At 60.5% G+C, this 228,917-nt stretch carries 205 protein-coding genes, 1 tRNA gene, 1 other RNA gene and 9 pseudogenes (2 of these 216 running past the window's edge); 124 read left to right on the plus strand and 92 right to left on the minus strand.

Annotated elements, in window-relative coordinates:
- On the plus strand, positions 1-1,413 hold the 3' portion of the coding sequence (leuA, locus tag A3C3_RS0108495; RefSeq protein WP_022714179.1) for a 2-isopropylmalate synthase. It extends 300 nt beyond the left edge of the window; 1,413 of the gene's 1,713 nt are visible here — the last part of the coding sequence; the start codon falls outside the window, past its left edge; the stop codon is at positions 1,411-1,413.
- A 43-nt stretch (positions 1,414-1,456) separates the two neighbouring features.
- On the opposite strand, the pseudogene A3C3_RS0108500 reads toward leuA, so the two are convergent.
- Positions 1,457-1,940: pseudogene (locus tag A3C3_RS0108500) on the minus strand (winged helix-turn-helix transcriptional regulator); the annotation flags it as partial.
- Between the two features lie 2 nt (positions 1,941-1,942).
- On the opposite strand from A3C3_RS0108500, the gene A3C3_RS0108505 reads away from it, so the two are divergent.
- The gene (locus tag A3C3_RS0108505) at positions 1,943-2,908 is read left to right on the plus strand and encodes a quinone oxidoreductase family protein (protein ID WP_022714181.1); all 966 of its coding nucleotides are present in this window, start codon (positions 1,943-1,945) and stop codon (positions 2,906-2,908) included.
- 3 nt (positions 2,909-2,911) lie between these two features.
- Here A3C3_RS0108505 and A3C3_RS0108510 read toward each other — a convergent pair whose 3' ends face one another.
- The 4 genes from A3C3_RS0108510 to A3C3_RS0108525 form a co-directional block, all read right to left on the minus strand.
- Positions 2,912-3,757 carry an anti-sigma factor family protein gene (locus A3C3_RS0108510; protein ID WP_022714182.1) on the minus strand — a complete coding sequence of 282 codons (846 nt, stop codon included), beginning with the start codon at positions 3,755-3,757 and terminating at the stop codon, positions 2,912-2,914.
- A gap of 3 nt (positions 3,758-3,760) precedes the next feature.
- The gene (locus A3C3_RS0108515) at positions 3,761-4,267 is read right to left on the minus strand and encodes an RNA polymerase sigma factor (RefSeq protein ID WP_022714183.1); all 507 of its coding nucleotides are present in this window, start codon (positions 4,265-4,267) and stop codon (positions 3,761-3,763) included.
- A gap of 167 nt (positions 4,268-4,434) precedes the next feature.
- Positions 4,435-4,995, minus strand: coding sequence for a tetratricopeptide repeat protein (locus A3C3_RS0108520; protein WP_022714184.1), 561 nt, complete (start codon positions 4,993-4,995; stop codon positions 4,435-4,437).
- 145 nt (positions 4,996-5,140) lie between these two features.
- The gene (locus A3C3_RS0108525; RefSeq protein ID WP_028739499.1) at positions 5,141-6,049 is read right to left on the minus strand and encodes a metallophosphoesterase family protein; all 909 of its coding nucleotides are present in this window, start codon (positions 6,047-6,049) and stop codon (positions 5,141-5,143) included.
- 71 nt (positions 6,050-6,120) lie between these two features.
- Here A3C3_RS0108525 and A3C3_RS0108530 point away from each other — a divergent pair, with 71 nt between their 5' ends.
- Positions 6,121-6,600, plus strand: coding sequence for an NUDIX domain-containing protein (locus A3C3_RS0108530; protein WP_022714186.1), 480 nt, complete (start codon positions 6,121-6,123; stop codon positions 6,598-6,600).
- 3 nt (positions 6,601-6,603) lie between these two features.
- On the opposite strand, the gene A3C3_RS0108535 is transcribed toward A3C3_RS0108530, so the two are convergent.
- Complete coding sequence (locus A3C3_RS0108535; RefSeq protein ID WP_022714187.1) at positions 6,604-7,593, minus strand: glutathione S-transferase family protein; 990 nt, start codon at positions 7,591-7,593, stop codon at positions 6,604-6,606.
- Between the two features lie 277 nt (positions 7,594-7,870).
- Here A3C3_RS0108535 and A3C3_RS0108540 point away from each other — a divergent pair, with 277 nt between their 5' ends.
- Both A3C3_RS0108540 and A3C3_RS0108545 read left to right on the plus strand, forming a co-directional pair.
- Positions 7,871-8,371 carry a GNAT family N-acetyltransferase gene (locus tag A3C3_RS0108540; protein ID WP_022714188.1) on the plus strand — a complete coding sequence of 167 codons (501 nt, stop codon included), beginning with the start codon at positions 7,871-7,873 and terminating at the stop codon, positions 8,369-8,371.
- Between the two features lie 72 nt (positions 8,372-8,443).
- Positions 8,444-9,757 carry an MFS transporter gene (locus tag A3C3_RS0108545; protein ID WP_022714189.1) on the plus strand — a complete coding sequence of 438 codons (1,314 nt, stop codon included), beginning with the start codon at positions 8,444-8,446 and terminating at the stop codon, positions 9,755-9,757.
- Positions 9,758-9,764: 7 nt separating this feature from the next.
- Here the strand turns inward: A3C3_RS0108545 and A3C3_RS0108550 are convergent, their stop codons facing one another.
- The 4 genes from A3C3_RS0108550 to A3C3_RS0108565 are packed head-to-tail and all read right to left on the minus strand — an operon-like array spanning position 9,765 to position 16,590.
- Positions 9,765-11,834 (minus strand): membrane protein, encoded by a 2,070-nt coding sequence (locus A3C3_RS0108550; RefSeq protein ID WP_022714190.1) that lies wholly within the window; start codon positions 11,832-11,834, stop codon positions 9,765-9,767.
- 1 nt (position 11,835) lies between these two features.
- Positions 11,836-14,649, minus strand: coding sequence for a DUF4159 domain-containing protein (locus A3C3_RS0108555; protein WP_022714191.1), 2,814 nt, complete (start codon positions 14,647-14,649; stop codon positions 11,836-11,838).
- On the minus strand, positions 14,646-15,566 hold the full coding sequence (locus A3C3_RS0108560) for a DUF58 domain-containing protein (protein WP_022714192.1): 921 nt from the start codon (positions 15,564-15,566) through the stop codon (positions 14,646-14,648). The genes A3C3_RS0108555 and A3C3_RS0108560 overlap by 4 nt, the downstream gene beginning before the upstream one ends.
- A gap of 13 nt (positions 15,567-15,579) precedes the next feature.
- Entirely contained in the window at positions 15,580-16,590 is a 1,011-nt protein-coding gene (locus tag A3C3_RS0108565) for an AAA family ATPase (RefSeq protein ID WP_022714193.1), read from the minus strand.
- A 158-nt stretch (positions 16,591-16,748) separates the two neighbouring features.
- On the opposite strand from A3C3_RS0108565, the gene A3C3_RS0108570 reads away from it, so the two are divergent.
- The 3 genes from A3C3_RS0108570 to A3C3_RS0108580 are packed head-to-tail and all read left to right on the plus strand — an operon-like array spanning position 16,749 to position 19,269.
- A complete protein-coding gene (locus A3C3_RS0108570) occupies positions 16,749-17,372 on the plus strand; it encodes a DUF1285 domain-containing protein (protein ID WP_022714194.1) in 624 nt (207 codons plus the stop codon).
- Complete coding sequence (locus A3C3_RS0108575) at positions 17,369-18,019, plus strand: CoA pyrophosphatase (protein WP_022714195.1); 651 nt, start codon at positions 17,369-17,371, stop codon at positions 18,017-18,019. The genes A3C3_RS0108570 and A3C3_RS0108575 overlap by 4 nt, the downstream gene beginning before the upstream one ends.
- Positions 18,016-19,269: a CCA tRNA nucleotidyltransferase gene (locus A3C3_RS0108580; protein WP_022714196.1), complete on the plus strand. Its 1,254-nt coding sequence runs from the start codon at positions 18,016-18,018 to the stop codon at positions 19,267-19,269. Before A3C3_RS0108575 ends, A3C3_RS0108580 begins: the two co-directional genes overlap by 4 nt.
- On the opposite strand, the gene A3C3_RS0108585 is transcribed toward A3C3_RS0108580, so the two are convergent.
- The 3 genes from A3C3_RS0108585 to hemF form a co-directional block, all read right to left on the minus strand.
- Positions 19,270-19,455 carry a DUF1059 domain-containing protein gene (locus A3C3_RS0108585; protein WP_022714197.1) on the minus strand — a complete coding sequence of 62 codons (186 nt, stop codon included), beginning with the start codon at positions 19,453-19,455 and terminating at the stop codon, positions 19,270-19,272.
- 125 nt (positions 19,456-19,580) lie between these two features.
- Complete coding sequence (locus A3C3_RS0108595; protein WP_022714199.1) at positions 19,581-19,862, minus strand: hypothetical protein; 282 nt, start codon at positions 19,860-19,862, stop codon at positions 19,581-19,583.
- A 116-nt stretch (positions 19,863-19,978) separates the two neighbouring features.
- Complete coding sequence (gene hemF, locus A3C3_RS0108600; RefSeq protein WP_022714200.1) at positions 19,979-20,893, minus strand: oxygen-dependent coproporphyrinogen oxidase; 915 nt, start codon at positions 20,891-20,893, stop codon at positions 19,979-19,981.
- A 179-nt stretch (positions 20,894-21,072) separates the two neighbouring features.
- Between hemF and A3C3_RS0108605 the strand changes: the two genes are divergently transcribed.
- Positions 21,073-21,333, plus strand: coding sequence for a hypothetical protein (locus tag A3C3_RS0108605; protein ID WP_022714201.1), 261 nt, complete (start codon positions 21,073-21,075; stop codon positions 21,331-21,333).
- Between the two features lie 3 nt (positions 21,334-21,336).
- Here the strand turns inward: A3C3_RS0108605 and A3C3_RS0108610 are convergent, their stop codons facing one another.
- Positions 21,337-22,983, minus strand: coding sequence for a Na/Pi cotransporter family protein (locus tag A3C3_RS0108610; RefSeq protein ID WP_022714202.1), 1,647 nt, complete (start codon positions 22,981-22,983; stop codon positions 21,337-21,339).
- 202 nt (positions 22,984-23,185) lie between these two features.
- Positions 23,186-23,647: a tRNA (cytidine(34)-2'-O)-methyltransferase gene (locus A3C3_RS0108615; protein ID WP_022714203.1), complete on the minus strand. Its 462-nt coding sequence runs from the start codon at positions 23,645-23,647 to the stop codon at positions 23,186-23,188.
- A 380-nt stretch (positions 23,648-24,027) separates the two neighbouring features.
- Here A3C3_RS0108615 and A3C3_RS0108620 point away from each other — a divergent pair, with 380 nt between their 5' ends.
- Entirely contained in the window at positions 24,028-25,884 is a 1,857-nt protein-coding gene (locus A3C3_RS0108620; RefSeq protein WP_022714204.1) for an ABC transporter ATP-binding protein, read from the plus strand.
- 242 nt (positions 25,885-26,126) lie between these two features.
- On the opposite strand, the gene A3C3_RS0108625 is transcribed toward A3C3_RS0108620, so the two are convergent.
- A complete protein-coding gene (locus A3C3_RS0108625; protein ID WP_028739501.1) occupies positions 26,127-26,351 on the minus strand; it encodes a ribbon-helix-helix domain-containing protein in 225 nt (74 codons plus the stop codon).
- Between the two features lie 163 nt (positions 26,352-26,514).
- Between A3C3_RS0108625 and A3C3_RS0108630 the strand changes: the two genes are divergently transcribed.
- The 5 genes from A3C3_RS0108630 (at position 26,515) to A3C3_RS0108650 (ending at position 32,076) form a co-directional block, all read left to right on the plus strand.
- The gene (locus A3C3_RS0108630; RefSeq protein WP_028739502.1) at positions 26,515-28,404 is read left to right on the plus strand and encodes an ABC transporter ATP-binding protein; all 1,890 of its coding nucleotides are present in this window, start codon (positions 26,515-26,517) and stop codon (positions 28,402-28,404) included.
- Between the two features lie 241 nt (positions 28,405-28,645).
- Positions 28,646-29,224, plus strand: coding sequence for a ubiquinol-cytochrome c reductase iron-sulfur subunit (gene petA / locus A3C3_RS0108635; protein ID WP_022714206.1), 579 nt, complete (start codon positions 28,646-28,648; stop codon positions 29,222-29,224).
- Between the two features lie 14 nt (positions 29,225-29,238).
- A complete protein-coding gene (locus A3C3_RS0108640; protein ID WP_022714207.1) occupies positions 29,239-30,510 on the plus strand; it encodes a cytochrome b in 1,272 nt (423 codons plus the stop codon).
- A 21-nt stretch (positions 30,511-30,531) separates the two neighbouring features.
- A complete protein-coding gene (locus A3C3_RS0108645; protein ID WP_022714208.1) occupies positions 30,532-31,416 on the plus strand; it encodes a cytochrome c1 in 885 nt (294 codons plus the stop codon).
- 117 nt (positions 31,417-31,533) lie between these two features.
- Complete coding sequence (locus tag A3C3_RS0108650; protein WP_028739503.1) at positions 31,534-32,076, plus strand: adenine phosphoribosyltransferase; 543 nt, start codon at positions 31,534-31,536, stop codon at positions 32,074-32,076.
- 9 nt (positions 32,077-32,085) lie between these two features.
- Here the strand turns inward: A3C3_RS0108650 and A3C3_RS0108655 are convergent, their stop codons facing one another.
- The 3 genes from A3C3_RS0108655 to ychF are packed head-to-tail and all read right to left on the minus strand — an operon-like array spanning position 32,086 to position 34,147.
- Complete coding sequence (locus tag A3C3_RS0108655; protein ID WP_022714210.1) at positions 32,086-32,553, minus strand: MaoC family dehydratase; 468 nt, start codon at positions 32,551-32,553, stop codon at positions 32,086-32,088.
- The gene (locus A3C3_RS0108660; protein WP_022714211.1) at positions 32,550-33,011 is read right to left on the minus strand and encodes a MaoC family dehydratase; all 462 of its coding nucleotides are present in this window, start codon (positions 33,009-33,011) and stop codon (positions 32,550-32,552) included. Before A3C3_RS0108660 ends, A3C3_RS0108655 begins: the two co-directional genes overlap by 4 nt.
- 32 nt (positions 33,012-33,043) lie before the next feature.
- The gene (gene ychF, locus A3C3_RS0108665; RefSeq protein ID WP_028739504.1) at positions 33,044-34,147 is read right to left on the minus strand and encodes a redox-regulated ATPase YchF; all 1,104 of its coding nucleotides are present in this window, start codon (positions 34,145-34,147) and stop codon (positions 33,044-33,046) included.
- A gap of 370 nt (positions 34,148-34,517) precedes the next feature.
- Here ychF and clpS point away from each other — a divergent pair, with 370 nt between their 5' ends.
- A complete protein-coding gene (gene clpS / locus A3C3_RS0108670; RefSeq protein WP_022714213.1) occupies positions 34,518-34,829 on the plus strand; it encodes an ATP-dependent Clp protease adapter ClpS in 312 nt (103 codons plus the stop codon).
- Positions 34,830-34,902: 73 nt separating this feature from the next.
- On the plus strand, positions 34,903-35,286 hold the full coding sequence (locus A3C3_RS0108675; RefSeq protein ID WP_022714214.1) for a hypothetical protein: 384 nt from the start codon (positions 34,903-34,905) through the stop codon (positions 35,284-35,286).
- Here A3C3_RS0108675 and A3C3_RS0108680 read toward each other — a convergent pair whose 3' ends face one another.
- The 5 genes from A3C3_RS0108680 to A3C3_RS0108700 all read right to left on the minus strand — a co-directional run bounded on the left by A3C3_RS0108680 (position 35,287) and on the right by A3C3_RS0108700 (position 40,460).
- Positions 35,287-35,742, minus strand: a complete 456-nt coding sequence (locus A3C3_RS0108680; protein ID WP_022714215.1) for a GNAT family N-acetyltransferase — start codon at positions 35,740-35,742, stop codon at positions 35,287-35,289.
- 5 nt (positions 35,743-35,747) lie between these two features.
- The gene (pth, locus tag A3C3_RS0108685; protein ID WP_022714216.1) at positions 35,748-36,473 is read right to left on the minus strand and encodes an aminoacyl-tRNA hydrolase; all 726 of its coding nucleotides are present in this window, start codon (positions 36,471-36,473) and stop codon (positions 35,748-35,750) included.
- A gap of 85 nt (positions 36,474-36,558) precedes the next feature.
- A complete protein-coding gene (locus A3C3_RS0108690) occupies positions 36,559-37,278 on the minus strand; it encodes a substrate-binding periplasmic protein (protein ID WP_022714217.1) in 720 nt (239 codons plus the stop codon).
- A gap of 24 nt (positions 37,279-37,302) precedes the next feature.
- Entirely contained in the window at positions 37,303-39,660 is a 2,358-nt protein-coding gene (locus A3C3_RS0108695) for an EAL domain-containing protein (protein WP_022714218.1), read from the minus strand.
- 185 nt (positions 39,661-39,845) lie between these two features.
- On the minus strand, positions 39,846-40,460 hold the full coding sequence (locus A3C3_RS0108700) for a 50S ribosomal protein L25/general stress protein Ctc (RefSeq protein WP_022714219.1): 615 nt from the start codon (positions 40,458-40,460) through the stop codon (positions 39,846-39,848).
- 368 nt (positions 40,461-40,828) lie between these two features.
- On the opposite strand from A3C3_RS0108700, the gene A3C3_RS0108705 reads away from it, so the two are divergent.
- Positions 40,829-42,298: a hypothetical protein gene (locus tag A3C3_RS0108705; protein WP_022714220.1), complete on the plus strand. Its 1,470-nt coding sequence runs from the start codon at positions 40,829-40,831 to the stop codon at positions 42,296-42,298.
- Positions 42,299-42,631: 333 nt separating this feature from the next.
- Entirely contained in the window at positions 42,632-42,880 is a 249-nt protein-coding gene (locus tag A3C3_RS46840) for a 2'-5' RNA ligase family protein (protein WP_233450623.1), read from the plus strand.
- Between the two features lie 116 nt (positions 42,881-42,996).
- On the opposite strand, the gene A3C3_RS0108710 is transcribed toward A3C3_RS46840, so the two are convergent.
- The 7 genes from A3C3_RS0108710 to lgt form a co-directional block, all read right to left on the minus strand.
- Positions 42,997-43,488 (minus strand): Kazal-type serine protease inhibitor family protein, encoded by a 492-nt coding sequence (locus tag A3C3_RS0108710; RefSeq protein WP_022714221.1) that lies wholly within the window; start codon positions 43,486-43,488, stop codon positions 42,997-42,999.
- A gap of 104 nt (positions 43,489-43,592) precedes the next feature.
- On the minus strand, positions 43,593-44,525 hold the full coding sequence (locus A3C3_RS0108715) for a ribose-phosphate pyrophosphokinase (RefSeq protein WP_022714222.1): 933 nt from the start codon (positions 44,523-44,525) through the stop codon (positions 43,593-43,595).
- A gap of 105 nt (positions 44,526-44,630) precedes the next feature.
- The gene (locus A3C3_RS0108720; protein ID WP_022714223.1) at positions 44,631-45,452 is read right to left on the minus strand and encodes a hypothetical protein; all 822 of its coding nucleotides are present in this window, start codon (positions 45,450-45,452) and stop codon (positions 44,631-44,633) included.
- A gap of 98 nt (positions 45,453-45,550) precedes the next feature.
- Positions 45,551-46,702, minus strand: a complete 1,152-nt coding sequence (locus A3C3_RS0108725) for a M24 family metallopeptidase (protein WP_022714224.1) — start codon at positions 46,700-46,702, stop codon at positions 45,551-45,553.
- Positions 46,703-46,706: 4 nt separating this feature from the next.
- On the minus strand, positions 46,707-47,501 hold the full coding sequence (gene pgeF, locus A3C3_RS0108730) for a peptidoglycan editing factor PgeF (protein WP_022714225.1): 795 nt from the start codon (positions 47,499-47,501) through the stop codon (positions 46,707-46,709).
- Positions 47,502-47,600: 99 nt separating this feature from the next.
- Positions 47,601-48,701, minus strand: a complete 1,101-nt coding sequence (locus A3C3_RS0108735) for a class I SAM-dependent methyltransferase (protein ID WP_022714226.1) — start codon at positions 48,699-48,701, stop codon at positions 47,601-47,603.
- Positions 48,702-48,723: 22 nt separating this feature from the next.
- Positions 48,724-49,572, minus strand: a complete 849-nt coding sequence (gene lgt, locus A3C3_RS0108740) for a prolipoprotein diacylglyceryl transferase (RefSeq protein ID WP_022714227.1) — start codon at positions 49,570-49,572, stop codon at positions 48,724-48,726.
- A gap of 193 nt (positions 49,573-49,765) precedes the next feature.
- Here lgt and A3C3_RS0108745 point away from each other — a divergent pair, with 193 nt between their 5' ends.
- The 4 genes from A3C3_RS0108745 (at position 49,766) to A3C3_RS0108760 (ending at position 52,092) form a co-directional block, all read left to right on the plus strand.
- The gene (locus A3C3_RS0108745; protein ID WP_022714228.1) at positions 49,766-50,026 is read left to right on the plus strand and encodes an accessory factor UbiK family protein; all 261 of its coding nucleotides are present in this window, start codon (positions 49,766-49,768) and stop codon (positions 50,024-50,026) included.
- A gap of 394 nt (positions 50,027-50,420) precedes the next feature.
- Positions 50,421-50,921 (plus strand): type III secretion system chaperone family protein, encoded by a 501-nt coding sequence (locus A3C3_RS0108750; RefSeq protein WP_022714229.1) that lies wholly within the window; start codon positions 50,421-50,423, stop codon positions 50,919-50,921.
- A 1-nt stretch (position 50,922) separates the two neighbouring features.
- Positions 50,923-51,741: a pyrroline-5-carboxylate reductase gene (proC, locus tag A3C3_RS0108755; protein WP_022714230.1), complete on the plus strand. Its 819-nt coding sequence runs from the start codon at positions 50,923-50,925 to the stop codon at positions 51,739-51,741.
- A gap of 9 nt (positions 51,742-51,750) precedes the next feature.
- Positions 51,751-52,092 carry a tRNA-binding protein gene (locus A3C3_RS0108760; protein WP_022714231.1) on the plus strand — a complete coding sequence of 114 codons (342 nt, stop codon included), beginning with the start codon at positions 51,751-51,753 and terminating at the stop codon, positions 52,090-52,092.
- A gap of 376 nt (positions 52,093-52,468) precedes the next feature.
- On the opposite strand, the gene A3C3_RS0108770 is transcribed toward A3C3_RS0108760, so the two are convergent.
- Genes A3C3_RS0108770 through A3C3_RS0108785 form a run of 4 tightly spaced genes read right to left on the minus strand, consistent with a single transcriptional unit; the run spans position 52,469 to position 55,605 of the window.
- The gene (locus A3C3_RS0108770) at positions 52,469-53,050 is read right to left on the minus strand and encodes a DUF1349 domain-containing protein (protein WP_022714233.1); all 582 of its coding nucleotides are present in this window, start codon (positions 53,048-53,050) and stop codon (positions 52,469-52,471) included.
- A 7-nt stretch (positions 53,051-53,057) separates the two neighbouring features.
- Positions 53,058-54,434, minus strand: coding sequence for an ATP-binding protein (locus tag A3C3_RS0108775; RefSeq protein ID WP_022714234.1), 1,377 nt, complete (start codon positions 54,432-54,434; stop codon positions 53,058-53,060).
- A gap of 28 nt (positions 54,435-54,462) precedes the next feature.
- Positions 54,463-55,161 carry a response regulator gene (locus A3C3_RS0108780; protein WP_022714235.1) on the minus strand — a complete coding sequence of 233 codons (699 nt, stop codon included), beginning with the start codon at positions 55,159-55,161 and terminating at the stop codon, positions 54,463-54,465.
- Entirely contained in the window at positions 55,162-55,605 is a 444-nt protein-coding gene (locus A3C3_RS0108785; protein WP_051154449.1) for a MarR family winged helix-turn-helix transcriptional regulator, read from the minus strand.
- Between the two features lie 287 nt (positions 55,606-55,892).
- Here A3C3_RS0108785 and A3C3_RS0108790 point away from each other — a divergent pair, with 287 nt between their 5' ends.
- Entirely contained in the window at positions 55,893-56,786 is an 894-nt protein-coding gene (locus A3C3_RS0108790; protein WP_022714237.1) for a branched-chain amino acid aminotransferase, read from the plus strand.
- Here A3C3_RS0108790 and A3C3_RS45105 read toward each other — a convergent pair.
- Positions 56,770-56,934 carry a hypothetical protein gene (locus A3C3_RS45105; protein ID WP_022714238.1) on the minus strand — a complete coding sequence of 55 codons (165 nt, stop codon included), beginning with the start codon at positions 56,932-56,934 and terminating at the stop codon, positions 56,770-56,772. The genes A3C3_RS0108790 and A3C3_RS45105 overlap by 17 nt on opposite strands.
- Before the next feature lie 189 nt (positions 56,935-57,123).
- On the minus strand, positions 57,124-57,741 hold the full coding sequence (locus A3C3_RS0108800) for a DUF1236 domain-containing protein (protein WP_022714239.1): 618 nt from the start codon (positions 57,739-57,741) through the stop codon (positions 57,124-57,126).
- A 276-nt stretch (positions 57,742-58,017) separates the two neighbouring features.
- Between A3C3_RS0108800 and A3C3_RS0108805 the strand changes: the two genes are divergently transcribed.
- Complete coding sequence (locus A3C3_RS0108805; protein ID WP_022714240.1) at positions 58,018-58,662, plus strand: MBL fold metallo-hydrolase; 645 nt, start codon at positions 58,018-58,020, stop codon at positions 58,660-58,662.
- A 69-nt stretch (positions 58,663-58,731) separates the two neighbouring features.
- Here A3C3_RS0108805 and A3C3_RS0108810 read toward each other — a convergent pair whose 3' ends face one another.
- The 3 genes from A3C3_RS0108810 to A3C3_RS0108820 form a co-directional block, all read right to left on the minus strand.
- Positions 58,732-59,145, minus strand: a complete 414-nt coding sequence (locus tag A3C3_RS0108810) for a BA14K family protein (RefSeq protein ID WP_028739506.1) — start codon at positions 59,143-59,145, stop codon at positions 58,732-58,734.
- Positions 59,146-59,290: 145 nt separating this feature from the next.
- Entirely contained in the window at positions 59,291-59,506 is a 216-nt protein-coding gene (locus A3C3_RS0108815; RefSeq protein ID WP_007534130.1) for a cold-shock protein, read from the minus strand.
- 483 nt (positions 59,507-59,989) lie between these two features.
- Positions 59,990-60,880, minus strand: a complete 891-nt coding sequence (locus A3C3_RS0108820) for a DMT family transporter (RefSeq protein WP_022714242.1) — start codon at positions 60,878-60,880, stop codon at positions 59,990-59,992.
- Between the two features lie 123 nt (positions 60,881-61,003).
- Between A3C3_RS0108820 and A3C3_RS38015 the strand changes: the two are divergent.
- A pseudogene (locus A3C3_RS38015) lies at positions 61,004-61,423 on the plus strand (DUF3052 domain-containing protein); the annotation flags it as partial.
- Here the strand turns inward: A3C3_RS38015 and A3C3_RS0108830 are convergent.
- From A3C3_RS0108830 to A3C3_RS0108840, 3 genes are all read right to left on the minus strand, one after another.
- Positions 61,420-62,568, minus strand: coding sequence for a PQQ-dependent sugar dehydrogenase (locus A3C3_RS0108830; RefSeq protein ID WP_028739542.1), 1,149 nt, complete (start codon positions 62,566-62,568; stop codon positions 61,420-61,422). The pseudogene A3C3_RS38015 and the gene A3C3_RS0108830 sit on opposite strands and share 4 nt — an antisense overlap.
- A 61-nt stretch (positions 62,569-62,629) precedes the next feature.
- Positions 62,630-62,911, minus strand: a complete 282-nt coding sequence (locus A3C3_RS45985) for a hypothetical protein (protein ID WP_183906854.1) — start codon at positions 62,909-62,911, stop codon at positions 62,630-62,632.
- Positions 62,912-62,985: 74 nt separating this feature from the next.
- Entirely contained in the window at positions 62,986-63,360 is a 375-nt protein-coding gene (locus A3C3_RS0108840; protein ID WP_028739507.1) for a hypothetical protein, read from the minus strand.
- Between the two features lie 352 nt (positions 63,361-63,712).
- Between A3C3_RS0108840 and A3C3_RS0108845 the strand changes: the two genes are divergently transcribed.
- From A3C3_RS0108845 to A3C3_RS0108855, 3 genes and pseudogenes are all read left to right on the plus strand, one after another.
- On the plus strand, positions 63,713-64,915 hold the full coding sequence (locus tag A3C3_RS0108845; protein WP_028739508.1) for a pyridoxal phosphate-dependent aminotransferase: 1,203 nt from the start codon (positions 63,713-63,715) through the stop codon (positions 64,913-64,915).
- Between the two features lie 113 nt (positions 64,916-65,028).
- Positions 65,029-65,203 (plus strand): annotated as a pseudogene (locus A3C3_RS48545) (type II toxin-antitoxin system Phd/YefM family antitoxin); the annotation flags it as partial.
- A 341-nt stretch (positions 65,204-65,544) separates the two neighbouring features.
- Positions 65,545-65,829 carry a DUF2188 domain-containing protein gene (locus A3C3_RS0108855; protein ID WP_022714246.1) on the plus strand — a complete coding sequence of 95 codons (285 nt, stop codon included), beginning with the start codon at positions 65,545-65,547 and terminating at the stop codon, positions 65,827-65,829.
- A gap of 136 nt (positions 65,830-65,965) precedes the next feature.
- Here A3C3_RS0108855 and A3C3_RS0108865 read toward each other — a convergent pair whose 3' ends face one another.
- The 5 genes and pseudogenes from A3C3_RS0108865 to trxB all read right to left on the minus strand — a co-directional run bounded on the left by A3C3_RS0108865 (position 65,966) and on the right by trxB (position 70,807).
- A complete protein-coding gene (locus A3C3_RS0108865) occupies positions 65,966-66,769 on the minus strand; it encodes an aminoglycoside phosphotransferase family protein (RefSeq protein ID WP_022714248.1) in 804 nt (267 codons plus the stop codon).
- A 73-nt stretch (positions 66,770-66,842) separates the two neighbouring features.
- Positions 66,843-67,968, minus strand: a pseudogene (locus tag A3C3_RS41350) (alkene reductase).
- Between the two features lie 104 nt (positions 67,969-68,072).
- Positions 68,073-68,366: an ArsR/SmtB family transcription factor gene (locus A3C3_RS0108875; protein WP_022714249.1), complete on the minus strand. Its 294-nt coding sequence runs from the start codon at positions 68,364-68,366 to the stop codon at positions 68,073-68,075.
- A gap of 546 nt (positions 68,367-68,912) precedes the next feature.
- Positions 68,913-69,809: a LysR family transcriptional regulator VtlR gene (locus A3C3_RS0108880; RefSeq protein WP_022714250.1), complete on the minus strand. Its 897-nt coding sequence runs from the start codon at positions 69,807-69,809 to the stop codon at positions 68,913-68,915.
- Positions 69,810-69,832: 23 nt separating this feature from the next.
- A complete protein-coding gene (gene trxB, locus A3C3_RS0108885; protein WP_022714251.1) occupies positions 69,833-70,807 on the minus strand; it encodes a thioredoxin-disulfide reductase in 975 nt (324 codons plus the stop codon).
- 775 nt (positions 70,808-71,582) lie between these two features.
- Here trxB and A3C3_RS0108890 point away from each other — a divergent pair.
- Positions 71,583-72,053 (plus strand): Lrp/AsnC family transcriptional regulator, encoded by a 471-nt coding sequence (locus tag A3C3_RS0108890; protein WP_022714252.1) that lies wholly within the window; start codon positions 71,583-71,585, stop codon positions 72,051-72,053.
- Positions 72,054-72,149: 96 nt separating this feature from the next.
- Here A3C3_RS0108890 and A3C3_RS0108895 read toward each other — a convergent pair whose 3' ends face one another.
- From A3C3_RS0108895 to A3C3_RS45110, 6 genes and pseudogenes are all read right to left on the minus strand, one after another.
- The gene (locus tag A3C3_RS0108895) at positions 72,150-73,196 is read right to left on the minus strand and encodes a glycosyltransferase family 4 protein (protein WP_033419632.1); all 1,047 of its coding nucleotides are present in this window, start codon (positions 73,194-73,196) and stop codon (positions 72,150-72,152) included.
- A 33-nt stretch (positions 73,197-73,229) separates the two neighbouring features.
- Positions 73,230-73,706: a transcription elongation factor GreA gene (gene greA / locus A3C3_RS0108900; RefSeq protein ID WP_022714254.1), complete on the minus strand. Its 477-nt coding sequence runs from the start codon at positions 73,704-73,706 to the stop codon at positions 73,230-73,232.
- Between the two features lie 252 nt (positions 73,707-73,958).
- Positions 73,959-75,176 (minus strand): T6SS phospholipase effector Tle1-like catalytic domain-containing protein, encoded by a 1,218-nt coding sequence (locus A3C3_RS0108905; RefSeq protein WP_022714255.1) that lies wholly within the window; start codon positions 75,174-75,176, stop codon positions 73,959-73,961.
- A 72-nt stretch (positions 75,177-75,248) separates the two neighbouring features.
- Entirely contained in the window at positions 75,249-78,734 is a 3,486-nt protein-coding gene (gene carB / locus A3C3_RS0108910) for a carbamoyl-phosphate synthase large subunit (RefSeq protein WP_022714256.1), read from the minus strand.
- 172 nt (positions 78,735-78,906) lie between these two features.
- A complete protein-coding gene (locus A3C3_RS0108915; protein WP_028739510.1) occupies positions 78,907-79,932 on the minus strand; it encodes a zinc-dependent alcohol dehydrogenase family protein in 1,026 nt (341 codons plus the stop codon).
- A 72-nt stretch (positions 79,933-80,004) separates the two neighbouring features.
- Positions 80,005-80,257 (minus strand): annotated as a pseudogene (locus tag A3C3_RS45110) (LytTR family DNA-binding domain-containing protein); the annotation flags it as partial.
- Positions 80,258-80,476: 219 nt separating this feature from the next.
- Between A3C3_RS45110 and ypfJ the strand changes: the two are divergent.
- A complete protein-coding gene (gene ypfJ, locus A3C3_RS0108920) occupies positions 80,477-81,409 on the plus strand; it encodes a KPN_02809 family neutral zinc metallopeptidase (RefSeq protein ID WP_022714258.1) in 933 nt (310 codons plus the stop codon).
- 80 nt (positions 81,410-81,489) lie between these two features.
- On the opposite strand, the gene A3C3_RS0108925 is transcribed toward ypfJ, so the two are convergent.
- Both A3C3_RS0108925 and A3C3_RS45115 read right to left on the minus strand, forming a co-directional pair.
- On the minus strand, positions 81,490-82,485 hold the full coding sequence (locus A3C3_RS0108925) for an aldo/keto reductase (RefSeq protein WP_022714259.1): 996 nt from the start codon (positions 82,483-82,485) through the stop codon (positions 81,490-81,492).
- 260 nt (positions 82,486-82,745) lie between these two features.
- Positions 82,746-82,955 carry a hypothetical protein gene (locus tag A3C3_RS45115; protein WP_145611807.1) on the minus strand — a complete coding sequence of 70 codons (210 nt, stop codon included), beginning with the start codon at positions 82,953-82,955 and terminating at the stop codon, positions 82,746-82,748.
- A gap of 261 nt (positions 82,956-83,216) precedes the next feature.
- On the opposite strand from A3C3_RS45115, the gene A3C3_RS0108940 reads away from it, so the two are divergent.
- A complete protein-coding gene (locus A3C3_RS0108940; protein ID WP_022714262.1) occupies positions 83,217-84,464 on the plus strand; it encodes a TCR/Tet family MFS transporter in 1,248 nt (415 codons plus the stop codon).
- Between the two features lie 140 nt (positions 84,465-84,604).
- On the plus strand, positions 84,605-86,008 hold the full coding sequence (locus A3C3_RS0108945; protein ID WP_028739511.1) for an MATE family efflux transporter: 1,404 nt from the start codon (positions 84,605-84,607) through the stop codon (positions 86,006-86,008).
- Positions 86,009-86,024: 16 nt separating this feature from the next.
- Here the strand turns inward: A3C3_RS0108945 and A3C3_RS0108950 are convergent, their stop codons facing one another.
- Complete coding sequence (locus tag A3C3_RS0108950) at positions 86,025-86,345, minus strand: antibiotic biosynthesis monooxygenase family protein (RefSeq protein WP_022714264.1); 321 nt, start codon at positions 86,343-86,345, stop codon at positions 86,025-86,027.
- A 124-nt stretch (positions 86,346-86,469) separates the two neighbouring features.
- Positions 86,470-87,675 (minus strand): glutamine-hydrolyzing carbamoyl-phosphate synthase small subunit, encoded by a 1,206-nt coding sequence (gene carA / locus A3C3_RS0108955; RefSeq protein ID WP_028739512.1) that lies wholly within the window; start codon positions 87,673-87,675, stop codon positions 86,470-86,472.
- 275 nt (positions 87,676-87,950) lie between these two features.
- Between carA and A3C3_RS0108960 the strand changes: the two genes are divergently transcribed.
- Complete coding sequence (locus A3C3_RS0108960) at positions 87,951-88,403, plus strand: GatB/YqeY domain-containing protein (protein WP_022714266.1); 453 nt, start codon at positions 87,951-87,953, stop codon at positions 88,401-88,403.
- A gap of 3 nt (positions 88,404-88,406) precedes the next feature.
- Here the strand turns inward: A3C3_RS0108960 and A3C3_RS0108965 are convergent, their stop codons facing one another.
- Entirely contained in the window at positions 88,407-89,264 is an 858-nt protein-coding gene (locus A3C3_RS0108965) for a hypothetical protein (RefSeq protein WP_022714267.1), read from the minus strand.
- Positions 89,265-89,834: 570 nt separating this feature from the next.
- Positions 89,835-90,041 (minus strand): BrnA antitoxin family protein, encoded by a 207-nt coding sequence (locus A3C3_RS38035; RefSeq protein ID WP_022714268.1) that lies wholly within the window; start codon positions 90,039-90,041, stop codon positions 89,835-89,837.
- 154 nt (positions 90,042-90,195) lie between these two features.
- Here A3C3_RS38035 and dnaG point away from each other — a divergent pair, with 154 nt between their 5' ends.
- The 13 genes from dnaG to A3C3_RS0109040 all read left to right on the plus strand — a co-directional run bounded on the left by dnaG (position 90,196) and on the right by A3C3_RS0109040 (position 104,533).
- On the plus strand, positions 90,196-92,175 hold the full coding sequence (gene dnaG / locus A3C3_RS0108975) for a DNA primase (protein ID WP_028739513.1): 1,980 nt from the start codon (positions 90,196-90,198) through the stop codon (positions 92,173-92,175).
- Between the two features lie 14 nt (positions 92,176-92,189).
- Entirely contained in the window at positions 92,190-94,031 is a 1,842-nt protein-coding gene (gene recQ, locus A3C3_RS0108980) for a DNA helicase RecQ (RefSeq protein ID WP_376774897.1), read from the plus strand.
- Between the two features lie 99 nt (positions 94,032-94,130).
- On the plus strand, positions 94,131-94,637 hold the full coding sequence (locus tag A3C3_RS38040) for a cupin domain-containing protein (protein WP_022714271.1): 507 nt from the start codon (positions 94,131-94,133) through the stop codon (positions 94,635-94,637).
- A 244-nt stretch (positions 94,638-94,881) separates the two neighbouring features.
- A complete protein-coding gene (locus tag A3C3_RS0108995; RefSeq protein WP_022714273.1) occupies positions 94,882-96,069 on the plus strand; it encodes a glycine C-acetyltransferase in 1,188 nt (395 codons plus the stop codon).
- 187 nt (positions 96,070-96,256) lie between these two features.
- Positions 96,257-97,294 carry an L-threonine 3-dehydrogenase gene (gene tdh, locus A3C3_RS0109000; RefSeq protein WP_022714274.1) on the plus strand — a complete coding sequence of 346 codons (1,038 nt, stop codon included), beginning with the start codon at positions 96,257-96,259 and terminating at the stop codon, positions 97,292-97,294.
- A 10-nt stretch (positions 97,295-97,304) separates the two neighbouring features.
- Positions 97,305-97,652, plus strand: coding sequence for a GFA family protein (locus A3C3_RS0109005; protein WP_022714275.1), 348 nt, complete (start codon positions 97,305-97,307; stop codon positions 97,650-97,652).
- Between the two features lie 450 nt (positions 97,653-98,102).
- Positions 98,103-100,157 (plus strand): RNA polymerase sigma factor RpoD, encoded by a 2,055-nt coding sequence (gene rpoD / locus A3C3_RS0109010; protein WP_022714276.1) that lies wholly within the window; start codon positions 98,103-98,105, stop codon positions 100,155-100,157.
- A 222-nt stretch (positions 100,158-100,379) separates the two neighbouring features.
- Positions 100,380-100,673: a GYD domain-containing protein gene (locus A3C3_RS0109015; protein ID WP_022714277.1), complete on the plus strand. Its 294-nt coding sequence runs from the start codon at positions 100,380-100,382 to the stop codon at positions 100,671-100,673.
- A gap of 167 nt (positions 100,674-100,840) precedes the next feature.
- Positions 100,841-101,986 (plus strand): DUF930 domain-containing protein, encoded by a 1,146-nt coding sequence (locus A3C3_RS0109020; RefSeq protein ID WP_022714278.1) that lies wholly within the window; start codon positions 100,841-100,843, stop codon positions 101,984-101,986.
- A gap of 80 nt (positions 101,987-102,066) precedes the next feature.
- Positions 102,067-102,231, plus strand: a complete 165-nt coding sequence (locus tag A3C3_RS45120) for a hypothetical protein (protein WP_022714279.1) — start codon at positions 102,067-102,069, stop codon at positions 102,229-102,231.
- A gap of 64 nt (positions 102,232-102,295) precedes the next feature.
- Complete coding sequence (locus A3C3_RS0109030; RefSeq protein ID WP_022714280.1) at positions 102,296-103,102, plus strand: AraC family transcriptional regulator; 807 nt, start codon at positions 102,296-102,298, stop codon at positions 103,100-103,102.
- A 71-nt stretch (positions 103,103-103,173) separates the two neighbouring features.
- Entirely contained in the window at positions 103,174-104,103 is a 930-nt protein-coding gene (locus A3C3_RS0109035; RefSeq protein ID WP_022714281.1) for a DMT family transporter, read from the plus strand.
- A gap of 31 nt (positions 104,104-104,134) precedes the next feature.
- Positions 104,135-104,533: a DUF427 domain-containing protein gene (locus A3C3_RS0109040; RefSeq protein ID WP_022714282.1), complete on the plus strand. Its 399-nt coding sequence runs from the start codon at positions 104,135-104,137 to the stop codon at positions 104,531-104,533.
- Here A3C3_RS0109040 and A3C3_RS0109045 read toward each other — a convergent pair.
- From A3C3_RS0109045 to A3C3_RS0109055, 3 genes are all read right to left on the minus strand, one after another.
- Positions 104,530-105,561, minus strand: a complete 1,032-nt coding sequence (locus tag A3C3_RS0109045; RefSeq protein ID WP_022714283.1) for a quaternary amine ABC transporter ATP-binding protein — start codon at positions 105,559-105,561, stop codon at positions 104,530-104,532. The genes A3C3_RS0109040 and A3C3_RS0109045 overlap by 4 nt on opposite strands.
- Entirely contained in the window at positions 105,554-106,441 is an 888-nt protein-coding gene (locus A3C3_RS0109050) for an ABC transporter permease (RefSeq protein ID WP_022714284.1), read from the minus strand. Before A3C3_RS0109050 ends, A3C3_RS0109045 begins: the two co-directional genes overlap by 8 nt.
- 117 nt (positions 106,442-106,558) lie before the next feature.
- Positions 106,559-107,557: an ABC transporter substrate-binding protein gene (locus tag A3C3_RS0109055; protein WP_022714285.1), complete on the minus strand. Its 999-nt coding sequence runs from the start codon at positions 107,555-107,557 to the stop codon at positions 106,559-106,561.
- A 368-nt stretch (positions 107,558-107,925) separates the two neighbouring features.
- Between A3C3_RS0109055 and A3C3_RS0109065 the strand changes: the two genes are divergently transcribed.
- From A3C3_RS0109065 to A3C3_RS0109135, 16 genes and pseudogenes are all read left to right on the plus strand, one after another.
- Positions 107,926-108,279, plus strand: coding sequence for a DUF1428 domain-containing protein (locus A3C3_RS0109065; protein WP_022714287.1), 354 nt, complete (start codon positions 107,926-107,928; stop codon positions 108,277-108,279).
- 13 nt (positions 108,280-108,292) lie between these two features.
- Positions 108,293-108,715: a secondary thiamine-phosphate synthase enzyme YjbQ gene (locus A3C3_RS0109070; protein ID WP_022714288.1), complete on the plus strand. Its 423-nt coding sequence runs from the start codon at positions 108,293-108,295 to the stop codon at positions 108,713-108,715.
- 104 nt (positions 108,716-108,819) lie between these two features.
- On the plus strand, positions 108,820-109,134 hold the full coding sequence (locus tag A3C3_RS0109075; RefSeq protein WP_022714289.1) for a hypothetical protein: 315 nt from the start codon (positions 108,820-108,822) through the stop codon (positions 109,132-109,134).
- A gap of 390 nt (positions 109,135-109,524) precedes the next feature.
- Positions 109,525-110,562, plus strand: coding sequence for a LacI family DNA-binding transcriptional regulator (locus tag A3C3_RS0109080; RefSeq protein WP_022714290.1), 1,038 nt, complete (start codon positions 109,525-109,527; stop codon positions 110,560-110,562).
- Positions 110,559-111,560 carry a Gfo/Idh/MocA family protein gene (locus A3C3_RS0109085; RefSeq protein WP_022714291.1) on the plus strand — a complete coding sequence of 334 codons (1,002 nt, stop codon included), beginning with the start codon at positions 110,559-110,561 and terminating at the stop codon, positions 111,558-111,560. Before A3C3_RS0109080 ends, A3C3_RS0109085 begins: the two co-directional genes overlap by 4 nt.
- A 1-nt stretch (position 111,561) precedes the next feature.
- Entirely contained in the window at positions 111,562-113,175 is a 1,614-nt protein-coding gene (locus A3C3_RS0109090; RefSeq protein ID WP_022714292.1) for an acyl CoA:acetate/3-ketoacid CoA transferase, read from the plus strand.
- The gene (locus A3C3_RS0109095) at positions 113,168-113,941 is read left to right on the plus strand and encodes an enoyl-CoA hydratase/isomerase family protein (protein ID WP_022714293.1); all 774 of its coding nucleotides are present in this window, start codon (positions 113,168-113,170) and stop codon (positions 113,939-113,941) included. The genes A3C3_RS0109090 and A3C3_RS0109095 overlap by 8 nt, the downstream gene beginning before the upstream one ends.
- Entirely contained in the window at positions 113,941-115,449 is a 1,509-nt protein-coding gene (locus tag A3C3_RS0109100; protein ID WP_022714294.1) for an aldehyde dehydrogenase family protein, read from the plus strand. Before A3C3_RS0109095 ends, A3C3_RS0109100 begins: the two co-directional genes overlap by 1 nt.
- A gap of 29 nt (positions 115,450-115,478) precedes the next feature.
- Positions 115,479-116,984 (plus strand): FAD-dependent oxidoreductase, encoded by a 1,506-nt coding sequence (locus tag A3C3_RS0109105; RefSeq protein WP_022714295.1) that lies wholly within the window; start codon positions 115,479-115,481, stop codon positions 116,982-116,984.
- Positions 116,984-117,760, plus strand: a complete 777-nt coding sequence (locus tag A3C3_RS0109110; protein ID WP_022714296.1) for a 3-ketoacyl-ACP reductase — start codon at positions 116,984-116,986, stop codon at positions 117,758-117,760. Before A3C3_RS0109105 ends, A3C3_RS0109110 begins: the two co-directional genes overlap by 1 nt.
- 14 nt (positions 117,761-117,774) lie before the next feature.
- On the plus strand, positions 117,775-119,430 hold the full coding sequence (locus tag A3C3_RS0109115; protein WP_022714297.1) for a GMC family oxidoreductase: 1,656 nt from the start codon (positions 117,775-117,777) through the stop codon (positions 119,428-119,430).
- 483 nt (positions 119,431-119,913) lie between these two features.
- On the plus strand, positions 119,914-120,204 hold the full coding sequence (locus A3C3_RS43425) for a hypothetical protein (RefSeq protein WP_156890779.1): 291 nt from the start codon (positions 119,914-119,916) through the stop codon (positions 120,202-120,204).
- 331 nt (positions 120,205-120,535) lie between these two features.
- Positions 120,536-120,727 (plus strand): annotated as a pseudogene (locus A3C3_RS45130) (transposase); the annotation flags it as partial.
- Positions 120,728-120,980: 253 nt separating this feature from the next.
- Positions 120,981-121,979 carry an ABC transporter substrate-binding protein gene (locus tag A3C3_RS0109125; protein ID WP_028739514.1) on the plus strand — a complete coding sequence of 333 codons (999 nt, stop codon included), beginning with the start codon at positions 120,981-120,983 and terminating at the stop codon, positions 121,977-121,979.
- Positions 121,963-123,756 carry an adenylate/guanylate cyclase domain-containing protein gene (locus A3C3_RS0109130; protein ID WP_233450624.1) on the plus strand — a complete coding sequence of 598 codons (1,794 nt, stop codon included), beginning with the start codon at positions 121,963-121,965 and terminating at the stop codon, positions 123,754-123,756. Before A3C3_RS0109125 ends, A3C3_RS0109130 begins: the two co-directional genes overlap by 17 nt.
- Before the next feature lie 373 nt (positions 123,757-124,129).
- Positions 124,130-126,304 carry an adenylate/guanylate cyclase domain-containing protein gene (locus A3C3_RS0109135; protein WP_022714301.1) on the plus strand — a complete coding sequence of 725 codons (2,175 nt, stop codon included), beginning with the start codon at positions 124,130-124,132 and terminating at the stop codon, positions 126,302-126,304.
- A gap of 45 nt (positions 126,305-126,349) precedes the next feature.
- Here the strand turns inward: A3C3_RS0109135 and A3C3_RS0109140 are convergent, their stop codons facing one another.
- On the minus strand, positions 126,350-126,862 hold the full coding sequence (locus A3C3_RS0109140) for a YHS domain-containing (seleno)protein (RefSeq protein WP_022714302.1): 513 nt from the start codon (positions 126,860-126,862) through the stop codon (positions 126,350-126,352).
- A gap of 23 nt (positions 126,863-126,885) precedes the next feature.
- Positions 126,886-127,548, minus strand: coding sequence for an ankyrin repeat domain-containing protein (locus tag A3C3_RS0109145; RefSeq protein WP_084796926.1), 663 nt, complete (start codon positions 127,546-127,548; stop codon positions 126,886-126,888).
- Positions 127,549-128,635: 1,087 nt separating this feature from the next.
- Between A3C3_RS0109145 and A3C3_RS0109150 the strand changes: the two genes are divergently transcribed.
- The 3 genes from A3C3_RS0109150 to A3C3_RS0109160 are packed head-to-tail and all read left to right on the plus strand — an operon-like array spanning position 128,636 to position 133,517.
- Complete coding sequence (locus A3C3_RS0109150; RefSeq protein ID WP_022714304.1) at positions 128,636-130,021, plus strand: HlyD family secretion protein; 1,386 nt, start codon at positions 128,636-128,638, stop codon at positions 130,019-130,021.
- A 35-nt stretch (positions 130,022-130,056) separates the two neighbouring features.
- Positions 130,057-131,361, plus strand: coding sequence for a hypothetical protein (locus tag A3C3_RS38045; RefSeq protein ID WP_022714305.1), 1,305 nt, complete (start codon positions 130,057-130,059; stop codon positions 131,359-131,361).
- A complete protein-coding gene (locus A3C3_RS0109160) occupies positions 131,346-133,517 on the plus strand; it encodes a glycosyltransferase family 2 protein (RefSeq protein ID WP_022714306.1) in 2,172 nt (723 codons plus the stop codon). Before A3C3_RS38045 ends, A3C3_RS0109160 begins: the two co-directional genes overlap by 16 nt.
- A 155-nt stretch (positions 133,518-133,672) precedes the next feature.
- Here the strand turns inward: A3C3_RS0109160 and A3C3_RS0109165 are convergent, their stop codons facing one another.
- Entirely contained in the window at positions 133,673-133,948 is a 276-nt protein-coding gene (locus A3C3_RS0109165; RefSeq protein ID WP_022714307.1) for a hypothetical protein, read from the minus strand.
- A gap of 544 nt (positions 133,949-134,492) precedes the next feature.
- Here A3C3_RS0109165 and A3C3_RS46850 point away from each other — a divergent pair.
- Both A3C3_RS46850 and A3C3_RS41360 read left to right on the plus strand, forming a co-directional pair.
- Positions 134,493-134,874, plus strand: a pseudogene (locus A3C3_RS46850) (AI-2E family transporter); the annotation flags it as partial.
- A 408-nt stretch (positions 134,875-135,282) separates the two neighbouring features.
- Positions 135,283-136,452 (plus strand): annotated as a pseudogene (locus A3C3_RS41360) (integrase core domain-containing protein).
- 44 nt (positions 136,453-136,496) lie between these two features.
- Here the strand turns inward: A3C3_RS41360 and A3C3_RS0109195 are convergent.
- Positions 136,497-136,572 (minus strand) — tRNA-Ile (locus A3C3_RS0109195).
- A gap of 155 nt (positions 136,573-136,727) precedes the next feature.
- Between A3C3_RS0109195 and A3C3_RS0109200 the strand changes: the two genes are divergently transcribed.
- The 4 genes from A3C3_RS0109200 to A3C3_RS0109215 all read left to right on the plus strand — a co-directional run bounded on the left by A3C3_RS0109200 (position 136,728) and on the right by A3C3_RS0109215 (position 139,174).
- Positions 136,728-137,474 carry an SIMPL domain-containing protein gene (locus A3C3_RS0109200; protein ID WP_028739518.1) on the plus strand — a complete coding sequence of 249 codons (747 nt, stop codon included), beginning with the start codon at positions 136,728-136,730 and terminating at the stop codon, positions 137,472-137,474.
- A 239-nt stretch (positions 137,475-137,713) separates the two neighbouring features.
- The gene (locus A3C3_RS0109205) at positions 137,714-138,097 is read left to right on the plus strand and encodes a BRA0787 family protein (protein WP_022714311.1); all 384 of its coding nucleotides are present in this window, start codon (positions 137,714-137,716) and stop codon (positions 138,095-138,097) included.
- Positions 138,098-138,195: 98 nt separating this feature from the next.
- Positions 138,196-138,597, plus strand: a complete 402-nt coding sequence (locus tag A3C3_RS0109210; RefSeq protein WP_022714312.1) for a DUF4174 domain-containing protein — start codon at positions 138,196-138,198, stop codon at positions 138,595-138,597.
- 88 nt (positions 138,598-138,685) lie between these two features.
- Positions 138,686-139,174 carry a heme-degrading domain-containing protein gene (locus A3C3_RS0109215; protein WP_022714313.1) on the plus strand — a complete coding sequence of 163 codons (489 nt, stop codon included), beginning with the start codon at positions 138,686-138,688 and terminating at the stop codon, positions 139,172-139,174.
- A 191-nt stretch (positions 139,175-139,365) separates the two neighbouring features.
- Here the strand turns inward: A3C3_RS0109215 and A3C3_RS0109220 are convergent, their stop codons facing one another.
- Positions 139,366-140,625: an AGE family epimerase/isomerase gene (locus A3C3_RS0109220; protein ID WP_022714314.1), complete on the minus strand. Its 1,260-nt coding sequence runs from the start codon at positions 140,623-140,625 to the stop codon at positions 139,366-139,368.
- 172 nt (positions 140,626-140,797) lie between these two features.
- On the opposite strand from A3C3_RS0109220, the gene metH reads away from it, so the two are divergent.
- Positions 140,798-144,571, plus strand: a complete 3,774-nt coding sequence (gene metH, locus A3C3_RS0109225) for a methionine synthase (RefSeq protein ID WP_022714315.1) — start codon at positions 140,798-140,800, stop codon at positions 144,569-144,571.
- A 373-nt stretch (positions 144,572-144,944) separates the two neighbouring features.
- On the opposite strand, the gene A3C3_RS0109230 is transcribed toward metH, so the two are convergent.
- A complete protein-coding gene (locus tag A3C3_RS0109230; protein WP_022714316.1) occupies positions 144,945-145,706 on the minus strand; it encodes a GntR family transcriptional regulator in 762 nt (253 codons plus the stop codon).
- Positions 145,703-146,587 (minus strand): glucosamine kinase nucleotide-binding domain-containing protein, encoded by an 885-nt coding sequence (locus A3C3_RS0109235; protein ID WP_022714317.1) that lies wholly within the window; start codon positions 146,585-146,587, stop codon positions 145,703-145,705. The genes A3C3_RS0109230 and A3C3_RS0109235 overlap by 4 nt, the downstream gene beginning before the upstream one ends.
- Before the next feature lie 530 nt (positions 146,588-147,117).
- On the opposite strand from A3C3_RS0109235, the gene A3C3_RS0109240 reads away from it, so the two are divergent.
- From A3C3_RS0109240 to A3C3_RS0109260, 5 genes are all read left to right on the plus strand, one after another.
- Positions 147,118-148,377: an ABC transporter substrate-binding protein gene (locus A3C3_RS0109240; protein ID WP_022714318.1), complete on the plus strand. Its 1,260-nt coding sequence runs from the start codon at positions 147,118-147,120 to the stop codon at positions 148,375-148,377.
- 190 nt (positions 148,378-148,567) lie between these two features.
- Entirely contained in the window at positions 148,568-149,512 is a 945-nt protein-coding gene (locus A3C3_RS0109245; protein ID WP_022714319.1) for a carbohydrate ABC transporter permease, read from the plus strand.
- 12 nt (positions 149,513-149,524) lie between these two features.
- Positions 149,525-150,367 carry a carbohydrate ABC transporter permease gene (locus tag A3C3_RS0109250; protein ID WP_022714320.1) on the plus strand — a complete coding sequence of 281 codons (843 nt, stop codon included), beginning with the start codon at positions 149,525-149,527 and terminating at the stop codon, positions 150,365-150,367.
- Positions 150,364-151,428 carry a Gfo/Idh/MocA family protein gene (locus tag A3C3_RS0109255; RefSeq protein ID WP_022714321.1) on the plus strand — a complete coding sequence of 355 codons (1,065 nt, stop codon included), beginning with the start codon at positions 150,364-150,366 and terminating at the stop codon, positions 151,426-151,428. Before A3C3_RS0109250 ends, A3C3_RS0109255 begins: the two co-directional genes overlap by 4 nt.
- Before the next feature lie 11 nt (positions 151,429-151,439).
- Positions 151,440-152,441, plus strand: a complete 1,002-nt coding sequence (locus A3C3_RS0109260; RefSeq protein WP_022714322.1) for an ABC transporter ATP-binding protein — start codon at positions 151,440-151,442, stop codon at positions 152,439-152,441.
- A 357-nt stretch (positions 152,442-152,798) separates the two neighbouring features.
- Here A3C3_RS0109260 and A3C3_RS0109270 read toward each other — a convergent pair whose 3' ends face one another.
- The 5 genes from A3C3_RS0109270 to A3C3_RS0109290 form a co-directional block, all read right to left on the minus strand.
- Complete coding sequence (locus A3C3_RS0109270) at positions 152,799-153,860, minus strand: ABC transporter ATP-binding protein (protein WP_022714324.1); 1,062 nt, start codon at positions 153,858-153,860, stop codon at positions 152,799-152,801.
- A gap of 6 nt (positions 153,861-153,866) precedes the next feature.
- Positions 153,867-154,652 (minus strand): ABC transporter permease, encoded by a 786-nt coding sequence (locus A3C3_RS0109275; RefSeq protein WP_022714325.1) that lies wholly within the window; start codon positions 154,650-154,652, stop codon positions 153,867-153,869.
- Positions 154,649-155,542: an ABC transporter permease gene (locus tag A3C3_RS0109280; RefSeq protein WP_022714326.1), complete on the minus strand. Its 894-nt coding sequence runs from the start codon at positions 155,540-155,542 to the stop codon at positions 154,649-154,651. The genes A3C3_RS0109275 and A3C3_RS0109280 overlap by 4 nt, the downstream gene beginning before the upstream one ends.
- Positions 155,543-155,616: 74 nt before the next feature.
- Positions 155,617-156,720 (minus strand): ABC transporter substrate-binding protein, encoded by a 1,104-nt coding sequence (locus A3C3_RS0109285; RefSeq protein WP_022714327.1) that lies wholly within the window; start codon positions 156,718-156,720, stop codon positions 155,617-155,619.
- Between the two features lie 190 nt (positions 156,721-156,910).
- Positions 156,911-157,783, minus strand: a complete 873-nt coding sequence (locus A3C3_RS0109290; RefSeq protein WP_022714328.1) for a MurR/RpiR family transcriptional regulator — start codon at positions 157,781-157,783, stop codon at positions 156,911-156,913.
- A gap of 181 nt (positions 157,784-157,964) precedes the next feature.
- Here A3C3_RS0109290 and A3C3_RS0109295 point away from each other — a divergent pair, with 181 nt between their 5' ends.
- From A3C3_RS0109295 to A3C3_RS0109320, 6 genes are all read left to right on the plus strand, one after another.
- Positions 157,965-158,732, plus strand: coding sequence for an N-formylglutamate amidohydrolase (locus A3C3_RS0109295; protein WP_022714330.1), 768 nt, complete (start codon positions 157,965-157,967; stop codon positions 158,730-158,732).
- Between the two features lie 123 nt (positions 158,733-158,855).
- Complete coding sequence (locus A3C3_RS0109300) at positions 158,856-160,403, plus strand: amino acid permease (RefSeq protein ID WP_022714331.1); 1,548 nt, start codon at positions 158,856-158,858, stop codon at positions 160,401-160,403.
- A 149-nt stretch (positions 160,404-160,552) separates the two neighbouring features.
- A complete protein-coding gene (locus tag A3C3_RS0109305; protein WP_028739519.1) occupies positions 160,553-161,923 on the plus strand; it encodes a glutamine synthetase family protein in 1,371 nt (456 codons plus the stop codon).
- Between the two features lie 201 nt (positions 161,924-162,124).
- Entirely contained in the window at positions 162,125-163,510 is a 1,386-nt protein-coding gene (locus tag A3C3_RS0109310) for an aldehyde dehydrogenase family protein (RefSeq protein WP_022714333.1), read from the plus strand.
- Positions 163,507-164,661: an iron-containing alcohol dehydrogenase gene (locus A3C3_RS0109315; RefSeq protein ID WP_022714334.1), complete on the plus strand. Its 1,155-nt coding sequence runs from the start codon at positions 163,507-163,509 to the stop codon at positions 164,659-164,661. Before A3C3_RS0109310 ends, A3C3_RS0109315 begins: the two co-directional genes overlap by 4 nt.
- A gap of 231 nt (positions 164,662-164,892) precedes the next feature.
- Positions 164,893-165,606, plus strand: a complete 714-nt coding sequence (locus A3C3_RS0109320; RefSeq protein WP_022714335.1) for a ParA family protein — start codon at positions 164,893-164,895, stop codon at positions 165,604-165,606.
- Positions 165,607-165,855: 249 nt separating this feature from the next.
- Here A3C3_RS0109320 and A3C3_RS0109325 read toward each other — a convergent pair whose 3' ends face one another.
- Positions 165,856-167,235 carry a L,D-transpeptidase gene (locus A3C3_RS0109325; RefSeq protein WP_022714336.1) on the minus strand — a complete coding sequence of 460 codons (1,380 nt, stop codon included), beginning with the start codon at positions 167,233-167,235 and terminating at the stop codon, positions 165,856-165,858.
- Positions 167,236-167,479: 244 nt separating this feature from the next.
- Here A3C3_RS0109325 and A3C3_RS0109330 point away from each other — a divergent pair, with 244 nt between their 5' ends.
- The 3 genes from A3C3_RS0109330 (at position 167,480) to A3C3_RS0109340 (ending at position 169,130) form a co-directional block, all read left to right on the plus strand.
- A complete protein-coding gene (locus A3C3_RS0109330; protein ID WP_022714337.1) occupies positions 167,480-168,319 on the plus strand; it encodes a DUF4432 family protein in 840 nt (279 codons plus the stop codon).
- 71 nt (positions 168,320-168,390) lie between these two features.
- A complete protein-coding gene (locus A3C3_RS0109335; RefSeq protein WP_022714338.1) occupies positions 168,391-168,729 on the plus strand; it encodes a protein tyrosine phosphatase family protein in 339 nt (112 codons plus the stop codon).
- 56 nt (positions 168,730-168,785) lie between these two features.
- Positions 168,786-169,130, plus strand: a complete 345-nt coding sequence (locus A3C3_RS0109340) for a RidA family protein (RefSeq protein ID WP_022714339.1) — start codon at positions 168,786-168,788, stop codon at positions 169,128-169,130.
- A gap of 40 nt (positions 169,131-169,170) precedes the next feature.
- Here the strand turns inward: A3C3_RS0109340 and A3C3_RS0109345 are convergent, their stop codons facing one another.
- Genes A3C3_RS0109345 through A3C3_RS0109360 form a run of 4 tightly spaced genes read right to left on the minus strand, consistent with a single transcriptional unit; the run spans position 169,171 to position 173,953 of the window.
- Positions 169,171-170,829, minus strand: coding sequence for a thiamine pyrophosphate-binding protein (locus A3C3_RS0109345; protein ID WP_022714340.1), 1,659 nt, complete (start codon positions 170,827-170,829; stop codon positions 169,171-169,173).
- On the minus strand, positions 170,826-172,040 hold the full coding sequence (gene caiB / locus A3C3_RS0109350) for a succinate--glutarate CoA-transferase (RefSeq protein ID WP_022714341.1): 1,215 nt from the start codon (positions 172,038-172,040) through the stop codon (positions 170,826-170,828). Before caiB ends, A3C3_RS0109345 begins: the two co-directional genes overlap by 4 nt.
- An 18-nt stretch (positions 172,041-172,058) precedes the next feature.
- Positions 172,059-173,009 carry a DMT family transporter gene (locus A3C3_RS0109355; RefSeq protein WP_022714342.1) on the minus strand — a complete coding sequence of 317 codons (951 nt, stop codon included), beginning with the start codon at positions 173,007-173,009 and terminating at the stop codon, positions 172,059-172,061.
- Between the two features lie 14 nt (positions 173,010-173,023).
- Positions 173,024-173,953: an alpha/beta hydrolase gene (locus tag A3C3_RS0109360; RefSeq protein WP_022714343.1), complete on the minus strand. Its 930-nt coding sequence runs from the start codon at positions 173,951-173,953 to the stop codon at positions 173,024-173,026.
- 150 nt (positions 173,954-174,103) lie between these two features.
- On the opposite strand from A3C3_RS0109360, the gene A3C3_RS0109365 reads away from it, so the two are divergent.
- From A3C3_RS0109365 to metF, 4 genes are all read left to right on the plus strand, one after another.
- Positions 174,104-174,844, plus strand: a complete 741-nt coding sequence (locus A3C3_RS0109365; RefSeq protein WP_022714344.1) for a ribonuclease T2 family protein — start codon at positions 174,104-174,106, stop codon at positions 174,842-174,844.
- A 329-nt stretch (positions 174,845-175,173) separates the two neighbouring features.
- Complete coding sequence (ettA, locus tag A3C3_RS0109370) at positions 175,174-176,823, plus strand: energy-dependent translational throttle protein EttA (protein ID WP_022714345.1); 1,650 nt, start codon at positions 175,174-175,176, stop codon at positions 176,821-176,823.
- 165 nt (positions 176,824-176,988) lie between these two features.
- Positions 176,989-178,005, plus strand: a complete 1,017-nt coding sequence (locus A3C3_RS0109375; RefSeq protein ID WP_022714346.1) for an ArsR/SmtB family transcription factor — start codon at positions 176,989-176,991, stop codon at positions 178,003-178,005.
- A 1-nt stretch (position 178,006) separates the two neighbouring features.
- Positions 178,007-178,909 (plus strand): methylenetetrahydrofolate reductase [NAD(P)H], encoded by a 903-nt coding sequence (metF, locus tag A3C3_RS0109380; protein WP_022714347.1) that lies wholly within the window; start codon positions 178,007-178,009, stop codon positions 178,907-178,909.
- A gap of 520 nt (positions 178,910-179,429) precedes the next feature.
- Here metF and A3C3_RS0109385 read toward each other — a convergent pair.
- From A3C3_RS0109385 to A3C3_RS0109400, 4 genes are all read right to left on the minus strand, one after another.
- Positions 179,430-180,683 carry a lytic murein transglycosylase gene (locus A3C3_RS0109385; RefSeq protein WP_022714348.1) on the minus strand — a complete coding sequence of 418 codons (1,254 nt, stop codon included), beginning with the start codon at positions 180,681-180,683 and terminating at the stop codon, positions 179,430-179,432.
- Between the two features lie 80 nt (positions 180,684-180,763).
- Complete coding sequence (locus A3C3_RS0109390) at positions 180,764-181,561, minus strand: glycoside hydrolase family 25 protein (protein WP_022714349.1); 798 nt, start codon at positions 181,559-181,561, stop codon at positions 180,764-180,766.
- Positions 181,562-181,686: 125 nt separating this feature from the next.
- The gene (locus A3C3_RS0109395) at positions 181,687-182,307 is read right to left on the minus strand and encodes a class I SAM-dependent methyltransferase (RefSeq protein ID WP_246719032.1); all 621 of its coding nucleotides are present in this window, start codon (positions 182,305-182,307) and stop codon (positions 181,687-181,689) included.
- A gap of 50 nt (positions 182,308-182,357) precedes the next feature.
- On the minus strand, positions 182,358-183,602 hold the full coding sequence (locus A3C3_RS0109400) for a BtaA family protein (RefSeq protein ID WP_022714351.1): 1,245 nt from the start codon (positions 183,600-183,602) through the stop codon (positions 182,358-182,360).
- Between the two features lie 178 nt (positions 183,603-183,780).
- Between A3C3_RS0109400 and A3C3_RS0109405 the strand changes: the two genes are divergently transcribed.
- A complete protein-coding gene (locus A3C3_RS0109405) occupies positions 183,781-185,163 on the plus strand; it encodes a serine hydrolase domain-containing protein (RefSeq protein ID WP_022714352.1) in 1,383 nt (460 codons plus the stop codon).
- 20 nt (positions 185,164-185,183) lie between these two features.
- On the opposite strand, the gene A3C3_RS0109410 is transcribed toward A3C3_RS0109405, so the two are convergent.
- The 3 genes from A3C3_RS0109410 to A3C3_RS0109420 form a co-directional block, all read right to left on the minus strand.
- The gene (locus A3C3_RS0109410) at positions 185,184-186,128 is read right to left on the minus strand and encodes a lytic transglycosylase domain-containing protein (RefSeq protein WP_022714353.1); all 945 of its coding nucleotides are present in this window, start codon (positions 186,126-186,128) and stop codon (positions 185,184-185,186) included.
- Between the two features lie 112 nt (positions 186,129-186,240).
- Positions 186,241-186,876: a LysE family translocator gene (locus A3C3_RS0109415; RefSeq protein WP_022714354.1), complete on the minus strand. Its 636-nt coding sequence runs from the start codon at positions 186,874-186,876 to the stop codon at positions 186,241-186,243.
- A gap of 58 nt (positions 186,877-186,934) precedes the next feature.
- Positions 186,935-188,146, minus strand: a complete 1,212-nt coding sequence (locus A3C3_RS0109420; RefSeq protein WP_022714355.1) for a pyrophosphate--fructose-6-phosphate 1-phosphotransferase — start codon at positions 188,144-188,146, stop codon at positions 186,935-186,937.
- Positions 188,147-188,535: 389 nt separating this feature from the next.
- Between A3C3_RS0109420 and A3C3_RS0109425 the strand changes: the two genes are divergently transcribed.
- The 17 genes from A3C3_RS0109425 (at position 188,536) to murB (ending at position 206,957) form a co-directional block, all read left to right on the plus strand.
- Positions 188,536-189,243, plus strand: coding sequence for a J domain-containing protein (locus A3C3_RS0109425; RefSeq protein ID WP_022714356.1), 708 nt, complete (start codon positions 188,536-188,538; stop codon positions 189,241-189,243).
- Positions 189,240-190,001 (plus strand): N-acetylmuramoyl-L-alanine amidase, encoded by a 762-nt coding sequence (locus A3C3_RS0109430; protein WP_022714357.1) that lies wholly within the window; start codon positions 189,240-189,242, stop codon positions 189,999-190,001. Before A3C3_RS0109425 ends, A3C3_RS0109430 begins: the two co-directional genes overlap by 4 nt.
- Before the next feature lie 262 nt (positions 190,002-190,263).
- Positions 190,264-190,827 carry a lytic transglycosylase domain-containing protein gene (locus tag A3C3_RS0109435; RefSeq protein WP_028739520.1) on the plus strand — a complete coding sequence of 188 codons (564 nt, stop codon included), beginning with the start codon at positions 190,264-190,266 and terminating at the stop codon, positions 190,825-190,827.
- Positions 190,828-190,881: 54 nt separating this feature from the next.
- Complete coding sequence (locus A3C3_RS0109440; protein ID WP_022714359.1) at positions 190,882-192,057, plus strand: NAD(P)/FAD-dependent oxidoreductase; 1,176 nt, start codon at positions 190,882-190,884, stop codon at positions 192,055-192,057.
- A gap of 56 nt (positions 192,058-192,113) precedes the next feature.
- Positions 192,114-192,511, plus strand: an RNA gene (rnpB, locus tag A3C3_RS42555) — RNase P RNA component class A.
- Between the two features lie 417 nt (positions 192,512-192,928).
- Positions 192,929-193,369 carry a division/cell wall cluster transcriptional repressor MraZ gene (gene mraZ / locus A3C3_RS0109450; RefSeq protein WP_028739521.1) on the plus strand — a complete coding sequence of 147 codons (441 nt, stop codon included), beginning with the start codon at positions 192,929-192,931 and terminating at the stop codon, positions 193,367-193,369.
- 14 nt (positions 193,370-193,383) lie between these two features.
- The gene (rsmH, locus tag A3C3_RS0109455; protein WP_028739522.1) at positions 193,384-194,409 is read left to right on the plus strand and encodes a 16S rRNA (cytosine(1402)-N(4))-methyltransferase RsmH; all 1,026 of its coding nucleotides are present in this window, start codon (positions 193,384-193,386) and stop codon (positions 194,407-194,409) included.
- Between the two features lies 1 nt (position 194,410).
- On the plus strand, positions 194,411-194,851 hold the full coding sequence (ftsL, locus tag A3C3_RS0109460) for a cell division protein FtsL (protein WP_022714361.1): 441 nt from the start codon (positions 194,411-194,413) through the stop codon (positions 194,849-194,851).
- A gap of 2 nt (positions 194,852-194,853) precedes the next feature.
- A complete protein-coding gene (locus A3C3_RS0109465; protein WP_022714362.1) occupies positions 194,854-196,605 on the plus strand; it encodes a peptidoglycan D,D-transpeptidase FtsI family protein in 1,752 nt (583 codons plus the stop codon).
- 6 nt (positions 196,606-196,611) lie between these two features.
- A complete protein-coding gene (locus tag A3C3_RS0109470; RefSeq protein WP_028739523.1) occupies positions 196,612-198,129 on the plus strand; it encodes a UDP-N-acetylmuramoyl-L-alanyl-D-glutamate--2,6-diaminopimelate ligase in 1,518 nt (505 codons plus the stop codon).
- On the plus strand, positions 198,126-199,559 hold the full coding sequence (locus A3C3_RS0109475) for a UDP-N-acetylmuramoylalanyl-D-glutamyl-2,6-diaminopimelate--D-alanyl-D-alanine ligase (protein WP_022714364.1): 1,434 nt from the start codon (positions 198,126-198,128) through the stop codon (positions 199,557-199,559). The genes A3C3_RS0109470 and A3C3_RS0109475 overlap by 4 nt, the downstream gene beginning before the upstream one ends.
- A gap of 22 nt (positions 199,560-199,581) precedes the next feature.
- Positions 199,582-200,682, plus strand: coding sequence for a phospho-N-acetylmuramoyl-pentapeptide-transferase (gene mraY, locus A3C3_RS0109480; RefSeq protein WP_022714365.1), 1,101 nt, complete (start codon positions 199,582-199,584; stop codon positions 200,680-200,682).
- 7 nt (positions 200,683-200,689) lie between these two features.
- On the plus strand, positions 200,690-202,102 hold the full coding sequence (murD, locus tag A3C3_RS0109485) for a UDP-N-acetylmuramoyl-L-alanine--D-glutamate ligase (RefSeq protein ID WP_022714366.1): 1,413 nt from the start codon (positions 200,690-200,692) through the stop codon (positions 202,100-202,102).
- A gap of 1 nt (position 202,103) precedes the next feature.
- Positions 202,104-203,258 (plus strand): putative lipid II flippase FtsW, encoded by a 1,155-nt coding sequence (ftsW, locus tag A3C3_RS0109490; RefSeq protein ID WP_022714367.1) that lies wholly within the window; start codon positions 202,104-202,106, stop codon positions 203,256-203,258.
- 191 nt (positions 203,259-203,449) lie between these two features.
- A complete protein-coding gene (murG, locus tag A3C3_RS0109495; RefSeq protein WP_022714368.1) occupies positions 203,450-204,574 on the plus strand; it encodes an undecaprenyldiphospho-muramoylpentapeptide beta-N-acetylglucosaminyltransferase in 1,125 nt (374 codons plus the stop codon).
- Positions 204,571-205,986: a UDP-N-acetylmuramate--L-alanine ligase gene (gene murC / locus A3C3_RS0109500; protein ID WP_022714369.1), complete on the plus strand. Its 1,416-nt coding sequence runs from the start codon at positions 204,571-204,573 to the stop codon at positions 205,984-205,986. Before murG ends, murC begins: the two co-directional genes overlap by 4 nt.
- The gene (murB, locus tag A3C3_RS0109505; protein ID WP_022714370.1) at positions 205,983-206,957 is read left to right on the plus strand and encodes a UDP-N-acetylmuramate dehydrogenase; all 975 of its coding nucleotides are present in this window, start codon (positions 205,983-205,985) and stop codon (positions 206,955-206,957) included. Before murC ends, murB begins: the two co-directional genes overlap by 4 nt.
- A gap of 101 nt (positions 206,958-207,058) precedes the next feature.
- Here the strand turns inward: murB and A3C3_RS0109510 are convergent, their stop codons facing one another.
- Complete coding sequence (locus A3C3_RS0109510) at positions 207,059-208,363, minus strand: MFS transporter (RefSeq protein ID WP_022714371.1); 1,305 nt, start codon at positions 208,361-208,363, stop codon at positions 207,059-207,061.
- Positions 208,364-208,615: 252 nt separating this feature from the next.
- Here A3C3_RS0109510 and aqpZ point away from each other — a divergent pair, with 252 nt between their 5' ends.
- From aqpZ to ligA, 9 genes are all read left to right on the plus strand, one after another.
- Positions 208,616-209,302, plus strand: coding sequence for an aquaporin Z (gene aqpZ / locus A3C3_RS0109520; RefSeq protein WP_022714373.1), 687 nt, complete (start codon positions 208,616-208,618; stop codon positions 209,300-209,302).
- Between the two features lie 297 nt (positions 209,303-209,599).
- The gene (locus A3C3_RS0109525) at positions 209,600-210,526 is read left to right on the plus strand and encodes a D-alanine--D-alanine ligase (RefSeq protein WP_022714374.1); all 927 of its coding nucleotides are present in this window, start codon (positions 209,600-209,602) and stop codon (positions 210,524-210,526) included.
- Positions 210,514-211,446, plus strand: coding sequence for a cell division protein FtsQ/DivIB (locus tag A3C3_RS0109530; protein ID WP_022714375.1), 933 nt, complete (start codon positions 210,514-210,516; stop codon positions 211,444-211,446). The genes A3C3_RS0109525 and A3C3_RS0109530 overlap by 13 nt, the downstream gene beginning before the upstream one ends.
- Complete coding sequence (ftsA, locus tag A3C3_RS0109535; RefSeq protein WP_022714376.1) at positions 211,443-212,774, plus strand: cell division protein FtsA; 1,332 nt, start codon at positions 211,443-211,445, stop codon at positions 212,772-212,774. The genes A3C3_RS0109530 and ftsA overlap by 4 nt, the downstream gene beginning before the upstream one ends.
- Before the next feature lie 56 nt (positions 212,775-212,830).
- The gene (gene ftsZ, locus A3C3_RS0109540) at positions 212,831-214,534 is read left to right on the plus strand and encodes a cell division protein FtsZ (RefSeq protein WP_022714377.1); all 1,704 of its coding nucleotides are present in this window, start codon (positions 212,831-212,833) and stop codon (positions 214,532-214,534) included.
- 289 nt (positions 214,535-214,823) lie between these two features.
- A complete protein-coding gene (lpxC, locus tag A3C3_RS0109545; protein WP_022714378.1) occupies positions 214,824-215,780 on the plus strand; it encodes a UDP-3-O-acyl-N-acetylglucosamine deacetylase in 957 nt (318 codons plus the stop codon).
- 264 nt (positions 215,781-216,044) lie between these two features.
- Entirely contained in the window at positions 216,045-216,914 is an 870-nt protein-coding gene (locus A3C3_RS0109550) for an outer membrane protein assembly factor BamD (protein WP_022714379.1), read from the plus strand.
- Positions 216,915-216,927: 13 nt separating this feature from the next.
- The gene (recN, locus tag A3C3_RS0109555) at positions 216,928-218,601 is read left to right on the plus strand and encodes a DNA repair protein RecN (RefSeq protein ID WP_022714380.1); all 1,674 of its coding nucleotides are present in this window, start codon (positions 216,928-216,930) and stop codon (positions 218,599-218,601) included.
- 235 nt (positions 218,602-218,836) lie between these two features.
- On the plus strand, positions 218,837-220,993 hold the full coding sequence (gene ligA, locus A3C3_RS0109560; protein WP_022714381.1) for an NAD-dependent DNA ligase LigA: 2,157 nt from the start codon (positions 218,837-218,839) through the stop codon (positions 220,991-220,993).
- A gap of 60 nt (positions 220,994-221,053) precedes the next feature.
- Here the strand turns inward: ligA and A3C3_RS0109565 are convergent, their stop codons facing one another.
- Complete coding sequence (locus tag A3C3_RS0109565) at positions 221,054-221,545, minus strand: GNAT family N-acetyltransferase (protein WP_051154446.1); 492 nt, start codon at positions 221,543-221,545, stop codon at positions 221,054-221,056.
- Positions 221,546-221,855: 310 nt separating this feature from the next.
- Between A3C3_RS0109565 and A3C3_RS0109570 the strand changes: the two genes are divergently transcribed.
- Together A3C3_RS0109570 and A3C3_RS0109575 are read left to right on the plus strand one after the other, a co-directional pair.
- Entirely contained in the window at positions 221,856-222,446 is a 591-nt protein-coding gene (locus A3C3_RS0109570; protein ID WP_022714383.1) for a 3'-5' exonuclease, read from the plus strand.
- Positions 222,447-222,510: 64 nt separating this feature from the next.
- Entirely contained in the window at positions 222,511-223,005 is a 495-nt protein-coding gene (locus A3C3_RS0109575; protein WP_022714384.1) for a CreA family protein, read from the plus strand.
- A 49-nt stretch (positions 223,006-223,054) separates the two neighbouring features.
- On the opposite strand, the gene A3C3_RS0109580 is transcribed toward A3C3_RS0109575, so the two are convergent.
- A complete protein-coding gene (locus A3C3_RS0109580; protein ID WP_022714385.1) occupies positions 223,055-223,522 on the minus strand; it encodes a chemotaxis protein CheW in 468 nt (155 codons plus the stop codon).
- A 2-nt stretch (positions 223,523-223,524) separates the two neighbouring features.
- Positions 223,525-223,809, minus strand: a pseudogene (locus tag A3C3_RS46860) (methyl-accepting chemotaxis protein); the annotation flags it as partial.
- Between the two features lie 153 nt (positions 223,810-223,962).
- On the opposite strand from A3C3_RS46860, the gene A3C3_RS0109590 reads away from it, so the two are divergent.
- Genes A3C3_RS0109590 through A3C3_RS0109600 form a run of 3 tightly spaced genes read left to right on the plus strand, consistent with a single transcriptional unit; the run spans position 223,963 to position 226,596 of the window.
- Positions 223,963-224,568, plus strand: a complete 606-nt coding sequence (locus A3C3_RS0109590; RefSeq protein ID WP_022714387.1) for an SCO family protein — start codon at positions 223,963-223,965, stop codon at positions 224,566-224,568.
- A gap of 4 nt (positions 224,569-224,572) precedes the next feature.
- A complete protein-coding gene (locus tag A3C3_RS0109595; RefSeq protein WP_022714388.1) occupies positions 224,573-225,700 on the plus strand; it encodes an FAD-dependent oxidoreductase in 1,128 nt (375 codons plus the stop codon).
- Between the two features lie 17 nt (positions 225,701-225,717).
- On the plus strand, positions 225,718-226,596 hold the full coding sequence (locus tag A3C3_RS0109600; RefSeq protein WP_022714389.1) for a 50S ribosomal protein L11 methyltransferase: 879 nt from the start codon (positions 225,718-225,720) through the stop codon (positions 226,594-226,596).
- 155 nt (positions 226,597-226,751) lie between these two features.
- Here A3C3_RS0109600 and A3C3_RS45990 read toward each other — a convergent pair whose 3' ends face one another.
- On the minus strand, positions 226,752-226,925 hold the full coding sequence (locus tag A3C3_RS45990) for a hypothetical protein (RefSeq protein ID WP_022714390.1): 174 nt from the start codon (positions 226,923-226,925) through the stop codon (positions 226,752-226,754).
- A gap of 277 nt (positions 226,926-227,202) precedes the next feature.
- Between A3C3_RS45990 and A3C3_RS0109610 the strand changes: the two genes are divergently transcribed.
- On the plus strand, positions 227,203-228,917 hold the 5' portion of the coding sequence (locus tag A3C3_RS0109610) for an aminopeptidase P family protein (protein WP_028739525.1). Its footprint extends 121 nt past the window's final position; 1,715 of the gene's 1,836 nt are visible here — the first part of the coding sequence; it begins with the start codon at positions 227,203-227,205; its stop codon lies off the right edge, out of view.

Here is a 228,917-nt window from a genome sequence, read left to right on the forward strand (position 1 = left end):
GGAAATGTGGCGGACGACGTTTCGCTGCAGGTCCTGGTTCAGTGCCGCCCTGAGCTGATTACCCGTACCTTCGAGGCGCTGCAGGGTGCCAACAAGCCGATCGTGCATTTCTACAACTCGACGAGTGAGCTGCAGCGCCGCGTTGTTTTTGCCAAGGACGTGCCGGGTATCAAGCAGATCGCCGTCGATGCTGCGAAGATGATCACCGACATGGCGTCGAAAGCCGGCGGCTACCGCTTCGAATACTCGCCGGAAAGCTTCACCGGTACCGAGCTCGAAGTGGCGCTGGAAATCTGCAATGCCGTCATCGACGTGATGAAGCCGACGGCGGACAACAAGCTGATCATCAACCTGCCGTCCACCGTCGAGATGGCGACGCCGAACGTCTATGCCGACCAGATCGAATGGATGTGCCGCAATCTCGACAATCGCGAGAACCTGATCGTCTCGCTGCATCCGCACAACGACCGCGGCACCGGTATTGCGGCAGCTGAGCTTGGTCTTCTGGCAGGCGCCGACCGTGTCGAGGGCACGCTCTTCGGCAACGGCGAGCGCACGGGCAACGTCGATGTCGTGACGATGGCGCTCAACATGTTCACACAGGGCGTCGATCCGGAAATCGACTGCTCCCATATCGAGCGCATCAAGAGCGTCTTCGAATATTCGAACCAGATGAAGATCGGCGAGCGCCACCCTTATGTCGGCGAACTGGTCTATACAGCCTTTTCCGGCTCGCATCAGGATGCGATCAACAAGGGTATGAAGGCGATCAAGGTCGCCAACCATCCGGTGTGGGAAGTGCCCTATCTGCCGATCGACCCGCAGGATGTCGGCCGCTCCTACGAGGCGATCATCCGCATCAACTCGCAGTCCGGCAAGGGCGGCATCGCCTATATCCTGCAGCAGGACTACGGGCTCAATCTGCCGCGTAATCTCCAGGTCGAGTTCCGCGAGGACATCCAGCGCATCACCGACGAGGAAGGCAAGGAACTGCCGTCGCGCCGCATCTACGACCGCTTCATCGAGCGCTACGTGACGCAGCCCGAGGGCCGCATCAAGTTCGTCGATCATCACACCTTCGCCGATCCAGAGCGCAAGGGCGTGCGTGTCGTCGCCGCGGAGATTATCGACAATGGCGAGACGAAGCGTATCGAAGGCCGCGGCAACGGCCCCATCGACGGCTTCATCAACGCTCTCTCGCACTATCTCGGCATCGAGATGTCGGTCGAAGACTACTCCGAGCACTCCCTGCAGCACGGCTCGAATGCGGCGGCCATCTCCTACGTCGAGACCGCCTATCCCGGCGGCAAACTCTTCGGTGCCGGCATTAGCACCAATATCGTCGGCGCCTCGCTCGAAGCGATCGTCTCGGCGGCCAACCGCGTGCTGGATGTGAGAGCCGGGAAGAACTGATCGAGATTGCGCAGCCGGCGCCGCCGGCTGCGCGTTTCGCCCCTCAGGCGGCGAAAGATGCCTTGCGCGGGCGGACGATGCAGTCGGCAATGTCGGCGATTTCATTCTGCGCCTCGGCGTGGCGCTGGCCCCATTGGCAGAGCGCCAGCAGCACCGGCTCAAGCCCGAGCCCGAGCTCGGTTGCGGTATATTCGACGCGCGCGGGAACTTCGGCAAACACCTCGCGCCTTACCAGTCCATGTTCCTCCATTTCGCGTAGCTGCTGGATCAGCACCTTCTGCGTGATCTCCGGCATCATGCGTTTCAGCTCCGAGAGGCGCTTCGGGCCACAGAAAACGTAGTAGAGAATAACCGGTTTCCAGCGCCCGGCGATCACCTTTAGGGCGCGTTCGACCGGCAATTTGGGTAGTCTTTTGATGGGCTCAGCCATGGTCACTTCCTGGTGGGTATGGCACGAAAGAGTGTGTATTCCCGCCCCGGAGCTTACTGATAAAGCGCTGCTCACGCCATTCAAACGTGAGGTCTGCCCATGAAAGCCGTCCGCTACGACCATTTCGGTCCCCCTGAGGTTCTCAAGGTCGTCGCGCTACCGAAACCGGTGCCGCGCGAAGGGGAGGTGCTCGTTCGCGTCCGTACTGCAGGCGTCAATTACTTCGAAGTGCTGATGCGCGCCAACCGGTATGCGGTGACGCCGGAATTGCCGATGATCCCGGGTGTTGAAGTCGCGGGTGTTGTCGAGGCGGTAGGCGAGGGAGCTGATCCCGCTGCCATCGGTGCGCGCGTTGCCGTTCCGCTTTTCGTGCTCGGCCGCGGTGAGGGCTATGCGGAGTACGTCGCCGTGCCGCGTGCGTCGGTGATCTTGATCCCTGACGCAGTGTCCTTCGAGGCGGCGGTTGCGCTGATGGTGCAGGGGCTGACGGCGCTGCACATGGTGCGGCAGGTGCCGCCACGGGACAAAACCGTTCTTGTCCACGCGGCAGCCGGGGGCGTTGGCTCGCTGCTGGTGCAATTGGCGAAGCGTGAGGGCGCCGGATCGGTCATCGCGACGGCAAGCAGCGAGAAGAAGAGGTCGCTGGCCCGCACGCTCGGGGCGGATGCGGCGATCGACTATACATCCGAGGGCTGGCAGGAGACCCTCCGTGACAATGCGCCCGTCGATCTGATCTACGATACGATCGGTGGCGAGGTGACACGTGCCTCCCTTGCAGCGCTTGCTCCGGGCGGAGAGCTTGTCTTTGCTGCACTGGGCCGCTTTCGGCTTGAGGTTGCCGACCTGAATTCCATGTTCGAGAAAAACCAGACGCTCAAGGGATTTGCACTGCTGCCTCTGTTATCTGAAACGCTGGCGGACGATCTCTCCGCGCTGTTTTCGCTTGCCGTCTCCGGCGCGCTGTTCATCGCGGAAGGCGCGAGTTTTCCGCTCGACAAGGCTGCCGATGCGCATCGCGCCATCGAAAGCCGAGGCGTCAGCGGCAAGGTCGTGCTGGTCCCGTAAGGCTCAGATTGCGGTTGCGACTTCCATGGCGATCTGGCTGAGCGAGGCTTCGGCGGAAGGTCCGGCCAGAACGTAGGAGGTGCCGGCATTGTGCCAGGTGATCAGGCCGATTTCGTCCCTGATCGTTTCCTTGAAATCTTCGGACTCGGGCGGCTGGGCATCCTTGCGAAAGCAGATGGAGATGAGATCGCCGTCCGTGCTCGTATAGACCAGCTGGCCGACCGGCTTTCCGTCGCCAAGAAGCACGCGGGCGCCCTGGAAGGTCCAGCCGTCGGTAGACAAGTCAGGCACGCGGAAGGCGACGCCGACCGTGGACGTCAGCCAGTTGGAAATCTCCTCGGCCTGGGTAGAGGGTACCTCGACGATATGCCGCGGCTGGCGGATCATCAGGCGCTGGTAGGCGGTGATGTCGTTCAGCCAGTTCTTGCTGCTGGCATTGTCGTCCACGATCTGCGTCGTGCCATTGCCCGTGGGAGCGCCAGGGCTCGTGCCGGCGAGATAGCCGATGCCGCAGCCGACGATAAAAAGGATGATCGCTGCGGCCAGCGCCTGCGTGCCGCTCGGCGCGAGCTTCATCGACGGGCGGGTGGTTCGCGGCGCGATCGGCGCCTTGGGCGGCTGGACGCTCTTGATCGAGCGCACGAGCGCCAGCGGAACCGGCTCCTTAAGGATATCGTCCAGACGGCGGCGGCCGAAATCGGTGCCGTGTCGCAGCTTGTCGTAGAGCCGGCGCGCACCTTCGTCGGTGGCGAGGCGCTGCTCCAGCTCGTGCTTCTGTTCCGGCGTCGTTTCGCCGTCGAGAAGGGCAGTCAGCTGGGCATCAAGCGATAGTTTTTTGAAATCGGGCAAAGTTCAGTACCTGTGAGGATGGTCGTCGGCGTGGCTTGCGAAGTGCAGCCGCGCCGCGGCAAGCTGCGCGGGCACGCTGCCGGCCGATATGCCCATGATGTCGGCGGTCTGCTGATAGGTATGTCCTTCGACAGCGACGAGCAGGAAGACGCTCGAAATGCCTTCGGGCATTTCGGCGAGCATGCGGTGTATGGCATCGGTATCGGCGACGGCTGCGCGATCGCGCGCCGCGTCGCGGATATCCGTGACGTTGCTCTTGGAAGCCGGTCGCGCCTTGCGTCTGCGGCCATCGTCGCTCCACTGTTGGCGGGCGAGCGTGTAAATCCAGCTTTCGAGTCGGCCTTCGCCGCTCCACTGGTGGCTCTTCGCCACCGCACGCTGACAGACCGCCTGCACCAGATCGTCGGCAGCCGCCGCATCGCCGGCAAGCGTCATCGCGAAGCGCCGCAGCCGCGGGAGCAGGCCCACCAGGTCGCGTCGGATATCGATGGTCGTTACAGGCTGACGCATAGTCTCATTTCGTGAATGTGTTCGGGCGAAGCACCCGATGTGGGCAAAGCTTTTATATCGTGGAAGTGACCTTTATGGAACAATTTTGCACTGCCGCGCAAGAAGAAGACGGCGCGGTCGAAGAATTCCCCAAGGTTTCTTTCTTGGTCGACGGAGCAGGACCCGTTTCAATAGGTCCGGTAGCCGTTCAGGCTCTGCAATAGCGCCCGATAAGCCCAGGTGTTTTCGCCGCCGCGGTCGCGAATTTCGACGAGCTGGACGCGGGCGCCCTGGAGGTCACCTTCTTCGGCCAAGGCCTGGCCCATGTATGATCGTGCGAGGATATAATTTTCGTCCGCTTGCAGCGCCTTGCGGTAATAGGACATTCCGAGTTCCCTCCGGCCCGCCTTGCGGTTTGCATAGCCGAGATAGTTGAGGATGCGCGGATCGTTCTTGTTCCTGGCGAGGTTCAAGACGGTGATGGCATTTTCATATTGGCCGGCATAGGCGAATTCGCGCGCTGCCTCGTAGAGGTCGTCGTCGTTAAAGCCGCTCTTCTTCGGCGCGACGCATTCCTTCCTCTTCTTGTCCCACACCTTGCCGTCGGCGCATTTGGTCGTGGTTTGGGTCTTCGGAGGCGGGCTTGTCTCGTCGCTTTCGTCACCGACGGCGAAGGCCGGTGCCGAGAGACCGGCCGCAAGGCCGAAGGCGAAGGTGAGACGGCAGATGCGGTTTGCTGCGGCGCGCATGGCTTGCTCCCTGATCGGCGGCGGTTGCGGCCGGATTGTACAGTGGGATTTGGAAATACCAAGGGCTTAGGCATCGCCCGGCGGAAAATCGCAGAAGCTTCAGAAAATGATTCAAAAGGCGGCGAAAAAGATTCCGCTTTTCCGTCTAAAGCTTGAAAATATCGATACTTTCCGACGAAACGCCATCGCCCATGTCGTTCAAACTGAAGCGTTCGCCCCTCAGTTCCCAGGCGCCGGGCGAACCGTCGATGCTGAAGAGATTATAGGCGGCACGGGGCTTCAAGCCACCCGGTCCCTGCGAGGCGGAAGCAATGCCGACCACAGGCACGGGACCGGTCTGGCCGCGCAGCCAGTGGAGCGTATTGAGATGCGTATGGCCGTGGAGCACGAGTTCTGCTCCACCGGTCGAGACGACGGCGGCAAAGCGGCGGATGCCGATCATCCGCTTGTAGAAAGCGGTCGCGCCGCGGATCGGCGGGTGGTGGATCATGACGACGCGAAAGAGGCCGGCTTCACCGGCCGCGCGGAGCATGTTGACGGTCTCGCGTGCCTGCCGCTGGCTAAAGAAGCCGCTGGCGGCAAATGGTGGCGTGGCGACGGCCGTCGAGCAGCCGACGAGCGCGACTTTGCCGCGGACGCGGAGATAGGGAAAGATGTGCTTGTCTTCCTCCCATTCGGCTGGGGCGAGGTCGCCGCGTACATAGTCGTACCAGGCGCGCATGGATTTCTCGTAGGCGCCGGGCACATAGGCGTCGTGATTGCCTGGAACCACGGAGGTTTCGGCCGGTTCTCCGAGTGCGCGAAGCCAGGCGGCGGCAGAGCGGATCTCAATGCCGCTTGCGAGATTCACCAAGTCGCCGGTCACGGCCAGGTGGTCCGCATGGCGCGCACGGATATCCTCCAGGAGCAGATCCAGCGTGCCGCCGAAAAGATGCTTGCGCCTGTGGCGGTGCCAGTTCACAAAGCCGGTTATGCGCTTCGAGAAAAGCTCGCGGAATGAAAGATTGGGAAGTGGGCCGAGGTGGATATCCGAGATATGCGCGAGCTTGAACATGCTACGAGACATAGACCAGGATATTTACAAATCAAACACATCCGATTGAACGAAATAGTGAAAACAGAACCATGACGACCAAGGAAATCAGGCCCTGGCAATCAAAGTTGCTGATGCGGATCGTGCATGGCTATTTCGCGCTCGCGCGGGGCATGACCATGGGTGTGCGGGCGGCCTGTTTCGATTCGTCCGGGCGGATTTTTCTGGTCCGCCACAGCTACATTCCCGGCTGGCATATGCCTGGCGGCGGGCTGGAGCGCAACGAGACGGCAGAGGAAGCGCTGATCAAGGAACTGCGCGAGGAAGGCAACCTCAGGATTATCGGCAAACCGCAGCTCTTCCATGTCTATTTCAACGCATCGGCGAGCCGGCGCGATCATGTGGTCTTTTACCGCGCCGAGGTCGAGCAGACGGCGCCGCGCAAGCCGGATCGCGAAATTGTCGAATGCGGCTTCTTCGCGCTCGACGGTCTGCCGGACGGCACGACTGAAGCGACGAGGCGCAGGCTGAGGGAGTTGAGCGGCGAAGAGCCCGCCGCGCACTTCTGGTAGGATTCACGCGGCATCGGCAAGCTTGGCGCGGCCGTGCAGCCGGTCGAGATCGAGAGCCGGGCCAGCCGGGACCAGGCCCGTCGGATTGATCGTCCTGTGGCTGCGGTAATAGTGCTCCTTGATGTGGCGCAGGTTCACCGTCTCCTTGACGCCCGGCGTCTGGTAAAGATCGCGCAGGTAGCCCGAGAGGTTGTTGTAGTCTTCAATGCGGCGGATGTTGCACTTGAAGTGGCCGACATAGACCGCATCGAAGCGCGCCAGCGTCGTGAACAGCCGCCAGTCGGCTTCCGTCAGCCGGTCGCCGAAGAGATAGCGGCTTTTGCCGAGACGCTCGTCCAGCATGTCCAGCGTTTCGAAAATCTTCACGACATTCTCTTCGTAGGCTTCCTGCGTCGTTGCAAAGCCGGCCTTGTAGACGCCATTGTTGACGGTGTCGTAGACGATCGCATTCAGCGCATCGATATCGGCGTGGAGATGGGCGGGATAAAAATCCGTCTTCGAATCGGTCAGGCCGTCGAAGGCGCTGTTGAACATGCGGATGATCTCGGCGGATTCATTGTTGACGATCGTGCCGGTCTTCTTGTCCCAGAGCACGGGAACGGTGACGCGGCCGGAATAGTGCGGATCGGCTTTCACGTAGATCTCGAAGAGGGTCCTTGCACCGTAAAGGTGATCGCCAGTCGCGCCGTCGCCGACTTTGAATTCCCAGCCGTTCTCGGCCATCAGCGGATCGACGACGGACACGGAGATGATGTCATCGAGCTTCTTCAGTTTGCGGAAAATGAGCGTGCGGTGTGCCCAGGGGCAGGCGAGTGAGACATAGAGATGATAGCGGTCAGCCTCGGCCTTGAAGCCGCCGGTGCCCGTCGGTCCTGCCTCTCCAGTGGCCGTGATCCAGTTGCGGAACTGAGAGGCCGCGCGCTTGAAGTGACCCTTCGTTTCCTTCGTATCGTACCAGACGTCCTGCCAGACGCCGTCGACCAGCATGCCCATTGTTCTCTTCCTTCAAATTCGCCGTTGGCGGAAACATATTGCACGCGGCCGATCTTTGCAGGGGTGAAAAGACTGAACAATGCGTCACAAATGTTTTTTCGGTGGCGTCACTTTGCGTTGGACGAGGGAAATTTTTCCTGCTATCGGCCTCTTCACATTTTCTCAGGAACCCGATTTGATTTACGCATCCAGAAATCTGCGACGACGCTGATGTTCCCGAACGCCTAAGCGCGTGCTCGAAAACCATCACTTCCGTCTATCCGGTTTCTGTCTCATCATGCACAAGCACGATCTGGTCTACCTCACTGAGGATGCGTCTCACGACGCGGCTATCGAACACATCAACGAAGAAGCATTCGGCCCTGGCCGGCACACGCGCGCCGCTGCCCGCATCCGCGAGCAGGGGCCGCACGATTTGTCGCTCTCCTTCATCTGTACCGATGACGGTGAAACGATCGCCTCGGTCAGGATGACGCCGGTCATGGCGGGCGATGTTAAAGGGCACCTGCTCGGACCGCTCGCCGTCCGGCCATCGCACAAGAATATGGGCATCGGCCGCGAACTCGTGCGAATCGCGGTGGAGGCGGCAAGGCGCAACGGCTCCGAGGCCGTCATCCTTGTCGGCGATCCGCCGTATTATTGCCCGCTCGGCTTCGAGAAGGTTGCCTACAACGCGCTCGCCTTTCCAGGGCCAGTCGATCCCGCCCGTGTTCTGGTCGTTCCGATTGCCGAAGATGCGCATCAGCGTCTCAAGGGTATAATCGGCTGGCGTGCATAGGTCATATGTTCTATCGCTGATTTTCCCTGACCTCACTTTGCGCGAGGTTTCGGCAGCTTGGTGGAGGGCGGCATGAGCGGAATTTCGATGGACGAGGCGCTGGATCGCGCCGGGACGGGCGCATTTCAGCGGCGGCTGATGGCGATTTTCGGGCTTGTCTGGGCGGCCGACGCCATGCAGGTGCTAGCCGTCGGCTTCACGGCAGCTTCGATCGCCGCCACGTTCCAGCTGACGGTCCCGCAGGCACTGCAGACCGGAACGCTTTTCTTCCTCGGCATGCTGATCGGCGCCGTCGTCTTCGGCCGCCTCGCCGACAGGGTGGGCCGGCGCTCCGTGCTGATCCTGACGGTCGCCTGTGATGCCATGTTCGGTACGCTTTCGATCTTCGCTCCGGATTTCACCAGCCTGCTCGTTCTGCGCTTCTTAACGGGGATGGCCGTTGGCGGCACGTTGCCGGTCGACTATGCGATGATGGCGGAATTTCTGCCCGCAAAGAACCGAGGCCGTTGGCTCGTCGTGCTTGAGGGGTTCTGGGCGGTCGGCACGTTGATCGTTGCGCTTGCCGCATGGGCCGCAAGCGTCGCCGGCGTTGCCGATGCGTGGCGCTACATCTTTGCCGTGACGGCGCTGCCCGCCATCTTCGGCATCGGGCTTCGCTTCTTCGTGCCGGAATCGCCGCTCTATCTGGTGCGAACAGGCCGTGCCGAAGACGCCAAGGCAATCGTCAACCGTATGCTGAAACGCAATGGCAGGCCGGAGCTTGCCGCCGCCGATCAGCTTGTGCCGGCCCCGCATGCGCCTTCAGAGGGCATCTTCTCCGCCTCGCTTCGCCGCCGCAGTCTGATGATCCTGGCGATATGGTTTCTCGTTTCGGTCTCCTATTACGGCGTGTTCACCTGGATGCCTGCAAGGCTTGCCGGCGAGGGCTTCGGTTTCGTGCGCGGCTATGGCTTTCTCGTCTTCGTGGCGCTCGCCCAGATACCGGGCTACGCGCTCGCGGCCTACGGTGTCGAGAAATGGGGGCGGCGGCCAACGCTGATCGGCTTCTGCCTGCTTTCGGCGGCGGGATGCCTGCTCTTCGTACTTTCGCCGGACGACGTGCTGATCGGCGCATCGCTGCTGGTCATGAGCTTCGCGCTGCTCGGCACTTGGGGCGCGCTTTACGCCTATACGCCCGAGCTCTACCCGACGGCATCGCGCGCCACCGGAATGGGGACCGCAGGCGCCATGGCTCGGCTCGGCGGGCTTGCCGCACCGTCGCTGATGGCATTCGTCGTGTCGCTGGGTCTCGGCGTCGCCATCGGGCTATTTGCAGCGCTGCTGGTGGTGGCTGCCATCGCCGCGCTTGCGATCGATGCAGAGACGCGGCGGGTCTCGCTCGCATAAGCGAGACTCATCGTCCTTCACGCCACCACATGGCCCCGAAGGCGAGCAGCAGCACGCCGACACCGGCAAAACCGGCAAAGAGCGGCAGGGTATTGATCCCCTTCAGCACGGTCTCGTTCGTCAACTTGATCTGCATGCGGTCATTGTCGGCGACGCGAATCTGGCCGCGAACCGGAAGGATCGGCGGGACTTCGATCGCTCCATTGTTATCTGAAACGCGGGTGACAAGGCCGCGTGTCTTGCCGGAAATCGGCTTCAGCACGTCCGTCGTCGAAATCATCGCCTTGAATTCGGGCGCATCGACGGCGCCCACATGAACGAGCGTCGTCAGGTTGCCGTTGCGGATTTCGAAGAGGCCGATCTCGTCCATCTTCTTCTCGGCCTTGAAGAGACCGGGTTCGGACTGGTTCAGCGGCAGATTTTCCGTCTTGCCTGATGGATATCGGACTGTGGCCTCGCCTGGATTGTCGCCGATCGTCTGGCGGGTTACCTCCAGTGTGCGGCCGGAGGCGCGCGCCGTCAGCGCTTCTTCCTCGAGCGCCGGTTCCTTCATCAGCCAATGGGCGATGCGGCGGTAGAGCGAGACGTGCGGGCCGCCGCCCTCAAAGCCGCGGGCCCACAACCAGCCCTGGTCGGAGAGCAGCATGGCGACGCGCCCCTGGCCGGCACGGTTTAAAAGCAGCAGCGGATGATTGTCTGCACCAACCATGACCGTCTGGCCATGCGGAGACGCGACATCGACGCTGCGGAACCAGCGGCCCCAATGCGGCGGCTCGTCGGCGGAGCCGTCGAGGCCGCGGGTGACGGGATGCTTGCGGCCCTCCTCGGAAAGGCGGGGATAGAAGGCCTTGTCGATCATCTGGCCGGTCGGCTCGGCAGGGAGAACGGCCGAAAGCGGCGTCAATGCAATCGAATCCTGGCCGGCATGCTCGGGACCCGCGGCGATGAGCAGCGCACCGCCGTTTTCGACATATTGTGCAATGTAGTCATAGTAGAGGATCGGCAGCACGCCGCGATGCTGGTAGCGGTCGAAGATGATCAGGTCGAAGTCTTTGATCTTGTCGACGAACAGTTCGCGTGTCGGAAAGGCGATCAGCGAAAGCTCGTTGATCGGCGTGCCGTCCTGCTTTTCAGGCGGGCGCAGAATGGTGAAATGGACGAGATCGACCGAGGCGTCGGACTTCAGGAGATTGCGCCAGGCGCGCTCGCCGGCATGCGGCTCGCCGGAGACCAAAAGCACGCGCAGGTTTTCGCGGATGCCATCGATGACATGAACGGCGCGGTTGTTTGCCTCCGTCACTTCGCCAGGCAGTCCGGCCACCGAGAATTCCAGCACGTTGCTGCCGCCGCGGGGAACCTTAAAGGAAAACGGCGTATCCTGCCCCGGTGTCGCCTGGAGCGCGGCGATCACGTCGCCGTTCAGCTTCACAGTGACATCGGCCGTGCTGCCCGGGCTCGGGCCGTCATCGAAGACGCGCAGGACCAGTTGCTGCTCTTCATTGACGATGCCGAAGCGCGGCGCCTTGATCACCTCGATACGGCGGTCAAATTCGTTGGCCTTGCCGGTGATCAGGCCATGGACCGGCGCGTCAAAGCCGAGCGCCTGATTGACGCCCGGCGCATCATGCACTTCGCCATCCGTCAGCATGATCGCGCCGCCGATGCGCGCTGGAGGTACGTCTGCAACGGCGGCCGAAAGGGCGGAAAAGAGGCGTGTGGACGGCGTATCGGAATTTTCCGGCTCGGTCGCATCGACATAGCGCGGTTCAATATTCGGGAAACGCGAGAGGCGATCCTTCAACTGCGCCAGCGCCTCGTCGGTCATCTTGATACGTTCCGGCGTCTGCTGGCTCTGGCTCCGATCGACGATGACGGGAACGACCGTCGAAAGCTGCTCGCGATCTTCCTGCATGAGCAGCGGATTTGCGAGCGCTGCCAGCAATGCGAGGGCGGCGAGCGTGCGGATCCAGGCGCCGCGGATGCCGCGCCAGATGGCGAAGACCGCGACAACCGCGACGACGGCCGCGAGCGCTGCAAGAACCGGCCAGGGAATAAAGGGCGAAAAATCAACCGTCATGTCATTGCCCCAGCCGTTCGAGGAGCGCGGGGATGTGGACCTGATCGGTCTTGTAGTTGCCCGTCAGCATATACATCATGATGTTGACGCCGGCGCGATAAGAGTATTCACGCTGCATCTCATCCGGCGGAACGGTCGGCAGCATCGGTGCGCCGTTCTGATCGACCGCCCAGGCCCCGGCTAAGTCGTTGCCGGTGATCAGGATCGGCGAAACACCGTCGGCCGAGGCCGTCGATTTGGTGTCCGATGCGCGATTGTCCTGCCTCGACTCGATCCAGAGCGGACTTCCGGAATAGCGGCCCGGGAAGCTGGAGAGCAGGTAGAAGGACTTCGTCAGAACGTGGTCCGAAGGAACCGGCTCCAGCGGGGGGATGTCGAGATTGGCGAGGATCTGCTGCAGGCGCTCGCCGTTGGCACTTGAGGCACCGCCATTGTTATCCAGTGAGGAGAACTGGTCGCGCGTATCGAAAAGCACGGTGCCGCCGGCGCGCATATAGGCGTCGATGCGGTTGATCGCGGCCGTCGACGGCATCGGCGCGGAGGCGGAAACCGGCCAGTAAATGATAGGATAGAAGGACAGCTCGTCCTTCGTAAGATCAAGGCCGACGGGCGGCGCCGGCTCCAGTGTCGTGCGGAAGGTCAGGAACTCGGTCAGGCCTTCAAGGCCGTGCTCGGAAATATTGTCGACATCCTGCTCGCCGGTGACGACATAGGCGAGGTGGGTATTGTCCAATCGCTGGAATATCTGGTCGTCGCCGGGCTTGGAATCGTCGGCGCGCAATTGCGAGGGTTGCAGGAAGAAGGTCGTGCTGACGGCAACTGCGATGATTGCCGCGGGCCGGGCCGCCGAACGCAGCCGGGAGAAGGCGCCGCCCATGAACATCACGACGAGGCTGTCTGCCAGGAGCAGCAGGAAGGCGATAAGGAAGAGAGCGGGCTTGGCGGACCAGGTTTCACCGCCGATCAGGCCTTCGCGCAGGACATTGATGCCGGCGGTGTCGAGCGGCGTCAGCTCGGCGTTATTCGGCAATACATTCAATGCGGTAAAGCCGTCTTCCGAACCATAGAGTCCAGGCGGATTGTCGAAATTGGAAACGGGCTCGGTCTTTGCGTTGGGGATCAACGGCCGTGCCGTGCCGGTCTCTGTCGTGAGAACGCCCTTCGCCGTCAGCAGGCGGAAGGGCGGCAGGGCTTCAGCAGTCGTTGCAGCACCGGCTTCGGAGGTGACGCCCCCCGAGCGGGAGAGCTGAACGATGCGACGCAGCATCTCGACGAAATTGCCGGAGATCGGCAGGTTGGACCAGGTTGCCTCGGCGCTGACATGGAAGAGCACGATACGGCCTGCGTTGATCGGCTTGGTCGTTACCAGCGGCGTGCCGTCGGCAAGGCTTGCCCAGGTTCGCTCGGCAAGATCGGGCGTCGGCTCGGCCAGAACCTGGCGCTTGACGGTCACGTCGGTCGGCTTGGCCATGCCAGCGAAAGGACCGAAATTCGGAAAATCCGCCAGCGGCTGCGGCTCGGCCCACGAGAGCGCACCGCCAAGCGCACGCTCGCCCTGGCGCAACGTCACCGGCACCAGCGGATCGTCCGCTGGGGCGGCGGCAAGGCGCGGCCCAGCGAAGCGGATCAGCGTGCCGCCATTGGCGATCCAGCGCTGCATCGGCTCATAGGTTTCCTGCGGCAGCCGGCCGATATCGGCCATGATGATAACCGACGGATTCTGCGACAGCAGATCAGGGATGGAGGCAGCGAGATCCGGCGTGTTCGGCTGAATCAGATCGGCATAAGGCTGCAGTGCGCGCTGGATGTAATAAAGAGGCGATAGCAGCGGCTGGAATTCATCACCCGCTTCGCCGGAAAGCAGCACGACGCGTCGGCGCTTGAAGCCATCGTCGAGCAGATGGACCGACCCTGCCGTCGCAAGATTGTCGATGCTGACGCGGGCGAAATCGTTGCGCATCTCGAAGGGGGCAGGGATCGAGCCGGAGGCGACCGACTGTCCGGGCTGGAAATCCACCGTGCCTGCGGCAATCGCACGGCCCTGCGCATCCTGCGCCGTCAGCGGCAGCGAGGCGGCGCCCGCGCTGTCGAGGCGCGTCGCGGTTACGCTCATGGCGTCGGCGGCATTCGTGGCACCGGTGATCGCGATCGTCCGTGTGGTGTCGCCTTCGATGAGACGGAGCTCGGCAGGCTTCAGATCGGCGAGCTGGCGCACGGTCGCATCGTTTACCTTGGCGGCAGCGCCGTCGGAAAGGAAGGCGAGCGTACCGGGTTTTGTGCCGTTGAGGGCGGCGCGCAATGCCTCGAAGGCGCGTTCGCGATCCGGAACGAGCGGCTGCGGTTCTGCGGCGCGCAGCATGTCGCGGGCCGCCGTCGTGGTGCCCGGCACAGCATTGTTGGTGGGATCGGCGGTAAAGGCCACCGCGACGGGGGCGCCTGCGGATTCGGCGTCGTCGATCAGCGCTTCGGCGGTCTGCACGCGGCGTTGCCAATCCGGCGCCGTCGCCCAGCCATTGTCGACGAAAAGAACGAGCGGACCGCCTGCGGCGAGCGAATTGGTGCGCGGATTGAAAACCGGATCGGCGATCGCAAGGATCACGGCAGCGGCGAGCAGCATTCGAAGCAGCGTCAACCACCAGGGGCTCTGAGCGGGCGTTTCCTCGCGCTTCAGTACGGTGGCCAGTATCTTCAGCGGCGGGAAGACTTCGGATTTCGGGCGCGGCGGCGTCAGCCGCAGCAGCCACCAGATGACCGGCAGTGCGACGAGCGCGCCGAGGATTGCAGGATAGGCGAAAGCAAAGGGAAGGGTGCTCATAACAGCCCCCCATGTGTCGCCTTGGCCGGCATCCCGGACAGATACATATGCACCGCAACCAGCGCTTCGGATGCCAGGTGATCGGTGCGATGGGTAACGAACGTCCAGCCAAGATGTCGAAGCGATTGGCCGAGACCGTCGCGGCGAGCCAGATAGGCGCGACTATAGGCTTCGCGGATGTTTTCCGCGCGGCCGGACACGAGTTTCGAGCCGGTTTCCGGATCGGTGAATTCGGTACGGCCGGTATAGGGGAAAAGCTCTTCGGCGGGATCGGCGATCTCGATCACGTGGCCGCGAAGACCGCGACGGGCAAGCGGTGTGAGGCGGGCCATGATCGCTGGCGCATCGTCCAGGAAATCGCCGATGAGCACGAGGTCGCTCCAGCCGCGGATCATGGCAATGTCCGGCAGCCCGCCCGGTAGCGGCGCATGCATGAGCGCGGTTGCAAGCCGCTCGGCGGCGTTGCGGGCGGCGACCGGTTCCATGACGCCCGGACAACCGATGCGTTCGCCGGAGCGCGCAAGGATTTCAGCGAGCGCCAGCATGATGACGAGCGCGCGGCTTTCCTTCGAAACACTGCCGAAGGTCGACTTGTACATCATCGAGGGCGACATGTCGGCCCACAGCCAGATGGTATGGGCGGCTTCCCATTCGCGCTCGCGAACATAGGTATGGTCGTCGCGGGCGGAGCGACGCCAGTCGATGCGCGATAGGCTTTCCCCCTCGGTATAGGGGCGGAACTGCCAGAAATTCTCGCCGATTCCGCGCTTGCGGCGCCCATGCCAGCCGGCAATCACGGTGTTGGCGATGCGCTTGGCTTCGACGAGGCAGTCCGGCACCAGAGAGGCCCGCTGTCTTGCGCGGGCGAGGGCATCGCTGCCAGGGGTCGGATTGACGATCTGTCCGATAGATGCCACGCGTCCGGCTTCCTTATCCTTTGGCCTGCTTGACGAGGCCGGCGATGACATCGCGGACCGACATGCCCTCGGCACGTGCAGCGAAGGTAAGCGCCATGCGGTGTTCGAGAACGGGTTCGGCAAGCGCATGGATATCGTCGAGCGACGGGGCCAGACGGCCTTCATAAAGCGCGCGGGCGCGGGCGCAGAGCATCATCGCCTGGCCGGCGCGCGGACCCGGGCCCCAGGCCACATTCTTGTCGGTCGCAGCGTTGCCCTGGCCGGGGCGGGCGGAGCGCACAAGATCGAGGATCGCATCGACGACCTTGTCGCTCACCGGCATCTGGCGGATGAGCTTCTGGATTTCCATCAGCCGCCCGGCATCGAGGACGGCTTGCGGCTTCGTTTCGCTGATGCCGGTCGTTTCGAGCAGGATCTGGCGTTCGGCGGCAAGCTCCGGATAATGTACGTCCACCTGCAGCAGGAAGCGGTCGAGCTGAGCTTCCGGCAGCGGGTAGGTGCCTTCCTGTTCCAGCGGGTTCTGGGTGGCGAGAACGTGGAAAGGCGTCGGCAGGTCGTAGCGCTGGCCGGCGATCGTGACGTGATATTCCTGCATCGATTGCAGCAGAGCCGACTGCGTGCGCGGGGAGGCGCGGTTGATCTCATCCGCCATCAGCAGTTGGGCGAACACCGGGCCCTTGACGAAGCGGAAGGAGCGGCGGCCGTTCTCGTCCTGGTCCATCACTTCGGAGCCGAGGATGTCCGACGGCATCAGGTCCGGCGTGAACTGGATGCGGTTCGCACCGAGGCCGAGCACTTCGCCGAGCGTGGTCACCAGCTTGGTCTTTGCAAGGCCGGGCACGCCGACCAGAAGTGCATGGCCGCCTGAAAGAACAGCGAGCAGGGTGTTTTCGACGACGCTTTCCTGGCCAAAGATCACCTTCGAGACTTCTTCGCGCACAAGGGCGATATCGGCGAGCGCCTTTTCTGCGGCAGCGATGATTTCCTTCTCCCCGAGGCTGTCTTCGGTCTTCATCATACCCATCAAGTATCTCCAACGGCTGAATCATTCGTCGCGAATCGGCGGACTTACGCCTCTGGCTCGTACCCTATAGAGTTATGGATATGTTGCGGGCTGACAAGTTCGTTCCAAATGACTATCTCGTGACTATTCTATCGTTAAGAGCAAACCGGGACAGAAGAATGGCAGCGCAAGAGATCAGGGCGAGTGAAGATGCCGCAGGGCTTGCCGCGCTGATTTCGCGCGCTGCAGGCGAAATCTTCGGCAAGAAGCGCGGACTTCCACCGGTCGAGAAATGGAATCCGCCCTTCTGCGGCGATATCGACATGGAAATCCGCGCCGACGGCACATGGTTCTACATGGGAACGCCGATCGGCCGTGCGCCCCTGGTTCGCCTGTTTTCCACTGTCCTGCGCAAGGACGAGGACGGAAAGACCTATCTCGTCACTCCTGTGGAAAAAGTTGGAATCAGGGTCGCTGACGCGCCGTTCGTCGCCGTCGAGATGAGCATGACGCACCGCAATGGTCAGCAGGTGCTGACATTCCGCACCAATACTGGCGATGTCGTCGAGGCCGGCAAGGAGTATCCGCTGCGCTTCGTGATTCATGGAGAAAACAGCGAGTTGAAACCCTATCTGCATGTGCGCGGGCGTCTCGAGGCGCTGGTGTCACGGGCCGTGATGTATGAACTGGCGGACCTCGGCGAGATTGCGGATATCGAGGGCAGGGAGATGTTCTGCGTCCGCTCCGGCGGCTGCGTTTTCCCTGTCATGGCCGCCGATGAACTGGATATGCTGTCCCGATGAGCAATGCCCCGACCCCAGGCTACCCACTCTATTCCGCCGCGGAATTCCGCCGCCGGGCGCTTAATCAAAACGGCGGGCCGGTCGATCATTCCTGGCGGGATCACGGCGACCACATCCTCAATCCGGATATCGTCGCGATGGTCGAGGGCTTCCACCTACGCGACGCCGCTGTGCTGGTGCCGGTGGTCGACGACGGCGACGAGGCGCGGGTCATCTTCACCAAGCGCACGGCGAACCTGCGCAAGCATTCCGGCCAGATATCCTTTCCTGGCGGAGCGATCGATTCTACAGACATCTCTCCGGAGATGGCGGCAATCCGCGAGACACAGGAAGAGATCGGCATTGCCGGCTCCTTTGTAGAGACGGTCGGACGCCTGCCGCACTATCTCGCCGCCACCGGCTTCCGCATCACGCCGGTGCTCGGCGTCGTCCGTCGGGGGTTCGAGCTGAAGCCCAATCCGCGGGAAGTCGACGATGTCTTTGAGGTGCCGCTTTCCTTCCTGATGAACCCGAAAAACCACACCCGCGACAGGCGCCTGGTCGAGGGCATCGACCGGCATTTTTACCGCATGCCCTATGAAAGCTGGATGATCTGGGGCATCACGGCGGGTATCGTCCGCACCCTTTACGAGAGGCTTTATGCATGACCAGCCTTGCTGATGAAGCATGGTTCAAGGATCCCCGCCTTCAGCGCGTCTTCGCGCTCCTCAACGCGGACGGCGGGGAGGGGCGCGTCGTGGGCGGCGCCGTGCGCAACAGCCTGATGGGGCTCCCGGTCAGCGATATCGACATCGCGACGACGCTGACGCCGGACGCCGTGACGGAACGCGCGAAGGCGTCCGGCAGCAAGGCGATCCCCACCGGCATCGAGCATGGCACCGTGACGCTGGTGATCGAAGGAAAGCCGTTCGAAGTGACGACGCTGCGCACCGACGTCGAGACTGACGGGCGCCGCGCCAAGGTCGCCTTCAGCACCGACTGGCAGGCGGATGCGGAACGGCGCGACCTGACGATCAATGCCCTTTACATGAATTCTAAAGGTGAGGTGGTCGATCTCGTCGGCGGGCTTGCCGATATTAAGAATCGCAACATCCGTTTCATTGGGGATGCGGCGACACGGATTGCCGAGGACTACCTGCGCATCCTGCGGTTCTTCCGCTTTTTTGCTCACTACGGCTCCGGCCGGCCCGATGCGGAAGGACTGCGGGCCTGTTCGGCGGCGCGTTCCAAACTCACTACGCTTTCGTCCGAAAGGGTTTGGTCCGAACTTCGCAAGCTGCTTGCTGCCGACGATCCGGGCCGGGCGCTGCTCTGGATGCGGCAGGTTTCGGTGCTCAGTGAAGTCCTGCCGGAGACGGAGAAATGGGGCATCGACGCCATCCCGGCACTGGTCGCTACTGAAAAGGCGCTCGGCTGGAAGTCCGATCCGCTTCTGCGGCTCGCTTCGATCGTTCCGCCCGATGCCGAACGGCTAGAGAAGATGGCTGTCCGCCTGAGATTTTCGAATGCCGAAGCGGCCTATTTCAGGGCCTGGGCGGCGGCTCCCCCAGTCGATGACGAAATATCTGCCGCGGCCTTCGACCGGCTGCTCTATCGCAGTGGTGCGGAAGGCATCGTCACGCGCCTGAAGCTCGCGCTCGCCGTTGCTCGCGGCAAGGCGGAAGGCGACATGAAGGAAATGAGCCGGTCGGCCAGGCTCGGCGAGCTGCTGGACCGGGCTCTGGTGTGGAAGAGACCGCAGTTTCCAATCGGCGGAGGCGATGTCATTTCCACCGGAATGCCCGCAGGTCCGCGTGTTGGCGAGACGCTTGCGAAACTCGAGAGCCAATGGATCGACGAGAATTTTGCCGCCGACCGGGCGACGCTGCTCGCCCGGCTGAATGAACTTTCGAAGTGATCAGGCCGCTGTCGCTTCGTCGCGGATGCGGGCCTTGATGTTGTCGACCATGGTTTCGCGAATGGTCGTTTCACCATGGGCGGACTTCATGTGCTCGACCGCGCGGCGGACGACTTCGGCGTCCTCATCGGCGCGGGTGTGCCAGGTGCAGCCCGGAACGAGCGTACCGCATTCGAAAAGTCGCATTGTCTACTCCTTTGTCCGGAACATGACGGGATGATCGCGCTGTACGCGGTTCTCCTCGATGTGCGAAACTTCAATGTGCGAAACGGAGAGAAGGTTCCGGCCGATGATGGACATCGGCCGGCAAATCACATGCGATATTCCGGCATCGCCCAGGCGCGGAAGCAGTCGGAAGACTGGTACGGGGCATTCGAACTTGCGCCTTCTCTTGCCTGTCCGCGCAGTTCTTCGAGCGATTTTCCGGCAGCGAGCTGCAACCTCACCTGTTCGATGAAGCAGGAAAGGGGCAGGTCCGAGCCGCTCGTGGCTCGCATTTCTTCGGCAATGCGGTTCAGGAAATCCGGGGTCTCGATTGCGCGGGATGCCTCCCGAACATCCCCAGACGCCGGCGAACCGCTCTGTATCATCATGACAATCCTCCTCCGATTGTTACGCAACACAAGCTCAGTTTAGCACGTTAGTTTAGCGCGCGCTCACGCTTCTTGAAGGCCATGTAATGTATTTTTACCCGTACGCTTTCGTACAGTCATGGCCACCTGACGACCGGCGGCATCGACGATAGTATCGACTCGATATTGCCTCCCGTCTTCAACCCGAAGATTGTACCGCGATCGTAGAGCAAATTGAACTCGACATAGCGCCCGCGCCTGATCAATTGTTCGTCACGGTCGGCTTCGGTCCATTCCTTGTTGAAATTGGAGCGGACGATTTTTGGATAAACCATGGCGAAGGCCCGGCCGACATCGCGGGTGAAAGCGAAGTCGGCATCGAAGCCGCCGGCTTCCTCGCTTGAATGCAGCCAGTCATAAAAGATGCCGCCGATGCCGCGCGGTTCGTTGCGGTGCTTCAGGAAAAAGTATTCGTCGCACCATTTCTTGTAAGCGCCGTAGTCGGCGACGGCCGAATGGCTGCGGCAGGCAATTTCCATCGCCTTGTGGAAGAGGCGACTATCGTCGTCTTCCTGCGTGCGGCGCCGGTCGAGCACCGGCGTGAGGTCCGCACCACCCCCGAACCAGCGGCTGGAGGTGACGACCATGCGGGTGTTCATATGCACTGTCGGTACATTGGGGTTCACCGGATGGGCGATCAGCGAAATGCCCGAGGCCCAGAACCGAGGGTCTTCGCTGGCGCCCGGCATCTGGGCGCGCAGATCGGGTGCGAATTCTCCATACACTGTGGAGGTATGCACGCCGACCTTTTCGAAAACGCGGCCGTGCATCATCGACATCCGGCCCCCGCCGCCGGCGCCATTTTCCCGCGACCACTCCTTCCCGACGAAACGGCCGGGCTCCTGGTCCGAAAGAGTGCCGGTCAGCTCGTCTTCCAAGGCCTCGAAGGAGGCGCAGATCGTATCGCGCAACCCTTCGAACCAAGTGCGGGCGGCGACCTTCTTTTCTTCGATATCGTCCGGCAGGCCGATCGGCAGGTCTGGTCGTTCCATCATTATCCCCAGCAGTCGTTATTGCATCACAAGCGACTCGATCATCGCTGATTACGGTTTCGTGGTATCAGCTGCCTCGGTGCCTTGCCAGCCGGCCGAAAGCCGCAGTCGAGGCGGCAAAGATTCGACTCGCAAATTGATATTTTCAATACTACCTTTCCCGGTCGGAGGTAGGTTTCATGACTAAAATCCCGGGACCTCCGTCGTTTGACGGCTTGAAGCGCAGGATCGAACGGCATCGGGCGGAAGGCACTGCCCGCAAGGGCGATCACTTCGTGCGCCAGACCTATCGGCTTGGCCTGCTTGACGCGCGGGCAAAGGCGCGCGAATGGTTCGCCGAATACCCGAAGGCGGCCTATTGGACCGAAGTGGAAAGCTGGCGGCAGCTCGACAACGACCAGATAGAATTCACCATGCGCCGGCTGCCTTCCGCCGATTGACCGTCATTGCGCAGGCGTGCGCAGGCGGCTCTCGATGAGCAATCCGCTCTCGTCGAGGATCGGATGCGCGACCGAGACGATATGGGCGTTGATGCGTTTCAGATCGCGCAGCATATCGAGATGCAGTGAACTCGTCTGCAGGCTGTCGGCGTAGCCCTCGCGCAGGCGTTCAAGGTGGCGTTCGGCGGATTGCTTCTCCATCCTGCGGACTTCGACCTTCACTTCCATCATCTGTTTGGCGAGATTGAAGTCGCGCGTCACGAAGATCGTTTGCGCGATCCGCAGGTTGTCGATCGTCAAATGGAAGAGCTTCTTGAGCTCCTGGTAACCGTCGTCGGAAAACCGCAGGCCGAGCGAAGCCTTTTTGCTGATTTGCGGCAGCAAGCCCTTTTCAATGATATCGCCGATATGCTCGAGGTTGATCGCGTAGTCGATGATGATGATCGAGTGGCGGCCGTTCTCTTCACTCAGGCCCTCGCGGCCGAGCTTGGAAAGATAGACCTTCACTTCCTGTTGCAGGCTATCGACCCGCTTTTCGAGCGTGGGAATTTCCTTGAGCTTCGTCAGGTCGTTCTGCTCGAAGGCGTCGGAGGCTCGGATCAGCATGCGTTCTATAAGGTCGCCGACGCCGAGGACTTCGCGAGTGGCGCTCGCAAGCGCCACGACGGGCGTCGACAGCTCGTGCGGGTCGAGATATTTCGGCGCATTGTCGGTTTGTGCTTCCTCCGGAACGAGACGCAGCATCAGCTGCGACAACAGGCGCGAGAACGGCCAGGCGACAGCGGCGAGGATCAGGTTGAAGCCGAGATGCGCATCGACCGGCAGCTTGGCGGGATCGAGCGGCAGCATTTCCAGAAGTTCGGCGCCGTAGCCGGCAAGCGGGAGCGCGATCACACAGCCGGCGGCACGCACGATCAAGTTGCCAAGCGTAACGCGCTTTGCCGAGGTAGGTCCGCCAAGCGAAGCGACGACCGGTGGAATTGCGCCGCCGACATTGGCGCCCAGGACGAGAACGATGACCAAACCCGCCGAGAGAATACCGGTCGACGCCAGGGAAAGGATCAGGACAACGGCGGCAAGGCTCGACGAGGAGATGAAGGCAATGCCGGCAGCGAACGCAAGCGCCACCGGCCAGGCGTTGTCGAGCAGGCCGATAAAGGCGGCAAGCGCGGGCGATTGGCGCATAGGCTCTGTCGCGCCGCTCAAGAGATGCAGAGACAAGAGCATCAGGCCGATGCCGATCAGTGCGGTGCCACCACCTTGGCGTGCGGTCGAGCCGCTGCGATAGAGGATGATACCCGCGAGGATGACGAGCGGCGACAGCCATTCGATACCGGTCGCGACGATCCAGGCTGTGACGGCCGTGCCGACATTGGCACCGAGCAGGACGATCTGCGCCATGCGTGGCTTCACCAGTTCGCGCTCGACGAAGGAGGCGACCATCAGCGCCGTCGCCGTGGAGCTTTGCAATGCCAGCGTTGCGACGAAGCCTGAAACGAAGGAGCGCAAGCCGCCTCGCGTGCCCGTCGCAAGACCTGTTCGCAGCCGCGCACCGAAGGCCCGCGACACACCCTCCTTCACCTGCGCGAGGCCGAACAGCAGCAGGGCTACCGCGCCGAACAGGTTTATCATGACGATCGTGGATTCCATTCCCTGCGGGTCTTTTCTTCTCGTTCACGGCCGGCGCAATGCCGCGCATTGGGTGTCTCAGCGCATTGCCATCTCTTTGAAATCGCGGCCTGGTTCTCACTTTTTGATTGTCCGGCTAATTATAATACGCCTGTTCCTGGATAGCACAACGCCGTTTGCGACATATCATGGCGAGGCTTCGCGAGGTCGCTTAGAGGCGAAATCAACGCCAGACGGTCTGGCGCATAGCCTCGCCGGCGATCATCGCGGCGGAGACGGCGACATTGATCGAGCGCTGGCCCTCGACCATCGGGATCAGGATACGCCCGTCGGCTTTTTCATGAACATGATCCGGAACGCCTGCGCTTTCGCGGCCAAACAGTAAAATGTCGTCCGGCCGGAAAGCGAAGTCCGTGTATCGGACCGATGCCTTGGTGGAGGCGAGCACGATGCGACGGCCCGTTTGCGCCCGCCATTCCTCGAAGCGATCCCAACTGGCATGACGGGTGAGCGCAACGGCTGCGATATAGTCCATGCCGGCGCGTTTCAGATTGCGGTCGGAAATGTCGAAGCCGGCGGGCTCGATGATGTCGACACCAACTCCGAAGCAGGCGGCAAGACGCAGGATCGTGCCGGTATTGCCGGGGATGTCGGGCTGATAGAGCGCCAGTCTGAGATCGGCCATACGAAGTTCCATCTTGCTTCTAAGGCAACGACACCTAGTTCAACTGTGATTTCGGCGCAACAGGCCACCCTTTGACCCTGAATTGTTCAATTTTGCCGACTTTGGACTGGAAATTTCGCAATTTTCGCGTTATAGGTGCGCGTCTTCAATCGCCAGCTAGGGAGGGCCGACATGAATATTCTGATGCTTACGCGCCTTCCAGCCGCGATACCAAGCGCGGCGATCTCGCGCTCCTGAGCGCAAGCTTTCTAAAATTCCCCATGTTTGATCCATTGCGCGGCTGTCGTGGCCTCGCCCCTCGAACGTCCGGTTCCCATATGTGCCTTAGTGCGTTTTGCAGGGGCCGGGAGGTGGAACGGTGAAGTTCCGGAGCACTTTTCATGTTTAGCTGGTTCGAACAGCGACTGAACCCCTTTCCGAGTGAGGAGCCTGTCGTTCCCCCGAAAGGTCTTTTTGCCTTCTGCTGGCACTATACGAAGCCTGCGGCGCCCTGGCTTGCAGCCATGGCCGTGCTGACGGCGCTGATTGCGATCGGCGAAGTGGCACTCTTCCAGTTCCTCGGCGATATCGTCGATTGGCTTACGAATGCTGACAAGGCGACGTTCCTGCAGAGCGAATGGCACAAGCTTGCCTGGATGGCGGCTTTGATCCTCGTCGGCCTGCCGCTGGCGGCTGGGCTCGATTCACTTATCATGCATCAGGTCCTGCTCGGAAACTACCCGATGATCGCGCGCTGGCAGATGCACCGCTTCCTGCTGCGCCACAGCATGACCTTCTTTGCCAACGAGTTTGCCGGACGCGTTGCGACCAAGGTAATGCAGACCTCGCTTGCCGTTCGTGAAACAACGATGAAGATCCTCGACGTCTTCGTCTATGTCGTCACGTACTTCCTGACGATGATCATCGTGATCGCAGCGGCAGACTGGCGGCTGATGGTGCCGATCCTGGTCTGGCTTGCCATCTATGTCAGCATCGTGTCGTATTTCGTGCCCCGGCTGCGCAGGATCGCGGCGCAGCAGGCGGATGCGCGCTCGATGATGACGGGCCGGGTGGTCGACAGCTACACGAACATTGCGACCGTCAAGCTCTTCTCGCATGCGGGCAGGGAGGAAGGCTATGCCAAGGCCGGCATGGACGAATTCCTGCAGACAGTGCACCAGCAGATGCGTCGCGTCACGCTGTTCCACGTGTGCGTCTATATCAACAACTGCGTGGCGCTCTTCGTCATCTCGGGCCTGTCGATCTGGTTCTGGCTGAATGGCCAGATTTCGGTCGGCGCGATCGCCATCGCGATCGGCCTTGCGATGCGCGTCAACGGCATGTCGCAATGGATCATGTGGGAGGTATCGGCGCTCTTTGAAAACATCGGCACGGTCTATGACGGCATGGAGATGATGACGAAGAATCACGACATCACCGACAAGCCCGATGCTCCGCCGATGCAGGCGAAGAAGGGTGCGATCCATTACGACCGGATCCGCTTCCACTACGGCAAGGGCAAGGGCGTCATCGATAACCTGTCGCTCGACATCAAGGCGGGTGAGAAGGTTGGCCTCGTCGGCCGCTCCGGCGCCGGTAAGACGACGTTGATGAACCTGCTGCTGCGCTTCTACGATCTGGAAGCTGGCCGCATCACCATCGACGGCCAGGATATCTCGCAGGTGTCGCAGGAAAGCCTCCGCTCGCTGATCGGCGTGGTGACGCAGGATACGTCGCTGCTGCACCGCTCGATCCGCGACAACATCGCCTACGGCCGTCCGGATGCGACGGACGCGGATGTGATCGAGGCTGCGAAGCGGGCAAATGCCTGGGAGTTCATCGAAGGGCTTGTCGACATGCAGGGCCGCAAGGGACTCGACGCGCAGGTCGGCGAGCGCGGCGTGAAGCTCTCCGGTGGCCAGCGCCAGCGCGTTGCGATCGCCCGGGTGTTCCTGAAGGACGCGCCGATCCTGGTGCTCGACGAGGCGACCTCGGCGCTCGATTCCGAAGTGGAAGCGGCGATCCAGGAGAACCTCTTCGCGCTGATGGAAGGCAAGACGGTGATCGCGATCGCCCATCGCCTGTCGACGCTGACGGAGATGGACCGCCTGATCGTGCTCGACAAGGGCCGGATCATCGAGGCCGGTTCGCACGCCGATCTCGTCAGTCAGGGCGGCATATATGCCGATCTGTGGACCCGCCAGTCCGGCGGCTTCCTCGCCGATCATTCGCAAGAAGCCGAGGAAGCGGCGGAGTAAGCGAAAGGCCCTCCCGGCGAAAGCGGGGAGGGCTTCTTAACTGTTGAGACTAGTTAAGAAGCCCTGTTATCCGATCGGGAGAGCAAGGGGCTACATCAACGCAACCGATCTCGCTGCCCATCGCGAATTTCGAAGTGATTCGAGCCTATTACCTTGCTGCCGATCGCAGCATTATTCGCGTTTTGCACGGTCGACGCGAGCAGCCGCAGGCACGGTTGATTCCTAAAAGAGCCGTTGCCGGTTCAAAGGCTGTCTGCCCAGTCTCTTACCCTGTGACGCTCGACCACGACGATGGCGCCTGCCATCGTGCGGAGTGCCGTCAGGCGGCGCTCTTCCTCGTTGTCGAGCCATGCGGCAACTGCCTCGCTGACGATCGTGTCGCGCGATATGCCGAGTTGGGCTGCGGTTTCATCGAGTCTGTCCGCAAGCGGAAGCGGAATATGCGACGCGAGCACCCTCGTTTCCATGACGGTATTTCTCCGATAAGCGGGCATTGTACTCCGAGATCGCGACGAGGTCAGCGACATTCAACACGGATGCCGCCGATGTTACCGAAAATTACCAAAATATAAGGTTGTGTCCGCCCTCCATTCCCTTTGCCGCAGGGTTGTCTCGGACTATAACGCAATGATGCTCCTGCGCCCGATACTCAATCTGTTTGAACACTGGGTCGATCCGTTCCGCCGGCGCGGCAACATCCAGCCGCCGCGTTCGACGGTCGGCTTCATCTGGTTCTACATCGGCCAGGCAAAATGGCCCTTCGTCGCGATGCTTGTCCTCGGCGGCATGTCGGCGGCGATCGAGGCGGCGCTTTTCTGGTTCGTCGGACGGCTGGTCGATATTTTGAGCACCGTCAGGCCGGGCGTTGGCTGGAGCGAAATGCTTGCTGCACATGGCAGCGAGCTCTTCGGAATGCTCGCTTTGATCGGCTTTGTCCGTTTCGTAGTGGTCTTCCTCATCGCGCTCGTCGATCAGCAGGTCATCACGCCGGGTTTTTACAATCTCGCGCGCTGGCAATCCTATCTCCACGTCTCGCGCCAATCGCTGCATTTTTTCCAGAGCGATTTTTCCGGGCGGATCGTGACGAAGGTCTGGTCGGCCGGCCAGGCGGTGGGTGATCTCGTCACCTCGCTCATGGAGAGCGTCTGGTTCGTCGGAATCTACGCGGCGACGACACTGGTGCTGGTGGCTCAGCTCGATTTTTCGCTTGCGGCCGTCGTGCTGTTCTGGCTCGCTGCCTTCGGCGTCCTTGCCCGCTATTTCGTGCCGCGCATCCGCTATCACTCGCGCGAGACTGCGGAAGCCGCCTCGATGCTCAACGGCCGCATGGTCGATTCCTACAGCAACATCCAGACGCTGAAGCTTTTCGCTCGTGACGAGGAGAGCGATCGCTACATGCGCCAGGGTTTCGATATCTATCAGGATACCGTACTGCGCTTTACCCGGTTCATTACCGGTGTGCGTGCCTCCATGGCGCTGCTTTCCGGCCTGATGATCGTAACGATGGGCGGATTAAGCGTCGATCTGTGGCTGCGCGGGCTGGTGAGTTCCGGTTCCGTCGCTTTTTCGCTGGCTCTCGTCCTGCGCCTCAACTTTCTTCTTGGGCGCCTGATGACGCAGTTCAACGGCATCATGCGCAATCTGGGTACGATCCAGAATGCTGCCGAATTGATCTCGCAGCCGCTTGGTCTCGTCGATCGGCCCGATGCTCCCGATCTTATCGTCCGGGAACCCGGCATCCGCTTCGAAAACGTCTGCTTCCATTACGGCCGGGGCAATGGTGTCATCGAGAATTTCTCGCTCACCGTCGCACCCGGCGAGAAGGTCGGGATCGTCGGGCGCTCCGGTGCCGGCAAGTCGACGCTGGTCAATCTGTTGCTGCGCCTCTACGACATTGAAGGTGGGCGCATCCTTGTCGATGGCCAGGATATTGCTGGGGTCAGCCAGGAGTCACTGCGCATGCAGATCGGCGTCGTCAGCCAGGATACGTCGCTGCTGCACCGTTCGGTCAGGGACAACATCCTCTTCGGCCGGCCCGATGCGGACGAGGAACGGCTGCTCGATGCCGCACGGCGGGCAGAGGCGCTCGGCTTCATCGAGCGCCTGCACGATCAGCAGGGGCGCAAGGGTTTCGATGCGCATGTCGGCGAGCGCGGCGTGAAGCTTTCCGGCGGGCAGCGGCAACGCATCGCAATCGCGCGCCTCATGCTGAAGGATGCACCGATCCTGGTGCTCGACGAGGCGACCTCGGCGCTCGATTCCGAGGTGGAAGAGGTGATCCAATCCAATCTCAGCCGGATCATGGAGGGGAAGACCGTGCTGGCCATCGCTCACCGCCTTTCGACAATTGCCGCGCTCGATCGGCTAATTGTTGTCGATCGCGGCCGAATCATCGAAGAAGGCACGCATAAATCCCTGGTCGAAAGAGGCGGACTTTATGCCGAGCTATGGGCGCGCCAGTCCGGCGGCTTCCTCGGTGCAGGCGAAGATATGCCCGGGCGCGAGGCGAGAGCCGTTTAGACAAGCGTCCGCCAGCTAGGCTCCGATCCGCTGAATCCCGGGGATTGCGGTAAAAAGATCATCTGAAAATACCCGCGACATTGTGCCCTCATACTATTGTCAAGGCTGGACATAATTTGCGATCAAGCATAGAACGCGCCGGATTGGCGGGGAATCTAAGGCCGAATTGTGTCTATGTAGATTCGCCGCTTAGAGGGGCAGTGCGGAATTCCGCGAAAATTGCGCAGAGGATGGTTTAGCCGTGAGCGAACACGAAACGACAAGCGAGGCTTCAGGGGAGCCCACGCGCCGTGATTTCCTTTATCTCACCACCGGTATGGCAGGCGCCGTCGGCGCTGCGGCGGTCGCTTGGCCGTTCATCGATCAGATGCGTCCGGATGCGTCCACGCTCGCTCTTGCTTCCATCGAAGTCGACGTATCGAGCCTTGGGCCGGGCATGTCGCTGACCGCCAAGTGGCGCGGCAAGCCGGTCTTCATCCGCAACCGTACGCCCGAGGAAGTGAAGGCTGCCGACGAGGTTCCGCTTTCGGATCTCAAGGATCCGATCGCACGCAACGAGAACCTTCCGGCCGAAGCGCAGGCAACCGGTGTCGACCGCTCTGCCGGCAAGGACAAGGAAAACTGGATCGTCATGATCGGTTCGTGCACGCATCTCGGTTGCGTGCCGCTCGGACAGGCCGGCGAATACAACGGTTGGTTCTGTCCCTGCCATGGCTCGGTCTACGACACGGCCGGCCGCATCCGTAAAGGACCGGCGCCGACGAACCTGCCGATTCCGACCTATTCGTTCGTTTCCGATACAGTGATCAAGATCGGTTGAGGGGAGACTGATTTATGAGTGGCCATTCCAGCTACGAGCCATCAACCGGCCTCGAGAAGTGGATCGATGCGCGCCTGCCGCTGCCGCGCATGGTCTACGACAGCTTCGTTGCATATCCGGTTCCGCGTAACCTGAACTATGCCTATACCTTCGGCGCAATGCTTTCGGTGATGCTGGTCGTGCAGATCCTGACCGGCGTTGTGCTCGCCATGCATTACGCTGCCGAGACCTCGGTCGCCTTCAATGCCGTCGAAAAAATCATGCGCGACGTCAACCACGGCTGGCTGCTGCGCTATATGCATGCCAACGGCGCATCCTTCTTCTTCGTCGCGGTCTACCTGCATATTGCCCGCGGACTTTACTACGGCTCCTACAAGGCGCCGCGCGAAATCCTCTGGATCCTCGGCGTTCTCATCTATCTGCTGATGATGGCGACCGGCTTCATGGGCTACGTTCTTCCCTGGGGCCAGATGTCCTTCTGGGGCGCGACCGTCATCACCGGCTTCTTCTCGGCCTTCCCGCTGGTCGGCGAATGGGTGCAGCAGTTTCTGCTCGGCGGTTTTGCCGTTGAAAATCCGACGCTCAACCGCTTCTTCTCGCTGCACTACCTGCTGCCCTTCATCATCGCAGGCGTTGTCGTGCTGCATATCTGGGCGCTGCACGTGACCGGCCAGACGAACCCTACCGGCGTCGAGGTCAAGACCAAGACGGACACCGTTCACTTCACGCCCTATGCGACCCTCAAGGACGCACTCGGCGTTTCGATCTTCCTGCTGGTCTACGCCTACTTCGTCTTCTACATGCCGAATTTCCTCGGCCATCCGGACAATTATATCCCGGCTGACCCGCTGAAGACGCCGGCGCACATCGTTCCGGAATGGTACTTCCTGCCGTTCTACGCGATGCTGCGCTCGATCACCTTCAACATCGGTCCGATCGATTCCAAGCTCGGCGGCGTCCTTGTGATGTTCGGCGCGATCATCGTGCTGTTCTTCCTGCCATGGCTCGACACGTCGAAGGTCCGCTCTGCTGTCTACCGCCCGTGGTACAAGATGTTCTACTGGCTGTTCGTGATCAATGCGATCATCCTCGGCTGGCTCGGTTCCCAGCCGGCGGAAGGTGCTTTCGTCCTGATCTCGCAGATCTGCACGCTGCTTTACTTTGCTTTCTTCCTGGTCGCTATGCCAGTGCTTGGTCTCGTCGAGACACCGCGCCGCATTCCAAACTCGATCACCGAAGCCGTGCTGGAAAAGCGCAATCAACAAATTGCTACGGTCAAGGCATAAGCGAGCGGAAGGAATAGAACGATGAAAAAGCTTGTTGCAAGCATTCTGCCGCTCGCAGTCGCAGCTCTCCTCGGAACTGCTGCATTCGCACAGGAAGCGACGCATGGCGAGGGCGCCGCTCCGGCCGAGCACGAGGAAGGCGCCACGCCGCACTATCCGCTGAAGCACCCGCGGGAGCAGGACTGGAGTTTCGCCGGCCCGTTCGGCCATTATGACAAGGGCCAGCTGCAGCGCGGCCTGAAGGTCTATACGGAAGTCTGTTCCGCCTGCCACTCGATGAGCCTGGTTCCCTTCCGCATGCTCGGCGAACTCGGCTACTCCGAGGCGCAGGTCAAGGCTTTCGCCGCGAATTACGACGTTCAAGATGGCCCGGATTCTGCCGGTGAGATGTTCACACGCAAGGCTATCCCTTCGGATCATTTCCCCTCGCCATACGCCAACGCCCAGGCCGCTGCCGCTGCGAACAATGGCGCGGCCCCGCCGGATTTCTCGCTGATCGCGAAGGCCCGCGGAATAACCCGCGGCTTCCCGCAGTTCGTCTTCGATATCTTCACGCAGTATCAGGAAGGCGGACCGGACTATATCTACTCGCTGCTGACCGGCTATGAAGAGCCGCCGGCGGGTTTCCAGGTTCCGGAGGGCGCGCATTACAACCCTTACTTCAACGCTGCCGCGGCCTTCGCGATGCCGAAGCCGCTCTCCGACGATCAGGTGACCTATGACGACGGCACGCCGCAGACCGTCGATCAGTATTCCAAGGATGTCTCGGCTTTCCTGATGTGGGCCGCAGAGCCGCACCTCGAAGAGCGCAAGAGCACCGGCTTCATGGTCATCGTGTTCCTGCTGATCTTCTCGGGTCTCATCTTCCTGACGAAGCGCTCGGTCTATGCCAACAAGGAGCACTGAGCGGTTCCAGCTCAATAAGCAAAAGGCGGCTTTCGGGCCGCCTTTTTTGTTGGTTCCATGCCAGTCAGTTGATAGGGTGCGACCGACTAAATGCCCTCGCAGACAGACGGACTTTCCATGAACAATATTGCCTCGGAGCTTGCGGTTAGCATCCGCTCCATCCCGGACTATCCGAAGCCCGGCATTATCTTTCGCGACATTACGACGCTGCTCGGCAATCCGCGGGCGTTTCGCCGCGCTGTGGATGAGCTGGTGCAGCCTTATGCGGGCCTGAAGATCGACAAGATCGCCGGCATGGAAGCGCGCGGCTTCATTCTCGGCGGCGCCGTGGCGCATCAGCTTTCGGCAGGCTTCGTGCCAATCCGCAAGAAGGGCAAGCTGCCGCATGATACCGTGCGGATCGCCTACAGCCTGGAATATGGCGTCGACGAGATGGAGATGCACCGGGATGCGGTTCAGCCGGGCGAGAAGGTCATTCTCGTGGACGATCTGATTGCAACCGGCGGGACCGCCGTCGGCGCGACGAAGCTACTTCGCCAGATGGGCGCGGAAGTCGTCGGTGCATGCTTCGTCATCGATCTGCCGGATCTCGGCGGCCGCAGAAAGCTCGATGAGCTCGGCGTGAACGTCCACACGCTGGTCGAATTCGCCGGGCACTGAGACCCGGCTTTACTCGAATTCGAGCACGCTGCCCTCGAAGCGGATGACAGGCGTGCCGTCTTGGTTGACGCCTTCGTTGAGGATCGAATTGAGGAACCAGCCCGGCCGGGATGTGAGAGGCCGGCTGGCAAGCAAGGTCACCGAATAGCTGACCGTCTCGTCGACGAAGACCGGACGCAGCCATTGCAACTTCTGGAAGCCGGGCGAAGGGCCGAGCTTCGGTGGGGCGACGCCCTCCCTGGCAAGTCGCGCGGTTTCCTTTTCCCAGTAATCCAGGAAAGTTCGCATCCAGGCGGCACATGTATGCCAGCCCGAGGCGCACAGATTGCCGAAGAGCGTCGTCCTGGCGGCTTCCTTGTCGACATGGAAGCGCTGCGGATCGAAGCGCGTGGCGAAATGGATGATCCGCTCCTCGGTAAAGGTATAGCCGCCGATCGCGGCCTTTTCGCCGATCGTATAAAGCTCCGCCATCCTCATGGGTTTGTCTCCGCTGTGTCGCGCATGCTGAACATGATCCAGTTTTCGCAGTAGCAGACCAGATCGCCCTGCTGATTGTGGACCTCATGCTTGAAGCGGGCGATGCCGATGCCGGGCCGCGAGCGCATGGCGCGGGATTCCAGCACCGTCGAACGCCCGGACAGCGTGTCGCCGGCAAGCACGGGTTTCCTCCATTCCATCACGTCGATGCCGGGTGCGCCCTGGGAATGTGAATTCAGCAGAAAACCATAGGCCATCATGCGCATGAAGAGCGCGGACGTATGCCAGCCGGAAGCCGCGAGCCCGCCAAGGATACTGGCGCGTCCGGCCATCTCGTCCAAATGCATCGGCTGCGGGTCGAATTCGGTTGCGAACTCAATGATTTCCTGCGCCGTCACGGCGACAGGGCCCAGCGCAAAGCTGCGGCCCGGCTCGAAGTCTTCAAAAACTAGCTTCATCTGGCCTCGTCCTCCCTCGGCCGTGCTGCCAATCAGGTATTGAAGCGGAAGTGGATCACGTCGCCGTCCTGAACCACGTATTCCTTGCCTTCATCGCGGGCTTTGCCCGCGTCCTTGGCGCCGGTTTCGCCGCCGAGCGCGATGTAGTCGTTATAGCCGATAGTGAAGGCACGGATGAAGCCGCGTTCGAAATCCGTGTGGATGACGCCGGCAGCGGCCGGTGCCTTGGTGCCGCGCACGATCGTCCAAGCGCGGGTCTCTTTGGGGCCGACGGTGAAATAGGTGATCAAGTCGAGCAGGTGATAGCCCGCACGGATTAGGCGATCGAGGCCGGCCTCTTCGAGACCAAGTGCGGAGAGGAATTCCTTGCTTTCTTCTTCTGGCAGTTGCGCCACTTCAGACTCGATCGCGGCCGAGATGGTCACGCATTCGGCGCCTTGGGCTTTCGCCATCTCGGCAACAGCCTCGGTATGTTCGTTGCCTGTTGCTGCGTCGGCTTCCGCGACGTTGCAGACGTAGAGCACCGGATGGGACGTCAGAAGGTTCAGGCCCTTCAGAACTTCGATTTCGTCCGCGCCGAGCGTCTTCAACAATAAACGGGCCGGCTTGCCTTCGTTGAGGAGCTTGATCACCGCTTCCATGACGGGAAGCTGGGTCAGCGAGTCCTTGTCCTTGGAGGCGGCGCGTTTGCGGGTTTGCTCGACGCGGCGCTCGAGACTTTCAAGGTCGGCAAGCATCAGCTCGGTTTCGATGGTTTCGGCGTCGCTGACCGGATTGATGCGGCCTTCGACATGGGTGATGTCGTCATCCTCGAAGCAGCGCAGCACATGCACGACGGCATCGACTTCGCGGATGTTGGCGAGGAACTTGTTGCCGAGGCCTTCGCCCTTGGACGCGCCGCGCACCAGACCGGCGATATCGACGAAGGAAATGCGGGTTGGGATGATTTCCTTCGAGCCGGCGATCGAGGCGAGCTTCTGCATCCGTGGATCGGGAACGGCGACTTCGCCGGTGTTCGGCTCGATGGTACAGAAGGGATAGTTCGCCGCCTGCGCTGCTGCCGTCTTGGTGAGCGCGTTGAAGAGTGTCGACTTGCCGACATTCGGCAGACCGACGATACCGCATTTGAAGCCCATGACTGGATGTCCGTATTCGCTGAAATCGTTGCCTTGCCTATGGGATAAAGGAGCCATGCGGTCAAGTCTTCCGCCGCTTTTACCGCTGCTCACTTGCCGTTCGGGCGACGCTGGCCTATTTTCTGTCCGCGGAGATTTCGAGACGTAATATTGCGGATTTCACCGAAAGGGCAGGTAACCTTTACCCAAGGAGATCCTGGGCTATCTTGGTGTCTAATACCCGGCGAGGAGCTTGACCTTGAGCTCTTACCTGATTGAAAGGCTGTAGTCGGGGCTCGCAATCGACAGGGGAGTGTCGAAATTTCCTAGCCGACAATAACTGCCTAATTTAGAAAACTGCCTCTCATGTCATCAACGGGTGGATTTTCCGATGAGTGACAACGACGTTGCCATAAAGCCGAAAACGAAGATCAAGCTGAAGCTGGATAAGCCCAAGCTCTACAAGGTTCTTCTTTTCAACGATGACTATACGCCACGCGAGTTCGTCGTCATGATCCTCAAGGCCGTTTTCCGGATGAGCGAGGAGACGGGATACCGGGTGATGATGACGGCGCATAAAATGGGCTCCAGCGTGGTCGTCGTCTGCGCCAAGGACATTGCCGAGACCAAGGTCAAGGAGGCGATGGACTATGCCAAGGAGGCAGGCTTCCCGCTGATGCTTACGGCGGAACCCGAAGAATAGGCGTTTCTTAACCAATCTTCTTAAGCCGCTATCCGTCAATTGCCGCTAGATTGCGCCCACGACGGAGGCGCGCATGCATGCTGAGGCAGCTACTTGGCATTATTTCGTCGCCGCGGCGCTCTTTGCGATCTTCGGTGCGATAGGCCATGTCGTCCGTGCGCTGTTCAACGTCTATCCGGACAGGCTTTCGGACAAGCCGATCATCGATCTGGCCATTTCGGACGGTTATGATCTTTCCGACATGCTCTTCGGAACGGAATATGACGATGCCGGCCACTATCGGTCCGATAGCCTCAAGAACCTACGCATTGCCTGCTCCATTGCCGTCATTGCCGGCATTGGCACGATGCTGCTCGTAGAGGATGCCTCGATGCTGATGGCAACGGCGATCGATGACGGAGCCAAGGCACTTTGGGAACTGCTCCTCTACCGCCTTCAAGAGCTGCAATTGCTTTGATCAGCCGGGGCGCCTGATCTGATAGCCGATCTTATCCCGCATGAAGCCGCAGTTTTCGTAGAAACGCAGCGTCGCGGGGTTCCTTGAACCGGTAAGGAGCATCACTTTATAGCAATTCTCCTCCCAGGCCGTTGCGCAGGCGTGACGGATCAACGCGCCGGCATAACCCTTCCTGCGGTGATCGGCGTGCGTAATGACATTCTCGACAAGAGCGTATGAAGCACCGTTGCGCGTGAGATTGGGTGTGATGATCAGCGTAGCGGATGCAACAGGCATATCGGCGGCCAGCGCGACAAATATGGTCATGCGCGGTTGGGCGAGGATGGTTGAGAAGCGGTCGCTTGCCCAGGCGGGATCGATCGCTGGATCATCGGGATTGAGGTGACGGTAGAGATCAAGAAGGGCCTGTAAGTCGTCGGGGCCGGCGGGCTTGATCATGATATCTCGCTTCGGCATCTTGCCTACTCACCCTTGTTGCCGAACATCTTCTTCAGCATTTCGGCCATAGGGCCGGTCGCAGGCAGCTTAGGCTGCGGGTGTCGCGCCTGATGGATGTGGGATTGCGCTGCCGGCTTCTTTTCGGGCTTCGGCTTGTCCGCCTCCGCCTCCGCCTCCGCCTTGCCGCCGACGGCGAGCGCCAGCTTGTTCATCAACTGCGAATCCTCCTTGCGCACCAGCATGTCGGCATTGTCGGCAAGCGTTTCCAGGAGCGGCTGCAGCCAAGCCTGGTCGGCCTTGGCGAAATCGCCGAGGACGTGGTGTTGCACAAGTTCCTTGACGCCAGGGTGACCGATGCCGAGGCGCAGGCGCCGGTAATCCTTGCCGCAATGGGCATCGAGCGACCTGATGCCGTTATGGCCACCATTGCCGCCGCCGATCTTCAGCCGAGCCTTGCCGGGTGGCAGGTCGAGCTCGTCATAGATGGCGACGAGATCGGAAGGCTGCAGCTTATAGAAACGCATGGCTTCGCCGACGGCTTCGCCGGAGAGGTTCATGTAGGTTTGCGGCTTGATCAGCAGCACCTTTTCGCCCCCAAGCTCGCCTTCCGAAATTTCCGCCTTGAACTTCTTGGACCAGGGGGAAAAGCCGTGGCGCCGATGGATGGCGTCGGCTGCCATGAAGCCGATATTGTGACGGTTTCCGGCATATTTGCTTCCGGGATTGCCGAGACCCGCGATGATCAGCATTGGCCAGTCCGTTTCTTGAATGCCTGCTGCCCGCTTCACCACCGCGAAACGGGCAGGAAGTCAAGCGCAAAGGCACGGCGCGGCGCTAATTGCCGAGATGCAGCCCATACTTCAGGAAAATCTCTTTCTGGGTGCCGTCGGCGATCAGCTTATCGAGGGCGGTCTGCATCCGCACCTGAAGGTCGGATGGAAAATCCCTGTTACAGGCGATACCCATCGGCTGTGAGGAGAGTATGGTGACCATCTCCACCGGCTGATCCGCCTTCAGCTTTTCGAAGTAAAGCTCTGAAATGGGCATCATGTCGATACGGCCGCCGAGAAGCTTGCGAAGCGTGGCATTGAAGTCAGTGGCGATATCGAGCTTGGTGAAGCCCTTTTGCCTCAACACCATCTCGGTATAGTCTTCGCGCTGCGTGCCGATGGTATATTTCTTGGACGCCTCGAGGTCATTCGCAACGACGCCCGATCCTTTCCGCGTGATCAAGATATTGCGATCGACGAGCAGCGGCTCGATCCATTTGAAGAGGGGATCGCGCAGGGCATTATGTGCCGTGGCAAAAACGCAGGTCATGGGCTGTGATTGCGCGAGGCTATAGGCTCGCGCCCAGGGCAGCAACTCCATGGTATAGTCGACGCCGATATCGGCCATGACCTTTTCGACTTGTTCAACGGTCGCGCCTTTGATCACCTTGCCGTCGCGATAGTTGAAAGGCGCGTATTCTTCAGTCGTGAAATTGACCGTCTGCGACTGTGCCGGCGCTGCGCAAGGAAGCGTCAGAAAAGCAAGAAGCAGGAGCTTTTTCATCTATTTCCACCTTCAATGCGCCGATCACGAGGCTTGGGCGACCTCGTTTACCACGGCTGTGAGGTCCTCGATCAATTTCGAGGCATTCTGCGGACGATGGAAGAGGTAGCCCTGACCGTAGTCAAGCCCCATCTGGTGTAGGGTGCGGCATTCTTCTTCGGTTTCGATGCCTTCCGCGATGACGGTACAGTCCATCTTGTGCGAGAGCGTGGTGATGCCTTCGATGAGCATCCGGCTCTTGTGGCGGACGTCATCATTCGTGTCGTTGATCGACCGCGTGAAGGATTGGTCGACCTTAATGATGTCGACCGGGAAGCGGTTGAGATAGCTCAGCGACGAGTAGCCGGTACCGAAATCGTCAAGGGCGATGCGGCAGCCGAAAAGGCGCAGTTCGGTGAGCACCATGCGTATTTGCGGATTGTCGTGCATCAGAACGGCTTCGGTGATTTCGACGACAATTCGATCCGGACGGATGCCGTGCCGCCCGACGAGGCCGGCGAGGCGGGAGGGCAGGGCGGCTTCGAACTGCAGCGGCGAGAAATTGATCGCGAGATAGGTGTCCTGCATGCCCGGGATCCGGGAGATATTCGCCAGATGCCCGATCGCCTTTTCCATGATGACGTTGCCGACGCGGACGATCTTGGCGGTCTCCTCGGCGACGTGGATGATGCCAGCCGGCGGCATCAGGCCCTTCTGGGGGTGATTGAGGCGCAGGAGCGCTTCGAAGCCGGCGATGCGGTGATCGTCAAGTCCAACGATCGGCTGCAGATAGGCGTCGAACCAATCCTCGGCGAGGCCATTTTCGATGTGGCTTTCGATCTCGGCGCGCGCCCTTGCGCTGTCCAGCATGCTGTTGTCGAAAATCTGCGCGCCATTCTTGCCGTCGCGCTTCTTCGCATACATCGCCATATCCGACTTCTGCAGCAGTTCGGCTGCATTCGACGCATGGCGCGGATAGATAGCGATGCCGATGCTGGCGCTCAGATGCAGGTCGGGGCCGAAAGGCGCTTCGAAGACGGTGGCAATCTGCTCGCACATCGCCCTGGCGCGCTTCTCGCCGTCCTTGGCCGGAAGCAGGATGGCGAATTCGTCGCCACCAAGTCGCGCTGCCTGATCGGAGGGCGCAAGATGCTCGTTGAGCCGCTCGACGAGCTCGCGAAGCGCGCGATCGCCCTCGGCATGGCCCATATTGTCGTTGATCCACTTGAAGCGGTCGAGATCGATGAAGAGGCAGGCCAGCTCCTGGCCAGAGGCGTCGGCTTCGGCGATCTTGCCGTCGAGAGCGGTCTCGAACCCTTGGCGGTTCAGCAGGCCGGTGAGATGGTCGGTGATCGCCTGGCGGTGGTTGCGGTCTTCAGAGGCCTTCAGTGCGGTTACGTCGGTCATGACCGACAGCGATAACTGGTTTGGTCCGGTGGCTGTCTTGGATTCCAGGATCAGCACGTCCATGATGCGGCCGTCTGCGCAGAGGAACTTCACGGTCACGTCGAGTGCCGCGCCGTTCTCGAAACCTTCCTTGCGGTTTTGGAACGCTTCGCGGGTGTCGGGCGTCACGAGTTCGGCAAATCTGCGACCGATCACCTCAGCCCGGCCGTAGCCCGTTGCGACCAGCCAATAGTCGCTGACCGCTATGATGCGATCCTCGTTGTCCAGCGAGAAGAGCATGGCGGGCGTGAGGTTATAGATATCGGTTGCGAGGCGGTGGGCGAGCTTCAGTTCCTTCTCCTCGCTCTCCAGCTTTGTCTGCATCTCGTTGAAGCTGCGGGCAAGGCGGCCGATCTCATCGCTCGACTGCCAATCGACGTGATGGCGCGATCCAAGCTGGCGGGTGGCCTCTATGGCCGCGATAAGCCGCATGAGCGGCTGGATGACGAAGAGGCGGTTGCCAATCAGTGCGGTGCCGAAGACGGTGAGCACAGCGAAAATGAAGATCGATATGAAGACGACTTCTTCATGCTTGAGGCCGGAGAAGAGGCCAAGCTTCGGATAATAGACCGCGATGCTGCCAAGGTTCTTCGGACCGTCGACCGTGTTGTAGATGATTGCGCGGGAAACCTGAACGAGCTCGCCGTCAAAGGATTTCGGGATGGTCGATTGCGTCACGTTGAGCTGACTGGATTGATCGCGAACCTCGACCTTCACGATGGCGCCCTGCGAAACCATCGTGGCACTGATCTGGGTTACGCTGTCTTCGTCGAGATCCCAGAGCGGCTTTGCGAGCGCCTGGGAATTGGCAACCAGAAGAACGGAGATGTGGTCGCGTATTTCCTTGTCGGCGCGCTCGGAAGAAAGGAAGAGAAACAATACAAAAAGCGGAGCGACAAATATGAGAAGCGCCCCGCAAACAATCGCAAAAAATCTGTTCTCAACGGAATTGTTCATGGTTCCGTTTTCTCCCCGGGCTCTCACTTCGCGGCCATAACGGCAAAGAGCGGCAAGTGTAGAAATGCTTGGGGAATGCTTTCACGAATGTGTTAAATGTTGCTGAAGTGGGCTCGCGTTAAAATTGATAAGGCCCGCCTTCCAGGGGAAAGCGGGCCTTATAATTACGAATTGGTGTATGCGGATTATGCTTCCGCTTCGCCTTCGCCTTCAGCCGGAGCTTCTTCTTCAACGCCAGCGGCCGGAGCAACGATCGTTGCGATCGTGAAATCGCGGTCGATGACCGTTGTTACGCCCTTCGGCAGTGTGACTTCGGAGATATGGATGCTGTCGCCGATCTTCTTGCCGGAGAGGTCGATATCGAAGAATTCCGGGATCGCATCAGCCGGGCAATGAACTTCGATTGTGTGGCGAACGATGTTCAAAACGCCGCCGATCTTCACCTGCGACTTCTCTTCGTTGATGAAGTGAACCGGGATCTCGACGGTGACCTGCGTGTTGCCGGAGACGCGGAGGAAATCCACGTGCATCGTGAAGTCGCGAACCGGATCGAGCTGATAGTCCTTCGGCAGAACCTTGTACTTCTTGCCGCCGACGTCGATCGTCGCAACAGTGGTCATGAAACTACCGGCATGAATGCGCTTCGTCACCTCATTGGTGCTGAGAGCGATAGAAATGGGGGCCTGCTTGTCACCATAGATGACAGCGGGAATCAAACCGTTGCGGCGAAGTTCACGGGCGGACCCCTTACCAACCCGTTCGCGCGCCTCGGCCTTGAGCTCGTAAGTTTCCTGGCTCATGGCTATTCCTTTCGAGGTTATTTGGAGAGTCTCCGTCCGGTATCAACCTTCCGGTGACTGGAGGGGCGTTGGGCCTTCCTCATCCGCGTTGCCTCCAAGGGTGTCTGCGCGGACGCGTGCGCTATAGTATAAGTGAAGCGGAAACGCAAGGCGACGCGGCCCTATATCTCGGGTTGCCGGTCAGTGCCAGGATATTGATAAAGGAATCCTACGCCGCAATACAATAGAGACGGGACCGGTATCAAATTCGGTTTCTAAATGTTGCGATTCAGCATTTACAGGGCTTGCCTTTTCGACAAGCCTGAGTTGACATCCGGCCGCGTACATTCTCACATGACCGCCGATCAACGAGGCGGAGGAGCACGTTCATGCGGTACAGGCTGATGACGGCGACGAGCGCCGTTGTTCTCGGATTGATGACGGCGGCCCATGCGGCTGAGATCGACCGGGATGGTGCAAACGCCATTCGCGACAATCTCAACAGCCTGCTGCCCGAAGACATTGCCAAGAGCGGCGTCGTCGCCGTCAATCCGGCCGGTGCGCGCTACGAGATCATCTACGACCTGGCCAAGCTGCTTTCCAAGATCAACCCGGCGGATTTTGCGATCACCGGCCTGAAACCGATTTCGATGTTCGCCACGCCGCGGGACAACGGGCTCTGGAATGTCGAAGGCGACAACAGCCTGAACGTTTCCGGACATTTCAAGGGACCGGACCAGAAGCGCACCGATTTCACCTATTCCATCGCCTCAATGGTCTATACATCGGTCTTCGATCCCGCGATCAGCTATTTCCGCTCCGGCGATTTCAGCGCCAGGGATATCAAAGTCACGACCGCAACCGATACCGAACAGGTCAATGCCAGCTTCGGAGACATGAAATACAAGCTCACCTCCGCTGATGGCGCTTCCGCCGACAGGGCGGACTTTGCGGTGAACGGTACTTTGACAGCGTTTGCCGAGCAGGTGAGCGGGAAGGAAATGCCGCCGCTCCAGATCACTGCCGATACCATCGATTTCGACGCCAAGGTCAACAGCCTTCCGACAAAGCGATTGAGGGACATTGTCGTCCTCGCACTCGACCATGCCGAGGAAAAGCAGATGAGCAAGGAGAGCGAGGAAACGCTGAAGGGCATGCTTCGCGACGCTTTTCCGCTGATCTCTTCGCTCGAGGAAACTATCACCCTCAACAATCTTGCAGTGACGAGTGCTGCGGGCGGAGGCGGCGCCAAGAGCTTCAGCTACCGCCTGGCTGTAAATGGGCCGAGCAATGCAACGCAGCTTGGCGTTGCATTGAATGCTGCCGACGTCACATTTGACAGCCCGATGGTTCCGGCCGCCTATTCCGCCTTTCTGCCGCAGGCAGTCGATGTGCAGTTCGCCATCCCGGATATGGATTTTGCGGCTTTCGGTGATGAATTCATGAAACTTGATCTCACCAAGCCGCCGGAGGGCGGGGAGGACGCGGGCAAGAAGGCCGTGGAGCGGCTTTTCCGCGATGGCAGGTTTGTGATCGACTTCCCGAAGGTCAGCGCCAAGTCCGGCGTCTACGACATCGACATATCCGCAAAGGTCGAGAGCCGCATCGATGCGGGCAAGGACGACTATGCGCTGCAGGCCTCCATTCTGGCGCGCGACTACGACAAGACCATCGCAGCGGTTCAGCAGCTTGCCAAGACCAATCCCGAGCTCAATCAGGCGTCCTTCGGAATGCTGATGGTCAAGGGTTTCGCCAAGACCGATCCGGACGGCCGGCAGCGCTGGGACGTGACGGTCAGCCCCGATGGCACGGTGACCGTCAACGGTCAGCAGCTCAAGGGGCCGGATAAGCCGGAATGATTTTGCTGAGCATCAGGTGACGATGATTGTCACGGCCACATTGGGCGCCTAGAAGTGGCCGACAATGACGTTGGAGGCGTTCCGCGCATGCCTCATGGCGATAAGTCTGAAATGCTTAAACGAGACCGCCTTGCCGATAGTCGAGCTTTGGCAGGGAGCGTCCGCATTCGAACCTGCTCCATCGATGAAGGCCCTAGACTATCCTCCGCATGTGACCTTAGCGGTATATGAGGATTTTGCGCCCACCGATGTGCTGTCCAGAATTTTAGGCACTCAATCGGCGATACCCGTGAGTTTTCGGGTATTTCCTATTTTCAAAACGAATTCTTAGCGTTGTGGGCGCGTCCTGTACCGAATGGCCGGCTGCTGCAACTTCACGCGGCCGTCCATAGTGAAATAGACCCAGCGCTCTGTCGTGAGCACTATCGCCCCGATCGCTGGGTGCCTCATTGCACGATCGCAATGAAGATCCCCGGGGCCATGTTCGAGCCTGCCATCAAGTGGGCATCCGCAGGGGGAATTCTGCGTTACATTCGACGCGTTGGATATTGTGCGGTTTGCGCCAGTCGAGGTCTTGAGTGAAGTCAAGTTGACCACACAATGACCGCACGCAGTCGCCTTTCCAAACCGCTTTGCCAAAGTCGGGCTAGGCGGCGGATCCCGTGGGCCAACATCATCACCGGTACCGGCGCCGATGATCAGAAGCGGCACTCGCCGCCGCTGATGATCCGGAAGCCTGCATTGCCTGCCTCGCAGGGGTTCGGGAAGGTCTGTGTCTGACGGCCGCGCTGACCGCAGACCGGCGCATATTCGCGCGTGCAGATGCCGCCCGGGCGTTCCGGACGGTCAGGTCTGTCCGGGCGATCCGGCCAGTCGGGGCGTCCGGGACGATCCCGATCGGGGCGCGCAAAGGGCGGCGGTGCGCGGCGGCATTCGCCGCGGCCGACGATCATGAAGCCGCTGTTGCGGGCCTGGCAGGCATTTCCGAAGGTTTGAAGCCGGCCGCCGCGTTCGCCGCAGACCGGCGCATATTCCATGGTGCACATTTGCTGCTGCGGCGGCCACGGGCTGGGCGGCGGGCGTGATGGACCGGGATCGACCTCCACCGTGCAGGCGGAAAGCAGGGGAATAAGCGCGAGAAGCGCAAAGCGCTTCGAGCCTAGTGAACATTTCGTATTGATCGCCGTCATATGGCTTCCCATGCAAATCACTTTGCGCGAGACTAGCCGAAAGCGCGCTGCCGAAGAAGACGAAAAATACAACCTTGCCTATCTTTTGCCGGTGAGGAAAACTCTCAGTCGAAGAGACTGGAAACAGATTCTTCCTGGCTGGTGCGGTTGATCGCTTCGCCGATGAGGGTTGCCGTCGTGATGACGCGGATATTGTGGGCCGACTGGACGGCGGTGGTCGGCTGGATAGAGTCGGTGATCACCAGTTCGCGCAGCTTCGACGAGGTGATGCGGGTGACCGCGCCGCCGGAAAGAACGCCGTGGGTGATGTAGGCGGTGACGCTTGCCGCACCTTGGGCCAGCAAAGCATCGGCGGCGTTGCAAAGCGTGCCGCCGGAATCGACGATGTCGTCAATCAGCAGGCAATCCTTGCCTTCGACGTCGCCGATAATGTTCATGACTTCGGATTCACCTGGACGGTCACGGCGCTTGTCCACGATCGCCAGAAGACAGTCGAGGCGTTTGGCAAGCGAACGGGCGCGGACGACGCCGCCGACGTCCGGCGAAACGACCATGACGTTGCTGATGTCGTAATTGGCCTTGATATCGCGCGTCAGAACCGGAACGGCGTAGAGGTTGTCCGTCGGGATGTCGAAGAATCCCTGAATTTGGCCGGCATGCAGGTCGAGCGTCAGAACGCGGTCGGCACCGGCCTCGGTGATAAGGTTAGCGACCAGCTTCGCGGAGATCGGCGTGCGCCCTGAGGCGCGGCGATCCTGTCGGGCATAACCGAAATAGGGAAGGACTGCCGTGATGCGGCGCGCGGACGAACGGCGCATCGCATCGATCATAATCAGCAGTTCCATCAGATGATCGTTCGTCGGAAAGGAGGTCGACTGGACGACGAAGACGTCTTCGCCGCGGACGTTTTCCTGGATTTCGACGAAGATTTCCTGATCGGCAAATCTTCTGACGCTGGCCTTGCCCAAGGGCACATTGAGATAGGTGCAGATCGCTTCGGCAAGATGCCGGTTCGAATTGCCTGCGAAAACCTTCATTTTGGCCCGCCTGTTGTCTGCTGATAGCCGCGCTTTTTAGCCAGCTTGCTTCCGAATGCAAGCGCAAAGGCGCCACAGGCTTTGATATTTGTAAAAAGCCTGTTGCTAACCGTCGCGCGTCTGCCGCCAGGAATTAAACGCGGCGATCGTTTTCGTGGCGATCTGCTGCATGACGGAGGCAGGAACGCCGACCCAGGGATCCTGTGCCGCGGAAGGCACCTTTTCCTGTCCCTGGATGCGGTGCAGGCGGGCGCCGCTGCCGTCGAGGATATCCCAGACGTAAACGACGGTTACATTGCCTTCGTCGGTAAAGGCCGAGAGGTAACCCTTCAGGATATAGTCGCTGCTGGTGTCGTTCGAACTCTTGATCGAGAGACCGTGCGAGCGCGCCTCGGCTCCGAGCTGGCGGGAAAGCGGCGTCACCGCTTGGACGGGAGCACCGATAATCGGCAGGAAGCGAACGGTGTTGCCGCCGATTGCGGACGAGGCGGCAGGATCGATGGCTGCGACCCGTTTCTGCTGGCGGGCAGGGGCCAGATTGCCCATGTCTTCTTCTTCCGCCTGCGCATTGGAAACCGGCTCGGCAAGCGTCCGGCCTTCGACAGGCGGCGAAGCTGCGGGCGAGGGTCCGCGCCGGGCAAGCGCGTCGGCCTGCTCCTGCATTGTCGTCGGCGGCGCGCCGGGACCGGATCTGTAAGTCTGATTGTTGTATGCCGGGTGATAGCCGGCCTGCCTGGATTCGCCAGCAAAGGCCCGCGTAGGCTCTGAGCCTGCCATGCGCTCCACTTCGCGCTGGGTGACGGGTGAGGAGCGGCCAAGCGACGAGTCGCCAATATCGACTTGCGGCGTCAGCGCATCGGTGGTGTTGCAGGCGGAAAGCGCGGCCAGGCAGGCAAGGAGCACCGGCGCAGTCTGAGCTCGCGTCATCGCTGTCGTCGTCCTTCCCTCATTCGCATCAGCCCGCCTGATTTATGGGGGTGGGGGCTGTCCGCTGTCAATTCCGGATTCTTGCCGATGATTGCCCGTCATGCGCCGATGAAATCGAGCGAGTGGCGGGAAAGGGTGCGCGGCCCATCCGTCGTCGTCAGGTAGGTCTGGCCAAGCGTCATGGCCGTTCCGGTGTCGGAATCGGCGATGATCATGTGCACGAAGAGCGACATGTTCGGCTCGATCGGCTGCGGATTGCCGATATGGAACATCTGATGTTCCATCCAGGACGGCGAGAAGCGGGCGCCGAGGGAATAGCCGCACGCGTTCAGCCGATGCCGGGCAAGCCCGCGCTCGTCCATGATCTTGGCATGCATGTCGAAGACGTCGCCGAAAGTGTGCCCCGGTTTCAGTACGGTTTCGATCGCCTGCAGGTTTTCCAGGCAGGCGTTATAGAGTTCGCGGTGGCGGTGCGTCGGCTCGCCGATGACGATCGTGCGCATCATGGCGGCGTGATAGTGCGCATAGGTGCCCGCCCATTCGAGCGTAAGCTGGTCATTTGCTTCGAGCTTGCGGCGGCCGGCCTTGTAGCGGCAGAGCAGGGCGTCCGTGCCGGAACCGATGATGTATTCGTTGGCGGGGTAGTCTCCACCACCCGAAAAGACAGCACCCTGCATGGCGGCAAGGATGTCCGCCTCGTCGGCGCCGGACTTGGTCAGCGTGATTGCGGCATCCAGAGCATCGTCTGCAAGGGCTGCGGCACGCTCGACATAGACCACCTCCGCTGGGCTTTTCACGAGGCGCAAGCGGCTGACGAGATAGGAGGCATCAACGATCTGGCCGAAGGTGGAAAGCTGGGCGTCGAGCAGGCGGGCGATTCGCCCGGTCATGCCGTGGGTGTCGTATTCGACGCCGATGCGCGCGCCGAGCAGGTCCATATCGACCAGCAGGTTCCTGAGGTCGAGCGTCGGGTCGGCATTGACGCGGTCGACCCAGACGTGGATGTCTTCGAGGATCGACGTGTGCTTGGCCTGACGAAGGTCCGCAGAGCGGGTAATCAGCGACATCGTGCCATCGACCTTGACCACCAGCGTCTGGAAGAAGCAGTAGCCGAACGTGTCGTAGCCCGTCAGCCAGTACATGCTTTCCTGCGCGAAGAGCAGGACGGCATCCAGCTTTTCCGCGCGCATCTGGTCAGTAAGGCGCGTGAGGCGGCTTGCGAATTCGGCTGTTTCGAAATGCAGTGCCATTCGGTCAAATCTCCCTGATGCTGATCGCTGAAATCTGGCGGCCGTAGTCCGGCTCTTTATTATGTGTGGTGCGCCGGTACGAGAAAAAGCGCTCGCTGTCTGGATAGGTGCAAATGCCAAGGCTTTCGGCGCGCACACCCGCCTCCAGCAGCCGGTCGATGGTCAGCGCCGGAAGGTCGAACATCGCGTGGCCCGACTTCTTCGAAGGAATGAAATAGCGCTCGTAAGACGAATCCTGTGTGACGAAGCGCTCGACGAATTCCGGGCCGACCTCATAGCTTGTCTGGCTGATCGAGGGACCGAGGCAGGCGATGATGGTCCGGCGCTTCGCTCCAAGCCTTTCCATCGCTACAACGGTGTTTTCCAGGACGCCGGTCAGTGCGCCTTTCCATCCGGCATGTGCGGCGCCGATCACCCGGTTTTCCGGGTCGGCGAACAGGATCGGGCCGCAGTCGGCAGCAAGGACGCCGAGGACGATGCCAGGCGTTGCCGTGACCAGCGCGTCGGCTTCGGGGCGTGTGCCGTCATAGCTGCTGTCGACGGTGACCGCATCTGGCGAATGAACCTGATGAACTGTCGCGAGCCTTTCCAAGGGCTGGCTGAACCAGGCGGCAACGCGACGGCGGTTCTCCATCACCCTTGCGCGGTCGTCGTTCGAGCCAAGCCCGACATTCAGGCCGCGATAGAGCCCCTCCGACACGCCGCCCGCCCGTGTGAAATAGCCGTGGCGGATCGCTTCGCCGGCCGCTTCGTTCAACAGCGCGCTTTCGATCGGTGCGGGAGAGGCCGCGTCTTGCATCAGTGATTCCGGGGTGTTTGAACGGCGCCATTGTCCGCCGGCCCGCCCGGCGAAGCATTCTTGATTGCGCCGGATGTTGGCCCAGGGCCGCGCGTCCTGTCAATCCACCGGGCGGAACGGCATGAGATCGACGGCCGGATAGGAGACGGCCATCGCCTTGAAAAGCTCGCCCATCCGGCCTTCGCCGGAGCCGGCCAGACGGTCCACCGCGCTCTGGATGATCTGCTGGGTGCGCGGTTCACGATCGCGGCCGAGAGCGGCTGCGCGCTCGAGAATGCCGAGGCCGATCAGGAAATCGCCCTGGTGCAACGCGCCATTGAGATGCAGCCCGGCGCCGACAGCGGTTTTCGCAAGGTCTTCGAAATCCACATGGCTCGTCAGGTCCGCTTCCCCGGGATGGGCAAGCGGCGGGTCGAATTCGTGCATGCGCACGGCCTGCAGCGTATCGCCAAAGCCGGTGACGAGATGGCCGTAATCGATCGCCAGCGCCGTGCCGCCGAAAGCCTTCAGGCGATCGCAGATCGTCATCATCACAGCCTGGCGGGCCGGCGAAATCTCAAAGAGCGTGCCGGCCGGCGCGGCCTGCGGTGATTGAGGCAGCAGTGCCGGATCGATGCCGGCGAACCCGGCGGCGAATGTCAGATCGCCATCGATATCGAGGCCAACCATGCGCTCACGAAAGCCGGTCGGCGTCTTGACGAACTGGCGGATCGGAATGGCGTCGAATAGCTCGTTTGCCGCAATCAGCGTGAAACCCGGCGGCACTTCCTCGAAATCGGAATGCCAGCTGATCTTGCCCTCATGTGCGTCAAGCGTCTGCTGCTGGATACCGCGCAGCCGCTCGCTCGTTTCGACGAGATGAACTGTCATATTCTCGAAAAGCGGCGCGGCGAGACGCTCGATCACGCGCAGCATGTCGGCCATCATCGTCCCGCGACCGGGGCCGATTTCAACGAGGCGCACGCCTGCCGGCGCGCCATGCCGCTGCCAGGCATGCACGACGAAGACCCCGATCATTTCGCCGAAGAGCTGACTGACTTCGGGCGCAGTGACAAAATCGCCGGACCGGCCGAAGGGCTCGCGGGTGCGATAGTAGCCGTATTCCGGATCAGCGAGGCAGAGTGAAAAATAGTCCGTGACGCTGATCGGCCCGTTCGCCTGAATGATCGTCTTTATCTTTTCACCGAGTGCGGTCGTCATGATCGTTACCGTCCTGACGGGCTCAATGCTGCAAAGCGGCCTGGCGGCGGGCGCGCGCCATCGCCCAGATGCCGAGCAGGATCATCGGGAAAGAAAGGACCATGCCCATGGTCAGCCAGTTCGTGCCGAGCAGGTAACCAAGCTGCGCATCCGGTTCGCGGAAGAACTCGACGAATATGCGTGACAGCGCGTAGCCGCAGACGAAGAGACCGGTAACGAGCCCCGGTGATTTCAGCGCCCGGAAACCGTAGACGATAAGAGCAAGCGAAAGCAGCAGCACGATACCTTCGAGGCCTGCTTCATAGAGCTGGCTCGGATGCCGCGCAAACGGCCCGCCGGTCGGGAAAACGACTGCCCAGGGCACATCCGTAAGCCGCCCCCAAAGCTCGCCGTTGACGAAGTTCGCAATGCGGCCGAAGAACAGGCCGATCGGCACCACGGTAGCGACGATGTCGAAAAGGCTCCAGACAGGAATGCCGTTCTTGCGTGCAAAGAGGATCATGGCGATCGTCGTGCCGATGGTTCCGCCGTGGAAGGACATGCCGCCATTCCAGATCTCGATGGCACGGAGCGGGCTCTCGATCACGGCCGGCAGATCGTAGAAAAGGATGTAACCGATGCGACCGCCGAGAACGATGCCGAGGGCCGCCCAGACGATGAAGTCATCGATCTGCGCCTTGGTGATCGGCGAGGCATTGCCCGGCCAAAGCGCATCATTGCCGGCGATCTGCCGGGCATAGAGCCATCCAAGCATGATGCCTGCGACATAGGCGAGACCGTACCAGTGAACAGCCACAGGGCCGATCGAAAAGGCGATCGGATCGATATCCGGAAAGGGCATGATCGAAAGAAGATTGGCTGCAGTCGGCAAAATTTTTCCACCCGTTGATGTGCGCGGAACATGGCGTTGCGATACGAAGCGGTCAAGTCGATTGTGAGGCAGAGCAATGCTCGGAACGGCTTATCCAGAGCAAAGCGCTTGCATCCTTAACAGCAAAGCCCTACCTCATTCCTTAGGGCTTCAGGCCCATCAAAATCATGTGGTGGGAAGGAGAAAAACCGCCATGACCAGTGGAACAAACCGCATCATGGACGAATTCGCCAAGCTGATGACGGATGCTGCAGGCGCGGCCCAGGGTGTGCGCAAGGAAATTGAGACTGCCTTCAACGCTCAGGCCGAACGCTGGCTGAACACCATGGATGTGGTCAAGCGCGAGGAATTCGAGGCCGTCCGCGAAATGGCGATCAAGGCGCGCGACGAGAACGAAGCGCTGCTTGCCCGAGTCGCCGCACTCGAAGCAAAGCTTGCTGCAAAAACGAAGTAAATCCCATTCAGGCACAGGGTACGGTGTGGCGCTTAAGCGGCACACCGCCTCATCGACAAAAAAATCAGGTGTCGTTTTCCACCTGTGGACACTGCCAAAAAAGCCAATACGCAGAGTCGTTTACAACCTCCTTCTGAAATCAAATTCCGAACGGCTGTCCACAGTGCCTTTCCGGAAATGACCGGAGAGGGGCTGGCTTGTCACGGGGGGCGTTATACACTGATTTTAAATGATGATTCGAAGCGGACATTGGTAAGCTCCGGGAAGGTTCACTGCGTTAGGTCTGGCAGTGGTTCAACGAACATCCGAGTGGTGGTTCCGGTATTTGCGTGTGTCTTTTCTTGTGTCGTAAACCCAAGTTCAGTCGCATTCATTCCGGTCAAGAAGGTGCTGCATGAGCCTTATGGAATTGGAATTCGAGCGTCAGTCGAACCCGGTCGATATGATCGAGTACGTCGCCGCCAATAACGACTGGTCGTTTGAGCGGTCGGGCGAGGACGAGATCGCAATGACGGTCGAGGGGAAGTGGGCCGATTACCACGTTTCCTTCTCCTGGATGGAGGAATTCGAGGCGCTGCATCTCGGCTGCGCGTTTGACATCAAGGTTCCGGAAGCTCGCGTCAACGAGGTCACCAAGCTTTTGGCGGCGATCAACGGGCAGGTTCTGATGGGTCATTTCGATCTGTGGCGGCAGGAAGACGTGATCATCTTCCGGCAGTCGCTGCTTCTGGCGGGCGGTGCCGAGCCAACGAACCGTCAGGTGGAAGTTTTGCTTTCCAGCGCGCTCGATACCTGCGAAGCTTATTATCAGGCGTTCCAGTTCGTCATCTGGTCGGGCCTGGATGCTGCCAAGGCCATGGAAGCAGTCCTCTTCGAAACGGTCGGCGAAGCGTAAAATGTCACCATCGTCTTCCGATACAGTCGTTCTTGTCGGCGCCGGCAATATGGGCGGTGCGATGCTTTCCGGCTGGCTGAAGAGCGGAGTTCCGGGATCATCCGTTGTCGTGGTCGATCCGGGTCCGTCGCCCGCGATGATGAAGGTCATCGGCGATGCGGGCGCGACGCATGCCTCAACCGTTCCCGCCGGCCTGAAAGCAGATGTCATCTTCCTCGCGGTGAAGCCGCAGGTGATGGAAACAGTCCTGCCACCGGTCAAAAGCGCCGTCGGATCCAAGACGGTGGTCGTTTCGGTGGCTGCCGGCAAGACGCTGGCTTTCCTCGAAAAGCATCTCGGCGAAGCCGCCATGGTCCGCGCCATGCCAAATACCCCCGCCATGATCGGCCGCGGCGTCACCGGCGCCTTCGCCAATCCGCGCGTCAGCGCCGGCCAGCGCGATCGCGTTCATTCGCTTCTTCGCGTCTCGGGTCCTGTCGAGTGGGTTTCGGCCGAGTCAGATATCGATGCCGTGACGGCATTGTCAGGCAGCGGCCCGGCCTATGTGTTCTATCTCGTCGAGTGTATGGCAGAAGCAGGCCGTAAACTTGGCCTGCCGGCGGACCTTGCCATGCGCCTTGCACGGGAAACTGTCGCGGGGGCTGGTGAACTCCTATACCAGTCCCCCGACGACGCCTCGAAGCTTCGCCAGAACGTAACGTCGCCGGGCGGCACGACGGCCGCGGCCCTTTCAGTTCTTATGGCAGAAGAGGGCATGCAGCCGCTATTCGACGAGGCTCTTGCGGCTGCGCGCGCACGCGCCGAAGAGCTTGCCGGTTGAGGACGCGCGATGGCTGAAGAAATCACCTACGCCGATTTCGAGCGTGTGGACATTCGTGCCGGCACGATCATTGAGGCCCAGCCCTTTCCGGAAGCCCGAAAGCCGGCGGTCAAGCTGCTAATCGATTTCGGCCCGGAAATCGGCGTCAAGAAATCCTCGGCGCAGATCACCGTTCACTACACGCTGGAAAACCTCGTCGGCCGCCAGGTTCTCGGGGTTGTGAACTTCCCGCCGCGCCAGATCGGACCGTTTCGCTCGGAAGTGCTGACGCTCGGCTTCGAAGACGAAGCGGGTGCGATCGTTCTTGCTGCAACCGACAAGCCGGTGCCGAACGGCAGGAAGCTGATGTAATCCGAGGTTCAATTGGCATGCCAGACGTTATCTTTGCAATACGGGCATGATCAAAGCGACTTGGAGCGTTGAGAAAAAAAAGCAGCTGAAGGCTCATCCCGGTCGTCGAACATGCTTTGAAGATATCGTTGCAGCAATCGAAAACGGCGGGCTTTTGGATGGCGTGGGTCATCCCAAAGTTCCTCTGCTTCTCCTGCGGACACGCAGACCATGCCGACGTCAAACGCGGCGGTCAATATCCTAGCGGCCGGAACACGGCCATCGAAGGCGGTTAAACCCGTCTCCCGAATACGCGAAAGGCCGGCCTGAGCCGCCCTGAAAATCCCCGTCCTCGAGGGCGGGGAAGATTTTAAAAATACGTATCGAGCTGATGTGATCAGTGAATGTCGCGCGAGACCGGATCAGTCAGCGTGAAATCATGAAAGATGGCTTCGAAGCCAGAGCGCTGCGGCGAGCAGAATGCCGGGCCGACCATAACCTCTTCAGTCGACGGATCGAACCAGGCGAGGCGCGCCATGCGCCATTCGCTGATCCGGTCGGTCCGGTACTGAATAAAAAGTGCGTCCTTGTTGCGGGTCACGCGAAGGGAGAGCAGGTCGAATTCGTGCTCGATGCGAAAGGCCGACCAGTCGGAATTGCTATTGGTCACGACGGTGCTGAAGTGCCTTGCGCCGTCGGTATATTCGATTCCGCATTTCATCCAGTGCGCTGAATCTGCTCGGACCATCAGGCCGGCCTGGTCGTACAGTTCTTGATAGCGTCCGGAAAATGTCACTTCTGCGGTGAAGTCGCCCTTGCGCCGATGATAGAGAAAATGGCCGTCATCACGGTGGAACCCGTAATAGGTACCTTGCCAAAAGTCCGTCCTGTCGCCCGATCGGACATGCAATGCACCCTCGTGAAGCTCCGCCAAGGGCGGAGGATTGAGCCAGGTCATTTCTTTCCGGTCGATTGCCATCTGGAACTCACGCGGGGATGCGGATGGTGGCGCGCAGACCGCCGCGCGGGCTGTCGCCGAGCGTGACATTGCCGCCATGGCTACGGGCGATATCGCGCGCGATCGCAAGGCCGAGTCCGGTTCCGGAATCGTCCAGATTGCGTGCTTCATCCAGACGGAAGAAGGGCTTGAAGACATCCTCGCGGTTCTTTTCGGGAATGCCGGGGCCATCGTCGTCGAAATTCAGCGTCAGCCATTTCGCGCCGTGCTTCGCTTCGATGTTCAGCGTATTCGCATAGCGGCGGGCATTGGATGCGAGGTTGGTCACCAGGCGCGTAAATGCGTTCGGCCGAACCGAGATCTTGTCTTCGCCTTCGATCGAATAGGTGAGTTGCTTTTCGTGCAGAGCGAAGTCCGTTGCGATCTTTCCGAGCAGTTCGGTAAGCTTTAGTTCTCCGACATCCTCCTCGATCTCGCTGCGCGCAAAGGCCATGTAGGCTTCGAGCATCGACTGCATGTCGTTGACGTCGTCATTCAGTCCCTGGAGTTCCGGGCTGTTGCCGGCAAGGGCAAGCTGCAGCTTGAAGCGCGTGAGTACCGTGCGTAAGTCGTGACTGACGCCGGTGAGCATCGCGGTTCTCTGCTCGATCTGCCTTTCGATGCGTTCGCGCATCAGGATGAAGGCAAGACCCGCGCGCCTGACCTCATCGGCGCCGCGCGGATAGAAGTCATCGTGTTTGTGTCCCTTGCCGAAGCTTTCGGCGGCTTGCGCGAGCGTCAGGATCGGCCGAATCTGGCCGCGCAGAAAGAGGATCGACACGCCGATGAGGACGAGAGAAGCGCCGACCATCCAGACGATGAAGATGTGCGTGTTCGACGCGTAGGTCTGGTTGCGCTTGGTCAAAACGCGCAGAATCTTATCGTCCAGCTTTATACGGATTTCGACGAGACTCGAGTCTCCCACCGTATCGATCCAGAACGGTCGTTTGATCTGGTCGCTGATCTCATCGCTCAGGATGCCGTCGAGGATGGAGAAGAATGGTTTTTCGCGCGGCGGCGGCAGATCTCCGTCAGGCTCGATCGAAATCTGAAGGTTCAACTGCTCGCGGGCGATGCGGGTGGCCTCGCTATAATCCGTATCCTGCGGATAGGTCTCGATGATCTGGATGATCGCCGCAATATCCCGGGTCACAGCCATCGACAGGCGTTGCGTCACCATCTGCCAGTGGCGCTCCATGAACACCGCCGCAACGACGGACTGCAGCAGCACCATGGGTATGATAATGATCAGCAGCGAACGGACGTAGAGACCGGTCGGCAGGCGGCGGCGTAGCCAGCGACCGAATCCTTTCCATCCGGAGGCTGGCGATCGTTCTTCGCGGCGCAGGGAGTCGAAAGTTACCATCACTGTCGCGATCCTGACGTTGAGGCCATCAATCGATGCTCAGTCTGTATCCTATACCACGAACCGTCTGGAGCCAGACAGGATTTGCAGGGTCGTCCTCGATCTTGCGGCGGAGGCGATTGATCTGCACGTCGATCGTGCGCTCGCCGACGTCGACGTCGTTGCCGATGAGCTCGTGCCGCGGAATGGTGTCGCCGGCGCGCTTGGCAAAAAGCAGCATGATTTCCTGCTCGCGGTCCGTGAGGCGGATCACTTCCGTCGCCTTCTTCAATTCCTTGCGGGTGAGCGAGAAAGTGTACGGGCCGAACATGATCTGCTCGATCTTCGGCGCGTCCGAGGCGTTGCGGCGCAGGATATTATTGACGCGCAGCACCAGTTCGCGCGGGTCGAAAGGCTTCGAGAGATAATCGTCGGCGCCGGCTTCAAGGCCCGCAATGCGATTGTCGGATTCCGCAAGCGCTGTGAGCATGATGATCGGCACGTTCTTGATGGCGCGCAGGCCGCGCGTCACGTCGATGCCGGATTCGCCCGGCATCATCACATCCATGATGATGAGATCGAAGTCGAGCCCGGCGAGCTTGCGTTGCGCCTCGGCACCATCTGCAGCCACGGTCACCCGGAAGCCGTTCTCCGTCAGGTAACGGTTCAAAAGAGCGCGGATCCGGGTGTCGTCATCGACCACCAGCAGATGCGCCGCGTCATCAGAAATGATTGTCTTCCCCGCCATTCAATCCGCTTTCGTTGTTTGTCTGTCCCTCATACCCCTCAGAAATGCCTTCACGCTTTCGCGCACGTCCGGAGCGGCACCGTCGAATGCTCTCTCAATGCGGCGCGATTGCGGCTCCGCCAGAGCGAGCGCGAGTTCGCGCCCGGTCTTAGTCGGATAAAGCTTACGCTGGCGCCGGTCTTCAGGCCCAGCAACCTGACGAATATACCCCGAATCGATCAGTTGTTTGAGCACCCGAGCGAGGCTCTGTTTGGTAATCTTCAATGTATCCAAAAGATCGGCAACGGTCATGCCCGGTTCACGGTTAACGAAATGCACTACCCTATGATGAGCCCGGCCGAACCCGCTCTTTTCGAGGATCGCATCCGGATCAGAGACGAAATCGCGATAGGCGAAAAAGAAGAGCTCGATGATCTCGAAATCGATGATGCCGGTGTTTTCCATCGGTGCGGCCAATGGTTCGGAGTTGGCTACTTTCTGTCGTGCCGCCACGTCATTTCCTTTCTCGTACTGCAGGCCCCGGGAAACTTTAGCAAAGATATGTCAGCTTTGTTGACACAATTTTACGCCGCTGTTAGCTTCCCCGGACTTTGCGGAGGCGGGACGTTCGTTCGAAACCGGCCCGTCTTTCCTCCCCATACAACGCATATTTTTCCCCACTGCGTAGTGGATAAAACGTAATATGGGCAACAATCAACAGGCATGGCGTGCAGTCGCCGGAGGATAAGAGAATGGCTTCAGTTCCCTTCGACCAGCTGGATGGCGAAATCTGGTTCAACGGCGAATTCGTGCCGTGGAAGGACGCGAAGGTTCACGTGCTGACGCATGGTCTGCATTATGCCAGCGCGGTCTTCGAAGGCGAACGCGCCTATGGCGGCCGCGTTTTCAAGCTGACGGAGCATAACCAGCGTCTTCACAAGTCCGCTGAAATCCTTGGATTCAAGGTGCCGTACTCGGTCGAGGAACTCGACGCGGCAACTATCGAACTGCTGAAGCGCCAAGGTTTTTCCGAGGCCTATGTACGCCCAATCGCCTGGCGCGGTAGCGAAATGATGGGGATTTCGGCGCAGTCGAACCGCATCAATGTTGCGATCGCCATCTGGCAGTGGGGCAGCTACTTCAATCCCGCCGAAAAGCTCAAGGGCATCCGCCTCGATATCGCCGAATATCGCCGCCCCGACCCGAAGACGGCGCCGTCTTCGTCGAAGGCCGCCGGCCTCTACATGATCTGCACCATCTCCAAGCATGCCGCGGAGGCCAAGGGCTATGCGGATGCGATGATGCTCGATTACCGCGGCCAGGTCGCCGAAGCGACGGGCGCCAACATCTTCTTCGTCAAGGACGGCGTCATCCATACGCCGCTTCCCGACTGCTTCCTTAACGGCATTACGCGCCAGACGGTGATCGAACTCGCCAAGCGCCGCGGCTATCCGGTCGTCGAGCGGGCAATCCAGCCAGAAGAGCTTTCGGGCTTCAGCGAATGCTTCTTGACGGGTTCTGCTGCGGAAGTGACACCGGTCTCCGAGATCGGACCTTATAAATTCACGCCCGCGACGATCTCCGAGACGCTAATGAACGACTACATGAAGGAAGTATCTCCGGCGGCGTCTATCGCGGCCGAGTAACGTCTCCATCGGACAGAAAGCCCGGTCGCGCCTTCCGCGCGCCGGACTTTGTTTTACCGATCTCGACAGCCGTCGACAGGATGCTCCCGCCGATGCCGACGATTGCGCCGGCAATCAGTTGCGTGATGAGCGGAAGGCGTTCTTCCATGATTTCCTCTCGGGGCGCGATCAATGAGGATCACCGGCAGACGCCACTCCTGCGACATATCGCGATTTTATCACGTAGAGGATGGAAGGGGCGCTAAATGCAACCCATGTGAGGGGTTCGGTGTGGCAGAAAGCTTGCCAGGCACTCTAACGCAATGAGGCGGTCCAACGACCGCCTCATTCCGCACGCTTATTGATAGACATAGACGATGCGGCGGGTGCCGGGATCGACGAGCACGGGCCGGTTATTGATGCGCACATAGCGGTATTGGTAGTCGGGAATCTCCTGGAAGGTCACGGTATCCGGAACCTCGGCACCCACGACGACATCGCCGCCCAACTGAATCGTCTGCGTCGGCGTGGTTTCGATATAGGTGCGGACCGTCTCTGGTGGCGTTATTGCTTCCACGGAGCCGACGGGGCCAAGCAGTTCATCGCCGGGGGCGGGCTGCGGATCGGCGGGCACGACGGTTGCGGTCGACTCATATGTCACAGACGGGACGCCAAGAACGGCCTCGTTCTCTTCGACGATCATCGCGTTGCCTTGGTGCTCGACCTGCAGGTATTCAGCATAGACCCAGCCGCGCATGCCGTTAACATCGACGCGGCACCAGCGGCTGCCCTGGATGCAGCCATCCAAGATGGCCGCAGAGCCGCGCGTTGCGACGCCGACCGAGGGATATTGCGGGCCAGGCCCGGAACGCACGTTGAGGTCGTTGATGGCCGTCGCGCTCATTTCCGCATGGGCGAAGCCAGCGCTCGCGGCGAGCACGGCACCTGCCAGGAAAAGATTTCTCGTGAAGGTCATTCTTTTTCTCCTTGCTTTAGCTGGAATGAAACGCTCCGTTTACCATCTAGTTCCGCCGCTTGACCGCGCGGGCTGAATTCTGGATTCATCGGAAAATCGCAACGAATTGAAATTTAATGATAAAGCGCCACAGCGCTGGGCCATTTCACAAGCGATGAACTGTTGTTACGATGCGTCTTGAAGGCGTGAGGCAAGGGCAATGCCCGCCAAAAGGCGGCTGGCTTTGATGACCTTTCAGGCTATATCGGAAGCAGGCAGAGACAAGCGAGGCATATCATGGGCATGCTCCAGGCCGGCATCATTCCGGTGACACCCTTCCAGCAGAACTGCACGGTTCTCTTCGATCCGGACACGAAGGAGGGCGTAGTCGTCGATCCGGGCGGCGATGTGCCGGTCATTCTCAAAACGCTTGAGGAGAACGGCCTGACCATCAAGCAGATCTGGCTGACGCACGGCCATCTCGACCACGCGGGTGGCGCGAAAGAACTGAAGGAAGCGCTCGGCGTTGAAATCGTCGGTCCGCACGAGGACGATCGGCCATTGCTGGAGCGGATCGAGATGCAGGCGCAGCAATACGGCATTACCGGTCTTCAAAACGTCGTGCCGGACCGCTGGCTGACGGATGGCGACAGGATTTCCTTCGGTAGCCACGAGTTTGAAGTTTATCACACACCCGGCCACGCGCCCGGCCATGTCATCTATTTCAATCGTGCGCAGAACTTCGCCCATCTCGGCGACGTGCTCTTCAACGGCTCGATCGGCCGAACCGATCTGCCGGGTGGCAATCACCAGCAGCTGCTGGGTTCGATCCGCGACAAGGTGCTGCCTCTCGGAGATGATGTCGGCTTCATCTGCGGGCATGGCCCTGGCAGCCGCATCGGCGACGAGCGACGCGGCAACCCGTTCCTCAGGGGCATCTGATCTCGACAGACGACCAAAACAAAAGCGCCGCCCGATGAGCGGCGCTTTGCGTTTTAAATGGTCCGCGGATCAGCCTGCGGTGCAGAAGTGCTCGCGGCCGTCGTTGCCGATGAAGGTGCCGCTTCTCGGATCGAAGCTGCGGTAGCGGTAAGAGCAGTAGCGCTCCCACTGCGGCGTCCAAGGCTCGATATCAGCCCGGACAGGGGCGTAGTAACGCGGCGGTGCGCGGTAAACCGGCGCGGCTTCATATTCCGGCTCATAGGGCGGATCGATATAGCGCGGCTCTTCATAATAGCGCGGCTGATTGGCGATGGCCGAGCCGACGATCACGCCGGTTGCGAGACCGACGGCGCCGCCGACAAGCGCTGCGTCGCCATCGTTATGGTGATGCCACCGGTCACGGGCGGATGCTTCGCCGATCACAGAAAGGGAGAGGGCTGCGGCAGTAGCGGTCAGAAGAAATGTCTTGGCGAGCCTGTTCATGATCATATCCTATTCTTGGAACCCCGTGAGCGGTTCCTGCACCGTGATGATGACAAGATAGTGGCGGCTATCTGAACGGACGCTGAATGACAAACCCGGCATAGCTGCCGGGCCTCAACTCGAATTCGACGGCCTTGTGGAGGCCTCAGCCCGCAATCTGCAGATTGACGGCCTTGGGGCCTTTGCCGCGACGATCCGGCTCCGTGTCGAAGCTGACCTTCTGATTTTCCGTCAGGCCGGCAAGGCCGGATGCCTGAACGGCAGAAATGTGAACAAAGATGTCGGCGCCACCCTTATCCGGCTTAATGAATCCGAAGCCTTTGTCGGTATTGAAGAATTTTACAGTGCCAGTCTCGGCCATGCGTCAGGTCCTTTTCTCTCTGCCCGCCATCCACACGGGCAGCATCAACTATGTCCCTTGCGGGGCGTTGGCAGGCAATTCTTGAAATTCGAGAAAAAGGTCCCCTCTACCTCGGCCTGTCTCATGACGGGATTATTCCCCATCTTGGCGAGACCGGCTGACCGGAATATTAGCGTTTCCGGCGCGCACATACTTAAGGACTTCCCATGCTCGCAAAATGCCCGAACGCCGTGAGATTGCTGCGATTAAGGGGAATTGGCAAGCAAAAGTTTTTTAACGTGTTATCGAAAGCACATTGAGGCCGGCCATCCTATTTGCGTCAAAACGCAAAATTTCGCTCGCAGTCCAGGTATGTCAAAGGTTTTGTATTGCTTGCAATATAAGTTGAGAGCAGTTTTTCCCAAAAATGCAATGATAGCGCGTCTTGAACGGCGCGCTTAAATTTTTTCTAGAATTGCCGTCCAACCCGGAAAAAGCCATTGCTCAAGCGGGCTGGCTGCGTCTTTTTTTGAGTTCCGGTACCAATTCGACCACAAGCATAGCGATAAACATCAGCGCACCGCCTGCATAGCCGAGCGGCGGCATCGTCTCTCCAAGTAGGAGGGCGCCGAGTGCCGAGCCGAAGAGCGCTTCGGAGGAGAGGAAGATGGCGGCTTGCGACGGCGTGGTGTAGCGCTGGCCGATCACCTGCAGCACGAAAGCGACGCCCGAAGAGAAGACGCCGACATAGAGGATCTCCGGTGCCGCGCCCAAGATCGCCTCCATGCTGATAGGCTCGACAATCGCGGCCACGAAGAGCGCGGCGACCGCCGTCACGGCGAATTGGGCTGCCGACAGCGTAAGGGGCCTTCCCGTCTCGGAGACCGTCGTGCCGGCGAGCGTGATCTGTATCGCCAAGAACGCGGCACAGACCACCGTCAGGCCGTCGCCCGTGGTCAGCGCCGAAAGATGCCCGCCGGACAGCATGTAGATACCGGCGACGGCCATGATGGCAGCCGGCCAGATGATCCAGTGCGGCGGTCGGCGCAGGAAGGCGACTGCGATCAGCGGCACGAAGACAACATAGAGCCCGGTGATGAAGCTGGAGTTCGTCACGGTCGTCGTCTGAAGCCCGATCTGTTGCGTCGAAGCGCCGCCGAAAAGGGCAAGGCCGATCAAGATATAGAGCCCCAGGTGGCGGCGCGTCGTCTCAACACTGGCCCTGCGCACTTCAACGAACAGGAAAGGCAGGACGGCGACGGTCGCCACTGCAAAACGCAACCCTATGAACCAGAACGGACCGATTGCCTTCATGGCCGTCGACTGCGCGACGAAGCCGCCGCCCCAGATGGCGGCAGCAAGCAATAGAAGGAGGTTCGCCTGGACGCGCGTCATATCAGTCCTCGATGTGGGGCAGGTTGTATCGAGGACGGTTACCAGTTGCATTTCGTTCCGGCAAGGGCGAAGAAAGGCTCGTTCAGAGTGCCGGGATTGCGTGCACGGCTGAAAGAATGACCCGCCGGTTACTCCGGAATTCCGCTTGCCAAAAAGCTCGGCCTGAGGGACGGGCAGGCGGCCTTGCTGATCTGTGTGCCCGACGCTATCGGCGAGATCAGCGGCTTTGCCGGCTTCTCGCGCGTTGATGATGCGCTACCCGAAGACGGCGCATGTTTTGACTACATACTTGTCTTCGAAGCCAAGCGTGTTGCACTGGAAGGCATGGCAGGTCACTTTTTGAGGGCCTTGAATCCTGACGGCATGCTCTGGATATCCTGGCCGAAGAAGGCAGCGCGCTTGCCGACGACGATAACTGAGGATGTGCTGCGGGCAATCCTGCTTCCGATCGGTCTCGTGGACGTCAAGGTCTGTGCCTGTGCCATCGATTCCGTCTGGTCCGGCCTGAAATTCGTGATCCGCAAGGAACTGCGCAATGCCTAGCCGTTCTGGCGGTCGGAGCGCGAGACACGCAGCAGTGCGCCATCGGCCTCGTCCGTGACTACCAAGAGCGCACCGTCCGGTGCGACGATAACATCCCTCAGGCGGCCGTAATCACCCTCGAAAATCTGCTCCCCTGCAACGAAGGTACCGTTTTTGTCGCGTTGCATGCGGGCGAGCAGTTCGAATTTGAGCGCTGCGACAACGAAGTCGCCGTCCCATTCGGGAAACATTTTGCCGCGATAGATCGCGAGCGCGCCTGGCGCGATCGACGGATCCCAATAATGCAGCGGCTGTTCCAGTCCTTTCTTGGCCGTGCCTTCGCCGATCTTTGAGCCGGAGTAATTACGTCCATAGCTGATGATCGGCCAGCCATAGTTCTTGCCGGGTTCAATGACATTGATTTCGTCGCCGCCGCGTGCGCCGTGCTCGACGGTGTAGAGTTTGCCGTCGGCAAGGTCGAAGGTGATGCCCTGCGGGTTGCGATGGCCTTTCGACCAGATTTCCGGCAGCGCCTTTCCGCTGTCCTTGAACGGGTTGTCCGCAGGGATGCTGCCATCGGCATTGATATGCACGATCGAGCCGGCATCATCTTTCCAGTCCTGCGAGCGATTGCTGTCGCCGCGGTCGCCGATGCTGATAAAGAGACTACCGTCGCCCGCCATGGCGATGCGCGAACCGTATTGGATGCTGCCGCCGGTGAACTGCTTCATCGTGAAGATCGACTTCACGTTCTCGAGTTTGCTGCCGTCGGTGGTAAGCGCGGCGCTGAAGGCTTCGGTTCCCGAGCCTCTTCGATTGGCGGTCGATGCCGTGAAATAGATCGTGCGGCTCGTCGCAAAATCCGGCGCAAGTGCCACATCCATCAAACCGCCCTGGCCACGGGCGCGGACGTCCGGCACGCCTCCGATCGGATCTGAAAGCGTGCCGTCCCTGACGATCCGCATCCGCCCAGGCCGTTCGGTCACCAGATAGGCGCCGTCAGGGAGCACTTCCACAGCCCAGGGATGCTCCAGCCCTTCCGCCAGGGTTTCGACGCTGACTGCCACCTTCTCGGTCTCGACCCTGTCTGCTGCCGCGGCGAAACCGGGTGCGAAGACCGGCAGGCCGAAAAGCACCGAAGCGGCGAATGTTCTGGCGATAGTCATGTGGCGTTTCCCGTCGCTTTCATCCACTTTCAACGTGGAGCGGAGGCAGGGCGCTTCAACCTTATTGCGGCGCGGATAACGGCTTTGTGTTTTGACGTTGAATGGAAGCGGTCGGCGTCGTGTCCACCAGCTCGCGTCCCGCGAAGGCGTGCTGCAGCAGGATCTGCGCGACGGCAGCCTTGCCCTTGATGTAGAAGCCGTCGCTCATCAGCGCGATGCCGTACAGGGCAAGCCCGGCGATGCCGAGCGCAATCATCCGCTCGACCGTCGAAAAGCGCGAGAAAAGGAAGCCTTTCTCACGCTGCTGCGGTCCGTCATGGGCTGCGGCTGCCGCCGTCGCCATGGCCAGTTCGAGGTAAGAGGGAAGCGGTTCGAACCCGTACGCATCCCGGTTTCCGTTGCGGGGGCTTGACACCATTACCGGGTCCTCGTGGTCAATAGGCGCTTGATACGGCGGCGCCATACTGCAAGTGCGCCCGCAGCGGTCAGGGCGAAAACCAGCATGGTCAGCCCGCGCATGATCTGCCCGTCGGCGTGTGTCGTCATCCGCGGCGCCTTCGCCGAAGCCGCAGGCAGGGCGGTCGCTTCGGTTGCTGCCGGCACCGGTACGGTGACGGAGCCGGTTGTTTGCTCGGTCTTCTGCGGCTGCGGCGTCCCTTCGGCGCGAGCTGTCGAAATGACCCCGAATGCCGTCATCGTCGAAGCGGCAACGACGCCTGCTGCAATCAAAAGAGAAAGCGAAACCCGGCGGGCGCGAAGCCGCCCTGCGGCTCGCTCGTCCTCCAGAAACATTGGCATACCCTCAACAACCAATTACGGAGCGCTATAGATGAGGCTTAGATCCCGGCAGGCTCGCGACCGAATTGCGGCATGCCTTGTCATTTGTTGCGGCATAATCATGGCAAAGGCTGAATCCGGCGAAGTTTTTGATTCCAGGGATGAAATCGGCATCTCTTCAGAAAGTGATTCAAGTTCTTCGCAAAGTGATTCATGCTTCGACCGCCGCGCTCGGCAATTGATCAATAAGAATCATTGGCACCATCACGCCTTTGCGCTTGAAATGACGCCGTACATTGGACATAGAGCTAACCGCAGAACTCCGGTCCCGGCCTTCTGCCCGTTTCAACCGTATAGGACCGATATCATGGCCTTTCTTGCCGATGCTCTTTCCCGTGTGAAGCCTTCAGCCACCATCGCCGTCTCCCAGAAAGCGCGTGAGCTGAAAGCAAAGGGGCGCGATGTGATCGGCCTCGGCGCCGGCGAGCCGGACTTCGATACGCCGGACAATATCAAGAAGGCCGCTATCGAGGCGATCAATCGCGGCGAGACGAAGTACACGCCGGTTTCCGGCATCCCGGAACTGCGCAAGGCGATCGCCGCGAAGTTCAAGCGCGAGAACGGCCTGGAATATTCCTGGGAGCAGACGATCGTCGGCACCGGCGGCAAGCAGATCCTGTTCAACGCCTTCATGGCGACACTGAACCCTGGCGACGAAGTCGTCATTCCGGCTCCCTACTGGGTGTCCTATCCGGAGATGGTGGCGCTTTGCGGCGGCACACCTGTCGTCGTCTCGACCACGCAGGAAAACAACTTCAAGCTCCAGGCAGCGGATCTCGACAAGGCGATCACGCCGAAGACCAAGTGGTTCGTCTTTAACTCGCCGTCGAACCCGTCAGGTGCTGCCTATACGCTTGCCGAACTCAAGGCGCTGACCGACGTGCTGCTCAAGCATCCGCATGTCTGGGTGCTCACCGACGACATGTACGAGCACCTGACCTATGGCGACTTCAAGTTCGTCACGCCGGTAGAAGTCGAGCCGAAGCTCTACGACCGCACGCTGACGATGAACGGGGTCTCCAAGGCCTATGCGATGACCGGCTGGCGTATCGGCTACGCGGCCGGGCCGCTTGAGCTCATCAAGGCCATGGATATGGTCCAGGGGCAGCAGACCTCGGGTGCGACGTCGATTGCCCAGTGGGCCGCCGTCGAGGCGCTGAACGGGACGCAGGATTTCATCCCGGTGAACAAGAAGATCTTCGAGGGCCGCCGCGATCTGGTGGTTTCAATGCTGAACCAGGCCAGAGGCATCACCTGCCCGTCGCCGGAGGGCGCCTTTTACGTCTACCCGTCCTGCGCCGGCCTGATCGGCAAAACCGCGCCTTCTGGCAAGGCCATCGAGACCGACGAAGATTTCGTTTCCGAGCTGCTCGAAAGTGAAGGCGTCGCCGTCGTGCACGGCTCGGCCTTCGGGCTCGGCCCGAACTTCCGCATTTCCTATGCGACCTCGGAAGCTCTGCTCGAGGAAGCCTGCAAGCGCATCCAGCGCTTCTGCGCCGCCTGCAAGTAAAGCTGTTGGCAGAATTGAAGAAAGGCCCGTCAGCGATGGCGGGCTTTTCCCTTTTGATCCCATCGTTGACGGTGTGGCTGGGTGGCTGCATTTGACGCAAGAAAACTTTATCGATCCACGATCCCAAGAACGGCCAGACTGAGCTTGCATCGCGAAACGGCGGTCCGGTCTTCGATCTCGTCCCGCATAAGCAGCGCGGGGGGTGAACCTTGATGCGGCCGAAGCCTACCTCAAGAGCAAGGCATCACGAGGACGCAGATGTTCAAAGCCGACGATTTCGATGATCCCTGCCAGAGGCGACCCCTTCGGCCCGCCTTCTGCTCGCCCAATGCCCAAGTCGAAGGACTGCAGCTCGTGACGATCGACCGGGCTCTGGCAGGCTATCCGCCGGCCCTGAAATTCTGATTCGGTTCTTCGACAGCCGATGATCTTCCCCATCAGGCAGTGCGACTGCGTGGCGAATTTGCAGTCTTGTGCATTTAATGGAATACTGCCGATATTGGTCAGCCGGAAGTAATCGCGGCGTGCCTCGTAATTCTCGCCTTGCCGCGCGCGATGGAACCGGATGCAGTCCGGCGACCTTCGGCTGATTGCCGACAGATCGGGTAACGAGAAAAGAGGAGAGGTGCATGATCAAGGTGGTTTACGAGGTCGTTCCCCATGACGGCGGCTGGGCCTACCGGCTGGGAGAAGTCTATTCTGAAGCGTTCCCGTCGCATGCCGAAGCGCTGGAGGCAGCCCGCATCGTCGCGGCCGAACAGCAGGTCGGCGGCGATTCCGCCGAGATCAGCTGGCAGGACGAGAAAGGCAAATGGCATGAGGAATATGCCGAAGGCGGCGACCGGCCGGAGACGGAAGTCGTCGATACCAAATGGAAGGGTGGCGGTTCCGCCGATGTCTCTCCGCGTGCCTGAGCCGAGCGCCCGTTCGACGACCATGTTGATGAAGCCGCTTTTCCGCGGCATTCAAGCGCAGGCTCTTGCGCGTGGCGTATATTCTCCAATCTGCCGCATGAAGAAAACATCCTCTGACCTTTATTGAAGGAAGCCGCTAGGCTTGCCGCAACTCCGCCAGAGCGATGCGCGCGACGGAAAGCGGGTTCTCAGCAGACGTATTCATATTGTCGCCGAGGAACCAAGCCGCCGACAGGCCGGAATAGGCAGCAATCCATTGCAGCAGGCGTTTGGGCTCCATGCCGGTTTCGGCACAAACGATCCGGAGCTGGCGCCGGAGGCGTCCCGGCACGCTGATGGCCGGAAGGTCTTCATTGGCGAAAGTATTGGCATAGTCGAAGCCGCGTTCGCCGATCAGGCCCTTCGGGTCGATCGCAAGCCACCCGTCTTCTTCGAAATCGAGAATGTTGCTGTGGTGAATGTCGCCGTGCAGCACGACCGGATCGCGCGGATCGGAAAGCAGCGTCTCGGCGATAGCACTGCATTCGGGAAGGATGCCGCCATAAGTTCTCGCTGCAGGCGCCAGTTCCCGGAACCAGCGGCGGAGCGGGATGAGACCGGGCAGGGGCTTTTGGCGCGGTGCGTGCAGTCTTTCGACGGTGCGGCAGATGATCCGGCTTGCCTCATCGTCTTCGCCATCCATCGCCATCTTCAGCAGCGAGCGACCGCCCGTCGCCCGTTCGAGCAGAACAGCTTCGTCATCATGAGCATAGACTTTGGCGGCCCCGCCGCCGTCCCACCAGTGCATCAACGCACCGCCGGCCCTTTCGGCCACGTCACGAGACTTCTTGAGCATTGCCGGTTTGCCGTTCCAAAGGACGGGCAGGAGGTGACTGGAATGGGTGATGATCGGTTCGCCGTCCGGCGCCAGCGACCAGCGGTCGAGATGGGATTCGAACATGGCCGCATTCTAACGGCGGCAGTGGAAAAAGAAATCCCGCGCAAGGCGGGATTTCATCCAGTACGTCTGACAGTCAGGCGACCTTTTCGAGCAGTGGATAGTCGATGTAACCCTTTGCCCCGCCGCCATAGAAGGTGGCCTGGTCCGGCGTGTTCACCGGCAGGTTCTTTTGCAGGCGTTCGACCAGATCCGGATTGGCGATGAAGGGCTTGCCGAAGGCGACCAGGTCGGCGCGGCCGTCTTTCGACGGCATCGATTGCCATCTGACGGTCGTAGCCGTTGTTGACCATCCAGTTTGCATGGCCGCCAGCCTTTTCATAAGCCTGGCGCAGATCCTTGTAGTCGAAGGGTGGATTTGTCCCCTGCGTGTAGTCGCGCTTGCCGCCCGTCTGGCCCTCGATAACGTGGACATAGGCGAGGTCATATCTGGCGAGGCCTTCGACGACATAGGTGAAAAGCGCCTGCGGATCCGAATCATAGCTTTCGCCCGAGGGTGTGACCGGCGAAATACGGATCGCCGTGCGGCCGGCACCGATTTCCCGAGTCACGGCATGGACCACCTCGAAGGTGAAGCGGGCGCGGTTTTCGATCGAGCCGCCATACCGGTCGGTGCGGTCGTTGACGCCATCGCGAAGGAATTGGTCGAGCAGGTAGCCGTTTGCGCCATGGATTTCGACGCCGTCGAAACCTGCGTCGATCGCAGCGCGCGTTGCCTTGCGATAATCCTCGATGATGCCGGGAATTTCAGATGTCTCGAGCGCACGCGGCTCGGAGGTCTCCGCGAAGCTGCCGGTACCATCGGCGTTGACCAGATAGGTCTTCGCCGTCGCGACTTTATTGGTTGAAGAGACCGGCTTGCCGCCGTTCGGCTGCAGCGTGGTGTGCGAGATGCGGCCGACATGCCACATCTGTACGACGATTTTGCCGCCGCCTGCATGCACGGCATCCGTCACGCGCTTCCAGCCATCGAGAGCTTCTTTCTTGTAGAGACCGGGAACGTCGGCGTAACCTTGGCCCTGGTGTGTGATTGCCGTTGCCTCGGTGATGATGAGACCGGCTGTGGCGCGCTGGCGATAATATTCGACGTTCAGATCGTTCGGGATCGCGCCGGGCGAGCGGTTGCGGGTCAGCGGTGCCATGACGATGCGGTTCCTGACGGCAATGTCGCCAATCTGCGCGGGTTCGAAAAGCTTGTTCATGGAAGTCCTTTCCTGTTCTGGCGGGAGGATCACTCCGCATGGCGGGTGAACTCGACCCGGCGGAGAGATAGGCAAGTGCGGTGGCGCTGACGCCGATCAGGCTGTCACAGATCCTGGCTTAGTTGCTTGAGGAAGGCAGCGATCGCTTCTTCGTTGCGCTTGTAGAAAACCCATTGGCCGACGCGCCTGGTCGTGACGAGGCCGGCGCGGCTCAATGTTGCAAGATGAGCGGATACGGTCGATTGCGAAAGGCCGCAGCGCTCGAACTGGCTGGCGCAGACACCCATTTCCAAAGGGTGCTCCTGGGAGGAGAAGTGCTCCTTCGGATCCTTCAGCCAGTTGAGGATTTCCACCCGCATCGGGTGGGAAAGCGCTTTCAGGATTTCATCTCTATCCATCGTCTTATGCCGAACTATAAATCGGATTTTATCGATATATGGATCGCGGTTATTCGATATGCAAATCACGAGGACGTGAGCTGTTCTGTTTTGGTGACTGCCTAAATTTCAAGCAAAAAAGAGGGCCGCCGAAAAGTTCGGGGCCCTTTAAGGTGTGAAGGTCAAAAACCTCCAGAGGGGAACAGCTAATGCGGTGGCACTGGGAGAGAAGCCACCGAAGTGCATCAGCTACGTGCGATATGGTGCTTTCTTGGGCAGCTTTCAATGCATTATTATGCATGTCTGCCATGCGCTGCACAAATTATGTTGCGATGCAGCGATTCTGGGCAAAAAAAGAGGGCCGCCGAAAGTTCGGGGCCCTTTAAGGTGTGAAGGTCAAAAACCTCCAGAGGGGAACAGCTAATGCGGTGGAACTGGGAGGAAAAGCCACCGTGTGCATCAGCTGAGTGCGATATGGTGTTTAATTGAGCAAACGGCAACCCTCTTTTGTGCATGCCAGTCATGCGTTGGTTGCATGGTCAGCATTTTAGTGAACAAAAACGGGAATCAGAAGTTCCAGTTTCTCGCCTTGCTGACGATAAAATCGCGGAATGCCTTCAGCTTTGCGGCATTCTTGATTTCGTCCGGATAGCAGAAATAGGTGTCGAACGAGGGCACGTCGGCGTTGATCGCTAGCTGGATGAGACCCGGATCGCGTCCGACGATGTAATCCGGCATGCAGGCGACACCGATGCCAAGCAGGCAGGCGCGCTTGATCGAGGTCTGGCTGTTGATCTGCAGATGCGGAATCCGCTTGTTGTCCGAGGAGCGGCCGGCAATTTCCAGCCAGTTTACGTCCAGCAGATAGCTGGGGGCGGGCTCACCGAAGGTAATGATGCGGTGATTGTCCAGGTCCTCGACCGACTGAGGCTCGCCGTAGCGGTTAATATAGGACGGGGCGGCATAGACGTGCATATGCACGGTGAAGAGCTTGCGCTGAATGAGATCGGACTGCTGCGGTTGGCGCAGGCGGATGGCGCAATCTGCATGACGCATGTTCACGTCCAGTTCCTCGTTGTCGAGGATGAGCTGGATCTGGACGTCCGGATAGAGCTGCATGAACTCCTGGATCTTGTCCGTCAGCCAGCCCTGGCCGAGGCCGACGGTGGTGGTCACCCGCAGCTTGCCGGTGGGCGTTTCTGTCGTTTCCGTGAGCTGCATCTTCACCGTTTCGAGCTTCAGCAGCACGTCATGGGCGGTGCGATAGAGCAGTTCGCCCTGTTCCGTCAGGATCAGGCCGCGGGCATGGCGATGGAAGAGTTTGGTGCCGACGTCCTGCTCCAGCGCGCTCACCTGGCGGCTGATCGCGGATTGGGAGAGATGCAGCTTGTCGGCCGCATGCGTGAACGATCCGGCCTCGGCAGCCGCGTGAAAAATACGCAGCTTGTCCCAATCCAATGGCATCCCCCCACCCCTCATAGCCGATCTTACTCCGCGGCCACGGCGACGGGCATGTGGCCCGTGAGATAACGCTCGGCTTCGAGGGCGGCCATGCATCCCATGCCGGCGGCGGTGACCGCCTGCCGGAAGGTGTCGTCCGTCACGTCACCCGCAGCATAGATCCCCTCTATGCTGGTTGCGGTCGAATCCGGAGCGGTCCAGAGATAGCCGTTGTCCTTGAGCTTGAGCTTGCCCTTGAAAAGTTCGGTTGCCGGCGCATGGCCGATCGCCACGAAGACGCCGTCGACCGAAACGTCGCTGATGGCGCCGGTGCGGGTATCGCGCAAGCGCGCGCCGGTAACGGAAGGCGGCATCGGCGGTTTCGCCGGCGTGCCGGTGATTTCGGCGACTTCGGTGTTCCAGAGAACCGTCACATTCTCCTTCGAGAAGAGGCGCTCCTGCAGGATCTTTTCGGCACGGAAGGCATCGCGGCGATGCACGACCGTCACCGACTTCGTGATATTGGAAAGATAAAGGGCTTCCTCGACGGCGCTGTTGCCGCCGCCAACGACGATGACGTCCTTGTTGCGATAGAAGAAGCCATCGCAGGTGGCGCAGGCTGAAACGCCAAAGCCCTGGAAATGCTGTTCGCTTTCGATGCCGAGCCATTTTGCCTTGGCGCCGGTCGCGATGATCAGTGTATCGGCGGTCCAGACCTGGCCGCTGTCGGTGCGGGCCACGAAGGGCCGCTGGTTCATCTCGACCTCGGTTACGATATCGCTGACGATCTCTGCGCCGACATGCTTGGCCTGGTGCAGCATCTGGTCCATCAGCCACGGGCCCTGGATCGGGTCGGCAAAGCCCGGATAGTTCTCGACATCCGTCGTGATCATCAATTGCCCGCCTTGCTCCATCCCGGCGATCAGCACCGGCTTCAGCATCGCGCGTGCCGCATACACTGCGGCCGTATAGCCCGCGGGACCGGAGCCGATGATGAGAACTTTAGTGTGTCGGGCAGTCATGGTCCGGATCCTTTGGTGGCAGGCATCCTGTGGAAGCCGTGCGAGATATCGTAATAAACGCTTTTGTATAGTCTAGGGATGAACCAAGCTACCTTTCAAGGGGACAGCATGGAATACGCACAAGTGCTTACGCTCTTATCACGAGCTATCCGCAGATGTTTTTGTTGGTTCGACCCCGACGCCCTCGTTTTCGCTGGCTGATGCTGTTATCGACCATTTCATCCACACCGCTACAACAGAGAGCCAGTAATGGGCAAGCGCCGATCACCATTTCCGTTGAACGATCCGCGAGCGAGTACCAAAAGTTATTGAAAACAGTGTCTGACGAAAGGCGATATCAATTTTGTCTATGATGGATCTCTGACCTATCCTTTTACCGGCCAACCAGTCGAGCCGGGCTTAATATCCCAGATTGGGGCCCCGGATCTGATGAAGAAGCCTTAGGGATCGACGTGCATATATGCCACTTTCGGGCTATTTTTGCCTCGCTAGGGCTTGCTGTTGCCGAGGTCACTGCATCTCGGCCGCAACACGATTATAAAGCATGGCGGTTCGGTAGACGCTTAACGAGGACGATGTATGGATTGGCGCGGGATACTGTGTGGTTTGCACCTATCAAAGGCTTCATCATAGGCGTGCATGCCCTCGCCAAGGGCAAGTTCGAACCTCAATTGAATACAGGTTGGCAGCGAGGCTCGGCGTTTGAAGTTGTCGCGGGCAATAATAGGAAGCGGCCTGCAAACGGCCGATCGAAAAAGAAACAGGAAGCTCTACCATGGTGATGCGCGTCGAACTTGATGCGATAGATATGAAGATTCTGCGCGAGCTCCAGAATGATGGCCGGATGACGAATGTCGAACTTGCCGAGCGGGTCGGTATCTCGGCGCCGCCCTGTCTCAGGCGGGTGCGTAAGCTGGAGGAATCCGGATTCATCCGTGGCTATCGGGCGCTTTTGAATGCGCCGGCGCTCGGTTATGATCTGGTGGCCTTCTGTATGGTCGGTCTGAAACATCAGTCGGATGCCAATCTCAAGGCATTTGCGAAGCAGACAGCCAATTGGCCGCTCGTGCGAGAGGCCTGGATGGTGTCGGGCGAATCCGATTTTCTCTTGCAGTGCGTCGCTGAGAACCTAGCGGGCTTTCAGGATTTCGTGATCGAAGAGCTCACGGCCACGGAGAATGTGGATACCGTGCGGACGATGTTGACCATTCGACAGGTAAAGGATGTCTCTCTGGTAGACATTTAGACATACTGGCGCGCGGTATCTCCGATTATCGACGATGCGGTCGCCAGTGCCTATCTCGAACGTTTCAAGCGCAGCCGTAACCGAGAGAATTGACCGCTACCGCCGAAGAAGGTCCTCATAGACGGCTTTCAATGCCGTGGCCTCGCCTTCCAGTGCAAAATTTGCCCGCACATGCGCGAGCGCAATCTCGCCACGGGCGAGCGTCCTTTGTGGATCGGCGAGATAGGGTGCGATTGCCTTCGTGAGAGCTTCGCCATCGCCGGCCTGAACGACGCTTCCGTTCGTCCCGTCCTCGATCATTTCGGCATAGGCTCCGGCGTCCGATGCCACAACCGCAGTCTCCGATGCCATAGCTTCGAGAGGCGTCAGCCCGAAACCTTCATTTCGGGAAGGGGCAACATATAGGGTCAGGCGGCGGTACCAGACCTTGATGTCTGGCACTTCGCCCAGAAAGACGATCCGATCTTCAAGGCCGGCGGCGGCGATATCGGCCTTCAGCTTGTCGGCGAAAGCGGTATGCTCTGCCGTGACCCGGCCGGAGATCACCGCCGTCCAATCCGGATGTTGCGGCAGCAGATCGATCATCGACCGAACGAATAGGTCGGTGCCTTTCTGATGCCTTATGCGGCCGAAGCAGCCCACGAGATACCTGCCGGGCAGACCGGTGGCCTTTATGGTGTCCTCGGCGGTCCGGGGTGGATGGAAAAGTTCCAGATCGACGCCGTGGCGGATGACAATATGCGGCACCTGGAGGAAGGAGCCGGACCGCGCATTGGTCGCGACGACCGCGTCCATCCGGCGGATAAGCCAGCGCGTGTAGGCGGTATGGCGGCGCTGGGCGGCCGACGTAAAGAGCAGCTTCAATGGCATGCGCAAAACGTGCCGCAGCACGATACCAGCGGCCATCTCGTTGTTGCGGCGTGCGTGCCACACGCGCTGCCGGCGTCCGGCTGACGGACGCCATGCGCCAAGAAGCTGTCTCCACGTCAGCTTCGGTAGGTCTTTCGGTAAGCCGGGGCCGAGCGTTGCAATCTTGATGCCGAGCCTGACCTGGAGGGGAATCAGCTGAACGATCGTCGACGTGACGCCGGAGAGGCGCTGCTTGAAGTTCGGTGCGATGATTTCGACGTCAGCTATATCCATCGCGGCCGGCTTGACCGTTTCCGCCACAGGCAATCAACCCCAGGAGATCGACAGGACTTCGTAGGCTTTCGAGCCGCCCGGTGCGATGACCTCGATGGAATCGCCGACTACCTTGCCGATCAGCGCGCGGGCGATAGGGGAGGAGATGGAAATGCGGCCGGCTTTCACGTCGGCTTCCTGATCGCCGACGATCTGGTAGGTCTTTTCTTCCTCGGTGTCCTCGTCGACGAGTTTGACCTTGGCGCCGAACTTGATCTTGTCGCCGGACATCTTCGCAAGGTCGATCACTTCGGCGCGCGCCGTCAGGTCTTCGAGCTCGCTGATGCGGCCCTCGTTGTGGCTCTGCGCTTCCTTGGCTGCGTGATATTCGGCGTTTTCGGAAAGATCGCCATGGGCACGGGCTTCGGCGATCGCTTCGATGATGCGCGGGCGCTCCTCCTGCTGACGCCAGCGCAGTTCTTCCTGCAGCTTGACGAAACCACCCTGTGTCATCGGAACCTTATCAACCATTTTCCTGTCCTTTGATCTTCGTGTCCTATAGTCAGGCAGCGACACAAAAGAAAACAGGTCCCGAAGGGGACTTCGGAACCGTGCAATAATCCTAATCGCCCGCTTATAGCAGATCGTTGCCGCCGATTTCCATAAAATTCGTAATGGCGCGCGCCCGGCTAACTGTCTGCTCACAGCACGCCGATCGCGTTGGTGAAGATGTGAGTCGGATCAAGCGCTTGGACGCGTGATCGAAGAGAGTGATTCAAGCCGTTAAGAAACGAAGTCAGGATTTGCTGGCAAATTCGGCGGATTGTAGGGGCCGGCATTCATCCGTTCCTTGACCGAGATATGGATCAGCGCATCGTGCGGAATGAAGCGTCGGTCGCTCAACGGGAAATAGACCGCATCCCGGTTGCTGTGCCTGCGCCAGGAATTTTCCGGCACGCGCCGCGGAATGTATTCGACGATTTTCCATCCGGCGGTCATGGAATCATGGATGGGAGCAGTGGCGTCCAGAGACACATACTTCTTTCCGCCTTTTCCGAGCACGATGTCGTTGACGATGCGGGTGCGGTAGAGGAGCCCGGCCGGTTGCGTTTCCTGGATCATCCAGGCGAGGGGGATCTTGACTGCCCCGCTTTGCGCTTCCGGATAGCCGCCGCCGATATCGCCGTGGACGCCGGCGAACCAGACTTCCCGGAAATTCTGCTTCGCCACCGGTGCCTTCGGCCGGAACGGGCGGCCCCAATATTCCTGGTCCCGCTCCCAGAGCTCTGGCTGGAACATCGTCCGCCGTTCATCTATGGCGACTGCGTGCCGCACCCATTCGACGCTCGGGTTCTTGCGGGTGAAAGGATGGGTCTTGAACTGCGGAAACCATTTCCCCGTTTCGATCACTGAGGTCACCGTGTCGAAAAGACCAAGCAGCTTGATCGGCGGGCGGTCGTTTCGGAGCATGCGTTCGTAGAGACGCATGGCGGCGAAAGCAGAGGACGGATCCTCGCCGCCATTTTCTGCAGCGCCGCCGGCTTTCTCTTCGTGCGCGGAAATTCCCTTGTAGGTCCTGTAGGCATAATCGAGCAGGTTGAGATGATGCCGGCTTGTAAGGCCGAAGGCATGGATGAAACCCGCTAGCACCCGCGCCGAATAAGCGCCACGGCTGAAGCCGAAGATGTAGATGCGGTCGCGGTCGGAATGCCGCCGAGCGGCGTCGGGCGGGCCGCGATCGTAGTTTTCGACCAGGAAGCGGTAAGCTTCCTTGACGTTCTGGTCGAGGCCCCAGCCCGTCGCGAGCCCGAAAACCTCATAGGATTTGCGAAGCAGTCTCGACCAGGCATTGGCCGCGCCGAACGTGCCGACGCCTGGATCGTAGTAGACGATCTGCGCATCCGAGCGTTTCAAGGTGCCGAACAGTCTGACAATATTGGTCCGGTCGGCCGAAATCTCGTTCGATGTGCCATCGAACAGAATGACGATGTTCTTTGCCATCAATCGCTCCGACTGTACCGCCGCAACGGTAACATCCGGGAGGTTTTACGGCAACTTCCGGTCGTCTAATGCTCAGAAATAGCTCTGCAGCGGGCGAACCTCGAGGTTGCCGGCCTTCAGCGCCTTGATCGCCTGGGCGGCTGCTTCGGCGCCGGCCATCGTCGTGTAATACGGCACCTTCTGCATCAGTGTCGCGCGGCGGAGTGACTTCGAATCGGAGATCGCCTTGTTGCCGTCCGTCGTGTTGATGACAAGTTGGACCTGGCGGTTGCGGATTGCATCCTCGATGTGTGGACGGCCTTCGAGCACCTTGTTGATCTTCGTCGCTTCGATGCCATTTTCAGCCAAGAAGCGTTGCGTGCCGCCGGTGGCGAGTACCTTGAAACCTTCGTCTACAAGAACACGGATCGCGGGCAGCACTCGCGGCTTGTCGTGGTCGCGAACGGAGACGAAGACCGTCCCGTCACGCGGCAGTTCAACGCCGGCGCCGAGCTGCGACTTGGCGAAGGCAAGGGCGAAATCGGTGTCGAGGCCGATGACCTCCCCGGTCGAGCGCATTTCAGGCCCGAGCAGCGTATCGACGCCCGGGAAGCGGGCGAAGGGGAAGACGGCCTCCTTGACGGCGATATGCTTCAGGGCGCGCGGATCGGGCTTTTCACCGTAGGCGGCGAAGGCGGCATCCAGCTTCTCGCCGGCCATGACGCGGGCGGCGATCTTGGCAATCGGCGCGCCGATGGTCTTTGCCACGAACGGCACGGTGCGCGAGGCGCGCGGGTTGACTTCGAGTACGTAGACGGTGCTGTCCTTGATCGCGAACTGCACGTTCATCAGACCGCCGACATTCAGCGCCTTGGCCATGGCCTTTGCCTGGCGCTCGAGCTCGTCGAGCAAGTCCCCCGACAGCGAGCGCGGTGGCAGCGAGCAGGCCGAGTCGCCGGAATGGATGCCGGCCTCTTCGATGTGCTCCATGATACCCGCGACGTAGACGTCATCGCCGTCGGAGAGGCAGTCTACGTCGACCTCGATGGCGTTCGTCAGGTAGCTGTCGAAGAGCAGCGGGTTCTTGCCGAGCAGCGTGTTGATCTGGCCGGTCTTGTCGTTCGGATAGCGCTGCTTGATGTCTTCCGGAACCAGTTCCGGAACGGTGTCGAGCAGATAGGTCTGCAGCATCGATTCCGAGTGGATGATCTGCATGGCCCGGCCGCCGAGAACGTAGGAGGGGCGTACCACCAGCGGGAAGCCGATTTCGGCAGCGACGAGGCGAGCCTGCTCGACGGAATAGGCAATGCCGTTGTTCGGCTGGTTGAGGTCGAGCTTCATCAGAAGCTTCTGGAAGCGGTCGCGGTCTTCGGCAAGGTCGATCGCATCCGGCGCGGTGCCGAGGATCGGGATGCCGTTCTTTTCCAGCGCTTCGGCAAGCTTCAGCGGCGTCTGACCGCCGAACTGGACGATGACGCCGACGACCTCACCCTTTTCCTGCTCGGCGCGCAGGATCTCGATAACGTCTTCGGCCGTCAGCGGCTCGAAATAGAGGCGGTCGGAGGTGTCGTAGTCGGTCGAGACCGTTTCCGGGTTGCAGTTGATCATGATCGCTTCGTAGCCGGCATCCTTCAGTGCGAAGGCGGCGTGGCAGCAACAGTAATCGAACTCGATACCCTGGCCGATACGGTTCGGACCGCCGCCGAGGATGACGACCTTCTTGCGGTCGGAGACCTGCGCTTCGGAGCGGGCGGCGCCGACGAAGGGCGTTTCGTAAGTCGAATACATATAGGCAGTCGGCGAGGCGAATTCGGCCGCGCAGGTGTCGATGCGCTTGAAAACCGGGCGGACATTCAGGCTGTTGCGAAGTTCGGCCACTTCTTTCGGACGCTTGTTCGTCAGCGTCGCGAGGCGCGCGTCCGAAAAGCCCATGGCCTTCAGCATACGCAGGTTTACCGCGTCGCTCGGTAGGCCATGCGCGCGGATACGGGCCTCCATGTCGACGATCGCCTTGAACTGGGCGATGAACCACGGGTCGATCTTGGAGCCCTCGTGAACCTCGGCCTCGCTCATGCCCTGGCGCAGCGCCTGGGCAACCATACGCAGGCGATCGGGCGTCGGCGTGCCGATCGCGGCGCGGATGGCGTTCTGGCTGGACTCGCCTTCCTCGACGTCTGGAATTTCGATTTCATCAAGGCCAGTCAGGCCCGTTTCGAGGCCGCGCAGCGCCTTCTGCAGGGATTCGGCGAAGGTGCGGCCGATCGCCATGACTTCGCCGACGGACTTCATCGCCGTCGTCAAGATTGGCGAGGCGCCCGGGAACTTCTCGAAGGCAAAGCGCGGGATCTTGGTGACGACATAGTCGATCGACGGTTCGAAGGAGGCGGGTGTGGCGCCACCGGTGATGTCGTTTTCCAGTTCGTCCAGCGTGTAGCCGATCGCGAGTTTCGCCGCGACCTTGGCGATTGGGAAACCGGTTGCCTTGGAGGCGAGCGCCGAAGAGCGCGAAACGCGCGGGTTCATCTCGATGACCACGAGGCGGCCGTCCTTTGGATTGACGGCGAACTGGACGTTTGAGCCGCCGGTCTCGACGCCGATCTCGCGCAGCACCGCAATCGAGGCGTTGCGCATGATCTGATATTCCTTGTCGGTCAGCGTCAGCGCCGGAGCGACGGTGATCGAGTCGCCGGTGTGGACGCCCATCGGATCAATGTTTTCGATCGAGCAGATGATGATGCAATTGTCCGCCTTGTCGCGGACAACTTCCATTTCATACTCCTTCCAGCCGAGGACCGACTCCTCGATCAGGACTTCGGTCGTGGGCGAAGCATCGAGGCCGCCGCCGACGATGTCGAAGAATTCCGAACGGTTGTAGGCAATGCCGCCGCCGGTGCCGCCGAGGGTGAAGGACGGGCGGATGATGGCTGGCAGGCCGACGTCATCGAGCGCCTGAGCGGCGATCGCCATTGCGTGGTTCAAATAGCGCTGCTTGCGGTCGCTCTCGCCCAGGTTCCACTGGTTTTCCAGATCGTCCAGCGCAGTGTCGAGTGCGGCGCCGGAGAGGCTTTCGCGCAGCTTTGTGCGCTCGGCCTCGTGCATCTTGCGGTCGGCGTCCTTGATGTCTGTGGCGTTCGCCAGCATCGAGCGCGGCGTTTCCAGCCCGATGCGGGCCATGGCTTCACGGAAGAGGGCGCGGTCTTCCGCCATGTCGATCGCGGCCGGCTTGGCGCCGATCATCTCGACATTGTAGCGGTCGAGCACACCCATGCGCTTTAGCGAAAGAGCCGTGTTCAGCGCCGTCTGGCCGCCCATGGTCGGCAGCAGCGCATCCGGCCGCTCCTTGGCGATGATCTTGGCGACGACTTCCGGGGTGATCGGCTCGACGTAGGTCGCGTCCGCGAGACCCGGGTCGGTCATGATTGTCGCCGGGTTGGAGTTGACAAGGATGACCCTGTAGCCTTCCTCCTTCAGCGCCTTGCAGGCCTGGGTGCCGGAATAGTCGAATTCGCAAGCCTGGCCAATGACGATCGGTCCCGCGCCGATGATGAGGATCGATTTGATGTCTTGGCGCTTCGGCATGGGCGATATCCGTTTCTAGCTGCGCAAAAAGCCGGCCAGGGTGGGAGGCACCGGGTCGGTCGCGCACGAGGGGTCTTTTCAGGCTAGAAGCGGCTTATAGGCAAATGTATTTGCAAACGGAACCCCATAAATCGCGGAATCGACAGGAATCCGAAAACTCCTGAAATGCCGTTCACGGGCCGGGTACTACAATGACGCGTATCTCGCCGTTGCGTGCCGGATTGGCGATCGCTTCCGGCGCGTTATCAAGCCCGATCCGGCGGGAGATGAGAGGCTCGACCTTGATGACGCCAGTGGCGATCAGGTCCGCAGCGCGACCGTGGGTGAAGGGGTTCAGAAACGAGTTCACCAGCTTGATCTCGCGAAACAGCAGATCGAAGGGCTGCATGGAAATCCTGGCGCCTTGCGGCATGACACCGAGGATCACGACGGTGCCGCCGCGGCGGGCGAGGAGAGGAGCCTGTTCCATGGTCTCCGCCACGCCGGCGCATTCGATCACCACATCGGCACCGCCCGGCAGAAGGCCCTGGTCAGCGGTGACCAGATTGACGACGTCGCCTGCTGAGGGGTCGGCCGTTGCCGTCGCGCCAAGGTCTTCGGCAAGCCGCCGTTTATCGGCGTTGCGCGTCACCAGCACGACACGCGTTGCACCGGCGAGCCGCGCAAGCTGCACGACAAGTAGTCCGATCACGCCACCGCCGAGCACGGCCACGGATGCGCCTGCCCTGATCTTTGCCAGATCGACGCCGTGCAGACAGCAGGCGAGGGGTTCACAAAAGGCGCCATGCAGCGGTGCGAGCGACTGAGGCAGTTCGAACGCCTGTTGCTCCGGCATGCAGACATACTCGGCAAAACCGCCATCCCGATGAATGCCGATCGCCTGCAGGTTCCGGCAGAGATTGACATGTCCGCGCTGGCACTCCGGGCAGCGTCGGCAGGCGATGTTCGGGTCGCCGGTCACCCGCATGCCGGGGCGAAAGGCGCTCACGCCTTGCCCAACGGCTTCGATGATGCCGACGAATTCGTGCCCGAGTGTCACCGGCGGCTTCGACGGAAATTCACCCAGGAAGAGATGGCGGTCGGTGCCGCAGATGCCGCAGGCTTCGACCTTCACCAGCATTTCGCCAGGGCCTGGCACCGGCTTTTCCATTCGGCTTACCGCAAGCCGCCCCGTCGCTTCCAGGCGTACAGCTTTCATCATGTCCTCCCGCATCCTCTCCTTCAGTGAGGGCGAAAGCGGGAGTCACGTCAAGCATTTGGTGCATTTTCTTCAACCGACGCAACGCCGCACCTTCGCCGCGCAGCTACGGCTGACCGGAATTTCGAAGCCGTCGCGCGTCAGGATAAGAAGGTTCCGTTTGTCCTGCTTCGAGCGCTCGACATGGGCATCGGCAGTCCCATGCGAGCGATGAACCTGCAGCCCGGCTGTGTCGCCCGGCTCCTTCAGCGTGTCGCTAAAGGAAAAGGAGCACGAGTTCGCGGCCGAGGCTTGTCACGACTTCGGTCTAGTGGTCTTGGACCGGTCTGTTCACTTTGGTGCCGGGGGCGATCATGAATGAGGTGATCTTCAGCGGGAACGATACGGTCGGCCATGGCCGGCATTGTGCACGGGACGATCGGTGCCATTCGCGCTTTGTCCGCGTCTAAAGCCCTTTGCCTGAAACCTGCTGGCCTTCACGCCGTCGCCGGATATATAATTGCCCTAGAGCGCATGCCTGCGCATCGCCAGGGGGAGAGTTCAGATGGAATGGAAGGGGCGCCGCCAGTCGGACAATGTCGAGGATCGCCGCGGTGATGCGACGGGTGGCGGGTTCGGCCGTAATCCGTTCGGCCGCAACGGCGGCTTCAGCTTTCCAACAGGCGGCGGTGTGGGACGCAGGGGTGGCGGGCTTTCGATCGGCACGATCATCTTCCTCGTTGTCATCTATCTGATCTTCAAGGCGATGGGCATCGACCTGATGCAGGTGTTGGATGGCGGCATGACGGGCGGCTCCGGCTACGAGCAGAGCCAATCGGAAGGCACTAGTACGCCCGCCGATGACGAAATGACCGCATTCATGCGTACCGTGCTGGCCGAGACCGAGGACACCTGGCAGGGCATCTTCCAGGCTCAGGGCAGGGATTATGAGGAGCCAAGACTGGTGCTCTTTGCAGAGGCGACGCGATCGGCCTGCGGTTTCGCATCCGCCGCCACCGGACCGTTCTATTGCCCCGGTGATCACAAGGTCTATCTCGACACCGCGTTCTTCCAGGAGCTCGAGAGCAAATTTGGCGCCTCCGGCGACTTCGCCGAAGCCTATGTCGTCGCCCATGAAGTCGGCCACCACGTCCAGAACCTGCTCGGCATCCTGCCGAAGTTCAACGAGGCGCGCCAGCGCATGAGCGAAGCCGAGGCCAATAAAATGTCGGTGCGCGTCGAGCTGCAGGCCGATTGCTTTGCAGGCATCTGGGGGAAATATACCGAGCAGAAAGGCATGCTCGATGCCGGAGACCTTGAAGAGGCGCTGAACGCTGCTCAGCAGATCGGCGATGACACGCTGCAGAAGCGCAGCCAGGGCTATGTCGTGCCGGAAAGCTTCAATCATGGCACCTCGGACCAGCGCATGCGCTGGTTCAAGCGGGGCTTCGACAGCGGCCAGCTCGCCGCCTGCGATACGTTCTCCGGGCCGGTTTGAGCGAGCATCTTTTGCTCGCCCTCTCCTCATTTTGACAGGGAGAGGGCTGGGGAGGGCGCTGCCAGCAGGAGCTTATGGCCCTATTTTTCGCTGTCCATATGCTGCAATTGCGCATCCGGGTAGCGCGCGCCTGCCGCCGCATCCTTCGGCACGGCGCGTGCGATCGTGTCCATATCATCTGCCGAAAGCTCGACGGCTCTTGAACCGAGCGCTTCCGTCAGCCGGTCGCGGCGGCGGGCGCCGACGAGCGGGATAATGTCCTTGCCCTGTGCGGCAACCCAGGCGATTGCGATCTGGGCGACTGAAACCCGCTTTGCCTCAGCGATCTTGCGGAGTTCTTCGACGAGCGCCAGGTTCTGGTCGATATTAGCTTCCTGGAAACGGGGGCTATAACCGCGAAAATCGCCTTTGCCCGATGCCTGGCCCTTCTGCCAGTGGCCGCTGATCAAGCCGCGCGAGAGCACGCCGTAAGCGGTGATCGAGATGCCGAGTTCGCGGCAGGTGGGTAGGATTGCATCTTCGATGCCGCGGGAAATCAGTGAATATTCGATCTGAAGATCGACGATCGGATGAACGGCCGCCGCCCTGCGGATCGTGTCGGCGCCGACTTCGGAAAGGCCGACGTGCCGAACATAGCCGCCCTTGATCATGTCGGCGATCGCGCCGACGGTCTCTTCGATCGGCACGTTCGGGTCGAGGCGGGCAGGGCGGTAGATGTCGATGTAGTCGACGCCGAGACGCTGCAGCGAGTAGGCAACGAAGTTCTTGAGCGCCGCCGGCCGGCAATCGTAGCCGAGCCACGTGCCCCGCGGATCGCGGAGCGCTCCGGTCTTGACGCTGATCACGACATTCTCGCGTTTGCGGCCTTTCAGCGCTGCGCCGATCAGCATCTCGTTATGGCCCATGCCGTAGAAATCGCCCGTATCCAGCAGGTTGACGCCGGCATCCAGCGCGGCATGGATGGTGGCGATGCCCTCTTCGCGATCCGAAGGGCCATACATGCCCGACATACCCATGCAACCGAGGCCGATGGCGGAAACTTCGGGTCCGGTCTTTGCCAAACGATAGGTCTGCATCTCTTTTCTCCTTTTTCGATACCTGAGCGGCATCCTCAGACGTGTTTTACCCGACCGGACTTTGTGCGATAATTCGGATAACATTGAACACCCTGTACGATAATGCGCACAATGGATGACTTGCCTCTCAGTGATCTGGCTGCCTTCGCCGCCATTGCAAGGAGCGGAGCCTTCGCACGGCAGCCCATGTTGCCAGTGCCATATCGTTGCCGCGTCGCCCGCCTATCTCGAAAGACGCGGCGTGCCGCAGCACCCGAAGACTATTGGCGCAACGGCGCACGTCTCGACGGGGAGTTCGAGAGCGACGGCGAAACGCTGGTGATCCGCCGTCCGGGTCGCTGGTAGCCAACGTCATCGAGATGGAGGTTGGTGGTGCCATCGCCGGCCTCGGCGTCACCGGTCCCTTCGAGGAAGTGCTCGCTAGCCATTGCACGCGGCGAACTCATGCCGATCATTGAGGCGTGGGTCACCGGATTCTCCGGACCGTTCCTCTATTATGACAGCCGCAGGCACATGCCACCTGCGCTGCGCGCCTTCGTCGGTTTCGTAAAGGAGCAGCGGCGGCCCGCTTAGAATCTCCGTTTGTTCCGCCCGCCGATCAATTTCGCTGGCGGCTTGATCAAAAACTTTGAAATGTTCACGTATTGTTTCATTTTTCTCGTTGGGCTATGTAACAACCCCGGCGACGAGATCGTCTTTCCAGAAAGCAATCCCCTGTTGAGAGATGTTCCATGCTCGATCCCAAATTCGTTCGCCGAGGCCTCTTCCTCGTTTTCATGATCCTGTTTTTGGACGTGATCGGCATTGCGATCATCATGCCGGTGCTGCCCGCCTATCTTGAGGAACTTACCGGCGGAACCATCAGCGATGCCGCACTCGACGGCGGCTGGCTGCTGGTCGTCTATGCCGGCATGCTGTTTTTGTTCTCGCCGCTGCTTGGCAATCTCAGTGACCGTTTCGGCCGCCGTCCGATCTTGCTTCTCTCCGTGGTGACCTTCGCGATCGACAATCTCATCTGCGCGGTCGCCACCAGCTTCTGGATGCTTTTTGTCGGCCGGGCGCTCGCAGGCTTCAGCGGCGGCAGCTATGCGACGTGTTCTGCCTATATCGCCGACATCAGCAATGACGGGAACCGCGCCAAGAATTTCGGACTGATCGGCATCGCCTTCGGCGTCGGCTTCACGATTGGACCGGTCATTGGCGGTCTACTCGGCGAATTCGGCCCGCGCGTTCCATTCTTCGGCGCAGCGGCGCTTTCCTTCCTCAATTTCGCTGCGGCCTATTTCCTGTTGCCGGAAACGCTAGACGCCAAGCATCGGCGCACTTTCGAATGGAAGCGAGCCAATCCGCTGGGCGCGTTGAAGCAGATGCGCAATTATCCCGGCATCGGCTGGGTCGGCGCCGTCATGTTCCTCTTCTGGCTGGCACACGCCGTTTATCCGTCCGTCTGGTCCTTCGTTTCGACCTATCGCTACGGCTGGAGCGAAGGCCAAATCGGCCTTTCGCTCGGTATCTACGGCATCGGCGCTGCGATCGTCATGGGGCTCGTGCTGCCAAAGATCGTGCCGGTGCTCGGTGAGTGGAAGACCGCCATCGTCGGCCTTTCTTTCTCCGTCGTTGCTCTGACGGGTTATGCTTTCGCCTGGGAGGGCTGGGTCGTCTACACGGTCATCATTCTGACCGTGATGGAAAACGTCGCCGATCCGCCGCTTCGCAGCATCGCCGCCGGCAAGGTGCCGCCATCCGCGCAGGGCGAATTGCAGGGAGCGCTGACCAGCCTCAGCAGCATTACGACGATCGCCGGCCCGCTGATCTTCACGCAGATGTTCGGCTATTTCACCGGGCCGGATGCTCCAGTGACCTTTGCCGGTGCTCCCTACCTGCTCGCCGCCTTCTTTATTCTCTCGGCGGCCCTGGTGTTCCTCGCGAAGGTCCGGACACCGAAACCTTCGGAAGCCTTGGAGGCGCCGGCGCAATGAGCTATCAGAATTCGTGATGATGTGATGAATTTTTCATCATCTGCCTCTTTTGGGGTGGCTCTTTGCGGGCCTTTGATCTAAGGCCCGGTATTGCCGCGAAATGCGGCCTGAACTGATTCAACCAAACAGGAATGGCTCTGATGGACGCGCCGATCGACGTGCACAGGCTTGCGCCGCAAACCGACAATCACTGGGGTGCGCATTTCCGCGCCACGTTGTCGCTCGGCATTCCGTTCATCGGCGCACAGCTTGCCCAGCTTGGCATCAATACCACGGACGTGATGATCGTCGGCCGCCTTGGCGCCGAGAATCTGGCTGCCATGGTGCTATCGGCGCAGTTTCTGTTCACGATCCTGATTTTCGGTTCGGGCTTTGCCATTGCGGTTATCCCGATGGTCGCGCAGGCTTACGGCCGGGGCGATGTCGTCACCGTTCGTCGCTCGATGCGCATGGGCCTTTGGATGGTCACACTCTATTGGCTGGTCATGCAGCCGGCCTTCTTTTATGCCGAGGAGATATTGCTCGCCGCTGGCCAGAAGCCGGAAGTGGCCAAGCTTGCGCACGGCTATATCCTGATCGGCCATTTCGGCGTGCTGCCGGGGCTGCTCTACAATGTTGTGCGCGCGCTCGTCAGCGCGATCGGCAAGGCTGCCGTCGTCCTCAATGTGACCATTGCCATGCTGGTTATAAACGCGATCTTCGCCTACGCCCTCGTCCTCGGTCATTTTGGTTTTCCGGCAATGGGCCTTCAGGGCGCTGCGATCGTCTCGGTCGCAGTGCAGACTGCGGGCTTTATCTTCATCCTCGCCTATGTGCAGATGAGGCAGGAGACGCGGCGTTACGAGATCCTGGTGCGTTTCTGGCGGCCGGATTGGCACGCGCTTTGGGACGTCGTTCGTCTCGGTCTGCCGATCAGCGTGACCATTCTTGCGGAAGTCAGCCTCTTTACAGTTGCCTCGCTGCTGATGGGTTACATCGGCACGATTGAGCTTGCGGCACATGGCATTGCGCTCCAATGGGCGTCGATCGCCTTCATGATCCCACTCGGCCTCTCGCAGGCCGCAACCGTCCGCGTCGGCATTGCGCACGGGCAGGGGGACCATTCCGCTCTGGTTCGCGCCTCGATCGCGGTACTGATCATCGCGGCGGCGATCTCCGGTATCGGCGGCGTGCTTTTTGCCATCATGCCCGAATTTCTCGGCAGCTGGTTCCTGGACGTCAATTCGCCGGAAGCGCCGCAGGTCCTGGCTTACGCCGGTCCGCTCATCGTCGTTGCCGGTCTCTTCCAGCTCGTCGACGGCATGCAGGCGGTTGCCAATGGTTTGCTGCGCGGCCTCAAGGATGCGCGTGTGCCGATGATCATGGCGCTGATTGCCTACTGGCCGATCGGATTCTTCCTTGCCTGGTTCTTCGCTTTCCCGATGGGCTTCGGCGGCGTCGGCATCTGGTTCGGTTTTCTCGTCGGCCTTGCGGCTGCCGCGGTCATGCTCTGCGCGCGTTTCTACATTCTCGTGCGTCACGAGGGGGAAATGGCCGGCGCCTGAGCCGGCCATTCGATCGTCAAGCTGCAACCGGCTTGTAATTGGCGATGTCGGCACGGATACCGAGTCGCGTGAAAAGCGCCTGAGGATCGAAGTTTCGCGCCCGGTGCGCCGCCTGGACGGCGGCCTTTACCCGCTCGACGACCTCGGCGCTTTCCCATTCGGCAATCGTCACGAAATTGAATTCGCCCGGCCCCGATACCTGCTCCAGTACCGTGTGCCGGATGAAGCCTTCCTGGGCCTGCAGCACCTCGTGCGTCCTCAACACATTGATCAGAAACTCCTCGCGTGCCTCCTCCGGCACAGCAAACTTGTCCACGCGATAAAAAGCGCCGTTCATCACCATCTCCTTGGTTGTCGATGTCACGGCAATCGGTCTAGTTCCTCAAGTTAAGTTTAGGTCAAGCGCCAGGTAAAAGAAAAGCCCGCGGCAGGCGGGCTTTCGTTCGGCTGACGACTGCGTGTCAACGCTCGGCGAGCGCTGCTTCGCCTTTCTTTCCGCGCACCATGTTGATGAAGCGGCGGAAGAGGTAATGGCTGTCCTGCGGGCCGGGAGAGGCTTCCGGATGGTGCTGGACGGAGAAGATCTGCTTGCCGGCGACGCGCAGGCCACAATTGGTGCCGTCGAAGAGGGAAACGTGAGTCTCCTCAACGCCTTCCGGCAGCGACTTCGTGTCGACCGCAAAGCCGTGGTTCATCGAGACGATCTCGACCTTGCCGGTCGTATGGTCTTTCACTGGGTGGTTGGCGCCATGATGGCCCTGGTGCATCTTTTCGGTCTTTGCGCCGAGCGCGAGCCCCAGCATCTGGTGGCCGAGGCAGATGCCGAAGACAGGGATATCCGTCTTGATCAGCTTCCGGATTACCGGCACGGCATATTCGCCGGTTGCCGCCGGATCGCCCGGGCCGTTCGACAGGAAGATGCCGTCCGGCTGCATGGCAAGCACGTCCTCGGCGCTCGTCGTTGCCGGAACGACCGTGACCTTGCAGTCGAGGCCTGCAAAGAGGCGCAGGATGTTGCGCTTCACGCCGTAATCGAGGCAGACGACATGGTATTTCGCCTTGTCGGCGGCAAGTTCTGCGTAGCCTTCGTTCCAGATCCAAGGCGTCTGCGCCCATTGCGACGACTGGCCGGAGGAGGCGATCTTGGCGAGATCGAGGCCCTCGAGGCCGCTCCAGGCCTTGGCTTCCGCCTTTAGGGTTTCAAGGTCGAAGACGCCGTTCGGGTCATGAGCAATCACCGCATTCGGTGCGCCGTTCTCGCGGATCCAGGCGGTGAGCGCGCGAGTGTCGATGCCGCAGAGGCCGATGACGCCGCGGGACTTCAGCCAGGCATCGAGATGCTTTGCGGCCCGGTAGTTGGAGGGCTCGGTGATGTCGGCCTTGAAGATGACGCCGACCGCGCCGTGGCGCGCTGCCGGCGTCAGGTCTTCGATGTCTTCATCATTCGTGCCGATATTGCCGATATGCGGGAAGGTGAAGGTGACGATCTGGCCGAGATAGGAGGGGTCGGTCAGAATTTCTTCGTAGCCGGTCAGCGCCGTGTTGAAGACCACTTCGGCCTGGACCTTGCCGGTGGCGCCGATACCCTTGCCTTCGATCACGGTTCCATCTGCCAGAACGAGCAGGGCGGTCGGCTTTTCGGTTGTCCAGGGTGCTGTCGCGGTCATCTTCATCCCGTTTCCGGCAGGTCCTGACGTCTTGGGGGCCGTCAGACTGCCATTTGTGTTCGCAAGCGTATGGGCGCAGCTTGTCGCAGCGCATCTCAGGCCTGATCACGAATTTTGGTGCAGGTGGCGGTAGATAGCCGCGCTGTGCCCCGGCGTCAATCTTTCTAGCGTGGATCGGCGGCCTTTTCCTTCGCTTTCTCGCGCAGATATCGCAATTTATTTGATCCCTGCCATCGGGCTGGTTTATGAAGCGCCATTCAACAGGAGTGAAGATGATGCTGCGCGATCAGGTCGCCACCGCGCTCAAGGACGCGATGAAATCCAAGAATGCCGAACGGCTCTCGACCGTCCGCCTGATCCAGGCGGCGATCAAGGACCGCGATATCGCCAATCGCGGCACAGGCAAAGGCGAGGCTCCGGATGACGAGATTCTGCAGATCCTCGCCAAGATGGTGAAGCAACGCGACGAATCGGCAAAGATCTACGAAGAGAACGCCCGTCCCGAACTTGCTGCCAAAGAGCGTGCCGAGATCACTGTGATCCAGGACTTCCTGCCGAAGCAGCTTTCGGACTCCGAAGTGCGGGCGAATATCGCTGCCATCATCAAGGAGACCGCCGCCGAGGGGCCGAAGGACATGGGGAAGGTCATGGCGGCGCTCAAGGAACGCTATGCCGGCCAAATGGACTTCGCCAAGGCGTCAGGCACGGTCAAGGAACTGCTGAAATAGGCTCTATGCAGCCGGGCCGAGCACTGCCTCGGCCGCAGCATCGACGACCGCGAATTTCGCGGCCTGATAATTCCAGTATTCGAGAATGAAGCCGCGCGAGAGCCAGAGATCGCCCTTGCGCGGCGGCTCCTCCCAGCCGATGCTTCCCATTTCGGCGGCCTGTGAAAGCAGGCGCTTCAGGTGCGTATTCGAAATCATGAATTGCGCACGGATTTCGCCAAGTGATACGGGACCAAGAGTCGTGCGCTCCTTCGACCGATCGAAGCCCGGCAGGCGCGACATCAGATAATCCATGACCAGCCCGCCCGAATTTGCCCAGTTGAAGAGATTGAAAGTGCTGCCAGGGTCGCGCACGGCATCGGTTTCGATGATCGCCTTGGCGATCAGCGGTTGGATTTTGCCGATGGTTGAAAGATCCGCGCTTGCCCGCTCGAGGCGTTTCCCGCCATCGAGTCCGTCGAGGATGGACAGATGGGCGAGCAGCCACTTCAGGAAATGCTGTTCGGCCGTTTCCGTCGGCTCAAGCAGCCGCGTGCGGCGATCGCTCTGACCGCTTGCCGGCTTCAGGAAGCGATAAGCAAGCATTTCCTGCATGAAAGCGGCAGCGGTATTGCGGCTGGCAATCTTGTTGGCGACGACGAATTCGACAAAGCGGCCGGAATAAAGCCCTTTCTTTATGCCGTCGGGATAGCCGTAGTGCAGCGCAAATCCGGCATGCGCCATCAGCCAGCGCTGCTGTGCGGCAAAGATCGAGGCAATGCGCGGGCTTTCGCGATAGATCGCAAGCATCTCATTGGCGCAGAGTAACACTGCTTCAAAAAAACGATCATCGGCTGCAAGTTTTTCTGCGGTAATAGACATCCAACATTCCAGGCGGGCACACGTATTCCATCTGTTACGAAGGACGCGCCTGTCAATGTTACTTTGCACAAGGATGCTGGAAAATTCCGATGGTCAGTTAACCGAGAAGGTTAAAGCCCAAAAGTAAAGAAGGCAGGAGCTGGGGGCGCTCCTGCCTTCTTGCTCTTTGCTTGTCGCTGGCGACGCAGGCCGAAACCCAAACCAGCGGCGTATTTGCAAAGGCACCCTTGCGAGGCGGCGCCGGGGGTAGGGATGGAGCCTCGCTCGGGGATCGCTTGTTGGGATGGAGCGTATTGCCATGCAGCAGAGGATTCAAATTACAAAAATATAATAATTCGATCGTGAGCTTGTTGCATGCGAATGAACGGTGCGCACGGACAACGCCAAGCCTATCCCGCGATCTTCTTATGTGCGCACTAATCGATTGATAAACAAGGAATTTTTGTTCGTCGTGAGGCGTGTCTTGCCGCGAGCCTGTTTGGTCTGTTTGGAAGGCGGACCGGCGGTCGGCGTGCGCAGTTGTCGCACCCTCGGCTGCAACCTCTCATGCTTTTTTGATTGTTTTTTTTGTTATTTTGGGAGTCGATCGTTCAAAGCTTTCTGCTGCTGGACATAGTGGCACAGGACGGCGTTGATGCGAGTTTGATAGCCCTTGCCGCTTGCCTGGAAGAAATCGAATACTTCCTGGTCATCCAGCCGAATACAGGGATTCTTGGCGCGCTCAATGTCCTCGTCGGTTATGGCGAAGGACGAGAACTGCTTCTGAACGGGCTCCATGCTGCATCTAAAAGTTCGATTGCTTCTGGGCACGCATGCGTCGCCGTCTATACAAACTCGAGGGCGTCAAGCCTGTGAATAGCGCGTCTTTCCGCCGAAGTTCATGGCAGGTCCCGCCAAACCTGCGTATATGATGGTTCGCCAAGAGGTTCATATGCGCTTTTCCAATTCCTTTCTCGATGAGATACGCGACCGCGTCCAGATTTCGGATGTGATCGGCCGTCGCGTGAGCTGGGACAAGCGCAAGACCAATGTTTCGCGCGGCGATTACTGGGCCTGCTGCCCATTCCACGGCGAGAAGTCGCCGAGCTTTCACTGCGAGGACCGCAAGGGCCGCTATCACTGCTTCGGCTGCGGCGTCACTGGCGACCATTTCCGCTTCCTGACCGAGCTTGAGGGCATGAGCTTCCCCGAAGCCGTTCAGCAGATCGCCGATATGGCGGGTGTCGCCATGCCGATCGCCGATCCCGTCATGGAAAAGCGCGAGAAGGAGCGCGGCTCGCTTCAGGACGTCATGGAACTGGCGACGCAGTTCTTCCAGGACCAACTGCAGACGGCGAACGGCGCGCGGGGCCGGGCATACCTGCGCGACCGAGGGCTGACGGGCCGGACAATCGACACCTTCCGCCTCGGCTTTGCGCCGGACAGCCGCAATTCGCTCAAGGAATTTCTGGCGGGTAAGGGCGTGGCCAAGGAGCAGATCGAAGCCTGCGGTCTTGTGGTCCATGGTCCCGACGTGCCGGTCAGCTACGATCGCTTCCGCGACCGCATCATGTTTCCCATCCTCTCGTCGCGGGAGAAGGTGATCGCCTTCGGTGGCCGCGCCATGTCGCCGGATGCGCCAGCGAAATATCTCAATTCCAACGAGACCGAGCTCTTCCACAAAGGCAATGTGCTCTACAATTTCGCGCGCGCCCGGCGAGCGATCCAAGGTGCAGACGGCGCCGGCACCGTCATCGCCGTCGAAGGTTATATGGACGTCATCGCGTTGCATCAGGCCGGCGTCGAGAATGCCGTTGCGCCGCTCGGTACGGCGCTTACCGAGAACCAGCTCGAACTGCTTTGGAAAATGACGCCGCAGCCGGTGCTCTGCTTTGATGGCGACGGCGCCGGCATCCGCGCCGCAAACCGTGCGGCAGATTTGGCGCTGCCGCATCTGAAGCCCGGCCGAACCGTGCGTTTTGCGCTGCTGCCAGATGGCAAGGACCCGGATGACCTCGTGCGCCATGATGGCCGTGCGCCTTTCGACAAGGTGATGAGCCAGGCAAAACCGCTCGCCGAGATGCTCTGGAGCCGCGAGATCAACGCGGGCAATTTCGATACGCCGGAGGCGCGCGCCGAACTCGAAGCCCGGCTGAAGCAGATGGTCGCCGTCATCGTCGACGAAAATGTCCGCCGCCACTATCAGCAGGACATCCGCGACCGCCTCAACGCATTCTTTCAGCCGCAATTCCAAAACCGTGGCGAGCGCCGAAGCTTCGATCGCGGCGGCCGGCCCGGCGGACGCGGCGGGCAGGAGGCGCGCGGCGCGCGCATCTCCGGCGGCGGCGTTTCCGAGCGCCTTGCGCGTTCGGGTCTCGTGCGCGGGCATCAGGAAATTCCGGCGTTGCGCGAAAGCGTGCTGGCGCTCACCATCGTCAATCATCCCGCCCTGATGCAGGACGAGTATGACGAAATCGCCTCGATCGATTACGACAACCGCGAGCTTCAGCGACTATGGTCAGGTGTGCTCGGTGCTGCGGCGGCCGTCGCCGGGCCGCATCTGACGCGCGAATACCTGATCGAGCGGCTGGAGGAGCAGGGTTTCGGCGCGCTCCTTAAGAGCCTGGAGCAGCAGATCCGCAACGCGCGCCTCTGGATCGCGACGGAGGAGGCGGCCATGGAGGATGCCCGCGAGGGCTACCGCCAGGCGCTTGCCTTCCACAAGCGCGCCAAGGCACTGCGCTGGCAGAAAATCGAACTCGAACGCGAGATCGCCGAGGCAACGGAGGCCGGAGACGGCGATGTCATCGACCAGTTGATGCGCGCCCTGCAGGAAGTCCATTTCGAGGGCCTCCGGCTGGAGAACCAGGAAGCCATCATCGATGGCTTCGGCGTGCTTTCCGGCCGTGTGAAGGGCGCGGCAAGCCATTGATGGACGGCGGCGACATGGCATTTTCGGCCGCAGGCGCGCTCTTCGGCAACGGCCGGGACCCGCTCGTTATCCTGAAGCGCGTCTACGGCTATCCCGGGTTTCGCGGCAAGCAACAGCAAGTGATCGATCAGCTCGTGGCAGGCGGCGATGCCGTGGTGCTCTTTCCGACGGGCGCCGGCAAATCGCTCTGCTTCCAGATCCCGGCGCTCTGCCGTGACGGCGTCGGCATCGTCGTTTCGCCGCTGATTGCCCTGATGCGCGATCAGGTGGAGGCGATGAGGCAGCTCGGCATCCGCGCTGCAGCGATCAACTCGTCGCTCACCCGCGAGGAATTCGTCGATGTCCGCCGCGCACTGTCGGCGGGTCAGCTGGATCTACTTTACGTCACGCCGGAGCGGATCCTCATGGACGGCTTCAGAGAGACGATCGGCAGTGCGAAGATCGCACTGTTTGCGATCGACGAAGCGCACTGCGTCTCGCAATGGGGGCATGACTTCCGCCCGGAATATCGCGAACTCGGCAGGCTTGCGGATCACTATCCGGGCGTGCCGCGCATTGCATTGACCGCGACTGCCGATCCGCACACCCGCGACGACATCATCGAACGGCTGGCGCTGAACAACGCCAAGGTTTTCACCACCAGCTTCGACCGGCCGAACATCTCCTACGAAATCGTCGAGCGCGATCAGCCGCGCCAGCAGCTCCTGCGGTTCCTCTCGAGGCACAAGGGCAATAGCGGCATCATCTACTGCCTGTCGCGCGCCAAGGTCGAAGACACGGCAGATTGGCTGAACGCGCAGGGCATCCGCGCGCTTCCCTATCATGCCGGCATGGACCGGTCGCTGCGCGATGCCAATCAGGATGCGTTCCTGAAAGAGGAAGAGCTTTGCCTCGTCGCCACAGTCGCCTTCGGCATGGGCATCGACAAGCCGAATGTGCGTTATGTCGCCCATCTTGACCTGCCGGGCTCCATCGAGGCCTATTACCAGGAAACCGGCCGTGCTGGGCGCGACGGCCTGCCGTCGGAGGTCTGGATGGCCTATGGCATGTCCGACGCCATCCAGCGCCGCCGCATGATCGACGAGGGCAATGCGGCCGATGAGATCAAACGCATCGAACGCGGCAAGCTCAACGCGCTGCTCGCCATCTGCGAAACGGCTTCCTGCCGCCGCCAGGCGATCCTTGGGCATTTCGGCGAGGCGCATGCCGGCAAGTGCGGCAATTGCGATACCTGCCTGAAGCCAGTCGAAACCTGGGATGGGACGGAAGCGGCGATCAAGGCGCTTGCCGCCGTCTATCGCACCGGCGAGCGTTTTGGCACCGGCCATGTGATCGATGTGCTTCTCGGCAATGCCAATGAAAAGACCGAGCGTTTCGGCCATGTCGACATGCCGGTCTTCGGCGCCGGCAAGGATATCCCGGCCCGCATCTGGCAATCCGTCTTCCGCCAGCTTCTTGCCATGGGTCTGATCCGCATCGATCATGAAGCCTATGGCGCGATGAAGCTGGAGCCGGATGCCCGTGCCGTCTTCAAGCATGAACGCCAGGTCTTCTTCCGCAAGGATCGCCCGGCCTCGGAACGCCGCACCAAGAAAGCCGAACGTAGCGAGCGCCGCTCCGGCCTTTCCGGCGCCGACGGCATTCTCTTCGAAGCGCTTCGGGCCGAACGCACGTCGATCGCCAAATCCCTCGGCGTTCCGCCCTATGTCGTCTTCCCCGACACGACGCTGATTGCCTTCGCCACCGAGCGGCCAAGGAGCCGGAAGGAGCTCTTGAACATCTCGGGCGTCGGGCAATCGAAGCTTGAGCGCTTTGGCGATGCGTTTCTGGACGTCATTCTGGCAAACGGCAACTAGACCGGAATGGGGCGGTTGCAGAGGTCTGCCTAATGCAATCGGGTGGTGTTCTGCGCGCCGGACCTCTGATAGGTTTCCCCTAAAGTCGGGGGAGCTTCGATGGCAATTTTCAACAGAGCGGTGGTTTCGTTGCCCGGGCGTGAGCGGATTGCTAGACATCTGCATGACGGGCAGGTCTTTATTCATGCGACGGCAGAAGAAACCGGTGGCGTGCTTGGCATGTGGGAGACATTTTCGGCGCCCGGAACAGGACCGGCGCCGCACATGCATACGCGGGAGACCGAGGTTTTCCGCGTGATTGCCGGAGCCTATCGTTTCTGGTGCGGCAACGAGGTGATCGATGCCCCTTTGGGCACCACAGTCGTTCTGCCGCCGAACGTGCCGCATGCGTGGAAAAACATCAGCGATGCGACAGGGCGCATGATGGCCGTCGTAACGCCCGGTGGTTTCGAACATTTCTTCATGGAACTCGAACGCACCGGCGCCAACACGCCGGCAGCCATCCGTTCCGTTCAGGAGCGTTTCGGTCTTGTTGACGTCGAAATGGAAGTCGAGCTCTACGATCAAGATCGGCATCTTGCAGTCTATCGGTCGGGTGAAGGCTAGCTGCAAGGGCAGTTTTCACATCCTGACGGTCATGCCGCCATCGACGTCAGGACATGGCCGTTGACGAAGGAGGCAATTCCGAGCGAGGTCAATCGGCGAAATCAAGGGGCGGTGTTGTGCGTGCCGGCTCCATCCTGCTGCAGAAGGCTGCTTCCTGCTGGTATCGGTTCGGCGCTGAACAAGACAAGCCGACGGCAATATGCTAACTCGGCGACAGTCGGAAGCATCGGAAGAAAGACCGTCAATGACCTCGCAATTCATCTCCCATCTGCGCGGCGAACTCTCCGCGCTCAAGGATGCCGGCCTTTACAAGTCCGAGCGCGTCATTACCTCGAAGCAAGCCGGCGAAATCGCCATAGCCTCCGGCGAGCGCGTGCTGAACTTCTGCGCCAACAACTATCTCGGCCTTGCGGATAACGACGAGCTGGCCGAGGCGGGCAAAAAGGCACTCGACCGTTATGGATACGGCATGGCCTCCGTCCGCTTCATCTGCGGCACGCAGGAGGAGCACAAGCAACTCGAATCCCGCATTTCGTCGTTCCTCGGCATGGAGGACACGCTCCTTTATTCCTCCTGCTTCGACGCCAATGGCGGTTTGTTCGAGACGCTGCTGGGCGAGGAGGATGCGATCATCTCCGATGCGCTTAACCATGCCTCGATCATCGACGGCGTGCGGCTCTCCAAAGCCAAGCGTTTCCGCTATGCCAACAACGATATGAAGGCGCTGGAAGAAGAGTTGAAGAAGGCCGAAGACAGCCGCTTCAAGATGATCGCGACCGACGGTGTGTTCTCGATGGACGGCATCATCGCCAACTTGCAAGGTGTCTGCGATCTCGCGGAGAAATACGGCGCCATGGTCATGGTGGACGACAGCCATGCCGTCGGCTTCGTCGGCAAGCATGGCCGTGGTTCGCCGGAACATTGCGGCGTCGAAGGCCGTGTCGATATCATCACCGGCACGCTCGGAAAGGCACTCGGCGGTGCTTCGGGAGGTTATACTTCGGCGAAGGCCGAGATCGTCGACTGGCTGCGGCAGCGCTCGCGGCCCTATCTCTTTTCCAATACGCTTGCACCGGTCATTGCCGCCGCCTCGCTCAAGGTCTTTGACCTGATCGAGAACGGCAACGCATTGCGCGAAAAACTTTCAGCGAATGCTTCGCTCTTCCGCGCGGAGATGACCAAGCTCGGTTTCACGCTGGCGGGCGAGGGGCATCCGATCATTCCCGTGATGCTCGGCGATGCCAAGCTTGCACAGGACATGGCGGCGCTGATGCTGAAGAAGGGTGTTTACGTGATCGGCTTTTCGTTCCCGGTCGTGCCCAAGGGCCAGGCGCGCATCCGCACGCAGATGTCGGCGGCGCATTCCAGGGCAGATGTCGAGCGCGTGGTTGCGGCTTTCGCGGAAGCGGGCAGGGAACTGGGCGTCATTTGACGCCGCTTGCTCCATCTTCTCCCCGGGGGGCGAAGATGTCAAAACGGATGAGGGGCCGAAGCGTCAGCGACGCTCTGAATGGAATGACGCTCTGAATGGACTAACGAGTAAATAACGGTGTGCCGTGCTCCCCGAGGGGAGAAGGGAAATGGCAAAGCTGGGCACTATACAAGACGGGAATCCTCGAATGTCGAATATGATGAAGGCGCTGGTCAAGGCGAAACCGGAAGTCGGGCTCTGGATGGAAAACATGCCGGTTCCTGAGGTCGGGCCGAACGACGTTCTGATCCGCGTCAAGAAGTCGGCGATATGCGGTACGGATGTCCATATCTGGAACTGGGACCAGTGGGCGCAGAAGACCATTCCGGTACCGATGGTCGTCGGCCATGAGTTCTGCGGCGAGATCGCCGAGATCGGTTCCGCCGTCACCAGATACCATGTCGGCGAGCGGGTCTCCGGCGAGGGCCATATCGTCTGCGGCAAGTGCCGCAACTGCCGCGCCGGCAGGGGGCATCTCTGCCGCAACACGCTTGGCGTCGGCGTCAACCGTCCCGGCTCCTTCGGCGAGTTCGTCTGCATTCCGGAAGCCAATGTCGTGCCGATCCCGGACGACATCCCGGACGAGATCGCCGCGATTTTCGATCCCTTCGGCAATGCGGTTCATACAGCACTTTCTTTCGATCTCGTCGGCGAGGACGTGCTCGTCACCGGTGCAGGCCCAATCGGCATCATGGGCGCGCTCGTCGCCAAACGTTCCGGCGCCCGCAAAGTCGTCATTACCGACATCAACCCGCACCGGCTGGATTTGGCGCGCAGACTCGGCATCGACTACGTCGTCGATGCGTCGAAGGAGAATCTTGCCGATGTCATGAAGGCGATCGGCATGACGGAGGGCTTTGACGTCGGCCTTGAAATGTCGGGTGCAGCACCCGCCTTCCGCGACATGATCGACAAGATGAACAACGGTGGCAAGATCGCAATCCTCGGCATCGCGCCGGCTGGTTTCGAGATCGACTGGAACAAGGTCATCTTCAAGATGCTGAACCTCAAGGGCATCTACGGTCGCGAGATGTTCGAGACCTGGTACAAGATGATCGCCTTCGTCCAAGGCGGGCTCGATCTGTCGCCTGTGATCACGCACCGCATCAAGATCGACGAATTCCGGGACGGCTTCGAGGCGATGCGCTCAGGCAATTCCGGCAAGGTCGTGATGGATTGGAACTAAGGGAAAAACGATGATCTACCAAGGAGGCTGCCACTGCGGCAAAATCGCATTCGAGGTGGACGGAGACTTCAAGACGGCGATCGATTGCAATTGCTCGCTCTGCCGCCGGCGGGGCGGCCTGCTTGCTTTCGTACCGCGCGACAAGCTAAAGCTGCAGACGCCGGAAGAAAACAAGTCGACCTATACTTTCAACAACCATGTCATCAAACATCACTTCTGCAGCAACTGCGGTATTGCACCCTACGGCGAAGGCGTTCTTCCGAACGGAGATCCCATGGCATCGATCAACCTGTGCTGTATTCCCGCGATCGATCTCGGTTGTCTGGAAATCATGTCTTACGATGGTGCGTCCCGATAGCGATAGGCGGCGGATGTCCTGCAACGGCAGCTAAAAACCAGGAAGATCTCTCGTTGCCGTGGCAAGAATTCTTGCTCCCCTTGTCTTCTTGCGGTGACATCCTATCTAAGCGAAGCAATCGCTTGAGCGGTTCCCAGCCTGTGGATAAGGCTTTTTGCGTGTTTTCGACGGCTTTTTTAGTGGAAAAGCTTGACGCGAACAAAAATTGTGGGAATCACCGTTCGACTTGAAAAGCGGTGAACTGGGTCGAGGCGGATCGCACATAACCATGGCCGGAAATTTCGAAGCACTAAAGCTCTGTCGTCCGGCATCAGCGATCGTGGTTAATTGGGCTTTAAAGGTCATCCCGTTAGGTGGGTAAGGTGATTCGAGGCTTGGGTTTGCGCACTCAGGCTTCGAGGGCCGTTCACCGCAGCGAGTTTGAATAGCGTCAGGAAGGCGACGATATAAATGGTAACCAAGGTCAAAGAGAACGAAGAAGCGGAAGTCGAACGCGACGGCGCATCCGACGGCCCTCTTCTCGATCTTTCCGATGACGCGGTCAAGAAAATGATCAAGGCCGCGAAGAAGCGCGGCTACGTGACGATGGACGAGCTGAATGCCGTTCTTCCGTCCGAGGAAGTGACGTCCGAGCAGATCGAAGACACGATGGCGATGTTGTCCGATATGGGCATCAATGTCATCGAAGACGAAGAAGCCGAAGAGGCAGGCCAGAGCGGCGGTGACGACGACGATGCGGGCGGCGATGACGAGAGCGAAGGCGGCGAGCTCGCACCTTCCGGCGGCACCGCGCTTGCAACGGCAAAGAAGAAGGAGCCGACCGATCGTACCGACGATCCGGTGCGCATGTATCTGCGCGAGATGGGTTCCGTCGAGCTCTTGTCGCGCGAAGGTGAAATTGCCATCGCCAAGCGCATCGAGGCCGGCCGCGAAACCATGATCGCCGGGCTCTGTGAAAGCCCGCTTACCTTCCAGGCGCTCATCATCTGGCGCGACGAACTGAACGAGGGCACGACGCTGCTTCGCGAGATCATCGATCTCGAAACGACCTATTCCGGTCCGGAAGCCAAGGCCGCCCCGCAGTTCCAGAGCCCTGAAAAGATCGAGGCTGACCGCAAGGCCGCCGAAGAGAAGGAAAAGACCCGCCGCATGCGTTCCGGCGACGACGACATCACCGATGTCGGCGGCGAAGGCATGCCCGTGGAAGAAGAGGAAGAGGACGAAGACGAATCCAACCTCTCGCTCGCAGCCATGGAAGCAGAGCTGCGGCCGCAGGTCATGGAGACGCTCGACCTCATCGCCGAGACCTACAAGAAGCTGCGCAAGCTGCAGGACCAGCAGGTCGAGCAGCGCCTTGCCGCGACCGGCACGCTGTCTTCTGCCCAAGAGCGCCGCTACAAGGAACTCAAGGACGAGCTGATCAAGGCCGTCAAGTCGCTGTCGCTCAACCAGAACCGCATCGAGGCTCTGGTCGAGCAGCTTTACGACATCAACAAGCGCCTCGTTCAGAACGAAGGCCGCCTGCTGCGTCTGGCTGAATCCTACGGCGTCAAGCGCGACTCGTTCCTGGAGCAATATCAGGGTGCCGAGCTCGATCCGAACTGGATGAAGTCGATCGGCAATCTGGCTGCTCGCGGCTGGAAGGAATTCGCCAAGGGCGAAAACACGACGATCCGTGACATCCGCCAGGAGATCCAGAACCTCGCCACGGAAACCGGCATCTCGATTTCGGAATTCCGCCGCATCGTGCACATGGTGCAGAAGGGCGAGCGCGAAGCGCGCATCGCCAAGAAGGAAATGGTCGAAGCGAATCTTCGCCTGGTCATCTCCATCGCCAAGAAGTACACCAACCGCGGCCTGCAGTTCCTCGACCTCATTCAGGAAGGCAATATCGGCCTGATGAAAGCGGTCGACAAGTTCGAATACCGCCGCGGCTATAAGTTCTCGACCTATGCGACATGGTGGATCCGCCAGGCGATCACCCGCTCGATCGCCGACCAGGCGCGCACGATCCGCATTCCGGTGCACATGATCGAGACGATCAACAAGATCGTCCGCACGTCCCGCCAGATGCTGCACGAAATCGGCCGCGAGCCGACGCCGGAGGAACTGGCCGAAAAGCTCGCCATGCCGCTCGAAAAGGTCCGCAAGGTCCTGAAGATCGCCAAGGAGCCGATCTCGCTCGAAACCCCCGTGGGCGACGAGGAAGATTCGCACCTCGGCGATTTCATCGAAGACAAGAACGCGCTGCTGCCGATCGACGCCGCCATCCAGGCGAACCTGCGCGAGACGACGACGCGTGTTCTCGCCTCGCTCACGCCGCGCGAGGAACGCGTGCTGCGCATGCGCTTCGGCATTGGCATGAACACGGACCATACGCTCGAGGAAGTCGGCCAGCAGTTCTCGGTTACCCGCGAACGTATCCGTCAGATCGAGGCGAAGGCGCTGCGCAAGCTCAAGCATCCGAGCCGCTCCAGAAAGCTACGCAGCTTCCTGGACAGCTAAGAGCCGTACCGGCTGCGATGACAGCCTTGCGGTTGACTGATTGATGATCGAAGAGCCGGGTCCGTCCCGGCTCTTTCTTTTTGCGTTACCAGACATTCCGTCGCTTTCCGCGCGCCTCGATGGTATAGTCCGGATGATACGGGGGACGGGACCGGCCGCAGCGCGTGAGCGAAGGTCGCCACATACCTGCGTGGACCAAAACCCTCCGTAGGGAGGTGTGCAATGACCACATACGTCATGCTTATCAACTGGACGGATCAAGGCGTTCGCAGTGCACGCGACTCGGCAAAAAGGCTGGACGCGGCAAAGAAGGCGCTCGGCGAGATGGGCGGCTCCTTCAAGGATTTCTTTCTGACGATGGGTGAATACGACATGGTCTCCATATGCGAGGCGCCGGACGACGCGGTGATGGCGCGGTTCACGCTGCAGCTTGCAACGGCCGGCAACGTTCGCACGAAAACGCTAAAGGCGTTTCCGGAGGCTGCCTATCGCGAAATCATAGGCTCGCTCGGCTAGCGGCGATCGGCCTGCGGATCGCAGCCTCGTGACGGTGAAAAGATGTGGACGATCGGCCGCGCGGCCTTCGCACGGCCGCGCGGCAAAGCACTTTTTTGTATTGCGGCTTGATGCTGCCTTCTTAAAAGGCCACATCCGTACCTTGTCGGAGAGCATAGTTCGCGGGCATGCAGAAGATCGTCGCAAAGCGCTGGAGAGAGATCAGTTGGGGTGTCACAGCCTCGATCGCGCTGCATATTGCCGTCGTTGCGTTTTTCCTGGTGAAGCTGCCTGAAAAGACGCCGCAGCCCCCAGAAGAGGAGACGGTGAACGTCGATCTCGTGCCTCCGCCGGAAGAGGAAAAGAAGCCGGAGGAGAAGAAGGCCGAGGAAAAGAAGGCGGAAGAGCAAAAGCCGCCTGAGAAACCTCCCGAATTGCCGAAGATCGAGGAGAAGGCTGAGCAGAAACCGCCGGCGCCGCCACCACCGCCACTGCCACCGCCACCACCTCCTCCGCCGGAAGCCAAGCCGGAAGAGAAGCCGTCCGAACCGCCGAAATCCGAAGCCAGGAACGATCCCTCCGACAATGAGGGGAAGGAACAGAGAATGCCCGTCCTGAGGCCCGTCTTTGAATTCGGCGACAAGGATAGTGGCCCGCGCAAATCCGAAACGGGCAACGCTTCGGCGGAGGCCGGCAAGCCGCCGGTGACGCCGCCGGAGGAGCCGAAGCCGGAAGAGCCCAAGCCTGCCGAAACGGCCAGTGCAATGCCTCCCGCCACGGACCAGCCGCCGGCAAACCCAGTGCCGGACGATGTCAATCTGCCTCAGGTGGATGTGGCCAATATCGACCCGCAGAAGAACGGACCTTCGGCTGGCGCGGGAGACAAGGCGAAAATCGCCTTCGAACAGGCAAAGCCTGCGGACCAGCCCAAGATCGACCAGACGGAAACGGCGAAGGCTGAAAAGCCTACCGAGTTGAAGGAAGCAAAGACGCTGTTCTCGCAGAACGAAACGGATGATCCGATCGCCCGGACCGCCATGGGCAACATGCCGCGCGGAAGAAGGGCCGCGCAGCTTTGCAGCACCGAGCTTCGCGAGCAACTGGTTCACGGATCGCCCGCCTACAATCCGGTAATGGTCCCCACTTACGCGCTGCCGCGCGGTACGGTGCTCGAGGTCCGGCGCGGTGCCTTCCGCACGCGCGAGGGCTGGTACGACGTTCAATTCCGATGTGAGGTGGACGAGGGCGTAACCAAGGTCGTCTCGTTTGCCGTCGATGTCGGCGATCCGATCCCGCCCAGCCTGTGGCGGAGCCGCAATCTTCCGCAGTTCTGACACGGGCTCGCACCAGCCCTGCGCAAGTGAGCTCTCCTAGTCTGCTTTCATCGCTGAATGTTCCGGTGAATGAAAGGACGATGATGTCGAACGAAATCGAACACTTCTTTGAAATGCAGGACGAGGCCACGAGCCTGGCGTTCCTCCAAAACAAGGGTGATGAGCTGACCGATATTCTGGTTGCAGCGCTCGAAGACGCCCTGAAAATTCTCTCCGACGAAATCCGGCCTGAGACACTTCACTAATCTCGGCAAAGACGTTGCGTGCTTCGCCTGCCGCTGGCAGAGTCCGGCCTGAAGGAGACGCTGCGTGGCCAAAAGTCAGTTCACAATGCACCGTTCGGCGATGGCCGGCGTGGATGCCGTGGAGGCGGAAACCCGCCACAGTTTCGCACGGCATACGCATGAGCAATTCGGCATCGGCCTGATTGTCTCCGGTGCGCAGAAGTCGCTGAGCGGGCGCGGCATGGTCGAGGCGCAAGCCGGCGATCTCATCACCGTCAATCCGAACGAGGTCCATGACGGTGCACCGATCGGCGAGGGGCGGTCGTGGCGCATCCTCTATTTCGATCCGGCGATCTTCGGCGATCTCGCTCAGGATGCGGGCGAAAGCAGGATGATGCACACGGAAATTCCGCGCCCCGTTATTCAAAACAGCGTCCTTGCAGCACGCTTCGCGAGCCTCTTTGCCGCAATCACCAGCAGCTCCACGCAGGATGACCTTGCGCGCGAAGAACTGCTCCTCGGCGTTGTTGCTGATGTGATGCGCGAACAGCCGATGCCGGAAGTGGCGCGTATGGCGCCGGGCACGATCCGCAAGGCGCAGAGCCTGATCGACGGCGATCCCCTCGCCAATGTCTCGCTTGCCGATCTTGCGCGCGAAAGCGGCCTTAGCCGGTTTCAGGTGCTGCGCGGTTTTGCGAAAGCAACCGGCATGACGCCGCATGCCTATCTGGTCCAGGCGCGCATCCACATGGCCCGCCGCCTGATCGCTTCCGGCACGCCGCTTGCCGAAGCGGCCTTCGCCAGCGGCTTTGCCGATCAGAGCCACATGACACGCGTCTTCACGGCCAAATACGGCCTCACGCCGCGTGTCTATGCCACGGCACTTGCCTGACGGCCTGCAATTTCGTTCAAGAAGCTACTTCGTCTTTGCGGTTTTCTCCGTCCATCGAAACGGAGAATCCCATGACAAAAGCATTTCAGGGCTACATCTATCTGACGCTGGCGATGATCACGGTCGGCAGCACGGTGATCGCCAGCAAGATCATCGCATCAGGCCTTCCGCCATTTACGGCAACGGCACTGCGTTTCGCTGCGGCCTTCCCTTTCTTCCTGCTTCTGATGCAACTCACCCGATCGCGGCTGCCGAAACTGTCGCGCCACGATTGGCTCATCCTCGTGACGCAGGCAGGGGCAGGCAGCGTCGGCTATACGACGTTGTTGATCTCCGGCCTGCAACTGACGTCGGCGACGAATGCCGGCGTCATCATCGGCACGCTGCCGGTCGTCTCGGCGGTAATCTCGATCCTCATTCTCGGCGAAAGGCCGCACCGCTTCCTGCTGGTTGCCATCGCGCTCGCCGCTTTCGGCGTCTTCTGGGTCGCGGTGACGCCAGGCGCATCCGCAGCCGGCTCACTTGCCGGCAATGCACTGATCCTCGGCGCCGTCATCTGCGAGGGGCTGTTCATTCTTCTCAACAAGCGCATGCAGAGCGAGATCCTGCCGCTCACGCAGTCGGCGCTGATGACCGGTATCGGTTTCCTAGTTGCCGGCATTCCGGCTCTCTTCGAAAGCCATGCCGCAAGCGGCTTTTCGGGAGCGGCGCTGTCGGCCGTCGTCTATTATGCGCTGGTGCCGACCGTCGGCGGCTTCATCTTGTGGTACGCGGGCTTAGCGCGCGTCAGCGCCAGCGAGGCTTCGCTGTTTACGGCACTCGCTCCAGTCTCCGCCGTCATTTTTGCCTTCGTGCTGCTCGGCGAGCCGGTCGGCATCCATCAGATCTTTGGCGTCGCCTGTGTGCTCGCCGCCGTTCTGGGGCTCGGCTTGTCTGCACTTACCCGGGTGCGGCGGCGTGACAGTGACCCCTTGGGAAGCGCCGGGTACGACCCTATGTAGGGACGGTGCAATCTTTCGAAGGCGAACGCTCATGTCAGACAAGCCAATCAAGATTCCCGGGCCTGATCATCCGATCACCGTAGACCACAATCCGGCGCGCGTCGTCGTCAAGCTTGACGGCAAGGTCGTCGCTGATACGCGCGATGCACTGACATTGCGCGAGGCCTCCTATCCGCCGGTGCAGTATATTCCGCGCAAGGATGTCGACATGTCGCTGCTTCAACGCACCGACCACTCTACTTATTGCCCCTACAAGGGCGAGGCCTCCTATTACAGCATCACGCCTGGCGGCGAGGGCGCGAAGAACGCCATCTGGACCTATGAAAACCCGCATGCGGCGATGCGCGAAATCAAGGACCGCATGGCGTTCTATCCGGATCGCGTGGATTCGATCGAAGAACTGCAGTCGCCTGAGGCCGGCGAGTTTTAGCGTCCCGTCCCGACAAGACAGCGCACGAGACCTTCCAGCGACACGCGGCCTGCGGGCAGGCCATCGGCGGCGGTGACGGTCGCGTGCGTGACGTTGCTTTCGGTCATCATCCGCATACCTTCCTCCACGGTCGATTTGCCGGGGATGCGGATCACGGTGTCGCTTGCGGGATTGCTGAGCGGCTCCATCAGCGCTTCGATCGGGATGACGCGACTGCGGTTTACTTCCTTGACGAAGGCCTCGATGTAGTCGTTTGCGGGATTGAGCACGATATCGGCGGCCGAGCCCTGCTGGATGAGCTCGCCATCGCGCAGAATGGCGACCTTGTCGCCGAGCCGCAACGCCTCGTCGAGATCGTGGGTGATGAAGACGATGGTCTTCTTCAGTTCCTTCTGCAGGTCGAGCAGCACGCTCTGCATGTCGACGCGGATCAGCGGGTCGAGGGCGGAATAGGCCTCGTCCATCAAGAGTATCTCGGCATCGTTGGTGAGTGCACGGGCAAGACCGACACGCTGCTGCATGCCGCCCGAAAGCTGGTTCGGATAATGCCCGGCAAAGCCGTCGAGCCCGACGCGCTTGATCCAGATATTAGCACGCTCTTCGCGCTCGCCCTTCGGCACGCCTTGTATTTCCAGTCCGTAGACGGTGTTCTGCAGCACGTTGCGATGCGGCAGCAGGCCGAACTTCTGGAACACCATCGCCGTCCTGCGGCGGCGGAACTCGCGGAGTTCCTCTTCGCTCATCTTGCAGATGTCGGTATTGCCATAGAGCACTTCGCCCGCCGTCGGGTCGATCAGCCGATTGATGTGGCGGATCAGCGTCGACTTGCCGGAACCGGAAAGCCCCATAATGACGGTGATGCTGCCGCCGGGAATCGAGATGTTGATATCCTTCAGCCCGAGGACATGACCGTGCTCCTTGTTGAGCTCGGTTTTCGACATGCCCTTGGTGACGGCTTCGATGTAATCGCCGCCACGCGGACCGAAAATCTTGTAGAGATTGCGTATCTCAATCGACTGACTAGCCATGCACGATTTCCCGGTGCTTCTGCAGCCTGAGGCCATAGGCCTGGCTGATGCGGTCAAAGATGATGGCGATGCCGACGATGGCGAGACCGTTGAAGACGCCGAGGGTGAAGTACTGGTTGGCGATAGCCTTGAGGACCGGCTGGCCGAGGCCCTGGACGCCAATCATCGAAGCGATGACGACCATGGCAAGTGCCATCATGATCGTCTGGTTGATGCCGGCCATGATGGTCGGCAACGCCAAGGGAAGCTGGACGTTGCGCAGCTTCTGCCAGCTCGATGAACCGAAGGCGTCGGCCGCTTCGAGCACGTCCTTGTCAACCATGCGGATGCCGAGATTGGTGAGGCGTATCATCGGCGGCAAGGCATAGATGACGACGGCGATGACGCCGGGGACGCGGCCGATGCCGAGCAGCATGACGACCGGGATCAGATAGACGAAGCTCGGCATGGTCTGCATCACGTCGAGCACCGGATTGACGGCATTCTGTAGCCGGTTGGAACGCGACATGCCGATGCCGATCGGAATGCCGATCGCGACCGAAAGCACCGTGCAGACGAAGATCATCGAAACGGTCTTCATCGTGTCTTCCCACATGTCGAACCAGCCGATCAGCAGGAGCGTTGCGGCGCAGCCGATGACAATCTTCCAATTGCGGCTCCCAAGCCAGGCAATGCCGGCGACGACCAGGATCACCAGCGGCCAGGGCGTGCCGGTGAGCAGCCTTTCGGCCCAGATCAGAAAGCTTTGCAGCGGGCTGAACAGCCCTTCGATGCTGTCGCCGTAAGCGCGGGTAAAAGCGCGAAAGCCTTCGTCCACGTTCTTCTTCAGAACGCGCAGCGTGTCGGCATCCATTGTCGGAAATTTCCAGAGCCAGTCCATGTCAGTTCCCCATGGCTAAAGCGGCGGCGGCCCTGTTCTTCTTATGGCCGTCGCGCAAAAGGATCGGGCTGGCGGTGCCCGGATGTCAAGCACCGCCTGCTTGCGAATCATGAGGGATCAGAGGGAAGCCTTGATCTTCTCGGCGACTTCCGGAGAGACCCATTCCTTCCACAGGGCTTCGTTTTCCTTGAGGAAGTGCTTGGCACCGTCTTCGCCGGTAGCCTGGTTGTCGGTCATCCAGGCGATGAGCTTGTTAACGGTGTCGTTCGTCCAGGCACGCTTGTTGAGATAGTCCATGGCCGGGCCGGCGCGATCGGCAAAGGTTTTGCTCACGAGCGTCTGAACGTCGTCGGCCGGCCAGGCGTTCGGCTTGGGATCGGGGCAATCGGCAACCGAGGTACAGCGCTTCCATTCCGCCGCATCGTATTCGGAGCCGTAGCCGAGTTTCACCATTTCATATTTGCCGAGGAGCGAGGTCGGGGCCCAGTAGTAGCCGACCCAGGGCTGTTTGCCTTCGTAGGCCTTGGCGATGGAACCGTCGAGGCCGGCTGCCGAGCCCGTATCAACCAGCGTGAAGCCAGCCTTGTCCCCGCCATAGGCCTTGAAGAGCTGCGAGGTCACCACCGTTCCGCCCCAGCCTTGAGGGCCATTGAAGACGGCGCCTTTGCTCTTGTCTTCGGGAGCAGGGAAAAGTTCGGGATGCTTGAAGAGATCAGGGATCGTCTTGATGTCTGGATGGGCTTCGGCGATGTATTTGGGGATCCACCAGCCCTGGATCGCGCCGTCCGAAAGGATTTTCGAGGCAGCAACCACCTTGCCGCCTTCCAGGCCGCGCTTCACGAGTTCCGGCTGGAGGCTTACCCAGGCTTCCGGTGCGACGTCCGGCTCACCCTTTTCAGCCATTGATGTGAGCGTCGGAACAGTGTCGCCGCTGACGATCTCGGCGGTGCATCCATAGCCTTCCTCGAGGATGATCTTGTCGAGGTTTGCGGCAACTTCGGCCGATTGCCAGTTCATGCTGGCGATGGTGACGTTGCCACACTCCGCGGCCGAAGCCGTGCTCGAAAGGCCGATCAGGCCGGCAGCAAGGACGGTTGAAGCCAAAAGTGCTTTCATTTTCTTGTTCCCTCTGGTCGCGGTGTGACGTGAACCCGGTTGCCTGCGGCACCGCGTCCGCCAGCAAGCCTATTGAGCATGCTTTCATGCGCCATGCGCCATTCCGTTTGCGTCAGAAAATGGCGCATTGACGCTTTCTTTCAATGGCTGATCAGGTGCGTTGTCGCGATCGGGACAATCGTTCCAATAGGCGCAAATCGTGCAAAGCGGATTATTCTGAAACGAACGCGTCTTTTGCCTGATCTTGCCAAGGCCGGGACGCCGCGGGGCTGGAAATCGGCGGATCACGCATATTTTCTCACCTATACTGTCGGGCCTTGCGCTCGCCATCCGTCCTATGATCGTCAACAGAATATGGGAGAACGACAATGCCTTACATCGACGGATTCGTCGTGGCTGTTCCGAAAGCCAATATCGAGGCTTACAAGAAGTTGGCGAATCTCGCCGGCTCGATCTGGAAGGAGCATGGTGCGCTCAAATATGTCGAGTGCCTTGCCGACGACGTGCCCTATGGCGAACTCACCTCGTTTCCGCGTGCGGTGATGGCGAAGGAAGACGAAGTGGTGGGGTTTTCCTGGATCGTCTATGGATCGAGGAGGGAGCGCGACGATATAGTGGCCAAGGTCATGTCCGATCCACGCCTGCAGGGCGAAGAATGGAAAACGGTCTTTGATGGCAAGCGAATGATCTACGGCGGCTTCGAAACTGTCGTCGAACTTTGAAAAAGGCAGTTCCATGCCCCAGACGATCATCTCCGTCTCAACCCGGGGGCAAGGCCTCTATGAATTCACCGACCAGGCGGCTGGCTTCGTCCGCGCAACCGGCGTGGACGAAGGTTTGCTCACTGTCTTCGTGCGCCACACCTCCTGTTCGCTCTTGATCCAGGAAAATGCCGACCCGGATGTGCAGACGGACCTCAGTGCCTTCTTCCGCCGGCTCGTGCCGCCGTCATCGGACCCATCGATGCGCTGGATTGTCCACACGACCGAAGGTCCGGATGACATGCCTGCCCATATCAAGGCGGCGCTGACACAGGTTTCGTTCGGTATTCCCTTTACGAGTGGCAAGATGGTGCTCGGCACCTGGCAAGGGCTCTATCTCTTCGAGCATCGCGACCGTCCCCATCGCCGCGAAATCGTGCTGCATGTCAGCGCCTGAACCGAACCTGAATACGCAATTCGAACACCATTCAGTTTCAGCCTTCTATTGTCGAATCATCCCCGGAAGGGAGTTCGATCATTCTTTGAAACTAGGAAAACCCGATGACCAATTTCATTGCCAAGGCATCGTTTGCCGCATTGCTTGCCATTGCTTCGATCCCCGCCAGCGTCTCGACTGCTGCCGCAGCCAGCCCGGAGCGCGGCGTTGTCATCGACGTCCAGTATCATCGTCCGCCACCGGTCTACCGCGGTTGCTCGCCGGTCATGGCAGTGCGCGCGGCTCGCTGGTCCGGCCTGCGCGACGTGCGCGTCGTCAATGTCACACCGCGCCGCGTCGTCGTTGCCGGCCGTGACCGCCGTGGCTGGGACCGAATGACCTTCGCGAATGTCCGTGGCTGCCCGCTGATCCGCCGTTAATAAGTAGCAGCCGCCGGTCTTTCAGACGCGGCGGCACAAGAACCGCCTTTGCCAATTCTTCTCGGATCACGGCAAGGGCGGTTTTTCATTGCCGGGATTGCGGCCGCAAAATGAAAAAAGCCTCGCGACGGGCGAGGCTGAGTTCTAGGCCGCTTCGGGGAAAAGAAGAAGCGACGCTCATTTCATTAGTACCGTCGAGTACGGCTGCAAAGTGCACTTTTGTCAATTCCGGTACGCTTTTGTGTTCGGGTAGAGATTTTTTTCACCGGCTTATCACCTTGATTTAGAACGTTCCAAACCGATCAGAAAAAGATGTAACTGCGCTGCAATTCATTCCTTGACAAATTTGGAACGTTCCAATTATCTCCGAGTATTCTTGGAGGAGCAATCATGAGCAGGGAGCGGGTGACCGTCATCGACATCGCGAACGCCGCCGGCGTTTCAAAGTCGACCGTGTCGCTCGTGCTGCAGGGGAGCTCGCTCGTTAACGAAACGACGCGCGCCAAGGTGAATGCCGCAATCCGCGAGCTTGGTTATGTCTATAATCGCGGCGCTGCCAATCTGAGACAGGCGAACGCCAAGTCAAAGATCGTCGGTATGGTCGTCAACGACCTGACGAACAGCTTCTTCGCCGAGCTCGCCGTCGGCATCGACAGCGTCATGCAGTCTGCGGGTTACGTGCAGTTTCTGGCCAATACCGGCGAGAATATCGACCGGCAGCGCGAAGTCATTGCATCGATGCGCGAACACGGGATTTCCGGGCTCATCATCTCGCCGGCCCGCGGCACGGAGGCTGCAGATTTCGGGGGCCTCGCCAATGCCGGAATCCCTGTCGTGTTGGCCGTCCGCAATGTGCCAGGTGCGCGGGTTTCGTCGCTGACATCGGACAATCACGCGGGAGCGGCCGCCTCCGTCGCGCATCTTGCAAAGCTCGGCCATCGTCGCATCGCCTTTCTCGGCGGCTTTCCAGATACCGCCGTCTTTACCGAGCGCTTTATGGGATATCGCGATGCGCTGTTTGACGCGGGTCTGGATTTCGACGCGGATCTGGCCATCGGAGCGGCACCCTCGCGGGCGGGCGGCGTCGAGGCGATCGAGCGGGCGATGCGGCTTGCCACCCCTCCGACGGCTGCGGTCTGCTTCAACGACGCGGTTGCCTTCGGCGCCTGTGACGGGCTTCGAAGCCGAAAAATAGAGCCGGGCTCCGAGTTCGCGGTGGTCGGTTTCGACGATGTGATCGAGGCAAAGACGGCGGTGCCGGCGCTGACGACCGTTTCCGTCGATCCGCAAGGCATGGGGCGCCGGGCAGCGCAGCTGCTTCTAAAGCAGATCAATTCGGGGACGGCTGAGCCCGAAGCGCTGGTCAAAAGCGTGCGCCTCGTCGTCCGTCAAAGCTGCGGCACAGGCATTCAAGGAGGAGTCCGATGACGAATTGGGGTTTGATCGGTGCCAGCACGATCGCCAGGGAATGGGTGATCGGTGCGATCCGCGCAGCGCGCGGCGAGGCCGTCTCGGTGATGAGCGCGGACGCGGCGCGCGGCAAGACTTACGCGGCCGAGAACGGCATTGCGAAATCGGTGACCAGCGTTGCCGACCTCCTCAATGATCCGGATGTCGAGGCAGTCTACATCTCGACCACCAACGAGCTTCACCGCGACCAGACGCTGGCGGCGATCCAGGCGGGCAAGCATGTGCTGTGCGAGAAGCCGCTGGCAATGAGCCAGGCCGATGCGAACGCGATGGTAAAGGCTGCCAGGCAGGCGGGTGTGGTGCTGGCGACGAACCACCACCTGCGCAATGCCGCCACCCACCGCGCCATGCGCGATGCGATTGCAGCGGGCAAGATCGGCAAGCCGCTCGCGGCCCGTGTCTTTCACGCAGTCTATCTACCGCCGCATCTGCAGGGCTGGCGGCTCGACCGGCCAGAGGCGGGCGGCGGGGTCATCCTTGATATCACCGTGCACGATGCCGATACGCTGCGCTTCGTCCTCGGCGACGATCCGGTCGAGGCGATCGCCTTCGGCCAGAGCGGCGGCATGGGCAAGGCCGGGCTGGAGGATGCCGTCATGGGCGTACTGCGCTTCAAGTCCGGCGTCATCGCGCAGTTCCATGACGGGTTCACCACGAAATATGCAGAGACCGGCTTCGAGGTGCATGGCAGCGACGGATCGCTCGTTGCCAGTAACGTCATGACTCAGCGTCCGGTCGGCCGCGTGACTCTGCGGAATGCAGAAGGCGAGAGCGAACTCGAATGCAAAAGCGCCAATCTCTACGAGGTTGCGCTCAGGGCCTTCCACGATGCGGTTGCTGGGAAGGGCAGGCCGTCGGCGACGGGCGAAGACGGCGTCTGGTCGCTTGCGACCGGCCTTGCCGTCATCGAATCCGCCAGGACCGGCAAGGTGGTCAAGATCGAGCCGGGGCTTTGACATGGACAAGCACGTCACACCCGCCGACGCTGCAGCCCTGATCCCCGACGGTGCGATCGTCTCGGTCTCGTCGTCGAGCGGCCTCGGCTGCCCCGACTTGATGCTGAAGGCGATCGGTGAGCGTTTCGAAGCGACCGGCCATCCCCGCGATCTGACGACGCTGCACCCGATTGCGGCAGGCGACATGAGCGGTATCAAAGGCGTGGACTACATCGCGAGGAAGGGCCTGCTGAAGAAGATCATCGGCGGCTCCTATCCCTCCGGCCCGTCCGGCGCCGAGCCGCCATTGATCTGGCAGATGATCGGCAACGACGAGATCGCCGCCTATAACGTGCCGTCGGGCATCCTCTTCGACATGCACCGTGAGGCGGCCGCCAAGCGGCCGGGGGTGATGACCAAGGTTGGCCTCGATACGTTCGTCGATCCGGCGCGCGAAGGCTGCGCCATGAATGCCAAGGCCGCTGCCGAACCGGTCGTCAAGAAAATCAGCTTCGAAGGCGAGGACTGGCTGTTCTTCAAGGCAATCGCACCGCAGGTCGCGATCATCCGGGCGACGACGGCGGATGAGCGCGGTAACCTGACATACGAACATGAAGGCGCCTATCTCGGCGGCCTCGACCAGGCGCTCGCCGCCCGCAACAATGGCGGCATCGTCATCGCGCAGGTGAAGCGCATAACCAAGGAAGGCTCATTGAAGCCCCACGATGTCCGCGTTCCGGGCGTGCTCGTCGACTATGTCGTGGTCGATCCCGACCAGAAGCAGACGACGCAAACGCTCTACGATCCGGCCATCTCCGGCGAGATCTTCCGGCCGCTCGACACATTCCGCCTGTCGGAGTTCAATATCCAGAAGGCGATTGCGCGACGGGTGGCGCAGGAACTGCAGGGTGGGAGCGCCGTCAATCTCGGCTTCGGGATTTCGGCCAACGTGCCGCGCATCCTGCTGGAAGAGGGACTTCACGGGACGGTGACATGGGTGATCGAGCAGGGTGCCGTCGGCGGCGTGCCGCTTCTCGACTTCGCTTTCGGCTGCGCCTCGAATGCCGATGCCTTCATGCCGTCGCCCTACCAGTTCACCTATTTCCAGGGTGCAGGCTTCGATGCCTCGCTGCTCTCGTTCCTTGAGATCGGCCGCGATGGCTCGGTCAACGTCTCGAAGCTCTCCTTCCGTCCACACGTAACGGCAGGCGCCGGCGGCTTCGTCGATATCACGGCGCGGGCGAAGAAGATCGTCTTTTCGGGCATGTTCAATGCCGGCGCAAAGCTCGGCGTCGAGCACGGCAGGCTGGTGATCGAGAAGGAAGGCAAACTCAAGAAGCTCGTCAACGCCGTCGAGCACGTGACCTTCTCGGGTCCGCGCGGCGTGGCCCAGGGGCAGGATGTCACCTATGTCACCGAGCGGTGCGTAATGAAACTGACGCCGGATGGCATCGTGCTGACCGAGATCGCACCCGGCGCCGATCTGCAGGCACATATTCTCGACCAATCGGAATTTCCGTTGATCGTTTCGGACAATCTGAAGGTCATGGACGACGCTCTCTTCGGCGAAGCGCCGATCGGCCTCAAGCTGCCAGAAAAGCCAAAGCGGGCTCTGGAAGGAGCATTCCATGGGTGAGGTGAACGTTTCAATCGAAGGTCACATCGCGGTCATGACCGTCTCGCGGCCGGAAAAGCTCAATGCCTTCGATATCGACATGCTGAAGGCGCTGGCCGCGGCCTGCGACGGGGTGGAGGCGAACGCTAATGTACGCGTCGCTATTCTGACAGGCGAGGGCAAGGCCTTTTCTGCGGGCGGTGACATCAAGGCCTGGGGCGGCATGCAGGCCAATGAGTTCGGCCATGCCTGGGTGCGCTTCGGCCACCGCATTTTCGAGCGACTTGCGACGCTGCGCATGCCGCTGATCGCGGCGCTGAACGGCCATGCGCTCGGCGGCGGTCTGGAACTGGCGGGCGCTGCCGATATCCGCATTGCCGAGAGCCAGATCAAGATTGGCCTCCCTGAGACGGGCCTCGGTATGATCCCGGGCTGGTCGGGTACGCAGCGGCTGGTCAAGCGCTTCGGCGCGCAGATCGTCCGGCGGATGGTGCTGGGCGGCGAGATGTTTTCGGCCGAAGAGGCAAAGGCGAACGGCATCGTCGACGCCGTCGTCGATACCGGCACATCACTTGCCGCGGCCAGGGACTATGCCTCGCGCATTGCACTTCGCGGGCCGGCGGCGCTGGAGATTTCGAAGCTTCTGATCGCATCGGCCAATGGCGAGGACAATGGTGCGGCGGTCGAGGCACTGGGATCGATCCTGGCTGCCAAGACCGGCGATCTCAAAGAGGGCGTTGCGGCATTTGCTGAAAAGCGTCCGGCTCAATTCAAGGGAGAGTGGTGATGACGGTGCTGCTGAAACCGCAGAAGCTCGTGGACGTGAAGGTGCGCGAGTTCAGCATGCTGATCGACGGCAAATGGGTGGAGGGCATCGAGGCAGGCACGATTGAGCGCGTGGCGCCGAGTCATGGCGTTGCCGTCAGCCGCTACAAGGCAGCGACCAAGGATGATGCGGTCAAGGCGATTGCTGCGGCCCGCAAGGCGTTCGACCATGGTCCGTGGCCGCGCATGACAGCCTCCGAGCGCTCCAACATTCTGCTTAAGGCCGCGGACATGATCGCCGCGCGTACCGATGAACTTGCCTATCTCGATGCGATCGAGGCTGGCAAGCCGATCACGCAGGTCAAGGGTGAGATCGCCGGTGCTGCCGACATCTGGCGTTATGCGGCAGCACTTGCCCGCGATCTGCATGGCGAAAGCTACAATACGCTGAGCGAGGGAACGCTCGGCGTCGTCCTGCGGGAGGCCGTCGGCGTCGTCTCGATCATCACGCCTTGGAATTTCCCGTTCCTGATCGTCAGCCAGAAGCTGCCTTTCGCGCTTGCAGCGGGCTGCACGGCGGTCGTCAAGCCATCTGAACTCACCTCCGGCTCGACGCTCGTGCTCGGCGAAATCCTGATGGAGGCGGGCGTTCCGGCGGGCGTCGTCAACATGATCGTCGGCGCGGGTGCAGCCGTCGGCGCGACGATGACCGGGCATCCGGATGTCGACATGATCTCCTTCACCGGCTCGACCGGCATCGGCCGGCTGACGATGGAAAACGCCTCAAAGACGCTCAAAAAAGTGTCGCTGGAGCTTGGCGGCAAGAATCCGCAGATCGTGTTTCCGGACGCCGATCTCGACGCCTTCGTCGATGCCGCCGTCTTCGGCGCCTATTTCAACGCAGGCGAATGCTGCAATGCCGGATCGCGACTGATCCTGCATCGCGACATCGCCGACGACGTAACGTCGCGGGTGGCGGCGCTGTCGCAGAAAGTGAAGGTCGGCGATCCGCTGGATCCATCGACGCAGGTGGGTGCGATCATCACGCCGCAGCATCTGGAGAAGGTTCAGGGCTATGTTTCCGCCGCCGCGGACAGTGGTGCGAATATTGCACTTGGCGGCAGTCATATCGATTTCGGTTTTGGCCAGTACATGGCACCGACGATCCTTTCCGGCGTCAAACCAGAGATGGCGGTGGCGCGCGAGGAGGTGTTCGGACCAGTGCTTTCGGTGCTGACATTCGAGAGTGCAGAGGATGCCGTCCGCATCGCGAACTCCGTCGATTACGGCCTTTCGGCCAGCGTCTGGAGCCGCGACTTCGACACCTGCCTGACGATCGGACGGAAGGTAAGGGCCGGCACGATCTGGATGAACACCTTCATGGATGGTGCAGCAGAACTGCCCTTCGGCGGTTATCGTCAATCGGGCCTCGGTCGCGAACTCGGGCGACATGCGGTGGAGGACTACACGGAGACCAAGACGCTCAACATGCATATCGGCGCCCGGACGGGCTGGTGGATGCCGCGCTGAGCCAAGGGCTTGGGTTCTGGGAGGATCGCTTGGTGAAGCAGCCGGACATCGTCATCATCGGCTCGGGGATCGGCGGGGCGACCATCGCTGCTGCGCTTGCGCCCTCTGGCGCCGATATCCTTCTCCTTGAGGCGGGCGGACATATCGAGGACCGGCCGGAGAACCGCGACCAGCGCGCGATCTTCCAGCGCGGCCACTTCCGGCCAAAGGAATTCTGGTACGAGATGGACGGCACGCCGTTCAATCCCGGCAATTACTACAATGTCGGCGGCAATTCGAAGTTCTTCGGAGCGGTCATGGTGCGCTACCGGCGCGAGGATTTTTATGAGATGCAGCATCTGGAAGGCATCTCGCCCGCATGGCCGTTTGCCTACGAAGAGCTGGAGCCATGGTATAGCCGCGCGGAGCAGCTTTACCAGGTGCGCGGGCAGATCGGCGAAGACCCTACCGAGCCTGTGCATTCGCAGAACTACGCCTTTCCGCCCGTGCCCGACGAGCCATCGATTGCGCTTGTGCGCGAGCGGATGAAGCGGAACGGCCTGCATCCCTATTCGCTGCCGCTCGGCATCGATATCGAACGCTGGCTTGCCAAGGCGAAGACGCCCTGGGACGCGCATCCGAACAGTTTCGACGGCAAGATGGATGCCGAGACGATCGGTCTTGCGCTGGCGCTGCAGCATCCGAACGTCCGCCTGCAGACCCGATCGCGGGTGACACGGCTTCAAACCGCGGCTGACGGCAAGCGCATCGAGACGGTTCATTGCCGGAAGGATGGCTCCGACGAGGCGGTCTCTCCGAAGCTCGTGATCCTTGCGGCAGGCGCGGTGCAATCCGCCGTCTTGCTGCTGCGCTCGGCAAACGAGAAGAATCCAAAAGGGCTCGCCAACAGCTCGGATCAGGTCGGCCGCAATTTCATGAACCACAATTCGAGCGCTGTGATCGCGGTCTCGCCGACCTATCGAAACGACGCGATCTATCAGAAGACTTTCGGCTTCAACGACTATTATCTCACGGACGGCGAGAGCGGGCCGCCGCTCGGCAATGTCCAGCTGCTCGGCCGCGTTTCCGGCGCCATCCTCAAGGCCAATATGCCGTCGGTGCCGGAATGGATGCTGAATCAACTCTCGGCGCATGCGATCGATTTCTACGCGATGAGCGAGGACATTCCGCATCCCGAAAGCCGCATCATGGTCGATGGCGAGCGCATTCTGTTGCAATGGGTGCGGACGAACTGGCCGGCGCATCTGATGCTGGTGAAGAAGCTGAAGCAGGCGCTGAGGGCGGCCGGCTTTCCGCTAGTGCTCTCGCGGCCATTCGACAAGCGCACGCCGTCGCATCAGTGCGGCACGGTCCGAATCGGCAACGATCCTGCGCAGGCGCCGCTCGACATCTTGTGCCGCGCCTACGACCATCCGAACCTCTTCGTCGTCGATGCGAGCTATCTGCCGACGTCCGCCGCGGTCAATCCGGCGCTGACGGTGGCAGCGCAGGCGCTGCGCGTCGGGGATCATATCCTGCAGAAGGAACTCGCGTGATGGCACAGGGAAGGCGGCCGGTCGCGCTTGTCACCGGAGGAAGACAAGGTATCGGACTGGCTATCGCCGAGGCGCTGGCGAAGGCGGGGCATGACGTCGCGATCACCGGAACAGAGGATGGCGGGCCGAACGATCCGGTGGTCGAGACATTGCGTTCGCTCGGGGTCGACGCCTCTTACCTGAAGGCTGACCTGGCGGACGTTGACGGGCATGCCGCAACCATCGAGGACGTCCTGCTGACATTCGGGGCGATCGACTGCCTGGTGAACAATGCCGGCATCGGTTCGATTGTCCGCGGCGACTTCATCGAGCTGAAGCCGGAGAATTTCGACGCGGTGCTCGATACCAATCTGCGGGGAACGGTGTTCTTCACGCAGGCGGTCGTCAAGGCGATGCTGGCAAGTGGCACCGGGCAGGCAACTCGTTCGATCGTCAACATCACCTCCGTTTCCTCTGAGCTGACGTCGCCGGAGCGGTTGGACTACTGCATCAGCAAAGCCGGGCTTTCAGCCTTCACCAAGGGATTGGCGGTGCGGCTTGCCGAGAGCGGGATTGGCGTCTTCGAGGTGCGGCCAGGCATCATCCGCACGGCGATGACGGCGACGGTAGCCGAAAAATACGATGCGTTGATTTCGGGCGGGCTCGTGCCGATGAAGCGCTGGGGGGAGGCTGAGGACATCGGCGCGATCGTCGCAGCCCTCGCGTCGGGGAGCTTCGGCTTTGCCACGGGCTCGGTGATCGATGCTGGTGGCGGGCTTTCGATCGGCCGCCTTTGAGCGGGGGATTTGGGATGGCATACGACTACATCATCACCGGCGGCGGCCCGGCGGGCTGCGTGCTCGCCAACCGGCTGAGCGAGGATCCAAATGTCAAAGTGCTGCTTTTGGAAGCAGGCGGTAGCGACTGGAACCCGCTGTTCCACATGCCGGCAGGCTTTGCCAAGATGACGAGGGGCGTCGCGAGCTGGGGCTGGGAGACGGTGCCGCAGAGACACATGAAGGGCAGGGTGCTGCGCTATACGCAGGCCAAGGTCATCGGCGGCGGCTCGTCGATCAATGCGCAGCTCTATACTCGGGGCAATGCCGCCGACTACGATCTCTGGGCCAGCGAGGAGGGCTGCGATGGCTGGGATTATCGCTCCGTTCTACCCTACTTCAAACGCGCCGAAGACAACCAGCGTTTTGCCGATGACTACCATTCCTATGGCGGACCGCTCGGCGTTTCGATGCCGGTTTCAGCGCTGCCGATTTGCGACGCCTATATCCGGGCGGGGCAAGAGGTTGGCATCCCCTATAACCACGATTTCAACGGCCGACAGCAGGCGGGCGTCGGCTTCTATCAGCTCACGCAGCGCAACCGTCGCCGCTCCTCGGCCTCGCTCGGCTATTTGTCACCGATCGGAGACCGGGCAAACCTGACCATCCGGATGAATGCCCGCGTTGTGAGGATCGTGATTGAGGGTGGAAAAGCGATCGGCGTCGAGGTGGCCGGCCGCAACGGCGTCGAGCTCATCTGCGCCGAGCGTGAGGTGCTCGTTTCTTCCGGTGCTATCGGGTCGCCGAAGCTGCTGCTGCAATCCGGTGTCGGGCCTGCGGACCATCTGAAAGCCGTTGGCGTGGATGTGAAGCATGATCTGCCCGGCGTCGGCAGCAATCTGCAGGATCATCTCGACCTCTTCGTCATTTCCGAATGCACCGGCGATCACACTTATGACGGCGTCGCCAAGCTGCACCGCACGCTTTGGGCGGGCTTGCAATATGTGCTCTTTCGTTCGGGCCCCGTGGCCTCCTCGCTCTTCGAGACCGGTGGCTTTTGGTATGCGGATCCAAACGCGCGCTCCCCCGATATCCAGTTCCATCTCGGCCTCGGCTCCGGTATCGAGGCGGGCGTCGCCAGGCTGAAGAACGCCGGGGTGACGCTGAATTCTGCTTATCTGCATCCGCGCTCGCGCGGCACCGTGCGTCTCGCATCGGCCGATCCGGCGGCTGCGCCGCTGATCGACCCGAATTACTGGAGCGATCCGCATGACCGGAAGATGTCGATTGAGGGCTTGAAGATCGCCCGCGAGATCATGCAGCAGGCGGCGTTGAAGCCCTATGTGCTGGAGGAGAAGCTGCCGGGAAGCGGCGTCGTCACCGACGAGCAGCTTTTCGACTACGGCTACGCCAATGCCAAGACGGATCACCATCCAGTCGGCACGTGCAAGATGGGCGCGGATGCCATGGCCGTCGTCGGTCTCGATCTGAAGGTGAGGGGGCTCGACGGACTGCGCGTGTGCGACAGCTCCGTCATGCCGCGTGTTCCGTCGTGCAATACCAACGCTCCGACAATCATGGTCGGCGAGAAGGGAGCCGACATCATCCGCGGGCGCGAACCCTTGCCACGCGCCATCTTCTCCTGGGAACGCAACGACACGCGGCCGAGAGCAAGGTCAGACGTTCGCTAGACAGGTCAGGCGCGAATGAAGAGCGCGCCGACGAGGCCGAAGATAACGATCGATTGCAGGATGAACATCGGCAGTTGATCGGACATGTTTCCCTCCCATGGGCACGATTTTCATGCTTGTTCGGTGACAGCATGCTGCCGGCCAAAGCCGGAATGCTGGAGGCGAATGCTGCCACGGCATCACTAGGAGCGCAAATCACCTTTCGAATATCGATTTCCTCCTTTTTTGCGATCGGAAGAGCAAAAGATGGTATAATCGCTTTCGATGCGATGTGCGGTAGACACCGCTTTGCGAATGCCTGAAGAGGAATAGCATTCGAAACTAAGGCGGTTTTGCAATATTCGAGCATTGCATCATAACACAGCGTGGAACTTTTTATGCACTTAGTAGTTTTAGAGTGTACAGGAGGACTACTATGACCAATGATTTTAATAGACCTGGTCCGGATGTTCGTACGACACCGGGCAGCGACCGCCGGTCACCATGGGCAATGTGGATCGGTATTGCGGCTGTTGTTGTAATCATAGCCCTTGCAGCGATTTACTGGCCGCGCACGAGTGCACCGCCAGCCACACCGCCCGCCGGCGAGACAACAACGACCCAGCCGCCAGCTACAACGCCACCGGCAACGTCGACCGCGCCGGCAACGCCACCGGCAACCGAGCCGGCCCCGGCAACTCCGGCACCGACAACGCCGCCGGCTACGGAACCGGCACCAGCAACCCCGCCGGCAACGCCTCCGGCGCAGCAGTAAGGTTAGCCTGCCAACCATGAACTGACCCCCGAAAGTTGGACATCAACCTTCGGGGGTTTTGCATGTCCAAACGCAGCCAAGCTTTTAAGCGATCAAGGGTGAGCGAGGCGCTCGGAAAGCCGGTGAGCATTTCGGAATGGCATCGATGCCCACATCGGCCTCGCAGTTCCTCGACGAGCATACCCATATCGGCCTGGTCGGATACCTTAACAGGCGATAGCGGCGCGGGTGCAACGACGGGTATGTGAACCTGAAGGGCTACTACGAGTTCGGAGCGGAGCACTGTGCCGAAGGCTGGAACGTCTGGCTAACTGGCATTCTCACCAGCGACTGGCAATGGCCTGACGTTGCTGGCAGCGCGGCTCGAACGAAAACACCAACCGATTGCTGCGCACTATCTGTCACGTGGCGCCGACCTGTCCGTATGCAGCCAGGCCAAGCTCAGAGCTATCGCGAGGCAGCTCTCAACGAACGTCCCAGAAAGACCTTGCTTTATCGACCCCGGCGGAGACGTTCGCAGAGTGTGTTGCGCGCACCATTTGAGCACCGCCGATTCGGGACGTTCGCGGCCGTCTAATCGCTATTCGCCGCCTAAGAGATTGGTTGGACACGGCTCCATGTCCCTCTGCGCTACCAATCCGCTCCAATATCGACTATACTTTCGTCCCCTGAATATCTTGGCTTGTTCGTCGGTCGCTCCTTCTCGAGAAGGGGCGCGTCGAAATGTCAGCTTGCAGCAATTAGCTTGATCTCACCATCCATCCGCCATGTGCCGTGGTCGGCGAGGGGTGCTCGGATGAAACCGAAACGAGGACACTACTTTTGCCTGGCAGTTGCTCTTGCGATGAGCGTTCCTGCCATCGCCGGCGCGCAGCAGACGTCGGCCAAGACGCCACGAATCGGCCTTCTCGCATGGTGGCCCTGCGGTATGCCGTATGCGACCGAAACCAGTGAGTTCGGAATGTTCATGCAAGGGCTTCACGACCTGGGCTACACGCTGCACGAACTCAGCTTCGAGTGCCGGAGCGCGAGTAAGCAAGACAGTCGCCTTGCGGCCGCGGCGATGGACCTGGTGCAGCTTCCCGTGGATGTGATCGTGACATCGTCTCAGCCGGCGGCGCATGCTGCTCAAGGAGCGACCGATGCGATTCCAATCGTGACCATCATCAGCGGTGACCCGGTTGCGGCAGGCTTGGCGAGCAGCCTCGCAAAACCTGGGGGCAATCTCACGGGCGTCACTTATTACGCCACCGAACTAGCCGCCAAACGCCTGCAGCTTTTGATGGAGGCCATACCGGGGCTTGCCACTGTCGGCGTGCTGGCAAACCCGGTGGTGTCATATCTCCCCTTTGAAGCGGACACCAAGCAAGCTGCCCGCCACCTCGGAGTGGCGTTGAGCCTCCAGCAAGTCAGCGAGCCGGGCGAACTCGATGCTGCGTTCTCGCGCATGAAGGCCGATGGCGCTCAAGCTGCCTTCGTGCTTCCCGACCTCATGCTGGCCGACCAGTCGTCGCGAATCGCCGCCTTGGCGATCGAGCATCGCCTGCCTACCATGGCTTGGGGCTCGTGGTACGTCGCAGATGGCTGTCTGATGGCCTATTCGGCTAACTATGGCGAAATGCAACATCGGCTCGCCTTTTATGTCGATCGCATTTTGAAAGGCACCAAGCCAGGGGAGTTGCCGATCGAGCAGCCGATGAAGTTCGACTTGTCGGTCAATCTGAAAACAGCCAATGCCCTCGGGATCGAGCTGCCGCAGACCGTTTTGCTGATGGCTGATGAAGTCATCGAGTGAGGATGGTGTGCGGCGTTCGGTCCAGCTTCAAGCCGCCCCGATGCGCCGATCGCTGTTCCGGAAGTACTTCCTCGCCTTCTTCGCTGCGGTCATTGTTCCGCTGGCTGTTAGCGGCATCGGCGACGCCTGGTTCGGCTATCGCGACCAGCGCGCAATGCTCAGCGCTCTATTGCGGGTGGAGGCCACATCGGCGGCCGGCAAAATTCAGAGCTTTCTCGACGGCATCAAGGATCAACTGGGTTGGACGGTCCAGCAATCCTGGACCCAGGATGAGGGACAACACCGGCTGGATGCATTGCGAGTGATGCGACGAGTCCCGGCGATCGTCAGCATCACCCTTGTTGACGATGTCGGCGTCGAACGGCTGCATGTCTCCCGTATCGACTTGAACAGGATGGAAGGCGGATCGGATCGCTCTGGCGATCCTGCTGTCGTGGGAGTTCGTTCGAATGGCACATGGTTTGGGCCAGTCACTTTTCGCGACGGCTCCGAACCGTTCATGACCATGGCCATGGCCGGAAACCGCAAGGCAGGTGGCATCGTCGTTGCTGAAATCAACCTGAAGCTTGTCTGGAGAGTTGTTTCGGAAATTCGCGTCGGTAGTAGTGGCCGGGCGTTTGTTCTCGATCAGACCGGCAGGCTCATCGCCCACCCCGACATCAGCAAGGTGTTGCAGGGCACTGACGAGAAGACAGCGGCGGCCCTCACCAGATTGCGGGACGAGATCGCCGCCGCAGGCGGAAAGGCGACCACGGCCCGCAACGCCGAGAATGAACCGGTCGTGACCGCCATGGCGCCGATCCCCAATCTCGGTTGGACCGTGTTCGTGGAGCAGGGGCAGGCCGAGGCTTTCGCACCGCTGTATGCTTCATTGTGGCGGACGGGTGGCCTGCTGCTCGCCGCCGCCGCCGTCGCATCGGCGCTTGCCTACTGGCTTGCCAGGCGGATGACCGGACCAATCCGCCTTCTGGAGGAGGGCACCGAAAAAATCGGTGCTGGACAGTTCGAGCACCGGATCGACATCGCCACAGGAGACGAATTCGAACGGCTGGCGGACCGGTTCAATGAAATGGCGCAAGAACTCGCCCTATCGCGGGATCGTTCTGAGCGAATTGCACGGCTGAAGCGTTTTCTCGCGCCGCAGGTCGCGGAACTCGTCGAAAAGTCCGGCGACGAGAGCGTGCTCGCCGGACAGCGCGCAGAAGTCGTCGCTGTGTTCTGCGATTTACGTGGCTTCACGGCTTTTTCGGCGCACACCGAACCCGAGGAGATCATGCAGGTCTTGCGCGAGTACTACGAGGCGCTCGGCGCGATCATTACACGCTACGAGGCCACGCTGACCAACTTCGCGGCAGACGGTTTGATGGTCCTCGTCAACGCCCCGGTACCGTGCGCAGACCCGGCGCTTCGTGCTGTTGAGATGGCGATCGACATGCAGCACGCCATCCAGCGCCTAATCGCTGAATGGCGTCTGCGCGGTCATGCGATTGGTTTCGGCATAGGACTGGCGATGGGATGGGCTACAGTCGGCCGAATTGGTTACGAAGCCCGTGTTGACTACACCGCGATCGGACATGTCGTGAACCTTGCGTCGCGACTCTGTTCGTCCGCCGATGATCAGCAAATCCTCGTCGATCACGCCGTGGCGCAATCCGTGCGTGGCAAAATTTCATTGGTCGCGCTCGGCCCGCGGCAGCTCAAAGGTTTCGATGAGCAAATACCAGCGTATGAGCTCGGAACGGGAAGCGCTAGGTCGGATGCCATGCCATCCGGATGAGGGGTCTAAAAGTTAGTTGGCCGCAAGCCTGCGGCGACTTTGCGCTATAAGGGATGGCAAGAGCATCGTTTCGACGCTCCATCACCAACTCCCTCCTTGCGAACATTAGCTACCGACTACATACCTTGGAACCAACCGTCAGCACAGTTATGGACGCCATGGTTGCATCTCCTTGTCTCTGAAGGTCCGGATTAATCTCTGACGCTGACCACGTTCCGCGGCATTTGCCTGAAGCTCCGAATGCTGCCGTTCAGTGAGATGCTGCGCGAAAACTCAAATGTACGGCCACATGAGCGCCGGCGCTGTCTGCGGGCCTTCGACGTGGTAGGATACACGGCCGTCACTGATCGACGATCAAGAGGTGGGCAGAGACATGGAGAGGCGGCTCACAGCGATACTTTCTGCCGATGTGGTCGGCTATAGCCGCCTCATGGGAGAGGATGAGGACGGCACGCTGGAGCGGCTGAAGGCCTGCCGCCGGGAACTGGTCGATCCCGCCGTCGAGGTGTTCCACGGCCGCATCATCAAGCTCATGGGCGATGGTACGCTGGTCGAGTTCGCGAGCGTTGTTGACGCCGTCCGGTGTGCCGCCGTGATCCAGCGGAAAATGGCCGGTCGCGACCAGGGCGTCTCCGAGACACAGCGAATTCAGTTTCGCATCGGCGTCAATCTCGGCGACGTCATTGTCGAAGGCGATGACATCTACGGCGACGGCGTCAACATAGCCGCGCGCCTGCAATCTATCGCCCCGCCCGGCGGCATTTGCATATCTGGTACCGCGTTCGATCACGCCGTGCACAAGGCCGATGTCGGCTTCTCGGCTCTCGGTGAGCAGCACCTGAAGAACATAGCCGACCCGGTTCGCGTCTATCGCGTTCTGCTCGCCCCCTCCGAGGCGGGAACGGTCGCCGCCGCCGCCCGCCAGCCAGGTCGGCGGACTATGATCCTGGCAGCGGTCGCAGCGCTGCTTATCGCGCTCACCGCGATTGTCTTCGCCTGGCAATGGCCGTTTGCGCCGCAACGGCCATCCATCGCTGTGCTGCCGTTCGGCGATATCAGCAACGATGGCAGACAGGACTATTTCGCGGAGGGGCTTACGAACGATCTCATTACTGATCTGTCGAAGATTTCTGGGCTGCTTGTTATCGCCCGCGATTCCGCTTTCTCGTTCAAGAACAAATCCATGAACGTCCGGCAGATCGCCGAGCAATTGAACGTCCGCTACGTGCTTGAAGGCAGCGTCCGGCGTGCGGGAGACGCGGTTCGCATCAATGCGCAGCTTGTCGATGCGAAGACGGGAAGGAACATCTGGGCGGAGCGGTATGACCGCGACTACACCGATATCTTTGCGCTGCAGGACGAGGTGATCGAGCACATCGTGGGCGCGCTGGCGGTGCGCCTGACCGACAGAGAGCGAACTCAGATTGCCCGCCTGCCAACCCGCAATCTCGAAGCCTACGACTCCTACACTCGAGCCGAGCAGAAGGTGTACTCCATAGACTACAAATCTCTCGAAGAGGCTCTCTCCCTCTATGAGAAGGCAATCAAGCTCGACCCCGAATTCGCCGACGCCCATACAGGCTACGCCCGAGCCATCGTTGACGTCCTTGGGTTCGACTATCAGCCACTGATGTTGAGTGCGGTCGCGCGGCAACGTGCCTATGAAGCGGCAGGGCGGGGCCTCGAACTGAACCCGCAGTCTTCGCGAGCCTATGCCGTGCTCGGCATCCTGCAAATGCTTGACGGCGAAATCGATGGGGCCATCGCATCGGTGAATAAAGCCGTGGCGCTCGATCCGAATGGCGCGGAGTCGGAACTCAACCTCGCGATTGTTCTGACTTATGCGGGGCAGAACCCGGAAGCACTGGCAGCCATGGAACGCGTACTGCAACTAGACCCCAAGCCACGAGTCCAAGTCTACGACTACTACGGTCTCGTGCTTTACATGAATCATCGGTATGAGGAGGCAATCAGGGCACTGCAGACAGTCCGACCGGAGGAGCCGAGCGATCTCGGCCTTGAAACCCTGGCCATGGCAAACGCGCGACTGGGGCGCATGGCAGAAGCGCACAAAGCGGTCGAAGCAATCCTCGAGAAGTCGCCCGGCCAGAGCCTCGCCAGCCTGCGAGTTGTGTATTCCCACCATCGTCGGCAACAGGATCTCGACCACCGGCTGGACGCTCTGCGCTCTGCGAAGCTCCCGGAATGGAGCTACGATTTTCGTGGGCGGCCAGAAGACCGCCTGGATGCCCATTCGATCCGGGCTCTGGCGATCGACAAGACCTGGATCGGGCATCAGCACGACGGTGTCCGCTTCTTCATGGAGCTCGGCGCAAACGGTGATTTTGCATTGCGCGCTCATAACAGCATCATCGTCGGCAAGTTCAGTCTCGAGAACAATTTCTTGTGCACGCGATCCTCATCGACTTTGCTCGGCCGCAAATTTTGCAGCCCTGTCTATCGCAATCCCGGAGGAAGTGCGGAAAAACATGACGAATATGTCCTGCCGGACTCCGCGAACGTCTGGTATTTCTCGGTTCTCCCATGATGCCCTACCGTCGCAACGCGTCAGGCGCAACATCGCCAGTTTGGTTCAGTTGTGCTCCGCCCTGGTTTTGAACTCCTTCGCCTCGACCCCCGGCCATTTAGCGTCGGCCTTCGCTGTGACGGCCGCCGGCGCAGCATCGAAGTCTTCCTCCAGGCCCTCCTTTCCGGAGAAAAGGTAAAGCTTGCCGTCGACGATGCGCCAGGCTTCGGGGTCGATGTTCGCAGATGCCTCTTCCACTGACGTGCCCAGCGCGCAGAAGCCTCCATACTGAGGAGTGTAGCGGATCGGCTCGGAAGCAAACGCGTTACGGTGCTTCACGCTGGCGAAGTACCATGTCGCACCGAGCCATTTCTTTGTGAACTCCGGCGAACCCTTTGTCGCACGGCCATCGGTGAAATACGCCACGGGATCGTAGCCCAGGATGGCGACGTTGCCGAAATACCCGGTATTTACCACCTCGGCGGCGCAGGATTCACCAGAGCCCATGGTGGTGAGGGAGACGACTGCGGCCGTTGCAAGAGCCAAATGGCCTCGCATTGCAGGACCTTTCTTCTTCATGCGGTGTCCTCCAATATTGTCGGTCAGTTACCAACCGCAACGCAGGCCGCATACGCCGCGCCCATCGTCTTCTTGGGTTGGCAATTGGCACCGTGCTTCTTGAGCAAGGTCATCACCTGGGTGCTCTTCATGAAAGTCGCTCGGCTCAGCGGCGTATAGCCGTAGGCCTGGATTGCCTCGACCGCGGCCCCGCGGGCAATCAACAGCTCGGCCACTGCCGCCTGGTTTTCTTCGGCGGCTACATGCAATGGCGTGATCTTGTGCTTGCTCAAGGCGTCGACTTCCGCCCCGTGGTCCAGCAAGAGCTCGGCTATTTCCACACTTCCGGAATACGCCGCCGCGTGCAACGCGGTGAAGCCGCGGTCATTGTGGGCTTCGATGTCGGCGCTGGCTTCGATCAACTGGGCGGCGATCCTGGTCTGGCCGGAAAGCGCAGCTTCGATCAAAGCCGTCTCGCGACTCTCGTCGCGGCTATTGACATCGACGCCTTGAGACAAGAGCTGGCTGATTACGTCGAGATCACCCTCCCGCGCGGCGTCATGAAGGGGCCCCGCGTTGACTGCGCTTGCCGTTATCCCAAGACAAAGAATGACCGCAACCAGTGGAATGATGCTGAAGTGTGGCTTTCGGTCTTTCGCGAAAGACTGCCTGCATAACTTCATTTCATGACAAGGAGCGTCTCGCACGTCCCTCTCCGAAATTTGGACGCAACTCCAAGTGTAGCGTGTCCGACCAGGGTGGCAGGTATACGCGGACGCGGCTGTCAATTCTCGCTTGGAAACGGGCATCATCCAACCCCCGCGTTGCGCACGTGGACGGATTATGAGGAAGACTCTACCGCATTTGACGCGCTGACGCCATGGTACTCCTGTCGGCATCTGAAAGTTGTCGCTCGATTTGACCATTTCAGCGATCCAAAACGGATCATGGGCGTGAGTTCAGTCGTGGCGAGTAGGCTTCCACTTGGGGTCGAGACGTGATCTTCGCGCTACCCTTGTAAAGGCCCGTCTGGTGGCATCTGCTACTTATCACCGCAAATCTGCTGGTTCGTCGGTGAGACATCGAGAACCTTCCCGAAGAAGTGAGGCGAGCCATGAAACAACGGTGCTCACCAATCGAAAAAATCTAATTAAATCAATGCTTGTTTGCCAGTTCTGTGGTGCATGTGTGTAGCGGCATTGAGGGCGAGTAAAGGGTGCGCGGGTTTCGATGCGTTACCACGACATCGGTCAGTGACGGGCGCGCCCGAAAATCGAGAAATCAAGTGTTGGGGCAGCGAGAGCGCTGCTCCAGAGGTGATCGAGATCGAAGCAGCCCTTCGGTCTGCCGTCACGCACTAGAGCCGCTGTCGGGATCGGTGCGCGACACCTTGGTCTCCTTCACTTACGACTCGCGCGCAAGGCGGGCTTCTTCTCAACCGTGAACAGCCCGCTCCGCAGAGTGAGGATGGACGCCGTGTCTGGCTCGTCCCTCTGGGTGCGTTGCCAAAATCACCGCAAAATCAAAGTTAAACTCTTAAAGTAGCTTCTGGATGGATGAACTCGATTGCATCCAGTTCTGCACGTATTAATTGCAAGAATTATTTAAACAAGATGGGTCGATTGCATTCTCGGTGATACTTCTCGTACCGAAACTGAATCTAAACATCGAGACCATAGAAAAAATTTCGTTTGCATACTCGAATTTCATCGATATAAAATATAAGTAACAAAAAATATACATGGAAACGCCCTTCTATTCGGCCTGCAGCGTAAAAAGTCAGGATTGGCGAAAATGAAGGACGAAACTCTATTACTTGATCCGCGTGATCATAAGATACTTTCAGTATCAAGGGCGCTTGGTTATGTGTTCGCCTTTATGCTGATTTTCACGATCGCCATGGCGATGATCCCCAATCAGTTTTTCATTGTCTCCACGCGCGCAGTCATCAATGCGCCGGTGCAAATGATCGCCTCGCCGATTTACGGCAGGGTGGACAGGATTTCGCTGCAGGTCGGACAGGTCGTCAAGCTCGGCGATGTCATGGCGACGGTCTCCAATCCCAACCAGGACCAGACGTCGCTGACCGGCTTGCGGCTCGAGAAGCTCGATCTCACCGAAAAGCTGAACAATACGAGAAGCGTCGTTCAGGAACGCACCGACCAGCTCCAGAAGGTCAAGAGCCAGATCGCGGACGTCAAGAACGGCGTGATCAGCGAGCTTTCGGCGGTCATCGAGAATGCCCGTTACAACGTGCAGACCTACGAGGCGCGGCTCAATGAACAGAACGCCCTGCTGCAGCGGCAGCTCGTGCTTCTAAAGAAGAAGCTGATCTCAGAGGCCAGCATCGAACCGCAGCGCCAGAAGCGTAACGCCGCGCAGTACGAACTCGACTCCGCGCGCGGCGAACTGCGCCGCAACGAGATTGTCCTGTCGCTCGTCGAACGCGACATCTACACTGGCGGTACCGTCGCCGCCAATCTGCTGACGCTTGAAATGCAGCGCACCAAGCTTGCCGGCGAGATCGCCGAAGACAACATCGAGATCAACCAGATGACGGAGCGCAAGCAGCAGGTCGAAAACCTGATTGCGCGGGAGGAGGGTCGGCTTGGCAAGACCGGCGCCGCCGAGGTCGTCGCCGAGCGCCATGGCCAGATCGTCAGCGTCGACGCATCCTTCGGCGATTTCGTGATGCAGGGCCAGCCGGTGGCAAAATCGCTGGATTGCAACGAGGCCTTTGCTGCCGCCGTCTATCGCAGCCGCGATGTGACGTCGCTCGAGATCGGCATGCCGGCGATGGTCAATTTCCGCAGCCTCGGCGTCAAGCGCGACGCCCATATCTACAAGATCGTGCGCTACTTCAACTCAGGCCCGGAAAATCGCTATTACGCGAAGTTTCCGGAAGCCGAAGGCCACGAGGTCTATGTGCTCGTCAAGATAGACGAACCGGCCGGCGAGGGCAGCGCTCCGGCACATCAGAACAACGACAAATTCTTTGGATGTCATGTCGGCGAGGATGTGATCGTCTCATTGGGCGAGACGATCGTCTCCCGGATCGCCCGCTATTCGAAGCTGGCGATGGACAGGCTGGCGTCGCCCGGGACGATGCATTCGGCGTCCGCGCTTTTCGACAAGGCGACGGCGCCGCGCTCCGCCGCTGCCGAACCCGCCAATCCGTAACGCCGGTTTCGCCGCTGCATTGATGAGGGTCAACAATGAAGCATCTGAGATCGACCATCGAGATAGCACGCTTGCTGCTGCTCGCCGCGCCAGTGATTGTCCTGCAGACATTCCCGGCGCGTGCCGGCAGCGAACATCAAAAGCTTGCCTGCACGCTTTGCGACGGGCTGGCTGCCCAGATGGGCGGCGATCCGGCGCAGCCCTTCGTCCTGCGCAGTTTCGAACCGGCAAACGGCGGGTCGGCGCTCCATCCGGCTCTGGAAAACACCGGCTTTACCTATGACAACGCGCTTGCCCTAATGGCGTTTTACGGCTGCAAGAGAAAGGCCGAAGCGCGCCGCATCGCCGATGCTCTCGTGCTCGCCGTGGAGACGGACCGTCATTATCATGACGGACGGTTGAGGAATGCCTACCGGTCCGGTCCCGTCGTTCCGGGCAAGGAGGGAATGCTGTTGCCCGGTTACTGGAGTGCGGCCAGCAATTCCTGGATCGAGGACGGCTACCAAGTCGGCAGTGCGACGGGCAGCACTGCATGGGGCGCGCTGGCGCTGCTCATGGCCTACGAGGAGACGGAACAGCCGGCCTATCTCGACACCGCACGCAAGATCATGGACTGGATCCACCGCAGCACGGCAGATCCGCAAAACCCGGGCTATTTCGGCGGCTTTTTCGGCCATGAGCCGGCGCCTGAGCGCATGACCTGGAAATCGACGGAACACAATCTGGATATCTACGCCGCGGATAGCTGGCTTGCGCGCCTGGACGCCGGCGGCGACTGGACCCACCGCGGCGACAGCGCGCTGAAGTTCCTTCGTGCCATGTGGGACGACGGCGAGGGGCGCTTCTACATCGGCAGCGTCCCCGACAGCAACGCTCCGAATATCGCGATGTCGGGACTCGACGCCGAATTGTGGCCGTTGATCGCCGTGCCGGACTTCAAGACCAAGGTCGAGCGGGTCATGGAATGGACCGAGCTTAACCATGGCGTCGATGGCGGCTTCGACTTCAACAGCGACCGCGACGGCATCTGGCTCGAGGGCACGGCGCAGGCAGCACTCGTTCTGCGGCTTGCCGGACAGTCCGAAAAGGCCGAACCCTTGTTCAAGACCATCACTGCCCAGGTCACGCCCGGCGGGCTCATCTATGCGACGGTCAACGAGCAGCTTTCGACAGGCCTTCAGGTCGGTCCCAACTCCTCGCCCGGCGATTTCAAGTATTACCGTCTTCCGCATATCGGGGCGACCGGCTGGGCCGTGCTTGCCGTGCTTGACCTCAACCCTTTCCTCGGCCGCGCGGGCCAGGCGCTCATCAGCAAGGATAGCCCATGTCCCCCGAAGTAGTCACTCTCTCGGACGCCATTCTCTTCTCGCTGCTTTCGCTTGCACTCATCATGGGCTGCGCCTGGCTGCTCGACAGCCGCCGGGGCAAGGATCGCGTCATCTTCGGCATGATCCTCATCGTCATGTTGTTGAATTATCTCTATTTCCGCATCACCAAGACGCTGCCGGACTTCGAATGGAGCGCCTATGCGCTGTGGCCGCGGGCCTATCTCTCTTTCGAAATCGTCGTCATCTTCTATACGGTGCTTTCGATCGTCTTTTTCTTCCGGCGGACCGACCACAGTGCCGCTGCGGACGCGAGCGAACTCACCATCGCCGGCGCCGCATCGCCGCCGGCCGTCGATGTCTTTATCTGCACCTATAATGAAGAGCTATCCATTCTGGAGCGTACGATCCTTGCCGCGAAGGCGATCGACTATCAGAATTTCACCGTCTGGGTGCTCGATGACGGACGCCGCGACTGGCTGGAGGTTTACTGCACCGATGTTGGCGTGCGATATCTGCGGCGCGGCGACAATGTTGGCGCCAAGGGCGGCAATCTCAACAATGCCATCCGGCAGTCGGCGAAGGAGACCAACGCCCCCTTCATCCTCATTCTCGACGCCGATTTTGCGCCGCAACGCGCCATCCTGAAGCGCACCGTCGGCCAGTTCGCAGATCCAGGGATCGGGCTCATCCAGACGCCGCAGTTCTACTACAATGCCGACCCCGTCCAGCATAACCTCCTGGCATCGAAGGCATGGGTCGACGACCAGCGCATCTTCTTCGACGTCATGCAGCCGTCGAAGGACGGATGGGGGGCTGCCTTTTGCGTCGGCACGTCCTGCATCGTTCGGCGCGATGCGCTCGACCTGATCGGCGGCATGCCGCAGGAAACGGTCACGGAGGATATCCACCTGACCTACCGGCTGCTGCAGAAGGGCTTGAAAACCCGCTGGCTGAACGAACGCCTGAGCGTCGGGCTCTCGGCCGAAAGCCTCTCAGGCTATATTACCCAGCGCTGCCGCTGGTGCCTCGGAACTATTCAGGTCGCGCTGCTCCGGGATGGCCCGTTCTTCGGCCGCGGATACACCTTCCTACAACGGCTGCATTATTTCCACGGACTGCTCTTCTGGTTCTGCCGCCCGTTCATCCTGCTTTTGATGGCAGCGCCGATCCTCTACTACTTCCTCGGCCTGCCGGCGATCCAAATGGAACCGGAAGCCTTCTTCCTCTATGCGCTTCCGATGGTCGGCGGCATGTGGGTATTTCATGCCTGGGTTTCTGGCCGGCGCAGCATGCCGCTCTTTACGGAAGTGTCGCAAATGGTGTCGGCGATCCCTATCACGATCGCCCTGCTTCACGCTCTCATCCATCCGTTCGGGCGGCCGTTCAAGGTCACGGCCAAGGGCGAGGACCGAGCGCGCGTCGATGTCCTTTACCCGATGGCCGGGACGTTTTTCCTGGTCATCATCTTGACGTTCATGGGTATGCTCAACGGTCCCCTGATGGGTACCTACAACGACCTCGACGGCTTCAGCGTCGCGTGGGGCGTGGTCGTCATGGTCTATGCCTTCGTTTCCCTGCTCGTTTGCATAGAACTTCCGCGAGAGCCGCTTGACACCATCCGGTTTCCGCTCGCACGGCAGGCAAATCTTGCACGCGACGGCAATCGTATGCCCTGCACGGTCGACACCATTTCAATCAGCAACGCCGAGATCACGCTGCATGACAATCGGACGGCCGGGCAGATTCGTGCAGGCGACATTGTAATCTTTTCGCCCTTCGCCGACTTCGACGTCGCGGCCAGGGTGAGCGGCGTGGATAGGTCGCGCCTCGGCCTGTCCATGTCCATCGTCGCAGTCCGCGACCGCCGCTACGACTGGGAAATCCGGCAGAGCGCCGAGGATGTCCGCCGGAAGATGATCCAGCGCCTGTTCAGCGAGATGCCGCAGGCCATGCCCGCCCGCGCCTATCCACTTGCCGCCATCCGCGGCCTCTGGCGCCGCACGTTCGACCGCCCCTCGAAGCTTGCCGGTAGCATCGAAAAGCACGCCGTCAGTGTCAGATCGCAGCACGCTCTGCTACGGTGGCAGAGGCCGCGTGACCTTGCACCAAGGGTGCCGCTTTTGCAGATCGGAGCCGCGAGTGCTGCGCCGCCGCCACTGGCGGAGTGAGCGGAACGACTGCTAACGCTTGGTCCGGATGCCTCAGGAAACCTCGAACTTCAACGGTTGGGAGTTGGCTATTATTCAAGCTTCTATGCTCTGTGTCGTTAACGATCGCTAGGCAGACCGGGTCCACGTACATATTCGAAACGGCGTCTACTCATTTAAGCGAAGCTGCCGTCCCGATGTGGCCGCGTTGTCGAACCGAGCGAGCAGGTCCGCTGCCTCGACCAGGATGGGATCGGAGATGCACGGTCCCCCGTGACAATCGCATCGCTCTCGCGGAGCAGCCGATCGGCCAGGCGCTCCAACCTGTCCCAGAAATCGTCGCCGCGTTGCTTCGCCAGAATGGCGGAAAAGTGCAGCCTGCGGCTTGGGAGACGGATAGCGCCGTACTTCTCGCCTGGCGTCATCTTGTCGAGGTTCGTGGTCACATCCATGTTATCGCTCCGGTGTGGGAGAAGCAGGCAAACTCAGTTGCTTTCGCCGGTACGTGCGTGGGAAGGCGTGGACCTTTTATGAACATCGCACGGTCGGTCCGACCTTCATACGGACAAACTCGCCATTGACGGAGCAGGTCGCCCCCGGCGATGCCCCGCATTCGGGAATGGCGCATTCAAGGATGGGGACGTAGAAACGCGTCCCGGCAGGCTTTGTCGACATGAGGGCGAGGCCGACGGCATAAGCGCCGATCATAGTCAGTACTATCCCGGCAAACGCAACGAGGAGCGCGTGTCCGAGAGAGTTGTCGTGGGTGGGGACGTGTCGCATTGACGTGATGTCCGAGCCGGTTTCCGTTCAAAACTTTAGCAAGCCACCCACGTCCCGAATATTGATCTTGGATATCGCGGGCCTATACCGACGGATACTGTCGTTGCCCGCTTCACCTAAAGCTCGTCAGAAATTCGGAGATCAAAGCCGCGATTTCGTTCAGGTTTTCCTCGAGCGCGAAATGGCCGGCTTCAAAGAAATGAAGCTTGGCATCCGGGGCGCCTGCTGCTTGGTTTCCTTACGTTCATCCCCCCGTTTGTGCCGGCGGGCCCCCCGCTTGTATGGGGCTCGGTGGCACTATGGTTTCGCGTCTAGGGGAGCCGTTTGGCGGAGCATCTTCGTTGCAGCGTGGGGCCTGCTCTTCGCCAGCAGCATTGACAATCTCATCCGACCCTAGGTCCTCGGCAAGTCCAATAACCTGCCCGTGCTGCTCGGCCGCTTCCTTGGCGGCGTCACCGCCTTTGGCTGCATCGGAATCTTTCTTGGGCCAACCTTGCTGGCGGTTGCCTACAGCGTCTTCCATGAGTGGACCATGGGCAAAGTCGAGGAACAGAGCCGCCCGACCCCGACTGAACGCATGTCAATGAGAGTGTAACCGTGGCTCCGGATAGGGCGGGGTTTCGCACAATCGCAGATGTGGCCATTGCCCATGGCCGCCGCTTGCCGGTAACGTTATATCTCGCGGAGTTCCTGTGGAAAAGTATCTACGGCGTCACTTAGTACCAGCGTCCTCGGCCGTACAAGCCGCCGCCGAGCAGAACAACGATAAGAACTATGATGAGAAGCGTGGTGATATCCATGTACGTCTCCTAGGAGTGCCTAGCACGGCGCATTTTCTCGTGATTACACTCCGACATAACCAACGTTTAGCGCGGGGGGTTGTTCCATTTGAACGACGCGATGATACCAGTGACATGAGTTCGTTAGGTGCCCGACCTGAGAGAGGTGACGTTTCGTACCGGAGACATCGGTAACGCTTTTCGCTTTTTGGCGGGAGGTGTTGATGCCGTGGAAAGAGACTTCGGTGATGGAGGAACGTCTACGATTTGTCGCCCGGCTGCTAGAGGGCGAAGGCATGAGCGATGTGTGCCGTGCGCAAGACCGGCTACAAAATCTTCAATCGCTACAAGGACGACGGCCTGGAGGCGCTGACGGATCGGTCTCGACGGCCGGTGCGTTATGCCAACCAGCTGCCTGAGCCGGTCGAGGCGATGATCGTCTCGTGCAAGAAGAGCAAGCCGCATTGGGGTGCCAGGAAGATTAGGGAGCTTTTGGTGAAGCGCCTGGCCGGCGATGTGCGCGTGCCGTCGAAGAGTACGGTGCATGCCGTTCTCGATCGACATGGTCTGGTCGCCCATGCCCGCAAGCGGCAGCGACATCGAGCCGAAGGGACAGCCTTGTCACAGGCATTGCTGCCAAACGATCTTTGGTGTGCCGACTTCAAGGGCGAGTTCAAACTTGGCAATGGTCAATACTGTTACCCGCTGACGGTCACCGACCAGGCGTCACGTTATCTTCTCGCCTGCGAAGCCTTTGAGTCGACGCGAGAGCGGGCTGTCTTCGACGCGTTCCGGTGGCTGTTTATCGAATGTGGCCTGCCGACGGCGATCCGCAGCGATAACGGCTTGCCTTTCGCCAGACCAAACGGGCTCTACTGTCCAAACTGTCGGTGTGGTGGCTGAGGCTCGGGATCACGCTGGAGCGCATCAGGCCGGGCCGTCCCCAAGAAAACGGCCGGCATGAGCGCATGCACCTGACGCTGAAGAAAGAGGCGACCAGACCACCCGGCAAAAACATCCTCCAGCAGCAGGCCCGCTTCGATGCTTTCGTCAGCGAATTCAATCAGGAGCGGCCGCACGAGGCGCTCAACATGAAGGTGCCGGCAGATCTCTACGCCGCTTCGTCACGCCCCTATCAGGGCCTGCCGGAGATCGACTACCCCTTCCATGATCGGGATGCGCTGGTGACCAATTGCGGCCGCATCTGCATCTATCGCAAGAAGATCAACATATCGACCGTGCTGGTCGGCCAGAAACTGGGGCTCAAGGAAGTCGACGACGGCATTTGGCTCGTCAGCTTCATGCATTATGATCTGGGATATATCGACCTGGAGCAGAGGACCTTGCAAACCATCGACAACCCGTTCGGCACGATGTTGTCACCCATGTGTTAGGTACGTTTCGTTACCGATGTCTCCGGGTCGGACAAGGAACATGATGGTGGGCCCGGAGGGACTCGAACCCCCAACCAAGCGGTTATGAGCCGCCGGCTCTAACCATTGAGCTACAGGCCCTCACGTGGCTTTGCCGCGCGGGCAGCGGGGCAATGGCTCCCCGGTGCGGTTTCGCTCTAACGCAATTCGGATGCAGCGACAAGACGCTGCCGCAATAGCTTCACAATCAATCGTCAAAGAGTGAGGTGGGATGGCGACAACCAAGGAGTGAAAAAATGGCGCTACGGACTATCAGAAACGTGGCTTTCGGCGTGCTGATCGGCATGCCTGCCGCGCTGGCGGGGGCTTCGGCTTCCGCTGCCGACGAAACGAAGCCGCGCGAGGCGGTGATCATGGTCTCGGGCGAGGGGGAGTCGGCGCTGGCGCCGGACATGGCGGCGCTCAACCTTGCCGTCGTCAAGCAGGCGAAGACGGCGCGCGAGGCGCTCGACGAGAACAACAAGGCGATGGCTGGGGTGCTGGCAGCGCTGAAGAAGGGAGGGATTGCCGACAAAGACCTGCAGACCTCGGGCTTTTCTGTGCAGCCGCAGTATAACTATCCGCAGAACAACGACGGCCAGCCGAAGCCGCCGGAACTGATCGGCTACCAGGTTTCCAACGGGTTGACGGTGCGCGTGCGCGATCTTGGCGAGCTGGGTGGCATCATCGACCAGGCCGTGACGCTCGGCGTCAACCAGGGCGGCGACATCCAGTTCACCAACGACAAGCCGGAAGCGGCAATCGAGGCGGCCCGCAAGGATGCCGTCGCGGCAGCGATCAAGAAGGCAAAGACGCTGACGGAGGCTGCCGGCGTGAAGCTCGGCCGCGTCATCGAAATCAGCGAAAACAGCGCTCGGCCGCTGCCTCAGCCGGTCTATCGCGCGGCGATGATGAAGGAGGCAAGCGACGCGGCTGTGCCGGTTCAGGGCGGCGAAAACACCTACAATGTTACCGTCAACGTCACCTTCGCACTCGAGCAGTAAGGTCAATTCTCCACTTCAAAGTGAAAAAAAGCCGTTGATGTTCTTGAGCGATATCAGCGGCTTATCCCTTTTAGGAGGTCTGTCGGCAGCCCGGTGGGCATAAATCGCTTTATCACGCGAGTGTTACACTATAAAATCGATCGTGTTATTCGGTCCGGAGGGAACCCCTGGGGTTCTGTGTCCTGCTTCGATCCCGGCCGATGAGGAGGAACTGGCTTAATCCACAAGAGGAGACAGACATGACGAATGCCTTGCCGCCACTTCACAACGGACACGCCCCGATCACCCTTCAGGAATTGTTCCGCGAAGCGCTCTATGCCTTCGAGGAATGGGATACTGAACTTACCGAACCGATCGTCACGTTTGAAGGACGGGTCATCCCGATCAGCCTCGTCTTCGAAGCCATGCGCGAATGCGACGACATCGTGCCGATGAACATTGTCGGCGCCGTCACCGAAAGACTGACCAAACCCTGGGAAGGCGAAGGACCGCTCGATCAGATGAGCTTCTCGACGGCCGCCCGCGTCATGCGCGTGCTGGTGCGCAAACGCCTTCTTGCCAACGGCGGCGCCGATATCATGGCCGTCTCCAGCCCCACTGCAGAGCGCAAGCCGCCCGAATGAGCCTTTGAGGGATCGCGCCACGCCGCGGTCCCGTCACGATCGCAGGGAACCGGTCTCACTTCCAATCGTTGAAGACAGACACGAAGGATGTGAGCACCATGCTAAAATCAATCATACGCGAAATCATGGGTCCGGCGCCGCGTGCGCCCGTTTCGCCGGACTGTCTCAAACCATTCATTGGCTCAAAACGCGTGCTCATCATATTTGCGGATGCGGATGATGATCGCGCAACCGTTCAGGACGAGTTGCTGCGCACCTCGCATCTGCGTTTCATCGAGGATGATATCGAGGTGTTCAGTATCGCCGGCGGCGGGGTGTTTCCGCTTTTCGAAGGCTCCTACGACCTCGACGCCGATGAAATCCGCGATGACCTCGAAGGACCGCAGCCCGGTGAATTCGGCCTTGTCCTGCTCGACCGCGACGGCACGGTGAAGCTGCGCTCCAACGAGCCCGTGCGGCCCGAGGAAATCATAGGCGCGCTGCTGTCGATGCCGCACTAAGCTTCGGTATCATCACGATTTTACTTTACTTTTGCCGTCGGATGCGGATGTTCTCTGCCGGTTCGATGATGCACGAGGAGCGAGGTTTATGACCATCGAAGCGGATCTTGGCGGGATTGCTGAGCAGGAAAGAGTGCTGAGCTTCGACGCCTTCGATCTCACCACCGCCTGGCAACTCGGCAAGCTCTTGCAAGAACTCGCGACCGAACGCGGCCTTGGCGTGGCAATCGACGTCACGCTGCATTCCATGCCGGTCTTCTACGCGGCGCTGCCGGGCGCCACCCCCGACAACGTCCAGTGGGTGCGTCGCAAGCGCAATATGGTGTTCCGCTATTGGAAGAGCAGCTATGCCTGTGGTCTGAAGCTGCAGAAGGACGGCAAGACGGTCGAAGACAACGGGCTCTCCGCCGCCGACTACGCGCCGCATGGCGGCAGTTTCCCGATCAACGTCAAGGGAACCGGCTGCATCGGCGCCGTCACCGTTTCGGGTCTGCCGCAGCGCGACGACCACAATCTCGTCGTGGAGGCGCTGTCACTGATGCTGGCGAAGGATTTGGATACCTTGCGGCTGAGATGAGGAATTTAACCGCGGAGCGCCACTTTATGCGACCCTCATTCCTCTGTGCTTGGCCACGGCGCGCCTGCGCCGTGATCGACCCTCTTTTTAATGAGTCTCCCGCGCCATGAACATGGCGCTGCTGATCGCTGTGACAAGCACAGGAATGAGGGCGTCGGCAGGAAGCGCCCCGCGCCACGCCGGCAACTGCCTCAAATCCTCCCGCCAGCCGCGATGATGCCCTTGGTCAGGCTGCCGGTCGCCGGAAAGAGCGGGATGAGGCAGGCCTGTAACGCGTGGTAGATATCGCCCTTGCCGGGGAAGAGGCTGTGGGACGGAACCAGGTCTTCCGTTAATTCTTCGTGCCAGCCGCCGTTCTCATGGTCGATAAAGGCGCGTTCGATGACGTTCCAGATCTTGCGGTAGCTTTGCTCGTGGAAGTCGCTCGGCAGGTGCTCGTTGAGGAAGTGGGCGGCGCCGGCGCCCTCGCAGGCGGGCCACCACAGCTTGTTCCGCTTGGCGGGCTTGTCGTCCCAATCGAGCGTGTAGAAAAAGCCGCCCTTGTCGTCGTCCCAGCCGAGCGCCATGGATTGTGCGAAGAGGGCCTTCGCCGCGTCCGGCATCCAGTCGTGGCGCTTGCCGCCGAGTGACCAGAGCTGCAGGATAAGCCGGGCCCATTCGAGCCAGTGGCCGGGCGTGGTGCCGGCGGGGCGGAACATTTCGTTCGGATGATAGTAATTCTTGTCGAGAGCCCAATCGGCACTGAAATGCTCGGCCACGCGCCAGCCGACGGAACCGGCCGCGTGGAGGATGACAAGATCGGCGATGCTTTCGGCCTTGGCGAGATATTCCTTGTCGCCGGTTGCCTCAAAGGCGGCCATCAGCGCTTCGGTCAGATGCATATTGGAGTTTTGGCCGCGATAGGCGCCGCCGTCGAGCGGCTGCCAGTCGGCGGTGAACTCTTCGGCGATGGCGCCATGCTGCGGCTCCCAGAACTTCGTGTTCAGGATTTCCGTAATGTCGGCCAACATTCCGTCGGCCAGCGGATGGCCGATGGTTTTGGCTGAGGACGCAGCCAGCAGCACGAAGGCGTGGCCGTAGCCCTGCTTGTTGGAATCAGCGGGGCCATTGTCGTTCAAGGACCAGAAATAGCCGCCATTCTTCTTGTCGCGATGGTGGTTCCAGAGGTAGTCCATGCCATGATCGACGACGCCGGCGGCTCCTGGACGGCCGAGAAGGACCCCGATCGAGAAGCAGTGGACTGCGCGCGAGGCAATATGAATGCTGCGAACCTGTCCCTCGGCATCAAGCGGCTTGCCATGATCGTCGAGATCGTAAAAACCGCCCTTAGGATTGACAGAATTGTGCTGGAAGAACTCGAAAAGGCCGCTTGCCTGGGCGAGAAGCCAGTTGCGGTGATAGGCGCGGGCGCTCCAGTTTCCGAGCCCGGTGCCGCCGATTGCAGGTGCCATGTTACTCCTCCGATTTCATGCACAACGCCTTGCGAAGGCCTATATAGAGCACGCTCTGGTCTGTCACCCGCCAAGCCTTGCAAAACCCGAAACGTCAGGCATATATTGACATAAAGATATCTTTATGTGATTTGGTCACTTTGGTCTTTAAACGACGTCAAGGAGCCCGCCCGTGTTCGACAATCTTTTCGGCCCCGAAGGGGCAAAACGCGACGGCAGCGAAGTCTTTGCAGCTCTGCGGAAAGCGGCGAGCGAGAGAATCCTCGTTCTTGACGGCGCCATGGGTACGCAGATCCAGGGGCTCGGCTACGATGAGGACCAGTTCCGCGGCGATCGCTTCATCGGTTGCGCCTGTCACCAGAAGGGCAATAACGATCTTCTGATCTTGACGCAGCCAGATGCGATCGAGGAAATCCACTACAAATACGCCAAGGCTGGCGCGGATATTCTCGAAACCAATACCTTCTCATCGACCCGCATCGCGCAGGCCGATTATCAGATGGAAGGCGAGGTCTACGCGCTCAATAAAGACGGTGCCGAGATCGTGCGCCGCGCCGCTATCCGCGCCGAGCGCGAGGATGGCCGCCGCCGTTTCGTGGCGGGCGCCATCGGCCCGACAAACCGCACTGCCTCGATCTCGCCGGATGTGAACAATCCGGGTTTCCGTGCGATCAGCTTCGATGAGCTTCGCATCGCCTATGGTGAGCAGATCGATGGCCTCATCGACGGTGGCGCGGACATTATCCTCATCGAGACCATTTTTGATACGCTGAATGCCAAGGCTGCAATCTTTGCCTGCGAGGAGCGGTTCGAAGTGAAGGGTATCCGCCTGCCGGTGATGATCTCGGGCACGATTACCGATCTTTCCGGCCGCACGCTGTCCGGACAGACGCCTTCGGCCTTCTGGAACTCGGTGCGCCACGCCAATCCGTTCACAATCGGCCTCAACTGCGCGCTCGGTGCCAATGCGATGCGTCCGCATCTGCAAGAGCTCGCGGGTGTTGCCGACACCTTCGTCTGCGCCTATCCGAATGCCGGGTTGCCGAACGAATTCGGCCAGTACGACGAGACGCCGGAGCTGATGGCGGCGCAAATCGACAGCTTCGCGCGCGAAGGCCTCGTCAATATCGTCGGCGGCTGCTGCGGCTCGACGCCGGAACATATCCGCGCGATTGCCGAGACGGTTGCCAAGTACAAGCCGCGGCCGATCCCGGAACACCGGCCGTTTATGTCTTTGTCGGGGCTCGAGCCTTTCGAACTGACCAAGGACATTCCTTTCGTCAACGTCGGCGAGCGCACCAACGTTACCGGTTCGGCCCGCTTCCGCAAGCTAATCACCAACGCCGACTACAATGCGGCCTTGGACGTCGCCCGCGATCAGGTGGAAAACGGCGCGCAGGTCATCGACGTCAATATGGACGAAGGCCTGATCGACTCCGAAAAGGCGATGGTCGAGTTCCTGCACCTGATCGCCGCCGAGCCGGATATTGCCCGGGTGCCCGTGATGATCGACTCGTCGAAGTTTTCGATCATCGAGTCGGGTCTTAAGTGCGTTCAGGGCAAGGCGATCGTCAACTCGATCTCTTTGAAGGAAGGCGAGGAGAATTTCCTCGCCCAGGCGAAACTGCTGCACCGCTACGGTGCGGCTGTCGTCGTCATGGCTTTCGATGAGGTAGGGCAGGCTGATTCTTACGAGCGCAAGGTGAATATCTGCACCCGCGCCTATAAGCTCCTGACCGAGAAGGCGGGCTTTCCGCCAGAGGACATCATCTTCGATCCGAACATCTTTGCGGTCGCGACCGGCATCGAGGAACACAACAATTACGGCGTCGATTTCATCGAGGCGACGCGCACGATCCGCCAGCGCATGCCGCTGGTGCATGTTTCCGGCGGTGTTTCCAACCTGTCCTTCTCGTTCCGTGGCAACGAGCCGGTGCGCGAGGCGATGCATGCCGTGTTTCTCTACCACGCCATCCAGGCGGGTATGGACATGGGCATCGTCAATGCCGGCCAGCTTGCGGTCTACGACCAGATCGATCCGCAGCTGCGCGACGCCTGCGAAGACGTCGTGCTTAACCGGCGTCCGGATGGTACCGAGCGCCTGCTCGAAGTCGCCGAGCGTTTCCGGGGTGCAGGGACGAAGGAAGCCAGAGTTCAGGATCTTTCCTGGCGCGAATGGACGGTCGAGAAGCGACTTGAACACGCTCTGGTCAACGGCATCACAGAATATATCGAGGCCGATACCGAAGAGGCCCGCCAGAAGGCGGCACGTCCGCTGCATGTCATCGAGGGCCCGCTGATGGCCGGCATGAACGTCGTCGGCGATCTGTTCGGTTCCGGCAAGATGTTCTTGCCGCAGGTCGTCAAGTCGGCGCGGGTGATGAAGCAGGCGGTCGCCGTGCTGCTGCCTTACATGGAAGAGGAAAAGCGCCTCAATGGCGGCGACGAGAGGAAGACTGCCGGCAAGATCCTGATGGCGACGGTCAAGGGCGACGTGCACGATATTGGCAAGAACATCGTCGGCGTCGTGCTTGCCTGCAATAATTACGAGATCATCGACCTCGGTGTGATGGTGCCGGCCACAAAGATTCTCGAGACGGCGGTGGCCGAAAAAGTCGATGTCATCGGCCTTTCTGGCCTCATCACGCCGTCGCTCGACGAGATGGTGCATGTGGCAGCCGAGATGGAACGCGAGGGCTTCGATATCCCGCTCCTGATTGGCGGCGCGACAACGAGCCGCGTTCATACCGCGGTGAAGATCCATCCCGGCTATGCGAGGGGCCAGGCGGTCTATGTGACGGATGCAAGCCGCGCCGTCGGCGTCGTCTCGTCCTTGCTGTCTCCGGATACGCGCCAGGGCTATATCGACGATATCCGCGGCGAATATGCCAAGGTTGCCGCGGCCCATGCGCGCAGCGAGGCCGAGAAGGTTCGTCTGCCGCTTTCCCGCGCCCGCGAGAATGCGCAGCAGGTGGATTGGGCCGCCTACAAGCCGACTAGGCCGCAGTTCATCGGCACCAAGGTGTTCGAGGACTATGATCTGGCGGAGATCGCCAAGTATATCGACTGGACGCCGTTCTTCCAGACATGGGAATTGCGCGGACGCTTCCCAGCAATCCTCGAAGATGAGAAGCAGGGCGAGGCGGCGCGTGCCCTTTGGGCCGATGCGCAGGCGATGCTAAAGAAGGTGATCGACGAGAAGTGGTTCCGGCCGCGCGCCGTCATCGGCTTCTGGCCGGCGAACAGCGCCGGCGACGATATCCGTCTCTTCACGGATGAGGCGCGCGCCGAAGAGTTTGCGACCTTCTACACGCTCCGCCAGCAGCTTTCCAAGCGCGATGGCCGCCCGAACATGGCGCTGTCGGATTTCGTGGCACCGGTGTCGAGCGGTGTCGAGGACTATGTCGGCGGATTCGTGGTGACCGCGGGCATCGAGGAAATTGCGATCGCGGAACGGTTCGAGCGTGCCAACGACGACTACTCCTCGATCCTCGTCAAGGCGATCGCCGACCGCTTCGCCGAGGCCTTCGCCGAGCGCATGCACGAACGGGTCCGGCGCGAGTATTGGGGCTATGCCAAGGACGAGACGCTGACCAACGAGCAACTCATCACCGAGGAATATGCCGGCATCCGCCCTGCGCCGGGCTATCCGGCGCAGCCCGACCACACGGAAAAGGCGACGCTCTTCCGCCTGCTCGACGCCGAGAAGGCAGCCGGCGTGAAGCTGACGGAAAGCTACGCCATGTGGCCCGGTTCTTCGGTCTCCGGCCTTTATATCGGCCACCCCGACAGCTACTATTTCGGCGTCGCCAAGGTGGAGCGCGACCAGGTCGAGGACTACGCTGCGCGTAAGGGCATGGAGATTTCCGAAGTGGAACGCTGGCTCGGGCCGGTGCTCAACTACGTGCCGCGCAAGGCTGCCGAGGAGATCGACGACGCGGCGTGACGCGTGGCGTATGCGATGTCTTCAGGCATTGATTCAAGAAACCCGGAAGGTGTTTTCACTTTCCGGGTTTATGCCGTTGATCTCTCCAAAGCCCGGAAAATCGGTAGTATATGGAGCAGGATAGCTCAGTCAGCTCAGGGTGTGCTGACAATGGGACTGTCCGCGCCGCAAGATCGATGTGTTGCAGCTGATTGAGGCCGCACGCTCTGGCGAAGACGTGGTTATTGTGAAGGGACGGAAGCCGGTTGCGACGCTGACGCCCATCGCAGATCTCGTTTCAGATTGGTTTCTCAAAGAAAGTTATCGGAACCGGCCCGAACTTTTTCGAATTGATGGACGAGGAGGACATCGCAGCCTGGGAAGGTAGTAGATCTCAGGCCCCGATCGTCAGTTCCGCCACAAAATCATAAGCGTCTCCGCGATAGAGCGAACGTGTGAATTCAACGGCGCGCCCCGAGCCGAGGTAGGAGATACGCTCGATCGAAAGGCCGGCGGCGCCAACGGGGACGCCAAGCAGATGGGCGTCGGCTTCCTTCATATTGGTGGCTGAGATGCGCTGCACTGCGCGGATGGGACGAACCTGGCGCCTCTCCAGTTCGGCATAGAGCGATGTCGTCACCACGAAAGGGTCCGGCAGGAATTCGCCCGAGACACTGGCATTCTCGATTGCCAGAGGCTGGTCGTCGGCGATGCGCAGGCGGCTCAGCCGCGAGACCTTGATATCGGCGGCCAGGCCGAGGTTCATCATCTCGTCGGGCGAGGGCGTGTGGATGCCTTTATGCAGCCACTCGGAGCGCGAGGTCATGCCGCGGCGGGCCATATCCTCGGTGAAGGAGGTGAGCTGGGACAGCCGTTGTTCGACCTTCGAGACCGGCTTGGCAACGAAAGTGCCGGAGCCGTGGCGGCGCACAAGCAGACCGTCCGCGACGAGTTCGTCTATCGCCTTGCGGACCGTGACTCGGCTGACGGTCGCGAACTCCGCGATGTCGCGCTCCGGCGGCAAGGCATCGCCGTGGCCGAGCGTGCCGGCGCGAATGGCTTCTTCAAGGGTGCGGCGCAGTTTGACATAAAGCGGGCCGCTGCCGCCGCCTTGAAGGCGCTCGGGTGAAAGGATGCTGGCGAAATCATCCGTCATGCCGCACCCTTCTGTCGCTCCTGAAGAAATTTTAATGCGAGATCGATCGCGCCCTGGAGCACGTCGCCTTTCGGCTCTCTGAGAAGGACTTTGTGCCGCTCGGCGAGCCAGGGTTCATAGGCCTTTGCAAGGCCGCCGAGCAGGCAGATCGCTGGGCATTCCGGCCAGAGGAGGGCGTCCAGGTTATCGCCGATCGCCGCAGCGGCGTCCTTGATGATGCCTATTGCGATCTCGTCGCCTTGTGCGGCGTAATCGAAGACAAGCGGCGCGTATCGGGCAAACTCCTTGGGTTTCGAGGCGTGGGCGAATTCGACGACGCGTTCGGGGTCGTCGCCATACTCAGTCATGAGCTTTACCGTCAGTGGCGAAGACGGGCGCACCTTGTCGTAGGCGAGCAGAGACTTTTCCAATAGGTCGCGGCCGAGGCGCGCGCCGCTTGCCTGATCACCGACGACGAAGCCCCAGCCGCCGATACCTCGCAATTTGCCGTCCCGGCGCGCATTGTAGACAGAGCCGGTGCCGAAGGCGCCGATGACGCCGTCGGAATCGCCGAGGGCGCCCTCAAGCGCGATCAGGGCATCAGTGACGACATGGCCATCTGCAAAGGGCAGGGCGTGCTCGATGCGGGCTCGGTAGTCGCCGACATTGGCGCCCGCGACGCCGACGACGGCGGAGACCTTGGAAACGGTTTCGGCAGGCAGGCCCGCATCCCGCAGAGCCTCGCGCGCTGACGAGATGATATTGAGGAGAGAGTTGTCGAGATCGGAGAGGATGTTGGCAGGCCCAGCCTTGCCGCGGCCCAGAACGTTGCCCTTGCTGTCGGCAACTGCAGCCCGGCAGCTCGATCCGCCCCCATCTATGCCGATTGCCAATTCCGTCATCGAGCCTCCAAACGCCGCATCCTTTAGGTTTTTGCTACAATACCAAAAAAATACCATTTACCAAGCAGAATTGGTTCGAAAATTTTGCATCTATATGTCATTGATTTTGAATGATAAAATTTTTTAACTGAAATTTATGAGCATCAAAAGTTAAAATCGGCTGGACAATTGGTATTTTTTTGGCCTTAATTCCGGAAAAGGGAACAGCACGTAGAGGCAGAAAAAACCGGCATCAGGACATCAGCCGGTTTCTTTGACAGAAGGTCGCATCACGATTGCCGCTTCGGCGCAAACGCCATGGAGACCAAGCCGCCTGCAGCTTTTCCTTAGGAAATTATCGCGCCCGGTTCAGCGTATCGGGAGGGCGCATACGGGCCGGGAGCGTCTTTGCTTTCCGTGTCCGTCGAGCTTTCGGGGCCGGCAGTTGCTGGCGGCCCTTCCAAGGGGCGTTGGGTGTAATCCTCAGGCACGCCAACTGCTTGTTTCAGAACCAAGATAGCGCCCTGCGGCGCTTAAAACAGGAGAGGGAAATGAAAAACACTGCTCTGAAAAGCCTGCTGCTTGCCTCCAGTCTGCTCACGTCTGCCGGCTTTGCCTACGCTGCGGATGTCACGCTGACGATCGAAAGCTGGCGCAATGACGACCTGCAGATCTGGCAGGAAAAGATCATCCCGGCCTTCGAAGCCAAGAACCCGGGCATCAAGCTCGTTTTCTCGCCGACCGCGCCGACGGAATACAATGCGTCGCTGAACGCCAAGCTCGACGCCGGATCCGCAGGCGACATCATCACCTGCCGGCCGTTCGACGCCTCACTCGAACTCTTTAACAAGAAGCAGCTTGCAGACCTAACAAGCCTGCCGGGCATGGAAAACTTCACGCCGGTTGCGAAGGCTGCCTGGTCGACCGACGACGGCAAGTCAACCTTCTGCGTTCCGATGGCTTCGGTCATTCACGGCTTCATCTACAACAAGGATGCCTTCGACAAGCTCGGCATCGCCGTTCCGAAGACGCAGGACGAGTTCTACGCCGCTCTCGAAAAGATCAAGGCGGACGGCACCTACATCCCGCTGGCGATGGGCACGAAGGACCTTTGGGAAGCCGCAACCATGGGCTACCAGAACATCGGCCCGAACTATTGGAAGGGCGAAGAGGGCCGCATGGCCCTGATCGAAGGCAAGAAGAAGCTGACGGATGCCGAATGGGTCGAGCCCTACAAGGAACTCGCCAAGTGGAAGCCCTATCTCGGCGACGGCTTCGAAGCGCAGACCTATTCCGACAGCCAGAACCTCTTCACGCTCGGCCGTGCGGCGATCTACCCCGCCGGCTCATGGGAAATTTCGCTGTTCAACAGCCAGGCGCAGTTCAAGATGGGCGCATTCCCGCCGCCGGTTCCCAAGGCGGGCGACACCGGCTATATCTCCGACCATCCGGACATCGGTGTCGGCCTGAATACGAAGAGCGCACATGCCGAGGAAGCCAAGAAATTCCTGAGCTGGGTTGCTTCTCCCGAATTCGCAGACATCTACGCGAATTCGCTGCCGGGCTTCTTCAGCCTGAACTCAAACCCGGTGAAGATGAGTGATCCGTTGGCTCAGGAATTCGTTTCCTGGCGCGGCCCGTACAAGTCGACCGTCCGCTCGACCTATCAGATCCTGCAGCGCGGCACGCCGAACCTGGAAAACGAAACCTGGATTGAATCAGCCAACGTCATCAACGGCACGGATACGCCGGAAGTGGCTGCCGAAAAGCTCCAGAAGGGTCTCGACAGCTGGTACAAGCCGGCCAAGTAAGCCTCCAGCGAGAAGGGCGGCGATCTTCCGCCGCCCTCATTCCTGTGCTCGTCACAGGAATCCAGCCACGCGAAGTCTTTCGCGTGAGAAGAGTCTCCCGCGCCGCCGACGCGGCGCAACTGGATCCCTGTTTGATTTTCGGGATAACCCGAGGATAGGGGAGAGAACGAAGCAAAGCGAGCCAGAAACAATGACCGATCTGACATCGGAAACCCCGATTTCGCTCAAGCGCCCGGTGCGCTGGCATATCGGCGTCTTTCTTCTCCCGGCAATCGTCGTCTACTCGGCGATCATGATCCTGCCGTTGATCGAAACGCTCAGGCTTTCGTTCTACAATGTGGTTGACGGCGCGCCCGCCTTCGTTGGCCTTGCGAACTACAAGGTGCTGTTCAGCGATCCACACTGGGCGCATGATTTCTGGAATGCGCTTGTCAACAACCTGATCTTTTTCGCCATTCATATGTGCGTGCAGAATCCGATCGGCATTGCGCTTGCAGCGCTTCTGTCCACGCCGCGGCTGCGTTTCGTCGCCTTCTACCGCACCGCGATGTTCCTGCCGACACTGCTTTCATTCGTGATCGTCGGCTTCATCTGGAAGCTGATCCTCTCGCCGATCTGGGGCGTTGCACCCTGGCTGATGAGCCTTGTTGGCATGAAGTCCTTCTTTGCGCCCTGGCTCGGCCAGTCCGGCCCGGCGCTGGTCGCCGTCTCGCTGATTTCCAACTGGCAATATATCGGCATCCCGATGATGCTGATCTACGCGGCGCTGCTCAGCATTCCGGAAGAGGTGATCGAGGCGGCGGAATGCGACGGTATCACCGGCTGGGCACAGTTCTGGAAGATCAAGCTACCGCTCATCCTGCCGGCGATCGGCATCATCTCGATCCTGACCTTCGTCGGCAACTTCAACGCCTTCGACTTGATCTACACGGTGCAGGGCGCGCTTGCTGGCCCCGATAAGTCGACCGACATTCTGGGAACGCTGCTTTACCGCACCTTCTTCGGCTTCCAGCTGCAGCTCGGCGACCGGTCCATGGGGGCGACGATCGCGACGACGATGTTCCTAATCATTCTCGCTGGCGTCTCGTTCTATCTTTTTGCCATCCAGCGGCGCATGCGCCGGTATCAGTTCTAAGGAGCGTGGTCCATGTCCAACAGAGCACGCACATCGCCGATCCGCACCGGGCTCGTTCACCTGGCTTTGATCGGTTACACGCTCGTCGCCGTCTTTCCGGTGTTTCTCACGATCATCAACTCGTTCAAGGACCGCAACGCGATCTTCCGTTCGCCCCTGCAGGTCCCGACGCCCTCGACCTTCAGCCTTGTCGGCTATCGGACGGTGCTGGGGCAGGGCGACTTCGCGACTTATTTCCAGAATAGCTTGATCGTGACGGTCGTCTCGATCTTCTTCGTGCTGCTGTTCGGCGCGATGGCGGCGTTCGCCTTGTCCGAATACCGCTTCCGCGGCAACACGCTGATGGGCCTCTACATGGCGATCGGCATCATGATCCCCATCCGTCTCGGCACGGTCGCGATCCTGCAGGGCATGGTTGCGGCGGGTCTCGTCAATACGTTGACAGCGCTGGTTCTCGTCTATACGGCGCAGGGCATTCCGCTGGCGATCTTCATCCTGTCGGAATTCATGCGCACGGTCTCCGATGACCTGAAGAATGCCGGCCGCATTGACGGGCTTTCCGAATACGCAATTTTCTTCCGGCTGGTGCTGCCGCTTGTGCGCCCGGCGATGGCGACGGTTGCGGTCTTTACGATGATCCCGATCTGGAACGATCTCTGGTTCCCGCTGATCCTGGCGCCGGCCGAATCCACCAAGACCGTAACGCTCGGCTCGCAAATATTTATCGGGCAATTCGTCACCAACTGGAACGCGGTCCTGGCTGCGCTGTCGCTGGCGATCCTGCCGATCCTCGTGCTCTACGTCATCTTTTCGCGGCAGCTGATCCGCGGCATCACCTCCGGAGCAGTGAAATGACCGTTTTGCAAAATCCGGTCCGTGTTCTCGTCGCGGGGCTCGGCAATATGGGCCGTAGCCATGCGCTCGCCTATCACAACAACCCGGACTTCGAGATCGTCGGTCTCGTCAACCGCTCGAAGCCGGAGCTTGCGCCTGAGCTGCAGGGCTACGGCATCTATCCGGACTTCAAGACGGCGCTGGCCGAGCTGAGGCCCGACCTCTGCTCCATCTGCACCTATTCTGACAGTCATGCCGACTATGCGGTCGCCGCATTCGAGGCCGGTTGCGATGTCTTTGTGGAAAAGCCGCTTGCAACGACCGTAGCCGACGCCGAGCGCGTCGTGGCGGCTGCGAAGAAAGCCGGGCGGAAGCTGGTGATCGGCTACATCCTTCGCCATCATCCATCCTGGATAAAGCTGATCGAGGAAGCACGAAAACTTGGGCCGCCCTACGTGTTCCGCATGAACCTCAACCAGCAATCCAGCGGCCCGACCTGGGAGACGCATAAATCACTGATGCAGACGACATCGCCGATCGTGGATTGCGGCGTGCATTATGTCGACGTCATGTGCCAGATCACCGATGCCAAGCCCGTCGAGGTGCGCGGCATGGGGCTGCGGCTTTCCGGCGAGGTCGCGCCGGATATGTACAATTACGGCCACCTGCAGGTGATCTTCGAGGATGGTTCTGTCGGCTGGTACGAGGCCGGCTGGGGGCCGATGATCTCGGAGACGGCCTTCTTCGTGAAAGATGTCATGTCTCCAAAGGGGGCGGTCTCGATCGTCATGGACCCGAACGCGAAATCGGACGACATCGACACGCACACCAAGACCTCCGTGATCCGGCTGCATAATGCCGAGACCGGGCCGGACGGCAAGTTCATCAATCCGGATCAGGACATGACGATGGCGGGCGAACCTGGCCATCAGGAGCTCTGCGACCGCGAGCAGTCCTTCATGCTCAAGGCCATTCGCGAGGATCTCGACCTCAATCGCCACATGGCAGATGCCGTCGTATCGCTACGAATCTGCCTCGCCGCCGATGAGAGCGTACGCACCGGCAAACCGGTCAAACTGTAAGGGAAAGATTAGTGGGATCGCTTCAACTCAAATCCATACGCAAGACCTATGGCACGCATGAGGTGCTGAAGGGCATCGACCTTGAGGTCAGGGACGGCGAATTCGTCATCTTCGTCGGACCGTCCGGATGCGGAAAATCGACCCTGCTACGCAGCATCGCCGGCCTCGAAGACGTGACGTCCGGCGCCGTCCTCATCAACGGCAAGGACGAGACGCTGACGCCGCCTGCCAAGCGCGGTATCGCCATGGTCTTCCAATCCTACGCGCTCTATCCCCACCTGACCGTGAAGGACAACATGGGGCTCGGCCTGAAGCAGGCGGGAATGCCGAGGGACGAGATCGAGACGCGCGTCGGCAAGGCATCGTCGATGCTGTCGCTGGGGCCCTATCTCGCGCGCCGGCCGGCCGAGCTCTCCGGGGGCCAGCGCCAGCGCGTCGCGATCGGCCGCGCCATCGTGCGCGAACCGGAACTTTTCCTCTTCGACGAGCCGCTTTCCAATCTCGATGCGGCGCTGCGCGTCCAGACGCGCCTGGAGATCGCCCGCCTCCATCGCAGCCTGAAGGCGACGATGATCTACGTCACCCACGACCAGGTCGAGGCGATGACGCTGGCCGACAAGATCGTTGTGCTGAACGCCGGTGCGATCGAGCAGGTCGGTTCGCCGATGGAACTCTACAATCGGCCGGCCAACGTCTTCGTCGCTGGCTTCATCGGCTCACCGATGATGAACTTTATCCCGGCAGAAAAGCTCAGCGACAAGGAGGCGAGGACGATCGGCGTTCGTCCCGAGCATCTGACGCTTTCGCGCGAGCAGGGGACCTGGAAGGCGAAAATCGTGCATGTCGAGCATCTCGGCGCCGATACGATCGTCTATCTGGAGACCGACCAGTGCGGCCTGCTGACGGCGCGCCTCTTTGGCGAACACAAGTACGAGCCGGACGAGATTGTCTATGCGACGCCGGACAAGGCGCATATGCATCGCTTCGATGAAAACGAACAGGCGATACGGTAGGGGCGACCGGAGGAGTGAAGGGGCGCAACCTCCTGCCGCACCCTCTTGCCATACGGAGCTCTCTCACGCCTTCTGCGCCAGCCGGTCCGTCCGTTCCTCGATGCCGATATCGGCTTCGACGCTGCCTCGGCCGCCACAAGGATGAAGGCAAGTACGGCGATGAAGAGCAGGTCATAGGCAGGCGCCATCGGATTGATCGGCACAAATGACGCCACCGCAAGCGGGGTGGGCCGCCGATTGCGTAGGTCGCGTTCATCAGCGTGGTGACGACGATCCCGGCCGACAGGATCCAGGTCAGCAGCATCGAGAAAAAGACGCCACGGAGAATGGCGCCCTTGTCCGATTATTTAAGCAAGATCAATCGCGGACGACGAGCAGGTCGGCGGCCATGAAGCGGAGCGTGACGGTTTCGCCTGCCTGCGGCGGGGTGACGCCCGGGCTGTTGAACATGTCGAAGGAAATGACGTTGCCGCCGACATTCATGCGGGTGCGGATGACGGAGCCGAGGAAGTGGGCGGAGATGACCTGACCGGTCAGCGCCGTATCGCTCTTGACGCTGTCGGAAAGCGAGCCCGCTTCTGGACGCAGCGCCAGCGAAACGGTCTCGCCCGCCTTGCAGGTTGCGAGGGACTGCTTGAGCGTCACGCCCTGGTCACCGATCTGGATGCGGTTTGCCGCCGGATCGACGATCTTCGCCTCGATCATGTTCAGCGTGCCGACGAAGGAAGCGACGAAACGAGTTGCCGGCGTATTGTAGACCTCGAAGGGTGTGCCGATCTGATCCGCCTTGCCGCCATTCATGACGACAATACGGTCGGAGATCGAGAGCGCCTCTTCCTGGTCGTGCGTCACGAAGATGGTGGTGATGCCGAGCTTCTGCTGGATGAGGCGGATCTCTTCGCGCAGCGACACGCGGATCTTCGCATCGAGCGCGGAGAGCGGTTCGTCGAGCAGCAGAACCTGCGGCTTGACGGCAAGCGCGCGGGCAAGCGCCACGCGCTGCTGCTGGCCGCCGGACATCTGGTAGGGGAAGCGATCAGCGAGATGGTCGAGGCGGATAAGACCCAGCATTTCCTTCACGCGCGCATCGATGTCGGCCTTCGGCATGCCTGCAACCTTGAGACCGAAGGCGACGTTGTCGTGCACGTTCATGTTCGGGAACAGCGCGTAAGCCTGGAAGACCATGCCGATGTTGCGCTGGTTCGGCTTCAGCGGGCGCTGATCCTTGCCGTTGATGAAGAGGCTGCCGCCGGTCGGCGTTTCGAAGCCGGCGATCATGCGCAGCACCGTGGTCTTGCCGCAGCCCGACGGCCCGAGAAAGGAGACGAATTCCCCCTTCTCGATGCTCATGTTGAAATTATGGACGACCTGAACCTGGCCGAAGGACTTCTGAAGATTGGTCAGCGTGAGGAATGACATGGCCAGTTACCTTGCGGGGGCGGATTTTTGGAAGCGGGAGATGAGGTTGAGCAGACCCATGCAGAGCCATGTGATCGAAAAGGCAATGACGGCGAGCGCCGACGGCTCGTACGCCTTGTTGGCGCCGACGAGCTGCAGATAGGGCCCGAAGGCCGGCCGGTTGAGGAGGGCAGCCATCGTGAATTCGCCCATGACGATCGCCAGCGTAATGAAGGCGCCGGACAGCACGCCGCTCATGACGTTCGGGAATATGCACCGGAACATGATGGTCGGCCAGCTGGCACCGAGGCTTTCGGCCGCCTCTGTCAGCGTGCGGACGTCGATGGCGCGCATGGCGGTATCGACCGCTCGATACATGTAGGGCAGCGACAGCGTGATGTAGGAGCAGACGAGCAGGATGTTCGTACCGGTCGTAGAACCCGTCAACGGCAGGAACGACGATGAATTGTACATGCGCAGATAGCCGAAGACGATGACGATCGCCGGGATAACCAGCGGCAGCAGCGTCACGAATTCCACGATCGGGCGCATCTGTGGCAGGCGCAGGCGAACCCAATAGGCCGTCGGCACGACGAGCAGCATGCCGAAGACGATTGTCAAAAGGGCCATCAGCATGGAATAGCCGAAGGTCTCGCGGAACTGGATGTCCGAAAAGACCGACTGATAGGCGTCGAAGCTGTATACGCCGCGGCGCATGCGCAGCGAAAACTCGATGGTGCCGATCAGCGGAATGATGAAATAGGACGCACCCAGAAAGATGGCGAGCCAGGCGCCGAGACGTTGAGCTTTCATTTCTGCCACCGTTCGGCGCGCATGCGCAGCATCAGGTAAAGGACGTTGGAGACGCCGGTAATGACGATCATGCCGAGCGCGATCGCATAGCCGAGGTTCGGGTTGTGAAGAACATCGCCGCGGATCTGCGCGTAAAGCAGGATCGGAACGATGTTCAGGGAGCTTCCTGTCAGCGCATAGGCTGTGGCGATGGCGCCGAAGGCGTTTGCAAAGAGCAGCAGCGTCGTGCCGAGCAGGCTCGGCCAAAGGATCGGCAGGGCGACCATCGTCCAGTACTGGCGGTTCGTGGCGCCAAGGATTTCAGCGGCCTCGCGCCATTCCTTCTTCATGCCGTCGAGCGCCGGCGTCAGGATCAGCACCATCAGCGGGATCTGGAAGTACATGTACGTGATGGTGAGGCCGAAGAAGGATAAAAGGTTGAATCCGGTGCCGTAGAGATTGAAGCCGAACCAGTCGCGCAGGAAGATGGTGACGAGGCCGGTGCGGCCGAGCGTTGCCAGGAACGAGAAGGCAAGCGGCACGCCGGCGAAGTTCGATGCGACGCCGGAGAAGGTCAATAGCGTCGAGCGGACAGAGGAGGGCAGGCCGCCGAGGACCACTGCCCAGGCGAGAAAGAAGCCGATCAGCGCACCGCCGAGGGCGGAAGCCACCGATACGCGGATGCTGATCCAATAGGCGCTCATGATCGACGGCGTGAAGAGATCGCCGATGTTCTTGAACGTGAATTCGCCTTCCGGCGTGAGGAAGGCGCCGACGACGAGATAAAGCGTGGGGATGATCAGAAACAGCAGAGCGAAGATGACGAAGGGCGCGATACCCAGCCAGTCGATCACGCGATCCTTATTGATCAGGGGGGCGGTGCTCGCCATAGGCGTTGAAACGGTGCTCATGCGAAGCTCATCCGGGGCGTCGGAGTGAAAGAAAATGCCTCCCCGCTATAAGGGCGGGGAGGCCGGAGTCATGCCTACTGAACGTTGGCGCCGACGACGCTGTCCCACTTGGTGGTGATGGCGGTCTTGCCTGCGGCCTGCTCGTCGAGCGTCGGGAAGACAGCCTTGGCATAGCCTTCAGCCGGCGGCAGCTTGTCGAGCAGTTCCTTCGGAATCAGGCCCTTCCCGGCAAGGTCGTTGAAGCGGATCGGGTGGCAATAGCCCTTCAACCAGCCGAGCTGACCTTCGTCGGAATAGAGGTATTCCATCCAGAGCTTGGCTGCATTCGGGTGCGGAGCAAAGGCGGAGATCGCCTGAACGTAGACACCGGCAACGACGCCCGATGCTGGAACGACGACTTCAACCGGTGGGTTGCCGTTGAGGCTGTCGCGCCAGGAGAGGCCGTTATAGTCCCAGGCGACGATGATCGGGGTGGAACCCTGAGCGAGCGACGCGGACTTGCCGATGACCGGAACGAGGTTGCCGGCCTTGTTGAGCTCTGCGAAGTAAGCAAGACCTGCTTCGCCAGCCTTCGTGGCATCCTTTTCACCCGCGGCAAGACCAGCGGCATAGACGGCTTGAACAGCCTGGTTGGAAGCGCGCGGATCGCCAGCGAGCGAAACGGTGTTGGCATATTCGGACTTCTTCAGGTCGGCCCAATCCTTCGGGACGTTCTTGACGATGTCGGTGTTCACGACGAACGAAAGAACGCCGTAGTAGTCGCCGTACCAGAAGCCGTCGGCGTCCTTGGCGGAGTCCGGAATGGAATCCCAGGTGGAGACCTTGTAGGGCTGGATGAGGCCTTCAGCCTTGGCCGACGGGCCGAAGGAGAGACCGACGTCGATGACGTCCGGAGCCTGCGGCCCGGTGTTGCCCTTGTTGGCCTTGATTGCTTCGATTTCGTCGCCCGAACCTGCGTCCGGGTTCAGTTCGTTGACTTCGATGCCATACTTGGCCTTGAAGCCGGCAATGACGTCGCCATAGCCGCACCAGTTGTGCGGGAGAGCGATGGTCGTCAGCGTGCCTTCCTTCTTGGCGGCAGCGATGAGTTCGGCGCTCGGTTCTGCTGCGGCAATCGCAGTCGAAGCTACGACGATCGCAGTAGAAAGCGAGAGCAGTCGAGAAATGTTAGAGATCACTGTTGTTCTCCTTCGGTTTTCAGTGGTCTGGCGATGCTGTTACTGGCGTTGCATGAAGCTTGTATGACGGTCGCATGACGTTCGTTTTTCTTATGATTTCCAGTATTTTTCGAACTCTGTTTCGTCTGCGACACGCAGTTCTATTTCCTTCACGCAGCCTCATTGTTTTTGTTCGTTCCTGCCTCTCCTCCTAGCCGGGTTTGCGGAAGAGCTTTGTCTGTTCGAACAGGCCCTCCAGTGTTTTCATGCGCTCCTTCGTCTCGTCCCAGGTGGTATTCTGGACCGCTTCGATGAGCGCTTCGACGATAAAGAGCGTGACGACGGAGGAATCCCAAGCCGACGGTGCCTCGATCTGAACGCGGAAGGCGTGTCTCGCGAGCTTTGCCGCCGGCGATCCCCATTGGTCCGTGAAGACGATGATTTCGGCGCCGCGCGTGCGGGCTGCCTGGGCAAGGCTTACCATTTCCTGCTCATAGCGGCGGATGTCGAAGATGATCAGCAGGTCGCCGGCATTCATGTTGAGAACATACTGCGGCCAGCTCGACGAGTTCGACGACAAGAGGGCGGTATTCGGCCGGATGACCTGCATGTGGGTGAAGAAGTATTCGGCAAGCGCGCCCGTGATGCGACCGCCGACGAAATAAAGGCCGCGCTTGCGATCCGAAAGCAGGGCAGCGGCGCTGTTGAAGGTCGCGGTGTCGAGATCGCTCAGCGTTTGGCGCAGATTGCCGATGATGGCATCGGCGAAACGGTTGAGGATATGGGTGCCCGGCGCATTGGAAGCCCACCGGTCGTGCTTGGCGATCGGATTGGAGATCGTCGCTTCGACTTCCTGATGCAGATGCGCCTGGAAATCCGGGTACCCCTTGAAGCCGAGCTTCTGGACCATGCGGACGACGGTGGGCGTCGAGACGCCGGCGTTTTCGGCAATCGTGGTGATGCTGCCCAGCCCTGAAACGGGATAGTTATCCAGCAGACTCTCGGCCAATTGCTTCTCGGCGCGCGTCAGCGCTTCGAAATGCGAATGGATGACGTCCGAAACCGTCTTCGACGCGGCGCTCACTCGATCTTGCTCCCCGGGATTGGTCTTGTGCCACTTTCCCACTCAAAGTTAACAACGCTGTCACAATCCATGTCAACCACTGTCATGAAAAGAAATTTTCAGAGCGCGCTTGACACCGCCCGAAGACTGAAGAATTCTTTTCTTGTAAGGATTTTATTAAGGGAAGGGCAGGCGCGGGTAGGTGCTCATTCAGCTCAAGATTCTAAGCGAAGCGGATGGAGACTGCGTCGGCATCGAGCGGCCGCAAGGAAAGAGCCCGTTGCTGGTCATCTGCGAACACGCCTCGCGAGCGCTACCCGAGCAGTTCGGCAATCTCGGCCTTTCCGAGGAAGCGTTGAATAGCCACATCGCCTGGGATCCAGGCGCTTTGGCCGTTGCACGCGGCATCTCGACGGCGCTTGACGCAACACTCGTCTTTCAGCGCTTCTCTCGTCTGATCTACGACTGCAACCGCCCGCCCGAATCGCCGGGCGCAATGCCCGAGAAGAGCGAAATCTATGCCATCCCCGGCAATCAGAATCTGAGCGCAAAGGAGCGGCAGGCCCGTACCGAAGCGCTGTATTTTCCTTTCCACGATGCAGTAAGCCGTCTCATCAAGGACCGTCAGGCGCAGGGGCAGGAGACGGTCATCGTCACTATTCACAGTTTCACGCCGGTCTATAATGGCAAGGAGCGTGCCGTCGAGCTCGGCATCCTGCACGATGCCGACAGCCGCCTGGCAGACAGCATGTTGGCAGGGGCGGCTGACGCGCCGCTCTACAAAACCGAACGCAACGAGCCCTATGGCCCTGAGGACGGCGTGACGCACACGCTGATCCTGCACGGGCTGTCGAACGGGCTCCGCAATGTAATGATCGAGGTCCGCAACGACCTCATCAGCGACGATGCCGGCCAAGGGGTCATGGCCGACTATCTGACAGGGCTCCTCCAGCAAAGCCTGGAAGCCTGACCATAAAAGAAAAGACCCCAGGGAGCAGTCTAACTGCGATCTGTCCGTATGGCGAAAGCCGCGGGCAACTTTGGCACTGGATCTGCAGCAATTCCGCTGCTGATCGTCAAATAGGGGGAAGTCATGTCGGACTATACCGAACTTGATAAGAAGCAGGATATGAGCATCCTGCATTCGATGGGCTATGCCCAGGAACTGGAAAGGCGGATGAGTTCGTTCTCGAACTTTGCCGTCTCCTTCTCGATCATCTGCATCCTTTCCGGCGGTATCAATTCGCTGGCGCAGGCGACTGCCGGCGCGGGTGGTGCTGCGATCGGCATCGGCTGGCCACTCGGCTGCTTCATTTCGCTCGTCTTCGCCGTTGCGATGGCGCAGATCAGTTCCGCCTATCCGACCGCGGGCGGCCTCTACCACTGGGGTTCCATCCTCGGCAACCGCTTCACCGGCTGGCTGACCGCCTGGTTCAACCTGCTTGGCCTCGTGACGGTGCTCGGTGCCATCAACGTCGGTACCTACTACTTCTTCATGGGCTCCTTCGGCACGAGCTATCTCGGGCTGACGGACACGACATTCGTTCGCATCGTCTTCCTGATCATCATCACCGGTGCGCAGGCGCTCGTGAACCATATGGGCATCGGCCTGACGGCCAAGCTCACGGACTTCTCTGGCTACCTGATCTTCGCCACGGCGATCGCGCTTGCCGCAGTTTGCCTGATCGCTGCTCCGTCCTACGAGTTCGGCCGTCTCTTTACCTTCGCCAACTATTCGGGCGAAACTGGAGGCAATGTCTGGCCTGCCACGTCCGGTACCTGGGTGTTCCTGCTCGGCCTCCTGCTGCCGATCTACACGATCACCGGCTATGACGCGTCGGCGCATACGTCGGAAGAGACCGTAAACGCGGCGCGCTCCGTGCCGCGCGGCATGATCTCCTCCGTGCTCTGGTCGGCGCTCTTCGGCTACATCATGCTTTGCGCATTCGTGCTGATGCTGCCCAGCATGGACGAAGCAGCCAAGCAGGGCTGGAACGTGTTCTTCTGGGCGATGGACAGCCAGGTGAACCCGATCATCAAGGACATCTTGTATCTTGCCATTCTGGTCAGCCAATGGCTGTGCGGCCTCGCAACCGTCACCTCGGTTTCACGCATGATCTTCGCCTTCTCGCGTGACGGCGGTCTGCCGGCATCAAAGGCACTGTCGAAGGTCAGCCCGAAACACCGCACGCCGGTTGCCGCGATCTGGACGGGTTCTATCCTCGCCGTCCTCTTCGTGTGGGGTTCGTCGCTCGTTTCGATCGGCGAAACACCGGTCTATACCATCGTCGTTTCGTGCACCGTCATCTTCCTCTTCTTCTCCTTCGCGATCCCGATCACGCTCGGCCTTTTCGCCTGGGGTACGTCGAAGTGGGACAAGATGGGGCCGTGGAACCTCGGCGAGGGGATGTTCAAGCTCTTTGCCGTGCTCTCGATCATTGCAATGGTGCTTATTTTCGTTCTCGGCATCCAGCCGCCGAATGACTGGGCGCTCTACATCACCGTGGGCTTCCTTGTTGTGACTGGCGTCGTCTGGTACGGCTTCGAAAAGCGCCGCTTCAAGGGCCCGCCGATCGGCGAGGAAGTCGCCAAGCGCCAGGCTGAAATCGCGGCTGCCGAAAAGGCCGTTGGCGAAGCGTAAGAAAATCGAGCTTCCCTCTCAAATGGCGGGGCCGCCGTTCGCGCGGCCCCATCACCGGTTCAACGAAAAGGCATCTGGTCGGTCATGGCCGCCGCTGCATGCCATTTCGTTGCCCCGAGTTTCCAATCCAGATTTCAGGCGGATAAATGATGAGCAACAGCTATACTTTCGATGATCTCAAGAAGGACGTGGCCGAAGGGCGCATCGATACGGTTCTCGCATGCCAGGTGGACATGCAGGGCCGCTTGATGGGCAAACGCTTCCAGGCGGAATATTTCCTCGAAAGCGCCTGGAAGGAAACGCATAGCTGCAACTATCTGATCGCGACCGACATGGAGATGGAAACCGTCTCTGGCTACAAGGCGACGAGCTGGGAGAAGGGTTACGGCGACTACACGATGAAACCGGACCTTTCGACGCTGCGCCGCATTCCTTGGCTCGAAGGAACGGCACTGGTCCTTTGCGATCTGCTCGACCATCACACGCACGAAGAGGTGCCGCATTCGCCGCGCGCCATCTTGAAGAAGCAGGTCAAGCGCCTTGAAGACATGGGCATGAAGGCCTTCATGGCATCCGAGCTGGAATTCTTCCTCTTCGACCAGACCTATGAGGCTGCGCATGCCGCCGGCTACCGCAATCTCAAGCTCGCGAGCGCCTACAACGAGGACTACCACATCTTCCAGACGACCAAGGAAGAGGATGTGATGCGGGCGATCCGTACCGGTTTGCAGGGTGCGGGCATTCCGGTCGAGAATTCCAAGGGTGAGGCTTCGGCGGGGCAGGAGGAAATCAATGTGCGCTACGCCGACGCGCTGACGATGGCTGACAGGCACGCCATCATCAAGAACGGCTGCAAGGAAATCGCCTGGTCGAAGGGCAAGGCGATCACCTTCCTCGCCAAATGGAGCTATACGTCGGCCGGCAGCTCCTCTCATGTCCATCAGTCGCTCTGGAGCGCCGACGGCAAGACGCCGCTGTTCTTCGATGAGAAGAGTACATACGGCATGTCGCCGTTGATGCGGAGCTACGTGGCCGGCCTTCTCGCCCACGCGAGCGAGATCACCTATTTCCTGGCGCCCTATATCAACTCCTACAAGCGCTTCATGGCGGGCACCTTCGCGCCGACGAAGGCGATCTGGAGCAAGGACAACCGCACCGCCGGCTACCGCCTCTGCGGCGACGACACAAAGGCGATCCGAATCGAATGCCGCGTCGGCGGTTCGGACCTCAATCCGTATCTCGCTTTTGCAGCACTGCTGGCGGCTGGCATTGAGGGGATTGAGAACAGGCTCGAACTCGAAGCGCCGTTCGTCGGCGACGCCTATGGAGCGCGAGATATCCGCGAGATTCCACACACGCTTCGTGCCGCGACGGTCGCCATGACGGAATCGAAGATGCTGCGGAAGGCTTTCGGCAACGACGTCATCGACCACTACACGCGCGCTGCCGAATGGGAGCAGGAGGAATACGACCGTCGCGTGACGGATTGGGAAGTGGCGAGAGGCTTTGAAAGGGCGTAAGGCATTTTGCGGCGTGTCGCTGCTTGCCCTCACCCTAACCCGCTTTGACGGGGGCAAGGGAAATTGCCCCCGGGGCGATGCGATTGACGAGACCGGTGCGGCATACTTCCTTTCGCTCCGCTTGTGGGGAGAAGGTGTCGGCCGGCGGATGAGGGGCTGGTGCCCGAAGAGATTTGAAGAATACAAAGACAGGATTCGATCATGACTATGATCCAATGCATTTCGCCGGTCGACGGATCGGTTTACGCAGAGCGCTCGGCGCTCTCGCTAGAGGCGGCTAAGGACGTTGTCGCCCGCGCCCGCAAGGCGCACAGGGCCTGGGCGAAGCGGCCGCTGGAGGAGCGCGTGCAGCTTGTGCTCAAAGGCGTCGCGCGGCTCAACGAGATGTCCGATCTCGTCGTGCCGGAGCTCGCCTGGCAGATGGGCCGGCCGGTCAAGTATGGCGGCGAATATCGGGGCTTCAACGAGCGTTCCAACTATGTCGCGTCGATCGCTGCCGACGCGCTGGCGCCGCTTGTTGTCGAAGAGAGCGATACGTTCGAGCGCCGTATCGAGCGTGAAGCGCATGGCGTCGTGTTCGTGATCGCCCCGTGGAACTACCCTTATATGACGGCGATCAATACCATCGCTCCGGCGCTGATGGCAGGCAATACCGTTATCCTGAAACATGCGTCGCAGACGCTGCTGGTGGGCGAGCGCCTGGTTCAGGCTTTTGTCGAGGCAGGTGTTCCTGAGGATGTCTTCCAGAACGTGTTCCTCGATCACGAAACGACCTCGGCGCTGATTGCGGCAGGAAGCTTCAATTTCATCAACTTCACGGGTTCGGTCGAAGGTGGGCGTTCCATGGAGCGGGCTGCAGCCGGCACCTTTACGGGCCTCGGCCTCGAACTCGGCGGCAAGGATCCGGGCTACGTCATGGAGGACGCCGATCTCGATGCGGCCGTCGATACGCTGATGGATGGCGCGACCTACAATTCCGGCCAATGCTGCTGCGGCATCGAGCGCATCTATGTGCATGAGTCGCTCTATGACAGTTTCGTCGAGAAGTCGGTCGCCTGGGTTTCCAATTACAAACTCGGCAATCCGCTCGATCCGGAAACCTCGCTCGGTCCAATGGCGAACAAGCGTTTCGCCAAGGTCGTGCGCGAGCAGATCGCCGATGCCGTCTCGAAGGGTGCCAGGACGCTCATCGATCCGAAGCTCTTCCCGCAGGATGACGGCGGTGCCTATCTCGCGCCGCAGATTCTGGTCAATGTCGATCACTCGATGGCCTTCATGCGCGAAGAAACCTTCGGCCCGGCCGTCGGCATCATGAAGGTCAAGAACGACGCCGAAGCGATCGCGCTGATGAACGACAGCCAGTACGGGCTGACGGCTTCGCTCTGGACGAAGGACCCGGAGCGGGCAGGGCGGCTCGGCCGCGAAATCGAAACCGGCACCGTCTTCATGAACCGTGCCGATTACCTCGATCCGGCGCTGTGCTGGACCGGCGTCAAGGAAACCGGGCGCGGCGGCTCGCTGTCGATCATCGGCTTCCATAATCTGACGCGCCCGAAATCTTATCACCTCAAGAAAGTCACAGCATGAGCAGCAGCAATATCACAGCCAACTGGAGCTATCCGACAGCCGTCAAGCTCGGCCGCGGCCGCATCAAGGAGCTGGCGGACGCCTGCAAGAGCCTCGGCATGAAGAAGCCGCTGCTGATTACCGATCGCGGCCTGGCTTCCATGGCGATTACCAAGAATGCGCTCGACATCCTGGAAGATGCAGGCCTCGGCCGCGCGATCTTTGCAGACGTCGATCCGAACCCGAACGAGAAGAACCTCGATGCCGGCGTGAAGGCTTTCAAGGACGGCGGCCATGACGGCGTCATCGCCTTCGGCGGCGGTTCGGGCCTCGATCTCGGCAAATGCGTCGCCTTCATGGCCGGCCAGACGCGTCCGGTCTGGGATTTCGAGGATATTGGGGACTGGTGGACGCGTGCGAGCGTCGAGGGCATTGCGCCGATCGTTGCGGTGCCGACGACGGCCGGCACTGGCTCGGAAGTCGGCCGCGCCAGCGTCATCACCAATTCCACAACGCATGTGAAGAAGATCATCTTCCATCCAAGGTTCCTGCCGGGCGTCGTCATCGCCGATCCGGAGCTGACGGTCGGCATGCCGAAGATCATCACCGCCGGGACCGGCATGGATGCTTTTGCGCATTGCCTGGAAGCCTATTCCTCGCCCTTCTATCATCCGATGTCTGCCGGGATCGCGCTGGAAGGCATGCGCCTCGTCAAGGAATTCCTGCCGCGTGCCTATAAGGAAGGGACCGACCTCGAAGCCCGCGCCAACATGATGGCGGCTGCCGCCATGGGCGCTGTCGCCTTCCAGAAGGGCCTCGGCGCCATCCATGCGCTGTCGCATCCGATCGGCGCCGTCTACAACACGCATCACGGCATGACCAATGCCGTCGTGATGCCGGCGGTACTGCGCTTCAACCGCGCAGCGATCGAAGAGAAGATCGCACGCGCTGCGGCCTATCTCGGCATCTCCGGCGGCTTCGACGGTTTTTATGACTACGTGCTGAAGCTTCGCTTTGAACTCGGGGTTCCGGAAAGCCTTTCGGCCATGGGAATCGCACCGGACCGGATCGACGCGCTCTCGGCGATGGCAATCGAAGACCCGAGCGCGGGCGGCAATCCCGTCCCGATGACGCTCGAAAATACCAAGACGCTTTTCAAAGACTGCTTCTGATCACATAAGGCGGACCGTTAAAACTTGCCCGGAAAGCCCAAGCTTTCCGGGCTTTTTTCATTTTCCGGCATCCCAACTTTTAGGGATGTGAAAAATGCGGGCTGCAATTTCGGCGCGTTTGTTTGGATTTTGTTAACCATCATCGGAAAGGATACGTTAACCGCACGATGAACCCGAAAGTGCGCAAGAGAGCGATATCCGGCTCGTGATATTTCCCTTCGAGGATCGAACATGCCAGTCATCACATTTGCAAACACCAAGGGCGGAGCAGGCAAGACCACGGCTGTCCTTCTGCTCGCGACGGAACTTGCCCGCAAAGGTTACCGCATCACCATTCTCGATGCCGATCCTCAGCACTGGATTTCGCGCTGGCACGAGATTTCCGGCCATGTGGCGAATATACAGGTCATCGACTTCGTGACGTCCGCCTCGCTTCCGCAGCACATCAGCGAGAACAAGCATTCCACGGACTACTTTATCATCGACCTGCCGGGCGCCCGCAATCCGCTGCTGGCCACCGCAATCGGCCTCTCCGACCATGTGCTGATCCCGATCCAGGGCTGTGCCATGGATGCGAGCGGCGGGGCGCAGGTGCTGGAATTGCTGCAGTATCTGGATGAGAAGGCGGGCATCAAGATCGGCCATTCGGTGGTGCTTACCCGTGTCAATTCAATGGTGACCACCCGTGCACTGCAACTCGTCAAGGCGCTGCTCAACGAGCGGAACGTTCCGGTCCTCGATACGGCGATCATCGAGCGTGCGGCATTCCGCGACATCTTCGATTGCGGCGGCACGCTGCACGAGATGGACCCGATGCGGGTTTCCAATCTCGAGAAGGCCTGCGAGAATGCGCTCTGTTTTGCCGAGGAAATCATTCGCAAGGTGCCGGCCAAGCTTCCCGCTTCCGCACGGACAACCGGACCGCTGATCCGTTCAGCGGCTTGAATATTGGGATTATTTGAACCAGCCGCCGGAGCGATCCGGCGGTTTTCTTGTTTGGGCTCGGCTCAAACTTGTGTTCGTGGCGGACGCGCTCACCCTAACCATCTCCCCGTGAAGGGGCGATGGACTGACTTGCGAAATGGCTAAGAGAAACGGACATGGTGCGGCATATCTCCCTTCTCCCGTCAGAAAGGGGAGAAGGTGCCGGCAGGCGGATGAGGGGCAGAGGCTTGCCCTGCCGCTGACGACAATTCAATCGACGAACTCGACCGTCACGCCGGGCTTCACCATCTTGGCAAGCTCCGTGGCATCCCAGTTCGTCAGACGAATGCAGCCGTGGCTCTGGGTGCGGCCGATCTTCGATGGTTCCGGCGTGCCGTGAATACCGTAGGTCGGCCTCGAAAGGGCGATCCAGACCGTCCCGACGGGACCGTTCGGGCCGGGCGGGATATTCAGGATGCGGTCGTTTGCGCCCTGCTGGAAGTTGATCTTCGGGTTGTAGGTATAGCCAGGGTTCAGAGCGACGCGTTCCACGTTGACGAGGCCGGAGGGCGAAGGGGTATCGCTGGAGCCGATCGAGGCGGGATAAGCGGCGACGAGATTGCCTGCAGCGTCATAGGCGAAGACCTGCTTCTTGGCCTTGTCCGCGAGAATCTTCGCGACGGTGCCGGTCTTGGCTTGCCCGGCATTGACGACCTTGATGATCGTGCCGGGCACGGTGAAGTCTGCGCCCGGATTCATTTCCTTGAGGAAGCCTTCGTCCATGTGGAAGCGCTCGGCAAGCATTTCGGTCGTCGAGGTATAGGCCATCGAAGGCAGAAGCGCCTTTTGCGAATAGTCTTCCGGAATCGCGGCCACATAAGGCCCGGCGGCATCTGCCGGCGTGATCGTGTAGCTAGTGACGGGTAATCCGCCCGACAGGCGAAGCTGCTCGAGGATCGCTTCGGTATTGTTGGGGTCGAGCTTTTCGCCGGTCATCTGCTCATAGGCATAGATCGCCTTGGTGACGTTGGACCCCATATGGCCATCGATGACGCCCGGAGAAACGCCCGCGCGGTCGAGGAAGACCTGGATGGCGACGATCTCAGGCTTCGATTTTCCCTTGAGCGTGATGACCGGTTCTGAGGGCGGCCTCTGTTCCATGTCGCCCGGGAACGGCTGATCCGGTTCGATCGACGCATAGTCCTCGCTTTGCGGGTAGCTTTCTCCGTTGGCATCCGGATAGGGCTGGTCGTAAAGTGGATCGCGCTGGATTTCCGCATCGCGCGGGATCGAGCCGGTCACGGCACCGCGCTCCACATAACGCGTGCTGCCGTAGCTGTTGTCCGGGTCGTAGGGGTCGTCGTTATGGGCTTCTCTGGCAGGCGGGCGCGGATAATAGCCGCTGCCGCGCATTTCCGTCGCGACGACGTTGCCGTAACCATCGAGCAGGACACGGTTGCCGTTGCGATCGCGCGAATAATAGACGTCGGCGCCCGGTGGAATGTAGTCGATGATCGCACCGTCGGGCGTCACCATCACGACATCGCGCTGGCGGCGGCCGTACTGCTGCGCGTCGGCAACCGGTGCGGCAGCGGCAAGGGCCAGCACGACTGCGGCGAGGGACATCCCCGATTTCAAAAAGCGATTCACGTCTTACACCTCGAACAGTGATTTGGCCGACACACACCCGCGAATTTTGACGCTAGTGTGGAATTTATGAATTCGTACTAAACAAAAGATGAAAATTACCTGCTTTCTGCCTGAGGCAAAACGTTTCGTTTGGCAAGCGGGTTCCATGGCGCACCGCCGGTTGTGCGCAACAGGTTTGCCGCGATTGACGAAAGTGCGGACGGATCCTAACCCTACGGCAGCTTGAAGATCGGGAGGAATCGCAATGATCGAGTTTGCCGCCGTCAAGGGGCCGCGCCTGATGCTCGACGAAACATCGGTGATGGATATCGGCGGATGCATCGTCGACGGCGTCGATATCGCGCCGAAGCGCGCCATCCCGGACGACGGCGATCCGCGTATCGACCACTCGCTCGAAGGCTTTCTCTTCACCTGCGGTCCGGATCACATCCGCCATCGCGAGCCGATCCCGGGGCGGACGGATGGCAAGGCCTACCCGCTGCACGGTTCGGCCTCCGGTCATCCGGCCAAGGTTCTCTGGACCAATTTCGAAAACGGCAATGCCGAGTGCCGCGCCGACATCGATATCGTCACCGTCGAAGGATTGCCACAGCGAATCGAACGGCTTTGGCGCATCGACGGTGCGACAGGGGAGGTCTTGCTGGACGACCGGGTGGTCAACACCAGCGACCGGGCGGCGCCGACCTTCCTCATGTACCACATGAATACCGGCGGCAAATGGCTCGATGCCGGTACGCGGCTGGAAGGGACGATGCTCGAAGGCGGCGGTTTTCCATGGACCTTCGGCGAAGAGCTTGGCGGCCTCTTTTGCGTCGGGGCCCCAGCGATGACGGATGGCTTTGCCGAAGTCCGTCTCGGTCCCATGAAAGCGGCGGGTGGCAAGACGCTGTGCGTGCGTTTCCGCGCGGATACGCTGCCGCACCTGCAGGTCTGGCGGAACCAGAAGACGCCGGCCGACGTTTTCGGCATCGAACCGGTTTCTCATCGCTGGGTCTCGCGAAGCGAGCTTCAAGCAGGCGGCGAGTTCAACATGCTGCAACCGGGCGAGAGCCGCAGCTATGCGCTTCGCTTCGCCTTTCTCTGAGCGAACTGTTGTTGACGCTTCCGGTCCCGCATCGTAGAGCTTCTGCCATTGATTTTCAGGAGGAACGCGCGATGGACATCCGCCAGATCGACGACGAATATTCGGTATCCGGCCAGATCACGCTGGAAGATCTCGATCAGATCAAGGCGATGGGCTTCAAGTCTATCGTCTGCCATCGCCCGGATCAGGAAAGCCCGGATCAGACGCCGTTTTCCGTGATCGAAGCCCGCGCCAAGGAACTCGGCCTCGACATCGCGCATGTGCCCGTCGGCCCGATGGGCGTGACGGAGGAAGCCGTGCAAGGCATGGTCGACGCACTCGACGAATTTCCGCGCCCGATGCTCGGCTATTGCCGTTCCGGCGCACGCTCGACCGCGATCTATCAGAAGACCCATCATATTCGCGGCTGATCTTTTGGCGCGGCTTTCGGCCGCGCCCTTTATTTCATAAAACTCAGGAGAACATCATGAGCATCAAGCGTATCGACGTCGGCGCCCGCATGAGCGGCGCGGTCATCCACGGCAACACCGTCTATCTCGCAGGTCAGGTCGGCGAAGGCGAAAGCGTGACCGATCAGTGCAAGTCGGCGCTTGCCGAAGTCGATCGTCTGCTTGCCGCTGCAGGTTCCAGCAAGTCGAAGATTCTTCAGACGCTGATCTATCTCTCCGACATTTCCTACTTTGCGGAAATGAATGCTGCCTGGGAAGCCTGGGTCGACCCGAAGAACACGCCGGCACGCGCCACCAGCGAGGCCAAGCTCGCCGCACCGAAGTACAAGGTCGAGTTCATCGTCATCGCCGCAATCGACTAAGATCGGCGCCATTTGCCAGTTTCAAAGCCGGTGGGTTCGCTCACCGGCTTTTTGTTTGCGCGATTTCGGTCAGCGTGCGTGTCGGCGTGATCGCCTCGGGATCGAGCTTCACCTCGATGATCGAAGGCTTGCCGCTGGCGCGGGCTCGCTCAAACGCAGACGCGAAGTCCTCGGTTTTCTCCACCGTTTCCCCATGGCCGCCATAGGCACGAGCAAGGGCGGCGAAATCCGGATTGGTGAGATCCGTACCGCTGACACGGCCGGGATAGTCGCGTTCCTGATGCATGCGGATCGTGCCGTAGATGCCGTTGTTGATGACGAGGGCGATGATTGGGAGGTCGTAGCGGACGGCGGTGGCGAATTCCTGCCCGTGCATCAAGAAGCAGCCGTCGCCGGCAAAGCAGATGACTTCACGCTCCGGAAAAAGCCGCTTGGCGGCCACGGCAGCCGGCAGGCCGTAACCCATCGAGCCGGATGTGGGGGCCGCCTGCGTATTGAACTGCCGGAAGCGATGGAAACGGTGCAGCCACGTGGCATAGTTACCGGCACCATTGGTGAAGATCGTGTCGGCCTTCGTGTTGCCCTCGATCCATTCCATGATCGGTCCCATGTGAACGGCGCCGGGGCCTGTTTGCGGCGGCTTCGACCAGGCAAGATAGGCTTGGTGCATGTGCTCCGTCCGTTCCGCCCAGCGCGGTTCGGCCGGCGCTTCGAGATCGGTAAGGGCGGCGACGAAGTCCTGCGGCGATGCGCAGATCGCAAGGTCCGGACGGTAGATGCGGCCAAGTTCGGACGGGTCGGGATAGATGTGGACGAGCGATTGCGCCGGGTAGGGGACGTCGACCAGCGTATAGCCTGACGACGGCATTTCCGACATCCGGGCGCCGAGCAGGATGAGCAAATCGCTCTCCTTGATCTCCTTTGCCAGCACCGGATTGATGCCGATGCCGACATCACCGGCATAGCCCGGATTAAGGTGATCGAAGAGCATCTGGCGGCGGAAGGAACAGCCGACCGGCAGCTTGAAGCGTTCGGCAAAGACGCGGAAATCGGCGACCGCATCTGCATCCCAGCGTGTGCCGCCGAGTATGACCATGGGCCGTTCGGCCTTCAGGAGCCGCATGTAGAAATCGTCGACCTGACGGCGCCCGGGATGAGCGGGAACGCGGGCATAAGGCTTGGCGCGCGGCGCTTCCACTTCGTCGCGCAACATGTCCTCGGGCAGTGACAGCACGACAGGCCCGGGCCTGCCGGAAGTGGCAATGGCAAAGGCGCGGGTCACGAATTCGGGGATGCGCGCCGCATCGTCGATTTCACCGACCCATTTGGCATATTCGGTCAGCGCGCGGCGGAACTCGACCTCCTGGAAGGCTTCGCGCTCGCGGGCATCGCGCTGGACCTGGCCGATGAAGAGGATCATCGGGATCGAATCCTGCCTGGCGATATGCAGCCCCGCCGTGGCGTTGGTGGCTCCAGGCCCGCGGGTGACCATACAGATGCCGGGTTCGCCGGTGAGACGGCCCCAGCAATCGGCCATCATTGCGGCGCCTCCTTCCTGACGGCAGACGATCACTTCGAGATCGGTGTCATAAAGCGCGTCCAGCACGGCGAGGAAGCTTTCGCCGGGCACGCAGGAAAGTCGCTTGACCCCGTTTGCCTTCAGCGCTTCGACAATCAGCTCGCCGCCGGTCTTCTTCATAGTGCAGATGTCCCCTCCCGTTCGGCGCGCTCCAATGCCTCGAGCTCAGCCAGGACCTCTTCCTGATGCTCGCCAAGCCGAGGGCCTGGCCTCTCGTAACGCAGGGGCGTTTCGGAGAGCACGACCGGCGTCCTCACGCCGGGGATAACGTTTCCTGCCGCATCCGGCAAATCGATGCGCAGCCCGCGCGCCTTAATCTGCGGATCTGCGAACATCTCCTCGATCGTGTTGATCGCGCCGGCTGGCACGGCATTCTCTTCGCAGGCTTTCAGCAAGTCGGCTTTCTGCCATTTCAACGTTTCGGTCGAGATCAGGCGGCGCACCTCGTCGCGGTTGACGACGCGGGCCTTGTTGGTCGAAAAACGCTCGTCGCCGGCGATGCCATCGAGGCGGAGGATCGTGCAGAGACGCCGGAACTGGTTGTCATTGCCGACGGCGAGGATCAGGAAACCGTCCGCGCTCGGTACGACCTCATAAGGAGAGATGTTCGGATGGGCGTTTCCGAGCCGCGCCGGCGCGCGGCCGGAGATCAGGTAGTTCATGTTTTGATTGGCGAGCACGGCGGATTGCACGTCGAGCAGCGCCATATCGACGAGCTGGCCTTCACCGGTTTTCAGCGCATGGATGAGGGCTGCCTCGATCGCCGCGACGGCATAGATGCCGGTGAATATATCGGCAATGGCGACACCAGCTTTCATCGGCTGGCGATCCGGCTCGCCGGTGATCGACATGAAGCCGGACATGCCCTGGACGATGTAGTCATAGCCCGCGAGGCTGGCATAGGGGCCAGACTGGCCGAAGCCGGTGATGGAGCAGTAGACGAGCTTCGGATTGATCTTGCGCAGGCTCTCGTAGTCGAGCCCGTACTTGACGAGGCCGCCGAGCTTGAAATTCTCGATGAGGACATCGGCCGTTGCCGCGAGACGTCGCACCAGCGACTGGCCTTCCTCGGTCTTCAAATCGGCCGTGACAGAGCGCTTGTTGCGATTGGCGGAGTGATAATAGGCAGCTGAAAGGTTTTCGCCGTCGCTGCCCTCGACGAAGGGAGGTCCCCATTGCCGCGTATCGTCGCCGCCGTCCGGATTTTCGACCTTGATGACGTCTGCGCCGAGATCGGCCAACATCTGCCCGGCCCAGGGGCCTGCCAGGACGCGGGCGAGCTCGATCACCCTGATGCCGGCAAGCGGCGGCTTCTTACGACTGTCCGTCATGTTCCTCCCGAGAACGGATCATGGTGCCCGCGTTGCCTCAGATGTATCGGATACGGGTTTGGATGCAAAGCGGCGCTCGCGCCAGATGATGTAAAGTCCGGATGCGATGATGATGAGAATGCCCAGCCATTTGATGGCGTCGGGAAAATCGCCGAAAACCAGCCATGCGAAGATCGTAGCCGAGACGATCTCGAGGTATTGCAGCGGCGCCAAAGTGGAGGCGGGTGCGGAGCGATAGGCATAGACGCCCAGAATGCTGGCGATCGCGGCCGTTACGCCGACGCCGAGGAGCCAGACGAGACCTATCATGGTTGGCATTACCGGTTCGAACACATCCGAGCCGCTTCCACGGGCGAAGAAAAGCAGGACACCGCAAAAGAGCAGACCCCACAAGCCCATGTGAAACTGCATCACCCATGGGTCCTCGCGCTGCGCCAGGGCCCTGTTCATCATCGCGGAGATGGCGATGCAGACTGCGCTGACGACCGGCAACAACGCCACGTAGCCGACTTCCTGGAAGCTTGGCTGAATGACGAGTATCGCGCCGAAGAAACCGACGCCGCAGGCTGTGTAGCGCCGCCAACCGATCGTCTCGCCCAGAAAAAGGCTGCTCAGGATGGTGAGGATGATGGGTTCGACGAAGAAAATCGCGATCGCGTCTGCAACCGCCATGTATTTCAGCGTGGTGACGAACGAGATCATCGAAATGGTGATGATGGCGCCGCGGATCGCGTGGAGGAGGCTCTGCCTCCATGACGAATCCGTCAGTTTTTTGCGCCAGATAACGATCGGAAGCATGCAGAGAGCCTGTATGGCAAAGCGTGCCGCGGTGATCTCCGCAGACGGAACCGTCGTGATGGCTAGCTTGGAGAAAATATCGATCAGCGGCGATACGAGCACCGAAAAAAACATGAGCATCAGACCCATGCTGACTTCGGAGGAGCTATTCTTCGTTATTGCGCTGTTCATTTCCGGTCCGCTCGTCAGGATCTTGCGGTTGCTTCATCGCACCAATCGGCAAAGGCCGAAATCGCCGCTTCGGCGCCGATCTCGTTCAGCGTCTCGTGCCGCTTATCCTGATATATTTCGGCCGTGATACGGGAGAAACCATGCCGTTTCAAATGGTTTGACAGCCACATCACCGCTTTTCCGAAATCGGTCGCTGGGTCCTTTCCGCCGCCGACGAGGTGGATTGGCAGGTTCCTTCGCAACCTGTCGAGATGCCGCTTCTGCGGCGCTTGAAAGGTGAGTTCGAATATATCGAGCCAGAGCGAAACGGAAACATCGAAGCCGCAGAGCGGATCGGCGATATATTTGTCGACTTCGGCCGGATCGCGCGAGAGCCAGTCAAATTCGGTCCGGTGACCGGGGATGGATTTGCCCCAGCTGTCGAAGGTGAGCTTCGGCAGCAGGTCGCTCGGAACGTCGGAACCTTTCAGGGCTTTTTCGGCAAGCAGGACGGCCTGCGCGGCCCGGCCTGTCAGACCGACAGCGAAATTCGAATTCCACACGGCGACGGCATCAAATTTTTCCGGATAGGTCACTGCAGCGTTGAGCGCGATCAGCCCTCCCATGGAGTGGCCGAAGAGGATCACGGGAAGGTTCGGATGGAACCCTGCCGCGTACTCCCGCATGGCGACCATGTCGCCAAGAACCTGCTGTACCCCGTTGCGCCGGGCGAACTGGCCGATCGGCGCGCCGTCGGCCACCGTCTCGCCGTGGCCCCGGTGGTCGTGCGCATAGACATGATAGCCGCGCCCGGCCATCGCCTTGGCGAAGCGTGCGTAGCGCTTCGAATGTTCAGCAAGTCCATGGGAGATCAGCACGATGCCGCGCGGGCCGCCGCTGGCTGGCTCATGATGAAAGGCGAGCGTCGCCTCGAGCGCCTTAAGCCATTGCGTTTGCGAAAACATTTCCATCCTCCCGCTGCAACAGAGCACATCGCGGCCCAAATGCAACATCCCGTCCCATGTTTGCAGTATAATTTCCTGCGAGTGAGGGTTGCAGGGTTTTGGGCTTCGTGCATACTTGTTCCTGAATTGTTCTGTCTGCGAGGAGCGGCGATGAGCAGGGTGTTTCTGCGCTTGATGGCGTCTGTTGTGTCAATGGTTTTGACTGGCTTTGCGGTTGCGCAGGAAGGGGAAGGGGCAACGCGCTTCATCCTTGCCGCAAGTTGGCAGCCGGCATTCTGCCAGACAAACCAAAGGAAGCCGGAATGCAGCAGCCAGACGAAGGAGCGCTTCGACGCTTCGAATTTCTCGCTGCACGGCCTTTGGCCGCTGCGGCTGAACTATTGCGGTGTATCGAAGGACTTGCAGGCAGTCGACAAAGACGGCGATTGGCAAAAGCTGCCAGAGGTCAAGCTGACGGCTGAGAATGCGTCAGCCCTCGCAAAGGCCATGCCCGGAACGCAATCGGCCCTCGAGCGTCATGAATGGATGAAGCACGGCACTTGCACGAAGATGAGCGCCGACGATTATTTCGGCGTGGCGATCCGCCTGATGGACGACCTCAACGGCTCGGCGGTGCGCGACCTCTTTGCCGCGAATGTCGGCAAGACGGTCAGGGCCGATCAGATCAAGACGGCTTTCGACAAGAGCTTCGGGGCGGGCGCTGGCGAGCGTGTGAAGATGAGCTGCCGGCGCGCGGGCGGCGTCCGCGTGATCAGCGAGCTGACGATCGGGCTGTCGCAGGATGCAGGCTCGGCCGCCGGGGCCGGTGCGGGGCTTGCGAAACTCATGCAAAAGGCCGGCCGCACCTCCTTCGGCTGCGACGAAGGCGTTGTCGACGCTGCGGGGTTCTGAGAGTTTATCGCAAGGGTTGGGACTGGAGCGCGGCTTGGAAGGGGGGAGCGATGCGGCTGGATGACTTTAGAAGCGTCGGGGACGCCTACCAGAGAAATCGCGCTTGAGCGCGCTGCTTCGCTGCGTGACCCATACCGTGCGATGGCCCGGCTCTTGAATGCGACTGGGCGGAAAGCCTGAGGAGGTCAAGCAAATCCCTCCGTTCCGTTGCTTTTCGAACGGAACCAAATCGATTGCCGTAGAGAAAGCCGGTTTCGGCGTTGCCCGAAAGCCGGCTTTCGCCTACATAGCGGCCACGGTTTTCAAGTTTCCGCCCGGAGCAGCGTATAATGGCACGTCAGTTCATCTATCATATGGCCGGCCTCAACAAGGCCTATGGCAACAAGAAGGTGTTGGAGAACATCCACCTTTCCTTCTACCCCGATGCCAAGATCGGTATCCTCGGCCCGAACGGCGCCGGTAAGTCCACCGTCCTGCGCATCATGGCTGGCCTCGACAAGGAATATACCGGCGAAGCCTGGCTCGCCGAGGGCGCAACGCTCGGCTACCTGGCGCAGGAGCCGCAGCTCGATGCATCGAAGACAGTGCTCGAAAACGTCATGGAAGGTGTGGCCTCCAAGAAGGCGATCCTCGACCGCTACAACGAACTGATGATGAACTATTCCGACGAGACGGCGGAAGAGGGGGCGAAGCTCCAGGACATCATCGACAGCCAGAACCTCTGGGACCTGGAAAACCAGGTCGAGATGGCGATGGACGCGCTGCGCTGCCCGCCGGGCGATGCTTCGGTCGACAATCTTTCGGGCGGCGAAAAGCGCCGCGTCGCGCTCTGCCGCCTGCTGCTTGCCCAGCCGGACCTGCTGCTCCTCGATGAACCGACGAACCACCTCGACGCCGAGACGATCGCCTGGCTCGAAAAGCACCTGCGCGAATATCCAGGTTCGGTGCTAATGATCACCCACGACCGCTACTTCCTGGACAATGTCACCGGCTGGATCCTCGAGCTCGACCGCGGCCGCGGCATTCCCTATGAGGGCAATTATTCGGCTTATCTACAAGCGAAAGCGAAGCGCATGCAGCAGGAGGGGCGCGAAGAAGCCTCCCGCCAGAAGGCTCTGTCTCGTGAGCAGGAATGGATCGCGTCCAGCCCGAAAGCGCGTCAGGCAAAGTCGAAGGCGCGTATCCGCGCTTATGACGAACTGGTTGCGGCAGCCGCCGACCGCCGTCCCGGCGACTCCCAGATTGTCATTCCGGTCGGCGAGCGTCTCGGCCAGGTCGTTATCGAGGCTGAGAACCTCACCAAGGGATATGGCGATACCGTCCTGATCGAGAACCTGAGCTTCAAGCTGCCGCCGGGCGGCATCGTCGGCGTCATCGGTCCGAACGGTGCCGGCAAGACGACGCTCTTTCGAATGATCACCGGCCAGGAAAAGCCGGACAGCGGCGAAATCCGCATCGGCGATACCGTCGATCTCGGCTATGTCGACCAGAGCCGTGATGCGCTCAACGGCAACAAGACCGTTTGGGAAGAGATCTCCGCCGGCAACGACATCATCAAGCTCGGCAAGCACGAAGTGAATTCGCGCGCCTATTGCGGCGCCTTCAACTTCAAGGGGGGCGACCAGCAGCAGAAGGTTGGCACGCTCTCCGGCGGCCAGCGCAACCGCGTCCATCTTGCCAAGATGCTGAAGGCCGGCGGCAACGTCATCCTGCTCGACGAACCGACCAACGATCTCGATACGGAAACGCTGGCCGCGCTCGAGGATGCGCTGGAAAACTTCGCCGGCTGCGCCGTTATCATCAGCCACGACCGCATGTTCCTCGACCGGCTTGCAACGCATATCCTCGCCTTCGAAGGCGACAGCCATGTCGAATGGTTCGAAGGCAACTTCGAAGATTACGAGCAGGACAAGATGCGCCGCCTCGGCGCGGATTCGGTCAATCCGAAGCGGGTGACCTACAAGCGCCTGACACGCTGATCGCCAACGCCACCTCTTGGATCAGAAGCCCCGGCAAGCGCCGGGGTTTCTGTATTTTTGCCGGTCGCTTTCAGAGCAGTGAATTTCGTCAACAGAGCGGATTCCTGCTTGCCAGGCCTTCTCAAATCACATAAAGATATCTTTATATGTTGATTGGGTCGGGATATGGCTGAAGCTGTGAGGCTTGGATTGGATGCGCTGGTGGACGTCTTGAAGGCGGCCGGTGAGCCGACGCGCCTGCGGCTTCTCGCGCTTCTTGCCGCCGGCGACCTGACGGTGACCGACCTTACGGAAATTCTCGGACAGTCGCAGCCGCGCATTTCGCGGCATCTGAAGCTGCTCGGTGAGGCCGACCTCATTGATCGCTATCAAGAGGGTGCCTGGGCCTATTTCCGGCTGAGGCAGGATGGCAAGGCGGCGGCGCTGGTGCGCGTGCTGCTAACACACGCGTCCCAGAACGACCCGGTGATCCTGCGCGATGGCGAGCGGCTTTTAGCCGTAAAGCGTCAGCGGGCAGAGCGCGCGCAGGCCTATTTCAGCCGCAATGCCGCCGAATGGGACGAGCTTCGGCGCCTCCATGCCGCCGACGAAGAGGTGGATGCCGCGGTCATCAAGCTGCTCGGTAACCAGCCGGTCTATTCGCTGCTTGATCTTGGCACGGGGACCGGCCGCATGCTGGAGCTGCTTTCCGGGCTCTATCGCCGGGCGATCGGCGTCGATGCCAGCCGTGACATGCTGAGCGTCGCACGCGCCAATCTCGACAGGGCGGGCATCACCAAGGCTTCGGTGCGGCATGCCGACATCCTGAACCTGCCGTTCGAGGGACAGGATTTTGATCTCGTCACCATTCATCAGGTTTTGCACTTCTTCGATCAGCCGGAAATCGCGATCGCCGAGGCGGCGCGGATGCTGGCACCCGGTGGGCGTCTCATGGTCATCGACCTTGCGCCGCATGGGCTCGAATATCTTCGCGACGAGCACGCGCATGTCCGCCTTGGTTTCTCGCATCAGTCGATGACCGACTGGCTGCGCAAGACGGGGCTCGATATGGAGCAGACCGTCGATCTTCATCCGGGTCAGCCGGGCGAGAAGGGGCTTACGGTCACGATCTGGCTTGCGCGCGATCCGAGGCGCCTCATTGCATCCGAAGGCGCCGAAACAGTATTGGCCGGGGAGGTATGATATGGCTTTGAACACCGGAGACCGCCGCAATATCGGCATTTCCTTCGAATTTTTCCCACCGAAGTCGGAGGAGATGGAAGGTCAGCTCTGGAAGACCGTGGATGAGCTGCAGGACTGGGATCCGGATTTCGTATCGGTGACCTATGGCGCCGGCGGCACCACGAAGGCGCCGACGCTGACGGCCGTGACGCGGTTCCTCAACGAGACGCCGCTTGCGACTGCGTCGCATCTCACCTGCGTGGGTGCCACGAAGGGAGAAACGCATCAGGTGATCGACCATTTCCGCAAGGCCGGCGTGAAGCACTTCGTGGCGTTGCGCGGCGATGCGCCGGGCGGGGCAGGGGTGCCTTACCAGCCTCATCCGGGCGGCTACGCCAATGCGGCCGAACTCGTGGCCGGCCTTCGCGAGATCGGTGATTTCGAGATTTCGGTGTCCGCCTATCCGGAGAAGCATCCGGAGAGCCGGGACGTGGCGGCCGATATCGACATGCTGAAGCGCAAGGCCGACAACGGCGCGGACCGAGCGTTGACGCAATTCTTCTTCGACAACGACAATTTCGAGCGCTACCTGGAAAAGGTGCGGACCGCAGGCGTCAAAATCCCGATCGTTCCCGGCATCATGCCGATCCAGAACCTGACGCAGCTGAAGCGATTTGCCAGCGCATGCGGCACGGTGATCCCGGCCTTTCTCGACGAGCGCTTTGCCGGTCTCGACGACAAGGTTGAGGAGCGGGCGAAGGTTGCTGTCGATGTCGCCGTCGAGCAGATCGAGGATCTCGTCCGCCGCGGGCTGGACGAGTTTCACCTCTATACGATGAACCGCTCGTCGTTGGTTTCGGCCGTGCTCACCAATCTCGGCCTCAGGCGCGAGGGCGCAAAGAGGGCAGCGGGCGCCGCTGCCTGAGAGCGGCGGCCATCGGCATCGAATAAAAAAGCGCATGTCTGGCGGTGACATGCGCTTTTTAATTGGCTGAACTGTTAGCTTGTCAGGAGCTAGGTATTCCAGTCATAGGGTTCGCCGACCGCTCAAATGAAGAGCATGGACAAGACGAACGCGAACGCTGCACTGACCAACAGGACATTCAAGGATCGTGTGATACCCATGTCTGCCTCCTCGCGTTAACCAGCATATAATATGTCTGAATTGTGTCGCGTGGAAAGCGGATTCTATGCTGCAACGCAGCGGCGGACTGCGGATGAGCCGCGTTCTGATCAGCTAAGCAATTGGAATTAATTGCCAAATCACAATGAAATTTTCTTCACACATTTTAACCGTGCGTTAAAATGGGCGATTGGCCCGTTAACGGTGACGGCTACTTAAAGGCATGACTGGAAGCTGCTGATATGATGCGGGAAATCGAAATCGCGCCCCGGCAATTTCCGGGACGCGATCGAATTGGGCGGTCTTCACGAAAATGGACCGATCAGAGCGCGCTCAGCAGGCCGGGCGTCGCCCAGCCATCGGCGGGCATTCCGAGACGTTGCTGCTCTTTCTGGATCGCGACACGGGTGCCGGAACCCAGGATGCCGTCGATCTGACCGACATCGTGGCCCTTCGTCTGCAGTTTGGTCTGCAACTGCTTCATCTGGTCATTGGCAAGGCCCTGTTCCGGCGTCCCCTTGAGATAGGGCTGCGCACCGCCAAAGCGGGTGGCGAAATAGGCGGCCGAGGTCGTGTAGATGAATGACTTGTTCCACTCGAGATAGATCTTGAAGTTCGGGTAGGCGATGAAGGCCGGTCCGTGACGGCCCTGCGGGAGAACGAGGTCACCCTCCAGATTGCCGAAGCTGGTGTTGCCGTCACGCGGTTGGACACCGAGCGCGAACCATTCGCCCGCCGTCATGGTGCCGCCGAGGCCTGACTTTTCCCAGGGAAGGTTGTCGGGCAGGGTGACTTCCTGCAGCCAGGGCTGGCCGCGTTTGAAGCCGAGATGCTGGATGAACTTCGCGGCCGTCAGGATGGCGTCCGGGCCGCTCTCCTTCAGCCGCACATGGCCATCGCCGTCGCCGTCCATGCCGTAGGCGACGATGTCGCGCGGAAGCATCTGTACCTGGCCGATTTCGCCCGCCCATGCGCCGGTATTGGTTGCCGAGTCAAGGTCGCCGTGCTGAACCATTTCGATGAGCGCGATCAATTGCGGGCGGAAGAGTTCGGGACGGCGGCAGTCATGCGCCAGCGTGACGAGCGCGTTGCGCGTATTGAAATCGCCCTGAACCGCACCGAAGTCCGTTTCCATTGCCCAGAAGGCGGTGATGACGCCCGGGGCGACGCCATAATCCTGCTCGGCCTTGGCGAAGACGTCTGCGAACTGTTTCAGCTTCTGGCGGCCGATATCGAGACGGGCCTGGCTGACGGTACGCTGCGAAAACTCAAGGAAGGTCTGCTTGAAGACGCCTTGCGCGCGGTCGCGGCTCAGAACCTTGGGATCGATCTGCGCGCCGGCGAGCGCCTTGTCGGCAGCTTCGGCGGAGGCGCCGGCGGCGATCGCATCGGCCTTCACGCCAGCTAGAAATTCGGCAAGATCGCCGCCGCAAGCCACGGGAGGAGCCTGAGGGGTTGCGGCTGGTGGAGGGGAGGCCGCCGGAGCCATTGCCTGTTGCTGAGCCAATGCCGTGGTTGCCGCGGTGATTGCAAACAAAAGAGCAAGTGCAGAGCGGCTTGCGAGCGAGCGGTGCATGAGATCGTCCTTATATCCGAAATATGTCCGTTGCTTTCACAGATGAATGTGACGGAAGCAAGAAAGATCGGCGGACGTTACTAAGAATTTCTGTCCTTAGAAACGGAAGCCACCCAGTTGGCCCAGTTCTTTGAGGAGCCCGCAAACACATTGATGTCCGCGGGGCCCTTGATGCCGGGGATCACACCGGTCGACGTATACTGCCAGAAGGCCCAGCGGCGGTCGGCATAGGTGACTTCCGGGTGCTTGGCCACCGAGCGGACCCAGAAGTGATAGTCCTGGAAATAACCCTGCAGATTGTCGCGGTGGAAATCGACCGATGTGTAGATGATCGGCCGCTTGCCGTAATAGGCTTCGAGGCGGTCCATGAAGCGCTGCATCTGAGCGCGGACGGTCGCCGGGTCCGGCCGGAAGCGGCAGGTCTTCGATTCGCCGTTCCATTCGACGTCCAGGACCGGCGGCAGGCGCATCGATTCCCGCGGGACGTTCTGGATGAACCAGTCGGCCTGCTCATCGGCCGACGAGCAGAAATAATAGAAATGATAGGGCGCATGGGGGATGCCGACGGCACGGGCGCGCTGCCAGTATTCATTGAAGCGCGGGTCGAACCTGTCCTTGCCCTCGGTCGCCTTGATGAAGGCAAAGGCGACGCCGGAAGTCTTCACCGTCTGCCAATCGATATCGCCCTGCCACTTGGAGATGTCGATGCCGTGAACCTCGTTCCGATGCGGATGCTTCGCCCCGAAATCCTGCGGGTCGGTATCCTTGAAGCGGGTCTTCGGTTTTATGGATGCGGTCTCAAGATAATCATATCCCGATGAAGTACAGCCGGCCAACATGATAGCCAATGGCAATACACAAAACAAAATCCGGCGCATAAATGTCCCGTCGTGGACCGAATGATCGACTTGCCCCACAGCTTGACCTTCGAAAGACGAGTTTCAGTAGAGGAATCCCCCTGTTTCAACATATCAACGTAAAAAATCGGTTAGTTTCAAGTGAATTATGAAGGCCGGGCGATGATTGCTGCCCGCCAGGCATAGCCACCGCCGATCGTCTCGAACGACAATCTCGCGTTGTTTTCATGGGCTTGCGTTTCCAGCAGCTGGCGCAGATCGGCGCGAGGCGTGACGTGAAATTTTGCAAGCCATGACTTCAGCGCCGCCCTGAACCAGGCCGGCAGGTCCTCCTGCTGGCCGAAATCGACGATGTGCAGCTGTCCGCCGGGGTTCAATGCGGCGATTGCGGCATCGACGGCGCGTTCCCAATCGGGAATCATCGAGAGCGCATAGGAAATGAGGATCCGGTCGAAGCCGCCGACACCGAATTCGCGTGGCGTGAAGGCGGTCGCATCGGCGACGCGAAAATCGGCAACCGCTGCCTTCGTGGCGAATGTTTTACGCGCCGAACTCAGCATTTCCTGCGAAATGTCGAGGCCATAGAGCCTAGCGCCGGAAAACAGCCGGTGTGCGAGTACCAGGTTGCGGCCGGTGCCGCAGCCGACTTCTAGCAGCGTGCCGCCTTCCGGGATGTCCAGGTTGCGGATCGTACGGTCGCGGCCGAGCAGGTAGTATTTGCGCGTCAGATCATAGATATGGCGCTGGTAGCGATACATGCCGTCCATGAGATTGGCATGCTTTTCGGCTTTCTCGTCCACGATGGTGCGGATTTCGGTCACGCCTTCTTTCCGTAGATGTGGAAGCCGCCGTAGATGGCCGAACGGTCGAGTGCGGTCATATCTCGGGACTTCTCCGCGAAATATTCCCATTGATCGCGGATCGCTCGGGAAAGACGGCCCTCGATGACGCTTTTTTCGGCCGCCGTGCGGAAGATGACGCGGGCGCCGGGGCGGGCGGTGCGGGTAATCTCCGCCCAGAGCTCGTTCAGCTGCTGGTCCGTCATCCAGTCCTGCGCGTCGAGCAGGATATAACGGTCGCGAGAGGCGGCGGGTTCCTTGACGAGAAGCTCGGTGAAGCTTGCATGATGGACGTTGACGCGATCGGTATTGGAGCGGATCACCTCGTAGTGCTCCCGCTTCAGATAGGTCGGCAGCGGGCCTTCGTCATCGCAGGCATACCGGCGACCAAAAGCCTGCCAGGCGAAATAGTTTTCGCTCATCGGAAAATGGCAGGCGAGCTTTTCGAGGCGATGCTTCAGCACCGGTGCGATCGACTGATCGGCGGCGAGGCTGGCTAGCTCGTCATATTGCTGCGGCGGAATGCCAAGACCGAAAAGCGAGCTCTTGCGTCCTGTAATCCAGCGCACCACCGGCTTTTCGAAGAGGGGCGCAACCTGCTCGTCGAAGAACTGGCGCTGTTCGCGGATGGAGCGGGTTTTCGTCATCTCTTTGAGATCGACGCCGTGCAGGCGGGCGAGCAGATGGGCCGCGCCGATGAAGCGGCCGAGCAGGCCGGTCTCATAGAAATTGCGGTTAAAGACGGTGACGCGGCGGCGGCCGAACTTGCGGCCGTTCCAATAGGCGCGTGTCGTCTCATCGAGCTTGGACGACAGGAAGTGGTCGAAGGCCTGGCTGTTCGAGCGCTCGTTCGGCATGGCGAGGAAGCGCACGAGGTCGGTATGGCCGGGAAGATGCTTGAAGGCAGCAAGCTTCAGGCGGTTTAGCGCGATATGGTGCGGGTTGAGGTCGACCACATCGATGGAGGCCGGCGCCTTGGAGAGATAGGCGAGCATGTTGCAGCCGCCCGAGCCGATCGTGACGATTCGGTGATGCGGCTGCAGTTCCATCGCCTGCATGTCGAGATCCGGATCCTCCCAGATCTGCGGATAGACGAGGCCGGAAAAGAGCAGGCCGAAAAGCCGTTCCGAAAAGCCGTCCTTGGAAAATGCCTTGTGGCGGAGAAGAGCGTCCTTGAGTTTCCGGTTCTTGCGGAAGCCGGTATCCGGTGCAAATTCCGTCATATGAGTCTGTCACCCTTTTTGCGTTCAGGGCGTGTAGCGCGTCCCTGCTACAGTTTGATGACGCAGGCTGTGGGTATCGCTTTCCACAGGAATTGCCTGGCAGGATACGGCACTCGCATTCTTGTGCTCTTTTTTGTGAAGAGATTTCCTGCTTCTCTCCGTTCGTGGAGGCAATGACATGCGATTTGTTCTGCGTATCGTGAAGGCACTCGCCACTGCTTCCGTCGTCATCGTCATCGGAGGCGGGACCTGGCTATACGTCGATCCGCCCGAGCTGTTGCGCGTGGGTGACGGATATGCGGCGAAGATTGTCTGCTCGAATGTCTTTTTGGCAGGACGCGACCCGCAAGCGGTGCTCTACGGCGACGTACAAGCGCCGGGCAATCCTCTACTGCGATTGGTGAGAGTTTCGGTCGATCGGGATCAGGGTCGTGTGACGGCGCGCATCCTGGGGCTCTTCGCACCCGGATATGCGCTCTATCGGGGGGCGTTCGGCTGCACGAGCGTGCCTGACGGCAATTTCAAGGCTGCTGCCGAGGCTGTACCTTCGGATACGCCGCCGCGGGTGGTTCCGGAGAACGCGGCACTATGGCCGGAAGGCGAGAGCGTTGCTGAAGCTAACGACGGAGAGCTTGCGTCGCTGCTGGCAAACGACGTGCTGGCCGGTCCGCAAATGCGGGCGATGGTCGTCGTTCACAACGACCGGATCGTGGCGGAGCGCTACGGCGAAGGCTTCGATGCGAAAACGCCTCTGCTTGGCTGGTCGATGACCAAGACAGTCAATGCGGCGCTCGTCGGGCGCGCCATTCTCGATGGAAAGGTGGATTTCAACGCGACCAACCTTTTGCCGCAGTGGAAGGATGACGAACGGTCGCAGATCAGGCTCCGGGATCTGCTGGGCATGGAAAGCGGCCTCGCGTTCAACGAGGAGTACGGCGATGTCACGGATGTGACGCGCATGCTCTATCTCGACCCCGATATGGTTTCGTTGCCCGCCAATGCGCCGTTCGAAGCAAAGCCCGGTGAACGCTTCCGTTATTCGAGCGGCACTGCGGTCCTATTGTCGCGAATCTGGATGGATGGGGTAGGCGACCAGAAAAAGGCCTTCTCTTATCCGAGGGAGGCACTTTTCAAGCCGCTCGGCATGTCGAGCGCGGTGCTGGAGGTCGATGCCCGTGGCACCTTTGCAGGCAGTTCCTATCTCTACGCGACGGCGCGCGATTGGGCGCGTTTCGGTCAATTCCTGCTTCGGGACGGCGTCTGGAACGGTCAGCGGCTCCTGCCGGACGGGTTTGTCAGGGCGATGCGAACGCCGACGCAATCGTCGGGCGGTAAATATACGCACGGCCAGGCATGGCTCGCAGCACCCGGCGGAGATACGAGCGCCGAAGCGGGGCTGCCGGAAGATACCTTCTGGCTGGAAGGACATGACGGGCAAAGCATGGCGATCGTGCCATCCGCCGATCTGGTCTTCGTCCGCATGGGCTTGACGCCAGGCCGCCTCGGCTACAAGCCGCAGCTCATGCTGAAAGAACTGCTGGCCGCGCTGCCTGCCAGTTGAGCATATGTGAATGCGAAAGCTTAGTAGTTGCCGTGGGCAACATCCGTCATGCCTTTGCGCTTGGCATCGTAATAATAGCCGCGCGCATAAAGCCTCACGGCATCTTCTTCCTTGTTGTCGGAAACGAGCCATGCGCCGCGCAGGTATTTCGCGGCATATTTGATGTTGGTTTCGGCGTCGAGAAGGCCGGTGGGCGCGCCGTCATAGCCCATCGATTTGGCCGTATTGTATTTGATCTGCATCAAGCCGAAATAGCCGCGCTTGTTGTAAGCCTTTGGATTGTAACGGCTTTCGCGGTGCACCACGCGGTGGATCAATGTTTCGGGGACTTCGTAAAGTTTCGAATATTTGCTGATCAGCTTGCTGATAAAGCTCTTTTGCGCGGTCGGCGCGGTATCAATGTCGCTGTCGCTGAACATCGGCGGCGCGGCTGGCGGGTCCATCGGACCGGACTCGTCGAAGGTAAAATCCGACATCGAGCGCCGCGCGGGGCCGACGGAGGCGATCGCAGCCAGGGCGCCGCTCTGCGGCGCTGTCGCTGCGAAAGCAAGCTGTGTCGATGGCGATGCCGGAGTGCCTGGACGCGGGGTCGGCACGACCGATTGGATCGCCGTCATTTCCGGCGTCAGCGGAATCTGCATGCCACTCGCGGTCATCGCCTGCTGCATGGCAGGATCGGCAGACGTTGCCGTCGCCGGCATTACCGTTGCGGCCGCGGTCAAAGCGGGTGTCGCCTGTGGATTGGAAGCTGCGAATGCGGTTTCGGGCTGGCTGGCGCCGTCGGCGGCCGGTACGGCGGCCATCATCATCGCATCTTCGCCAGGCTTCGGGGTTGGAACGACGCTCTGCACAGCGGTCAATTCCGCCTGGGACGTGTACTCGACCGTCGAGCATCCGGCTATACCGCACAGCATTGTCGTCACGACAAGGCCGCGTTTCAGGCCGGAAAATCCGTTCGCTACCATTCTGTCACTTTCGTGAATCGCGCCGCCCTGGCAGCATTTAAAAGTTATCGAGACCCTGAACCCGGATTTGCCATTAACCTATTCGCTGTTGCGCCGCAACCCGGGGAAAACGTCAGGCGGCGATGCGGCGATAACCGGCCGTCACGGCGCCTGCAGCGATCAATAACGTCCCGCCGGTGCGGTTGACGGCGCGCTGCACGCTGGCCTTGCGGATGAGGCCGCGTGCGGCATTCGCGAGAAGGGCGTAAGTCGAAGCATTGATCGCTGCGAGAACGAGGAAGGTCAGCTCCATGATGACCATCTGTTCGAAGAAGGGCTGCGCGGGGTTGAGGAATTGCGGAACGAAGGCGACGAAAAAGACGATGCTCTTCGGATTGAGCGCCGTCACGATATAGGCGTGCAGGAAGATCTTCAGCGACTTCTCTTCCGGCAGGTTGTCGTTGTCGGCGACCGGTTCGGTGATGAGCGGCGCGCGCCAAAGCTTGATGCCTAGCCAGATGAGGTAGGCGCCGCCGATCCACTTCAGCACTGTGAAGAGCATGGCCGATGCGGCCAGGACCGCACCGAGGCCGAAGAGGGAAGCCGTCATCGCCGTGAAATCGCCGAGCGCCACGCCGCTCACCGTCGCCAGCGCCGTCCTTCGTCCATGGCCAAGCGCATAGGACACGACAAGCAGGATGGTCGGCCCCGGAATGGCAAGCATGATGGCGGATGCGGCGGCGAAAGCGAGCCAGGCTTCGAGCGACATGGAATCTCCTCCCAATCCCTAAGAAACAAGCAAAGACACCATATTAGCCCTGCGTCAATCATGCTTCCTGGTATTTTTGTCCGATCGTATCCATCACTTCGGCGAACCATCTGGTCGAAAGATCGAAGGCCTTGCCGCCCTTGATGCGGGGGAACTCGATGGTGCGTAATTTGCCGTCCTGTCCTTCGTCATGGCCAGTGACGCCGGAAACCTTGTTGAGGGCGCTTTCGACAGCCAGGTCCACCATGCTGTGGATGAGGCGAAGGTCGTCGCCATTGGCGGGCGCGGAGCGGGCGAAATAGCCAGATTTCTGGACCAGCGAACGCTCGGCATTGACGAGGTTGGCGAACTGCTTCTGGAACCAGCCGCCGACATTGATCGTGTCGATCTTCACATGGCCGAAGGCATCGCGCTTGATGGTCTCGCCGGCGGCTTCCCGCTCCGCGACGATGGCATCAAGGCAGGCGCCTTCAGAGACGAAGACGGTCGCATGGCCGGTCTTGTCCATGATCTCTTTGAGGCGTTCGGCTTCGGCCTGCAGATCAAAAGCCATTTCCGGCAGATAGACGGCATCGATGCTTTTCATGCCCGCATTCATCATCATCCCGTCGACATATTCGTAGTTCTTCGTACGGCTGAGATAGGCCCGAGCGGTCGCCGCCGTCAGCCAGCCGCAGTGGCGGCCCATGACCTCGTGGATGACGAGCGTGCGCGGCGCCGCACTCTGCTCGTTGCTCACATTGTCGAAGAAATGCGCACCGACTTCGGCCGCCGTCCAGGCGCCCAGAGACTGGCGGATCGGCACGACGTCGTTGTCGACCGTCTTCGGCAGGCCGACGACGGTAAGGTCGTAATTATTGGCAGCGAGATAGGCTGCGAGATCGGCAGCAGTCGTGTTGGTGTCGTCGCCGCCGATGGTGTGAAGGATGGTAACGCCGTCATCGGCAAGGCGTTCGGCGGCGACGCGAAGCGGGTTCTCACCTTCCTTGACTAAGCCGCGCTTGACGCAATCGGCGGCATTGGTGAGCTTGACGCGGCTGTTGCCGATCGGCGAGCCGCCGAAGCGGTGGAGAAGCGGCGCCTTTTGGCGCATTTCCGTGCTGATCTGGATGCTGTCGCCAAGCAGCACGCCCTGATAGCCCGATTTATAGGCAATGAGCTCGGCATCCGGCGCGACGTCGCTGTAGCGCTCGATGAGTCCGCCGACGGCGGAGGAAAGACAGGGAGCCAGGCCTCCGGCGGTCAGCATTGCTACTTTCTGTTTGGCCATTTTCCCTCCTTGAGTGCTTTGTGCGGGTGGTCGCATGCAGCTTACCTAACGCATGGATGCGGCAGGGAAAGAGCCCTGTAAAGCAAAGAATTTACGAAAAGTGCAAGGCTGCGGCGGGCAGGCCAAGGAAGGTGGCAAGAAGGGCGCATCTAATCGTTTCAAGCCCCGATTTGCTTTCTGAGACGCGCTGTGGAAAATCTCAAGCAGGCTCTAAAGCCTGTCCGAAAGGCGCAGAAAGGTGCGCATCCGAGTGCTGCCTCCAGCCTCACAAGAGGCGCTACAATTACCGAATTGTGAAAAGTGTTTTCAATCCTACGACCAATCGCCGCCTTGCAATGGCTATGATTATTTGATCAAGGTATTTTCATATTGCGATGCGAGAAACTTCGATGTCCTTCTGGGAAAAACTGTTGAATGCTGTTGGCAACGCTGCGGGTAACCTGCTCGCGGCGATGGTTGAGGCGATCCGCACGGTTTTCGAGGGTGATCCCGAGACCCGTCGCAAGGTCGCGTTCTCCGTCGCGATCATCGCGCTTTCCGCCAAGATGGCGAAGGCCGACGGGATCGTCAGCGAGAAGGAAGTCCGGGCTTTCCGCGACATTTTCTTCTTTCCGCAGGACCAGGCGAAGAACGTTGCCCGCCTCTACAATCTCGCGCGCCAGGATGTCGCGGGTTATGAGGCCTATGCCGCGAAGCTTTCTTCACTCTGCGTCAGCTGCGCCGCCAATTGTGCTGTTCTGGAAGACGTCCTCGACGGCCTCTTCCACATCGCCAAGGCGGACGGGGCGGTCCATGAGAAGGAGATGAATTTCCTCCGTCATATCGGCCAGATCTTCGAAATGAGCGAAGAACGTTTCGAGCAGATCGCGGCGCGCCATGTTTCGATCGGCCGCGATCCTTACAAGGTCCTCGGCGTTTCGCCTTCCGACGATTTCCCGACGATCCGCCGCCGCTATCACGGCCTTGTCAGCGAGAACCATCCCGACCGGCTGATTTCGCGCGGCGTGCCCAGGGAGTTCCACGCGATCGCCAACGAGCGCATGGCTGCCCTCAACGATGCCTATGCGACGATCGAGAAGGAACGCCGCGCCGCATGACCTCTTTCGAGGCCGACTACAGCAAGGCTTGCGTGCAGCCGTCGCCGAACCATGGCGTGCGTGCGGACGGGCGCAAACCGGATATGATCATCCTTCATTACACGGGCATGCCGACGCCGGAATCGGCGCTCGATTGGCTCTGTCGCGAGGAGAGCGAGGTCTCCTGCCACTATTTCGTCCACGAGAACGGCGATGTCGTTCAACTCGTTGCGGAGGCGCGTCGGGCGTGGCATGCCGGCAAGGGCAGCTGGCACGGCGAGGGGGATATCAATTCCCGATCCATCGGCATCGAAATCGCCAATGCCGGGCATCCGGGCGGCCTGCCGGACTTCCCGAAAAAGCAGATTGCGGCGGTGATCGAATTGTGTCGTGATTGCGGCAAACGTTGGTCGATCGCGCCCGAAAGGGTGCTTGCGCACTCGGACGTTGCGCCCATTCGCAAGGTCGATCCGGGGGAGAAATTTCCCTGGGCGGAACTGCATCACGCAGGGGTAGGACACTGGGTCGATCCGGCGCCGATCACCGGCGGGCGCTTCTTCCAACGGGGCGACTGCGGCCAACCGGTCGAAGCCTTGCAGTCGATGCTTTCGCTTTACGGTTATGCCACGGAAATCACAGGTGAATTCTCCGAGAGAACGGCGGGCGACGTGGAGGCCTTCCAACGTCATTTCCGCCAGGAGCGCGTCGACGGCATTGCCGACTTTTCGACGATCGACACGCTGCACCGGCTGCTCTCTGCGCTGCCACGCTATTCATGACGTCTGTGTGACACTCAAGCAACGTTTTTGATCAAACGTCCTTGAATGCTGCGCTGCCACATCATTTCCCTATTATCTCCTCATTGCGATGGTCTAACCCCGGTCGCTGAACGGCGCTCGCGGCTGTTTTTGTGTGTAGCTGCGGGAGTCAAAATGAAACGATAAGAATTGCTGCGGAACGTTGCCAGTCCTTGGCACGTGAAACCGGAAGACGGCGAGGCGCGCAGTCCGGTAATTCTTTGGGTCGGAGTAACTAGACTACATGAGACATATGATTATTGGTGCAGCGGCATGCGCAAGCCTGCTGCTGGCAGGGTACGGCTGCGCTTTTGCCGGCGATGCAGGTAATAAAAACAATGACGGGAACGAAAAAACCCAGACGGTGCTTTTCAAGACCGTCGACCGCCAAAGCGGTTATGCAATGCCGGATTTCACAGCCAATAAATATTCCGTTCTAATTGCCAAATACGCCGAGCAATATGACGTGCCTGTCGAGCTTGCCCACGCCGTCGTCCGTGTCGAGAGCAATTTCAACCCGAAGGCACGCGGCAGCGCAGGCGAGATCGGCCTCATGCAGATCAAGCCGGCAACGGCGCGCATGATGGGTTATTCGGGAACGAAGAAGGGCCTCTTCGATCCGGAAACGAACATCAAATATGGGATGAAATATCTGGCGACTGCCCACGAGCTCGGCGGCGGCCAAACCTGCAATACCATCCTCAAATACAATGCCGGCCACGGCGCACGGAAGATGAACCCGATCTCAAAGGCCTATTGCGGCAAAGTGCTCACTCTTATGTCGAGCGCGGCGCAAACCTCGATTTAACAATATGAATTGCGTCGGCCGCCGTGCTATCTGGACCTCGAAGCGAGGTGAGATATGGCGGCTGATTTCAAATATATCGTCGTCGGCCGCGGCATGATGGGCGCGGCGGCGGCGAAGCATCTGGCGAGACAGACCGACGGCGTTGCCGTGATCGGTCCAGACGAACCGGAAAATCGCAAGGCGCATCAGGGTGTTTTCGCCAGCCATTACGACGAGGGCCGCATCACCCGGACCGTCGATCCGGATCGCGACTGGGCCCTGCTCGCCAATCGTTCTATCGCCCGATATGCTGAGATCGAAGCAGAGAGCGGCATCACATTCTACACCGAAGCGGGTTGCGTCTTCGTGGCGCCGGCGCAGAGCGACTATATCGTCAACACGGCAAAAGCCGCTGCATCGCTTGGTGTCGAAACGAGGCTGCTCGACGAGGCGAGCCTCAAAGCAGCGTTTCCTTTCTTTGCCCTGCCGGACGGCTGCGAGAGCGTATTCCAGGTAAAGGGCGCCGGCCATATCAGTCCGCGCAAACTGGTCAAGGCGCAGTCGATCATTGCGGAAAAGGCGGGTGCAACAGTCGTTCGCGACTATGTGACGGCAATCCGCGAGGCGGGCGGGGTTGCTGCTGTCGAGACCTCGGCCGGCAAGGTGTACTCGGCGGAAAAAGTGCTGCTTGCGGCAGGCGGTTTTTCCATTGGCGAGAATCTGTTGCCGCAATCGGTTGATATGTCGGTTCATGGGCGGACGGTCACACTGTTCGAGGTGAACGAGGCGCAGGCCGCAGAGTTTGCCGTCATGCCGTCGCTGATCGTCGAGGCGCCGGAGACCGACATCTATCTGCTGCCTCCGATCCGGTATCCTGACGGGAGATATTATCTGAAGATCGGCGGCGATCCCGATGACTACCTCCTTAAGACCGAAAAGGATTTGCGTGCCTGGTTCAGGACCGACGGCCGGCCGGCGGCGCGCGACCATCTCATGGCGATTGTCCGCCGTCTTGTTCCGGATTTGCGGCCGCTTTCCGTTTTGACGGCGGCCTGCGCCGTCTCGCATACGAAGAGCCGTTATCCGATGGTCGGCTATACGTCGTCTCCACGGCTTGCGGTGCTGACTGGCTGCGCCGGCACTTCGGCGAAGAGTTCGGACGAGATCGGCCGTCTCGGGGCAGAGCTGTTGTTTAAGGGTGAGATCGGGGATCAGGGCTACGCCACGGATTTCAAACCTTCTTTCCGGTAATGGCATGCGTATATTTCCAGTGGCAATTGGCGGCACTCTCGGCTATTTGAGCCCTGCCAGTTGGCCGGGCAGCCGCGCTTTACCAATGTCGAAAGGCGGTAAGGTGAGGAAAGTCCGGGCTCCACGGAAATACGGTGCCGGATAACGTCCGGCGAGGGCGACCTCAGGGAAAGTGCCACAGAAAGCAAACCGCCTGCGCTTGCGCAGGTAAGGGTGAAAGGGTGGGGTAAGAGCCCACCGCGTCTCCGGCAACGGCGACGGCACGGTAAACCCCACCGGGAGCAAGACCGAATAGGGATGACGTGGCGGGCGAAAGCCTGCCGGCCGGTTTCCAGGTCAGTCATCCGGGTGGGTTGCGTGAGGCAGCGTGCAAACGCTGTCCCAGAGGAATGGCTGCCACGTTCCGGTTTCGGCCGGAGCCATACAGAACCCGGCTTACAGGCCAACTGGCGATTAACTTCTGTGGCGTCGGATTTCGAGGGCCGATCCGTAATCCTCTGATTGTTCGCGATTTTTGCGCATGATTGCGCACGGGCCGTCGTGCCGATTTCTTTTTCTCATCGATGCTTTCTGGGACGAGCGGAAGTGTCGATCCTAACCCTTTGTTAAACTTAACAGCTTATAAATTTTCGATACTGCGCTCATCGCGAGACGGGCGTTTCCCATTGACGCCCATATGGTCCCATGCTATCCCATAAATGCACTGCACGAGGGCAATCAAACGCCCATCAATCGCAAAGCCAAGGCGTCGTCCTTTCCGGAGGCGCCGGATGGATTTTTGTTCATCCGGCTGGCGAAGCTGTGTCTGAATTTGAGGGTTTCGGGCATCTGAATTGTGCTCGGGCTCTTTCGGGAACGGATGTTTCGTGTCATGAGCCGCTTCCTTTCGAATGCGACCAACCGGATCGATTCCAAGGGCAGGGTTTCCGTGCCTGCGGCCTTTCGCTCCGTTCTGGCGCAGCGCAACGTCCAGGAGCTCTATTGCTTTCAGGACTTTGTGTTTCCGGCGATCAGCGTCGGCGGCCCGGATCTTCTCGAAAGGTTCGAGCGGCAGATCGCTGCGGAAGATCCGTTTTCGCCGGATGCGAACGAGATGTCGCTTCTTATCCATGGGGGCGGGGTCTTCATGAAGCTCGACGCCGAGGGGCGGCTGATGGTCACGGACTTCATCCGCGACTTTACCGGCATCTCGGACGAGGTGGCCTTCGTCGGTCGGGCGGATCATTTTCAGCTGTGGCAGCCGCAGGCATTCCAGGCGGCGCAGATACAGGCACGAGGGGAGCGCAGGCTGGCGGGCAGGCGCTCCGGATAGAACGAGGGTACGGAATGGCGGCGAATCCTGGCGGAGGTTCAACTGATGCCGGTGGCGGACCGGTTCGCCACATTCCGGTTCTTCTTGCCGAAGTGCTTTCGGCACTTCAGCCGGCTTCCGGCAAAATAATTCTTGATGGGACCTTTGGTGCGGGCGGCTATACATCGGCCATTCTCGATGCCGGCGCTGATGTGATTGCGTTGGATCGGGATCCGACGGCAATTGCGGCCGGCCAGGACATGGTCGCAGCCTATGGCGGCCGCCTCAAGCTCACGCATTCGCAGTTTTCCAGCCTGGCAGATCATGCACCTGAGAGTGGACTCGACGGCGTCGTGCTCGACATCGGTGTTTCCTCGATGCAGATCGATGAGGCTGAGCGCGGTTTCTCCTTCCAGAAGAGCGGACCGCTCGACATGCGCATGTCTGCTTCTGGCGTTTCTGCCGCCGACGTCGTCAATCGTGCAAAGGTCGCCGAACTCATCCGAATCTTCCATTTCCTCGGCGAAGAAGATCAGGCGCCGCGTATCGCGCATGCCATCGAGAAGAGCCGGACCGAAAAGCCGTTCGAAACGACGCGTGATCTCGCCGGGCTCATCGAGGTCGTGACGCCGCGCAAGATGAAGGACAAGATTCATCCGGCGACGCGCGTTTTCCAGGCGCTTCGCATCTTCGTCAATGACGAGCTTGGCGAGCTCGGGCAGGCGCTCTTTGCCGCCGAGCGCGTCTTGAAGCCCGGCGGTCGTCTCGTGGTCGTCACCTTCCATTCGCTGGAAGACCGTATCGTCAAGAAATTCTTCTCCGACCGCGCCGGCAAAGCTTCGGGCTCGCGCCATCTGCCGATCGCCCATGAGCGCGCGGCGACCTTCGAACCAATCGGTAAATCCATGATTGCTGCAGGTAAGGCTGAAGCCGAGGCTAATCCGCGGGCGCGTTCCGCCAAGCTGCGGGCCGGCATGCGTACCAATGCGCCGGCCGAAGCTGCGGATATGTCGATCTTCGGATTGCCCAGTCTTGCCAGCCTCGGAAAGCTTGGAGGTTGATATGCTGAGAACGTTCGACTTTGTGCTCATCGGCATCATGACGGCAGCGGCCACCGTGACCTATACAATCAAGCACCGCGCAGAACTGAAGCTCGAAGAGGTTCATCGCCTCGAAGCCGAGATCAAGCTTGAAAAGGATACGATCGATCTGCTCAAGGCCGACTGGGCGCTGCAATCTCAGCCGAACCGGCTGGAGCGTCTGGTGAACACCTATAATGGCGAACTGAAGTTGCAGCCGACGGACTCCACCGCGCTCGTCCATACGCGCGAATTGCCGATGTTGAAATCGCAGGTTCCGGTTCCGGAAATCACCGAGGCGAAGAACGGCCGGAAGCCTGGTGCAAGCGCAGGTACGGCCGTTGCTGCCAAGGCGCAGCCGGTTCCCACTCCGGCACCGCGGGCGGAAGAAGAGGATCTGATGTCAACGGGATCTGTGGAGTAGCCATGTCATTTCTCTCTCGCATCATGGTCCTGAAGAGCCAGGCGCATTTCTCCTCCGGCGTCTATAACCGCTTCGGTGGCCCGTCGGGCAGCTTGCCGCTTGAGGGTTCGCGCAAAAAGAAGTCCGGTCAGGCCAAAAGCCGCGTCGGTCTGCTGATCCTCGGGTTCACCGCGCTTTACGGCGTCATTGGTGGCCGCCTCGTCGAATATGGGATGAAGGATCCGGAAGTCGTTTCCAGCATCTTGCCACCGGACCGCCTGATGGCGTCGCGGCCCGACATCCTCGATCGCAACGGCGAAGTGCTGGCGACCGACATCCGCACGGTTTCCCTTTTTGCCGAACCGAACAAGATCGTCGATGCCGATGAGGCGATCGAGAAGCTTGCGACTGTTCTGCCCGATCTCGACGTGAAGGGCACTTACAAGAAGCTCTCGGTCAAGAGTTCGCATTTCGCGTGGCTTCGCCGCCAGCTGACCCCGAAGCAGCAGAGCCAGATTCTGGCGCTCGGCATTCCCGGTATCGGTTTTCGTCCGGAAAAGCGTCGCTTCTACCCGGGTGGTCCGACGGCCTCGCATATTCTCGGTTACGTGAACATCGACAACCGCGGCGTCGCGGGCATGGAAAAATACATCGACGACCAGGGCCTTGCCGATCTGGCATCGGTAGGAATGACCAGCGATCAGCCGCTCGAGCCGGTCAAGCTCTCGATCGACCTGCGCGTCCAGAACATCGTGCGCGACGTCGTGATAAACGCGGTCACCAACTACGAAGCCAAGGGCGCGGGCGCGGTCGTCCTTGATATTCATACCGGCGAAGTGCTCGGCATGGCCTCAGCGCCGGACTTCGACCCCAACAATCCGGAAGAGGGCGCCAAGGAAGGCTGGCTGAACCGCATGTCGAACGGCACGTTCGAAATGGGCTCGACCTTCAAGACCTTCAGCACGGCCATGGCGCTCGACAGCGGCAAGGTCAGCATTAACGACAGCTTCGATGCGAGCCGCCCGATCCGCATCGGCGGCTTTACGATCAACGATTTCCACGGTCAGCGCCGCTGGCTGACCGTGCCGGAAATCTTTGAATATTCGTCGAACATCGGCACGGCGAAGATGATCGATATCGTCGGCATGGACCTGCAGAAGGACTATCTGACGCGCTTTGGGCTGCTGACGAAGATGCGGACGGAACTGCCCGAAGTGAAGATGCCGAGCCAGCCGAGGGTTTGGAAGAAGATCAACTCGATCACGATCTCTTTCGGCCATGGCGTCTCGACGACACCGCTGCAGACGGCCGTTGCCGGCGCAGCCCTCGTCAATGGCGGCAAGCTCATCGAGCCGACCTTCCTGCCGCGCACCCGTGACCAGGCAGATGAGACGGCCGAGGTCGTCGTCAAGAAGAGCACCAGCGACGAAATCCGCTACCTGTTCAAGCTGAACGGCCTCAAAGGTTCGGGACGCAACGCCGACGTGCCGGGCTTCAACGTTGGCGGCAAGACGGGCACGGCCGACAAGGTCGTCAACGGCCGCTACGCGAATGATTTGAATTTCAACGCCTTCATCGCGGCGTTCCCGATCGATAATCCACAATATGTCGTGCTGACTTTCTGCGACGAGCCACATAACGGCGAAAAGGGCCAGAACATCGCTGCCTACACGGCTGCGCCAATGGTCAAGAACATCATCCGCCGTGCCGCACCCATCCTCGGTATCGAACCGCAATTTGGCCAAGACGGATCGGCCTTGCTGGTGTCTTATTGAGTGTGAATGAATATCAGCGCCGATTCGCGTGGGGTGGGCGGCGTGAGAGAGAAAAGACATTCGATGAAACTGCGGGACATAGCCGGAAGCGCATTTCCGGAAATCAAGGAGCAACTCGAAGGGCCGGTGGGCGGGCTGGAGATTTCCGGGCTTTCAGCCGATAGCCGCAAGATCGAAGCCGGAATGGCGTTCATTGCGGTGGCCGGCTCGAAGGCGGACGGCGCGGTCTATATCGCCGATGCCGCCAAACATGGCGCGGCCCTTGCCGTGTCGGCTCAAGCCGTCGAGGCTCCCATTCCTGTCCTGGCGGTCAAGGAACCGCGCCGCTTTCTCTCCGTCGCCGCATCGCATTTCTACGGCAGGCAACCCCAGACGATGGTTGCCGTAACCGGCACGGCGGGCAAGACCTCCGTCGCTTCCTTCACGCGCCAGATCTGGGCCTATGCCGGACATCCGGCGGCCATGATCGGCACGACTGGCGTCGTTTCGCCGATGCGCAACGAATACGGCTCGCTGACGACGCCCGATCCGGTTTCGCTGCACAAGCTGCTGGCCGATCTCGCTGACGAGGGCGTGACGCACGCTTCGATGGAGGCATCGAGTCACGGTCTCGACCAGTGCCGTCTGGATGGCGTGAAGCTCTCGGCTGCCGCCTTCACCAATCTCGGCCGCGATCACATGGATTATCATCCGACCGTTGAAAGCTACATGGCCGCCAAGATGCGGCTTTTCGATACGTTGCTGCCGAAGGGTTCGCCTGCCGTCATCTTCGCCGACGATGCCTGGTCCGTGCAGGCGATCAAGGCGGCGAAGGATGCAGGCCACGATGTCCGCACCGTCGGCCGCAAAGGCGATTATCTGGCGCTGAAGCGGGTCGAGCACTTCCGTCACAAGCAGATCGCCGAAGTTCATTGCGGTGACGAGATTTTCGAAGTCGATATTCCGCTCGCCGGCGATTTTCAGGTCGCCAATGGGCTGGTTGCCGCGGCGCTTGCCATGTCCACCGGCGTTCCGGCCAAGATCGCGATGGCCGCGCTTGAAAAGCTGCAGGGCGCCTCGGGGCGTCTCGAACTCGTCGGCCATACGAAGGATGGCGCGCTTGCTTATGTCGATTACGCCCACAAGCCGGATGCGCTGGAAAATGTACTCAATTCCGTGCGTCCCTTTACGACCGGGCGCGTGATCCTTGTCTTCGGCTGCGGCGGCGACCGCGACCGGGGCAAGCGTCCGATCATGGGCGAGATCGCCTGCCGCCTGGCCGATGTGGTGATCGTCACGGACGACAATCCGCGTTCCGAGGAGCCGGCCTCGATCCGAGCCGAGATCATGGCTGCGGCGCCATGCGCCACCGAAATCGGCGACCGTTCGGAAGCGATCTACGAGGCCGTCGGCATGCTGAAATCCGGCGACACACTCATCGTTGCAGGCAAGGGGCACGAAGAAGGGCAGACCATCGGGAGTGTGACGCTGCCGTTCTCGGACCACGCCGAAGTCCGCGAAGCTTTGGAGGAGCTGAAATCGTGAACTGGCTTTGGACCACCGATGATATGATTGCCGCCATGGCGGGCCGCCCGTTCGGCACGCTTCCTGAAGGCATCACCGGCATTTCCATAGACAGCCGCTCGATCGGTACCGGCGAAGCCTTCTTCGCCATCAAGGGCGACAGGGTCGACGGCCATGACTTCGCCTCGATGGCGATGGCGAACGGTGCTGCACTTCTCGTCGTCAGCGAAGCCCGCCTTCCGGGGCTTGGCCGCTTGACTGTTCCGATGATCGTCGTCGATGACGTGCTCGCAGCGCTCGGTCGGCTTGCCGTCGCGTCGCGTCAGCGCTCCAGGGCGCAGATCATTGCGGTGACGGGTTCTGTCGGCAAGACGACGACCAAGGAGATGCTTCGCCACGTGCTTTCGCCGTCCGGTAAGGTGCACGCTTCCGTCGCCTCCTTCAACAACCATTGGGGCGTGCCGCTGACACTGGCACGCATGCCGCTTGACACGCACTTCGGCGTCTTCGAAGTCGGCATGAACCACCCGGGCGAAATCCGGCCGCTGGTGAAGATGATCCGGCCGCATGTCGCCGTCGTCACGACGATCGCTCCCGCGCATCTCGGCAATTTCAAAAGCATCAAGGAAATCGCCGCGGCGAAGGCGGAGGTTTTCGAAGGCTTGGTGCACGGCGGGCATGTCGTGCTCAACCGCGACAGCGACCAGTTCAATTTTCTCGAACGGACGGCGCAGTCGCTCGGCATCGAGAATATCCATTCCTTCGGCCAGCACGCGAAGGCCGAGTTCCGCCTTGCTGAATTCAACGGTTCGGATGAAAGCTCGGCGCTTTGGCTGACGATCGACGGCGACACGTTCGAAGTGGCGATCGGCGCGCCCGGACGGCATATTGCGGAAAATGCGCTGGCCGCTCTCGGCATCGTCACGCTCGTCAACGCGGACCTCGACAAGGCGATCGCCGCGCTGGCCACCCTGCAGCCCGAAAAGGGCAGGGGCCGCCGCCACAAGTTGTCGATCGGAAGCGGCAGCTTCACGCTGATCGACGAAAGCTACAACGCCAACCCCGCCTCGATGCGCGCGGCAATCGCGCTGCTTGCCACAGCCGGTCCGGCAGGCCGCGGGCGCCGCATCGCCGTGCTCGGTGACATGCTGGAAATGGGCGAATACGCGCAAAAGGTCCATTCTGACCTTTCCGGGCCGCTGCTTGCGGCCGGCATCGAACATGTCTGGCTTGCGGGCAAGGACATGCTGGCGCTGAAGGAATCGCTTCCCGACAGCGTGGAGGTCGAATACCGCGAGAAGACAGAAGAACTCACGGAATATGTATTGAACTCGGTCGCGCCTGGCGACGTGTTGATGGTGAAATCGTCTTTGGGGATAGGCTTCGGCAAGATTGTCGCCGCGATCCTTGACAGGTTTGCGCCATTTGTAGACACGCAACGCGAACTTTGACCGGGTAAACAAGGGGCCTCGAATGCTGATTTGGCTAGTCGAACTGTCGGACCAACTGAAATTTCTGAACTTGTTCAGATACATTACCTTCCGTACAGGCGCCTCTCTCTTCACGTCCGCACTGATCGTCTTCCTCTTCGGGCCGATGATCATCAACTCGCTCCGAATCCGCCAGGGAAAGGGCCAGCCGATCCGCGCCGACGGGCCGCAGACGCATTTCAAGAAGGCCGGCACGCCGACCATGGGCGGGCTGATGATCCTGGCAGGCATCGTCGGCGCCTCGCTTCTGTGGGCCGACCTTTCCAACGTCTATGTGGTCGCGACGCTGCTCGTCACCCTCGGCTTCGGCGCGATCGGCTTTTACGACGACTATCTCAAGGTCACGAAGCAGAGCGATAAGGGGTTCTCGGGCAAAGCGCGTCTCGGCATAGAGTTCGTGATTGCCGGCATCGCCGTCTATTTCATGATGCGCACCGCGCTTGCCTCCGGTACGGCAGGCTCGACCTTCGGCTCCTCGGTCGCATTCCCCTTCTTCAAGGATTTCCTGATCAATCTCGGCATCGTGTTCGTGGCCTTCGGTGGCTTCGTCATCGTTTCGGCGGGCAACGCCGTCAACCTGACGGACGGTCTCGATGGTCTTGCGATCGTTCCGGTGATGATTGCCGCCGCCTCCTTCGGTATCATCGCCTATCTTGCCGGTAATGCGGTCTTTGCGAACTACCTGCAGATCAACTTCGTGCCCGGCACGGGCGAACTCGCCGTCGTTCTCGGCGCAGTCATCGGCGCGGGCCTCGGCTTCCTCTGGTTCAACGCGCCGCCCGCCGCAATCTTCATGGGCGATACGGGCTCGCTGGCGCTCGGCGGCACGATCGGCACCGTCGCGGTCGCGACCAAGCACGAGATCGTCATGGCGATCATCGGCGGTCTGTTTGTTGCAGAAACGCTCTCGGTCATCATCCAGGTCGGCTTCTTCAAGATGACCGGGCGCCGCGTCTTCTTGATGGCGCCGATCCATCACCATTTCGAGAAGAAGGGCTGGACCGAAAGCCAAGTGGTGATCCGCTTCTGGATCATCGCCGTCGGCCTTGCGATGCTCGGCCTTTCCACCCTCAAGCTGCGGTGAGGCAGACATGATTCCTGTCACGACGCTTGCAGGAAAAAAGGTCGCGCTTTTCGGGCTTGGCGGGTCCGGATTTGCAACGGCCCGCGCGCTCATTCTGGGCGGCGCCCATGTCACGGCCTGGGACGACAATCCGGACAGTGTCACGAAGGCGGCCGCCGAGGGAATCCATACCGCGGACCTGCGAAGCATCGATTGGAGCGTTCAGTCGCTCTTCGTTCTGTCGCCGGGTGTGCCGCTCACGCATCCGAAACCGCATTGGACGGTCGATCTCGCCCGCGCCGCCGGTGTCGATATCGTTGGCGATGTCGAACTTTTCGTGCGCGAGCGCCGGGCGCATGCGCCGGATTGCCCCTTCATCGCCATTACAGGCACGAACGGCAAGTCGACGACGACTGCGCTGATTGCCCATATCCTGAAATCCAGCGGCCGCGACACGCAGCTTGGCGGCAACATCGGAACGGCCGTGCTGACGCTCGATCCGCCGAAGGCGGAACGCTACTATGTCGTCGAGTGCTCCTCCTACCAGATTGACCTCGCGCCGACGCTCAATCCCTCTGCGGGCATCCTGCTCAACCTGACGCCTGATCATCTCGATCGTCACGGCACGATACAGCACTATGCCGGCATCAAGGAGCGCCTGGTTGCCGGCAGCGGCACCGCTATCGTTGGCGTCGATGACAGTCATTGCGAAATGATCGCTGATCGCGTCGAGCGGGCAGGAACGAAGGTGGTCCGCATTTCGCGCCGCCATCCGCTGGCCGATGGGATCTATGCCGAGGGTACGAAGCTCATACAGGCTTCTTCCGCTGCGGCTTTGCCGCTTGCCGATCTCGACGGCATCCAGACGCTACGTGGCGGCCACAACGCGCAGAATGCCGCTGCGGCGGTCGCCGCCTGCCTTGCCGTCGGCGTTTCGGCCGAAGAGATTCGCACCGGGCTTGCCTCCTTCCCCGGCCTCAAACACCGCATGCAGCCGGTCGGGACACGCGGCAATATCGTCTTCGTCAACGATTCGAAGGCGACTAACGCAGACGCCGCAGCGCCCGCGCTTTCCAGCTACGATCGCATCTACTGGATCGCCGGTGGTCTGCCGAAGGCGGGGGGCATCACGACGCTTGCACCGTTCTTCCCGCGCATCGCCAAGGCCTATCTGATCGGCGAAGCGGCGGCGGAATTTGCCGCGACGCTCGGCGAGGCGGTGCCCTACGAGATTTCGGGTACGCTGGAACGCGCGGTTGCCCATGCCGCGGCCGATGCGGAAAAAGATGACACTGGTCCATCCGCGGTGATGTTATCCCCGGCTTGCGCAAGCTTCGACCAGTACAAGAACTTCGAAGTCAGGGGCGATGCATTTGTCAGCCATGTGGCAGCGCTCGACGGAGTGACTATGCTGGTCGGTTCGGCAACAGGAGATAAATGACATGGTGAGCCGTGCGGAACGTGGGCCTTTGGCCGATTGGTTTTGGACCATCGACCGCTTTTTTCTGGCGATGTTCATCTTCCTGATGGGCGTCGGCTTCATGCTCTCCTTTGCGGCCTCGCCCGCGGTTGCCGAGCGCATCGGGCTAGAGCCGTTCCATTTTGTGAAGCGCCACGCGGCTTTCATGATACCCTCGATCGCCGTCATGATCGGGCTTTCCTTTCTGACGCCGCGGCAGGTGCGACGGACCGCCATCCTACTGCTTGTCATCTCGCTCGCCATGATGGTTCTGGCACTTTTCTTCGGTATCGAGGTCAAAGGCTCAAGGCGCTGGGTGACGCTTGCTGGCATCTCGGTCCAGCCGTCGGAATTCATGAAGCCCGCCTTCGTCGTCGTCTGTGCTTGGCTCTTTGCAGAGCATGCGCGTCAGCCGGAAATCCCGGGCAACCTCTTTGCGATCATCCTCTTCGGGATGGTCGCGGCGCTGCTCGTCGCCCAGCCTGACCTTGGCCAGACGATCCTGACGACGGCCGTGTGGGGTGGCATGTTCTTCATGGCGGGCATGCCCTGGATTTGGATCATCCTGCTCGGCGCCGGCGGTGTGGGCGGGCTGCTCGGCGCCTACTACGTCTTCCCGCACGTGGCGGGGCGCATAGACAAATTCATGACCGGCGAGGGCGACACGTTCCAGATCGACACTGCGCGCGAGGCCATCATCCGCGGCGACTGGTTTGGCAAAGGACCGGGCGAGGGCATCGTCAAGCGCATCATCCCGGACGCGCATACCGACTTCATCTTCTCGGTCGCCGCCGAGGAATTCGGCATCATCTTCTGCATCGCGCTCGTTTTGCTCTTCACGGTTCTTGTTTTGAGGGGGCTATCGCACGCATATAAGGAGAAGAACGACTTCAACCGGTTTGCCGTCGCGGGGCTCGTGCTCCAGATGGGCATCCAGTCGATCATCAATATCGGCGTCAATCTCGAGCTGCTTCCGGCAAAAGGCATGACGCTGCCGCTGATTTCCTACGGCGGTTCGTCCATGGTCGCGATCTGCGTGACCGCCGGTTTTATTCTCGCGCTGACGCGCCATCGTCCGGAAAAACGTGCACAGGAGCGGAGCCTCTTCCGCGTGCCGCACGGATTGCCGGCGGAGTAAACTATGCCCGTGCCGCCTAAATTGCCCCCAACCCTTGCCCTCTACCCGTTTGCCGGGAGAGGGGACGTGCCCCATGAGACGACGAGGGGTACTAAGAAGTTGCGGCATGCGTTCTTCTCGCCGTCAAAGCGGGGAGAAGGTGCCGGCAGCCGGATGAGGGGCGGCTCCCTGGTTGAAAGGCGAACCTACCGATGAGCAAAGGTATCATCCTGCTCGCCGCCGGGGGCACCGGCGGCCACGTGTTTCCAGCAGAGGCTTTGGCATACGAGCTGAAGGCGCGCGGTTATTCCGTGCATCTCGTGACGGACAGCCGTGCCGAGCGCTTTGCCGGCAAATTCCCCGCGGATGAAATCCACGTCGTGCCGTCGGCGACGATCGGCTCGAAGAACCCGGTCGCAGTCGCGCGTTCGCTGTGGACGCTGTGGACGGGAATGCGTGCCGCCAAGAAACTGATCCAGCGGCTGAAGCCTGCGGTCGTCGTCGGTTTCGGCGGCTATCCGACCGTGCCGCCGCTGCTTGCTGCCACGCGCCTCGGCGTGCCGTCGATGATCCACGAACAGAACGCCGTGATGGGCCGCGCTAATAAGGCGCTGGCGCAACGCGTGCAGGCGATTGCCGGCGGTTTCCTGGCGGAGAATGGCGGTGCTTATTCCGAGAAGACCGTGACCACCGGCAATCCGGTGCGTCCGGCGATCATCGAAGCGGCGAAGGTGCCGTACAAGCCTTCCCATGCCGGAGAACCCTTCAATCTCGTCGTCTTCGGCGGCAGCCAGGGCGCGCAATATTTCTCCAAGACGATGCCGACGGCGATCAGCCTGCTTGACGACGACTTGCGTTCGCGGTTGCGCATTACCCAGCAGGTGCGCCCCGAAGACATGGAAATGGTGAGCGGCTGTGTGGCCAGGCTTGAAATGGGGGCGGATATCGCGCCGTTCTTCACAGATATGGCGGAGCGCCTTGCAAATGCGCATCTGGTGATCTGCCGCTCGGGCGCCTCGACCGTTTCGGAAATTTCGGTCATTGGCCGTCCGGCCGTGCTTGTGCCTTATCCGCATGCACTTGATCACGATCAGGCGGCGAACGCCGCAGCCCTTGCCGCGACCGGTGGCGCGAAGGTCATCGCACAATCGGAGCTCTCGTCGGAGAAGATCGCTTCGATCCTGACTCATGTGATGAACGACCCGGAAAAGCTCGCCCGGATGGCGGCAGCCGCAAAGCAGGCCGGGAAACCGGACGCTGCGAACTTGCTTGCAGGCATGGTTGAGGCTATTGCCGCCGGACGTACAATTGCAGAGTTCAAGGGGATACAGTCATGAAAATGCCGAAGGCGATCGGCCTTGTCCATTTCATTGGCATCGGCGGGATCGGCATGAGCGGTATCGCCGAGGTGCTGCATAATCTCGGCCACCGCGTGCAGGGATCGGATCAGGCCGACAGCGCCAACGTGCAGCGCCTGCGTGACAAGGGCATCGAAGTTTTCGTCGGTCACAAGGCGGAAAACCTGGGTGATGCTGAAGTTGTGGTCGTCTCGACCGCCATCAAGAAGGACAATCCGGAGCTTATCGCCGCGCGCGAGAAGCTGCTGCCGGTCGTGCGCCGTGCCGAAATGCTCGCCGAACTGATGCGCTTCCGCAATGCAATCGCCATCGGTGGCACGCATGGAAAGACGACGACGACATCGCTCGTCGCCACGCTGCTCGAAGCAGGCGGGCTCGATCCGACCGTCATCAACGGCGGCATCATCAACGCCTACGGCACGAATGCACGCATGGGCGAGGGCGAGTGGATGGTGGTCGAGGCCGACGAGTCGGACGGCACATTTCTGAAGCTGCCGGCTGACGTCGCGGTGGTGACCAACATCGATCCGGAACATCTCGACCACTACGGCAATTTCGACGCCGTGCGCGCCGCCTTCCGGCAGTTCGTCGAGAACGTGCCCTTCTACGGCTTCGGCGTCATGTGCCTCGATCATCCAGAGGTCCAGGCTCTCGTCGGCCGCATCGAAGACCGTAAGGTCATTACCTATGGTGAAAATCCGCAGGCCGACGTGCGCTTCATGAATGTTCGCATCGACGGTGCACGGTCGATCTTCGACGTCGAAATCCGCCGCCGCCGCACGGGACAGGTCATCAGGCTCGACAATCTCGTAATGCCGATGCCCGGCCGACATAACATTTCGAATGCGACCGCAGCGATTGCGGTCGCCAACCGCCTCGGCATTTCAAGCGCCGACATCGCAAAGGGCCTCGCATCCTTCGGCGGCGTCAAGCGCCGCTTTACGCTGACCGGCGAATGGAACGGCGTGCAGATCTTTGATGACTACGGCCATCATCCGGTCGAGATCAAGGCCGTGCTGAAGGCCGCGCGCGAAGCCTGCAAGGGCCGCGTCATCACTGTTCATCAGCCGCATCGCTACACGCGCCTTTCCAGCCTGTTCGAAGAGTTTGCCGCCTGTTTCAACGATGCCGACAGCATTTTCCTTGCTCCGGTCTATGCCGCGGGCGAAGATCCGATCGAAGGCGTGGATTCCGAGGCACTCGTTTCCCGCATCAAAGCGGGTGGCCATCGCGACGCGCGCTTCCTTGCTAACCAGGAGCTTTTGCCTGAAATGGTCGCGGAGATTGCAAAGCCCGGCGATTTTGTGGTTCTCTTAGGGGCTGGGAATATAACTTACTGGGCAGTCGCGCTGCCCAAGCAACTGGAAGGTCTTTCGGGAAAGTCTGCATGAAACAGGTGAATGGGGAAAAGCTTCTCGAGTCTCTCGGAGAAGGTGTGAAAGATATCCGCGGCCGTATCACGCCGGATGCCCCCATGGACCGTGTCACCTGGTTCCATGCTGGCGGTCTTGCCGAGCTGATGTTCCAGCCGCACGACGAGGCGGACCTTATCGCATTCCTGAAAATCCTGCCGGAAGAGGTGCCGCTGACGGTCGTGGGCGTCGGTTCGAACATTCTCGTGCGCGATGGCGGCATTCCGGGCGTCGTCTTGCGCCTTTCTGCCAAGGGCTTCGGTTCGGTCGAGCTTGCGGGCGACAACCGCATTCTCGCCGGTGCGATCTGCCCGGACAAGCATGTGGCCGCGATGGCGATGGACAACGGCATCGGCGGCCTCCATTTCTTCTATGGCATCCCGGGCAGCATCGGCGGCGCGGCGCGCATGAACGCCGGCGCCAATGGCAGCGAGACCCGCGATCGTTTGGTCGAGGTCAATGCCATCGACCGCAAGGGCAACAAGCTCGTGCTGTCGAACCCAGACATGGGATATTCCTACCGTCATTCCACGGCCTCACCTGACCTCATCTTCACCTCCGTGCTTTTCGAGGGCTATCGGGAGGAGCGGGCGAAGATCCGTGCCGACATGGATGCGGTGCGCAATCACCGCGAGACGGTGCAGCCGATCCGCGAGAAGACCGGCGGTTCGACCTTCAAGAATCCCGAAGGTCATTCGGCCTGGAAGCTGATCGACGAAGCGGGCTGCCGGGGTCTCGTCATCGGCGGCGCGCAGATGTCGTCGCTTCATTGCAATTTCATGATCAATATGGGGCAGGCGACCGGCTACGATCTCGAATATCTCGGAGAGCAAGTTCGCCGTGAAGTCTTCGAAAATTCCGGCATCAAGCTCGAATGGGAAATCAAGCGTCTCGGCGTCTTCATGCCGGGCCGCGAGGTGCGCCCGTTCCAGGGTGTGACCAGCGAATAGCCATTTTTATCTATCCAGAACGGCCAGTTGATTGGCAGTAACGAAAAAGGCCGCGACGGGAAACCGCCGCGGCCTTTGATTGATCTGGAGGCAAGTCTCGATCAGACTTCTTCGCGGCCGGATGCGAGGATCGAGATCAGCGTGATCACGGAAGCAAGGCCGAGATAATAGCCGACATAAAGCATGCCGTAGTTCGTCTGCAGCCAGGTGGCGATATAGGGGGCCAGCGAAGCGCCGAAGATGCCGGCAAGATTGAAGGTGATCGACGAGCCGGTGTAGCGCACTGCGGTCGGGAAGGGGGCCGCCAGCGCCGTGCCGATCAGGCCGTATGTCATGCCCATGAGTGCCATGGCCACAATCGCGAAGACGACGATGCTGCCTTCGCCGCCGGTCATCAGGCCGGGCAGGAAGAACGAGAAGATGCCGATCAGGACGGTGGTAAGGATCAGCACTTCGCGGCGTCCGAATTTTTCAGCGAGCCTGCCGGCGACCGGGATGAAGATGCCGAAGGCGATCGAGCCGACAATCTGGATTTCCAGCGCGTCCAGGAAGGGAATTTTCAGAACCTTGACGTTGTAGGACAGCAGATAGGCCGAGCCGATGTAGAAGAGCACGAAGGTTGCGAGCGCCACGAAGGTGCCGAGGAACAAGCTTCGCTTATGCTTGCGGAACAGTTCCGCAACCGGCACGGCAACGCGCTCATGCTTGTCAATTGCCTTCTGGAAGGCCGGCGTTTCAGTGATCGAAAGACGAACCCACAGGCCGATGACGATCAGGACGATCGAGGCGATGAATGGAACGCGCCAGCCCCAGCTCAAAAGCGCCTCCTGCGAGATGACCTGCAGCAACAGCCAGAAGACGCCTGAGGAGAGGAAGAGGCCGACGGGTGCGCCGAGCTGCGGGAACATGCCGTACCAGCTGCGCTTGCCTTCCGGCGCATTCTCGGTTGCGAGGAGAACAGCGCCACCCCATTCGCCACCGAGGCCGAAGCCCTGGCCGAATCGGCACAATGCGAGCAGCAGCGGCGCAACGACGCCGATCGACCCGTAGGAAGGCAGCAGGCCGATAACGACCGTAGAAATACCCATGGTCAGGAGAGCGGCGACCAGCGTGGTCTTGCGGCCGATCCTGTCGCCGAAATGACCGAAGACAACGGCGCCGAGCGGACGGGCGAAGAAGGCGATCGAGAAGGTGGCAAAGGAAGCGAGGAGGGCGGTGGTCGGATCGTTGTTCGGGAAGAACAGCGTCGGAAAGACCAGGACGGCTGCCGTCGCATAGACATAAAAATCAAAGAATTCGATCGTGGTGCCGACAAGGCTCGCGATCAGAACGCGCGCCGGTGAATTGACTTGCGCACTGTTCGATGAAGCGGAGGTCGGCGATACGGGAGATATCGCGTCAGACATTTTTATTCCATTCGGGATTCATAAAGAGCGCCCTTGGAAAGGGTCGAAGGGCTCTTAACGCAATTTGAATTCCGCGCAAACGCCGAATGGGCAAGAAAGTGATGAAATTCGATGCAGCCGCACCCGATGATTTCTTCTCGCGTGCCATGATCAGCTGCTTGGGAAGCGCTACCTGAAATTGATGGGATTGACGGGAATCACTTTTAAGCGACTTCCTTGTTCGCTCTCTGATTGAGATCGAAGGAAGAAAATATGCAGAAAAACCTTGTTGCAGAGTTTTTGGGGACGTTCTTGCTGGTCTTTGGCGGATGCGGAAGTGCCGTTCTTGCTGCAGCCTTTCCGGACCTTGGAATCGGCTTTGCCGGTGTTTCACTGGCATTTGGCCTGACCGTGCTGACGATGGCTTACGCCGTGGGCGGCGTTTCGGGAGGCCATTTCAATCCGGCCGTTTCCGTCGGCCTTGCGGTCGCCGGCCGATTCCCGGTGGGACGCCTCATTCCCTATATCGTCGTGCAGGTGATCGGTGCCATTGTAGCCGCCGCGCTCCTCTATATCGTTGCAAGCGGCAAGGCCGGCTTTGAACTGGGAGGTTTTGCCTCCAACGGCTATGGAGAGCATTCTCCCGGCGGCTATTCGCTGACTTCGGCATTGGTCATCGAAGTCGCCCTCACGCTGTTCTTCCTGATCGTCATTTTGGGCTCCACACATGGCAGGGCACCAACTGGCTTTGCCCCGCTTGCGATCGGCCTGGCGCTGACGCTGATCCACCTGATCTCGATCCCGGTGACGAACACATCCGTCAATCCCGCTCGCTCGACAGGCCAGGCTCTCTTTGTCGGCGGTTGGGCGCTGCAGCAGCTTTGGCTCTTCTGGCTGGCGCCGATCGCCGGCGCTGCGCTTGGCGGGCTTGTCTGGAAACTGCTAGACAAGGACGACTGAGGACGGCTTTCGCTGTCTGTCGGGGCGAACCCGCATAGGTCATCTATGCGGGTTTTTTCATGCTGTGAGCGAACTTCAGCATGCTCCCGCAACGCGCTGATTTCGAGTCGGAAACATGCAGGCTGAGTGAGGTTGCTGAGGGGTGGAAACGTCTCGGGTGGGCACCGGTTAATAAAAGTAAACACTTCATTAACCATAATGTTGTCATATCGCTCCCATGTCTGAGGCGAAGCGGATTCGCGGGCAAGCTTGGTGCAAGCCTCGAAAATCAGGCTGAGGTTTATTTTGGGGGTACGTATGAGTCGCAAGCATGTCGCTGTCCTGATGGGCGGATTTTCCTCGGAGCGGCCGGTGAGCCTGTCTTCGGGAACGGCTTGCGCGGATGCTCTCGAAGGCGAGGGCTTCCAGGTTACGCGGATCGATGTCGATCGCGATATTTCCGCGAAGCTGGCGGCGCTTCGTCCCGATGTCGCCTTCAATGCGCTGCATGGCCCCTTCGGCGAGGACGGCACGATCCAGGGCATCCTCGAATATCTCGAAATTCCCTACACGCATTCCGGCGTTCTTGCCTCTGCGCTTGCGATGGACAAGGGCAAGGCCAAGGGGGTTGCGGCAGCGGCCGGCGTCCCTGTGGCGCAATCGGAAGTCATCAATCGTTTCGCCTTTCCGGCCGAGCATCCAATGAAACCGCCCTATGTCGTGAAGCCTGTCCGGGAGGGCTCCAGCTTCGGTGTCGTGATCGTTCAGGAGGATCAGGCTCATCCGCCGCAGATCATCAGTTCGCCGGAGTGGCGCTATGGTGAAGAGGTCATCGTCGAGCGGTATGTCTATGGCCGCGAACTGACATGCGGTGTCATGGGCGACAAGGCTCTCGGTGTGACCGAAGTGGTGCCGCAGGGTCACAACTTCTATGACTATGATGCCAAGTATGCTGCGGGCGGCTCAAAACACGTCATCCCGGCGAAAATTTCACCGAATATTTACCAAAAAATACAATCATTGGCGTTAAGGGCGCATCAAGCAATTGGTTGTCGTGGGGTCAGTCGGTCTGACTTCCGTTACGACGACCGGTTCTCCGAAGATGGTGAAGTTATCTGGCTGGAAGTGAATACCCAGCCGGGCATGACGCCAACCTCCCTTGTGCCCGAAATGGCCGGCCATGCCGGTTATTCCTTTGGTGAATTCTTGCGTTGGATGGTGGAGGACGCCTCTTGTTCTCGTTGACGGTGAAAAGGATAGGGCGCCCAAGCCGTCAACCGAGCATCGCTCTTGCTGAAGGCGATGGGCGGATGGTTCTCCCGCGTCCGCTGCGCCGCGCGGTGCGCTTCCTCGTCAGTCTCGGAACTGGCCGTATCCACATCCCTGCGCATACCGGGACAATTTCTGCCCTCGCATTCTTCGCGGCGACCGGTCTCTACGGCATGTCGCTCGGCGGCCATACGGAAACGGTCGCGCAAGCGGCGACGACGGCTGCCGGCTTCGCCATCGAAGATGTGAAGGTTTCCGGCAATTCCGAAACCTCCGAAATCGAAATCTTTGAACTCCTTGGTCTCGACGGAACGACGTCGCTGGTCGCGCTCGATGTCGATGCTGCGCGCCGGAAGATCGTCAAGCTTCCGTGGGTCGAAAGCGTCGAGGTCAGAAAGATTTATCCGAAGACGATCGAGGTCAAGCTCAAGGAGCGCCAGGCCTATGCGATCTGGCAGCATGGGCAGGAGCTTTCGCTGATCGAAAGAAATGGCAGCGTCATTGCGCCGCTTCGCGACAACAAGTTTTCGACGTTGCCGCTCGTTGTCGGCCGAGATGCAGAAAGTGCTGCGGCTTCGCTCGAAGGCGAGTTTTCGAAGTGGCCGGACATCACGTCGCGCGTGAAGGCTTACGTCTGGGTATCCGGCCGACGCTGGGATCTGCACATGGATAACGGCGTGGTGGTGAAGCTGCCGTCAGACGATGTCGATCAGGCGCTCGCCAGGCTGTCGAAATTCAACAAGGAACAGGATCTTCTGGCGCGGGACATCGCAGCGGTCGATCTCAGGCTGGTGGACAGGACCGCGATCCAACTGACCCCGGAGGCCATGGCGCGCCGGCAGGTCGTTCTCGATCTGCGGACAAAGGATTTGAAGAAGGCGGGGCAGAATATATGAGCTTGTTCGGTTCGTCCCATTTCGGATTGCCGCGCCTGAAGCCGCTGTCGTCGAAGCGGTCGCATATCGTTTCGGTGCTCGACATCGGATCGACCAAGGTCGTTTGCATGATCGGCCGCCTGACGCCTCGCGAAGAGAGCGAGATTCTTCCGGGCCGCACGCACGACATCGAAATCATCGGCATCGGCCACCAGCGCTCCCGCGGCATCAAGACCGGTGTCATCGCCGATCTCGATGCGCTCGAAGGCGTCATCCGACTTGCCGTCGATGCGGCCGAGCGTATGGCGGGCCTTACCGTCGAAAGCCTGATTGTCAATCTGACGGCTGGCCGTCTCGGCAGCGACATCTACACGGCGACGATTGATCTCGGCGGCCAGGAAGTCGAACTCAACGATCTCAAGAAGGTGCTTGCAGCCGCCTGCCAGCAGTCGCTGCGCCAGGATCGCGCCGTGCTGCACTCTCTCGCAACCGGCTTCTCGCTCGATGGCGAACGCGGTATCCGCGACCCGCTGGCGATGTACGGCGATGTGCTTGGCGTCGACATGCATGTCGTGACCGCCGAACGTGCCGCATTGAAGAACCTCGAGCTCAGCGTCAATCGCGCGCATCTCTCCGTCGAGGGCATCGTTGCGACACCGTACGCCTCCGGGCTGGCCGCTCTCGTCGACGACGAAGTCGAGCTCGGCTGCTGCGCGATCGACATGGGCGGCGGCGCGACGACGATCTCGGTCTTTGCCGAAGGCAAGCTCGTCCACACGGATGCCGTCGGTCTTGGGGGCCTTCACGTCACGACCGATCTGGCGAGAGGCCTTTCGACCCGCATCGAGGACGCGGAGCGCCTCAAAGTGGTTCACGCTTCGGCATTCTCGAACTCCTCCGACGAGCGCGAGCTCATCTCGATCCCGCCGATCGGGGAAGACGAGCGCGATCAGCCGACGCAGGTGCCGCGCGCGCTCGTTTCGCGCATCGTCGGTGCACGCATCGAGGAAACGATGGAATTGATCCGCGACCGGATCCAGCGCTCTGGCTTCAGCCCGATCGTCGGAAAGCGTGTCGTGCTGACGGGCGGCGCAAGCCAGTTGACCGGTCTTGCGGAAGTGGCGCGGCGCATCCTGGCGCGCAATGTCCGCATCGGCCGTCCGATGGGCGTCTCGGGTCTGCCGACGGCAGCCAAGGGACCGGCGTTTTCGACGGCGGTCGGACTGATGATCTATCCGCAGGTCGCGGACATGGAAACACATGCGTCACAGAGCGGCCTGCTCATGTCGCTTGGGGGTAATAACAGCCGCATCGCCCGGATGGGCCAGTGGCTGAAGGAAAGCTTCTGAAGTTGAGTGAATTGGCCGGCGTGGCGATGCGGCCATAAAGAGAAGGAACAGGTACCATGACTATCAAGCTGCAAAAGCCGGATATCACTGAGCTGAAGCCGCGTATCACCGTGTTCGGTGTCGGCGGCGGCGGCGGCAATGCTGTCAACAACATGATCTCTGCCGGTCTCCAAGGCGTCGACTTCGTCGTTGCCAATACGGATGCCCAGGCGCTGACCATGACGAAGGCCGAACGCATCATCCAGCTCGGCGCCAACGTCACCGAGGGTCTCGGTGCCGGTTCGCAGCCGGAAGTCGGCCGCGCAGCCGCCGAAGAGTGCATCGATGAGATCATCGATCACCTCAGCGGCACGCATATGTGCTTCGTCACCGCCGGCATGGGCGGCGGCACAGGCACGGGTGCTGCCCCGGTCGTCGCGCAGGCCGCCCGCAACAAGGGCATCCTGACCGTCGGCGTCGTCACCAAGCCGTTCCACTTCGAAGGCGGCCGCCGCATGCGTCTTGCCGAATCCGGCATCGAGGAACTGCAGAAGTCGGTCGATACGCTGATCGTTATTCCGAACCAGAACCTCTTCCGTATCGCAAACGACAAGACGACCTTCGCCGATGCTTTCGCCATGGCCGACCAGGTTCTCTATTCGGGCGTTGCGTGCATCACCGATCTGATGGTGAAGGAAGGTCTCATCAACCTCGATTTCGCCGACGTCCGCTCGGTCATGCGCGAAATGGGCCGCGCGATGATGGGTACCGGCGAAGCATCCGGCCAAGGCCGCGCGATGCAGGCTGCCGAAGCTGCAATCGCCAACCCGCTGCTCGACGAAACCTCGATGAAGGGTGCTCAGGGCCTCCTGATCTCCATCACCGGCGGCCGCGACCTGACGCTCTTCGAAGTCGACGAGGCTGCGACCCGCATTCGCGAAGAAGTCGATCCGGATGCCAACATCATCCTCGGCGCGACCTTCGACGAATCGCTCGAAGGCATCATCCGTGTCTCCGTCGTTGCGACCGGTATCGACCGTGCGATGAACGAAGCTGCTGCCAAGAACTTCCAGCCTGCCGCAAAGCCAGCTATCCGTCCTTCCGCGGCCGTTGCTCCGGCACCGGCCGCAGTTCAGCCTGCGCCAGTCATGCAGGCACCGAAGCCGGCCGATCCGATCGCGCAGACCATCCGCATGGCGGAAGCCGAGATGGAACGCGAGCTCGAAATCCCTGCTCCGCGCCCTGCAACTCCGGTTCAGCAGCCTGTTGCTCAGGACGCGTTCCGTCCGCAGAGCCGCATCTTCGCAGCCGCTCAAGAAGCTCCAGCCGCTCGTCCGGCTCCGGTGCAGTCCGCACCGGCACCCGTTATGACCCAGCCGGCGCCGCAGCCGGTCATGCAGCAGCCGGTTCGCCAGGAACCTGCCATGCAGCAGCCGGTCCGCATGCCAAAGGTCGAGGACTTCCCGCCGGTCGTTCAGGCCGAGATCGATCACCGCGCCCAGCCAGCTGCCGCACAGGCGCATGAGGAACGCGGCCCGATGGGTCTGCTGAAGCGAATCACCAATTCGCTCGGCCGCCGCGAAGAGGAAGTCGCCCCCGAGATGACGGCAGCGCCTGCCGCCGCTTCGCAGCAGCGCCGCCCGCTTTCGCCCGAGGCGAGCCTTTATGCGCCACGCCGCGGCAATCTCGACGACCAGGGCCGCAGTGTTCCGCAGGCCCGCATGATGCAGGAAGACGACCAGCTCGAGATTCCTGCTTTCTTGCGCCGCCAGTCGAACTGAGCGGACACAGAATCGCCACGCATGCGCCCGGGATCACGGTCCCGGGCGCAGCTGTATCAAAGCGTCATATAAGTTGATGATTCCTAAATCATTTCAAGCGGATGCTTTCGTAACAAAGCGAAACGAACAGTGATTTGGATTGGAGCCCGGCCGCACGTATGTATGACGTCATGGGACCGTGCCTTTGCCGTCTTCATGGCGACAATTCGGCGGTGGGCAAAACAGGTTGGCGGTTTGTTTTCGGTGCTTTGGGCGCTACGGACCGTAAATGCAATAAAGGCAGAATTTTATGGTTATTGGCATGCTTGGCTTCCAGACGACGGTTTCGCGCCCGGTGACCCTTTCGGGCACCGGCGTCCATTCCGGCGCGGAAGTCACCATTACTTTCAATCCGGCTGAAGTCGATACCGGCGTTGTTTTCCATCGCATGCATGACGACGGCAGCGTTACCGAACTGCGTGCCGTCTCCGCTCAGGTCGGCAGCACCGATCTCTGCACCGTCCTTGGCTTTTCCCCGGCGCATTCGGTTGCGACGATCGAACATGTCATGGCAGCGCTCTACGCGCTCGGTCTCGATAACGTCGTGATCGAGGTACATGGCGCCGAAATGCCGATCATGGACGGCAGCTCGGCACCCTTTATCGAGGCGATCGAGCAGGTTGGCCTCGTTTCGCTCGGTGTGAAGCGCCGCTATATCCGCATCACCAAGCCGGTTCGCATTGAGCATGGCGGCTCCTGGAGCGAGTTCCGCCCGTATGACGGCACGCGCTTCGAAGTCGAGATCGATTTCGAATGCCCGCTGATCGGCCATCAGAAGTGGGAAGGAAATCTGACGGCAGCGACCTTCAAGTCCGAACTGTCGCGCGCACGCACCTTCGGCTTCATGCGCGACGTGGAGCGTCTCTGGGCCTCCGGCCACGCGCTCGGTTCGTCGCTTGAGAATTCCGTCGTCATCTCCGACGACAATACGGTCATCAACGTCGAAGGCCTGCGCTACGCAAAGGATGAGTTCGTGCGTCACAAGGCGCTCGATGCCGTCGGCGACCTGGCGCTTGCCGGTGCTCCCTTCATCGGCTGCTACCGCTCTTATCGCGGTGGTCACAAGATGAATGCCAATGCTTTGAAGGCACTGCTCAGCGACACGACTGCCTATGAAGTTGTCGAGACTTCTGCTGCGCGCCCGCGCGTTACACCCCGCGATTTCGTCGCCGTTAACGCTCCCGGATTCGCCCCCTGGTCGGCATGACCTCCACACCAAATTTCAGGCCAGGGCCGCCTCCTTCGGGAGGCGGTTTTTTTATGTACTTCCGTAAGCCGATAACTGTTCTCCAGCATATGCTTAGGAGCAACGGGTCCGATTAAAGTCAAAAACCGGGATATTCTGACGCTTGCTGCCACAAAAATGCGTTAATGGCTCATCATTGCGTTGCTCTCGCCACACATTTGTGGCTAGAAACGCCGGCGAGGTGTGGCTGCCGCAGGGTGGGGTAGCGGCAGTTGGGATTCTTCTATGGATTATGCAAGGTCTGAAGGTATGATGAAGACAGCGCGCGCTTTGCTCGCATCGCTCGTGATTTTGAGTGCAGGCGCCTTGATTTCCAGTTGCCAGTCGGACCCTGATATCGACATCACCAAGCTCGGCCTTAACAACGATCCGCCGGACGTCCTCTACAATCAGGCGCTTGCCAACATGAAGGCCGGCAACATGGCCGAAGCCGCGCGCAAGTTCGACGCGATCGACCGCGAAAACCCGTTTTCCGAATGGGCGCGCAAGGCTCTCGTGATGAGTACCTTCGTGAAGTACCGCCAGGGCAAGATCGACGACGCCCTCGCATCGGGCAACCGCTATATGGCGCAATATCCGAAGTCTGAAGATGCGGCATATGTTCAGTACCTGATCGGCCTCAGCTATTCGAAGCAGATTTCCGACGTGACGCAGGATCAGCGGGCTTCCTCCAAGACCATCGAAGCCATGCAGGCCGTCATCGACAACTATCCGGACTCCGAATATGTCGACGACGCGCAGGCAAAGATCCGCTACGCCCGCGACCAGCTCGCCGGCAAGGAAATGCAGGTCGGCCGTTATTATCTCGAGCGCAAGGAATATCTTGCAGCCGTCTCCCGCTTCCGTATCGTGGTTGAGAAGTATCCGAACACGAATCAGATCGAGGAAGCGCTGGCGCGTCTCGTCGAGGCCTATTACGCGATGGGAATCGTCGAAGAAGCCCAGACGGCAGCCGCTGTTCTCGGTCACAACTATCCGGATAGCCAGTGGTACGCCGATTCCTTCAAGCTGCTGCAGTCGGGCGGTGCCGAGCCCCGGGAGAACAAGGGCTCCTGGATTTCCGCAGCCGGCAGGAAGCTGCTGCTCGGCTCGTGAGGCCTGACACGCAATGCTGATCCAGCTTTCGATCCGCGATATCGTTCTGATCGAGCGGCTGGATCTTGCCTTCGAAACCGGGCTCTCGGTTCTGACGGGCGAAACCGGTGCCGGAAAATCCATTCTCCTCGACAGTCTTTCGCTGGCGCTTGGCGGGCGCGGCGACGGCGACCTCGTGCGCCACGGCGAGGACAAAGGGCAGGTGACGGCCGTCTTCGACGTGCCAATGGATCACGGTGTCCGCCAGCTTCTGCGCGAGAACGGGATTGATGACGAGGGCGACCTCATCTTCCGGCGCCAGCAATCGGCCGACGGCCGCACCAAGGCCTATGTCAACGATCAGCCGGTAAGCGTGCAGCTGATGCGCCAGGCCGGACAGATGCTCGTCGAAATCCACGGCCAGCACGATGACCGCGCGCTTGTCGATACGCATGCGCACCGGCTTCTGCTCGATGCCTTCGCCGGCATCAACGAGGATGCGGCGGCAGTCTCGGAGCTTTACCGCATCTGGCGCGACGCGGAGCGAACGCTGAAAAAGCATCGCGAAAAGGTGGAGAACGCGGCCCGCGAAGCCGACTACCTCCGGTCCTCCGTCGACGAGTTGGAAAAGCTCTCGCCGCAAGACGGCGAGGAGGAGGAGCTTGCCGAGCGCCGCCAGAAGATGATGAAAGCGCAACGCATTGCAGGCGACATCGCCGAGGCCTCCGAGTTTTTGAACGGCAATGCCTCACCGGTGCCCCATATCGCCTCGCTGGTGCGCCGCCTGGAGCGCAAGAGCCACGAGGCGCCCGGACTGCTGGAAGACACTGTGGCGCTGCTCGATGCGGCTCTGGACCAGCTTTCAAACGCGCAGATGGAAGTGGAGGCAGCACTCCGAAAGACGGAATACGATCCGAAGGAACTGGAGCGTGTCGAGGAGCGACTCTTTGCCCTGCGCGCCGCGTCCCGCAAATATTCCGTGCCTGTGACCGAGCTTCCAGCCCTTGCCGTGCGGATGATCGCCGACCTTGCCGATCTCGATGCCGGCGAGGAGAAGCTGGTGAAGCTCGAAGCTGAGGTCGGTGTCGCCAAGGCGAATTACGATGCCGCGGCCCGCTCGCTTTCGGACAAGCGTCACCACGCAGGCGAAGCGCTCGCCGCCGCCGTCATGGCGGAACTGCCGGCGCTCAAGCTGGAGCGTGCGCGCTTCATGGTCGAGATGATGACCGACGCGGCAGACGCAACGGCCGAGGGCATCGATGTCGTCGAGTTTCACGTTCAGACGAATCCAGGGACGCGTCCGGGCTCGATCATGAAGGTGGCATCGGGCGGCGAGCTTTCGCGCTTTCTGCTTGCTCTGAAAGTGGCGCTTGCCGATCGCGGTTCGGCGCCGACGCTCGTCTTTGACGAAATCGACACCGGTGTCGGTGGCGCCGTTGCCGATGCGATCGGCCAGCGACTGAAGCGGCTCTCCGACCGCGTGCAGGTTCTCTCGGTCACCCATGCCCCGCAGGTCGCCGCGCGTGCAGCAACGCACCTGCTTATCTCCAAGGGACCGGTTTCCGACGGCTCTGAGAAGATTGCCACGCGCGTCGCGACGATGGCGCATAAGGACCGCACGGAAGAAATCGCCCGCATGCTTGCTGGAGCCTCCGTGACCGAAGAGGCAAGGGCGGCTGCGGCTCGACTTTTGGCGGGAAATGGTTAGGCACAAGGTCATACCGTCTTATTGATCTTCACCCTAACCCTCTCCCCGTTTTGACGGGGAGAGGGACGTGCTTCACGCAAGTGCACGTTCTGCTGAAATGGCGCGGCATATACCTTCATCCCGTCAGAACGGGGAGAAGGAGCCGGCAGGCGGAAGAAGGGCCGCCTCATCCGCCTCTCTTTCAATCCATAATTTTTGCTCTAAAACGGTTCCAGATTCTCTGGAGTGATCCCGTATGCCGACCGAGTCCGTTGCAGTTGAAGACCTGACGATCGATGATGCCGCCACCGAGCTCGCGCGGCTGGCGAAAGAGGTCGCCCATCACGACGCGCTCTATCATGGCAAGGATCAACCGGAGATTTCGGACGCCGATTACGATGCGCTGAAGCGGCGCAACGATGCGATCGAGGCGCGGTTTCCGGCGCTGATCCGCGAAGACAGCCCGTCGCGCCGCGTCGGCGCGGCACCTTCGGTGACCTTTGCGCCGGTCGTCCATGCGCGCCCGATGCTGTCGCTCGACAATACGTTTTCGCAGGAGGACGTGCAGGATTTTGTGGCCAGCGTCTATCGCTTCCTCGGGCGCCTGCCGGACCAGTCGATCGCCTTTACCGCCGAACCGAAGATCGATGGGCTCTCCATGTCGATCCGTTACGAGAACGGCAGGCTGGTGACGGCTGCAACGCGCGGCGACGGCACGACGGGCGAGAACGTCACGGCCAATATCCGCACCATCAAGGAGATTCCGAAAGAACTGCCAAGGGGAGTGCCGGCCGTCGTGGAAGTGCGCGGTGAAGTCTACATGGCAAAGAGCGACTTTATGGCGCTCAACAAGCAGATGGAGGCCGAGGGAAAGCAGACCTACGTCAACCCGCGCAACACGGCAGCCGGATCGCTGCGCCAGCTCGACGCGAAGGTGACAGCAAGCCGCAAGCTGAAATTTTTTGCCTACGCCTGGGGCGAAATGTCCGACATGCCGGCCGACACGCAATTCGACACGGTACAGCTCTTCAAGGATTGGGGCTTTCCGGTCAATCCGCTGATGAAGCGGCTGAATTCTGTTGCCGATATCCTCGCCCATTACGACGATATCGGCCTGAAGCGCCCCGACCTCGACTACGATATCGACGGCGTCGTCTATAAGGTCGACAGCCTTGAACTGCAGCAGCGCCTTGGCTTTCGCTCGCGCAGCCCGCGCTGGGCGACGGCGCATAAATTCCCGGCGGAACAGGCCTTCACCACCGTCGAGAAGATCGAGATTCAGGTGGGGCGTACCGGCGCATTAACGCCTGTTGCGCGGCTTACGCCCGTCACCGTCGGTGGTGTGGTAGTGACTAACGCGACGCTTCACAACGAGGATTACATCAAGGGTCTCGGCAATTCCGGTGAGCCCATTCGCGACGAGGAGCACGATATCCGGATCGGCGATACCGTGATTGTGCAGCGGGCGGGCGACGTCATCCCGCAGGTGCTCGATGTCGTCATGGAAAAGCGGCCGGCGGACGCGGCGCCCTACGAGTTTCCGAAGCGCTGCCCCGTCTGCGGTTCGCATGCGGTGCGCGAAAGAAACGAGAAAACCGGAAAGCTCGATTCGGTCACGCGCTGCACCGGCGGCTTCGTGTGCCGGGCGCAGGCAACCGAGCATCTCAAGCATTTTGTGTCGCGCAATGCCTTCGATATCGAGGGGCTGGGATCGAAGCAGATCGACTTCTTCTTCGAGAGCGAGGAGGAGGCACTGAGGATCCGCACGGCGCCGGATATCTTCACGCTGGAGCGGCGCCAGCAGAATTCGTTGACGAAGCTCGAAAATATCGAAGGCTTCGGCAAGGTCAGCGTCGGCAAGCTTTATGCGGCGATCAACGAACGGCGCAGCATCGCGCTTCACCGCTTCATCTACGCGCTGGGCATCCGCCATGTCGGCGAGACGACGGCGAAGCTGCTGGCGCGCTCCTACGGCACCTATGAGACCTTTGCCGCGGCGATGAAAGAGGCCGCGCCACTCTCCGGCGATGCCTGGAACGACCTGAACGCCATCGAAGGCATCGGTGAGATCGTCGCCCGCGCGATCGTGGAGTTCTACAAGGAGCCGCGCAATGTCGAGGTGATCTCGGCACTGCTTTCGGAAGTGACGCCGCAGGAGGCGGAGCGGCCGGTCACCTCCGATAGCCCGGTTTCCGGCAAGACGGTGGTCTTCACCGGCTCGCTCGAGAAGTTCACCCGCGACGAGGCCAAAGCCAAAGCCGAGAGCCTTGGCGCAAAGGTTGCCGGATCGGTCTCCAAGAAGACCGATATCGTCGTTGCCGGACCCGGTGCGGGCTCGAAGCTCGACAAGGCGCGCGAGCTTGGCGTCCAGACCATGGATGAGGACGAGTGGCTGGCGCTGATCCGTGGATAAGCTCACTTGAGGATCCTCAGACGAAGGTGCCTTTAAGCGTTTGGTAGTGGCTCAGAGCGGCTAGAGGCGCACCCGCGCCATCGCATAAGCGTCGACATACCCCCCGGCACGGAAGGCGAAGGCCTTGAGCAGGCCCTCCTCTTCGAAGCCGAATCTTCTGTAGAGGGCGATCGCGGCCTCGTTGTCGGTGTACACCGATAGTTCCAGTCGTTTTATGTTCAGCCAGTTGTCGGCCATGTCGATGAGTTCGGCGAGCAGTGCACTGCCGATGCCCTTGCCGGTGAAGTCGTCGTGGACGCCCATGCCGATGTTGGCTGCATGGCTGCGCCGCCCCAGATAGCGCATCATGCCTGCGTCACCGACGATCCGGTCGTCTAATTCCGCCACGAGGTTGACCTGGCCAGGGCCGGCGTTTTCAAAGCGTTTGCGGGTTTCGTCGATGGTTTGATACGGCAGGCGCAGGGTGCCGAAGCGGAAGCCTGGCAGGTTGATGAGCGCCGTCACCGCCTCGATATCGGAGGCGCGCAATGCCCGAATGATCAAGCCTGCCATCGCTGGCGGACGTTCGGATGGATTGTTTTCCAACGCTTTCAAAACGCTCTCCTTGAATTTGAAAGAGGAGAGCAGACTTCAAAAACCCTGCTCGCCTCGGCAGGGCTTTCGGGACTGATCGGACCGTTAACGTGCCAATTCTGCCCCCCACCCTGCATGGGTCGTGGTCATGTTAGTGGCCGTAAGATTGATGTTCGATCTGATCATCAGCAAAAAGTCGTTGATCCTTTCCCGAAAGTCAACCTGAGGCATTTGCCTGGCTGAAGCCGCGCGATAAGCCTGTCGTTGACGACAGAATCGCGGAGCAGCTTTGAAGACCATCGCCATCGATTTCGAAACGGCCAATGAGCAGCGCGGCAGCGCCTGTTCGGTCGGGCTTGCCTGGATCGATGAGGGCAGGGTCACTCGTGTCGAGGAACGGCTGATCCGGCCGAAGGATATGCGGTTTTCCGGGATGAATATCGCAATCCACGGCATCCGGCCCGAGCATGTGGAAGATGCGCCGGAATTTCCGGAAGTCATGGAGGAGTTCCACGATGATTTCCGGGGCGCGACGATGATCGCGCACAATGCCGCCTTCGATTTCAGCGTCTGGCGCGCCTCGCTCGACCTTTATCGCCAATCTTATCCGGAACTCACTTATCTCTGCAGCCTCAAGATGGCGCAGCGCATCTGGCCGCAGTTCTTCTCGCACAGATTGAACGTGATTGCCGAGCATCTCGGCCTGCGCTTTTCCCACCACAATGCCGCGGAGGATGCTGCCGTTTGCGCGCATGCGGCGATCGAGATGGCAAGGGCTGTCAAGGCCGCTGCGGTGCATGCCATTCCCGCGGCAATCGGAATGACACCCGGCAGGCTCACCGCAAGCGGCTACGAGCCCTGCACGTGCCGCAAGGCATAGCCAGCTTTCTTGTTTTGGCGGTGACCGTACTTATCTAGTGAAGCGGATTATTCACGGAGCCGCCATGTCCACTTTGCGCAAGCTTGTTCTTTCCGCCGTTTCGGTTGCCGCGCTTGGCGCAGGTGCTGCGTCTGCCGAGGTCGTCGGCAAGGTCGGCGTCGACTGGATCGGCAACGATATCATCGTCGATGCCATCGCCGATCCGGAGGTGAAGGGCGTGACCTGCCACGTGACTTATTTCGACCGCAGCGTGATCGACCGGGTGAAAAACGGCAACTGGTTCGAGGATCCCTCGAACAATTCGATCGCCTGCCGCCAGACGGGACCGATCGAAATCGGCGACATCAATCTCTCGAAAGATGGCGACGAGGTGTTCAAGGCGGGCATGTCGCTCATCTGGAAGAAGCTGGTCGTTAACCGCATCTACGACAAGACCAACGACACGCTGATCTATCTCGCACATTCGCGCGAGCTGACAGATGGCTCCGCGAAGATGTCGATCTCGACGATCCCGCTCTATGGCCAGAACGTCACCTGGAAGAACGGCAAGCCGCAATAACGAAAAGGCCCGGTTTTCGCCAGGCCCTTGGTTTTGAGCGGAAGGCTTCTTACGCAGCCTGTGCAAGTTCGTCGGCGATGACGGTGTCGAGGTTCAGGAAGCAGACCATGGTCTTTTCCAGCGCGACGATGCCGCGGCAGAAGGCGCGCTGGGCTTCCGGGATGATTTCCGGCGGCGGCTGCAGGTCTTCGCTTTTGATGGTCATCATGTCGGAAACCTGCTCGACGAGGAGGCCGACGAGCTTGCCGGCGATGTCGGTAACGATGATGGCGGAGCGCTCCGACGGCTCCGTCATCTTCATGCCGAGACGGCAGGCCATGTCGATGACCGGGATCACTGCACCGCGAAGGTTGATGAGGCCGAGCACGTAGGGCGGCGTATGCGGCATTGGCGTCACGGGTGCCCATCCGCGGATTTCGCGGATCGCCATGATGTCGATGCAGAATTCCTGTTCCGCGAGATGAAAGGAAACGATTTCGAGATGGGAACCGGCCTGTGTGATGATGGCGCTTGTCATGATCAGAATTCTTTCCAGTTGTCTCCGGCCGGAGCGGCCACGGCTTTGGCGGCGGCGCCGCCACTGAATGCGCCCGCGACTTTGCCAATCAGGCTCCGTGCAGGTGAAGGTTTCGGATGCGAGGCGGCGGTTGCTTCTCGCGGCGCGTGACGGGCGTTCATGCCCTCGCCGGTCTTGAACTGCCTACCCAGCCGGATCGGATTTCAGCGTCCGTGGTTGACGGCAGTGTTGATGTCGTTCAGTCCAAGGGATTTTTCGCTCGCAGAGGTTACGATTGATTTAACGTGCACCGCCGATGCGCAAACATGTGCCAAAGCGGAGGGTGAGGCAATTAATCACGGGCAGGAAAACGGGATGTTGAATTGCGTGCGTGACGCCGAAGAGCTATCAGGCGGGCAGTCGCGGGCCGCGCCGTCCGCTTGCTATCCGGGGTCGCAGACATGAAGAATTTCCGTGTTGCTGTTTGGGTGGCCGTCATCATCGTCGCGGCGGTGCTCGGATGGCTGACGCTGAACATCACGAAGACGAGGGATATGCCGCTCGCCGAGGGCCCGTTCGGCGTTCCGTTCACGCTCGTTTCGCAAAGCGGCGAGCCGATCACCGAGCAGGCGTTGCGCGGCAAGCCGACCGCGGTGTTCTTCGGCTTCACGCATTGCCCCGAGGTTTGCCCGACAACGCTCTTCGAGCTCAGTGGCTGGATGGAGAAGGTCGATCCGGCGGGCGACAAGATACAGGCCTATTTCGTCACGGTCGATCCGGAGCGCGATACGCCGGAAATCATGAACCAGTATGTCTCGAACGTTTCGAAGCGCATCACCGGCATCTCCGGTCCGCCGGAGAAGGTCGCCGACGTTATCAAGGGCTTCCGCGTCTACGCCAAGAAGGTGCCGGTCGATGAGAAGGATCCGAATGGCGAATATACGATGGATCATACGGCATCCGTCTTCCTCCTTGATTCGGAAGGCCGTTTCGCCGGCACGATCGCCTATGGCGAAAACCCGGACACGGCGGTAAAGAAGCTGGAGAATTTGATCAGCAAGGGATGAAACCATGGGGGCCGGGCATCGCAGCATCCTGATCGCCGGTGCCGGCGCGACGGGTCTTGCGGCAGCAATCGAGCTTGCCCGGCGAGGCTTTCGCCCGCGCATCATCGACAGCGATGCTGGCCCGGTGCCGCTTTCGGAAAGCCGGGCGCTCGGCATCAATGCGCGCACGCTGACCTTGCTTTCGCCTTCCCGGGCCGCTGACGCAATCCAGCAGGAGGCCTATCGGATCGATCGCTTTCGCGTACGGTCGGGCAAGAAAGTGCTTTTCGAAATCGATCCTTCCAAAATCGACGGCCGCTTTCCGGCAATCCAGGTGCTTGCGCAGGGCCATACGGAACGGCTGCTGCTCGGCAAGCTCTCCGACTATGAAGTCGAGCCTGAATGGCAGACGGTGCTTGAAAGCGTGACCGGCACGATGGACCGGCCGCAGGTGACGCTGCGCCGCGCAGACGGTTCCCGGGAGGAAATCGACCTCGATATCCTGATCGGTGCCGATGGCGCACATTCCACGGTGCGCAAGGCTGCAGGCCTCGGCTTCCCGGGCGAGGCGATCGAAAAGGCCTTCTATCTTGCGGACTACCGCTATCCGCGGCCGATCGATCCGCGTTACGTCGAGATCAGCCTGTTCAATCCCGGCATGGTCGGCCGGATTCCCGTTTCCGGCGAAACGGTGCGCTACCTCTCGACGCTTCCGGATTTCGAGAGCCGCATCGCCCATCCGGTGCCTGGCGGCGAATTGGTGTGGGCCGCGAATTTCCGCATCCATTTCCGGCATGTCGAGCGCATGTCGAAGGGTAACGTCTTCCTCGCTGGTGATGCGGCGCATATCCATTCGCCGGCGGGCGCCCGTGGCATGAATCTCGGCATCGAGGATGCCTGCTGGCTCGCCTATTTGATATCGGAAGGCAGGGAACAGGACTATGCGGACCTTCGAATGCCGGCGGTCAAAATGGTCTTGAAGCAGACCTATGGACTAACGAGGCTGGTGACCATGCACCATCCGGTTGCGACCGGCCTTCGCAATTTTTTCGCACCGCTGCTGATCCGCGTTCCGGGCTTTGCCAGGCGGTTTCTTCGTAGCGTTGCCGGTTATGACACGCCGCCGCCGATCTGGATCGACGGCGCGCAATAGAAATAGGAAAAGTTCGAGTGAGTGAAATTCGCCTGTATGTGACGACGGCCGAAAAGAAGGCCGGGCAGGTTCTCGATCTTCTGACCGAAGTTTTCGGTGAAGAGGACTTCGCGATTGCGACGACCGAGATCGACGAGAAGAAGGATATCTGGGAAGCCTCCGTCTATATGATGAGGGAGGACGAGGATGAGGTTCGCCTTCGCGTCGAGGAGGCGCTGAAGGCGCCGTTCCCCGACCTGAAGGTCGAGCGCGAAGTCATTCCCGATATCGATTGGGTGGCGAAATCCCTTGAAGGCCTGAAGCCTGTCCGGGCCGGGCGCTTCCTCGTGCATGGCTCGCATGACCGCGCCAAGGTCCGCCCCGGCGATATCGGTATCGAGATCGATGCGGGGCAGGCTTTCGGCACCGGCCATCATGGCACGACGGCCGGTTGCCTGGAGGTGATCGACAGTGTGTTGCGTTCGCGCCCGGTCGGCAATGCGCTGGACCTCGGCACGGGCAGCGGCGTCTTGGCGATTGCGGTGCGCAAGCTCAAGAATATCCCGGTTCTCGCAACCGACATCGATCCGATCGCCACGCGCGTCGCGGCCGAAAACATACGGCGTAACGGCATTGCCTCGGGGATCGTTGCGAAGACTGCGCCAGGCTTTCATTCGACGGCGTTTGCGCAACACGGGCCGTTCGACCTGATCATCGCCAATATTCTGGCGCGGCCGCTGATCAAGATGGCGCCGAAGCTGGCCGAACACCTGGCGCCTTCCGGTTCGGTGATCCTGTCCGGCATCCTCGCAGAACAGCGCTGGAAGGTGCTTTCGGCTTATAACGGCGCGAAGCTCCGCCACGTCCGCACCATCTGGCGAAACGGCTGGGTGACGATCCATCTCGACCGTCCGTAAGCTATCGGCAAAAAAGAAGGCGGTGCCAATGGCACCGCCTTCGACCGTTAAACGGCCATGCCCGCGAGCTCGAAGGAGGAGGAGCGCTCGAGCGGGCTCTACAGTTCTGATTGCCGGTCCGTTGAGGGAGGAGGAGAAACGAAGCGGCAAATAGCTCAGAACGCGTAGCTGGGTACACCCTTGTGGTGCGTAACCTTGTGGCCCGTGCCGAGCATCTTGAGGCTATCCCCATTGAGCGGGCGGCGGGCACCGATGACATGATGCACAGTCTGGCGTTCGCCAGCCTGCACCGGGCTGCTGTAAGCGAAGCGCGACAGAGAGGCAGACATTTTCATTTCCTTTTCGTTGCAGGCTCGGTTTCCGAACCCGTTTGATGCGCCGTATATAGCTATTCCCAAATCCTTAGGCAGAGGGTTTCGTTCATGGGAGCCATGCGTTGAATGCATAAAGCGTGCCAGTTTCGGCTTTCTTGTCACATTTCTGCCAAAATATTGAGCGGCCTGACATAGGACAAAGTGGCTGCTTTTTCTCCCATTGCCCTGATTTTTCGATAACATGGGCCGCCCGCTTTTCGGCGGATTCGGATATAGCTATTGGGTTTTCAGCATGTTCCAGTCTTTTGAGGTTACCTCTACGCCACAATTCGGCCGCGATCGGGTCGGGCAACTGCGCACGAGTTTCGAGGCGCTGAGCATCGATGCCTTTCTCGTGCCGCGTGCCGATGAGTACAACGGCGAATATGTGCCAGCGTGCGCGGAGCGCCTGGCTTGGCTGACCGGCTTCACCGGGTCTGCGGGCATTGCGCTCATCACCCATAGCCAGGCGATCATTTTCGTCGACGGCCGCTACGTCACGCAGCTTGCCGAGCAGGTTGATAGTTCCGTCTTTACCGGCGGCGACCTCGTCAACGAGCCGCCGCATGTCTGGATTCCCAAGAATGGCAAGCAGGGCATGCGTCTCGGCATCGATCCGTGGCTGCATTCCGGCGCCGACGTGCGGCGTCTCGAAAAGGCGCTTGCCGAGATCGGCGGCACGCTGGTGATTCTGCCACACAATCCGCTCGACAGGCTCTGGACGGATCGGCCGGCCGAACCACTCGGCGCCGTCGTCATCCAGAATGTCGCCCAGGCCGGCACGCTGGCAAAGGACAAGATCGCGACGATTGCCGCCGATCTCGCCAAGAAGAATGCGGCAGCCGTGCTGATCGCCGATCCGTCTTCGATTGCGTGGATCTTCAATATCCGCGGTGCCGACGTTCCACATACGCCGCATCCGCTTGCCCGGGCCATCATCCATGCCGACGGCAAGGCCGAGCTGTTCCTTGATAAGCGCAAGACCAGCATCGAGCCGGAAGCCTATCTTGCGCAGATATGCGTGCAACTGCCGCCGTCTTCGCTCGACGAGCGGCTTGCGACCGTGTCGAAGGATGGCCGCCGGGTTATGATCGATCCGGACATCGCCTCCCATGCGCTTGCCGACATCATCCGCAAGGCAGGCGGCGAAGTGGTGGAGGGTGCCGATCCTGCCAAGCTGCCGCGGGCGGTGAAGAACAGCGTCGAACTCAACGGCTCGGCGGCGGCCCACCTGCAGGACGGCGCGGCGATGGTCGAGTTCCTCTATTGGCTGTCGCAGGAAAAGCCGGGCACGGTCACGGAGATTGCCGCAGCCGAGAAGCTAGAGGCCGTGCGCGCCAGCGTCGGCCAGAACATGCAGAACCCGCTCAAGGATGTTTCCTTCGACACGATTTCCGGCGCCGGCGAGCATGCCGCGATCATGCACTACCGTGTAACGGTCGACACCGACCGGACGATCAATGCCGGGGAGCTTTTCCTGATCGATTCCGGCGCGCAATACATCAATGGCACTACGGACATCACCCGCACCGTCGCCATCGGCGCGGTTTCGCAAGAGCAGAAACGCTTTTTCACACTCGTGCTGAAGGGCATGATCCAGATCAGTACGGCGCGCTTTCCGAAGGGCACGCGGGGCTGCGATCTAGATCCGCTGGCGCGCATCGCGCTCTGGCGGGCGGGCGTCGATTTCGGGCACGGCACCGGCCACGGCGTCGGCTCGTATCTTTCCGTGCACGAGGGGCCACAGCGCATATCGAGGCTTTCGACGCAGGAACTGCTGCCCGGCATGATCCTTTCCAACGAGCCAGGTTATTACCGGCCGGGCAGCTTCGGCATCCGCATCGAAAACCTGATCTATGTGCGCGAGGCGGAGGACATCGAGGGCGGCGACATGCCGATGCTGGGCTTCGAGACGCTGACCTTCTGCCCGATCGACCGCACGATCGTTATCCCCGAATTGCTGACGCA

Source organism: Rhizobium mongolense USDA 1844, assembly GCF_000419765.1.
In the GTDB taxonomy this organism is placed as follows: domain Bacteria; phylum Pseudomonadota; class Alphaproteobacteria; order Rhizobiales; family Rhizobiaceae; genus Rhizobium; species Rhizobium mongolense.

Coding starts and splice junctions, on each gene's coding strand:
- A3C3_RS0108505 (WP_022714181.1), top strand. CDS start 1,943: ATGAAAGCCGTCCGCTACGACCATTTCGGTCCCCCTGAGGTTCTCAAG.
- A3C3_RS0108515 (WP_022714183.1), bottom strand. CDS start 4,267: ATGCGTCAGCCTGTAACGACCATCGATATCCGACGCGACCTGGTGGGC.
- A3C3_RS0108520 (WP_022714184.1), bottom strand. CDS start 4,995: ATGCGCGCCGCAGCAAACCGCATCTGCCGTCTCACCTTCGCCTTCGGC.
- A3C3_RS0108525 (WP_028739499.1), bottom strand. CDS start 6,049: ATGTTCAAGCTCGCGCATATCTCGGATATCCACCTCGGCCCACTTCCC.
- A3C3_RS0108530 (WP_022714186.1), top strand. CDS start 6,121: ATGACGACCAAGGAAATCAGGCCCTGGCAATCAAAGTTGCTGATGCGG.
- A3C3_RS0108535 (WP_022714187.1), bottom strand. CDS start 7,593: ATGGGCATGCTGGTCGACGGCGTCTGGCAGGACGTCTGGTACGATACG.
- A3C3_RS0108540 (WP_022714188.1), top strand. CDS start 7,871: ATGCACAAGCACGATCTGGTCTACCTCACTGAGGATGCGTCTCACGAC.
- A3C3_RS0108545 (WP_022714189.1), top strand. CDS start 8,444: ATGAGCGGAATTTCGATGGACGAGGCGCTGGATCGCGCCGGGACGGGC.
- A3C3_RS0108550 (WP_022714190.1), bottom strand. CDS start 11,834: ATGACGGTTGATTTTTCGCCCTTTATTCCCTGGCCGGTTCTTGCAGCG.
- A3C3_RS0108555 (WP_022714191.1), bottom strand. CDS start 14,649: ATGAGCACCCTTCCCTTTGCTTTCGCCTATCCTGCAATCCTCGGCGCG.
- A3C3_RS0108565 (WP_022714193.1), bottom strand. CDS start 16,590: ATGGGTATGATGAAGACCGAAGACAGCCTCGGGGAGAAGGAAATCATC.
- A3C3_RS0108570 (WP_022714194.1), top strand. CDS start 16,749: ATGGCAGCGCAAGAGATCAGGGCGAGTGAAGATGCCGCAGGGCTTGCC.
- A3C3_RS0108575 (WP_022714195.1), top strand. CDS start 17,369: ATGAGCAATGCCCCGACCCCAGGCTACCCACTCTATTCCGCCGCGGAA.
- A3C3_RS0108580 (WP_022714196.1), top strand. CDS start 18,016: ATGACCAGCCTTGCTGATGAAGCATGGTTCAAGGATCCCCGCCTTCAG.
- A3C3_RS0108585 (WP_022714197.1), bottom strand. CDS start 19,455: ATGCGACTTTTCGAATGCGGTACGCTCGTTCCGGGCTGCACCTGGCAC.
- A3C3_RS0108595 (WP_022714199.1), bottom strand. CDS start 19,862: ATGATGATACAGAGCGGTTCGCCGGCGTCTGGGGATGTTCGGGAGGCA.
- hemF (WP_022714200.1), bottom strand. CDS start 20,893: ATGGAACGACCAGACCTGCCGATCGGCCTGCCGGACGATATCGAAGAA.
- A3C3_RS0108605 (WP_022714201.1), top strand. CDS start 21,073: ATGACTAAAATCCCGGGACCTCCGTCGTTTGACGGCTTGAAGCGCAGG.
- A3C3_RS0108610 (WP_022714202.1), bottom strand. CDS start 22,983: ATGGAATCCACGATCGTCATGATAAACCTGTTCGGCGCGGTAGCCCTG.
- A3C3_RS0108615 (WP_022714203.1), bottom strand. CDS start 23,647: ATGGCCGATCTCAGACTGGCGCTCTATCAGCCCGACATCCCCGGCAAT.
- A3C3_RS0108620 (WP_022714204.1), top strand. CDS start 24,028: ATGTTTAGCTGGTTCGAACAGCGACTGAACCCCTTTCCGAGTGAGGAG.
- A3C3_RS0108625 (WP_028739501.1), bottom strand. CDS start 26,351: ATGGAAACGAGGGTGCTCGCGTCGCATATTCCGCTTCCGCTTGCGGAC.
- A3C3_RS0108630 (WP_028739502.1), top strand. CDS start 26,515: ATGCTCCTGCGCCCGATACTCAATCTGTTTGAACACTGGGTCGATCCG.
- A3C3_RS0108640 (WP_022714207.1), top strand. CDS start 29,239: ATGAGTGGCCATTCCAGCTACGAGCCATCAACCGGCCTCGAGAAGTGG.
- A3C3_RS0108645 (WP_022714208.1), top strand. CDS start 30,532: ATGAAAAAGCTTGTTGCAAGCATTCTGCCGCTCGCAGTCGCAGCTCTC.
- A3C3_RS0108650 (WP_028739503.1), top strand. CDS start 31,534: ATGAACAATATTGCCTCGGAGCTTGCGGTTAGCATCCGCTCCATCCCG.
- A3C3_RS0108655 (WP_022714210.1), bottom strand. CDS start 32,553: ATGAGGATGGCGGAGCTTTATACGATCGGCGAAAAGGCCGCGATCGGC.
- A3C3_RS0108660 (WP_022714211.1), bottom strand. CDS start 33,011: ATGAAGCTAGTTTTTGAAGACTTCGAGCCGGGCCGCAGCTTTGCGCTG.
- ychF (WP_028739504.1), bottom strand. CDS start 34,147: ATGGGCTTCAAATGCGGTATCGTCGGTCTGCCGAATGTCGGCAAGTCG.
- clpS (WP_022714213.1), top strand. CDS start 34,518: ATGAGTGACAACGACGTTGCCATAAAGCCGAAAACGAAGATCAAGCTG.
- A3C3_RS0108675 (WP_022714214.1), top strand. CDS start 34,903: ATGCATGCTGAGGCAGCTACTTGGCATTATTTCGTCGCCGCGGCGCTC.
- A3C3_RS0108680 (WP_022714215.1), bottom strand. CDS start 35,742: ATGCCGAAGCGAGATATCATGATCAAGCCCGCCGGCCCCGACGACTTA.
- pth (WP_022714216.1), bottom strand. CDS start 36,473: ATGCTGATCATCGCGGGTCTCGGCAATCCCGGAAGCAAATATGCCGGA.
- A3C3_RS0108690 (WP_022714217.1), bottom strand. CDS start 37,278: ATGAAAAAGCTCCTGCTTCTTGCTTTTCTGACGCTTCCTTGCGCAGCG.
- A3C3_RS0108695 (WP_022714218.1), bottom strand. CDS start 39,660: ATGAACAATTCCGTTGAGAACAGATTTTTTGCGATTGTTTGCGGGGCG.
- A3C3_RS0108700 (WP_022714219.1), bottom strand. CDS start 40,460: ATGAGCCAGGAAACTTACGAGCTCAAGGCCGAGGCGCGCGAACGGGTT.
- A3C3_RS0108705 (WP_022714220.1), top strand. CDS start 40,829: ATGCGGTACAGGCTGATGACGGCGACGAGCGCCGTTGTTCTCGGATTG.
- A3C3_RS0108710 (WP_022714221.1), bottom strand. CDS start 43,488: ATGACGGCGATCAATACGAAATGTTCACTAGGCTCGAAGCGCTTTGCG.
- A3C3_RS0108715 (WP_022714222.1), bottom strand. CDS start 44,525: ATGAAGGTTTTCGCAGGCAATTCGAACCGGCATCTTGCCGAAGCGATC.
- A3C3_RS0108720 (WP_022714223.1), bottom strand. CDS start 45,452: ATGACGCGAGCTCAGACTGCGCCGGTGCTCCTTGCCTGCCTGGCCGCG.
- A3C3_RS0108725 (WP_022714224.1), bottom strand. CDS start 46,702: ATGGCACTGCATTTCGAAACAGCCGAATTCGCAAGCCGCCTCACGCGC.
- pgeF (WP_022714225.1), bottom strand. CDS start 47,501: ATGCAAGACGCGGCCTCTCCCGCACCGATCGAAAGCGCGCTGTTGAAC.
- A3C3_RS0108735 (WP_022714226.1), bottom strand. CDS start 48,701: ATGACGACCGCACTCGGTGAAAAGATAAAGACGATCATTCAGGCGAAC.
- A3C3_RS0108745 (WP_022714228.1), top strand. CDS start 49,766: ATGACCAGTGGAACAAACCGCATCATGGACGAATTCGCCAAGCTGATG.
- A3C3_RS0108750 (WP_022714229.1), top strand. CDS start 50,421: ATGAGCCTTATGGAATTGGAATTCGAGCGTCAGTCGAACCCGGTCGAT.
- proC (WP_022714230.1), top strand. CDS start 50,923: ATGTCACCATCGTCTTCCGATACAGTCGTTCTTGTCGGCGCCGGCAAT.
- A3C3_RS0108760 (WP_022714231.1), top strand. CDS start 51,751: ATGGCTGAAGAAATCACCTACGCCGATTTCGAGCGTGTGGACATTCGT.
- A3C3_RS0108770 (WP_022714233.1), bottom strand. CDS start 53,050: ATGGCAATCGACCGGAAAGAAATGACCTGGCTCAATCCTCCGCCCTTG.
- A3C3_RS0108775 (WP_022714234.1), bottom strand. CDS start 54,434: ATGGTAACTTTCGACTCCCTGCGCCGCGAAGAACGATCGCCAGCCTCC.
- A3C3_RS0108780 (WP_022714235.1), bottom strand. CDS start 55,161: ATGGCGGGGAAGACAATCATTTCTGATGACGCGGCGCATCTGCTGGTG.
- A3C3_RS0108785 (WP_051154449.1), bottom strand. CDS start 55,605: ATGGAAAACACCGGCATCATCGATTTCGAGATCATCGAGCTCTTCTTT.
- A3C3_RS0108790 (WP_022714237.1), top strand. CDS start 55,893: ATGGCTTCAGTTCCCTTCGACCAGCTGGATGGCGAAATCTGGTTCAAC.
- A3C3_RS45105 (WP_022714238.1), bottom strand. CDS start 56,934: ATGGAAGAACGCCTTCCGCTCATCACGCAACTGATTGCCGGCGCAATC.
- A3C3_RS0108800 (WP_022714239.1), bottom strand. CDS start 57,741: ATGACCTTCACGAGAAATCTTTTCCTGGCAGGTGCCGTGCTCGCCGCG.
- A3C3_RS0108805 (WP_022714240.1), top strand. CDS start 58,018: ATGGGCATGCTCCAGGCCGGCATCATTCCGGTGACACCCTTCCAGCAG.
- A3C3_RS0108810 (WP_028739506.1), bottom strand. CDS start 59,145: ATGAACAGGCTCGCCAAGACATTTCTTCTGACCGCTACTGCCGCAGCC.
- A3C3_RS0108815 (WP_007534130.1), bottom strand. CDS start 59,506: ATGGCCGAGACTGGCACTGTAAAATTCTTCAATACCGACAAAGGCTTC.
- A3C3_RS0108820 (WP_022714242.1), bottom strand. CDS start 60,880: ATGACGCGCGTCCAGGCGAACCTCCTTCTATTGCTTGCTGCCGCCATC.
- A3C3_RS0108830 (WP_028739542.1), bottom strand. CDS start 62,568: ATGACTATCGCCAGAACATTCGCCGCTTCGGTGCTTTTCGGCCTGCCG.
- A3C3_RS45985 (WP_183906854.1), bottom strand. CDS start 62,911: ATGGCGACGGCGGCAGCCGCAGCCCATGACGGACCGCAGCAGCGTGAG.
- A3C3_RS0108840 (WP_028739507.1), bottom strand. CDS start 63,360: ATGTTTCTGGAGGACGAGCGAGCCGCAGGGCGGCTTCGCGCCCGCCGG.
- A3C3_RS0108845 (WP_028739508.1), top strand. CDS start 63,713: ATGGCCTTTCTTGCCGATGCTCTTTCCCGTGTGAAGCCTTCAGCCACC.
- A3C3_RS0108855 (WP_022714246.1), top strand. CDS start 65,545: ATGATCAAGGTGGTTTACGAGGTCGTTCCCCATGACGGCGGCTGGGCC.
- A3C3_RS0108865 (WP_022714248.1), bottom strand. CDS start 66,769: ATGTTCGAATCCCATCTCGACCGCTGGTCGCTGGCGCCGGACGGCGAA.
- A3C3_RS0108875 (WP_022714249.1), bottom strand. CDS start 68,366: ATGGATAGAGATGAAATCCTGAAAGCGCTTTCCCACCCGATGCGGGTG.
- A3C3_RS0108880 (WP_022714250.1), bottom strand. CDS start 69,809: ATGCCATTGGATTGGGACAAGCTGCGTATTTTTCACGCGGCTGCCGAG.
- trxB (WP_022714251.1), bottom strand. CDS start 70,807: ATGACTGCCCGACACACTAAAGTTCTCATCATCGGCTCCGGTCCCGCG.
- A3C3_RS0108890 (WP_022714252.1), top strand. CDS start 71,583: ATGGTGATGCGCGTCGAACTTGATGCGATAGATATGAAGATTCTGCGC.
- A3C3_RS0108895 (WP_033419632.1), bottom strand. CDS start 73,196: ATGGATATAGCTGACGTCGAAATCATCGCACCGAACTTCAAGCAGCGC.
- greA (WP_022714254.1), bottom strand. CDS start 73,706: ATGGTTGATAAGGTTCCGATGACACAGGGTGGTTTCGTCAAGCTGCAG.
- A3C3_RS0108905 (WP_022714255.1), bottom strand. CDS start 75,176: ATGGCAAAGAACATCGTCATTCTGTTCGATGGCACATCGAACGAGATT.
- carB (WP_022714256.1), bottom strand. CDS start 78,734: ATGCCGAAGCGCCAAGACATCAAATCGATCCTCATCATCGGCGCGGGA.
- A3C3_RS0108915 (WP_028739510.1), bottom strand. CDS start 79,932: ATGAAAGCTGTACGCCTGGAAGCGACGGGGCGGCTTGCGGTAAGCCGA.
- ypfJ (WP_022714258.1), top strand. CDS start 80,477: ATGGAATGGAAGGGGCGCCGCCAGTCGGACAATGTCGAGGATCGCCGC.
- A3C3_RS0108925 (WP_022714259.1), bottom strand. CDS start 82,485: ATGCAGACCTATCGTTTGGCAAAGACCGGACCCGAAGTTTCCGCCATC.
- A3C3_RS0108940 (WP_022714262.1), top strand. CDS start 83,217: ATGCTCGATCCCAAATTCGTTCGCCGAGGCCTCTTCCTCGTTTTCATG.
- A3C3_RS0108945 (WP_028739511.1), top strand. CDS start 84,605: ATGGACGCGCCGATCGACGTGCACAGGCTTGCGCCGCAAACCGACAAT.
- A3C3_RS0108950 (WP_022714264.1), bottom strand. CDS start 86,345: ATGAACGGCGCTTTTTATCGCGTGGACAAGTTTGCTGTGCCGGAGGAG.
- carA (WP_028739512.1), bottom strand. CDS start 87,675: ATGACCGCGACAGCACCCTGGACAACCGAAAAGCCGACCGCCCTGCTC.
- A3C3_RS0108960 (WP_022714266.1), top strand. CDS start 87,951: ATGCTGCGCGATCAGGTCGCCACCGCGCTCAAGGACGCGATGAAATCC.
- A3C3_RS0108965 (WP_022714267.1), bottom strand. CDS start 89,264: ATGTCTATTACCGCAGAAAAACTTGCAGCCGATGATCGTTTTTTTGAA.
- A3C3_RS38035 (WP_022714268.1), bottom strand. CDS start 90,041: ATGGAGCCCGTTCAGAAGCAGTTCTCGTCCTTCGCCATAACCGACGAG.
- dnaG (WP_028739513.1), top strand. CDS start 90,196: ATGCGCTTTTCCAATTCCTTTCTCGATGAGATACGCGACCGCGTCCAG.
- recQ (WP_376774897.1), top strand. CDS start 92,190: ATGGCATTTTCGGCCGCAGGCGCGCTCTTCGGCAACGGCCGGGACCCG.
- A3C3_RS38040 (WP_022714271.1), top strand. CDS start 94,131: ATGGCAATTTTCAACAGAGCGGTGGTTTCGTTGCCCGGGCGTGAGCGG.
- A3C3_RS0108995 (WP_022714273.1), top strand. CDS start 94,882: ATGACCTCGCAATTCATCTCCCATCTGCGCGGCGAACTCTCCGCGCTC.
- tdh (WP_022714274.1), top strand. CDS start 96,257: ATGTCGAATATGATGAAGGCGCTGGTCAAGGCGAAACCGGAAGTCGGG.
- A3C3_RS0109005 (WP_022714275.1), top strand. CDS start 97,305: ATGATCTACCAAGGAGGCTGCCACTGCGGCAAAATCGCATTCGAGGTG.
- rpoD (WP_022714276.1), top strand. CDS start 98,103: ATGGTAACCAAGGTCAAAGAGAACGAAGAAGCGGAAGTCGAACGCGAC.
- A3C3_RS0109015 (WP_022714277.1), top strand. CDS start 100,380: ATGACCACATACGTCATGCTTATCAACTGGACGGATCAAGGCGTTCGC.
- A3C3_RS0109020 (WP_022714278.1), top strand. CDS start 100,841: ATGCAGAAGATCGTCGCAAAGCGCTGGAGAGAGATCAGTTGGGGTGTC.
- A3C3_RS45120 (WP_022714279.1), top strand. CDS start 102,067: ATGATGTCGAACGAAATCGAACACTTCTTTGAAATGCAGGACGAGGCC.
- A3C3_RS0109035 (WP_022714281.1), top strand. CDS start 103,174: ATGACAAAAGCATTTCAGGGCTACATCTATCTGACGCTGGCGATGATC.
- A3C3_RS0109040 (WP_022714282.1), top strand. CDS start 104,135: ATGTCAGACAAGCCAATCAAGATTCCCGGGCCTGATCATCCGATCACC.
- A3C3_RS0109045 (WP_022714283.1), bottom strand. CDS start 105,561: ATGGCTAGTCAGTCGATTGAGATACGCAATCTCTACAAGATTTTCGGT.
- A3C3_RS0109050 (WP_022714284.1), bottom strand. CDS start 106,441: ATGGACTGGCTCTGGAAATTTCCGACAATGGATGCCGACACGCTGCGC.
- A3C3_RS0109055 (WP_022714285.1), bottom strand. CDS start 107,557: ATGAAAGCACTTTTGGCTTCAACCGTCCTTGCTGCCGGCCTGATCGGC.
- A3C3_RS0109065 (WP_022714287.1), top strand. CDS start 107,926: ATGCCTTACATCGACGGATTCGTCGTGGCTGTTCCGAAAGCCAATATC.
- A3C3_RS0109070 (WP_022714288.1), top strand. CDS start 108,293: ATGCCCCAGACGATCATCTCCGTCTCAACCCGGGGGCAAGGCCTCTAT.
- A3C3_RS0109075 (WP_022714289.1), top strand. CDS start 108,820: ATGACCAATTTCATTGCCAAGGCATCGTTTGCCGCATTGCTTGCCATT.
- A3C3_RS0109080 (WP_022714290.1), top strand. CDS start 109,525: ATGAGCAGGGAGCGGGTGACCGTCATCGACATCGCGAACGCCGCCGGC.
- A3C3_RS0109085 (WP_022714291.1), top strand. CDS start 110,559: ATGACGAATTGGGGTTTGATCGGTGCCAGCACGATCGCCAGGGAATGG.
- A3C3_RS0109090 (WP_022714292.1), top strand. CDS start 111,562: ATGGACAAGCACGTCACACCCGCCGACGCTGCAGCCCTGATCCCCGAC.
- A3C3_RS0109095 (WP_022714293.1), top strand. CDS start 113,168: ATGGGTGAGGTGAACGTTTCAATCGAAGGTCACATCGCGGTCATGACC.
- A3C3_RS0109100 (WP_022714294.1), top strand. CDS start 113,941: ATGACGGTGCTGCTGAAACCGCAGAAGCTCGTGGACGTGAAGGTGCGC.
- A3C3_RS0109110 (WP_022714296.1), top strand. CDS start 116,984: ATGGCACAGGGAAGGCGGCCGGTCGCGCTTGTCACCGGAGGAAGACAA.
- A3C3_RS0109115 (WP_022714297.1), top strand. CDS start 117,775: ATGGCATACGACTACATCATCACCGGCGGCGGCCCGGCGGGCTGCGTG.
- A3C3_RS43425 (WP_156890779.1), top strand. CDS start 119,914: ATGGGCAATGTGGATCGGTATTGCGGCTGTTGTTGTAATCATAGCCCT.
- A3C3_RS0109125 (WP_028739514.1), top strand. CDS start 120,981: ATGAAACCGAAACGAGGACACTACTTTTGCCTGGCAGTTGCTCTTGCG.
- A3C3_RS0109130 (WP_233450624.1), top strand. CDS start 121,963: ATGAAGTCATCGAGTGAGGATGGTGTGCGGCGTTCGGTCCAGCTTCAA.
- A3C3_RS0109135 (WP_022714301.1), top strand. CDS start 124,130: ATGGAGAGGCGGCTCACAGCGATACTTTCTGCCGATGTGGTCGGCTAT.
- A3C3_RS0109140 (WP_022714302.1), bottom strand. CDS start 126,862: ATGAAGAAGAAAGGTCCTGCAATGCGAGGCCATTTGGCTCTTGCAACG.
- A3C3_RS0109150 (WP_022714304.1), top strand. CDS start 128,636: ATGAAGGACGAAACTCTATTACTTGATCCGCGTGATCATAAGATACTT.
- A3C3_RS38045 (WP_022714305.1), top strand. CDS start 130,057: ATGAAGCATCTGAGATCGACCATCGAGATAGCACGCTTGCTGCTGCTC.
- A3C3_RS0109160 (WP_022714306.1), top strand. CDS start 131,346: ATGTCCCCCGAAGTAGTCACTCTCTCGGACGCCATTCTCTTCTCGCTG.
- A3C3_RS0109165 (WP_022714307.1), bottom strand. CDS start 133,948: ATGGATGTGACCACGAACCTCGACAAGATGACGCCAGGCGAGAAGTAC.
- A3C3_RS0109200 (WP_028739518.1), top strand. CDS start 136,728: ATGGCGCTACGGACTATCAGAAACGTGGCTTTCGGCGTGCTGATCGGC.
- A3C3_RS0109205 (WP_022714311.1), top strand. CDS start 137,714: ATGACGAATGCCTTGCCGCCACTTCACAACGGACACGCCCCGATCACC.
- A3C3_RS0109210 (WP_022714312.1), top strand. CDS start 138,196: ATGCTAAAATCAATCATACGCGAAATCATGGGTCCGGCGCCGCGTGCG.
- A3C3_RS0109215 (WP_022714313.1), top strand. CDS start 138,686: ATGACCATCGAAGCGGATCTTGGCGGGATTGCTGAGCAGGAAAGAGTG.
- A3C3_RS0109220 (WP_022714314.1), bottom strand. CDS start 140,625: ATGGCACCTGCAATCGGCGGCACCGGGCTCGGAAACTGGAGCGCCCGC.
- A3C3_RS0109230 (WP_022714316.1), bottom strand. CDS start 145,706: ATGACGGATGATTTCGCCAGCATCCTTTCACCCGAGCGCCTTCAAGGC.
- A3C3_RS0109235 (WP_022714317.1), bottom strand. CDS start 146,587: ATGACGGAATTGGCAATCGGCATAGATGGGGGCGGATCGAGCTGCCGG.
- A3C3_RS0109240 (WP_022714318.1), top strand. CDS start 147,118: ATGAAAAACACTGCTCTGAAAAGCCTGCTGCTTGCCTCCAGTCTGCTC.
- A3C3_RS0109245 (WP_022714319.1), top strand. CDS start 148,568: ATGACCGATCTGACATCGGAAACCCCGATTTCGCTCAAGCGCCCGGTG.
- A3C3_RS0109250 (WP_022714320.1), top strand. CDS start 149,525: ATGTCCAACAGAGCACGCACATCGCCGATCCGCACCGGGCTCGTTCAC.
- A3C3_RS0109255 (WP_022714321.1), top strand. CDS start 150,364: ATGACCGTTTTGCAAAATCCGGTCCGTGTTCTCGTCGCGGGGCTCGGC.
- A3C3_RS0109270 (WP_022714324.1), bottom strand. CDS start 153,860: ATGTCATTCCTCACGCTGACCAATCTTCAGAAGTCCTTCGGCCAGGTT.
- A3C3_RS0109275 (WP_022714325.1), bottom strand. CDS start 154,652: ATGAAAGCTCAACGTCTCGGCGCCTGGCTCGCCATCTTTCTGGGTGCG.
- A3C3_RS0109280 (WP_022714326.1), bottom strand. CDS start 155,542: ATGAGCACCGTTTCAACGCCTATGGCGAGCACCGCCCCCCTGATCAAT.
- A3C3_RS0109300 (WP_022714331.1), top strand. CDS start 158,856: ATGTCGGACTATACCGAACTTGATAAGAAGCAGGATATGAGCATCCTG.
- A3C3_RS0109305 (WP_028739519.1), top strand. CDS start 160,553: ATGAGCAACAGCTATACTTTCGATGATCTCAAGAAGGACGTGGCCGAA.
- A3C3_RS0109310 (WP_022714333.1), top strand. CDS start 162,125: ATGACTATGATCCAATGCATTTCGCCGGTCGACGGATCGGTTTACGCA.
- A3C3_RS0109315 (WP_022714334.1), top strand. CDS start 163,507: ATGAGCAGCAGCAATATCACAGCCAACTGGAGCTATCCGACAGCCGTC.
- A3C3_RS0109320 (WP_022714335.1), top strand. CDS start 164,893: ATGCCAGTCATCACATTTGCAAACACCAAGGGCGGAGCAGGCAAGACC.
- A3C3_RS0109330 (WP_022714337.1), top strand. CDS start 167,480: ATGATCGAGTTTGCCGCCGTCAAGGGGCCGCGCCTGATGCTCGACGAA.
- A3C3_RS0109335 (WP_022714338.1), top strand. CDS start 168,391: ATGGACATCCGCCAGATCGACGACGAATATTCGGTATCCGGCCAGATC.
- A3C3_RS0109340 (WP_022714339.1), top strand. CDS start 168,786: ATGAGCATCAAGCGTATCGACGTCGGCGCCCGCATGAGCGGCGCGGTC.
- A3C3_RS0109345 (WP_022714340.1), bottom strand. CDS start 170,829: ATGAAGAAGACCGGCGGCGAGCTGATTGTCGAAGCGCTGAAGGCAAAC.
- caiB (WP_022714341.1), bottom strand. CDS start 172,040: ATGACGGACAGTCGTAAGAAGCCGCCGCTTGCCGGCATCAGGGTGATC.
- A3C3_RS0109355 (WP_022714342.1), bottom strand. CDS start 173,009: ATGAACAGCGCAATAACGAAGAATAGCTCCTCCGAAGTCAGCATGGGT.
- A3C3_RS0109360 (WP_022714343.1), bottom strand. CDS start 173,953: ATGTTTTCGCAAACGCAATGGCTTAAGGCGCTCGAGGCGACGCTCGCC.
- A3C3_RS0109365 (WP_022714344.1), top strand. CDS start 174,104: ATGAGCAGGGTGTTTCTGCGCTTGATGGCGTCTGTTGTGTCAATGGTT.
- ettA (WP_022714345.1), top strand. CDS start 175,174: ATGGCACGTCAGTTCATCTATCATATGGCCGGCCTCAACAAGGCCTAT.
- A3C3_RS0109375 (WP_022714346.1), top strand. CDS start 176,989: ATGGCTGAAGCTGTGAGGCTTGGATTGGATGCGCTGGTGGACGTCTTG.
- metF (WP_022714347.1), top strand. CDS start 178,007: ATGGCTTTGAACACCGGAGACCGCCGCAATATCGGCATTTCCTTCGAA.
- A3C3_RS0109385 (WP_022714348.1), bottom strand. CDS start 180,683: ATGCACCGCTCGCTCGCAAGCCGCTCTGCACTTGCTCTTTTGTTTGCA.
- A3C3_RS0109390 (WP_022714349.1), bottom strand. CDS start 181,561: ATGCGCCGGATTTTGTTTTGTGTATTGCCATTGGCTATCATGTTGGCC.
- A3C3_RS0109395 (WP_246719032.1), bottom strand. CDS start 182,307: ATGGACGGCATGTATCGCTACCAGCGCCATATCTATGATCTGACGCGC.
- A3C3_RS0109400 (WP_022714351.1), bottom strand. CDS start 183,602: ATGACGGAATTTGCACCGGATACCGGCTTCCGCAAGAACCGGAAACTC.
- A3C3_RS0109405 (WP_022714352.1), top strand. CDS start 183,781: ATGCGATTTGTTCTGCGTATCGTGAAGGCACTCGCCACTGCTTCCGTC.
- A3C3_RS0109410 (WP_022714353.1), bottom strand. CDS start 186,128: ATGGTAGCGAACGGATTTTCCGGCCTGAAACGCGGCCTTGTCGTGACG.
- A3C3_RS0109415 (WP_022714354.1), bottom strand. CDS start 186,876: ATGTCGCTCGAAGCCTGGCTCGCTTTCGCCGCCGCATCCGCCATCATG.
- A3C3_RS0109420 (WP_022714355.1), bottom strand. CDS start 188,146: ATGGCCAAACAGAAAGTAGCAATGCTGACCGCCGGAGGCCTGGCTCCC.
- A3C3_RS0109425 (WP_022714356.1), top strand. CDS start 188,536: ATGTCCTTCTGGGAAAAACTGTTGAATGCTGTTGGCAACGCTGCGGGT.
- A3C3_RS0109430 (WP_022714357.1), top strand. CDS start 189,240: ATGACCTCTTTCGAGGCCGACTACAGCAAGGCTTGCGTGCAGCCGTCG.
- A3C3_RS0109435 (WP_028739520.1), top strand. CDS start 190,264: ATGAGACATATGATTATTGGTGCAGCGGCATGCGCAAGCCTGCTGCTG.
- A3C3_RS0109440 (WP_022714359.1), top strand. CDS start 190,882: ATGGCGGCTGATTTCAAATATATCGTCGTCGGCCGCGGCATGATGGGC.
- mraZ (WP_028739521.1), top strand. CDS start 192,929: ATGAGCCGCTTCCTTTCGAATGCGACCAACCGGATCGATTCCAAGGGC.
- rsmH (WP_028739522.1), top strand. CDS start 193,384: ATGGCGGCGAATCCTGGCGGAGGTTCAACTGATGCCGGTGGCGGACCG.
- ftsL (WP_022714361.1), top strand. CDS start 194,411: ATGCTGAGAACGTTCGACTTTGTGCTCATCGGCATCATGACGGCAGCG.
- A3C3_RS0109465 (WP_022714362.1), top strand. CDS start 194,854: ATGTCATTTCTCTCTCGCATCATGGTCCTGAAGAGCCAGGCGCATTTC.
- A3C3_RS0109470 (WP_028739523.1), top strand. CDS start 196,612: ATGAATATCAGCGCCGATTCGCGTGGGGTGGGCGGCGTGAGAGAGAAA.
- mraY (WP_022714365.1), top strand. CDS start 199,582: ATGCTGATTTGGCTAGTCGAACTGTCGGACCAACTGAAATTTCTGAAC.
- murD (WP_022714366.1), top strand. CDS start 200,690: ATGATTCCTGTCACGACGCTTGCAGGAAAAAAGGTCGCGCTTTTCGGG.
- ftsW (WP_022714367.1), top strand. CDS start 202,104: ATGGTGAGCCGTGCGGAACGTGGGCCTTTGGCCGATTGGTTTTGGACC.
- murG (WP_022714368.1), top strand. CDS start 203,450: ATGAGCAAAGGTATCATCCTGCTCGCCGCCGGGGGCACCGGCGGCCAC.
- murC (WP_022714369.1), top strand. CDS start 204,571: ATGAAAATGCCGAAGGCGATCGGCCTTGTCCATTTCATTGGCATCGGC.
- murB (WP_022714370.1), top strand. CDS start 205,983: ATGAAACAGGTGAATGGGGAAAAGCTTCTCGAGTCTCTCGGAGAAGGT.
- A3C3_RS0109510 (WP_022714371.1), bottom strand. CDS start 208,363: ATGTCTGACGCGATATCTCCCGTATCGCCGACCTCCGCTTCATCGAAC.
- aqpZ (WP_022714373.1), top strand. CDS start 208,616: ATGCAGAAAAACCTTGTTGCAGAGTTTTTGGGGACGTTCTTGCTGGTC.
- A3C3_RS0109525 (WP_022714374.1), top strand. CDS start 209,600: ATGAGTCGCAAGCATGTCGCTGTCCTGATGGGCGGATTTTCCTCGGAG.
- ftsA (WP_022714376.1), top strand. CDS start 211,443: ATGAGCTTGTTCGGTTCGTCCCATTTCGGATTGCCGCGCCTGAAGCCG.
- ftsZ (WP_022714377.1), top strand. CDS start 212,831: ATGACTATCAAGCTGCAAAAGCCGGATATCACTGAGCTGAAGCCGCGT.
- lpxC (WP_022714378.1), top strand. CDS start 214,824: ATGGTTATTGGCATGCTTGGCTTCCAGACGACGGTTTCGCGCCCGGTG.
- A3C3_RS0109550 (WP_022714379.1), top strand. CDS start 216,045: ATGGATTATGCAAGGTCTGAAGGTATGATGAAGACAGCGCGCGCTTTG.
- recN (WP_022714380.1), top strand. CDS start 216,928: ATGCTGATCCAGCTTTCGATCCGCGATATCGTTCTGATCGAGCGGCTG.
- ligA (WP_022714381.1), top strand. CDS start 218,837: ATGCCGACCGAGTCCGTTGCAGTTGAAGACCTGACGATCGATGATGCC.
- A3C3_RS0109565 (WP_051154446.1), bottom strand. CDS start 221,545: ATGGCAGGCTTGATCATTCGGGCATTGCGCGCCTCCGATATCGAGGCG.
- A3C3_RS0109575 (WP_022714384.1), top strand. CDS start 222,511: ATGTCCACTTTGCGCAAGCTTGTTCTTTCCGCCGTTTCGGTTGCCGCG.
- A3C3_RS0109580 (WP_022714385.1), bottom strand. CDS start 223,522: ATGACAAGCGCCATCATCACACAGGCCGGTTCCCATCTCGAAATCGTT.
- A3C3_RS0109590 (WP_022714387.1), top strand. CDS start 223,963: ATGAAGAATTTCCGTGTTGCTGTTTGGGTGGCCGTCATCATCGTCGCG.
- A3C3_RS0109595 (WP_022714388.1), top strand. CDS start 224,573: ATGGGGGCCGGGCATCGCAGCATCCTGATCGCCGGTGCCGGCGCGACG.
- A3C3_RS45990 (WP_022714390.1), bottom strand. CDS start 226,925: ATGTCTGCCTCTCTGTCGCGCTTCGCTTACAGCAGCCCGGTGCAGGCT.